This is a genomic window from Streptomyces sp. SKN60 (assembly GCF_026236535.1).
Classification (GTDB): Bacteria; Actinomycetota; Actinomycetes; order Streptomycetales; family Streptomycetaceae; genus Streptomyces.
The window spans coordinates 1-225,722 of the sequence record NZ_JAHTMW010000010.1 but is presented as its reverse complement, the minus strand read 5'-3'; the positions used below and the strand labels follow the sequence as shown (position 1 = coordinate 225,722).

At 73.0% G+C, this 225,722-nt stretch carries 207 protein-coding genes, 8 tRNA genes and 3 pseudogenes (1 of these 218 running past the window's edge); 136 read left to right on the top strand and 82 right to left on the bottom strand.

Annotation, left to right across the window (positions count from 1 at the left end):
- Positions 1–308: the beginning of an ABC transporter permease gene (locus tag KV205_RS19000; protein WP_265865605.1), read on the bottom strand. Its footprint begins 481 nt before the window's first position; the window shows 308 of its 789 coding nt (coding positions 1–308); it begins with the start codon at positions 306–308; the stop codon falls past the left edge of the window.
- Positions 305–1,306, bottom strand: a complete 1,002-nt coding sequence (locus KV205_RS18995) for an ATP-binding cassette domain-containing protein (protein ID WP_265865604.1) — start codon at positions 1,304–1,306, stop codon at positions 305–307. The genes KV205_RS19000 and KV205_RS18995 overlap by 4 nt, the downstream gene beginning before the upstream one ends.
- Positions 1,307–1,396: 90 nt before the next feature.
- On the opposite strand from KV205_RS18995, the gene KV205_RS18990 reads away from it, so the two are divergent.
- Positions 1,397–2,116, top strand: a complete 720-nt coding sequence (locus tag KV205_RS18990; protein WP_265865602.1) for a TetR/AcrR family transcriptional regulator — start codon at positions 1,397–1,399, stop codon at positions 2,114–2,116.
- Between the two features lie 5 nt (positions 2,117–2,121).
- Here KV205_RS18990 and KV205_RS18985 read toward each other — a convergent pair whose 3' ends face one another.
- The 4 genes from KV205_RS18985 to hmgA all read right to left on the bottom strand — a co-directional run bounded on the left by KV205_RS18985 (position 2,122) and on the right by hmgA (position 7,029).
- Positions 2,122–3,357, bottom strand: coding sequence for a type ISP restriction/modification enzyme (locus KV205_RS18985; RefSeq protein ID WP_265865600.1), 1,236 nt, complete (start codon positions 3,355–3,357; stop codon positions 2,122–2,124).
- Between the two features lie 309 nt (positions 3,358–3,666).
- Complete coding sequence (locus KV205_RS18980; RefSeq protein ID WP_374214689.1) at positions 3,667–4,716, bottom strand: hypothetical protein; 1,050 nt, start codon at positions 4,714–4,716, stop codon at positions 3,667–3,669.
- A gap of 165 nt (positions 4,717–4,881) precedes the next feature.
- Entirely contained in the window at positions 4,882–5,631 is a 750-nt protein-coding gene (locus KV205_RS18975; protein WP_265865598.1) for a GntR family transcriptional regulator, read from the bottom strand.
- A gap of 72 nt (positions 5,632–5,703) precedes the next feature.
- Positions 5,704–7,029, bottom strand: coding sequence for a homogentisate 1,2-dioxygenase (gene hmgA / locus KV205_RS18970; protein WP_265865597.1), 1,326 nt, complete (start codon positions 7,027–7,029; stop codon positions 5,704–5,706).
- A 220-nt stretch (positions 7,030–7,249) separates the two neighbouring features.
- On the opposite strand from hmgA, the gene KV205_RS18965 reads away from it, so the two are divergent.
- The 10 genes from KV205_RS18965 (at position 7,250) to KV205_RS18920 (ending at position 20,705) form a co-directional block, all read left to right on the top strand.
- Positions 7,250–9,337: a right-handed parallel beta-helix repeat-containing protein gene (locus tag KV205_RS18965; RefSeq protein WP_265865690.1), complete on the top strand. Its 2,088-nt coding sequence runs from the start codon at positions 7,250–7,252 to the stop codon at positions 9,335–9,337.
- Positions 9,334–10,116, top strand: coding sequence for a hypothetical protein (locus KV205_RS18960; RefSeq protein ID WP_374214688.1), 783 nt, complete (start codon positions 9,334–9,336; stop codon positions 10,114–10,116). Before KV205_RS18965 ends, KV205_RS18960 begins: the two co-directional genes overlap by 4 nt.
- A complete protein-coding gene (locus KV205_RS18955) occupies positions 10,113–11,408 on the top strand; it encodes a hypothetical protein (protein WP_265865596.1) in 1,296 nt (431 codons plus the stop codon). The genes KV205_RS18960 and KV205_RS18955 overlap by 4 nt, the downstream gene beginning before the upstream one ends.
- Before the next feature lie 139 nt (positions 11,409–11,547).
- Positions 11,548–12,147, top strand: coding sequence for a TetR/AcrR family transcriptional regulator (locus KV205_RS18950; RefSeq protein WP_265865688.1), 600 nt, complete (start codon positions 11,548–11,550; stop codon positions 12,145–12,147).
- A gap of 142 nt (positions 12,148–12,289) precedes the next feature.
- Positions 12,290–14,491 carry a molybdopterin oxidoreductase family protein gene (locus KV205_RS18945; RefSeq protein WP_265865595.1) on the top strand — a complete coding sequence of 734 codons (2,202 nt, stop codon included), beginning with the start codon at positions 12,290–12,292 and terminating at the stop codon, positions 14,489–14,491.
- Between the two features lie 135 nt (positions 14,492–14,626).
- Positions 14,627–16,048 carry a CitMHS family transporter gene (locus KV205_RS18940; RefSeq protein ID WP_265865594.1) on the top strand — a complete coding sequence of 474 codons (1,422 nt, stop codon included), beginning with the start codon at positions 14,627–14,629 and terminating at the stop codon, positions 16,046–16,048.
- Positions 16,049–16,192: 144 nt separating this feature from the next.
- Entirely contained in the window at positions 16,193–16,840 is a 648-nt protein-coding gene (locus tag KV205_RS18935; RefSeq protein WP_265865593.1) for a hypothetical protein, read from the top strand.
- A complete protein-coding gene (locus KV205_RS18930) occupies positions 16,827–17,666 on the top strand; it encodes a class F sortase (protein WP_265865592.1) in 840 nt (279 codons plus the stop codon). Before KV205_RS18935 ends, KV205_RS18930 begins: the two co-directional genes overlap by 14 nt.
- 546 nt (positions 17,667–18,212) lie before the next feature.
- The gene (locus KV205_RS18925) at positions 18,213–19,604 is read left to right on the top strand and encodes an aldehyde dehydrogenase family protein (protein ID WP_265865590.1); all 1,392 of its coding nucleotides are present in this window, start codon (positions 18,213–18,215) and stop codon (positions 19,602–19,604) included.
- A 21-nt stretch (positions 19,605–19,625) separates the two neighbouring features.
- Positions 19,626–20,705, top strand: coding sequence for a Zn-dependent alcohol dehydrogenase (locus KV205_RS18920; RefSeq protein ID WP_265865589.1), 1,080 nt, complete (start codon positions 19,626–19,628; stop codon positions 20,703–20,705).
- A 12-nt stretch (positions 20,706–20,717) separates the two neighbouring features.
- Here the strand turns inward: KV205_RS18920 and KV205_RS18915 are convergent, their stop codons facing one another.
- The 4 genes from KV205_RS18915 to KV205_RS18900 all read right to left on the bottom strand — a co-directional run bounded on the left by KV205_RS18915 (position 20,718) and on the right by KV205_RS18900 (position 24,447).
- Positions 20,718–21,674 carry a DMT family transporter gene (locus KV205_RS18915; protein WP_265865587.1) on the bottom strand — a complete coding sequence of 319 codons (957 nt, stop codon included), beginning with the start codon at positions 21,672–21,674 and terminating at the stop codon, positions 20,718–20,720.
- Between the two features lie 68 nt (positions 21,675–21,742).
- Complete coding sequence (locus KV205_RS18910) at positions 21,743–22,441, bottom strand: helix-turn-helix transcriptional regulator (protein WP_265865586.1); 699 nt, start codon at positions 22,439–22,441, stop codon at positions 21,743–21,745.
- Between the two features lie 18 nt (positions 22,442–22,459).
- Positions 22,460–23,794: a HEAT repeat domain-containing protein gene (locus tag KV205_RS18905; RefSeq protein ID WP_265865584.1), complete on the bottom strand. Its 1,335-nt coding sequence runs from the start codon at positions 23,792–23,794 to the stop codon at positions 22,460–22,462.
- The gene (locus KV205_RS18900) at positions 23,761–24,447 is read right to left on the bottom strand and encodes a TetR/AcrR family transcriptional regulator (RefSeq protein ID WP_265865687.1); all 687 of its coding nucleotides are present in this window, start codon (positions 24,445–24,447) and stop codon (positions 23,761–23,763) included. Before KV205_RS18900 ends, KV205_RS18905 begins: the two co-directional genes overlap by 34 nt.
- 120 nt (positions 24,448–24,567) lie before the next feature.
- Here KV205_RS18900 and KV205_RS18895 point away from each other — a divergent pair, with 120 nt between their 5' ends.
- The 3 genes from KV205_RS18895 to KV205_RS18885 all read left to right on the top strand — a co-directional run bounded on the left by KV205_RS18895 (position 24,568) and on the right by KV205_RS18885 (position 26,816).
- Complete coding sequence (locus tag KV205_RS18895) at positions 24,568–25,716, top strand: acyl-CoA dehydrogenase family protein (protein WP_265865583.1); 1,149 nt, start codon at positions 24,568–24,570, stop codon at positions 25,714–25,716.
- A gap of 85 nt (positions 25,717–25,801) precedes the next feature.
- Positions 25,802–26,089, top strand: a complete 288-nt coding sequence (locus tag KV205_RS18890; protein ID WP_265865582.1) for a YiaA/YiaB family inner membrane protein — start codon at positions 25,802–25,804, stop codon at positions 26,087–26,089.
- 85 nt (positions 26,090–26,174) lie between these two features.
- Complete coding sequence (locus KV205_RS18885) at positions 26,175–26,816, top strand: TetR/AcrR family transcriptional regulator (RefSeq protein ID WP_265865581.1); 642 nt, start codon at positions 26,175–26,177, stop codon at positions 26,814–26,816.
- Positions 26,817–26,882: 66 nt separating this feature from the next.
- On the opposite strand, the gene KV205_RS18880 is transcribed toward KV205_RS18885, so the two are convergent.
- Positions 26,883–27,344, bottom strand: coding sequence for a MaoC family dehydratase (locus KV205_RS18880; protein WP_265865580.1), 462 nt, complete (start codon positions 27,342–27,344; stop codon positions 26,883–26,885).
- 103 nt (positions 27,345–27,447) lie between these two features.
- On the opposite strand from KV205_RS18880, the gene soxR reads away from it, so the two are divergent.
- On the top strand, positions 27,448–27,912 hold the full coding sequence (gene soxR / locus KV205_RS18875) for a redox-sensitive transcriptional activator SoxR (protein WP_265865579.1): 465 nt from the start codon (positions 27,448–27,450) through the stop codon (positions 27,910–27,912).
- Positions 27,913–28,001: 89 nt separating this feature from the next.
- Here soxR and KV205_RS18870 read toward each other — a convergent pair whose 3' ends face one another.
- A complete protein-coding gene (locus tag KV205_RS18870; protein ID WP_265865577.1) occupies positions 28,002–29,075 on the bottom strand; it encodes an RNA ligase (ATP) in 1,074 nt (357 codons plus the stop codon).
- Between the two features lie 154 nt (positions 29,076–29,229).
- Here KV205_RS18870 and KV205_RS18865 point away from each other — a divergent pair, with 154 nt between their 5' ends.
- On the top strand, positions 29,230–29,985 hold the full coding sequence (locus KV205_RS18865) for a hypothetical protein (RefSeq protein ID WP_265865576.1): 756 nt from the start codon (positions 29,230–29,232) through the stop codon (positions 29,983–29,985).
- Here KV205_RS18865 and KV205_RS18860 read toward each other — a convergent pair.
- From KV205_RS18860 to KV205_RS18840, 5 genes are all read right to left on the bottom strand, one after another.
- Positions 29,931–30,662: a 3-keto-5-aminohexanoate cleavage protein gene (locus tag KV205_RS18860; protein ID WP_265865686.1), complete on the bottom strand. Its 732-nt coding sequence runs from the start codon at positions 30,660–30,662 to the stop codon at positions 29,931–29,933. The two genes, KV205_RS18865 and KV205_RS18860, sit on opposite strands and share 55 nt — an antisense overlap.
- On the bottom strand, positions 30,662–31,273 hold the full coding sequence (locus KV205_RS18855; protein WP_265865575.1) for a hypothetical protein: 612 nt from the start codon (positions 31,271–31,273) through the stop codon (positions 30,662–30,664). The genes KV205_RS18860 and KV205_RS18855 overlap by 1 nt, the downstream gene beginning before the upstream one ends.
- Positions 31,274–31,442: 169 nt before the next feature.
- Positions 31,443–32,663: a serine-threonine protein kinase gene (locus KV205_RS18850; RefSeq protein WP_265865574.1), complete on the bottom strand. Its 1,221-nt coding sequence runs from the start codon at positions 32,661–32,663 to the stop codon at positions 31,443–31,445.
- A 71-nt stretch (positions 32,664–32,734) separates the two neighbouring features.
- The gene (locus KV205_RS18845) at positions 32,735–34,120 is read right to left on the bottom strand and encodes an erythromycin esterase family protein (RefSeq protein WP_265865573.1); all 1,386 of its coding nucleotides are present in this window, start codon (positions 34,118–34,120) and stop codon (positions 32,735–32,737) included.
- A gap of 105 nt (positions 34,121–34,225) precedes the next feature.
- Positions 34,226–35,497, bottom strand: coding sequence for a DUF1343 domain-containing protein (locus KV205_RS18840; protein ID WP_265865572.1), 1,272 nt, complete (start codon positions 35,495–35,497; stop codon positions 34,226–34,228).
- A 150-nt stretch (positions 35,498–35,647) separates the two neighbouring features.
- Here KV205_RS18840 and KV205_RS18835 point away from each other — a divergent pair, with 150 nt between their 5' ends.
- The 3 genes from KV205_RS18835 to KV205_RS18825 are packed head-to-tail and all read left to right on the top strand — an operon-like array spanning position 35,648 to position 38,738.
- Complete coding sequence (locus KV205_RS18835; protein ID WP_265865571.1) at positions 35,648–36,412, top strand: SDR family oxidoreductase; 765 nt, start codon at positions 35,648–35,650, stop codon at positions 36,410–36,412.
- Complete coding sequence (locus KV205_RS18830; RefSeq protein WP_265865570.1) at positions 36,409–38,091, top strand: class I adenylate-forming enzyme family protein; 1,683 nt, start codon at positions 36,409–36,411, stop codon at positions 38,089–38,091. Before KV205_RS18835 ends, KV205_RS18830 begins: the two co-directional genes overlap by 4 nt.
- A gap of 53 nt (positions 38,092–38,144) precedes the next feature.
- Positions 38,145–38,738 carry a TetR/AcrR family transcriptional regulator gene (locus KV205_RS18825; RefSeq protein ID WP_265865569.1) on the top strand — a complete coding sequence of 198 codons (594 nt, stop codon included), beginning with the start codon at positions 38,145–38,147 and terminating at the stop codon, positions 38,736–38,738.
- A gap of 18 nt (positions 38,739–38,756) precedes the next feature.
- Here KV205_RS18825 and KV205_RS18820 read toward each other — a convergent pair whose 3' ends face one another.
- Complete coding sequence (locus KV205_RS18820) at positions 38,757–39,971, bottom strand: acyl-CoA dehydrogenase family protein (RefSeq protein WP_265865568.1); 1,215 nt, start codon at positions 39,969–39,971, stop codon at positions 38,757–38,759.
- A gap of 6 nt (positions 39,972–39,977) precedes the next feature.
- Positions 39,978–41,018 (bottom strand): phosphotransferase family protein, encoded by a 1,041-nt coding sequence (locus KV205_RS18815; RefSeq protein WP_265865567.1) that lies wholly within the window; start codon positions 41,016–41,018, stop codon positions 39,978–39,980.
- A 184-nt stretch (positions 41,019–41,202) separates the two neighbouring features.
- Between KV205_RS18815 and KV205_RS18810 the strand changes: the two genes are divergently transcribed.
- Positions 41,203–42,495 carry an enolase C-terminal domain-like protein gene (locus KV205_RS18810; protein WP_265865566.1) on the top strand — a complete coding sequence of 431 codons (1,293 nt, stop codon included), beginning with the start codon at positions 41,203–41,205 and terminating at the stop codon, positions 42,493–42,495.
- A gap of 13 nt (positions 42,496–42,508) precedes the next feature.
- Here the strand turns inward: KV205_RS18810 and KV205_RS18805 are convergent, their stop codons facing one another.
- From KV205_RS18805 to KV205_RS18780, 6 genes are all read right to left on the bottom strand, one after another.
- Entirely contained in the window at positions 42,509–43,426 is a 918-nt protein-coding gene (locus KV205_RS18805) for an MBL fold metallo-hydrolase (protein WP_265865565.1), read from the bottom strand.
- Between the two features lie 129 nt (positions 43,427–43,555).
- Positions 43,556–43,888 (bottom strand): DUF202 domain-containing protein, encoded by a 333-nt coding sequence (locus tag KV205_RS18800; RefSeq protein WP_265865564.1) that lies wholly within the window; start codon positions 43,886–43,888, stop codon positions 43,556–43,558.
- Positions 43,885–44,280 carry a DUF202 domain-containing protein gene (locus tag KV205_RS18795; protein ID WP_265865563.1) on the bottom strand — a complete coding sequence of 132 codons (396 nt, stop codon included), beginning with the start codon at positions 44,278–44,280 and terminating at the stop codon, positions 43,885–43,887. Before KV205_RS18795 ends, KV205_RS18800 begins: the two co-directional genes overlap by 4 nt.
- Before the next feature lie 82 nt (positions 44,281–44,362).
- Positions 44,363–44,893, bottom strand: coding sequence for an NUDIX hydrolase (locus KV205_RS18790; RefSeq protein ID WP_265865562.1), 531 nt, complete (start codon positions 44,891–44,893; stop codon positions 44,363–44,365).
- 21 nt (positions 44,894–44,914) lie between these two features.
- On the bottom strand, positions 44,915–45,679 hold the full coding sequence (locus KV205_RS18785; protein ID WP_265865561.1) for a glucose 1-dehydrogenase: 765 nt from the start codon (positions 45,677–45,679) through the stop codon (positions 44,915–44,917).
- Between the two features lie 29 nt (positions 45,680–45,708).
- Positions 45,709–46,338 carry a TetR family transcriptional regulator gene (locus tag KV205_RS18780; protein WP_265865560.1) on the bottom strand — a complete coding sequence of 210 codons (630 nt, stop codon included), beginning with the start codon at positions 46,336–46,338 and terminating at the stop codon, positions 45,709–45,711.
- A gap of 94 nt (positions 46,339–46,432) precedes the next feature.
- On the opposite strand from KV205_RS18780, the gene KV205_RS18775 reads away from it, so the two are divergent.
- Positions 46,433–48,100, top strand: a complete 1,668-nt coding sequence (locus KV205_RS18775; protein ID WP_265865558.1) for an FAD-binding dehydrogenase — start codon at positions 46,433–46,435, stop codon at positions 48,098–48,100.
- A 78-nt stretch (positions 48,101–48,178) separates the two neighbouring features.
- Here the strand turns inward: KV205_RS18775 and KV205_RS18770 are convergent, their stop codons facing one another.
- Positions 48,179–49,576 carry a gluconate:H+ symporter gene (locus KV205_RS18770; protein WP_265865557.1) on the bottom strand — a complete coding sequence of 466 codons (1,398 nt, stop codon included), beginning with the start codon at positions 49,574–49,576 and terminating at the stop codon, positions 48,179–48,181.
- Positions 49,577–49,716: 140 nt separating this feature from the next.
- Positions 49,717–50,271, bottom strand: coding sequence for a gluconokinase (locus KV205_RS18765; RefSeq protein WP_265865556.1), 555 nt, complete (start codon positions 50,269–50,271; stop codon positions 49,717–49,719).
- A 190-nt stretch (positions 50,272–50,461) separates the two neighbouring features.
- On the opposite strand from KV205_RS18765, the gene KV205_RS18760 reads away from it, so the two are divergent.
- The 4 genes from KV205_RS18760 (at position 50,462) to KV205_RS18745 (ending at position 54,709) form a co-directional block, all read left to right on the top strand.
- Positions 50,462–51,166, top strand: a complete 705-nt coding sequence (locus KV205_RS18760) for a FadR/GntR family transcriptional regulator (protein ID WP_265865555.1) — start codon at positions 50,462–50,464, stop codon at positions 51,164–51,166.
- A gap of 192 nt (positions 51,167–51,358) precedes the next feature.
- Complete coding sequence (locus tag KV205_RS18755) at positions 51,359–52,828, top strand: amino acid permease (protein ID WP_265865554.1); 1,470 nt, start codon at positions 51,359–51,361, stop codon at positions 52,826–52,828.
- A gap of 166 nt (positions 52,829–52,994) precedes the next feature.
- A complete protein-coding gene (locus tag KV205_RS18750; RefSeq protein WP_265865552.1) occupies positions 52,995–54,080 on the top strand; it encodes an S-(hydroxymethyl)mycothiol dehydrogenase in 1,086 nt (361 codons plus the stop codon).
- The gene (locus KV205_RS18745) at positions 54,080–54,709 is read left to right on the top strand and encodes an MBL fold metallo-hydrolase (RefSeq protein ID WP_265865551.1); all 630 of its coding nucleotides are present in this window, start codon (positions 54,080–54,082) and stop codon (positions 54,707–54,709) included. The genes KV205_RS18750 and KV205_RS18745 overlap by 1 nt, the downstream gene beginning before the upstream one ends.
- On the opposite strand, the gene KV205_RS18740 is transcribed toward KV205_RS18745, so the two are convergent.
- On the bottom strand, positions 54,693–55,649 hold the full coding sequence (locus KV205_RS18740) for an RluA family pseudouridine synthase (protein WP_265865550.1): 957 nt from the start codon (positions 55,647–55,649) through the stop codon (positions 54,693–54,695). The genes KV205_RS18745 and KV205_RS18740 overlap by 17 nt on opposite strands.
- An 86-nt stretch (positions 55,650–55,735) precedes the next feature.
- Positions 55,736–55,823, bottom strand: a tRNA-Leu gene (locus tag KV205_RS18735).
- Between the two features lie 197 nt (positions 55,824–56,020).
- Between KV205_RS18735 and KV205_RS18730 the strand changes: the two genes are divergently transcribed.
- From KV205_RS18730 to KV205_RS18715, 3 genes are all read left to right on the top strand, one after another.
- Positions 56,021–57,346, top strand: coding sequence for a M20/M25/M40 family metallo-hydrolase (locus tag KV205_RS18730; RefSeq protein ID WP_265865549.1), 1,326 nt, complete (start codon positions 56,021–56,023; stop codon positions 57,344–57,346).
- Positions 57,347–57,499: 153 nt separating this feature from the next.
- A complete protein-coding gene (gene chpH / locus KV205_RS18725) occupies positions 57,500–57,733 on the top strand; it encodes a chaplin ChpH (protein ID WP_265865548.1) in 234 nt (77 codons plus the stop codon).
- Between the two features lie 112 nt (positions 57,734–57,845).
- Positions 57,846–58,613: a chaplin gene (locus KV205_RS18715; protein ID WP_274710590.1), complete on the top strand. Its 768-nt coding sequence runs from the start codon at positions 57,846–57,848 to the stop codon at positions 58,611–58,613.
- A gap of 56 nt (positions 58,614–58,669) precedes the next feature.
- Here KV205_RS18715 and KV205_RS18710 read toward each other — a convergent pair whose 3' ends face one another.
- Positions 58,670–58,858 carry a DUF5703 family protein gene (locus KV205_RS18710; protein WP_265865547.1) on the bottom strand — a complete coding sequence of 63 codons (189 nt, stop codon included), beginning with the start codon at positions 58,856–58,858 and terminating at the stop codon, positions 58,670–58,672.
- A 47-nt stretch (positions 58,859–58,905) separates the two neighbouring features.
- Here KV205_RS18710 and KV205_RS18705 point away from each other — a divergent pair, with 47 nt between their 5' ends.
- The gene (locus tag KV205_RS18705) at positions 58,906–59,538 is read left to right on the top strand and encodes a hypothetical protein (protein WP_265865546.1); all 633 of its coding nucleotides are present in this window, start codon (positions 58,906–58,908) and stop codon (positions 59,536–59,538) included.
- 108 nt (positions 59,539–59,646) lie between these two features.
- Here the strand turns inward: KV205_RS18705 and KV205_RS18700 are convergent, their stop codons facing one another.
- Both KV205_RS18700 and KV205_RS18695 read right to left on the bottom strand, forming a co-directional pair.
- Positions 59,647–61,794, bottom strand: coding sequence for a helix-hairpin-helix domain-containing protein (locus tag KV205_RS18700; protein ID WP_265865545.1), 2,148 nt, complete (start codon positions 61,792–61,794; stop codon positions 59,647–59,649).
- On the bottom strand, positions 61,791–62,777 hold the full coding sequence (locus KV205_RS18695; protein ID WP_265865544.1) for an aldo/keto reductase: 987 nt from the start codon (positions 62,775–62,777) through the stop codon (positions 61,791–61,793). Before KV205_RS18695 ends, KV205_RS18700 begins: the two co-directional genes overlap by 4 nt.
- A gap of 184 nt (positions 62,778–62,961) precedes the next feature.
- On the opposite strand from KV205_RS18695, the gene KV205_RS18690 reads away from it, so the two are divergent.
- Both KV205_RS18690 and KV205_RS18685 read left to right on the top strand, forming a co-directional pair.
- Positions 62,962–64,014, top strand: coding sequence for an LLM class F420-dependent oxidoreductase (locus tag KV205_RS18690; RefSeq protein ID WP_265865543.1), 1,053 nt, complete (start codon positions 62,962–62,964; stop codon positions 64,012–64,014).
- Between the two features lie 276 nt (positions 64,015–64,290).
- On the top strand, positions 64,291–65,076 hold the full coding sequence (locus KV205_RS18685; RefSeq protein ID WP_265865542.1) for a ferritin-like domain-containing protein: 786 nt from the start codon (positions 64,291–64,293) through the stop codon (positions 65,074–65,076).
- A gap of 72 nt (positions 65,077–65,148) precedes the next feature.
- Here KV205_RS18685 and KV205_RS18680 read toward each other — a convergent pair whose 3' ends face one another.
- The gene (locus tag KV205_RS18680; protein WP_265865683.1) at positions 65,149–66,141 is read right to left on the bottom strand and encodes a magnesium and cobalt transport protein CorA; all 993 of its coding nucleotides are present in this window, start codon (positions 66,139–66,141) and stop codon (positions 65,149–65,151) included.
- Between the two features lie 140 nt (positions 66,142–66,281).
- On the opposite strand from KV205_RS18680, the gene KV205_RS18675 reads away from it, so the two are divergent.
- The 4 genes from KV205_RS18675 to mshC all read left to right on the top strand — a co-directional run bounded on the left by KV205_RS18675 (position 66,282) and on the right by mshC (position 69,896).
- A complete protein-coding gene (locus tag KV205_RS18675; RefSeq protein WP_265865541.1) occupies positions 66,282–66,971 on the top strand; it encodes a histidine phosphatase family protein in 690 nt (229 codons plus the stop codon).
- Between the two features lie 125 nt (positions 66,972–67,096).
- Positions 67,097–67,687 (top strand): DUF3090 domain-containing protein, encoded by a 591-nt coding sequence (locus KV205_RS18670; protein WP_265865540.1) that lies wholly within the window; start codon positions 67,097–67,099, stop codon positions 67,685–67,687.
- The gene (locus KV205_RS18665; protein WP_374214692.1) at positions 67,651–68,487 is read left to right on the top strand and encodes an SCO1664 family protein; all 837 of its coding nucleotides are present in this window, start codon (positions 67,651–67,653) and stop codon (positions 68,485–68,487) included. Before KV205_RS18670 ends, KV205_RS18665 begins: the two co-directional genes overlap by 37 nt.
- Before the next feature lie 179 nt (positions 68,488–68,666).
- Positions 68,667–69,896 carry a cysteine--1-D-myo-inosityl 2-amino-2-deoxy-alpha-D-glucopyranoside ligase gene (mshC, locus tag KV205_RS18660; RefSeq protein ID WP_265865538.1) on the top strand — a complete coding sequence of 410 codons (1,230 nt, stop codon included), beginning with the start codon at positions 68,667–68,669 and terminating at the stop codon, positions 69,894–69,896.
- Between the two features lie 47 nt (positions 69,897–69,943).
- Here mshC and KV205_RS18655 read toward each other — a convergent pair whose 3' ends face one another.
- The 5 genes from KV205_RS18655 to KV205_RS18635 form a co-directional block, all read right to left on the bottom strand.
- Positions 69,944–70,999, bottom strand: a complete 1,056-nt coding sequence (locus KV205_RS18655) for a PAC2 family protein (RefSeq protein WP_265865537.1) — start codon at positions 70,997–70,999, stop codon at positions 69,944–69,946.
- Positions 71,000–71,173: 174 nt separating this feature from the next.
- Positions 71,174–72,778 carry a glycerol-3-phosphate dehydrogenase/oxidase gene (locus KV205_RS18650; RefSeq protein WP_265865536.1) on the bottom strand — a complete coding sequence of 535 codons (1,605 nt, stop codon included), beginning with the start codon at positions 72,776–72,778 and terminating at the stop codon, positions 71,174–71,176.
- Between the two features lie 16 nt (positions 72,779–72,794).
- The gene (gene glpK, locus KV205_RS18645; protein WP_265865535.1) at positions 72,795–74,324 is read right to left on the bottom strand and encodes a glycerol kinase GlpK; all 1,530 of its coding nucleotides are present in this window, start codon (positions 74,322–74,324) and stop codon (positions 72,795–72,797) included.
- A gap of 35 nt (positions 74,325–74,359) precedes the next feature.
- On the bottom strand, positions 74,360–75,118 hold the full coding sequence (locus tag KV205_RS18640; RefSeq protein WP_265865534.1) for an MIP/aquaporin family protein: 759 nt from the start codon (positions 75,116–75,118) through the stop codon (positions 74,360–74,362).
- Positions 75,119–75,394: 276 nt separating this feature from the next.
- On the bottom strand, positions 75,395–76,159 hold the full coding sequence (locus KV205_RS18635) for an IclR family transcriptional regulator (RefSeq protein WP_265865533.1): 765 nt from the start codon (positions 76,157–76,159) through the stop codon (positions 75,395–75,397).
- Positions 76,160–76,402: 243 nt separating this feature from the next.
- Between KV205_RS18635 and metH the strand changes: the two genes are divergently transcribed.
- From metH to KV205_RS18615, 4 genes are all read left to right on the top strand, one after another.
- Complete coding sequence (metH, locus tag KV205_RS18630) at positions 76,403–79,921, top strand: methionine synthase (protein ID WP_265865532.1); 3,519 nt, start codon at positions 76,403–76,405, stop codon at positions 79,919–79,921.
- 130 nt (positions 79,922–80,051) lie between these two features.
- On the top strand, positions 80,052–80,771 hold the full coding sequence (locus KV205_RS18625; RefSeq protein WP_265865531.1) for an HAD family phosphatase: 720 nt from the start codon (positions 80,052–80,054) through the stop codon (positions 80,769–80,771).
- 469 nt (positions 80,772–81,240) lie between these two features.
- Complete coding sequence (locus KV205_RS18620; RefSeq protein ID WP_265865530.1) at positions 81,241–82,830, top strand: ABC transporter substrate-binding protein; 1,590 nt, start codon at positions 81,241–81,243, stop codon at positions 82,828–82,830.
- Between the two features lie 68 nt (positions 82,831–82,898).
- Positions 82,899–84,476: an ABC transporter substrate-binding protein gene (locus KV205_RS18615; RefSeq protein ID WP_265865529.1), complete on the top strand. Its 1,578-nt coding sequence runs from the start codon at positions 82,899–82,901 to the stop codon at positions 84,474–84,476.
- Positions 84,477–84,600: 124 nt separating this feature from the next.
- Here KV205_RS18615 and KV205_RS18610 read toward each other — a convergent pair whose 3' ends face one another.
- On the bottom strand, positions 84,601–85,272 hold the full coding sequence (locus tag KV205_RS18610) for a response regulator transcription factor (protein ID WP_265865528.1): 672 nt from the start codon (positions 85,270–85,272) through the stop codon (positions 84,601–84,603).
- 50 nt (positions 85,273–85,322) lie between these two features.
- Positions 85,323–86,195 (bottom strand): PD-(D/E)XK nuclease family protein, encoded by an 873-nt coding sequence (locus KV205_RS18605; RefSeq protein ID WP_265865527.1) that lies wholly within the window; start codon positions 86,193–86,195, stop codon positions 85,323–85,325.
- A gap of 184 nt (positions 86,196–86,379) precedes the next feature.
- Here KV205_RS18605 and KV205_RS18600 point away from each other — a divergent pair, with 184 nt between their 5' ends.
- The 3 genes from KV205_RS18600 (at position 86,380) to KV205_RS18590 (ending at position 89,391) form a co-directional block, all read left to right on the top strand.
- The gene (locus KV205_RS18600; RefSeq protein WP_374214687.1) at positions 86,380–87,570 is read left to right on the top strand and encodes a site-2 protease family protein; all 1,191 of its coding nucleotides are present in this window, start codon (positions 86,380–86,382) and stop codon (positions 87,568–87,570) included.
- A gap of 152 nt (positions 87,571–87,722) precedes the next feature.
- On the top strand, positions 87,723–88,610 hold the full coding sequence (locus KV205_RS18595; RefSeq protein WP_265865525.1) for a tRNA (adenine-N1)-methyltransferase: 888 nt from the start codon (positions 87,723–87,725) through the stop codon (positions 88,608–88,610).
- A 217-nt stretch (positions 88,611–88,827) separates the two neighbouring features.
- Positions 88,828–89,391 carry a hypothetical protein gene (locus tag KV205_RS18590; RefSeq protein WP_265865524.1) on the top strand — a complete coding sequence of 188 codons (564 nt, stop codon included), beginning with the start codon at positions 88,828–88,830 and terminating at the stop codon, positions 89,389–89,391.
- 78 nt (positions 89,392–89,469) lie between these two features.
- On the opposite strand, the gene KV205_RS18585 is transcribed toward KV205_RS18590, so the two are convergent.
- Positions 89,470–89,781, bottom strand: a complete 312-nt coding sequence (locus KV205_RS18585) for a ferredoxin (RefSeq protein WP_265865523.1) — start codon at positions 89,779–89,781, stop codon at positions 89,470–89,472.
- Between the two features lie 242 nt (positions 89,782–90,023).
- Here KV205_RS18585 and arc point away from each other — a divergent pair, with 242 nt between their 5' ends.
- The 6 genes from arc (at position 90,024) to prcA (ending at position 96,080) form a co-directional block, all read left to right on the top strand.
- Positions 90,024–91,790, top strand: a complete 1,767-nt coding sequence (gene arc / locus KV205_RS18580; protein WP_265865521.1) for a proteasome ATPase — start codon at positions 90,024–90,026, stop codon at positions 91,788–91,790.
- A 165-nt stretch (positions 91,791–91,955) separates the two neighbouring features.
- Positions 91,956–93,476, top strand: coding sequence for a depupylase/deamidase Dop (gene dop / locus KV205_RS18575; protein WP_265865520.1), 1,521 nt, complete (start codon positions 91,956–91,958; stop codon positions 93,474–93,476).
- Positions 93,477–93,612: 136 nt separating this feature from the next.
- On the top strand, positions 93,613–93,825 hold the full coding sequence (locus tag KV205_RS18570) for a ubiquitin-like protein Pup (protein ID WP_175439096.1): 213 nt from the start codon (positions 93,613–93,615) through the stop codon (positions 93,823–93,825).
- A gap of 147 nt (positions 93,826–93,972) precedes the next feature.
- The gene (locus KV205_RS18565) at positions 93,973–94,443 is read left to right on the top strand and encodes an endonuclease VII domain-containing protein (RefSeq protein WP_306806334.1); all 471 of its coding nucleotides are present in this window, start codon (positions 93,973–93,975) and stop codon (positions 94,441–94,443) included.
- Positions 94,424–95,263: a proteasome subunit beta gene (prcB, locus tag KV205_RS18560; RefSeq protein WP_265865519.1), complete on the top strand. Its 840-nt coding sequence runs from the start codon at positions 94,424–94,426 to the stop codon at positions 95,261–95,263. The genes KV205_RS18565 and prcB overlap by 20 nt, the downstream gene beginning before the upstream one ends.
- A gap of 55 nt (positions 95,264–95,318) precedes the next feature.
- A complete protein-coding gene (gene prcA, locus KV205_RS18555; protein WP_265865518.1) occupies positions 95,319–96,080 on the top strand; it encodes a proteasome subunit alpha in 762 nt (253 codons plus the stop codon).
- A 98-nt stretch (positions 96,081–96,178) separates the two neighbouring features.
- On the opposite strand, the gene KV205_RS18550 is transcribed toward prcA, so the two are convergent.
- On the bottom strand, positions 96,179–97,198 hold the full coding sequence (locus KV205_RS18550; RefSeq protein ID WP_265865517.1) for a LacI family DNA-binding transcriptional regulator: 1,020 nt from the start codon (positions 97,196–97,198) through the stop codon (positions 96,179–96,181).
- Positions 97,199–97,322: 124 nt separating this feature from the next.
- Between KV205_RS18550 and KV205_RS18545 the strand changes: the two genes are divergently transcribed.
- From KV205_RS18545 to KV205_RS18490, 12 genes are all read left to right on the top strand, one after another.
- Complete coding sequence (locus KV205_RS18545; protein WP_265865516.1) at positions 97,323–98,660, top strand: MFS transporter; 1,338 nt, start codon at positions 97,323–97,325, stop codon at positions 98,658–98,660.
- A 9-nt stretch (positions 98,661–98,669) separates the two neighbouring features.
- A complete protein-coding gene (gene pafA, locus KV205_RS18540; RefSeq protein WP_265865515.1) occupies positions 98,670–100,031 on the top strand; it encodes a Pup--protein ligase in 1,362 nt (453 codons plus the stop codon).
- Positions 100,032–100,150: 119 nt separating this feature from the next.
- On the top strand, positions 100,151–101,089 hold the full coding sequence (locus KV205_RS18535; protein WP_265865514.1) for an FKBP-type peptidyl-prolyl cis-trans isomerase: 939 nt from the start codon (positions 100,151–100,153) through the stop codon (positions 101,087–101,089).
- Positions 101,090–101,176: 87 nt separating this feature from the next.
- On the top strand, positions 101,177–101,551 hold the full coding sequence (locus tag KV205_RS18530; protein WP_265865513.1) for an FKBP-type peptidyl-prolyl cis-trans isomerase: 375 nt from the start codon (positions 101,177–101,179) through the stop codon (positions 101,549–101,551).
- A 150-nt stretch (positions 101,552–101,701) separates the two neighbouring features.
- Positions 101,702–102,706, top strand: coding sequence for a YafY family protein (locus KV205_RS18525; RefSeq protein ID WP_265865512.1), 1,005 nt, complete (start codon positions 101,702–101,704; stop codon positions 102,704–102,706).
- Between the two features lie 16 nt (positions 102,707–102,722).
- Positions 102,723–103,673 carry a YafY family protein gene (locus KV205_RS18520; protein ID WP_265865511.1) on the top strand — a complete coding sequence of 317 codons (951 nt, stop codon included), beginning with the start codon at positions 102,723–102,725 and terminating at the stop codon, positions 103,671–103,673.
- A gap of 166 nt (positions 103,674–103,839) precedes the next feature.
- Entirely contained in the window at positions 103,840–104,085 is a 246-nt protein-coding gene (locus tag KV205_RS18515) for a hypothetical protein (RefSeq protein WP_374214686.1), read from the top strand.
- A 48-nt stretch (positions 104,086–104,133) separates the two neighbouring features.
- On the top strand, positions 104,134–104,331 hold the full coding sequence (locus tag KV205_RS18510) for a hypothetical protein (RefSeq protein WP_265865509.1): 198 nt from the start codon (positions 104,134–104,136) through the stop codon (positions 104,329–104,331).
- Between the two features lie 189 nt (positions 104,332–104,520).
- Entirely contained in the window at positions 104,521–104,805 is a 285-nt protein-coding gene (gene tatA, locus KV205_RS18505; RefSeq protein WP_265865508.1) for a Sec-independent protein translocase subunit TatA, read from the top strand.
- A gap of 104 nt (positions 104,806–104,909) precedes the next feature.
- A complete protein-coding gene (gene tatC / locus KV205_RS18500) occupies positions 104,910–105,812 on the top strand; it encodes a twin-arginine translocase subunit TatC (protein WP_265865682.1) in 903 nt (300 codons plus the stop codon).
- A 112-nt stretch (positions 105,813–105,924) separates the two neighbouring features.
- Positions 105,925–108,753, top strand: coding sequence for an RNA helicase (locus KV205_RS18495; protein WP_265865507.1), 2,829 nt, complete (start codon positions 105,925–105,927; stop codon positions 108,751–108,753).
- A gap of 140 nt (positions 108,754–108,893) precedes the next feature.
- A complete protein-coding gene (locus KV205_RS18490; RefSeq protein ID WP_265865506.1) occupies positions 108,894–110,297 on the top strand; it encodes a cytochrome P450 in 1,404 nt (467 codons plus the stop codon).
- A 109-nt stretch (positions 110,298–110,406) separates the two neighbouring features.
- On the opposite strand, the pseudogene KV205_RS18485 reads toward KV205_RS18490, so the two are convergent.
- From KV205_RS18485 to KV205_RS18470, 4 genes and pseudogenes are all read right to left on the bottom strand, one after another.
- Positions 110,407–110,613 (bottom strand): annotated as a pseudogene (locus tag KV205_RS18485) (ADP-ribosylglycohydrolase family protein); the annotation flags it as partial.
- Positions 110,614–110,775: 162 nt separating this feature from the next.
- Positions 110,776–111,502, bottom strand: a pseudogene (locus KV205_RS18480) (ADP-ribosylglycohydrolase family protein); the annotation flags it as partial.
- A gap of 9 nt (positions 111,503–111,511) precedes the next feature.
- Entirely contained in the window at positions 111,512–111,970 is a 459-nt protein-coding gene (locus KV205_RS18475) for an ABA4-like family protein (RefSeq protein ID WP_265865505.1), read from the bottom strand.
- A complete protein-coding gene (locus tag KV205_RS18470) occupies positions 111,967–112,869 on the bottom strand; it encodes a hypothetical protein (protein WP_265865681.1) in 903 nt (300 codons plus the stop codon). The genes KV205_RS18475 and KV205_RS18470 overlap by 4 nt, the downstream gene beginning before the upstream one ends.
- 242 nt (positions 112,870–113,111) lie before the next feature.
- Here KV205_RS18470 and KV205_RS18465 point away from each other — a divergent pair, with 242 nt between their 5' ends.
- The gene (locus KV205_RS18465) at positions 113,112–113,753 is read left to right on the top strand and encodes a MerR family transcriptional regulator (protein WP_265865504.1); all 642 of its coding nucleotides are present in this window, start codon (positions 113,112–113,114) and stop codon (positions 113,751–113,753) included.
- A 117-nt stretch (positions 113,754–113,870) separates the two neighbouring features.
- On the opposite strand, the gene KV205_RS18460 is transcribed toward KV205_RS18465, so the two are convergent.
- Positions 113,871–114,707, bottom strand: a complete 837-nt coding sequence (locus KV205_RS18460; RefSeq protein WP_265865503.1) for a siderophore-interacting protein — start codon at positions 114,705–114,707, stop codon at positions 113,871–113,873.
- 85 nt (positions 114,708–114,792) lie between these two features.
- Positions 114,793–115,698: a 5'-3' exonuclease gene (locus KV205_RS18455; RefSeq protein WP_265865680.1), complete on the bottom strand. Its 906-nt coding sequence runs from the start codon at positions 115,696–115,698 to the stop codon at positions 114,793–114,795.
- Positions 115,699–116,001: 303 nt separating this feature from the next.
- On the opposite strand from KV205_RS18455, the gene KV205_RS18450 reads away from it, so the two are divergent.
- The 4 genes from KV205_RS18450 to KV205_RS18435 all read left to right on the top strand — a co-directional run bounded on the left by KV205_RS18450 (position 116,002) and on the right by KV205_RS18435 (position 120,466).
- Positions 116,002–117,129 carry a glycine betaine/L-proline ABC transporter ATP-binding protein gene (locus KV205_RS18450; protein WP_265865502.1) on the top strand — a complete coding sequence of 376 codons (1,128 nt, stop codon included), beginning with the start codon at positions 116,002–116,004 and terminating at the stop codon, positions 117,127–117,129.
- Positions 117,122–118,930, top strand: coding sequence for an ABC transporter permease/substrate binding protein (locus KV205_RS18445; RefSeq protein ID WP_265865501.1), 1,809 nt, complete (start codon positions 117,122–117,124; stop codon positions 118,928–118,930). Before KV205_RS18450 ends, KV205_RS18445 begins: the two co-directional genes overlap by 8 nt.
- Positions 118,931–119,111: 181 nt before the next feature.
- Positions 119,112–119,663, top strand: coding sequence for a helix-turn-helix domain-containing protein (locus tag KV205_RS18440; protein WP_265865499.1), 552 nt, complete (start codon positions 119,112–119,114; stop codon positions 119,661–119,663).
- A gap of 17 nt (positions 119,664–119,680) precedes the next feature.
- Positions 119,681–120,466 (top strand): helical backbone metal receptor, encoded by a 786-nt coding sequence (locus KV205_RS18435; protein WP_265865498.1) that lies wholly within the window; start codon positions 119,681–119,683, stop codon positions 120,464–120,466.
- Here the strand turns inward: KV205_RS18435 and KV205_RS18430 are convergent.
- On the bottom strand, positions 120,384–121,529 hold the full coding sequence (locus KV205_RS18430) for a TDT family transporter (RefSeq protein ID WP_265865497.1): 1,146 nt from the start codon (positions 121,527–121,529) through the stop codon (positions 120,384–120,386). The two genes, KV205_RS18435 and KV205_RS18430, sit on opposite strands and share 83 nt — an antisense overlap.
- Positions 121,530–121,599: 70 nt before the next feature.
- On the opposite strand from KV205_RS18430, the gene KV205_RS18425 reads away from it, so the two are divergent.
- Positions 121,600–122,544, top strand: coding sequence for a LysR family transcriptional regulator (locus KV205_RS18425; protein ID WP_265865496.1), 945 nt, complete (start codon positions 121,600–121,602; stop codon positions 122,542–122,544).
- A 245-nt stretch (positions 122,545–122,789) separates the two neighbouring features.
- Here KV205_RS18425 and KV205_RS18420 read toward each other — a convergent pair whose 3' ends face one another.
- A complete protein-coding gene (locus KV205_RS18420) occupies positions 122,790–124,406 on the bottom strand; it encodes an amidohydrolase (protein WP_265865494.1) in 1,617 nt (538 codons plus the stop codon).
- 36 nt (positions 124,407–124,442) lie between these two features.
- Entirely contained in the window at positions 124,443–125,126 is a 684-nt protein-coding gene (locus KV205_RS18415) for a TetR/AcrR family transcriptional regulator (protein WP_265865493.1), read from the bottom strand.
- Between the two features lie 70 nt (positions 125,127–125,196).
- Between KV205_RS18415 and KV205_RS18410 the strand changes: the two genes are divergently transcribed.
- Complete coding sequence (locus tag KV205_RS18410; protein ID WP_265865491.1) at positions 125,197–126,618, top strand: cytosine permease; 1,422 nt, start codon at positions 125,197–125,199, stop codon at positions 126,616–126,618.
- Here the strand turns inward: KV205_RS18410 and KV205_RS18405 are convergent.
- The 3 genes from KV205_RS18405 to KV205_RS18395 form a co-directional block, all read right to left on the bottom strand.
- Positions 126,608–127,294, bottom strand: coding sequence for a gamma-glutamyl-gamma-aminobutyrate hydrolase family protein (locus KV205_RS18405; protein ID WP_265865490.1), 687 nt, complete (start codon positions 127,292–127,294; stop codon positions 126,608–126,610). The genes KV205_RS18410 and KV205_RS18405 overlap by 11 nt on opposite strands.
- A 35-nt stretch (positions 127,295–127,329) precedes the next feature.
- On the bottom strand, positions 127,330–128,772 hold the full coding sequence (gene eat / locus KV205_RS18400; RefSeq protein ID WP_265865486.1) for an ethanolamine permease: 1,443 nt from the start codon (positions 128,770–128,772) through the stop codon (positions 127,330–127,332).
- Positions 128,773–128,903: 131 nt separating this feature from the next.
- Entirely contained in the window at positions 128,904–129,632 is a 729-nt protein-coding gene (locus tag KV205_RS18395) for a FadR/GntR family transcriptional regulator (RefSeq protein ID WP_265865485.1), read from the bottom strand.
- 78 nt (positions 129,633–129,710) lie between these two features.
- On the opposite strand from KV205_RS18395, the gene KV205_RS18390 reads away from it, so the two are divergent.
- The 3 genes from KV205_RS18390 to KV205_RS18380 are packed head-to-tail and all read left to right on the top strand — an operon-like array spanning position 129,711 to position 133,252.
- Complete coding sequence (locus KV205_RS18390) at positions 129,711–131,075, top strand: glutamine synthetase family protein (protein ID WP_265865484.1); 1,365 nt, start codon at positions 129,711–129,713, stop codon at positions 131,073–131,075.
- 11 nt (positions 131,076–131,086) lie between these two features.
- Entirely contained in the window at positions 131,087–132,454 is a 1,368-nt protein-coding gene (locus KV205_RS18385; RefSeq protein ID WP_306806333.1) for an aldehyde dehydrogenase family protein, read from the top strand.
- 6 nt (positions 132,455–132,460) lie between these two features.
- Positions 132,461–133,252 carry a 3-oxoacyl-ACP reductase gene (locus KV205_RS18380; protein WP_265865483.1) on the top strand — a complete coding sequence of 264 codons (792 nt, stop codon included), beginning with the start codon at positions 132,461–132,463 and terminating at the stop codon, positions 133,250–133,252.
- Between the two features lie 32 nt (positions 133,253–133,284).
- Here the strand turns inward: KV205_RS18380 and KV205_RS18375 are convergent, their stop codons facing one another.
- A complete protein-coding gene (locus tag KV205_RS18375) occupies positions 133,285–134,487 on the bottom strand; it encodes an amino acid deaminase/aldolase (RefSeq protein ID WP_265865482.1) in 1,203 nt (400 codons plus the stop codon).
- A 114-nt stretch (positions 134,488–134,601) separates the two neighbouring features.
- On the opposite strand from KV205_RS18375, the gene KV205_RS18370 reads away from it, so the two are divergent.
- The 3 genes from KV205_RS18370 (at position 134,602) to KV205_RS18360 (ending at position 137,906) form a co-directional block, all read left to right on the top strand.
- The gene (locus tag KV205_RS18370) at positions 134,602–135,891 is read left to right on the top strand and encodes a hypothetical protein (RefSeq protein ID WP_265865481.1); all 1,290 of its coding nucleotides are present in this window, start codon (positions 134,602–134,604) and stop codon (positions 135,889–135,891) included.
- Positions 135,888–137,060, top strand: coding sequence for a type VII secretion-associated serine protease mycosin (gene mycP / locus KV205_RS18365; protein ID WP_265865480.1), 1,173 nt, complete (start codon positions 135,888–135,890; stop codon positions 137,058–137,060). Before KV205_RS18370 ends, mycP begins: the two co-directional genes overlap by 4 nt.
- A 111-nt stretch (positions 137,061–137,171) precedes the next feature.
- The gene (locus KV205_RS18360; protein WP_265865479.1) at positions 137,172–137,906 is read left to right on the top strand and encodes an SseB family protein; all 735 of its coding nucleotides are present in this window, start codon (positions 137,172–137,174) and stop codon (positions 137,904–137,906) included.
- Positions 137,907–138,163: 257 nt separating this feature from the next.
- On the opposite strand, the gene KV205_RS18355 is transcribed toward KV205_RS18360, so the two are convergent.
- Positions 138,164–138,541, bottom strand: a complete 378-nt coding sequence (locus tag KV205_RS18355) for a DUF1844 domain-containing protein (RefSeq protein ID WP_265865478.1) — start codon at positions 138,539–138,541, stop codon at positions 138,164–138,166.
- Positions 138,542–138,813: 272 nt separating this feature from the next.
- On the opposite strand from KV205_RS18355, the gene infC reads away from it, so the two are divergent.
- From infC to KV205_RS18305, 10 genes are all read left to right on the top strand, one after another.
- Positions 138,814–139,554 carry a translation initiation factor IF-3 gene (gene infC / locus KV205_RS18350; protein WP_265865678.1) on the top strand — a complete coding sequence of 247 codons (741 nt, stop codon included), beginning with the start codon at positions 138,814–138,816 and terminating at the stop codon, positions 139,552–139,554.
- Positions 139,555–139,679: 125 nt separating this feature from the next.
- Positions 139,680–139,874 (top strand): 50S ribosomal protein L35, encoded by a 195-nt coding sequence (gene rpmI, locus KV205_RS18345; RefSeq protein ID WP_015032399.1) that lies wholly within the window; start codon positions 139,680–139,682, stop codon positions 139,872–139,874.
- Between the two features lie 108 nt (positions 139,875–139,982).
- On the top strand, positions 139,983–140,369 hold the full coding sequence (rplT, locus tag KV205_RS18340; RefSeq protein WP_225799578.1) for a 50S ribosomal protein L20: 387 nt from the start codon (positions 139,983–139,985) through the stop codon (positions 140,367–140,369).
- 123 nt (positions 140,370–140,492) lie between these two features.
- On the top strand, positions 140,493–141,341 hold the full coding sequence (locus KV205_RS18335) for an RNA methyltransferase (RefSeq protein ID WP_265865477.1): 849 nt from the start codon (positions 140,493–140,495) through the stop codon (positions 141,339–141,341).
- Between the two features lie 102 nt (positions 141,342–141,443).
- Entirely contained in the window at positions 141,444–142,712 is a 1,269-nt protein-coding gene (locus KV205_RS18330) for an ATP-binding protein (protein ID WP_265865476.1), read from the top strand.
- Positions 142,713–142,872: 160 nt separating this feature from the next.
- Positions 142,873–144,000, top strand: coding sequence for a phenylalanine--tRNA ligase subunit alpha (pheS, locus tag KV205_RS18325; RefSeq protein WP_265865475.1), 1,128 nt, complete (start codon positions 142,873–142,875; stop codon positions 143,998–144,000).
- Positions 144,000–146,531: a phenylalanine--tRNA ligase subunit beta gene (pheT, locus tag KV205_RS18320; protein ID WP_265865474.1), complete on the top strand. Its 2,532-nt coding sequence runs from the start codon at positions 144,000–144,002 to the stop codon at positions 146,529–146,531. Before pheS ends, pheT begins: the two co-directional genes overlap by 1 nt.
- 254 nt (positions 146,532–146,785) lie before the next feature.
- Complete coding sequence (locus KV205_RS18315; RefSeq protein WP_265865473.1) at positions 146,786–147,823, top strand: PP2C family protein-serine/threonine phosphatase; 1,038 nt, start codon at positions 146,786–146,788, stop codon at positions 147,821–147,823.
- Between the two features lie 456 nt (positions 147,824–148,279).
- On the top strand, positions 148,280–149,620 hold the full coding sequence (locus KV205_RS18310; RefSeq protein WP_265865472.1) for a transcriptional regulator: 1,341 nt from the start codon (positions 148,280–148,282) through the stop codon (positions 149,618–149,620).
- A gap of 86 nt (positions 149,621–149,706) precedes the next feature.
- Positions 149,707–150,237, top strand: a complete 531-nt coding sequence (locus KV205_RS18305; RefSeq protein ID WP_265865471.1) for an NUDIX domain-containing protein — start codon at positions 149,707–149,709, stop codon at positions 150,235–150,237.
- A 115-nt stretch (positions 150,238–150,352) separates the two neighbouring features.
- Here KV205_RS18305 and KV205_RS18300 read toward each other — a convergent pair whose 3' ends face one another.
- On the bottom strand, positions 150,353–151,213 hold the full coding sequence (locus KV205_RS18300) for a 3-hydroxybutyryl-CoA dehydrogenase (protein WP_265865470.1): 861 nt from the start codon (positions 151,211–151,213) through the stop codon (positions 150,353–150,355).
- 203 nt (positions 151,214–151,416) lie between these two features.
- Here KV205_RS18300 and KV205_RS18295 point away from each other — a divergent pair, with 203 nt between their 5' ends.
- Positions 151,417–152,622 (top strand): glycoside hydrolase family 10 protein, encoded by a 1,206-nt coding sequence (locus KV205_RS18295; RefSeq protein ID WP_265865469.1) that lies wholly within the window; start codon positions 151,417–151,419, stop codon positions 152,620–152,622.
- 35 nt (positions 152,623–152,657) lie between these two features.
- On the opposite strand, the gene KV205_RS18290 is transcribed toward KV205_RS18295, so the two are convergent.
- Positions 152,658–152,861, bottom strand: a complete 204-nt coding sequence (locus KV205_RS18290) for a DUF1918 domain-containing protein (RefSeq protein WP_265865468.1) — start codon at positions 152,859–152,861, stop codon at positions 152,658–152,660.
- A 70-nt stretch (positions 152,862–152,931) separates the two neighbouring features.
- Positions 152,932–153,879, bottom strand: a complete 948-nt coding sequence (locus KV205_RS18285; protein WP_265865467.1) for a DMT family transporter — start codon at positions 153,877–153,879, stop codon at positions 152,932–152,934.
- Here KV205_RS18285 and KV205_RS18280 point away from each other — a divergent pair.
- The 3 genes from KV205_RS18280 (at position 153,878) to KV205_RS18270 (ending at position 157,447) form a co-directional block, all read left to right on the top strand.
- Entirely contained in the window at positions 153,878–155,332 is a 1,455-nt protein-coding gene (locus KV205_RS18280; RefSeq protein ID WP_265865466.1) for a PLP-dependent aminotransferase family protein, read from the top strand. The genes KV205_RS18285 and KV205_RS18280 overlap by 2 nt on opposite strands.
- A 214-nt stretch (positions 155,333–155,546) precedes the next feature.
- Positions 155,547–156,122, top strand: coding sequence for a histidine phosphatase family protein (locus KV205_RS18275; RefSeq protein WP_265865465.1), 576 nt, complete (start codon positions 155,547–155,549; stop codon positions 156,120–156,122).
- Between the two features lie 86 nt (positions 156,123–156,208).
- Positions 156,209–157,447 carry a methyltransferase gene (locus KV205_RS18270; protein ID WP_265865464.1) on the top strand — a complete coding sequence of 413 codons (1,239 nt, stop codon included), beginning with the start codon at positions 156,209–156,211 and terminating at the stop codon, positions 157,445–157,447.
- Here KV205_RS18270 and KV205_RS18265 read toward each other — a convergent pair.
- Both KV205_RS18265 and KV205_RS18260 read right to left on the bottom strand, forming a co-directional pair.
- Entirely contained in the window at positions 157,420–159,021 is a 1,602-nt protein-coding gene (locus KV205_RS18265) for an ABC-F family ATP-binding cassette domain-containing protein (protein WP_265865463.1), read from the bottom strand. The genes KV205_RS18270 and KV205_RS18265 overlap by 28 nt on opposite strands.
- Before the next feature lie 488 nt (positions 159,022–159,509).
- On the bottom strand, positions 159,510–160,097 hold the full coding sequence (locus KV205_RS18260; RefSeq protein ID WP_265865462.1) for a hypothetical protein: 588 nt from the start codon (positions 160,095–160,097) through the stop codon (positions 159,510–159,512).
- 108 nt (positions 160,098–160,205) lie between these two features.
- Between KV205_RS18260 and KV205_RS18255 the strand changes: the two genes are divergently transcribed.
- From KV205_RS18255 to KV205_RS18220, 7 genes are all read left to right on the top strand, one after another.
- Positions 160,206–161,156 carry an aminoglycoside phosphotransferase family protein gene (locus KV205_RS18255; RefSeq protein ID WP_265865461.1) on the top strand — a complete coding sequence of 317 codons (951 nt, stop codon included), beginning with the start codon at positions 160,206–160,208 and terminating at the stop codon, positions 161,154–161,156.
- 1,050 nt (positions 161,157–162,206) lie between these two features.
- On the top strand, positions 162,207–162,995 hold the full coding sequence (locus KV205_RS18245; protein ID WP_265865460.1) for a VOC family protein: 789 nt from the start codon (positions 162,207–162,209) through the stop codon (positions 162,993–162,995).
- A 79-nt stretch (positions 162,996–163,074) separates the two neighbouring features.
- Positions 163,075–164,103, top strand: a complete 1,029-nt coding sequence (gene argC, locus KV205_RS18240; RefSeq protein ID WP_265865459.1) for an N-acetyl-gamma-glutamyl-phosphate reductase — start codon at positions 163,075–163,077, stop codon at positions 164,101–164,103.
- Positions 164,100–165,266, top strand: a complete 1,167-nt coding sequence (gene argJ, locus KV205_RS18235; RefSeq protein ID WP_265865458.1) for a bifunctional glutamate N-acetyltransferase/amino-acid acetyltransferase ArgJ — start codon at positions 164,100–164,102, stop codon at positions 165,264–165,266. Before argC ends, argJ begins: the two co-directional genes overlap by 4 nt.
- On the top strand, positions 165,263–166,180 hold the full coding sequence (gene argB, locus KV205_RS18230; RefSeq protein ID WP_265865457.1) for an acetylglutamate kinase: 918 nt from the start codon (positions 165,263–165,265) through the stop codon (positions 166,178–166,180). The genes argJ and argB overlap by 4 nt, the downstream gene beginning before the upstream one ends.
- Complete coding sequence (locus KV205_RS18225; RefSeq protein WP_265865456.1) at positions 166,177–167,376, top strand: acetylornithine transaminase; 1,200 nt, start codon at positions 166,177–166,179, stop codon at positions 167,374–167,376. The genes argB and KV205_RS18225 overlap by 4 nt, the downstream gene beginning before the upstream one ends.
- Positions 167,377–167,383: 7 nt before the next feature.
- Complete coding sequence (locus KV205_RS18220; RefSeq protein WP_265865455.1) at positions 167,384–167,920, top strand: arginine repressor; 537 nt, start codon at positions 167,384–167,386, stop codon at positions 167,918–167,920.
- 9 nt (positions 167,921–167,929) lie between these two features.
- On the opposite strand, the pseudogene KV205_RS18215 reads toward KV205_RS18220, so the two are convergent.
- The 3 genes and pseudogenes from KV205_RS18215 to KV205_RS18205 all read right to left on the bottom strand — a co-directional run bounded on the left by KV205_RS18215 (position 167,930) and on the right by KV205_RS18205 (position 170,662).
- Positions 167,930–168,594, bottom strand: a pseudogene (locus KV205_RS18215) (L,D-transpeptidase).
- Positions 168,595–168,631: 37 nt separating this feature from the next.
- A complete protein-coding gene (locus KV205_RS18210) occupies positions 168,632–169,228 on the bottom strand; it encodes a pyridoxamine 5'-phosphate oxidase family protein (RefSeq protein WP_265865454.1) in 597 nt (198 codons plus the stop codon).
- A gap of 69 nt (positions 169,229–169,297) precedes the next feature.
- Complete coding sequence (locus KV205_RS18205; RefSeq protein ID WP_265865453.1) at positions 169,298–170,662, bottom strand: hypothetical protein; 1,365 nt, start codon at positions 170,660–170,662, stop codon at positions 169,298–169,300.
- Positions 170,663–170,790: 128 nt separating this feature from the next.
- Here KV205_RS18205 and KV205_RS18200 point away from each other — a divergent pair, with 128 nt between their 5' ends.
- Together KV205_RS18200 and argH are read left to right on the top strand one after the other, a co-directional pair.
- Positions 170,791–171,984, top strand: coding sequence for an argininosuccinate synthase (locus tag KV205_RS18200; protein ID WP_265865452.1), 1,194 nt, complete (start codon positions 170,791–170,793; stop codon positions 171,982–171,984).
- 101 nt (positions 171,985–172,085) lie between these two features.
- Positions 172,086–173,513, top strand: a complete 1,428-nt coding sequence (argH, locus tag KV205_RS18195) for an argininosuccinate lyase (protein ID WP_265865451.1) — start codon at positions 172,086–172,088, stop codon at positions 173,511–173,513.
- A gap of 12 nt (positions 173,514–173,525) precedes the next feature.
- On the opposite strand, the gene KV205_RS18190 is transcribed toward argH, so the two are convergent.
- The gene (locus KV205_RS18190) at positions 173,526–174,035 is read right to left on the bottom strand and encodes an HAD domain-containing protein (RefSeq protein ID WP_265865450.1); all 510 of its coding nucleotides are present in this window, start codon (positions 174,033–174,035) and stop codon (positions 173,526–173,528) included.
- Positions 174,036–174,119: 84 nt separating this feature from the next.
- On the opposite strand from KV205_RS18190, the gene KV205_RS18185 reads away from it, so the two are divergent.
- Both KV205_RS18185 and KV205_RS18180 read left to right on the top strand, forming a co-directional pair.
- A complete protein-coding gene (locus KV205_RS18185) occupies positions 174,120–174,671 on the top strand; it encodes a TetR/AcrR family transcriptional regulator (protein WP_265865449.1) in 552 nt (183 codons plus the stop codon).
- The gene (locus KV205_RS18180; protein ID WP_265865448.1) at positions 174,668–176,227 is read left to right on the top strand and encodes an MFS transporter; all 1,560 of its coding nucleotides are present in this window, start codon (positions 174,668–174,670) and stop codon (positions 176,225–176,227) included. Before KV205_RS18185 ends, KV205_RS18180 begins: the two co-directional genes overlap by 4 nt.
- 71 nt (positions 176,228–176,298) lie before the next feature.
- On the opposite strand, the gene KV205_RS18175 is transcribed toward KV205_RS18180, so the two are convergent.
- Positions 176,299–176,973 carry a 1-acyl-sn-glycerol-3-phosphate acyltransferase gene (locus KV205_RS18175; RefSeq protein ID WP_265865447.1) on the bottom strand — a complete coding sequence of 225 codons (675 nt, stop codon included), beginning with the start codon at positions 176,971–176,973 and terminating at the stop codon, positions 176,299–176,301.
- Positions 176,974–177,211: 238 nt separating this feature from the next.
- On the opposite strand from KV205_RS18175, the gene KV205_RS18170 reads away from it, so the two are divergent.
- The 3 genes from KV205_RS18170 to KV205_RS18160 all read left to right on the top strand — a co-directional run bounded on the left by KV205_RS18170 (position 177,212) and on the right by KV205_RS18160 (position 179,616).
- On the top strand, positions 177,212–178,411 hold the full coding sequence (locus tag KV205_RS18170) for a glycerophosphodiester phosphodiesterase (RefSeq protein ID WP_265865446.1): 1,200 nt from the start codon (positions 177,212–177,214) through the stop codon (positions 178,409–178,411).
- 112 nt (positions 178,412–178,523) lie between these two features.
- Entirely contained in the window at positions 178,524–179,093 is a 570-nt protein-coding gene (locus tag KV205_RS18165) for a sigma-70 family RNA polymerase sigma factor (RefSeq protein WP_265865445.1), read from the top strand.
- A gap of 37 nt (positions 179,094–179,130) precedes the next feature.
- On the top strand, positions 179,131–179,616 hold the full coding sequence (locus KV205_RS18160) for a GNAT family N-acetyltransferase (RefSeq protein ID WP_265865444.1): 486 nt from the start codon (positions 179,131–179,133) through the stop codon (positions 179,614–179,616).
- Here KV205_RS18160 and KV205_RS18155 read toward each other — a convergent pair.
- Complete coding sequence (locus tag KV205_RS18155; RefSeq protein WP_265865443.1) at positions 179,613–180,071, bottom strand: hypothetical protein; 459 nt, start codon at positions 180,069–180,071, stop codon at positions 179,613–179,615. The genes KV205_RS18160 and KV205_RS18155 overlap by 4 nt on opposite strands.
- Positions 180,072–180,073: 2 nt before the next feature.
- Positions 180,074–180,436, bottom strand: coding sequence for a hypothetical protein (locus KV205_RS18150; protein ID WP_265865442.1), 363 nt, complete (start codon positions 180,434–180,436; stop codon positions 180,074–180,076).
- Positions 180,437–181,042: 606 nt separating this feature from the next.
- Between KV205_RS18150 and KV205_RS18145 the strand changes: the two genes are divergently transcribed.
- The 8 genes from KV205_RS18145 (at position 181,043) to KV205_RS18110 (ending at position 191,785) form a co-directional block, all read left to right on the top strand.
- Positions 181,043–182,104 (top strand): methionine ABC transporter ATP-binding protein, encoded by a 1,062-nt coding sequence (locus KV205_RS18145; RefSeq protein ID WP_265865441.1) that lies wholly within the window; start codon positions 181,043–181,045, stop codon positions 182,102–182,104.
- Positions 182,101–182,769 carry a methionine ABC transporter permease gene (locus KV205_RS18140; protein WP_265865440.1) on the top strand — a complete coding sequence of 223 codons (669 nt, stop codon included), beginning with the start codon at positions 182,101–182,103 and terminating at the stop codon, positions 182,767–182,769. The genes KV205_RS18145 and KV205_RS18140 overlap by 4 nt, the downstream gene beginning before the upstream one ends.
- Positions 182,770–182,875: 106 nt before the next feature.
- Positions 182,876–183,733 carry a MetQ/NlpA family ABC transporter substrate-binding protein gene (locus tag KV205_RS18135; protein ID WP_265865439.1) on the top strand — a complete coding sequence of 286 codons (858 nt, stop codon included), beginning with the start codon at positions 182,876–182,878 and terminating at the stop codon, positions 183,731–183,733.
- 140 nt (positions 183,734–183,873) lie between these two features.
- Positions 183,874–184,515 (top strand): GNAT family N-acetyltransferase, encoded by a 642-nt coding sequence (locus KV205_RS18130; protein ID WP_265865438.1) that lies wholly within the window; start codon positions 183,874–183,876, stop codon positions 184,513–184,515.
- 119 nt (positions 184,516–184,634) lie between these two features.
- A complete protein-coding gene (cbiE, locus tag KV205_RS18125; RefSeq protein WP_265865437.1) occupies positions 184,635–185,849 on the top strand; it encodes a precorrin-6y C5,15-methyltransferase (decarboxylating) subunit CbiE in 1,215 nt (404 codons plus the stop codon).
- Positions 185,850–186,131: 282 nt separating this feature from the next.
- Positions 186,132–189,362, top strand: a complete 3,231-nt coding sequence (gene cobT, locus KV205_RS18120) for a nicotinate-nucleotide--dimethylbenzimidazole phosphoribosyltransferase (protein ID WP_265865436.1) — start codon at positions 186,132–186,134, stop codon at positions 189,360–189,362.
- A gap of 300 nt (positions 189,363–189,662) precedes the next feature.
- Positions 189,663–190,919 carry a uroporphyrinogen-III C-methyltransferase gene (gene cobA, locus KV205_RS18115; protein WP_265865435.1) on the top strand — a complete coding sequence of 419 codons (1,257 nt, stop codon included), beginning with the start codon at positions 189,663–189,665 and terminating at the stop codon, positions 190,917–190,919.
- 47 nt (positions 190,920–190,966) lie between these two features.
- Complete coding sequence (locus KV205_RS18110) at positions 190,967–191,785, top strand: RNA methyltransferase (RefSeq protein WP_265865434.1); 819 nt, start codon at positions 190,967–190,969, stop codon at positions 191,783–191,785.
- Positions 191,786–191,993: 208 nt separating this feature from the next.
- On the opposite strand, the gene KV205_RS18105 is transcribed toward KV205_RS18110, so the two are convergent.
- Entirely contained in the window at positions 191,994–193,229 is a 1,236-nt protein-coding gene (locus tag KV205_RS18105; protein WP_265865433.1) for a serine/threonine-protein kinase, read from the bottom strand.
- A gap of 463 nt (positions 193,230–193,692) precedes the next feature.
- Between KV205_RS18105 and KV205_RS18100 the strand changes: the two genes are divergently transcribed.
- The 3 genes from KV205_RS18100 to KV205_RS18090 all read left to right on the top strand — a co-directional run bounded on the left by KV205_RS18100 (position 193,693) and on the right by KV205_RS18090 (position 195,618).
- A complete protein-coding gene (locus KV205_RS18100; RefSeq protein ID WP_265865432.1) occupies positions 193,693–193,863 on the top strand; it encodes a hypothetical protein in 171 nt (56 codons plus the stop codon).
- 486 nt (positions 193,864–194,349) lie between these two features.
- The gene (locus KV205_RS18095) at positions 194,350–195,309 is read left to right on the top strand and encodes a phosphotransferase family protein (RefSeq protein ID WP_265865431.1); all 960 of its coding nucleotides are present in this window, start codon (positions 194,350–194,352) and stop codon (positions 195,307–195,309) included.
- A 39-nt stretch (positions 195,310–195,348) separates the two neighbouring features.
- A complete protein-coding gene (locus KV205_RS18090) occupies positions 195,349–195,618 on the top strand; it encodes a zf-TFIIB domain-containing protein (RefSeq protein WP_265865430.1) in 270 nt (89 codons plus the stop codon).
- A 106-nt stretch (positions 195,619–195,724) separates the two neighbouring features.
- Here KV205_RS18090 and KV205_RS18085 read toward each other — a convergent pair.
- From KV205_RS18085 to KV205_RS18065, 5 genes are all read right to left on the bottom strand, one after another.
- Positions 195,725–195,799, bottom strand: a tRNA-Val gene (locus tag KV205_RS18085).
- A 34-nt stretch (positions 195,800–195,833) separates the two neighbouring features.
- A tRNA-Val gene (locus tag KV205_RS18080) sits at positions 195,834–195,905 on the bottom strand.
- Between the two features lie 34 nt (positions 195,906–195,939).
- Positions 195,940–196,011, bottom strand: a tRNA-Val gene (locus tag KV205_RS18075).
- Between the two features lies 1 nt (position 196,012).
- Positions 196,013–196,086: transfer RNA gene (locus KV205_RS18070), tRNA-Cys, on the bottom strand.
- 40 nt (positions 196,087–196,126) lie between these two features.
- Positions 196,127–196,199 (bottom strand) — tRNA-Gly (locus tag KV205_RS18065).
- Positions 196,200–196,453: 254 nt separating this feature from the next.
- Here KV205_RS18065 and KV205_RS18060 point away from each other — a divergent pair.
- Genes KV205_RS18060 through KV205_RS18050 form a run of 3 tightly spaced genes read left to right on the top strand, consistent with a single transcriptional unit; the run spans position 196,454 to position 199,233 of the window.
- Positions 196,454–197,506: a chorismate-binding protein gene (locus KV205_RS18060; protein WP_265865429.1), complete on the top strand. Its 1,053-nt coding sequence runs from the start codon at positions 196,454–196,456 to the stop codon at positions 197,504–197,506.
- Positions 197,503–198,333 carry an aminotransferase class IV gene (locus tag KV205_RS18055; RefSeq protein ID WP_265865428.1) on the top strand — a complete coding sequence of 277 codons (831 nt, stop codon included), beginning with the start codon at positions 197,503–197,505 and terminating at the stop codon, positions 198,331–198,333. The genes KV205_RS18060 and KV205_RS18055 overlap by 4 nt, the downstream gene beginning before the upstream one ends.
- A gap of 60 nt (positions 198,334–198,393) precedes the next feature.
- The gene (locus KV205_RS18050; RefSeq protein ID WP_265865427.1) at positions 198,394–199,233 is read left to right on the top strand and encodes a GNAT family N-acetyltransferase; all 840 of its coding nucleotides are present in this window, start codon (positions 198,394–198,396) and stop codon (positions 199,231–199,233) included.
- Positions 199,234–199,258: 25 nt separating this feature from the next.
- Here the strand turns inward: KV205_RS18050 and KV205_RS18045 are convergent, their stop codons facing one another.
- Positions 199,259–199,771 (bottom strand): DsbA family protein, encoded by a 513-nt coding sequence (locus KV205_RS18045; protein ID WP_265865426.1) that lies wholly within the window; start codon positions 199,769–199,771, stop codon positions 199,259–199,261.
- A gap of 135 nt (positions 199,772–199,906) precedes the next feature.
- Here KV205_RS18045 and KV205_RS18040 point away from each other — a divergent pair, with 135 nt between their 5' ends.
- Complete coding sequence (locus KV205_RS18040) at positions 199,907–200,335, top strand: hypothetical protein (RefSeq protein WP_265865425.1); 429 nt, start codon at positions 199,907–199,909, stop codon at positions 200,333–200,335.
- Between the two features lie 133 nt (positions 200,336–200,468).
- Complete coding sequence (locus tag KV205_RS18035; protein ID WP_265865424.1) at positions 200,469–200,687, top strand: hypothetical protein; 219 nt, start codon at positions 200,469–200,471, stop codon at positions 200,685–200,687.
- 24 nt (positions 200,688–200,711) lie between these two features.
- Here the strand turns inward: KV205_RS18035 and KV205_RS18030 are convergent, their stop codons facing one another.
- Both KV205_RS18030 and KV205_RS18025 read right to left on the bottom strand, forming a co-directional pair.
- Positions 200,712–201,269, bottom strand: coding sequence for a CGNR zinc finger domain-containing protein (locus KV205_RS18030; RefSeq protein ID WP_265865423.1), 558 nt, complete (start codon positions 201,267–201,269; stop codon positions 200,712–200,714).
- A gap of 198 nt (positions 201,270–201,467) precedes the next feature.
- Positions 201,468–201,881, bottom strand: a complete 414-nt coding sequence (locus KV205_RS18025; RefSeq protein ID WP_015032345.1) for an SsgA family sporulation/cell division regulator — start codon at positions 201,879–201,881, stop codon at positions 201,468–201,470.
- A gap of 189 nt (positions 201,882–202,070) precedes the next feature.
- Between KV205_RS18025 and KV205_RS18020 the strand changes: the two genes are divergently transcribed.
- The gene (locus KV205_RS18020; protein WP_265865422.1) at positions 202,071–202,559 is read left to right on the top strand and encodes a TIGR02611 family protein; all 489 of its coding nucleotides are present in this window, start codon (positions 202,071–202,073) and stop codon (positions 202,557–202,559) included.
- A gap of 54 nt (positions 202,560–202,613) precedes the next feature.
- Positions 202,614–202,685 (top strand) — tRNA-Val (locus KV205_RS18015).
- A gap of 49 nt (positions 202,686–202,734) precedes the next feature.
- On the opposite strand, the gene KV205_RS18010 is transcribed toward KV205_RS18015, so the two are convergent.
- Positions 202,735–205,137, bottom strand: a complete 2,403-nt coding sequence (locus KV205_RS18010) for an SCO7613 C-terminal domain-containing membrane protein (protein WP_265865421.1) — start codon at positions 205,135–205,137, stop codon at positions 202,735–202,737.
- 82 nt (positions 205,138–205,219) lie between these two features.
- Between KV205_RS18010 and KV205_RS18005 the strand changes: the two genes are divergently transcribed.
- Both KV205_RS18005 and KV205_RS18000 read left to right on the top strand, forming a co-directional pair.
- Entirely contained in the window at positions 205,220–205,663 is a 444-nt protein-coding gene (locus KV205_RS18005) for an SRPBCC family protein (protein WP_265865420.1), read from the top strand.
- Between the two features lie 77 nt (positions 205,664–205,740).
- Positions 205,741–205,812: transfer RNA gene (locus KV205_RS18000), tRNA-Val, on the top strand.
- 61 nt (positions 205,813–205,873) lie between these two features.
- On the opposite strand, the gene KV205_RS17995 is transcribed toward KV205_RS18000, so the two are convergent.
- The gene (locus tag KV205_RS17995; RefSeq protein ID WP_265865419.1) at positions 205,874–206,602 is read right to left on the bottom strand and encodes a 3'-5' exonuclease; all 729 of its coding nucleotides are present in this window, start codon (positions 206,600–206,602) and stop codon (positions 205,874–205,876) included.
- A gap of 120 nt (positions 206,603–206,722) precedes the next feature.
- On the opposite strand from KV205_RS17995, the gene KV205_RS17990 reads away from it, so the two are divergent.
- The 3 genes from KV205_RS17990 to thrS all read left to right on the top strand — a co-directional run bounded on the left by KV205_RS17990 (position 206,723) and on the right by thrS (position 210,762).
- Positions 206,723–207,298 (top strand): DUF4365 domain-containing protein, encoded by a 576-nt coding sequence (locus tag KV205_RS17990; protein WP_265865418.1) that lies wholly within the window; start codon positions 206,723–206,725, stop codon positions 207,296–207,298.
- Positions 207,298–208,647 carry a hypothetical protein gene (locus tag KV205_RS17985; RefSeq protein ID WP_265865417.1) on the top strand — a complete coding sequence of 450 codons (1,350 nt, stop codon included), beginning with the start codon at positions 207,298–207,300 and terminating at the stop codon, positions 208,645–208,647. The genes KV205_RS17990 and KV205_RS17985 overlap by 1 nt, the downstream gene beginning before the upstream one ends.
- 138 nt (positions 208,648–208,785) lie before the next feature.
- A complete protein-coding gene (gene thrS / locus KV205_RS17980) occupies positions 208,786–210,762 on the top strand; it encodes a threonine--tRNA ligase (protein WP_265865416.1) in 1,977 nt (658 codons plus the stop codon).
- Positions 210,763–210,779: 17 nt separating this feature from the next.
- Here the strand turns inward: thrS and KV205_RS17975 are convergent, their stop codons facing one another.
- A complete protein-coding gene (locus tag KV205_RS17975) occupies positions 210,780–211,466 on the bottom strand; it encodes a potassium channel family protein (RefSeq protein ID WP_265865415.1) in 687 nt (228 codons plus the stop codon).
- Between the two features lie 65 nt (positions 211,467–211,531).
- Here KV205_RS17975 and KV205_RS17970 point away from each other — a divergent pair, with 65 nt between their 5' ends.
- The gene (locus KV205_RS17970) at positions 211,532–212,095 is read left to right on the top strand and encodes an HIT domain-containing protein (protein WP_265865414.1); all 564 of its coding nucleotides are present in this window, start codon (positions 211,532–211,534) and stop codon (positions 212,093–212,095) included.
- Positions 212,096–212,184: 89 nt separating this feature from the next.
- Here the strand turns inward: KV205_RS17970 and KV205_RS17965 are convergent, their stop codons facing one another.
- Together KV205_RS17965 and KV205_RS17960 are read right to left on the bottom strand one after the other, a co-directional pair.
- Positions 212,185–213,843, bottom strand: coding sequence for a hypothetical protein (locus KV205_RS17965; RefSeq protein WP_265865413.1), 1,659 nt, complete (start codon positions 213,841–213,843; stop codon positions 212,185–212,187).
- 275 nt (positions 213,844–214,118) lie between these two features.
- Positions 214,119–216,320, bottom strand: coding sequence for an elongation factor G-like protein EF-G2 (locus KV205_RS17960; protein WP_265865412.1), 2,202 nt, complete (start codon positions 216,318–216,320; stop codon positions 214,119–214,121).
- 314 nt (positions 216,321–216,634) lie between these two features.
- Between KV205_RS17960 and pgsA the strand changes: the two genes are divergently transcribed.
- The 11 genes from pgsA (at position 216,635) to yajC (ending at position 225,571) form a co-directional block, all read left to right on the top strand.
- Positions 216,635–217,294, top strand: a complete 660-nt coding sequence (gene pgsA / locus KV205_RS17955; protein WP_265865411.1) for a phosphatidylinositol phosphate synthase — start codon at positions 216,635–216,637, stop codon at positions 217,292–217,294.
- Positions 217,291–218,247: a phosphatidylinositol mannoside acyltransferase gene (locus KV205_RS17950; RefSeq protein ID WP_265865410.1), complete on the top strand. Its 957-nt coding sequence runs from the start codon at positions 217,291–217,293 to the stop codon at positions 218,245–218,247. Before pgsA ends, KV205_RS17950 begins: the two co-directional genes overlap by 4 nt.
- The gene (locus KV205_RS17945; RefSeq protein ID WP_265865409.1) at positions 218,244–219,401 is read left to right on the top strand and encodes a glycosyltransferase family 4 protein; all 1,158 of its coding nucleotides are present in this window, start codon (positions 218,244–218,246) and stop codon (positions 219,399–219,401) included. The genes KV205_RS17950 and KV205_RS17945 overlap by 4 nt, the downstream gene beginning before the upstream one ends.
- A 74-nt stretch (positions 219,402–219,475) precedes the next feature.
- Positions 219,476–220,018, top strand: coding sequence for a hypothetical protein (locus KV205_RS17940; protein ID WP_265865408.1), 543 nt, complete (start codon positions 219,476–219,478; stop codon positions 220,016–220,018).
- A gap of 124 nt (positions 220,019–220,142) precedes the next feature.
- Positions 220,143–221,057: a pyridoxal 5'-phosphate synthase lyase subunit PdxS gene (pdxS, locus tag KV205_RS17935; protein ID WP_265865407.1), complete on the top strand. Its 915-nt coding sequence runs from the start codon at positions 220,143–220,145 to the stop codon at positions 221,055–221,057.
- Positions 221,058–221,063: 6 nt separating this feature from the next.
- Positions 221,064–221,654 carry a pyridoxal 5'-phosphate synthase glutaminase subunit PdxT gene (pdxT, locus tag KV205_RS17930; RefSeq protein ID WP_265865406.1) on the top strand — a complete coding sequence of 197 codons (591 nt, stop codon included), beginning with the start codon at positions 221,064–221,066 and terminating at the stop codon, positions 221,652–221,654.
- 62 nt (positions 221,655–221,716) lie between these two features.
- Positions 221,717–222,469, top strand: a complete 753-nt coding sequence (locus tag KV205_RS17925; RefSeq protein ID WP_265865405.1) for a YebC/PmpR family DNA-binding transcriptional regulator — start codon at positions 221,717–221,719, stop codon at positions 222,467–222,469.
- A 121-nt stretch (positions 222,470–222,590) separates the two neighbouring features.
- Positions 222,591–223,121, top strand: coding sequence for a crossover junction endodeoxyribonuclease RuvC (gene ruvC, locus KV205_RS17920; RefSeq protein WP_265865404.1), 531 nt, complete (start codon positions 222,591–222,593; stop codon positions 223,119–223,121).
- On the top strand, positions 223,118–223,750 hold the full coding sequence (gene ruvA / locus KV205_RS17915) for a Holliday junction branch migration protein RuvA (protein WP_265865403.1): 633 nt from the start codon (positions 223,118–223,120) through the stop codon (positions 223,748–223,750). The genes ruvC and ruvA overlap by 4 nt, the downstream gene beginning before the upstream one ends.
- 94 nt (positions 223,751–223,844) lie before the next feature.
- On the top strand, positions 223,845–224,933 hold the full coding sequence (gene ruvB / locus KV205_RS17910; protein WP_265865402.1) for a Holliday junction branch migration DNA helicase RuvB: 1,089 nt from the start codon (positions 223,845–223,847) through the stop codon (positions 224,931–224,933).
- Positions 224,934–225,109: 176 nt separating this feature from the next.
- On the top strand, positions 225,110–225,571 hold the full coding sequence (gene yajC, locus KV205_RS17905; protein ID WP_265865401.1) for a preprotein translocase subunit YajC: 462 nt from the start codon (positions 225,110–225,112) through the stop codon (positions 225,569–225,571).
- The last annotated feature ends 151 nt before the right edge of the window (positions 225,572–225,722 follow it).

Genomic DNA, 225,722 nt, shown 5'->3' with positions numbered 1-225,722 from the left:
ACCGCCGCCCGGCTCACCGGCAGGGTCCGCAGCCGGTCCGTCACACCCCGGTGCGTGTCCTGGGCCGCCTGGAACATCCCGGTCATCACCCCGTTCGCAGCCGTCGCCACCAGCATCCCCGGCACCAGGAACGCCCGGTAGTCGGCGCCCGGCATGGCGAGCGCGCCGCCGAACACGTACCCGAAGAAGAACAGGAAGACGATCGGCATGGTCTGCGTCATGACGGTGAGTGCCGGGGCGTGCCGGACCCGCAGCAGATTCCGCCCGAGCATCGCGGTGCCGTCGTGGACGAGAGCGCTCGCACTCATGCGGCCAACTCCTCGCGGTCGGTGGTGCGGTCGGTGTCGGTGTCGGTGCGGTCGGTGGCGTCGGGGTCTGGACCGCGCTCGGTGAGGCGCAGGAACACCTCGTCGAGAGTGGGCGGGCGCAGCGACGCGTCGAGGACGGGGACGCCGGCCGCGTCGATCTCCCGGACGAGCCGGGGGAGGGTCAGGGAGGGGTCGGTGGTGACCGCGCCGACCGTGCGGCGCTCGGCGTCCAGGACCGGCAGCGACCCGGTGAGCCGGTCGAGCACGGCCGCGGCCGCTTCGAGGGCCGCCGGTTCGGCGACCACGACCTCGGCGTAACTGCCGATCAGCGCCTTGAGTTCGGCCGGGGTGCCGCGCTCGGCGGCCCGGCCCCCGTCGACCAGGACGACCTCGTCGGCGAGCCGGTCGGCCTCCTCCAGGTACTGGGTGGTGAGCAGCACGGTCGTGCCGCCGGCCGCCAACTCCCGTACCGCGTCCCAGATCCCGTTCCGGCTGTGCGGGTCGAGGCCGGTGGTCGGCTCGTCGAGGAAGAGCACCCGCGGCGGCACGATCAGGCTCGCCGCCAGGTCGAGCCGGCGCCGCATGCCGCCGGAGTAGGTGCGGGCGGGCCGGCCGGCGGCCTCGGCGAGGCCGAAGCGCTCCAGGAGTTCGTCGGCGCGCGAGCGCGGGGCGCGCAGGAGGCGGGCGAAGAGCCGCAGGTTCTCGGCGCCGGTGAGGTCGCCGTCGACCGAGGCGTACTGCCCGGTGACCGCGATCCGCCTGCGCACCCCGGCCGGGTCGCGGACCACGTCGCACCCGGCCACCCTGGCGCTGCCGCCGTCCGGCCGCACCAGCGTGGTCAGCACCCGGACCGCGGTGGTCTTCCCGGCGCCGTTGCGCCCGAGGATCCCGCAGACGGTGCCCTCGGGGACGGCGAGGTCGAGCCCGCGCAGCGCGTGCACGTCGCCGTAGCGCTTCCGCAGACCCTCACTAAGTACAGCGTACGTAGTTGTTGTCATGGGGTGACCCTAGCGCATTGCGTACGGTGTACGTAACTGTGCGGGCGAGGGAGGCGGCCTCGTTACGATGGGGCGACGAGGTGATGAGTGATGGCGGGCCGAGCGGCCGAACCCGAAGTGATCTGGGCGCGCCCCGAGCGCACCGGCCGCGGCCCCAAACCGGCCCACAGCCGGCGCGACGTCGTCGACGCCGCCGTCCGCATCGCCGACGCCGAGGGCATCGACGCCGTCTCCATGCGCCGCATCGCCGCCGAACTGGGCTGCGGCACCATGTCGCTGTACAACTACGTGCCGCGCAAGGAAGACCTCTACGAGCTGATGGTCGACGCGGCGAGCGAGGAGTACGAGCTCCCCGCCGAGCCCAGCGGCGACTGGCGCGCCGACATGACCGGCATCGCCCGGCAGACCCGCGCCATCATGGAACGGCACCCCTGGCTGACCCGCGTCATGACCACCGCCTACGGCTTCAGCCCCAACGCCCTGCGCTTCCTGGAGTGGTGCCTCGGCGCCCTGACCCCGCTCGACGTGGACCCCGGCCTGAAGATGCAGCTCATCGCCATGATCAACGGCACCGTCATGGCCACCGTGCGCAACGAGCAGGCCATCGCCGAACGCGCCCGCGGCCTGCCCTGGTCCGAGGCGGAGGAACAGCAGGTACGCGACGCCTACCTCGCCGGACAGCTCATGACCGGCGCCTACCCGCACCTCGCCGCACTGATCGCCGCGTCACCGGCGCCCGTCGACACCGACGAGATCTTCGAACTCACCATCACCCGGCTGCTCGACTCGTTCACGCCCCGCGGAGCCTGACCTGACTACAGGAGCATGAACTGCCCCTCCGGACCCTCCTCCTGATGGTCCAGTACGGACGCGGGCCGGCGCGCCGCCGCCGGTACGGGCAGCACCCCGGCCGCCCGCAGGGCGCCCGCCCCGAGACCGTCCGCCCCGGCGCGCGCAAGGAGCGCCGCACGCTCCTCCTCGCGCCCCGCGAGCAGCGCCAGGACCGTGATCAGCTCAAGCAGCTCCGAGGTCCACTCCTGCGGCCAGGCCGCAGGCCCGATCGCCTCAAGCGTCCCCGGCTCGGCGGCCGCGGTCCGGTGCGCGAACCACTGCTCGAGCATCCGCGCCCCGCCGACCTCGAACTCCCACGCCGCCGCCGGCACCGGCGAGATCCGGCCCTCGCCCACACTCAGCACCTCGCCCTCCGGGTCGTACGAGAGCGTCGTCGGCCGGGCCGGGACCGCCGCCCGTACGTACGGCCTGCGGCCCCCCGGCAGCCGCGGCCGGGCCCCGCCGCGCGCCCCGCGCAACTGCGTCTCCACCAGCTCGCGCCCCAGCGCCACGCCCGCCGCCCACACCTCCGGATCCGCCGGCAACGGCACCCGGCAGCCTGCGGCGGAAGGCCGCGCCACCGCCGCCGCCCAGGCCACCAGATCGGCCGCGCCGACCCCGCACCCGTACCGCTCGCCGAGCAGTTCCCGCAGTCCCGGGGCCAGATTGGGCTCCAGACCGCCCGGCCGCCGGAACAGCGGCCGGATCCGGCCCGGCCGGCCCGCGGGAGAGCGCCCGTCCGGCAGCACCGCCGACACGAGCAGCGCGGGCCCGGCCGCGCCCGGCACGTACCCCTGCTCGACGACGAACAGCTGCCGCTCGTCCGCCACCCGCCACAACTCCGGCCGCGCCACGTCGATCAGCCGGTGGTCCGGCAGCAGCCACTGCTCGTCGAACGGCCCGTACGCCACCCGCACCGGCTCCGGACACGCCCCCGCCTCCCGCGCGAGCCGCCCCGTCCCGGTCCGCTGCCCCGGCAGCGCCGCCACCGAACTCCCCGTCGTCCGCGCCCGGCTCCCCCGGAACAACGCCTCCCGCTCGTCCCCCTCCGCCGCCACCAGCCGCGCCCACCGCTCGCGGAGCGTACGGCGGTCCGGCGCGACGACCCACGGCCGGCCGAACCGCAGCGGCGCCACGGACCAGGGCATGAGGTCGTCGAGCAGGGGCGCGTCCATCACGGCCCCGGGGCCAAGCGGCAGATCCTCCGTCACGCCCCGCATGCTAACGAGAGCGGGGAGCACCCATCCAGGGCACGGGACCCCGCGCCCACGGGCCCGCGCCTGGGGCGTGTGTCGAAAGTCCCGTCTGCCGGGAGGCGCCCTGCGCGCACGCTCGCTGCGTTGTCAGTCGTCGGCGCAGCACGCTGCGCTCTCTCCCCCTGGGCCTGGCGGCCCGGAGGTGCCCCCGCCCTCCGCCTTGCGATCGCACGCACCGGACGCCTCCCGGCCCGCCCTGCGGGCGGATTGGGGGTACCTCCCGGCGAAGCCAGGGGGAGCTACTTTCGACACACGCCCTAGGCCCCGCCGAGCTCAGCGGATCCGGACCCGCACCCGCCGGCGCGGTGTGCCCGCCCCGGACTCCGCCGCCAGGGCCGCTGGCGCCGCCGCCGGCGCGTCCGACGCGGTCTCCTCCAGCACCCGCCGGTACGTCTCCGGGGCGGTGGTGAAGTCCGCCCAGGCGCCCAGGCCCGCCGGGTCCGTGTCCTGGCCGCGGAGCAGGTCGACGGAGGCCTGGGCGAAGCGGGCGGTGAGCCCCTCCCGTTCGGCCGCGGCGAGCAGGGGCCGCAGTCGGCCGATCGCGCGGGCGGCACGCTGCCGGGATTGCGGGCCGACGCGCAGGATCGTGCGGTAGCGCGCGGCGGGGGCCGCGTCCTCGAGCAGCGGATCGAGGCGCTCGGACAGCCACCGGCCCGTCCCGGCCGCGTCGCGCGCCGCCGGGCCGGCCTCCACCAGCACCCGCAGGGCCCGCAGCAGCTCCGCGTCCCGAGCCGGGTCCAGCGGGGCCTCCAGGAGGGCCTCCAGCGGCAGCGGGCCGTCGCCCCGCGCCGTGCGGACCGCCGCGACGGCGCGCTCGTGGTCCCGGGCCACCCAGTCCGCCGCCTCCCGCAGCTCCGCCGCGCGCCGCAGCAGCCGCGGCTCCGCCTCGACGAGCCGGGGCAGTGCGCGGAAGTTGCCGCCGACCAGGCCGACGAGGGTGAGCAGCAGCCCGAGCCCGGCGAGACCGTCGGCCAGGTCGACGTACCCTTCCCGCCCGGTCTCCTGGCCGAGCCGGAACAGCTCGCCCCGGTGCGGCTCCTCGGCCCGGACGAACCCGGTCTCCCAGCCGTAACCGGAACCGTCGTCGTAGTTCGGGGCCTTGAGCGCCGCCGAACGCTGGGGATCGCAGTGGTACGTGCCGTCCCGGAAGCGGTGGTCCACCGGGTCCGACCAGCGCACCTGGCACGTGCCGTCGGGCTTCTCGTCGAGGACCGTCAGGTCGACCTGCTTCAGCTCCGGATGGTCCGGCGCCGCCTCGTACACCCCGAACGACCCCAGCAGCAACGCCAGTCCCGCCACCACCACCCACCGGAAGACACCCACGTGCCGCATTCCGCCCCCCTGCTCGACGCCCCCTTGCGCGCCTCAGCGTGCGCCGCCGTCACGGCCGGCACAAGGGAGCGGCCACGGCAGTGCGGGCGCCCCGCCGCTGCCCGGCCCCGGCAATGTCACGGTGCTACCGCGTCACCGCGTCACCGCATACCCGCGTCACTGCGCCTCGACCGTCACCGTGAACGAGAACCGGTCACCCCGATAACGGATCCGGGCCACGTCCACGACCCGCCCGTCCTCGTCATACGTCACACCCGTGTAGTGGAGGATCGGCGAAAGCAGCGGGACCCGGAGCAGCTGGGCCGTCTCCGGGTCGGCGAGCCGCGCCTCGACGGTGTCGGTGATCCGGCTGATCCGGACCCCGACCACGTCCCGCAGCACCTTCGTCATCGGCCAGCGCTCCAGATCCGCCGGGTCGATGCCCGCCGCGAGCTCCGGCAGCACCGCGTTCTCCGCCCAGTTCGTCGGCTCGCCGCTCTCCCCGTCGGCCCGCAGCCGCCGGAAGACCGCCACCTCGGCGGCCCCCGGGAAGTACTCGGCGAGCTCGCCCGGTACCGGCTCCGTGCCGTGGCCGAGCACCGTGGTCCGCTCGCCGGACTGCTGGGCCACGATCGCGTCGATCGAGCCGAGCAGCCGGCGCGGCGTGGAGCGCCGGGCGCCCGGCTCGATGAAGGTGCCGCGCCGCCGGTGCCTGCTGATCAGGCCCTCCTCCTCCAGCTCCTTGAGGGCCTGGCGCATGGTCAGCACGCTCACCCCGTAATGCGCGGCGAGCTGCTCCTCCGTGGGCAGCCGCAGCGAGGCGTCGGGGGTGCGGCCCAGTATGGAGGCACGCAACGACTGCGAGACCTGGTACCAGAGCGGCAGCTTCCGGTTCAGGACCAGCGAGTCGGGAGCGAAGGCGGTCACGGTCAACTCCGTATGACGACTACGGGACAACCGGTCGGACAGGACGCCGGACAGGACGCCCGGTCACGCCGGTCACGGCCGGAAGTGGCGCTCAAGACCCTGCCATACGTCGTCATAGGCGCGCTGCAGGTGGTCGGCACCGGCCGCCTGCGCGGTCGCCGTGACCGGCCAGCGGGTCTCGAACATGAAGGCCAGACCGTCGTCGATCTTCTGCGGCTTCAGCTCGGCGGCGCTCGCCCGGTCGAAGGTCTCCCGGTCCGGGCCGTGCGCGGACATCATGTTGTGCAGCGAGCCGCCGCCCGGCACGAACCCCTCCGCCTTCGCGTCGTACGCGCCCTCGATCAGACCCATGTACTCGCTCATCACATTGCGGTGGAAGTACGGCGGCCGGAACGTGTCCTCGCCCACCAGCCAGCGCGGCGCGAAGACGACGAAGTCGACGCCCGCGAGCCCCGGGGCGTCGGACGGCGAGGTCAGCACCGTGAAGATCGACGGATCGGGGTGGTCGTAGGAGATCGTCCCGATGACATTGAAACGGCGCAGGTCGTAGACGTACGGGGTGTGGTTGCCGTGCCAGGCGACCACATCGAGCGGGGAGTGGGCGTAGGTCGCCGACCACAGGTTGCCGCAGTACTTGTTGACCACCTCCACCGGACCCTCGACGTCCTCGTACGCGGCGACCGGCGCCCGGAAGTCACGCGCGTTGGCCAGGCCGTTCGCACCGATCGGGCCGAGGTCGGGCAGCTGGAACGGGGCGCCGTAGTTCTCGCACACATAGCCGCGGGCCGTGGCGTCCAGGAGCTCCACCCGGAAGCGCACCCCGCGCGGGATCAGCGCGACCTCGCCGGGACCGGCCGCGAGATCGCCCAGCTCGGTGCGCAGCAGCAGCCCGCCGTGCTCGGGCACGATCAGCAGCTCGCCGTCGGCGTCGCTGAACACCCGCTCCATGGACGCGTTCGCGTGGTAGAGGTGCACGGCCATGCCGGCCCGCTGCGTCGTGTCACCGTTGCCGCCGAGGGTCCACAGACCGGCCAGCCAGTCGGTGCCGGCCGGCGGCTGCGGCAGCGGGTTCCAGCGCAGCCGGTTCGGGTCGGGCACGGTCTCGGTGAACGGCGCGCTGCGCAGCGCGCCGTTGTCGATCCGCGCGAACGGCGGGTGCGCCGCCGAGGGACGGATCCGGTACAGCCACGAGCGCCGGTTGTGCGCCCGGGGCTCGGTGAACGCGCTCCCGCTCAGCTGCTCCGCGTACAGGCCGAGCGGTGCCCGCTGCGGCGAGTTCCGCCCGTCGGGGAGGGCGCCGGGGACGGCCTCGGAGCTGTGCTCGTTGCCGAAGCCGGTGCTGTAGGTCAGCGCTTCGGCCGTCTTTCTCGCCCGTTCCGCGTGGGTCTCCGCGTTCATCGCGTGCTCCTGTCCAGACGCTCACAACAATCCTATGCATGACCGTAGGATTCCGCTCCCGCTCCCGTCAACGGGGCACCCCGCCGGGCCTTCGCGCTCGGCCGTCGCGCCGGCCGCCCGGCCTTCCCCGGGTGCGCGCCCGGGCGACTTGGACGTGGTGCGTGCACGAGGGGTTCCAAAAGATGAACACTGCTCTACTCTCTCGGCCATGTCCCCGCGCATGTCATGGACCCGACGGTTCGCCCTCGCGCTCTCGGTCGTGCTCGCGGCACTCGCCGCCGCACTCCTCACCGCCCCCGCCGCCCAGGCCCACGAAGAGCGGCCCGTCACCCTCCCCGACGGCACCGGCAGCGTCCCCACACTCCGCACCGGGGAACCCGACCTGCTCGTGTGCAAGAGCGACCGGGCCGACTTCGCACGGCGGACCGCCGGCTTCCCCGCCGACCTCAGGGCCCGCAACCTCGCCCTCTACGAACGCTGCCAACGGCAGGGCTACCGCCACCTCCAGCAGGCCGTCGACGCCGTCGACCGCCCCGGCATGACCATCGCGATCCTCCCCGGCCTGTACGAGGAAGAGCCCTCGCTCCTCGCACCCACCGGCGCCTGCGCCACCCTCAAGGCACCCAGATCAGCCCTCGGCTACCAGATCCTCAGCTACGCACAGCAGGCCCAGTGCCCGCACAACCAGAACCTGGTCGCCATCCTCGGCAAGAAGAACCTCCAGATCGAAGGCACCGGCGCCTCCCGCCTCGACGTCGTCATCGACGCCAAATACACCAAGCTCAACGCCCTCCGCGCCGACAAGTCCGACGGCGTGTACTTCCGCAACTTCACCGCCCAGCGCACCACGTTCAACTCGCTGTACGTCCTCGCCGCCGACGGCTTCGTCATCGACGACGTCCTCACCCGCTGGAACGACGAATACGGCTTCCTCACCTTCGCCTCCGACCACGGCCTCTACAAGAACTGCGAGTCCTACGGCAACGGCGACTCCGGCATCTACCCCGGCTCGGCCTCCAACATCAACAACGGGCGCGGCTACGACGTCCCCCGCTACTCCATCGAGATCACCGGCTGCCGCAGCCACCACAACATGGTCGGCTACAGCGGCACCGCCGGAGACTCCGTCTACGTCCACGACAACGAGCTCGACCACAACATGGGCGGCGCCTCCATGGACTCCGCCTTCCCCGGCCACCCCGGACTCCCGCAGAACCACGCCCGCTTCGAGCGGAACCTGATCCACGACAACAACCAGGACTACTACCCGTACGTCGCCGACGGCACCTGCGCCAGACCCCCCGTCGAACGCGGCTACGAACAAGGCGTCGTCTGCCCCCAGATCTCCATGCCGCCCGGCACCGGCATCATCACCGCCGGCGGCAACTGGAACCTCTACGAGAACAACTGGATCTACGGCCACCAGCGCGCCGCCTTCTTCCTCAGCGCCGTCCCCGCCTTCATCCGCGGCGAATCCGCCTGGGGCAGACAGACCGACACCTCCCACCACAACCGCTACGCCGGCAACCACCTCGGCACCGACCGCGCAGGCAACCCCCGCCCCAACCGCACCGACGTGTGGTGGGACGGCCAGGGCGGCGGCAACTGCTGGCAGCCCGACACCGGCCCCAGCACCCCCCGCTCCCTGCCCGCCTGCGGCAGCCGCCGCGGCGACGTCACCGGCGCCACCGACCGCCTCGTCGGCGAACCCGTCAAACTCGCCCAACTCCTCGTCTGCGCCGACTACAACGTCCAGGCCCGCCGGCTCCCCGCCGGCTGCGACTGGTACGGCGCCCGCGGCCTCCAGCGCGTCGAGACCCAGCTCGCGCTCGGCACCGCCGCCGTCCTCGCCCTCGTCGGCACCACCCTCTGGTGGCGCCGCCTGCGCCACAGCCGCCTCGCCGGCGCCGCCACCCTCCTCGGCCTCGCCGGACTCGCCCTCGACGTCGCCGCCTCCACCCTCGCCCTCACCCCGACCGCCCTGCCCGCCCTCGCCCTCCTCCTCACCGGCCTGTGGTGGACCACCCTCGGCCTGCTGCTCCGCCCGCACCGCCGGGCCTTCGCCTGGACCACCCTCGCCCTCGGCGCCCTCACCCTCCTCGACGCCTTCGACAAGGCCGTCCTGATGATCCCCTGGATCCCCATCAGCCCCGCCTGGGTGCGCGGACTGCTCGGGGTGGTGTGGGTGCTGTGGGCGGTGGTCGTCGCGGGCACCCGCCGTCCGGATCCCTCCCGGCCCCCCACCCCCACCCCCGCCCCTCCCGCCCCTCCCACCGCCCCCTCCGCGTCCGCCGGCGGTGCCGCGTGACCGGCCGCCGCCGGGCGGGCCGCGCCGTGCTCGCCCTCGCCGTGGGCGCGGCGCTGCTCGCCGGCTGCGGCGGGCGCCCGACCACCCACCACAAGCCCGGCACCAGCCACCAGGAGGCCACCGGCGCTAACGGCACCCTCCTCACCGCCCGGGACAGCACCGGCCACCGCCTCCGCGAGGTGCCCGCCGCCGGAGCGCCCGCCGTACGGATCGAGGCCCGGCCCGACAGCGAGGGCGGCTGGAACGTCCACCTCCTGGTGGAGAGGTTCCGCTTCACCCCCGAGAGCACCGGCGGCGCCGCCCTCCCCGGGCGCGGCCACGCCCGCCTCCTCGCCGACGGCCGCGAGACCGCCCGCGCCTACGGCCCCTGGGCGCACGTCCCGGCCGGTGCCCGCACCCTCACCGTCCGGCTCTACGCCGACGACCACACCGCCTGGGCCGTCGCCGGCCGCCCCGTCGAGGCCACCGTCCGCCTCGGCGCCCCCGCGAGCCCCACTCCGACGGCGACCGCCGCCCCCGGCCGTACCCTCGCCGTCACCATCAGCGGCGACTTCGTCCAACCACCCCCTTCCCGGGTCGAGGTGAGAAAGGGCGAGCGCATCACCCTCCAGGTCACCGGAGACGGCGCCGACACCGTCCACGTCCACGGCTACGACCGCGAACTGCCCCTCACCGCCGGCCGCACCGCCACCCTCACCTTCACCGCCGACCGCACCGGTCTCTTCGAGGTCGAGACGCACGAGTCCGGACTCGTGCTGACCCAGCTCGTCGTCCGATGACGGTCCTCACCGCGCCCCCGCCGCTTCCACTGCCCCTCGCCCACGGCGTGGGCGCCCAGCACGACCTCCCCCTCTCGCCCTTCTACGCCTACGCCGGCGCCTTCGCCGCGCTCTTCGTCTCCTTCCTCTCCCTCGGACTGCTCTGGTCCGCCTCCCGCTTCCGCGGCGACCTGGCCGGCCGCCCGCTGCCCGCCGCCGTCCAGCGCCTCGCCGACGCCCCCGCCACCCGCACCGTCCTGCGGCTCGCCGGCGCCGCCGCCGGACTCGCCCTCGTCCTCCACCTCCTCCTCGGCCCCGACGACCCGGACCGCAACCCCGCGCCCGGCGCGGTCTACGTCCTGCTCTGGGTCGGACTCGTCCCCGCCTCCCTCCTCCTCGGCCCCGTCTGGCGCCTCCTCAACCCCCTGCGCACCCTGGCCGCCCTGCTCCCCGCGCACCGCCCGCCCCGCCCCGTCCCCGCCCGCGTCGGCATCCGGCCGGCCGCCGCCGGACTCCTCCTCTTCACCTGGCTCGAACTCGTCGCCCCCGACAACACCGCCACCCCCGTCCTCCTGACGGCCCTCGCCGTCCACACCGCCGTGCAGCTCCTCGGCGCCGTCCGTCACGGCCCCGACTGGCTCGCCCACGCCGACCCCTTCGAGGTCTACTCCTCCCTCCTCGCCCGGCTCTCCCCGCTCGGCCGCCGCGCCGACGGCCGGCTCGTCCTGCGCTCCCCCTTCAACGGCCTGGACGCCACCCCGCCCGGCCCCGGCCTCGTCGCCACCGTCTGCGTCCTCCTCGGCTCCACCGCCTACGACGGCTTCTCCGACAACCCCCGCTGGCTCACCCTCCTCCAGACCTCACCCCTCGGCCGCACCCCCACCGCGACCCTCGGACTCCTCGGCGCCGTCGCCCTCGTCGCCGCCCTCTACGGGCTGTGCGCCGGCACCCTCCGGCTCGGCGACCGCGAACTCACCACCCCGCTCACCTCCTTCGCGCACTCGCTGCTGCCCATCGCCCTCGGCTATCTCGTGGCCCACTACTTCACACTCTTCGTCACCGAAGGACCACGTACCGTCATCATGGCAGGGGGCACTGACAACGCCCCCGCACCCGCCCCACCACTGGGCCCCGCGGGCCTCGCGACCCTCCAGGTCGCCGCGATCGTCACCGGCCACGTCCTCGGCGTCGTCGCCGCGCACGACCGCTCGGTGCGCCTCTTCCCGGCCGCCCGCGCCGTGGCCGGTCAACTCCCGCTGTTCGTGCTGATGATCGCGTACACCCTCGGCGGGATCGGCCTCCTGATCGCCTGACCGCCCTCCATCGCCCCCGTCAGGGCGGGAACGGCATGATGTCCCCGTGCCCCAGCCCACCCCGAAGCCTCCTGCCCCCAAGCCTCCCGTCCCGAAGCCCCCCACCCCCAAGGCCGCCCAGGCCGCCGCCGGCCCCGCCCTGCGCCGCGCGCCCGTCCAGCAGCGCAGCGCCGAGCGGCTCGCCCGGATCCTCGACGCCTGCGCCGAACTCCTCGACGAGACCGGCTACGAGCAGCTGAGCACCCGGGCCGTGGCCACCCGCGCCGGCGTCCCCATCGGCTCGGTCTACCGCTTCTTCGGCAACAAGCGGGCCATGGCCGCCGCCCTCGCCCACCGCAACCTCGACAGCTACGCCGCCCGCATCAGCGCCGGACTCGCCACGCTCCCGGCCGCCGACGGCCGCGCCGTCATCGACACCGTCCTCGACGCGTACATCGCGATGAAGCGGACCGTCCCCGGCTTCGGCCTGGTCGACTTCGGGATCCCCGCCGCCGCGCCCGGCGAGCCCGGCACCGACGAGGACCCCAACCACCTCGTCGCCGACCGCATCTGCGGGCTGCTCGCCGCCCCGCTCGGCCGCCCGGCCGACGCGGACCTGCTGCGCAAGGTCCTGGTCGGCGTCGAGGCCACCGACGCGCTGCTCCGGCTCGCGTTCCGCACCGACCCGGCCGGCGACCCCGCGCTCATCGCCGAGACCCGGGCACTCCTGCACGCCTACCTCGCGCCCTCGCTGCGCTGACCGCGCCTGCCCCCGTCGTACCCCGCCCCCTTCGTACCCCGTCGCCGCCAGGGCCTGTCGGACCTCCCTACCGGTCGGTATGCTCGCGCTTGCCCGCGCGCCCGCCACCGCGCCCCGCCGCTGCCGCCCCAGGGAGACCGCCATGTCCACCGCCCTGCGCATCTGCCCCCTCTGCGAAGCGACCTGCGGGCTGACCCTCACCCTCGACAACGGCCGGGTCACCGGCGCCCGCGGCGACCGCGACGACGTCTTCAGCCAGGGTTTCATCTGTCCGAAGGGTGCCGCGTTCCCGGAGGTCGACGCCGACCCCGACCGGCTCGTCCGCCCGCTGATCCGCGAGAACGGCGCCCTGCGCGAGGCGGACTGGGTCGAGGCCTTCGACCTGATCGCCACCCGCCTCCGCCCGCTGATCGAGGAACACGGACCGAACGCCGTCGCCCTCGTCCTCGGCAACCCCAACGTCCACACCGTCGCCGGCGCCCTCTACCCGCCGCTGCTCATCGGCGCCCTGGGCACCCGCAACCTCTACACCGCCTCCACGCTCGACCAGATGCCCAAGCACGTCTCCAGCGGACTGCTGTTCGGCGACGCCTTCGCCGTCCCCGTACCCGACCTGGACCGCACCGACCACCTCCTGATGCTCGGCGCCAACCCGCTGGACTCCAACGGCAGTCTGTGCACCGCCCCCGACTTCCCCGGCCGGCTGAAGGCCCTGCGCCGGCGCGGCGGCACCCTCACCGTCGTCGACCCCCGGCGCACCCGCACCGCCCGACTCGCCGACCGGCACCTCGCCATCCGCCCCGGCGCCGACGCCCTCTTCCTCGCCGCCCTCGCCCACACCCTCTTCGCCGAGGACCTGGTCCGCCTCGGCCCGCTCGCCGAGCACGTGGAAGGGGTCGAGGAAGTGCGAGAAGCGGTACGGGACTTCAGCCCCGAGGCCGTCGCCGCCGCCTGCGACCTGGACGCGGACACCATCCGTACCACCGCGCGCGAACTCGCCGCCGCCGCGACCGCCGCCGTATACGGCCGGATGGGCTCCTCGACCGTCGCGTACGGCACCCTCGGCAACTGGCTCGTCGACGTCCTCAACGTCCTCACCGGCAACCTCGACCGCCCCGGCGGCGCCCTCTTCCCGCTCTCCGCGACCGCCCCCGCGCCCCGTCCCGCCGGTCCGGGGAAGGGCTTCGCCCTCGGCCGCTGGCGGAGCAGGGTCTCCGGCCACCCCGAGGCCAAGGGCGAACTCCCGCTCGTCGCCCTCGCCGAGGAGATCGACACACCGGGGGAGGGGCGGGTCCGGGCGGTCGTCACCATCGCCGGCAACCCCGTCCTGTCCGCCCCCGACGGCGACCGCCTCGACGCCGCCCTGGGCTCCCTCGACTTCATGGTGGCCGTCGACCCGTACCCCAACGAGACCACCCGGCACGCCGACGTCGTCCTGCCCCCGCCGCCGCCCTCGCGCAGCGCGCACTTCGACTTCGCCTTCAACGGCTTCGCCGTCCGCAACCAGGCGCGCTACTCGCCGCCCGCCCTCCCGCTTGAGGAGGGACGGATGGACGAGTGCGAGATCCACGCCCGGCTGATCCTCGCCGTCTCCGGCCTGCACGGAGCCGAGCCGTCCGCCGTCGACGACCTCGCGATCGAACGCACCCTGGCCAAGGCCGTGACGCAGGAGCACTCGCCGCTGTACGGCGCCGACCCCAAGGAGCAGGCACGGCTTCTGGCGGGCCGGTCCGGGCCGGAACGGCGGCTCGACCTGATGCTCCGGCTCGGCCCGTACGACCTGATCCTCGAGGACCTGCTGCAGTCCCCGCACGGCTTCGACCTCGGCCCGCTGAAGCCCCGGCTGCCCGGACTCCTGAAGACCCGCAGCGGACGGATCGAGCTGCTGCCCGCGCCGATCGCCGCCGACCTGCCGAGGCTGCGCGCCGCGCTGGACGCCGCACCGGAGCCGGACTCCGTCCGGCTCGTCGGACGGCGCCACCTGCGCTCCAACAACAGCTGGCTGCACAACATTCCGTCCCTCAACGGCGGTTCGAACCGCTGCACCCTCCAGGTGCACCCGCAGGACGCCGAACGGCTCGGTCTCACCGCCGGCGCCCCCGCCCGCGTCAAGGGGGAGGGCGGGGAGCTGACCGCCGAGGTGGAGATCACCGAGGCGGTCCGCCCCGGGGTCGTGAGCCTGCCGCACGGCTGGGGCCACGACCGCCCCGGCACCCGGCTCGGCGTGGCCGCCGCACGCCCCGGGGTCAACGTCAACCAACTGCTCGACGGCTCCCTGCTCGACCCCCTCTCGGGCACCGCCGTCCTGAACGGGTTTCCCGTGCAGCTGTCGCCACTGCTGTGACCGGACGGCTGTGACCTGGGGTTTTGCTCGTATTGCTCACACGTCAACGTCTTGTTAACGCAGGAAGGCCGCACCTACCGTCATCCGCACCGCCGCTCTGGCGGGAGTTCAAGGGTGAACGTGAGGTGTCCTCCCATGCTGACCGTCCTCGGCTTCGCCATGATCGCGACCTTCCTGGTCCTGATCATGCTGAAGAAGATGTCGCCGATCGCGGCGCTCGTGCTCATTCCCGCGTTGTTCTGCGTCGCCGTGGGCCAGGGCGCCCAGCTCGGCGACTACGTCATCGAGGGCGTCGGCAAGCTGGCGCCCACGGCCGCGATGCTGATGTTCGCGATCGTCTACTTCGGCGTGATGATCGACGTCGGCCTCTTCGATCCGATCGTCCGCGGCATCCTGCGCTTCTGCAAGGCCGACCCCGTGCGTGTGGTCGTCGGTACGGCGGTGCTCGCCGCGATCGTCTCGCTGGACGGCGACGGCTCGACCACGTTCATGATCACGGTCTCGGCGATGTATCCGCTCTACAAGCGGCTCGGCATGAGCCTGGTCGTCATGACCGGAGTCGCCGCCACCGCCAACGGCGTCATGAACACCCTCCCCTGGGGTGGCCCCACGGCCCGCGCCGCCACCGCGCTCAAGCTGGACGCCGGTGACATCTTCGTCCCGATGATCCCCGCGCTCGGCGTCGGACTGCTCTTCGTCTTCGCCCTCGCGTACGTCCTCGGCCGCCGCGAGCGCAAGCGCATCGGCTACCTCAGCCTGGACGACGTCCTGGTCCGCGACTCCGAGACGGTCCTGGTCACGGCGGGCGGCGGCAGCGCCGACGGCACGACCAAGGAGGGCGCGAAGACGGGCACGGGTACGGGTACGGGCTCAGGCGCGGGTACGGAGACGGGCTCCGGCGCCGGCGGGGACGGCTTCCAGGGGCTCGACCCGAACCGCGCGACCCTGCGTCCCCGGCTCTACTGGTTCAACGCCGCGCTGACCGCCACCCTGCTCGTCGCGATGATCATGGAACTGCTGCCGATCCCGGTGCTCTTCCTGCTCGGCGCCGCGCTCGCGCTCACCGTCAACTACCCCAACATGGCCGAGCAGAAGGCCCGGATCGCCGCCCACGCCGACAACGTCCTCAATGTCGCCGGCATGGTCTTCGCCGCCGCCGTCTTCACCGGTGTGCTCACCGGCACCGGCATGGTCAAGCACATGGCGGACTGGCTCGTCGGCGCCATCCCCGAGGGCATGGGCCCGCACATGGCCCTGGTCACCGGCGTGCTGAGCATCCCGCTCACCTACTTCATGTCCAACGACGGCTTCTACTTCGGCGTGGTGCCGGTGCTCGCCGAGGCCGGCGCGGCGCACGGAGTGTCCCCGCTGGAGATCGCCCGCGCCTCGCTGGTCGGCCAGGCGCTGCACATGTCCAGCCCGCTGGTGCCCGCGGTCTACGTGCTCGTCGGCATGGCGAAGGTGGAGTTCGGCGACCACACCCGGTTCACCGTGAAGTGGGCCGCGCTGACCTCGCTGGTGGTGCTCGCCGCGGGCATTCTCTTCGGGATCATCTAGGGCGCCCGGGGGCGGCCCCAGGGCCGGACGGGTGGAAGTCGGAGGGTGGCACGGCACGGTGCCACCCTTCGTAGCCATGTTGTGACCAATAGTCAGATTATCGGCACACGAATTCCGAGATCTGTACGACTGGAGGAACCACGCATGACCGCTCCGGCGCTCCGTCCCCTGCTGTCCGCCGCCGTCACCGCGCTCGCCCTCGGCTCCGCCGCCCTGGTCGCCGCGCCCACCGCGTACGCCGTCCCCGGTGACAACGGCGACGTCAAGGTCCACGACTCGAACACCCTGGAGTTCGACCAGCGCGACGACCCGAAGGTCTGCAAGTTCTACCTCGACGCCTTCAACTTCGACAGCAACCAGCAGGTCCGCTGGACGATCGCCCCGCAGCCGCCCAAGGCCGACTCCCCGAACCTGAGCGGCACCCTCACCACGGACACGACCGGGCACAAGCGGACCGAGGACCTCGAACTGCCCGACGGGATGTACAAGCTCGACTGGACCTTCACGGGTGAGCAGGGCTCGGGCAAGCACAAGGTCTTCAAGGTCGACTGCCCGGACAATGGCAACGGCGGCAACGGCAATGGGGGCAACGGGAACGGCGGCGGCAACGGACACGGCCACAAGCCACCGCACGGGCCGGTCGGCGCGGGCGGCGGCGGTGCGGCCGACACCACCGCCCCCACCGGCGACTCGGGCTTCGGCGTCGCCTCGGCCATCGCCGCGGGACTCGCCGGCACCGCGGGCCTGATCCTCATCCGCCGTTCCCGCCGCCGCAACGATGGCGCCGCGTAGGTCCGTCCCCCCGCGTACAGCGGCCCCTGCCGGCCGGGCCCCGGCCCGTCCGCGCGGGGCCGCCCGGCGCGGGCGCACCACCCGCCGGCAGCGTCGGCTCCTCCGGCTCGCCCGCACCGTCGCCGTCACCCTCACCCTCGTCGTCGGTGCCGTCTGGTGGGCCGGCGACGGGGAACCCGCCGGCTCCGCCCTCGCCGCCGGACCCGCCGCCCACGGAGCCCCGGCCGCGGCGGCCACTGCCGGCGCCGACGGGGCGAACGGCGCGAAGGGCGCCGGCGGAGCTTCCGGCGGGGCCGGCGGTTCCGGGCGCAAGGCCGCGGCCAAGGTCCCGGCCAAGCCCCAGCCGCCGCCCGCCCCCCTGGCCCGCTCCCGCCCCACCACCCTCGCCGTCCCCGCGATCACCATCGAGGCGCCCGTCGTCGGCCTCGGCCTGGAGCCCGGCGGGAGCCTCGCCACCCCGCCCGTCGACAACCCCCGGGTCGTCGGCTGGTACGCCAACGGCGTCACCCCCGGCGAGCGCGGCACCGCCGTCGTCGTCGGCCACCGAGACACCCGCACCGGCCCGGCGATCTTCCTCAACCTCGACTCGCTCGACCCCGGCAACACCGTCCGGGTCGCCCGCGCCGACGGCCGCGTCGCCGTCTTCACGGTCGACCGGGTCCGTACGTACGCCAAGTCGGCCTTCCCGGACGAGGAGGTGTACGGCGCCGCCAAGCGCCCCGAACTGCGGCTGATCACCTGCGGCGGAGCCTTCGACCGCAAGGAGGGCTACGCGTCCAACATCGTGGTCTTCGCCCATCTCACGGGCGTCGACCGGCAGATCTGACCACGCTCCGCACGCCCGCCGCTCCCGGTCCGCCGGGGGCGGCGGGCGTCGTGCGTGGCGAGAACTCGCCAGGGCCTTCCGTTCCCGCCCGCCGGTCGCGCACGATGGCCGAGGAGCAGGACACGGCACGGCACGAAGCACGCATCCGTCGCGTGCGGACCGTCGATCGGCTGGTGCCCGATCGGCAGGTGACCGACCGCCGGAGTCCCGACCGACCGCATCCCCGTCGCTGCTCCCTCCCCGCGCCGGGCGGCCCCGCCGCCGCCCGGGAGGCCCGGTCCCGCCCCTCCTCCTCGGGGCCGAGGCTCGCCCGCGCGTCCTCCCACACCCTCCCGCTGCCCGCGCCGGTCAGGGCAAGCCGGAAACCGCCAGTCCGGGGACGCCCGGGCTGTCCGGGCCCGCCGTGGACAGGGCGGGCGGCGGAGGGCGACGATCGGTCCGTAGCGGCGAGAAGGGGCCTGGCGCCAGAAAACTAACGGCGCTAGTTTGGGGTCACCCGTGCACCCGGCACCGTGCACTTGTGCCCCGGACGAGGAGAGACAGCGGATGAAGGCCCACGACGCGATGTACATCGGCGGGGAGTGGCGCCCCGCCGCCTCCAGGGAGACCCTCCCCGTGACCGACCCGGCGACCGAACAGGTCGTCGCCCACGTCCCGGCCGGCACCGCCGAGGACGTCGACGCCGCCGTGCGGGCCGCCCGGGCCGCCTTCCCCGGGTGGGCCGCCACCCCGCCCGCCGAGCGGGCCGCCCGGATCGCCGCGCTGCGCGACGCGCTCGCCGCCCGCGCCGAGGAGATCGCCGCCACCGTCACCACCGAGCTCGGCGCCCCGCCGCAGCTCGCCGCCGCCGTGCACACCGGGCTGCCGATCGCCGTCGCCGGCTCCTACGCCGAACTCGCCGCCACCCACCCCTTCGAGGAGAAGGTCGGCAACTCCACCGTCCACTCCGAGCCGGTCGGCGTGGTCGCCGCGATCACCCCCTGGAACTACCCGCTGCACCAGATCGTCGCCAAGGTCGCCCCGGCCCTCGCCGCAGGCTGTGCGATCGTCCTCAAGCCCGCCGAGGACACCCCGCTCACCGCCCAGCTGTTCGCCGAGGCCGTGCACGAGGCGGGGCTCCCGGCCGGGGTGTTCAACCTGGTCACCGGCCTCGGCCCAGTCGCCGGACAGGCCCTCGCCGAGCACCCCGGCGTGGACCTGGTCTCCTTCACCGGCTCCACCGCCGTCGGCCGGAGGATCGGCGCGCTCGCCGGCGGCGCCGTCAAGCGGGTCGCCCTCGAACTCGGCGGCAAGTCCGCCAACGTCATCCTGCCCAGCGCCGACCTCGGCAAGGCCGTCGCCGTCGGCGTCGCCAACGTCATGTCCAACTCCGGCCAGACCTGCAGCGCCTGGACCCGGATGCTCGTCCACACCGAGCAGTACGAGGAGGCCGTCGCCCTCGCCGCCGCGGCCGTCGCCAAGTACGTGCCCGGCGAGCGGGTCGGCCCGCTCGTCAACGCCAAGCAGCGCGACCGGGTCCGCGGCTACATCGAGCAGGGCATCGCCGAGGGCGCCCGGCTCGTCGCCGGCGGCCCCGAAGCCCCGCACGCGACCGGCTACTACGTCGCCCCGACCGTCTTCGCCGACGTCACCCCCGACATGACGATCGCCCAGGAGGAGATCTTCGGCCCGGTCGTCTCGATCATCCGCTACGAGGACGAGGCCGACGCCCTGGCCATCGCCAACGGCACCGTCTACGGGCTCGCCGGCGCCGTCTGGGGCGAGGAGGCCGAGGCCGTCGCCTTCGCCCGCCGCATGGAGACCGGCCAGGTCGACATCAACGGCGGCCGCTTCAACCCGCTGGCCCCGTTCGGCGGCTGGAAGCAGTCCGGCGTCGGCCGCGAGCTCGGCGCGCACGGCCTCGCCGAGTACCTCCAGACCAAGTCCCTGCAGTTCTAGGCTCCCCGAGGAGACACCAGCGTGATCCGCGCCGCCGTCCTGCCCGCCGTCGGCTCCGCCCTGGAGATCACCGGCATCGTCCTGCCCGAGCCCGGCCCCGGCCAGGTCCGGGTCCGGCTCGCCGCCGCCGGGGTGTGCCACTCCGACCTGTCGCTGTCCAACGGCACCATGCGGGTCCCTGTGCCCGCCGTCCTCGGTCACGAGGGCGCCGGCACCGTGGTCTCCGTCGGCGAGGGCGTCACCCATGTCGCCCCCGGCGACGGAGTCGTCCTCAACTGGGCGCCGTCCTGCGGCAGCTGCCACCCCTGCACCCTCGGCGAGGTGTGGCTGTGCACCAACGCGCTGGCCGGCGCCGCGAACGTCTACGCCCGCACCGAGGACGGCACCGAGCTCCACCCGGGGCTCAACGTCGCCGCCTTCGCCGAGGAGACGGTCGTCGCGGCCAACTGTGTGCTGCCCGTGCCCGACGGCGTGCCGCTCACCGAGGCCGCGCTGCTCGGCTGCGCCGTCCTCACCGGTTGGGGCGCGATCCACCACTCCGCCCGGGTCCGGGCCGGCGAGACCGTCGTGGTCTTCGGGGTCGGCGGCGTCGGCCTCGCCACCCTCCAGGCCGCCCGGATCGCCGGGGCCGCCACCATCGTCGCCGTCGACGTCTCGCCCGAGAAGGAGGAGCTGGCCCGGGCTGCCGGTGCCACCGACTACGTCGTCGCCTCCGACACCACCGCCAAGGAGATCCGGGCGCTCACCGGTGGTCACGGCGCCGACGTGGCCGTGGAGTGCGTCGGCCGCGCCGCCACCATCCGTACCGCGTGGGAGTCCACCCGGCGCGGCGGCCGCACCACCGTCGTCGGCATCGGCGGCAAGGACCAGCAGGTCACCTTCAACGCCCTGGAGATCTTCCACTGGGGCCGCACCCTCGCCGGCTGCGTCTACGGCAACTCCAACCCGGCCGAGGATCTGCCCGTGCTCGCCGAGCACATCCGGGCCGGCCGCCTCGACCTGAGCACCCTGGTCACCGAACGGATCACCCTGGAGGGCATCCCCGGCGCCTTCGACAACATGCTCGCGGGCAAGGGCGGCCGCGCCCTCGTCGTGTTCTAGTCCCGTACCGGGCTAGTCCTGTACGGGTGCGGGCGCGGGCTGTTCGACCGCCCGCGGGCGCGGGCGGGACCGGGACACCGCCACGCCCGCCAGGCACAGCGCGCCGCCGCCGAGCGTGAGCAGCCCCGGCAGCTCGCCGAGGAACACCCAGGCGAGCAGCACCACCAGGGCCGGCACGGCGTAGGTCGTCGCGCCCATCCGGCCCGCCGTGGTGCGGGCCAGGGCATAGGCCCAGGTGGTGAAGGCGAGGGCGGTCGGGAACACTCCGAGATAGATCATGTTGAGGGTCGCCGACAGCGGGGCCCGGCCCGCCTCGGCGACCAACTGCCCGGCGAACGGCAGGCATCCCACCGTGCCGACCAGACACCCGAAGGTCGTCACCTGCAGCGCGCTGCCGTGCGCGAGCGCCGGCTTCTGCGCCACCACCCCGCCCGCGTACGCCACCGCCGCGAGCAGACACAGCAGCACCCCGAGCACCGAGGCGTGCCCGCCGCCCGAACCGGCGGACATCGAGAGCCCCACCGCGACCGCGCCCGCGAAGGACACCGCCATGCCCGCGAGCAGCCGCGGCGGCAGCGCCTCGCCGAGCACCTTCGCGCCGAGCAGCGCGATCAGGATCGGCCCGATGTTCACGACCATCGCCGCCGTGCCGGCGTCGACCTCCTGCTCACCCCAGTTGAGCACCACCATGTACACGCCGAACCACAGCAGGCCCGACACCGCGATCCCGCGCCACGCGGCCCGGGGCGGCAACCCCTCCCGCCGCACCAGGAGCACGGCACCGAGGACGAGCGAACCGGCGAGCAGCCGGCCGAGCGCGAGAGCGCCGGGGGAGTAGGCGGCCCCCGCGCTGCGGATGGACACGAAGGCGGAGGCCCACAGGACGACGGTGACGCCCGCGGCGGCGAGCGCGAGCCGCGAGGTGTGGGCGGCGGGGGAGGGAGGGGACGCGGTTGACGAGTTCGGCATGGGAGGACCGTAGGACGCGGACCCTTCGGTGTTCACCGCAATATCGCGCGGCCCCGGCCGCCCCGGCCTCATCGCAGCTCCGCCGGCTCGATGCCGAGCGCCGCGTGCAGCGCCCGCTCCCCGGCCGCGGTCACCTTCACCGCCCGCTCGGACCCGATCCGTACGCACCAGCCGGCGTCCAGCGCGTGCCGGCACAGCGCCGCGCCCGCGAGCCCGGCGAGATGCGGCTTGCGCTCGGTCCAGTCGAGACAGCCTCGGGCCACCGGCCGCCGCCCCCGGCCCCGTACGAGAGGGAGGCCCAGGTCCGCGAACCAGGCGAGCCCGGCGTCGGTGAGCGCGAAGCCGGTGTCCTGGCGCAGCAGCCCGCGGGCCGTCATCGCCTCGGCGATCGCGATCCCGAGCCGCCCGGCCAGATGGTCGTAGCAGGTGCGCCCACGGGCCATCGCCTGCCCGGCGCTCACCGCCCGCAGCCCGCGCGGCGCGGCCGGCACGTCCGGTTCCGCACGCGCGGCCAGGTCCTCGACCAGGTGCGCGACCCCGGAATCGGCGAGCCGTACATACCGGTGCCGCCCCTGCCGCTCCTCGGCGAGCACCCCGCCCGCGACCAGCTTGCCCAGGTGCTCACTGGCCGTGGACGGCGCCACCTTCGCCCGCCGGGCCAGCTCCCCGGCGGTCCAGGCCCGCCCGTCCAGCAGGGCGAGGAGGAAGGCGGCGCGGGTCTCGTCGGCGAACAGGGCGGCCAGGGCGGCGAGGTCTTTGGGGGCCATGACCCCAGGATGCCGCAGTCACTCTTCGGTGCCGGCCGAACCGTTGCGCCGCTCCCAGCCCCAGTTCCCCAGCGCGCACCAGCGGTGGTCATCCTCGTAACCGGCCTCCAGCGGCCCGATGCGGGCGTAGGCGTCGGGGGTGCGTGGGTCGTCGTGCCGCATCAGACCGTACGCGGCGATGATCCGCACCAGTTGAAACTCCTCGTCGAGGAGCCCGGCGAGTGCGTCGGCCACCTCCGGCGCGTGGTCGTCGCCCTCGGAGAGACGCTCCGCGGCCATCCATCGCACGCCCTCGTCAGGGTCGCGGGCCAGGCGGACCAGCGCCTGACGGACGTCCGGCGAGCCGTCGAGGTGCCCGCCGAGGACCGCCCCCGCGGCGCCGCGCACCCCGGCGTCCGCGTCGCGGACGAGCCCGAGGAGCGCCGCCCGCGCCTCCGGGGCGAGCGGTGTGCCATCGACGCAGTCCGGCACCGCCGCGCGGACCTCCGCGTCCGGGTGGCCGGTGTACCGCAGCCCGGTCGCCACCATGTCCGGGTGGTCGTGCTCGGCCGACCAGGCGCGGAGCACCGCCGCCAGCACCCGCGCGTCCGTCTCCTCCGTCGCCCAGCGGGCCAGGAGGTCGCTCGTCTCGGCCTCGTACGACGGGACCTTGCCGTCCTCGAGGAGCGTCAGGGACCACAGGACATGGGCGGCGAACCGACGGTGGTCCGGGTCCGGATGCCGGCGCAGCGCCGCGACTTCGGTCCAGGTCTCCTTGCTGCGCCGCAGCGAGGCGAGCACCCACACGGAGCTCGACCAGTCCACGTGCTCCCAGTCCGGATACCTCACCGCCCGGTCCGCCAGCTCCTCGACGGGCGTGAGGATGCCCAGCCCCCACTCCAGCTCGGTGAGGATCGCGCCGTGCCCGGCCCGCACCGTGCGTCCGTCCAGGACGAGTTCGTCGACGTACGTGAACTCGTCGTCCGGCACCCGGGTCCGCTCTCCGGTCGCTGCCCTGCTCCGCTCGTACCAGCTGCGTGCGGCGGCCAGGGCCCGGTCCCCGGCGGGCCCGCGCAGCCGCGGGCCCGGGTCGTGGGCGAGCGTCGCCGAGACGACCGCGGGCGAGCCGCCCTCGATCGCCCGCAGCAGCGGGGTCGACCCGTCGGGGAGCAGCCGGTTCGGGTCGGCGCCGCCCATCGCGAGTTCCTCGGCCACCTCCGCGTCGTACGCCGCGATCGCCGCGCACAGCAGTGGCAGCCCGTCCTCGTCCGCCGTGTCCGGGGCGGCGCCGGCCTCCAGGAGCCGGCGGACCTCCTCCGCGTTCCCCGCCCGTACCGCCGCTACGAGCCGTTCGTCGAGTCCTGCTTCGGCCATGTCCCCCGTATCCCCGCCTCGTACTGCATCGCAAGCCCGTCGAGGAGCGCCCGCAGGCCCGTCTCGAACGCCCCCTCGTCGACCTGTTCGCCGCGCTCCGCGAGCAGGTGGGCCTGTCCCAGGTGAGGGTAGTCGGCGGGGTCGTAGGCGTCCTCGTCGTTGACGAAGCCGCGGGCGAAGGAGCCGAGGGCGGAGCCGGTGATGAAGTAGCGCATCAGGGCGCCGATGCGGGTGGCCTGGGCGGGTGGCCAGCCGGCGCGGACCATCGCGCCGAAGACCGCGTCCGCGACCTTGAGGCCGGCCGGGCGGCGGCCGGGGCCCTGGGCGAGCAGGGGGACCAGGTTCGGGTGGTCGGTCAGGGCCGCGCGGTAGGAGACCGCCCAGTCGTGCAGCGCGGTGCGCCAGTCACGCGGGTCGTCCGGCGCGAACATCGACAGGTCGACTTTCGCGCTGACCGTGTCCGCGACCGCGTCCAGGATCTCGTCCTTGGTGCGGAAGTGGTTGTAGAGGGAGGGGCCGCTGACGCCGAGTTCGGCCGCGAGCCGCCGGGTGGAGAGCGCGGCCAGGCCCTCGGCGTCCACGAGCGTGCCCGCCGTCGCGACGATGCGGTCTCGGCTGAGCAGGGGCTTGCGCGGTCGGGCCATGGCGCACATAGTAGGCGGGGCCAAGAAAACTAGCAGTGGTAATTAAATCCCGGGCGACCGGCCGCGACCGGCCGCGACCGGCCCCGGCCCAGCCCGGACCCGACCCGACCCGACCGATGGGGTGACGCCATGAATCTGGAGCTCAGCGAGGAGCAGGAGGCCGTACGCCGGCTCGCCGAGGACTTCGTCGCCCGCGAGGTCGCCCCGCACGCCGTCGCCTGGGATCGCGCCGAGGAGGTGGACCGGGGCATCGTGAAGAAGCTCGGTGCCGTCGGCTTCCTCGGTCTGACCGTCCCCGAGGAGTACGGCGGCTCCGGCGGCGACCATCTCGCCTACTGCCTGGTCACCGAGGAACTGGGCCGCGGCGACTCCTCGGTCCGCGGCATCGTCTCCGTCTCGCTCGGCCTGGTTGCCAAGACCGTCGCCGCCTGGGGCGACGAGGAGCAGAAGCGCGCCTGGCTGCCCCGGCTCACCTCCGGCGAGGCCATCGGCTGCTTCGGCCTCACCGAGCCCGGCACCGGCTCCGACGCCGGCAACCTCGCCACCCGCGCGGTCCGCGACGGCGACACCTACGTGATCGACGGCACCAAGATGTTCATCACCAACGGCACCTGGGCCGACGTGGTGCTGCTCTTCGCCCGCACCGGCGGCCCCGGCCACCGCGGCGTCTCCGCCTTCCTCGTCCCCACCGACACCCCCGGCCTCACCCGCCGCCCCGTCCACGGCAAGCTCGGCCTGCGCGGCCAGGCCACCGCCGAACTCGTCCTGGAGGGCGTCCGCGTCCCGGCGAGCGCGCTGCTCGGCCCCGAGGGCAAGGGCTTCTCCGTCGCCATGTCCGCCCTCGCCAAGGGCCGGATGTCGGTCGCCGCCGGCTGCGTCGGCATCGCGCAGGCCGCCCTCGACGCGGCCGTCCGCTACGCCGGGGAGCGCGAGCAGTTCGGCAAGCCGATCGCCTCGTACCAGCTCGTCCAGGAGCTGATCAGCGACATCGCCGTGGACGTCGACGCCGCCCGGTTGCTGACCTGGCGGGTCGCCGACCTCGTCGACCGCGGCCAGGACTTCGCCACCGCCGCCTCCAAGGCCAAGCTGTACGCCTCCGAGGCCGCCGTCCGCTCGGCGAACAACGCCCTCCAGGTCTTCGGCGGCTACGGCTACATCGACGAGTACCCGGTCGGCAAGCTGCTCCGCGACGCCCGCGTGATGACCCTCTACGAGGGCACCAGTCAGATCCAGAAGCTCATCATCGGACGCGCGCTCACCGGAGTCTCCGCCTTCTGAGCCTGCCGAAGCTGAGTACCCGGGCGGGGTGCGTGAGTATCCGGGCGGATGTGGCGCGGGCCACATCCGCCCGATCCTGTCCGGCATGAGCGACACACCGGTCAAGCAGCAGAACACCGCCGCCTACTACGCGCAGGCCGTCATCTCCTTCGGCCTCGCACTGGCCGCCGTGGCCATCGGCGTCTACCAGCTCGACGCCAGCGCCTGGGTGCGCGCCTTCCTCGCCATCTCCGTCCTCTACCTCACCACCTCCGCCTTCACCCTCGCCAAGGTCGTCCGCGACCGGCAGGAGGCGGGCCAGATCGTCAGCCGGGTCGACCAGGCCCGCCTGGAGAAGCTGCTCGCCGAGCACGACCCCTTCCAGAAGCTCTGACCGGCGACGAATCGGCCGACCGCTAAGCGCTTGCTCAGCTTCGTTGTATGGTGTTCGTCCCTGACGGCCCGAGGAGGAGTGTGCGATGAGCGTGGCGGAGGAGACGCCCGGCGGCGAGGACATGCCGTGGGGCGAGGTCACGCCCGAGGCCGCCCGGCGCCTGCTGGTCGCGGCGGTCGAGGCGTTCGCCGAGCGCGGCTACCACGCCACCACGACCCGGGACATCGCGGGCCGGGCCGGCATGAGCCCGGCCGCGCTCTACATCCACTACAAGACCAAGGAAGAGCTGCTCCACCGGATCAGCCGGATCGGCCACGACAAGGCCCTGGAGATCCTGCGGGCGGCCGCCGACGGCCCCGGCACCGCCGCCGAGCGGCTCGCCGACGCCGTACGGTCCTTCGTCCGCTGGCACGCCGAGCGGCACACCACCGCGCGGGTCGTGCAGTACGAGCTCGACGCCCTCGGCCCCGAGCACCGCACCGAGATCGTGGCGCTGCGCCGCGAGTCGGACGCCACCGTGCGGCGGATCATCAACGAGGGCGTGGCCGCCGGGGAGTTCGACGTCCCCGACGTGGCCGGCACCGCGGTCGCGATCCTGTCGCTCTGCATCGACGTCTCGCGCTGGTTCAACACCCAGGGCCGGCACACGGCCGACGAGGTCGGCGCGCTCTACGCCGGCCTCGTGCTCAGGATGGTCGGCGCCCAGGCGCCGGCGCCGCAGGGCTAGTCCGCCGGTCCGGCAGTAGTCCGCCGGTCCGGCAGCAGTCCGGCGGTCCGGCAGCAGTCCGCCGGTTCAGAAGTAGTAGCGCGAGACCGACTCCGCGACGCAGACCGGCTTGTCGCCGCCCTCGCGCTCCACGGTCACCGTCGCCGTCACCTGTACGCCGCCGCCGGCCTCCGTCACCTCGGTGAGCACGGCGGTGGCCCGCAGTCGCGAGCCGACCGGCACCGGGGCGGGGAACCGCACCTTGTTGGTGCCGTAGTTGAGGCCCATCCTCATGCCCTCGACCCGCATGATCTGCGGCACCAGGGTGGGCAGCAGCGACAGGGTCAGATAGCCGTGGGCGATGGTCTTCCCGAACGGGCCGCCGGCCGCGCGCTCCGGGTCGACGTGGATCCACTGGTGGTCGCCGGTGGCGTCGGCGAACTGGTCGATCCGCTTCTGCTCGATCTCCAGCCAGTCGCTGTGTCCCAGCTGCTCGCCGACCCCGGCGCGCAGTTCCTCGGCGGAGGTGAAGATCCTCGGCTCGGCCATGTTCCGCTCCCTCTCTGATGCCATGCTCGCGCACGTCTCTAAGCGACTGCTTAGCATGTTGTGGGTCGGGGTGGGTCCGTGTCAACGGACTAGGCTCGGACGAGTGCCGCAGATTCCCGAGAAGATCCACGAACTCACCGTCGGCCAGCTGTCCGCGCGCAGCGGCGCGGCCGTCTCCGCCCTCCACTTCTACGAGGCGAAGGGGCTGATCAGCAGCCGCCGCACCAGCGGCAACCAGCGCCGCTACGGACGGGACATCCTGCGCCGGGTCGCCTTCATCCGGGCCGCGCAGCGGGTCGGCATCCCGCTCGCCACCGTCCGCGACGCGCTCGCCCGGCTGCCCGAGGAACGCACCCCGACCCGTGACGACTGGGCGCGGCTCTCGGCGGACTGGCGGGCCGAGCTCGACGAGCGGATCACCCAGCTGGGCCGGCTCCGGGACCATCTCACCGACTGCATCGGCTGCGGCTGTCTGTCCCTGGAGAACTGCGTCCTGTCCAACCCCGACGACGTCTTCGGCGAGCGGCTCACCGGCTCCCGCCTGATGCCGGAGCGCCGGGACGCGTAGGCGCCGGGACGCGCGGGAGACATGAGAGAGCGGGGCCCACCACCCCCGTGGGCGGGCCCCGCTCGGTCTGTGCGGCCGGTCGGACGGCGTCACTCGTACTCGGTGCCGCCCTTGCGGGTCAGATACGCCGGGCTGACCGCCTTCGCGATCGCGCGCCCGCCGACCACCGGACTGTGCCGCTCGGTCACCGGGCGGATCACGACGCCCTCGCGCAGATGCAGCTCGCGCCCGGAGACCGTCTCCCGGCCGCTCGCCAGCGCGAGGACGGTGTCCAGGTCGTACGGGCCGGTGTGCAGCCGCGGTACGAGGGGCAGCTCGCCCGGCTCCAGGACCTCGGCCGGGTCCAGCCAGCGCACCTGCCCGTCGACCTCGGCCGCCAGGTCGAACAGCGCGAAGCCGACACCGTCCTCCGCGCGGGCGTTCGCCCCGTACGCCAGGTCCTGAACCCCCGCCCCGTACACCTCGCCGAACAGGCCGACCCGGGAGGCCCCGAGGCGCGCCGCGAGCCGGGCCGCGACGGCGGACAGGCCATGGCCGTGCACCGCGCGCCAGTACAGGTTGCGCGGGTCCTCCTTCAGCGCGAGGCCCTTCGCCCCGAAGCCCTTGGAGGAGACGAGCGTCCGGTCCTCCGCGGCGAGGTAGGTGACCAGGCAGGCCGTGCCGTGCAGCTTCTCGGTGAGGACCACCGGCTCGCCGGGCGTGAAGATGTCCGGAAAGCGGTGCAGGTTCTCGATGTCCACCCAGGGCAGCAGGTCCGGCGCCGCCTCCACCTCGCCGCTCATCGTCGGCGGCACCGGCGGCGCCCACTTGACGATCCCGAGCAGCTCCGCGAAGTCCGTGCCGTCCTTCGCCGCCCGCTCCAGGTCCACCCCGTCGAGCGCCTTCGGCCGGCACACGATCCCCTGCGACAGCTCGCCGCGCAGCCGCACCGCCTTGACCCGGTCCGAGGCCTTCCCCGCGAGCCGGCCGGTCAGCCCCAGCTCGTCGACCAACGGCGCGGGCAGCACCGCCTGTTCGGGGATGTAGAGCGCCACGTCTCCGGTCCGGTAGCTGCCCTTGGCGACCACCGCGCGGTACAGACCGACCTGCGCGAGTTCGAGCGCGTCGGCGTTGGGGTGCTCGTGGACGGTCAAGGTCTCGGCGGTGACGCGCAGCGTCGACATGTCAGAACTCCGGTCGTTTCGGGTGATCGGGTGGCGTGGTCATCGCCGCACACTGTGCCGCCTCCGAATTCCCCTGGGCGAACGGATTGTTGCCTGGTAGCGTCCCTCTCTTCGCCGGGCGCCGACCCGGCGGAGTCCCGTCAGGAACGCCCCGATGAGCGACCACCACACCACCCCCGCCGCCATGTCATCGGCGCTCGCCGCCGCCCACCGCCGCGTGGAGCGGGTCTTCGCCGGCCGGACCGCGAAGCCGGGCGGCTGCGGCCGCTGCTACTTCCCCGAGGAGTTGGCGCTGCTCACGGTGCCGCGCGCGCCGATGAGCGACGATCTGGTGCGGATGATGTTCCACGAGACACCCGACCACTTCGCCGACCATCCCGGCGTGATCCGCCGCCTGTTGCCGCAGTTCCTCGCCTACGCGGCGGAGGGGCGCTTCGAAGGAGCGGGATATCTCCCCACGGGCCTCGGCCGCACCGGCTGGCAGGCCTGGCCCCGCGAGGAGGCCGAGGCCGTCGACGGGTTCCTCTCCGTGTGGTGGGCCGAGGCGCTGGCGTCGCCGACGCCCGCTTCCGGGCTGCGGACCGTGTACGAACTCTGCGCCGACATGCGCCAGTCCGTGACGCCGATGCTCGACCACTGGGCGGCGCACCTGGGCGAGGAGGTGCCGCGGCGGCACCTGGTCGCCTGGCTGGACGAGGGGGTCGACGACCTGCTTCAGGACGACGCCTCGTCCTGGACGTCCTCCTGGGCGCCCGACCCGCTCGCCGAGGTCCAGGACTGGCTCCTCCGGCACGCCTCCCGCCTGGACGCCCGGGTGCCGCTGCTCGCGCTGCCGCCCGAGGAGCGGTGGATCGCCTATGCCGAGACGGTCGCCGCGGCGGACTCGGCGAGCGCCGCCGACACCAGCTGAGCGTTGGTGGCGGCCGGGGTGCCGTCCGGGAGCAGCAGGGTGTCCTCCAGACCGATCCGGGTGTCCAGACCGAGCCGCCGGGCCAGCCGCAGGACCGGCCAGGCCGAGCCGTTCTCGCCGTGCAGCAGCACCGGCCGGGCGTGCGGCGAGCGGGCGAGGGTCGCGAGCAGGGCGCGCGCGGTGTCCTCGGCCCGGGCCGACGAGGGGTCCGTCACCTCGGCGAGCACCCGCAGCACCCGGGGCGCGAGCGAGGAGCGCAGGAAACGGGCCGGCCCGTCGGTGCCCGACCACAGGCCCGCCTCCACGGCTACGCCCCGGTCGAGCAGGGCAGCGGCGAGGGCCTCGGCGCCCGGCTCGTGCCAGTTCACGGAGGCGTGGTCGGGCAGCACCGTCCAGGCCCGCACCCGGGCCAGCCGGCGCACCGGATCGGGCTCCGCCCACGCCCCGGTCGTCACGCCCACCGGCACGTCCACCACCGCGCGGATCGCGGTCAGCGTCTCGGCGAGCACCCGCGGCGAGAGGGTGTCGCTCCCGCACGGCGTCCTCGGGTGCACATGCACGTCCTCGGCGCCCGCCGCGACGGCCGCGGCGGCGGACTCGGCCAGCGCCTCCGGGACCGCCGGAACGGCCGCCGGCTCCCCGGGCCCGCGGCTGCCGTTGAGGCACACCTGCAGCATCACGCCACCGACGCGAGCCGGGCCGGAACGGCCCCCCGGGTCCGGGCGAGCGCCCGGGGCGTCAGCACCGCCCGCGGTATCAGCACCCCGCAGTCCCCGCAGGCCGGACCGAACCACGGCTCGTCCGCCGGCCCGCCGCGCCACTCGATGTGCGGGCCCGCGCACACCGGGCACAGCTCGCCCGGGCCCCGCCGCAGCGCGGCCACCAGGCGCCCCACCACTTCGGGCAGCGGCTCGGCGGGATGGTGGGACGGGTCGTCGCAGCGGGCCACCCCGTTGCCGCCCCAGATCCTGCGGTGCCACTCGTCGAGCCCGCCCGGCCGGCGCAGTCCGCCGTGCTTCTCGCGGCGCCGCCGCTCGGCGAACTCCTCCTCGTACGCGAGCCAGACCGTCCGTGCCGCCTCCAGCTCGTCGAGCGCGGCCACCAGCCGGCTCGGATCGGCCTCCCGGTCCTCGGGACCGAAGCCGTGCCTGCGGCACAGATGGTCCCAGGTCGCCCGGTGACCGTAGGGCGCGAACCGCTCCAGGCACTTGCGCAGCGAATAGCGCCGCAGCGCCGTGTCGCACCCTGGGTCGCGCACCTGTCTCGCGAGACTCCGGAACCCGGCCATCGTCTGCCACCTCCGTCGCTAGCACTCCGGCGATATGAGAGGGACGAACGAGAGCCGCATCGTGTTCCATCGTGTTCCGCCGGACTTCGGCGCATCGGCCGAAAACCGGCCGGGGGAGACGGCCGTACGAGGCCCCCGTACGGGGTGCCCGTACGGGGCGGCGCGCGGCTCAGTCGAAGCGGCCCGCCCGGGCCACCACCCGGGCCAGCTCGGCATGGCAGATGTCGCTGTGCTCGGTCACCACCTGCGCCGCGTCCACGCTCACACAGCCCGTCCCCGGCAGCCCGTCGGCGACGACGGCCGCGAGGCTGCGGGCCGCCGTGCCCGGGACGGCCTGCACGCCGTCGTAGCCGATCGCCCACCAGCGCCGCTCGTCGCCGAACAGCGACTCGTCGTCCCGGGAGACCCGGGAGGCCAGCGGGTAGAAGACCCGCAGCGCGGTGTCGCGGTGGGAGTGGCAGGCCACCAGCGGGCCGTCGATCCGGTCCTGCAGTCCGGCCAGCGAGCCGCCGTGGCCGCGGTCGTGCGGCAGCCGGGCCGCGAAGGCGTAGTGCGAGAAGGCGCCCTGGAGCACGGTCACCGACTTCACGTTCCGGGTCCCGGCGGGCAGCCCGCGCAGGGCGTACGCGACGAGGCGGCCGCCGAAACTGTGCCCGACCAGATGCACCCGCAGCCCCGGCGCCGCCCGGCCGAGCTCGCCGAGCAGCGGGCCCAGGCCCCGCTCGCCGACCACGCCCGCCCGGCGCTTCATCGTGAAGTACGTGGCCTGCCGCAGCGCCTCCCGGGCGCCCTTCCAGAGCCGCCCCGCCGGATTCCCGCCGAACAGCGCCTCGGCCCCGGCCTCGGCCTCGGAGCCCCGTCCGCCCTCGGTGCTCTCCAGGGCGTCGGCGAACATCCCGTACACCATCGCCGGATCGCCGACCAGGAACTGCGGCACCGGGGCGGCGTCCCCCACCGCCGCCCGGCCCTCGGCCTCGGTCCCGGTGAGCTCCCGCAGCAGCCCGGAGAACTCCGACAGGGCCGCCTCGTCCGCCGGCTCCGCGGCGAGCAGCTCCTCGATCCGGTCCACCGCCGCCGCCCGCTCCGGGAGGACCGCCCGGAGCGCCGGATAGTCCGGCACACGCTCGTCGGAGAACATGATCGACGGCCATACCAGGCCCGCGTAGCCGAGCCGCCGGCCGGGCCCGGACAGCGCCGGGAACGGCTCGAAGAAGCGGTCGAAGAGACCGGTCGCCACGGACGGCGAGTTGTTCCAGCCGTGCGTGAAGAGCACCAGGTCCGTGCAGCCCGCGCGGGCGAGCCCCGCGAGCGCCCCCGCCTGGCCGGCCGGCCCGTCGCCGTCCTTGTCGAGGACCACCGCGCGGTACGGATCGACACTCGTCACCGTCATGGGCCCGTCCCTCCGTGTCGAGGAGCGCCGTTGGCACCGGCATTCTTCCCGCGTGGAGGGGCGGCCAGTCGTCAGAAACGCAGCCGGGCGGCGGTGATGACCGGGAAGTACACCAGGGCGTCGTACGCGGCGGCGAGCCGTATGTCGGCCAGGTCGCCCTCCCAGGGGTATGTGGTGCCTATCGCCAGGGTGGGCCGGGCGACGCCCAGCCAGTCCCGCGCCGCCGGGGTGGCCGTCCGCAGGTCGAGCAGATACGGGCGGTCGGAGACCCGGTCCAGGACATGGGCGTTGCTGTCCGGGCCGAGCGGCCCGACGGTGAACCGCCGCACCGGCTCGCCGGCGGCCCGCGCGTCGTGCGCGTTGAACGAGCCGCGCCCGAAGGCGGCCCCGATCGCGACGTAGTCCCGGCCCAGCGCGTCCCGCAGGAACGCGCCCTGCATGCGCGGGTACACGTCCGGCTTGGTCGACTCGTAGCCGATGTGCGCGTTGTGCGCGGACAGGACCATCCGGTCGCCGGTCTGCCGCTGCCACCACACCGTGTTCTCGGCCATGATCCGGTCGCGGTAGAGCATCGCCGCGGCGATGTCGGTCTCCGAGGTGATGTCGTACGCGTACTCCGTGCCGACCTGGGCGATCGCGCGGGCGTGCTGCACCGCCCAGGCGTACGCCTCGCGGGCGGCCCGGCTCTTCCCGGCCGGACCCTGCCGCTCCAGGAGCGCGAGGGCCTGGTTCACCTCGGCCGCCATGGCCCGCCGTTCGGCCAAAGGCATGCCCAGATGGGCGCTCATCCAGCCGTCGACGTCGTGGCCGGTGGGCCGTGAGGCGCGGTACAGCTCGCGGAAGCGGGGGAGCAGGGCGGGCCGGGTGCGGGCCACATAGCCGGTGACCGCGTCGAAGAGGTTGGGGCCCGCGTAGCCGAGGTCGTTGCCCATGAACCGCACCGGGTGGTCCGGGTGGCGCAGATTGTGCTGCCGCATCCAGAGGAACAGGTCCAGGTATTCGTCGGTGTTCCAGAAGGCGTACGAGTTCTGGAACTCGTCCTTCATGATCTTCCGGATGTCGCCCCTGCCGAAGCGCACGTAGTCGTCGATCAGCAGCCCGGTGCTCCAGTTCGCCTCCAGGGCGAAGGTGGTGAACCCCTGGCGCTCCACGAGCCGTTCGAAGATCCGGTGCTTGGCGCGGAAGAACTCGGCCGAGCTGTGGGTGGCCTCGCCTACCCCGACCACCTGGGCGTCGCCGACGATTCTCTCCAGGGTGCGGTTGTCCTCGAACGGCCGGGCGGTGACGGCGAGTTCACGGGCCGGATCCGGGACGGTCGGTGTCGGCGTCGGGGCCGGATCCGTGACCGCGGGCGTCGGGGCGGGGCTCGCCGCGGCGGCGGCCGGGGCCGTCAGGCCCAGGCACAGCGCGGCGAGCAGGGCGGCGACGGAGCGCCGCGTACGTAAGCGAAGGTCCATGACTCCAGCCTCGCCCCGGCGACCGGGCGGGACCATCCGGGACCCACCCGATCTCTCCCGGGGGTCAGCCCCACCCCGTCCCCTAGTGGTCCCTCGGGTACCCGCCTAGTGGTACATCAGGTACTCCTGCCGCATCGCCCGGAACGCCGCCAGGTCCGCGTCCCAGGCGCCGACCACCTCGTCGGCGCCGGCTCCCGCGTCGATCAGCGTGCGCACCCGGGTCGAGCCGGTGAGCTTGTCGATCCAGTTGTCCGGGCGCCAGGCGAAGCCGCTCCAGACCCGCCGCGCCGTGACGAGCAGCGCGATGCCGGTGCGGACCGGGTCGAAGGCCGCGCGGTCGTGCACCATCAGCTGCACCCCGCCGACCGTCTTCCCCTGGAACTTGGAGAAGGTGGGCGCGAAGTACGCCTCGCGGAAGCGCACGCCCGGCAGACCGGCCGCGTTCGCCGCCTCCGCCCAGCGCCCGTCGATCCCCTCCGCGCCGAGCAGTTCGAAGGGCCGGGTGGTGCCGCGCCCCTCGGAGAGGTTGGTGCCCTCGAAGAGACAGGTGCCGGAGTAGACGAGCGCCGTGTCGGCGGTCGGCATGTTGGGGCTCGGCGGCACCCACGGCAGCCCGGTCGCGTCGAAGAAGTCGGCCCGCCGCCAGCCGCTCACCGCGACCGTCTCCAGCGGCACCGGCTTCGCCAGGAACTCCGCGTTGAACAGCCGGGCCAGCTCCGCCACCGTCATGCCGTGCGCCTGCGCGATCGGCTCGCGGCCCACGAAGGTGGCGAACGCCCGGTCCAGGACCGGACCGAGCGCCGCCCGCCCGGTCACCGGGTTCGGCCGGTCCAGGACCACGAAGCGCTTCCCCGCGAGCGCGGCGGCGCCCATGCAGTCGTACAGCGTCCAGATGTACGTGTAGAAACGGGCGCCGACGTCCTGGATGTCGAAGACGACGGTGTCCACGCCCGAGGCGGTGAACACGTCCGCGAGCGGCTGACCGCTCTTCAGATACGTGTCGTAGACGGGCAGTCCGGTCGCCGGGTCGTCGTAGCGGCCCTCCGAGCCGCCGGCCTGGGCGGTGCCGCGGAAGCCGTGCTCCGGGCCGAAGACGGCGACCAGGTCGACGCGTTCGTCGGCGTGCATCACGTCCACGAGGTGCCGGGCGTCGGCGGTGATGCCGGTCGGGTTGGTGACCACGCCGACCCGCTGCCCGGCCAGCGGCGCGTAGCCGTCGGCGGCGAGCCGGTCGAAGCCGGTGCGCACCCGCCGGCCCTTTCCGGGCGGCGCGTCGGCCGCCGCGGGGGCGGCCGTCACGGCCGCCGCCAGCGCGCCGCTCGCGCCCGCCGCCAGCAGACCGCGTCTCGACATTCCGGACAGGTTCGTACGGCTCATGAGGAAACCTCCTTGATCGCCTTCCCTGACATGGCCCCGCACGCTAGCGCCCGACGGGCCCGGGCGGAACGAGGCGTGCCACGACCTCTTCCACGACGACATACCGACTGGTTAGTCTGCCCGCAGAACCGCAACGGAGAGGTGGGCCGGATGAGTACGGTGCAAGGCGCGGGAGTGGTCGTCACGGGCGCGGCGGGCGGTATCGGCGCGGCACTGGCCCGGCGGTTCGCCGCCGAGGGCGCGCGTGTCGTCGTCAACGACCTCGACCCGGACCGCACCAAGGCGGCGGCCGAGGAGATCGGCGCCCTCGCCGTGCCCGGTGACGCCTCCGCCGTCGTCGAGGAGGCCCGCGCCGCGCTCGGCGGCCGGATCGACGTCTGGTGCGCCAACGCCGGTCTCGCCTCGCCCGGCGACGCCTTCGCCGACGAGGCGGTCTGGGCCGCCGCCTGGGACGTCAACGTGATGGCGCATGTGCGCGCCGCCCGCGCCCTGCTGCCCGACTGGCTGGAGCGCGGCGAGGGACGCTTCGTGTCCACCGTGTCCGCCGCCGGACTGCTCACCATGGTCGGCGCCGCCCCGTACAGCGTCTCCAAGCACGGCGCCTACGCCTTCGCCGAATGGCTCTCGCTCACCTATCGCCACCGCGGCCTCAAGGTGCACGCGATCTGCCCGCAGGGCGTGCGTACGGACATGCTGACCGCCGCCGGCTCGGCCGGCGAACTCGTCCTCGCCCCCACCGCCATCGAGCCCGGGGACGTCGCCGCAGCGCTCTTCGACGCCATGGCCGAGGACCGCTTCCTGGTCCTTCCGCACCCCGAGGTCGGCGCCTACTACCGGGCCCGGGCCGGCGACCCGGAGCGCTGGCTCGGCAACATGAACCACATCCAGCAGAAGTGGGAAGGAGCGGGCGCATGACCGCACACGGGGCCGCCCAGGGCGAGCACGCCGCGGAATCGAGCTACGCCGCCAGGCCCTGGCTCGGCCGGCTCAGCGAGGCCCAGCGGGCCCCGATCGACCCGCCGCCCACCCTGCTGCACGCCTTCCGGGCCGCCGCCGCCCGCACCCCCGACCACCCGGCGCTCGTCTACTTCGACGCGCGCCTCACGTACGCCGAGACCGACGCGCTCTCCGACTCCGTCGCCGGACACCTCGCCGCCCGCGGCGTCGGGCGCGGCGACCGGGTCGCGGTCATGCTGCAGAACAGCCCGCACTTCGTGCTGGCCCTGCTCGGCGCGTGGAAGGCCGGGGCCGCCGTCGTGCCGCTCAACCCCATGTACAAGGCGGCCGAGGTCGGCCACGCCCTGCGCGACTCGGGCGCCCGCGCCGTCGTCTGCTCCGACCGCGCGTGGGCGGACCACGTCCGCGACACCGCCGCCGCGGCCGGTGTCGGGATCGCCCTCACCGCCGACGAGCGCCAGCTGCAGACCCGGAACGACCCGCGCGTCCTCGGCTTCGAGGCCGTGCCCACCGAGGTCGACGACCTGCTCGCGGTCGCCCGCGCCGGACACCCGGCCCCCGAGGGGCGCGAGCTCGCCACCGACGACATCGCCCTGATCAGCTACACCTCCGGCACCAGCGGCACCCCCAAGGGCGCCCTCAACCTGCACCGGGGCATCGTCCACAACGCCGAACGCCAGCGCACCGGCCACCCCGTCCCGCCCGGCGCCGGCTACTTCGTCCTCGCCCCGCTCTTCCACATCACCGGCCTGGTCTGCGAGCTCGGCGCCTGCCTCGTCAACGGCGGCACCCTCGTCCTCGCCTACCGCTTCGAGGCCGGCGTGGTCCTGGACGCCTTCCTGGAGCACCGCCCGGCCTACACCGTCGGCCCCTCCACCGCCTTCATGGCGCTCGGCGCCCACCCCGGCGCCACCCCCGACCACTTCTCGTCCTTCCTGGTGATCTCCTCCGGCGGCGCGCCCGTGCCGCCCGCCCTGGTCGAGAAGTTCCGGGCCGGCTTCGGCCCGTACATCCGCAACGGCTACGGCCTCACCGAGTGCACCGCGCCCTGCGCCTCCGTACCGCCGCAGCACGAGGCGCCCGTCGACCCCGTCTCCGGCACCCTCTCGGTCGGCGTGCCCGGACCCGACACCGTCGTCCGGATCGTCGACGAGACCGGCGCCGACGTGCCCTTCGGCGAGCAGGGCGAGATCGCCGTCCGCGGCCCCCAGGTCGTCCCCGGCTACTGGCGGCTGCCCGAGGCCACCGCCGCCGCGTTCCCCGACGGGGAGCTGCGCACCGGCGACATCGGCTTCATGGACGCCGACGGCTGGCTCTACGTCGTCGACCGCAAGAAGGACATGATCAACGCCTCCGGCTTCAAGGTGTGGCCGCGCGAGGTCGAGGACGTCCTCTACACCCACCCGGCGGTCCGCGAGGCGGCCGTCGTCGGCGTCCCCGACGCCTACCGCGGCGAGACGGTGAAGGCCTACGTGAGCCTGCGCCCCGGCGCCGCCGCGGACCCGGCCGAGCTGTCCGCGTACTGTGCCGGGCGGCTCGCCGCGTACAAATACCCGCGCGAGGTCGAGATCCTGCCGGAGCTGCCCAAGACGACTAGTGGGAAGATCCTCAGGCGGGACCTGCGGTCCCCGAAGTGAGCCAGTGAGCACGTGAGCACGTGAGCAGACGCATGGACGAAAGGCGGCGCAGCATGGCCAGGACGACGGAGGGGAACGGGGCGCCCGTTCCCCAGCGGCTCCTCGCCGCCGCCACCCGGCTCTTCGCCGAGCAGGGCTACGACCGGACCTCCGTCCAGGAGATCGTGGAGGCGGCGGGCGTCACGAAGGGCGCCCTCTACCACTACTTCGGCTCCAAGGAGGACCTGCTCCAGGAGGTCTACGCCCGGGTCCTGCGGCTCCAGCAGGAGCGGCTCGACGCCTTCGCGGAGGCGGACGCCCCGGTGGAGCAGCGGCTGCGGGACGCCGCCGCGGACGTCGTCGTCACGACCATCGACAACCTCGACGACGCCTCGATCTTCTTCCGCTCGATGCACCACCTGAGCCCGGAGAAGAACAAGCAGGTGCGCACCGAGCGGCGGCGCTACCACGAGCGCTTCCGCGCCCTGATCGAGGAGGGCCAGCGGGCCGGGGTGTTCTCCGACGCGACCCCCGCCGACCTGGTGGTGGACTACCACTTCGGCTCGGTCCACCACCTGTCGACCTGGTACCGCCCCGACGGGCCGCTGACCCCGCAGCAGGTCGCCGACCACCTGGCCGACCTCCTGCTGCGGGCTCTGCGCCCGTAGGGCCCACGGGCCTACGTCCTACAGGTACTTCTTCAGCTCCCGGCGGGCCAGCGAGCGCTGGTGCACCTCGTCCGGGCCGTCGGCGAGCTTGAGGGTGCGGGCCGCGGCCCACAGCTCGGCCAGCGGGAAGTCCTGCGAGACGCCGCCGGCGCCGTGCAGCTGTACCGCCTTGTCGATGATGTCGACGACCGCCCGCGGGGTGGCGATCTTGATCGCCTGGATCTCGGTGTGCGCGCCCCGGTTGCCGACGGTGTCCATCAGCCAGGCCGTCTTCAGGACGAGCAGCCGCAGCTGCTCGATGGTCACCCGGGCGTCCGCGATCCAGGTCTGCACGACGCCCTGCTGGGCGAGGGCCTTGCCGAAGGCGGTACGGGAGACGGCGCGCCGGCACATCAGCTCCACGGCCCGCTCGGCCATGCCGATCAGGCGCATGCAGTGGTGGATGCGGCCGGGGCCGAGCCGGGCCTGGGCGATGGCGAAGCCGCCGCCCTCCTCGCCGATCAGGTTCGCGGCCGGGACCCGGACCCCGTGGAAGAGCACCTCGGCGTGCCCGCCGTGCGAGTGGTCCTCGTAGCCGTACACCTGCATCGCGCGCCGCACCTCGACACCGGGGGTGTCGCGGGGGACCAGGATCATCGACTGCTGGCGCCGGATGTCGGCCCCGTCGGGGTCGGTCTTGCCCATCACGATGAAGATCTTGCAGTCGGGGTTCATGGCCCCGGAGATGTACCACTTGCGCCCGTCGACGACGTACGAGTCGCCGTCCCGCCGGATCCGGGTCTCGATGTTGGTCGCGTCGGACGAGGCCACCTCGGGCTCCGTCATGGCGAAGGCCGAGCGGATCTCGCCGGCGAGCAGCGGCTCCAGCCACTGCTTCCGCTGCGCCTCGTCGCCGAACTGGGCGAGCACCTCCATGTTCCCGGTGTCGGGGGCTGCGCAGTTGAGGGCGGTCGGGGCGAGGTGGGGGCTGCGGCCGGTGATCTCGGCGAGCGGCGCGTACTGCAGGTTGGTGAGCCCGGCGCCGTACTCCTCGTCCGGGAGGAAGAGGTTCCACAGACCCTGGCGGCGCGCCTCGGCCTTCAGTTCCTCGACGATCGCGGGGGTGTCCCACGGGGAGGCGAGCGCGGCCCGCTGCTCCTCGGCGACGGCCTCGGCGGGGTAGACGTGCTCGTCCATGAAGGCGAGGAGTCTCGCCCGCAGCTCCTCGGTGCGGGCGTCGAACGCGAAGTCCATGGCGGATCAGCCTTCCTGAGGGTCCTGGAGGTCCTGGAGCGTGGTGAGGCCGTGCTCGATGAAGACCGGGACGAGTTCGCCGATCCGGTCGAAGCCGGCGCCGACGGTCTGCCCGAGGGTGTAGCGGTAGTGGATGCCCTCCAGGATCACGGCGAGCTTGAACCAGGCGAAGGCCGTGTACCAGGAGAGGGCGGAGACGTCGCGGCCCGAGCGGGCGGCGTAGCGCTCGATCAGCTCGGCGGTGCTCGGGTGGCCGGCGGCCGTCGCGGTGGTGGACACCGGCGAGTCGGGGACGGCCAGCGGCGTGCTGTACATGACGAGCAGGCCGAGGTCGGTGAGCGGGTCACCGAGGGTGGACATCTCCCAGTCCAGGACCGCCTTGATCCGGTCGTCGTCGCCGATGAGGACGTTGTCGAGCCGGTAGTCGCCGTGGATCACGGTCGGGGCGGGGGACTGCGGGAGGCGGCGGCCGAGGGCCGCGTGCAGCTCCCCGATGCCGGGCAGCTCGCGGCCCCGCGAGGCGTCCAGCTGCTTGCCCCAGCGGCGCAGCTGCCGGTCGAGGAAGCCCTCCGGGCGCCCGAAGTCGCCGAGCCCGACGGCGTCCGGGTCCACGGCGTGCAGGTCGACCAGGGTGTCGACGAGCCCGAGGACGGCGGCGCGGGTGCGCTCCGGGCCGAGCGGGGCGAGCTGGGCGGCCGAGCGGTACGGGGTGCCCGCCACGTACTCCATGACGTAGAACGGCGCGCCGAGCACCGTCTCGTCCTCGCACAGCAGCACCGCCTCCGGCACCGGTACGGCGGTGTCGTGCAGGGCGCTGATCACCCGGTGCTCGCGCTTCATGTCGTGCGCGGTGGCCAGCACGTGGCCGAGCGGCGGGCGGCGGACGACCCACTGGGCGGAGCCGTCGGTCACGAGGTACGTGAGGTTCGAGCGCCCGCCCTCGATCAGCCGGGCGGTCAGCGGGCCGGCGACCAGACCGGGCCGCTCGCGGTCGAGCAGGCGGCGCAGCGCCTCGGGGTCGAGGCCGGGTGGGGGAGTCGGGGTCATGCGGGCGTACCTCCGGGTTCGGCGTCGGTTCATGATGACCGACCAGTCGGTATGTCGTCCAGAGTGATCCCCGTCAAGCCTCGTCAAGCCCCGCCCGAACCCTGCCCGAACCTCGCCCGGACCCCGCGTGAAAGAGGGTGCACGCCTCTGGTGTGCCGTCCGAGGTCGCGAATAGGGTTCACATATGAATCCGGCGCTGTGCATCGACCACGTCCGCCTGACCCCCGTCCTCGTCAAGGACCCGCCGCTGCTCAACACCCAGGGCGTCCACCAGCCCCTGACCCCACGCCTGGTGGTCGAAGTGGTCACGGCGGGCGGAGTCGTCGGGCTCGGCGAGACCTACGGCGACACGAAGTACCTCGACCTCGCACGTCCGCTCGCCGAGGCGCTGCCCGGTCGCTCGGTCACGGATGTGAACGGCTTGTTCGTGCTGGCCGCCGAGGTGTGTGGCGCGGCGGCCGCGAAGGACGCGGACGGACGGGTCGACGCCGGCGGACTGCGCGGCGTCCAGACCGCCGGCAAACTGCTGCTCTCCGTGGTCTCCGCCGTCGAGACGGCCTGCCTCGACGCCCTCGGCCGGAGCCTCGGACTGCCCGTGCACGCCCTGCTCGGCGGCCGGGTCCGCGACGAGGTCGAGTACAGCGCCTACCTCTTCTACAAGTGGGGTGCCCACCCGGGCGCCGAGCCCGAGGACCCCTGGGGCGAGGCCCTCGATCCGGCCGGCCTCGTCGAGCAGGCCCGCCGCTTCGCCCGCCTGCACGGCTTCGGCTCGTTCAAGCTCAAGGGCGGGGTCTTCGCGCCCGACCGGGAGATCGCCGCGATCCGCGCGCTCGCCGAGGCCTTCCCCGGCGCCCCGCTGCGCCTCGACCCCAACGGCGCCTGGTCCGTGGAGACCTCCCTCGCCGTCGCCCGCGAACTCGAGGGCCTCCCCGCCCTCGAATACCTGGAGGACCCGGCCACCGGCATCGCCGCCATGGCCGAGGTCGCCGCCGGCACGCACCTGCCGCTCGCCACCAACATGTGCGTGACCACGCTCGACGAGGTCCCCGAGGCCTTCGCGCGCGGTGCCGTACGCATCGTGCTCTGCGACCACCACTACTGGGGCGGCCTGCATCGCACCCGCGAACTCGCCGCGCTCTGCGGTACGTACGGCATCGGGCTCTCCATGCACTCCAACACCCACCTGGGCATCAGCCTGGCCGCGATGACCCAGGTCGCCGCGACCCTCCCGGCGCTCCACCACGCCTGCGACACCCACTACCCGTGGCTCACCGAGGACGTGATCACCACCGCCCCCGTCTTCCGGGCCGGCCGGCTCGCCGTCACCGACACACCGGGCCTGGGCGTGGAGCTCGACCGCGACCGGCTCGCCGACCTCCACCGCCGCTGGGCGGAGGACGACGGCCGGTACCGCGACCGCGACGACGCGGCCGCGATGCGCGCGGCGGACCCGGAGTGGCGGCCCACCCGCTGGTAGCTCTGCCTGTGTGCTACGCGTGACAGGCGACCGGCACCCCGCCGTTCATCGCCGCCATGTCGCCGAACACGGCCGCCGGGTCGAGCGGATGGCCCTCCGGCAGCCCCTCCAGCTCCGCGTACGCGCGGTGCAGATTGGCGACGAGGCGCTCGCTCTCCTGCCAGGCCCCGAACTCGCCGAGCTCCGCCGCCCGCGCCGTCTCCAGCGGCGGGTCCCCCTTCGCGTACCCCTCGGCCGCCAACTCCCGCACCCAGCGCAGATAGCGCTCGGTCGCGTCGTACGCCGAGGGGTCGGTCACCCGTCCGTGCCCGGGCACGACCGTGGGAGCGTCCAGCGAGCGCAGCAGTTCGAGGGCGCGCAGCGACCCCGCGAGCGAACCCATCGGCAGGAACGGCGTGCCGCCGTGGAACACCAGGTCGCCGGTGAACACCACGCCCTGCGCCGGGAGATGGACGATCGAGTCGCCGGTGGTGTGCGCCGGACCCGGGTGCAGCACCCGGACCTCGGTCTCCCCGACGTACAGCGTCAGCGCGTCCGTGTACGTGAGGTCCGGCGGCAGGATCTCCACCGCGCCGAAGTCGGTCTGCGGCCACAGCAGATGCAACTGCCGCCCGGCGGCCAGCTGCTCGGCCCGGCAGTTGGCGTGCCCGACGATCCGGGCCTCCGGCCGGAACACCCCGTTGCCGTAGGTGTGGTCGCCGTGGTGGTGGGTGGAGACGATGGTGCGCGGCAGGGCGAGTCCCGCGTCGAGGACGGCCGCGCGCAGCAGCCGGGCCCGGCGCTCGGTGGCGGCGGTGTCGACGAGCAGCGTCTCGCCGCCGCCGGGATCGCCGACGAAGCCGGCGTTGTTCAGGCACCAGCCCCCGTCGGGCTGGACGAAGGCGTGGACGTGCGGCGCGAGCGCGACCACGTACGGATCGGTGGCAGGCAAAGGGAATCCCCCGGATGAGAGCCCGAATCGGACAGGGGAAGAGTGCCAGCAGGCGCGGGTCCGGGGGAAGTTGGGGTCCGGGCCGGGTCCGGGTCCGGGTCCGGGTTCGGGGCGGGGCCCGGCGCCCGGTCAGAGCAGCACGGCGACCGCGAACCCCGCGAACGCCACCGTGCACACCACCGCGAGCAGCGCGCCCCGGAGCGACATCACGCGCGGCCGGGCCGCCTCCAGGGACTGGATCCGGCGGTGCGCCACCGCGAGGAACCCGATCCACACCAGGGCCGACAGGCCCGCCGCGAGCAGACCGGTGGCCGTCACGTCGTCGTGGATCGCCTGCTTGCCGGCGAGGACGGCCACCACCGTGGCCGAGAGCGTGGTCCGCCGCCAGGCGAGCCGGGTCCGCTCCGGCTGCAGCCCGGGATCCCGGTCCGCGGCCGCGGCGCCGGCCCCCGGCCCGCTCACCGTCCGGCCCAGCCGAAGACCACGACCACCACCATCGCGAGCGCGACCACCGCCACCGCGAGGCTGAGCACCGCAGGGAAACGGGAGACGGGCAGGTCCTCGCCCCGTCGCATCGCCCGCTCGCAGCGCACCCAGTGGTTCACCGCCCGCAGCGCGCACAGCACACCCGCGACGAGCAGCGCGACCGCGAGCCCGACCCGGACGCCCCAGCGCAGGTCCGGCAGGAACTGGTCCACCGCGAAACCGCCGCCGATGAGCGCCAGAGCGGTCCGGAGCCAGGCGAGGAAGGTCCGCTCGTTGGCCAGGGAGAAGCGGTAGTCGGGGGTCTCGCCCTCCTCCCGGAGGCGGCGCGGCGCGAACCACAGCCGCAGGCTCTGTACGAAGTCGCTCACGCGGGCACCCTACCTATCCGGACGAGGATCTTCCCGTACGGCGGCTCCCCGCGGGCCCGGACGGGCGCCCGGCCCGGTGCCCTCAGGCTCCCTGCGCGAGCAGCCGCTCGTAGGCCCGGCGCCCGTCCGGCACCCACTCCCACTCGCCGAGCCGCGCGGTCAGCTCCTCGTCGGTGAGGAAGCCGTGCCAGGCCACCTCCTCGACCTGCGGGTTCACCGGCAGGTCGCAGCGGACCTCGTAGACCGCCGACCACCACTTCCCGGCCACGCCCTCGGAGTCGTACAGGAACTTCAGTACGGGCTCCGGTCGGGGCAGTCCGGACACGCCGAGCTCCTCCTCGGCCTCGCGCAGCGCGGCGTCGTCGTACGACTCGCCGGCGCCGACCACCCCGCCGACGAACATGTCGTACAGGGACGGGAAGACCAGCTTGGTCGGGGTCCTGCGGTGGACGAAGGTCCGGCCGAGGGAGTCCCGCACGCGGATGAAGGTGCAGCGGTGGATCAGGCCCCGCGCGTACACCTCACCGCGCGGGGCCTGTCCGATCACCCGGTCCTGTTCGTCGACGACGTCGAGGATCTCAGTGGAGGGATCGAAGGGGGCGGAGGCGTTCATGCGCCCATGAAATCAGGTGCGTCACTGCCCCATGACGTACTTGACCGTCGGGCCGGTGGTCCAGCCGCCGTCCACGGCCAGCTCCGCGCCCGTCACGTACGAGGCGGCGTCCGAGAGCAGGAAGACGACCGCGCCCGCGATCTCGTCGGCCTCGCCGACCCGGCCCATCGGCGTGTTCGGGTACCGGCCCTCGCCGCGCTCGATGCCGACGGAGGCCGTCATCGGGGTGTAGGTCATGCCGGGGTGGACGGAGTTGACGCGGATCCCCGCCGTGCCGAGCTCCACCGCGCCGATCTTCGTCAGGCCGCGCACGCCCCACTTGGACGCGCCGTATCCGGCGGTGAGCGCCAGGCCCATCAGGCCCGCGGCCGAGGAGATGTTGACGATCGAGCCGCCACCGGCCTCCCGCATCGCCGGGACGGCGGCCTTCATGCCGATGAAGACGCCGGTCAGATTGATGTCGAGGACCTTGCGGAAGTGCTCCACCGACTCGGTCTCCAGGAACGCGCCGGTGGATATGCCCGCGTTGTTCACCAGGCCGTGCAGTGCGCCGAACTCGGCCACGGCGTGGGTGACGGCCGCCGCCCAGTCCTCCTCCGAGGTGACGTCGTGGTGCAGGAAGCGGGCCCGCTCGCCGAGCGCCTCGGCGGTCGCCTTGCCCTCCTCGTCGAGGACGTCGGTGAGCACGACGTTCGCCCCGGCGGCCACCGCCTGCCGGGCCGCCTCGGCGCCCAGGCCGCGGGCGCCGCCGGTGATGAGCACGGTCTTGCCGGTGAGGTCGTTCATAGGAGGTCCCTTCGGGGAGTTCGGGGCGTTCACGCGCTCCGGGGCTGTGCGGCCCGGAGCAGCGCGGTGGTGGTCTCGACGAGATCGGCGACGAAGAGCGGCTGCCCGGTGAGGGGCTCGGTGCCGTCGAGGTACTGCCGGGCCCGGTCCGCCATGGCCGCGCCCACCACGGTGAGCGCCAGGTCGAGCCGCTCCAGGCGCAGTGCCTCGGGCAGTCCGGCCGCCGCGAGACAGGACTCGGTGCGCTCGATCAGGCGCCAGTAGCAGGTGCCGGCGAGCGTGGGGTGCGGGGTGCGGGTGCGGACCCCGCTCTCGTGGCTGAGCTGGGCGGAGATCCTCAGACAACGGCGGCCGCGGTCGGTGCCCAGCTCGCTCGCCTCGGCGGTGACAAGGGCCGAGACCAGGGCGTGGGTGTCGTCGGGCGCGGCGTCGAGGAGCGGGGCGAGCACCTGTTCCGTACGGGCCTGGCGGCCGGCCATCACCGCGTCGAGGAGTCCGGCGCGGGAGCCGAAGTGGTACTGCACGGCCGAGGGGTTGCTCTGGCCGGCGAGGGCGACGATGTCGCGCAACTGGCCGCCGTCGACGCCCTTCGTCGCGAAGACCGCCTCGGCCGCGCGGATCAGTCTGTCCCGGGTCTCGGGCCCTGACGTCCTTGCCATGCCCGCCATATTAATGCTCGGCATTAGAAAACGGGAGGGGTGAGAGGAGCTCGAACCGTTGACTGGATACATTTGTGTATCCAAGATGCGGTCCATGCCCCATGAGCCGTACGACGCCGATGTGATCGTCATCGGGGCCGGCCTCGCCGGTCTCGCCGCCACCGCCGAACTGGTCGACGCCGGCCGCACGGTGCTGCTCCTCGACCAGGAACCCGAACAGTCCATCGGCGGCCAGGCCCACTGGTCCTTCGGCGGCCTCTTCCTCGTCGACTCGCCCGAGCAGCGCCGGATGCGGATCCGCGACAGCCACGACCTGGCCCTCCAGGACTGGATGGGCACCGCGGGCTTCGACCGGCCCGAGGACGACGTTTGGGCGCGCCGCTGGGCCGAGGCGTACGTGGACTTCGCGTCCGGCGAGAAGCGCGCCTGGCTGCACGGGCTCGGAGTGCGCTTCTTCCCGGTGGTGGGCTGGGCCGAGCGCGGCGGCTACGACGCGAACGGCCACGGCAACTCCGTACCCCGCTTCCACATCACCTGGGGCACCGGCCCGGGTCTGGTCGCCCCCTTCGAGCGCCGGGTCCGCGAGGGCGTCGCCCGCGGCCTGGTCCGCTTCCGCTTCCGGCACCGGGTGACCGGCCTGGCCCGTACCGCCGGCGCCGTCGACACCGTGACCGGCGAGGTCCTGGCGCCCTCCGCGGTCCCGCGCGGCACCGCCAGCGACCGCGAGGTCACCGGCGAGTTCTCGTACCGGGCGCAGGCGGTGATCGTCACCACCGGCGGCATCGGCGGCAACCACGAGCTGGTGCGCAAGCAGTGGCCCGAGCGGCTCGGCACCCCGCCCGCCCGCATGCTGTCCGGCGTGCCCGCCCACGTCGACGGCCTGATGCTGGGCATCGCCGAGGACGCCGGCGCCCACCACGTCAACCGCGACCGGATGTGGCACTACACCGAGGGCATCGAGAACTGGAACCCGATCTGGGCCAGGCACGGCATCCGGATCCTGCCCGGCCCGTCCTCGCTCTGGCTCGACGCGACCGGCAAACGGCTGCCCGTGCCGCTCTTCCCGGGCTTCGACACCCTCGGCACGCTCGAACACATCATGCGCACCGGCCACGACCACACCTGGTTCGTGCTCGACCGGAAGATCATCGGCAAGGAGTTCGCCCTCTCCGGCTCCGAGCAGAACCCCGACCTCACCGGCAAGTCCGTCCGCGACGTCATCGGCCGCGCCCGCGCCGACGTCCCCGGACCGGTCAAGGCCTTCATGGACAAGGGCGCCGACTTCGTCGTCGAGCACGACCTCGCCGCCCTGGTCCGGGGCATGAACCGGATCACCGGCGAGGACCTGATCGACGAGACCGCGCTGCGCCGGGAGATCACCGCCCGCGACCGCGAGATCGCCAACCCCTTTACCAAGGACCTGCAGGTCATGGCGATCCGCGGGGCCCGCCGCTATCTGGGCGACAAGCTGATCCGTACGGCGCCCCCGCACCGCATCCTCGATCCCAAGGCCGGCCCGCTCGTCGCCGTACGCCTCAACATCCTGACCCGCAAGTCCCTCGGCGGGCTGCAGACCGACCTGTCCTCGCGGGTGCTCACGGCGGACGGGGAGCCGCTGCCCGGGGTGTACGCGGCGGGCGAGGCGGCCGGCTTCGGCGGCGGCGGCGTCCACGGCTACCGGTCCCTGGAGGGCACCTTCCTCGGCGGCTGCCTCTTCTCGGGGCGCGCGGCGGGGCGGGCCGCGGCGGCCGCGGTGGCCTGAGCCCCGTACGTACGACGGAGGCCCCGGGCGCGGTCGGACGAACCGCGCTCCGGGGCCTCCACCGGCCGGGTCGGCTGGCTAGATCACCAGCGACAGCAGCAGCACGAACCCGATGCCGACCACCGAGATGATCGTCTCCATCACCGACCAGGTCTTGATCGTCTGGCCGACGTTCATCCCGAAGTACTCCTTCACCAGCCAGAAACCGGCGTCGTTGACGTGGCTGAAGAAGAGCGAACCGGCACCGATCGCCAGGACGAGCAGGGACACCTCGCCGGTCGACATGCCCGCCGCGAGCGGGGCCACCAGGCCGGCCGCCGAGATCGTCGCCACCGTCGCCGAGCCGGTCGCGAGCCGGATCGCGACCGCGATCAGCCAGGCGAGCAGCAGGGCCGGGATCGACCAGCTCTTCGAGAAGTCGAGGATCATCTGGCCGACGCCGAGGTCGATCAGGGTCTGCTTGAAGCCGCCGCCCGCGCCGACGATCAGCAGGATGCCGGCGATCGGGGCGAGGGACTTGTCGACGGTGGAGGACAGCCGCTCCTTGGTGAAGCCGGCCGCGCGGCCCATCGTGAACATGGCGACTATGACGGCCGCGAGCAGCGCGATCAGCGGGGAGCCGATGACGTCGGTGACCTTCTGCACGCCGTTCTCGGGGTCGTCGACCACGATGTCCACGAGCGCCTTGACCAGCATCAGGACGACGGGCAACAGGATGGTCGCGACGGTGATGCCGAAGCCGGGGCGCTTCTCCAGGTCCTCGGAGGGCCGGGTGGGGATCATCTTTTCCGGAGCCTGGATGTCCACCCAGCGGGCGGCGTACTTGGAGAAGACCGGACCGGCGATGATCACGGTCGGGACGGCGACGAGCAGGCCGAGGGCCAGCGTGATGCCCAGGTTGGCGCCGACCGCGTCGATCGCGACGAGCGGGCCGGGGTGCGGCGGGATCAGGCCGTGCATCACGGACAGACCGGCCAGGGCCGGGATGCCGATCCGCATCAGCGAGTAGTTGCCGCGCTTGGCGACCATCAGCACCACCGGGATCAGCAGCACGATGCCGACCTCGAAGAACAGCGGCAGACCGATCACGGATGCGATCAGGACCATCGCCCACGGCATGGCCCGGCCGCTCGCCTTCGCGAGGATCGTGTCGACGATCTGGTCGGCGCCGCCCGAGTCGGCGAGCAGCTTGCCGAGGATCGCGCCGAGCGCGATGAGCACACCGACACCGGCGACGGTTGCGCCGAGTCCGGTGGTGAAGGACTTCATGGCGTCCGCGAGCGGGGCGCCGGCGAACGCGCCGAGCGCGAGCGACCCGATGGTCAGCGCGAGGAACGCGTGCAGCTTGAACTTGGTGATGAGCAGGACGATGACGGCGATGCCGGCGAGTACGGCGATACCGAGCTGGGCGTTGCCCGCCGAGGTGATCGGTTCGACGGCGTCCGCTGCCAGGGTCTCGACGCTGAGACTGGTCACGGGGGATCCCTTGGGGTCAGGGGGGACGGGGGACAGCGGCCCGGAGGCCCGGGGGAGGGCTTCGGGGCCGGAACGGCCGGTGGGGCCATGGGGGGGGTGGCCCGGGCCCGGTCGGGAAGGGGGTCCGACCGGGCGTCCGGTCAGGCGGGGGTGGTGCAGTCGGTGAGCCGCCGCAGCGCGGCGACGGCCCGGGCGGTGATCTCCTCGGGGGTGCCGGAGACGTCGACGGCGACGCCGGCCTCGTCCTCCCGCAGCGGCTGCAGGGTGGCGAACTGGGAGTCGAGGAGCGCGGTCGGCATGAAGTGCCCCTTGCGGGCCTTCATCCGCCGCTCGATCAGCTCCCGGTCCCCGGTCAGATGCAGGAAGACCACACCGGGGGCGGCCGCGCGCAGCCGGTCCCGGTAGACCCGCTTGAGCGCGGAGCTGCTCACCACACCGCCGAGCCCGGCCCGGTCGTGCGCCCACGCGCCGATCGCGTCGAGCCAGGGCTCGCGGTCACGGTCGTCGAGCGGCACGCCGGCCGACATCTTGGCCACGTTGGCCGCCGGGTGGAAGTCGTCGCCCTCCGCGTAGGGGAGGTCGAGCGCCTCGGCGACCAGGGGGCCGATCGTCGTCTTGCCGGTTCCTGCGACGCCCATCACGACGACGACCGGGGGACGGCCGCTCGCCGCCGTGGCGTGAGGGGTGGTGCTCATGGGTGGTGCCTCGCTGTCTTCTTCGACATCGATCCGTCGCGCTCATGAAACCCATTGAGTACGACGTATTCAAGAGTCTGTGACATAAAAGTCGTACTTTTAATTCCCGCCGGGCGTGACAGGGACGCGACCGAGGCTTCGGCCGCTCTCGGGTGTGATCATCGGGCCCGGCCCGCATAGGCTTGCGGCCATGACGACACCGGCCGCTCAGGGGCTCCATCCGCAGGTCCTGGCCACCCTGGGCCTGGCCATCACGGCCGGGGAGTACCCGCCCGGCACCGTGCTCCGCTCCGACGAGATCGCCGAGCGCTTCGACGTCTCCCGGACCGTGGTGCGCGAGGTCGTCCGCGTCCTGGAGTCCATGCACCTGGTCGAGTCCCGGCGCCGGGTCGGCGTGATCGTGCTGCCCACCGAGCGCTGGAACGTGTACGACCCCCAGGTCATCCGCTGGCGCCTGGCCGGCGCCGACCGCCCCCGCCAGCTGCGCTCGCTCACCGTGCTGCGCTCCGCGATCGAGCCGGTCGCCGCCGGGCTCGCCGCGCTGAACGCCACCCCCGAGCAGTGCCGCGAGCTCACCGAGCAGGCCCTCGGCATGGTCGCCACCTCGCGCGGCCGGCAGCTGGAGGCGTATCTGGTGCACGACATCGCCTTCCACCGGGTCGTCCTCAACGCCTCCGGCAACGAGATGTTCGCCCGGCTCGGCGACGTCGTCGCCGAGGTGCTCACCGGCCGCACCCACCACCAGGTGATGTTCGAGGACCCGGACCCGGCCGCCGTCACCCTGCACGTCCAGGTCGCCGAGGCCGTACGGGAGAAGAACGCGGTGCGCGCCGAGGAGCTGACCCGGCAGATCGCGGTCGGCGCCCTCAAGGAGCTGGACGTCCTCGCGCCGTGACGCCCCGTCCACCCACCCGCTTGTTCACCCGCGCGTAACCTCTGAACTACCTCAAATCCGGCCCTTCAGTGATTTCGGCCACAGTCAGTTACCGGGTGTTGCCGTGAGGATGTGCGCTGGCCGTGCCGGAAAGCCCCACAAGGGCACGGCCGGGCACCGCACACCCTCCCCCTCACGAAGGCGAACAACTCCATGAGTGACCGCATCACTGCGGCCGACCCGCTGTCCGCCACCCCGGCGGCCTCAGGCACGGCGGCCTCCACCCACGTGGACGCCGGCGACGCCGGATACCGCAAGGACCTCAAGTCCCGGCACATCAACATGATCGCCATCGGCGGCGCGATCGGCACGGGCCTGTTCCTCGGCGCCGGCGGCCGCATGGCCAACGCCGGACCCTCCCTCTTCATCGCCTACGCGGTGTGCGGCGTCTTCGCCTTCTTCGTGGTCCGTGCCCTCGGCGAGCTGGTGCTCTACCGGCCCTCCTCCGGCGCCTTCGTCTCCTACGCCCGTGAGTTCATGGGCGAGAAGGGCGCCTACACGGCCGGCTGGCTGTACTTCCTCAACTGGTCGACCACCGCCGTCGCCGACATCACCGCCGCCGCGACCTACGCCCACTTCTGGTCGATGTTCAGCGACATCCCGCAGTGGGTGCTCGCCCTGATCGCCCTCGCGATCGTCCTCGCCGCCAACCTCATCTCGGTGAAGTACTTCGGCGAGATGGAGTTCTGGTTCGCGATCATCAAGGTCGGCGCCCTGGTCGCCTTCATGCTCGTCGGCATCTACCTCGTCGTCACCCAGCACGAGGTCGGCGGCCACACCCCCGGCCTCGCCAACATCACCGAGAACGGCGGCATCTTCCCCAACGGCGTCATGCCGATGCTGCTGCTCATCCAGGGCGTCGTCTTCGCCTACGCCTCCGTCGAGCTGTGCGGCGTCGCCGCCGGCGAGACCGAGAACCCCGAGAAGATCATGCCGAAGGCGATCAACTCGATCATGTGGCGCGTGGGCCTGTTCTACGTCGGCTCCGTCGTCCTGCTCGCGCTGATCCTCCCGTTCACCGCGTACACCGGCGACCAGAGCCCCTTCGTCACCGTCTTCGACAAGCTGGGCATCCCCGGCGCCGCCGGCGTGATGAACCTGGTCGTGCTCACCGCCGCCCTCTCCAGCCTCAACTCGGGCCTCTACTCCACCGGCCGCATCCTGCGCTCGATGTCCCTCGCCGGCTCGGCGCCCAAGTTCACCGGCGTGATGAACCGCGGCGGCGTCCCCTACGGCGGCATCCTGCTCACCGCGGGCTTCGGCGTCGTCGGCGTCTTCCTCAACTACCGGATGCCCGGCGAGGCCTTCGAGCTGGTGCTCAACTTCGCCTCCATCGGCATCATCGGCACCTGGGCCATGATCATGGTCTGCTCGCTGCTGTTCGTCCGCCGCGCCAAGGAGGGCAAGCTCGTCCGGCCCTCGTACCAGCTGCCCTGGGCCCCGTACACCCAGATCGTGACGCTGCTCTTCCTCGGCACCGTCCTGGTCCTCATGTGGATGGACGGCGGCGTCGGCCGCACCACCGTCGCCTGCCTGCCGCTCATCGCGGCCGCGCTGGTCGGCGGCTGGTTCCTGGTCCGCGGCCGGGTCCGCGCGACCCAGGGCGCCGGCGCCCGGGACTGATCCCCGCCCGGGACTGATCCCCGTCCGGGACTGATCCCCACCCCGCACCCCCCACGGGACAAGAGGCCCCCGCAGGCACGAACTGCGGGGGTCTCGCGTTTTGTCAGGAGATAGTGGTACGCAAGATCCTTACAGCGCACAGGCTGTCGGAGAAGGGAAGTCCACGATGCCGCAGCAGGTCCAGGGGGTCGTCGCCCCCGGCAAGAACGAGCCGGTCCGGGTCGAGACGATCGTGATCCCCGACCCCGGTCCCGGCGAGGCCGTGGTGAAGGTGCAGGCCTGCGGGGTCTGCCACACCGACCTCCACTACAAGCAGGGCGGGATCAACGACGAGTTCCCCTTCCTGCTCGGCCACGAGGCCGCCGGAATCGTCGAGTCCGTCGGCGCCGGCGTCACCGACGTCGCGCCCGGCGACTTCGTGATCCTCAACTGGCGCGCGGTGTGCGGCCAGTGCCGCGCCTGCCGGCGCGGCCGACCCTGGTACTGCTTCAACACCCACAACGCCCAGCAGAAGATGACCCTCGCCGACGGTACGGAGCTCTCGCCCGCCCTCGGCATCGGCGCCTTCGCCGAGAAGACCCTCGTGCACGCCGGACAGTGCACCAAGGTCGACCCCTCCGTCGCCCCCGAGATCGCCGGCCTCCTCGGCTGCGGCGTGATGGCCGGCATCGGCGCCGCCATCAACACCGGCAACGTCGGCCGCGGCGACAGCGTCGCCGTCATCGGCTGCGGCGGCGTCGGCGACGCGGCCGTCGTCGGCTCCCGGCTCGCCGGAGCCGCCCGGATCATCGCCGTCGACATCGACGACCGCAAGCTCGCCAAGGCGCAGGAGATGGGCGCCACCCACACCGTCAACTCCCGCACCGCCGACCCCGTCGAGGCGATCCGCGAGCTCACCGGCGGCTTCGGCGCCGACATCGTCATCGAGGCGGTCGGCCGCCCCGAGACGTACGTGCAGGCCTTCCACGCCCGCGACCTGGCCGGCACCGTCGTTCTCGTCGGCGTCCCCACCCCCGAGATGAAGCTCGAACTCCCGCTGCTCGACGTCTTCGGCCGCGGCGGCGCGCTCAAGTCCTCCTGGTACGGCGACTGTCTGCCGTCCCGCGACTTCCCGATGCTCATCGACCTGAACCAGCAGGGCCGCATCGACCTCGGCGCCTTCGTCACCGAGACCATCGGACTCGGCGACGTCGAGAAGGCCTTCGCCCGCATGCACGAGGGCGACGTGCTGCGCTCGGTGGTGGTCTTCTGATGGGCGCCCGCATCGACCGTCTGGTCACCTCCGGCACCTTCAGCCTCGACGGCGGCACCTGGGAGGTCGACAACAACGTCTGGATCGTCGGCGACGACACCGAGGCCCTCGTCATCGACGCCGCCCACGACGCCCAGGCCATCCTGGCCGCCCTCGAAGGGCGCGCCCTGCGCGCCATCGTCTGCACCCACGCCCACGACGACCACATCGACGCGGCCCCGGCGCTGGCCGCCGCCACCGGCGCCCGGATCCTGCTGCACCCCGCCGACCAGCCGCTGTGGAAGCTGACCCACCCGGATCACAGCCCGGACGGCGACCTCGCCGACGGCCAGGTCCTCACCATCGCCGGGACGGACCTCACGGTCCTCCACACCCCGGGCCACGCCCCCGGAGCGGTCTGCCTGTACGCCCCCGACCTTGCCACGGTCTTCTCCGGCGACACCCTCTTCCAGGGCGGCCCGGGCGCGACCGGCCGGTCCTACTCGGACTTCCCGACCATCGTCGACTCCATCCGTACGAAACTGCTCACGCTCCCGCCGGAGACGGTGGTCCGCACCGGCCACGGCGACCCCACCACGATCGGGGAGGAGGCCCCGCACCTGGAGGAGTGGCTCAGGCGAGGCCACTGAGATCACCGAGGCCTTGGAGGCCTTGGAGAGGCCGCCGGCTCAGGAACCTCCTGAGCTCACCCGTGACCGGGTCGGTGAACACCAGCGACCGCGCGAGCAGCTGCAGCGGCCGCCCGAAGTCCTCCGGCCCGTCCTCCCGCACCACCGGATACAGGGGATCGTGGCGGATCGGCAGCCCGAGCGCGTTCATGTGCACCCGCAGCTGATGGGTCCGCCCGGTCACCGGCACCAGCCGGTACCGGGCAAGCCCGCCTTCGTGCACGAGGAGCTCGATCCGGCTCTCGGCGTTCGGCTCGCCCGGCACCTCCCGGGCGGCCAGCACCCCGCGCTCCTTCTCGATCCGGCTCCGCACGGTCGCCGGCAGCTCCACCGCCGGGTCGTACGGCGCCACCGCCTCGTACGACTTGCCCACCGCCCGGTCCCGGAACAGCGTCTGGTACGCCCCGCGGTCCTCCGGCCGTACGACACACAGCACCAGGCCCGCCGTCAGCCGGTCGAGCCGGTGCGCCGGCTGCAGCTCCGGCAGTCCGAGGTCCCGCCGCAGCCGGGCGAGGAGCGTCTCCTTCACATGGCCCCCGCGCGGCATCGTCGCCAGGAAGTGCGGCTTGTCCGCCACGACGATCCGCTCGTCCCGGTACACCACCCGGACCTCGCCCGGCACCCGCTCCTCGGCCGGAAACTCCCGGTGGAACCACAGATACCGCCCGGCCTCGTACGCCTCGCCCGCCGCTATGGCCCGCCCGTCGACCCCGACGAACCGCCCCTCGCGCAGCATCCCCTCGATGCGCTCCACCCCGACGGCCGCCCCGTACCGCCCGACCAGGAACGCGCCGACGCTCGCCCAGGCGCCGCCCGGATCCTCGGGCAGCCGCACCCGCACGGCGTCGATCCCGTCGCGCTGGGGGAGGGGAGAGGAGGGGGCCTTGGTTCTGCGTCGCACGCCCCCACCGTAACGGGCGGCCGACAGGCGACCGGCGTACGCCTGACATGCGAAAAGGCCCCACATTGCTGTGGGGCCTCTTCGGCTGGTGTCCGAGGGGGGACTTGAACCCCCACGCCCGATAAAGGGCACTAGCACCTCAAGCTAGCGCGTCTGCCATTCCGCCACCCGGACGGGGTGTGTCCTCCGGGGCTCGCGGCCCCTTCCGACGAGGAAAACCATAGCAAACATCTGGGGTGGTCGATCACCACCCCGGTGCCGCCCCGGCACGCCCTGGCGCCACCTCGGGGCGGGGGGCCTTGGGCCGGGCCGGGGCGGCGGGCGAGGATAGGGGGGACCACAGTCATGGGGCGCGCAGCGGGAGGAACAGCGTGAGCGAGTCGAACACCGGCCGGGGCCTGACGGGCGAGGACGAGGTCGTCGATCTGTGCCGGGACCTCATCCGTATCGACACCAGCAACTACGGCGACCACTCGGGGCCGGGCGAGCGGGCGGCGGCCGAGTACGTCGCCGAGAAGCTCGCCGAGGTCGGCCTGGAGCCGAAGATCATCGAGTCGCACAAGGGACGGGCCTCCACCGTGGCCCGGATCGAGGGCGAGGACCCCTCGCGGCCGGCCCTGCTCATCCACGGGCACACCGACGTGGTGCCGGCCAACGCGGAGGACTGGACCCACCACCCCTTCTCCGGCGAGGTCGCCGACGGGTGCGTGTGGGGCCGCGGCGCTGTCGACATGAAGGACATGGACGCGATGACCCTCGCGGTCGTCCGCGAGCGGATGCGCAGCGGCCGCAAGCCCCCGCGCGACGTCGTCCTCGCCTTCATGGCCGACGAGGAGGCCGGCGGCACCTACGGCGCCCGCCATCTGGTCGACCACCACCGCGATCTGTTCGAAGGTGTGACGGAGGCGATCGGCGAGGTCGGCGGCTTCTCCTTCACCGTCAACGAGAACCTGCGGCTCTACCTGGTCGAGACGGCCCAGAAGGGCATGCACTGGATGCGGCTGACCGTCGAGGGCACCGCCGGGCACGGCTCCATGACCAACAACGACAACGCGATCACCGAGCTGTGCGAGGCCGTCGGCCGGCTCGGCCGCCACCAGTGGCCGGTGCGGGTCACCAAGACCGTGCGGTCCTTCCTGGACGAGCTCTCGGACGCCCTCGGCACCCCGCTCGACCCCGAGGACATGGACGCCACCCTCGCCAAGCTGGGCGGCATCGCCAAGATGGTCGGCGCCACCCTGCGCAACTCCGCCGCCCCCACCATGCTCGGCGCCGGCTACAAGGTGAACGTCATCCCCGGCCAGGCCACCGCGCACGTCGACGGCCGCTTCCTGCCCGGTTACGAGGAGGAGTTCCTGGCCGACCTCGACCGCATCCTCGGCCCGCGCGTCAAGCGCGAGGACGTGCACGGCGACAAGGCCCTGGAGACCAGCTTCGACGGCGCCCTGGTCGACGCCATGCAGCTGGCGCTGCGCGCCGAGGACCCGATCGCCCGGGCCGTGCCGTACATGCTCTCCGGCGGCACCGACGCCAAGTCCTTCGACGACCTCGGCATCCGCTGCTTCGGCTTCGCGCCGCTCCAGCTGCCGCCGGAGCTGGACTTCGCCGGCATGTTCCACGGTGTGGACGAGCGGGTCCCGGTGGACGGGCTCAAGTTCGGCGTCCGCGTCCTGGACCGCTTCCTCGACGCGAGCTGACGGGACCGGCGGCCGGGCGGGGCGGAATCGACCGCGCGTCCACGAGGCACCGGAAAGAGTGAATGCCCGAGGGGGCTCGTAGCCCCCAAGATTCCCCCTCGTTACAGGTGGTGCGGTCCGCGGCTGGGACCGCATTGCCAACAAGGAGGAATAATGATCAAGAAGGTCGTCGCTGCTGCGGCTGCCACCGGCGGTCTCGTTCTCGCGGGTGCGGGCATGGCCGTTGCCGACGCGGGTGCCCAGGGTGCGGCCATCGGTTCCCCCGGTGTCCTCTCGGGCAACGTCGTCCAGGTGCCGGTTCACGTTCCCGTGAACGTGTGCGGCAACACGGTGTCCATCATCGGGCTGCTGAACCCCGCCTTCGGCAACACCTGCGTCAACGCCTGACGTTCTGTCTCGACCCCCTGAGGGTCCGAGCCCGGACCGGCCCCGGAGTGCGTGCCATGCACTCCGGGGCCGGTGGCCATTTCGTCACGAGCCGAGAAGCAGGTAACCCACAATGCGACAGGTCACACGCGTCATCACGCGCAAGAGCATCATCACGGTCGCCGCGGCCGGCGGCATGATCGCCCTCGGCGGGGGCTACGCCCACGCCTCGTCCGGCGCGAGCGGCGCCGCGGCCGACTCGCCGGGCGTCGCGTCCGGCAACACCGTGCAGGTCCCGGTCCACGCGCCGGTCAACGTCTGCGGCAACACCGTCTCCGTCATCGGACTGCTGAACCCGGTGTCCGGCAACTCCTGTGCCAACCAGAGCGGTTCCGGAGCGCCGGGCGGTTCCAGCAGCCCCGGCGGTCCCGGCAGCCCGGGCAGTCCCGGTGGTTACGGCGACGAGGGCGGCTCCCAGGCCGGGGGCCACGGCTCCGACTCCCCGGGCGTCGGCTCCGGCAACACCGTCGAGGTCCCGATCGACGCCCCCGTCAACGTCTGCGGGAACAGCGTCACGGGCGTCGGTGCCGGCAACGCGGCCTACGGCAACGACTGCGGCTACGGCGTCGAGCCGACCACCCCGGGACACCCCGGCACGCCCGAGACGCCCGGCACCCCGAGCACGCCCCCGCGCGGCGAGGGCGAGCACCCGGGCACGCCGGAGACCCCCGGCGCCTCGCACGGGCCGAACACGCCGAGTACGCGGTCCATCACGCCGAACGGGCCCACCGAGGAGCTCGCGAGCACCGGTTCCGGTCCGCTGGGCCTGATCGTGCCCGCCGGCGCCGGCCTGCTGCTCGCCGGCTCGGTGATCTACCGGCGGGCCCGCAGCGCCGCGTAGTCCCGGCCGCAGCGCGAGAAAAAGGGGCCCCGCGGTCGCGGGGCCCCTTCCTCATGTCACCAGGTGGCGCGGATCTGACGGATGATGCGGCGCTTCAGCCGTACCCTGCGGCTGCCGTCCCGGCGCAGGCTCAGGCGGTCCAACTCCCAGTGTCCGTACTCGGCATGGTCGGTCAGGAGCCGCGTCGTCTCCTTGCGGGAGACGCCACGCGGCACGTACACGTCGACAAATTCGTATTCCGGCATCGCATCTATTGTGCGGCCAAGGGCCCGGTACGGATAGCGTCTGTCCTATGTCTGATGCTGCGCAGCCCACCGCTGCCGAGGTACGCGCCGCCGCCGAGGCGGTCAAAGCCGCACTGGACCGTCACCTCGCGGCGGTCGAACGCCGCACCGGGGACGACGACCCGGCCGTCTACGAGGCCTTCAACGCGCTCGCCGCGGCGGCGGAGGCGTACGACGAGGCCCTCTACGACCGGTACGACGAGGTCACGCCCTTCGAGATCCCGGGCGCCGACGACTCCCTGCCGCCCTACGCGGGCCCGGAGGAGCCGCATGCCCTCAGCGTGCTGATCCGCCGCGACTACGCCGTGGTGGAGCCGCAGCGCCTGATCGCCCAGGCCCGCCGGGTCACCGACCTGGACCGGGAGGAGGGCGCGGGGACCACGCACGCGGCGCTCGGGATCGTGTTCGGCGAGTACGAACCTGACGAAATCGCGTCCCGGCACAAGGAATTCGGCCTGGAGGAGGGCGACTCCACCCTCTGGGTCGAGGCCGCCGACGACCTGCCCGAACCGGGGGAGTGGCTGAACGCCCCCTTCGACCAGGCCGATCCCGAGCACCTCGTCTGCCGCTTCGACATCAGCGCCGTCTTCGACGACGAGACGGACGAGGAGGAGCCGGCGGCCCGGGTCTCCCAGGCCTGAGCCCGGGCCCGCCGGGCCCGGCCGTCACGCACAGGGCGCCCTCCCCGCGGCGAGCGGGGAGGGCGCCCTTGTCCATGCCCGGACAGCGGGGATCCGGAAGACCCGGCCTTACGCCCCGGCCTCGTCCTCCTCCTCGTGCAGCAGCGCCTCCAGGAGGGGCCGCAGCCGGGTCGTGCGTTCCGGGTCGCGGCCCTCGGCCACCGCCCTCGGCAGCGCCTGCTCGACCCCGTGGACCACGGACAGATGGCGCTCGGCACGGCCGAAGGCCGTGTAGACCCATGAGCGGGTGAGGCCGCCGGCCGCGTCGCCGGGCAGCACCACGACCGCCGCGGGCCAGCGCGCCCCGGCGGCCTGGTGCGCGGTCAGCGCCCAGCCGTGCCGCAGCGCCGCCTCGACCCGCTCCTTCGGTACGACGACCCGCTCGCCCGCGCAGTCCAGGTGCAGGCCCTCGGCGCCGGCCGAGACGACCGTGCCGGTGACCGTACGGCCAGGGGCGGGGGAGTGGGCCACCCGGTCGCCCGGGTCGAAGCCGCCGAAGCGGCCGGGGCCGGGGTTGAGGCGCTCCTTGAGCGCCGCGTTCAGCGCGCGGGTGCCGGCCGAGCCGCCGTGGCCCACGGTGATCACCTGGGTCTGCTCGGTGGGTACGCCGATGGCCCGCGGGATCGAGTCGGCGACCAGCTGCACCGTGCGGTGCACCGCCTCGCCGGCATCCCGGACCGGGACGATCACGACCTCCTTGCCGGGCGCGGCCACCTGGTTGAGCTCGCCGGCGCCGATGCCCGAGACCAGCTCGCCGACCGGACCCGGGTCGGGCACCCGGGAGGCGATCTGCGGGGCGACTTTGGCCGCGAGCAGATCGGCGAACACCCGGCCGGGACCCGCCGCGCCCAGCACGTACGGATCGCCGCTGAGCACCAGGCGGCAGCCGTCCGGGAGCGCCTCGACGAGCGTGGCCGCCGTCTCCACGTCGAGCTGCGGCGCGTCCAGGACCACGAGCAGGTCCAGGGCGAGGGTGCCCTCGGCGTCCCGGCCCGGTCCGGCCGCGCCGGACAGCAGCGCGGCCACCGGCAGGGCGCCGTCCCGCGCGGTGTGCGCCGCGAGCGCGACCCGCAGGCCGCGCGCGCGGGCCGCCTCTGCCAAGGCGGCCGGTTCGGCCCGGGCGGCCTCGCCGCCGGTGTGCAGCACGAGCCCGTGCGCCCCGGCGGCCCGGGCCAGCTCGGGGCCGTCCCACGCGGTCGCCTCGGCCGCACGGATCAGCCGGGCGAGTCCGTCGGCCAGGCTCTCCTCCGCGAGCGCGTACCGTTCCAGGCCGAGCAGCACCGGCACCTCGGGCCCGGCGGGCGGCGCGGCGGCGGCCTCGGCCTCGCCCTCGGTCTCGTCCTCCGGCTCCTCCTGCTCCTCTTCCTGGAAGACGAGGACGGCGGCCTCGGACACCGCGAGGTCGACGGCCTTGTCCGGCTCGGGCACCGACAGCCGGGCGAGGGCGTCGCGGACGGCGCCGATCTCCAGGGCGGTGTGCCCCTTGAGGACCGCCTGCTCCAGGAGCCAGGCGGTGAGGGCCACCGCGCGGCGCGGGTCGGCGGGGCCGCACTCCGCGCCGAGCAGCGCCCGGGCGAAGCCGTCGGCCTGCTCGGGGCGCACGCCCGGCACCGCGAGCAGCTGCCACGGGTCGTCCGCGAGGGCCCGGGCGGCGCCCTCGCCGAGCACGGCGGCCACCGGGGCGGCCAGCGTCTCGGGGGCCCCGCCGCGCTGGAGGACCTGCCGGACGGCCTCCGTGGTCTCCTCGGTCACCACCGGCGTCTCGGGGGCCGGCGGGCGCACGGTCGTCTCCGGCGGCGCCGCCGGGGCGGTCCGCTCCGGCGTGGGCGCGGGAATCGGCACTGCGGCGCGCGGGACCGAGACCGGCTTCTCGCCGCTCTCCACCGCCCGGACGGCGGCGAGCAGATCGGCGGCCGTGCCCGTCAGCTTGCCGCCCGCCTCGACGGGCGCACCGCGCTCCGCCTTGCGCCGCTCGATCTTCTCCCGCAGCTCCCGCTGCGCGGCCAGCTCCGCCTGCGCCTCGGACAGCCCGGGCGCGGCCTCCTCGGTGGAACCGGCCTCGGTGGACGCGTCCTCGGTCGCCCCGGCCTCCGTGGCGCCGGCCTCGGCGGTCCCGGGCTCCTCCGGCTCCGTGCCGGGTGCGGCGGGCGCCTCCTGGGCGTCGGCGGTGGGCTCGTCGGCCTCGGGCGGCGCGGTGTCGCCGGAAGGCTCGGTCACAAGGTGCTCCAGTCGTGATCCGGATAGCGGTGCACGGGCGCCGACACGTCGTCGAGGGCCCGGCAGATCTCGTCAGGAAGACTAAGGCTCTCCACTGACAAAGCGGTCGCGAGCTGCTGCGCGTTGCGCGCGCCGACGACCGGGGCGGTGACCCCGGGGCGGTCGCGGACCCACGCGAGGGCGACATGCAGCGGGGTGGTGGCGAGACCGTCCGCGGCCGTGCGCACCGCGTCCACGATCCGGCTCGCCGTGTCGTCCAGATAGGGCTCGACGAAGGGCGCCAGGGCCTCCGAGCCGCCGCGCGAGTCGGCCGGGGTGCCGTGCCGGTACTTCCCGGTGAGCACCCCGCGCCCGAGCGGCGAGGAGGGCAGCAGCCCGATGCCGAGGTCGAGCGCGGCGGGCAGCACCTCGCGCTCGACGCCCCGCTGCAGCAGCGAGTACTCCATCTGCGTCCCGGCAAGGCGCGTCCGGTCCCCGGCCAGCTGCCAGGTGCCGGCCCTGGCCAGTTGCCAGCCGCAGAAGCCGGCCACTCCCACATAGCGCGCCCGGCCGGTGCGCACCGCGATGTCGAGGGCCTGCAGGGACTCCTCCAGCGGGGTGTGGGGGTCCGGGGCGTGCAGCTGCCACAGGTCCACGTAGTCCGTGCCGAGCCTCGCGAGCGAGGCGTCGAGCGCGGCGAGCAGATGCCCGCGCGAGCCGTCCGTGCGCCGGTCGGGGTCGGGCACGCTGCCCGCCTTGGTGGAGATCACCAGGTCGCGGCGCGGCACCAGACCGGACCGCTCGTCGATCAGCCGCCCGAGCAGATACTCCGCCTCGCCGCCCCCGTACACGTCCGCGGTGTCCACGAGCGTGCCGCCCGCGTCCCAGAACGCCTTCAACTGCTCGGCCGCGTCGTGCTCGTCGGTGTCCCGGCCCCAGGTGAGGGTGCCGAGCCCGAGCCGGGACACGCGCAGGCCGGTACGTCCGAGATGCCTCTGCTCCATGGCCGCGAGATTACTGGCCACGGCACCACGCGGAGAGACCCTGTGGACAACCTGTCCACAGGCCACCCGTTCGAGGAGCCGGCGCCCCGTCCCGACCCGTGCCCGATCGGCTCCTGACGAATGCCGGGGCCGCGCGCTAGAGTCCCCGCACAGGGACGTTACCGATGGGTAAGGGGTACGTGGCATGCGGCTCGGCATCAACCTCGGCTACTGGGGCGCGGGCATGGACGGCGACAACCTGGCCGTGGCCCAGGAGGCGGACCGCCTCGGCTACGACGTGTGCTGGGCGGCGGAGGCGTACGGCTCCGACGCCCCCACCGTGCTCTCCTGGGTCGCCGCCAAGACCGAGCGGATCGACGTCGGTTCGGCGATCATGCAGATCCCGGCCCGGCAGCCCGCGATGACGGCGATGACCGCCGCCACCCTCGACTCGCTCTCCGGCGGCCGCTTCCGGCTCGGCCTCGGCGTCTCGGGCCCGCAGGTCTCCGAGGGCTGGTACGGCGTCAAGTTCGACAAGCCGCTCGCCCGCACCCGCGAGTACGTCGAGATCGTCCGCAAGGCGATGACCCGCGAGCGCCTCACCCACCAGGGCGAGCACTGGACGCTGCCGCTGCCGGACGGCCCGGGCAAGCCGATCAAGCTCACCGTCCACCCCACCCGCCCGCACATCCCGCTCTACATCGCGGCCATCGGCCCGAAGAACCTGGAGCAGACCGGCGAGATCGCCGACGGCGCGCTGCTCATCTTCCCGGCCGCCGAGCACCTGGAGGAGACCACCCTGCGCCATCTGCGCGCGGGCCGTGAGAAGGCCGGGCTGACGATGGACGGCTTCGACGTCCACCCGACGCTGCCGATCGCGCTCGGCGACGACATCGACGCGCTCGCCGACATGTTCCGTCCCTACACCGCGCTGTACGTCGGCGGCATGGGCAGCCGCAAGCAGAACTTCTACAACCAGCTCGCCCAGCGGATGGGCTACGAGAAGGCCGCCGCCGAGATCCAGGAGAAGTACCTGTCCGGCGACAAGCAGGGCGCCGCGGCGGCCGTGCCGCGGCAGCTGATCGACCAGACCGCGCTGCTCGGCGGCGTCGACCGGATCGCCGACCGGATGAAGGCCTACGCCTCCGCCGGGGTCACCACCCTGACGCTCTCCCCGGCCGGCTTCACGCTCGACGAGCGGCTCGCCGCGCTGCGGGCGGGCGTGGAGGCGCTGGAGCGGGCCGGCCTCGCGTCGTAACGCGGCCTCGCGCACCGTACGGAGAACGAGAACGAGAACTCCGCGGCCGTGGTGGGGGCTCGGGGGGTCTTCCCCGCCACGGCCGTCATGGAGCACAACGCGCGAGGGCGACCGGAGTTACGCGCTCCCGCGCCCCGTGCGCCCCGGCCCCTGTCCCGCGCGCTGCCTCGTTCGGCGCAGCGTCCGCCCTCCTCCTGTTGCCCGACCCGGCTCGGCGCACTTGACTCGTACTCCACGGGCGTGCGGAGTGCGGACGTCCGCATGGAGGTGGCAGGCATGTTCACGGCCAAAGGCCTGTTCCAGGAAATCATCGACAACGACGACTCGTTCCGGCTCTTCTGCTCCATCGCCGCCAGTGGCGAGGCCCAGGGCGGCTGGGAGAACGGCCGGATCGCGGCCCTGGTCGCCCCCGGCATGCGGGACATGGCTCCCAAGATCGTCCGGCACGGCGCCGACGAGGACAAGCACGGCCGGATCTTCAACGCCCTGCTGAAGAAGCGCGGCCTCGAACCGGTGCCCGTGCCGCCCGAGACCGACTACACGATGCTCCTGGAGCGGCGCGGGATCGGCCTGGCCCACGACAAGCTGCGCCGCGACGAGCCGCTGACCGAGGAGGACATCGTCGTCTACCTCGCGCACAGCAGGGTCACCGAGCAGCGCGCCGCGGACCAGATGATCATGCTGGTCAAGTACTTCGGGGACCACCCCGAGCTCGGCAAGGCCATCCGCATGATCGACAACGACGAGACCAACCACCTCTCGTACTGCCACGAGGAGCTGCTGCGCCTCAACTACGAGGGCCACGGGCGGCTCATCCAGCGCACCCTCCGGGAGTCCGCGCTCGTCGAGATCCAGGTCTACCGCGACGTCAGCCTCGCCGTGATGAGCCACATGGGCCGCATCCTGCACTGGCCGAAGGCCAAGGCCGCCGCCCTCGCCGCCGGCATCCACGGGGTGTACGCCTGGGAGCGGGCGGCCGGCTGGCACAAGATGGTCGACCTGCGGATGCCCGAGCGCCGCGACGCCCTGGGAGGCCCGGCCGCGCCGGTCCCGGCCTTCTGAACAGCCCGGTCTTCTGAGCCGGACGGCCCGTAAACCTCTGTGAACCCTGTGATCCCCCGCAAAGCCGGGGGCTCACATCCAGCCGCGCCGCTTGAACAGCCGGTACAGACCCGTCACGATCCCCGCCATCAGCAGGATCACCGCCGGGTACGACCACACCCAGCGCAGCTCCGGCATGTGGTCGAAGTTCATGCCGTAGATCCCCGCGACCATGGTCGGGACCGCGGCCATGGCGGCCCAGGCCGAGATCTTGCGCATGTCGTCGTTCTGCCGCACGCCCATCTGGGCCAGGTGCGCCGACAGCACGTCCGAGAGCAGCCGGTCCAGGCCCTCGACCTGCTCGTTGGCGCGCAGCAGATGGTCCTGGACGTCGCGGAAGAACGGCATCGCGTGCTCATGCACGAAGGGCACCGAGCCGGTCGCGAGGCGCGCCATCGGACCGGCCAGCGGCCCGCTCGCCCGGCGGAACTCCAGGACCTGCCGCTTGGCGGTGTAGATCCGCTCCGCGGTCCGCGGCGGATTGCCGCCGGCCGGCGCGAACACGTCGGCCTCCAGCTCCTCCAGGTCGACCTGGAGCTCCCCGGCCACCTCGATGTAGTGGTCCACCACCGCGTCGCTGATCGCGTACAGCACCGAGGTCGGCCCGTGCCTGAGCACCTCCGGCTCCGCCTCCAGACGCTTGCGGACCGCCGCCAGCGGCGAGCCCACACCGTGCCGCACGGTCACCACGAACGAGTCGCCGATGAAGAGCATCAGCTCGCCGGACGAGACCCGGTCGCTCTCCGGCTCGTACACGACCGGCTTGAGCACCGCGAACAGCGAGTCGTCGTACACCTCCAGCTTGGGCCGCTGATGCGCCTTGAGGGCGTCCTCGACGGCCAGCGGGTGCAGCGCGAACTCCTCGGAGACATGGCCGAACTCGGCCTCCGTCGGCTCGTGGAGACCCACCCACAGGAAGGCGTCACCGGTCGCCCGCGCCTCCGCCAGCGCGTCGGAGAGGTCGGTGGGGCCCTTCGTCCTGCGCCCGGCACGGTAGATGGCAGAGTCCACGATCACGGGCCGTATTGTCCCCCGGCCGCGGCCCGGGCGCATCCGCCCGGGCCGGGAGCCGCGCCCGGCCGTACCGGACCGCTCCCACTGTCCGTACCCGGACCGCTCCCGCCGCCCGTCCCCACGCGCGCGTGCGGACGCCTACGCTGGCCCCCATGGCCACCCTGATCCTCGTACGGCACGGACGCTCCACCGCCAACACCTCCGGAGTGCTCGCCGGGCGCACGCCCGGGATCGCGCTCGACGAGCGGGGCGCCGCGCAGGCCGCCGCGCTGCCCGGGCGGCTCGCCGGAGTGCCGCTCGCCGCCGTCGTCTCCAGCCCGCTCCAGCGCTGCCGGGAGACCGTGCGCCCGCTGCTCGACGCCCGTCCCGGAGTGCCGCTGCACACCGAGGAGCGGATCAGCGAGTGCGACTACGGCGACTGGTCCGGCCGCAAGCTCGCCGAGCTGATGGACGAGCCGCTGATGCAGGTGGTCCAGGGGCACGCCTCGGCCGCCGCCTTCCCCGGCGGCGAGTCCCTGCGCGCCATGCAGGCCCGCGCCGTGGACGCGGTGCGCGACTGGAACGCCCGGATCGAGGAGGAGCACGGCGAGGACGCGGTCTTCGCGATGTGCTCCCACGGCGACATCATCAAGGCGATCGTCGCCGACGCCCTCGGCCTCCACCTCGACCTCTTCCAGCGCATCCAGGTCGACCCCTGCTCGGTCACCGCGATCCGCTACACCCGGCTCCGGCCCTTTCTGCTCCGCCTCGGCGACACCGGCGACCTGTCCGGCCTCGCCCCGCGCGAGACCCCGGCCGCCGAGGGGGCGGCGGAGGTCGGGGGCGGTGCGGGCGCACCGTGATCCATCCGCGCAGTAGGGTGGACGCGCCGCGGTAGCCCGCTGCGCGCGACCGCCGACGGCAGCGGCACCGCCCACGGCCCGCGGCACCACAGCCGAGACAGTCGAGACCCGAGGGAGTCAGGAACGTGTCCCGTCAGGTGTTCCTCTACGACCCGCCGGAGCGGTTCGTGGCCGGCACGGTCGGGCTGCCTGGCCGCCGTACGTTCTTCCTGCAGGCGTCCGCGGCCGGTCGCGTCACCAGCGTCGCCCTGGAGAAGTCACAGGTCGCGGCCCTCGCCGAGCGGATCGACGAACTGCTCGACGAGGTGGTGCGCCGCACCGGAGGCAACGCCCCGGTGCCGGCCGTCGCCCCCGCCGACATCGCGGACACCGCCCCGCTGGACACCCCCGTAGAGGAGGAGTTCCGGGTCGGCACCATGGCGCTCGCCTGGGACGGCGAGGAACAGCGCATGATCGTCGAGGCGCAGGCGCTCGTCGAACTCGACGCGGACTCCGAGGAGGACCTCGCCGAGGCCGAGGAGCGGCTGCTCCAGGACGAGGAGAACGGCCCGCCGATGCTGCGGGTCCGGCTCACCGGCGCGCAGGCCCGGGCCTTCGCCAAGCGCGCCCTCGACGTGGTCAACGCCGGCCGGCCGCCGTGCCCGCTGTGCAGCCTCCCGCTCGACCCCGAGGGCCATGTCTGCCCCCGCCAGAACGGATACCGTCGCGGCGCATGAGCGGCCAGGGGACCCCGACCACCATCGAACTGCTCACCGCGGGGGAGCTGACCGTCGTCGGCCGGGTCCGCGAGGCGTCCAACGCGGTGCTGTTCTGCTCCGTCGCGTACGAGGGCGAGCGGGCCGACTGCGTCTACAAGCCGGTCGCGGGGGAGCGCCCGCTGTGGGACTTCCCGGACGGCACCCTCGCCCAGCGCGAGGTGGCCGCCTTCGAGCTGTCCGAGGCGACCGGCTGGGGCCTGGTCCCGCCGACCGTGCTCCGTGACGGGCCGTACGGCGAGGGCATGGTCCAGCTGTGGGTGGAGCCGGACCCGGCGGCGCAGCTGCTCGCCCTGGTCGAGGACGACGAGGCGGGCGAAGGGTGGAAGGCCGTCGGGCCCGCCCAGATCGCCGAGGACCGCACCGCGCTGCTCGTGCACGCCGACACCCCCGAGCTGCGCCGGCTGGCCGTCCTGGACGCGGTCATCAACAACGGCGACCGCAAGGGCGGGCATCTGCTGCCCGCGCCGGACGGGCGTCTGTACGGGATCGACCACGGCGTCTCGTTCCACGTCGAGGACAAGCTGCGCACCCTGCTGTGGGGCTGGGCGGGCGAGGACCTGACGGACGAGGCCGTGACGGTCCTCACCCGTCTGTACGCGCTCCTGGCGCCCGGCACTCCGCTGGCGGAACGGCTCGGCGCGCTGCTGACCGCGGCCGAGGTGGCCGCCCTGCGGGAGCGGGTGGCGGTGCTGCGCGGGACCGGGAGGCATCCCGAACCCTCGGGGCAGTGGCCGGCCATTCCCTGGCCCCCGGTGTAGCCGACCAGCCACTTCACCCGGTGGCCGATGCTTTTCGGTCAACCTTTCCAGGACATGGGACACCCCCCGGGGGTATGTCTCGCCATGCATGGAAGCCGGCCTGCGCGCAAGACCGCCTCCTCGGCCAAGATCCTGGATGCGGTTCGTATCCGGAACACCTGTCCGGTTACGCTCAGGACATGCATGCCTGGCCCGCTTCTGAGGTCCCCGCCCTGCCCGGCAAGGGCCGCGACCTCCGGATTCACGACACCGCGACCGGTGGACGAGTGACCCTCGCCCCCGGCCCCGTCGCCCGCATCTACGTCTGCGGCATCACGCCGTACGACGCGACCCACATGGGTCACGCGGCGACCTACAACGCGTTCGACCTCGTTCAGCGCGTGTGGCTCGACACCAAGCGGCAGGTCCACTACGTCCAGAACGTCACCGACGTGGACGATCCCCTCCTGGAGCGGGCGCTCCGCGACGGCATCGACTGGGTCGGCCTCGCCGAGCGCGAGACCGCCCTGTTCCGCGAGGACATGACCGCCCTGCGGATGCTGCCCCCGCAGCACTACATCGGCGCGGTCGAGGCGATACCGGGCATCGTCCCGCTGGTCGAGCGGCTGCGGGACTCCGGTGCCGCCTACGAGCTCGACGGCGACATCTACTTCTCCGTCGAGGCCGACCCGCACTTCGGCCAGGTGTCGAACTACGACACCGAGCTGATGCGCCATCTGTCCGCCGAGCGCGGCGGCGACCCGGACCGCCCGGGCAAGAAGAACCCGCTCGACCCGATGCTGTGGATGGCCGCCCGCGAGGGCGAGCCCAGCTGGGACGGCGGCAGCCTCGGCCCCGGCCGCCCCGGCTGGCACATCGAGTGCGTCGCCATCGCCCTCGACCACCTCGGCATGGGCTTCGACGTCCAGGGCGGCGGCTCCGACCTGATCTTCCCGCACCACGAGATGGGCGCCTCCCACGCCCAGACCCTCACCGGCGAGTTCCCCATGGCCAAGGCCTACGTGCACGCCGGCATGGTCGCCCTCGACGGCGAGAAGATGTCCAAGTCCAAGGGCAACCTGGTCTTCGTCTCCACCCTCCGCAAGGAGGGCGTCGACCCGGCCGCCATCCGGCTCGCCCTGCTCTCCCACCACTACCGGGCCGACTGGGAGTGGACCGACCAGGTCCTCCAGGACGCCGAGGCCCGCCTGGGCCGCTGGCGCGCCGCCGTCTCGCGCCCCGACGGCCCGTCCGCCGACGCGCTCGTCGAGGAGATCCGCGAGGCGCTCGCCGACGACCTGGACGCCCCGGCCGCGCTCACCGCGGTCGACCGCTGGGCCGCCCGCCAGGAGGCCGACGGCGGCACCGAGGAGTCCGCCCCCGGTCTCGTCTCCCGCGCCGTCGACGCCCTCCTCGGCGTCGCGCTGTAGAAAGCGGTACGGGAGGGGCGGCCGCGCCACCCCTCCCGTACCCGAGATCACTCCTGCGAGTCCCCGGGGGACTCCTCCTCGCCGGCGGACTCCCCGCCGCCCTCGTCCTGCGGCGGCTCCGGGCCCGTGCCCGGGTCCGTGCCCGGGACCGCCTCAGGCCCCGGCTGCTGGGGCTTCGGCGGGCGGGTCCGGCCGCTCGGGGCGTCCCGGAGGTACGAGGTGTCCCCGCCCTCCGTCGCCACGCCCTGGCCCGGCCCCTGACCGGGCTCGCGGCGGCGCAGATAGCGCTCGAACTCGCGGGCGATGGCCTCGCCGGAGGCCTCCGGGAGCTCCGCCGTGTCCCGCGCCTCCTCCAGGGTCTGCACGTACTCGGCGACCTCGCTGTCCTCGGCGGCCAGCTGGTCCACGCCCACCTGCCAGGCCCGCGCGTCCTCGGGCAGCTCGCCCAGCGGGATGCGCAGACCGAGCAGGTCCTCCAGACGGTTGAGCAGCGCGAGCGTCGCCTTCGGGTTCGGCGGCTGCGACACGTAGTGCGGCACCGCCGCCCACAGGCTCACCGCCGGCACTCCGGCGTGCGTGCAGGCCTCCTGGAGGATGCCGACGATGCCGGTCGGACCCTCGTAGCGGGTCTCCTCCAGGTCCATCGTGCGCGCCAGGTCCGGGTCGGACGTGACCCCGCTGACCGGCACCGGACGGGTGTGCGGGGTGTCGCCGAGCAGCGCGCCCAGGATCACCACCATCTCCACGCCCAGTTCGTGCGCGAAGCCGAGCAGTTCGTTGCAGAACGAACGCCAGCGCATCGACGGCTCGATGCCGCGCACCAGGACCAGGTCCCGGGGCTTCTCGCCGCCGATCCGGACCACGGAGAGCCGGGTCGTCGGCCAGGTGATCTTCCGGACGCCGCCGTCCAGCCACACCGTGGGACGGTTGACCTGGAAGTCGTAGTAGTCCTCGGCGTCGAGCGCCGCGAAGACCTCGCCCTTCCACTCCCGGTCCAGATGGGCGACCGCGGCTGAGGCGGCGTCACCGGCGTCGTTCCACCCCTCGAACGCGGCCACCATGACCGGGTCGATCAGCTCGGGAACCCCCTCGAGCTCGATCACCCAGCGCCTCCTTCGTCGAAGTTCCTGTCGTACGGACCAACCCTATGCCTTCCGGACGTCTCGTCGGCCTTGATCGACTACCCAGGAACCGGTCTCCGCACACGGGGCACGCGCGTAAGGGGCGGCCTCCATAGGAGACCGCCCCTTACACCGCCCCGGACAAGGTCCGGCGCTCTACTTGCGCAGCATGTCCTCGACCTTGCCGCGGATCTCGTCGTTCGCGAGGCCGCGGATGGTCAGCGTGGTACGGCGGCGCAGCACGTCGTCCGCGGTCTCGGCCCACTCGTGGTCGCGGGCGTAGGCGACCTGCGCCCAGATCTCCGGGGCGTCGGGGTGGACGCGCTCGGCGAGCTCCGGGTTCTCGTTCGCCATGCGGGCGATGTCGAAGGCCAGCGAGCCGTAGTGGGTGGCCAGGTGCTTGGCGGTGTCGGCGGACATCCGCGGGCCGGGCGCCGGGCCGTCCACGAGCAGCCGGTGGGCCACCGCGTTCGGGTTGGCTATGCCGGGCAGCGGCAGCCGCTTCGGCAGCGTGGAGACCGACTCGTAGTCCTCGCCGAGCGGGTGGCCCGGCAGCGCCTCCAGCTTCTTCATGATGGTGCGGCCGATGTGCCGGAAGGTGGTCCACTTGCCGCCGGCCACCGACAGCATGCCGCCGCGGCCCTCGGTGACCACCGTCTCGCGCTTGGCCTTCGAGGTGTCGCCGGGACCGCCCGGCAGCACCCGCAGACCCGCGAAGGCGTAGGTGATCAGGGAGCGGTCGAGCTGCTGGTCGCGGATGGAGAAGGCGGCCTCGTCCAGGATCTGGGCGATGTCCTTGTCGTTGACCGCGACCTCGCCCGGGTCGCCCTCGTACTCCTCGTCGGTGGTGCCGAGCAGGAGCATGTCCTCCCAGGGGAGGGCGAAGGTGATCCGGTACTTGTCGATCGGGGTGGCGAGCGCGGCCTTCCAGGGGGAGGTGCGCTTGAGCACCAGGTGCGCGCCCTTGGAGAGCCGGATGGAGGGCGCCGCGTTCGGGTCCTCCATCTTGCGCAGGTGGTCGACCCACGGGCCGGTGGCGTTGAGCACCAGGCGGGCGTCGACGCCGAACTCCTCGCCGGACATCCGGTCGCGGAGCTCGGCGCCGGTGACCCGGCCCCGGGTGAAGCGCAGACCGGTGACCTCGGCGTGGTTGAGGACGACCGCGCCGGCGTCGACGGCGGCGCGCACCGTCATCAGGGCCATGCGCGAGTCGTTCATCTGGTCGTCGCCGTAGACGGCGACCGCCTTGAGGTTGTCGGTGCGCAGCTCCGGCACGTCCTGGGCGGCCTTGGCGGGGCTGAGCAGGTGGCCGACGCCGTCGCCGAACGCGGACAGCGCGCTGTAGGCGAAGACACCGGCGCCGAGCTTGGCCGCGCCGTGCGGGCCGCCCTTGTAGACGGGCAGGTAGAAGGTGAGCGGGTTGGACAGGTGGGGGGCCACCTGCCGGGAGACCGCGCGCCGCTCGAAGTGGTTCTCGGCGACGAGCTTGACCGCGCCGGTCTGCAGGTAGCGCAGACCGCCGTGGAGGAGCTTGGAGGAGGCGGAGGAGGTGGCGCCGGCGAAGTCGCCGGCGTCCACCAGGGCCACCCGCAGCCCGGACTGCGCGGCGTGCCAGGCGGTGGAGATGCCCAGGATGCCGCCGCCGATCACCAGGAGGTCGTACGTCGCCTTGGACAGCTGCTCCCTGGTCTCGGCGCGGGTCGGAAGGGAACCGGCAGCCGGGTGCGACCCCAGGGAGGGGAGGCTCTGCAGGGTGGTCATCGCGAATTGCTCCTCGTCAGTTCTCTTCTGCTTCGATCCAGCCCATGGAGCGCTCTACGGCCTTGAGCCAGTTCTTGTACTCGCTGTCGCGCTTGTCGGCGTCCATGCGAGGGGTCCATTCGGCGGCCCGGCGCCAGTTGGCGCGCAGGGCGTCGGTGTCCGGCCAGAAGCCGACGGCCAGACCGGCGGCGTAGGCGGCGCCGAGGCAGGTGGTCTCGGCGACCATCGGGCGCACCACGGGGGCGTCCAGGAAGTCCGAGAGGGTCTGCATCAGCAGGTTGTTGGAGGTCATGCCGCCGTCGACCTTGAGGGCGGTCAGCTCGACGCCCGAGTCCTTGGTCATGGCGTCGGTGATCTCGCGGGTCTGCCAGGCGGTGGCCTCCAGGACGGCACGGGCGATGTGCGCCTTGGTGACGTAGCGGGTGAGGCCGGCGATGACACCGCGGGCGTCGGAGCGCCAGTACGGGGCGAAGAGCCCGGAGAAGGCCGGGACGAAGTAGGCGCCGCCGTTGTCCTCGACGGAGGAGGCGAGGGTCTCGATCTCGGCCGCGGACTTGATCAGGCCCATCTGGTCGCGCATCCACTGGACGAGCGAGCCGGTGACGGCGATGGAGCCCTCCAGGGCGTAGACCGGCTTCTGGTCGCCGATCTGGTAGCCGACGGTGGTCAGCAGGCCGCTGTAGGAGTTGATGATCTTGTCGCCGGTGTTCATCAGCATGAACGTTCCGGTGCCGTACGTGGACTTGGCCTCGCCCTCGGCGAAACAGGTCTGGCCGAACAGGGCGGCCTGCTGGTCGCCCAGCGCGGAGGCGACCGGGACGCCGTCGAGGACGCCGCCCTTGACCGTGCCGTACACCTCGGCGGAGGAGCGGATCTCCGGCAGAACTGCGGCCGGGATCTCCACGGACTGCAGGATCTTGTCGTCCCAGGCCATGGTGTGCAGGTTCATCAGGAGGGTGCGCGAGGCGTTGGTGACGTCGGTGACGTGCACGCCGCCCTCGGTGCCGCCGGTCAGGTTCCAGATGACCCAGGAGTCCATGGTGCCGAAGAGGATGTCGCCGCGCTCGGCGCGCTCGCGCAGGCCCTCGACGTTGTCGAGCAGCCAGCGGACCTTGGGGCCGGAGAAGTACGAGGCGAGGGGCAGGCCGGTCTCGCGGCGGAAGCGGTCCTGGCCGACGTTGCGGCCGAGCTCCTTGCACAGGGCGTCGGTGCGGGTGTCCTGCCACACGAGCGCGTTGTGCACCGGCTCACCGGTGTTCCTGTCCCACAGCAGGGTGGTCTCGCGCTGGTTGGTGATGCCGATCGCCTTGACGTCGGCGGCCGTGATCCCGGCCTTGGCGATGGCGCCGGCGACGACCTCCTGGACGTTGGTCCAGATCTCGGTGGCGTCGTGCTCGACCCAGCCCGGCTTCGGGAAGATCTGCTCGTGCTCCTTCTGGTCGACGGAGACGATGCGTCCGTCCTTGTCGAAGACGATGCAGCGCGACGAGGTGGTGCCCTGGTCGATGGCGGCGATGAACGGGCCGGCGGTGTGGGCGTCGGTCACGGTGTACTCCAAGGGAAGTCTGGAAGAAGGACGGCTCAGGCGAACGCGATGTTGTAGATACCCGCGGCGATGGCGCCACCGATCAGCGGACCGGCGACCGGGATCCAGGCGTAGCTCCAGTCGGAGCCGCCCTTGTTCGGCAGCGGGAGGAGGGCGTGCACGATGCGGGGACCGAGGTCGCGGGCCGGGTTGATGGCGTAGCCGGTCGGGCCGCCGAGCGAGAGGCCGATGGACACCACGACGAAGGCGGTGATCAGGGCGCCGATGACGCCGAGGCCCTTGCCGCTGTCGTTGAGGCCCTGGGTGAGCACGGCGAGCACGAGCACCACGGTGCCGATGATCTCGGTGGCCAGGTTCTGCCAGGTGTTACGGATCTCCGGACCGGTGGAGAAGATGCCGAGCACCGGGCCGGGGCCCTCGACCGGCTTCTCGCCGACCGTCTCGGGGTCGGTGAGGTGCGACTGGAACTGTCCGTAGTAGGCGATCCAGACCAGCGCCGCGCCGATCATGGCGCCGAGCATCTGACCGGCGATGTACACCGGCACGTTGCTCCAGTCGCCGTCCTTGATCGCTATGCCGATCGTGACCGCGGGGTTCAGATGGGCGCCGGAGAGGGAAGCGGTCATGTAGACCGCCGTCATGACGGCGAAGCCCCACCCGAAAGTGATCGCGAGCCAGCCCGCGTTGCGGGCCTTCGAGTTCTTGAGCGTCACGGCGGCGCAGACACCGCCGCCGAGCAGGATGAGTACGGCGGTACCGATGGTCTCGCCGATGAAGATGTCGGAGCTGGACACCCGCGACTCCTTTGTCCTTCGTCCAGGGGAAGGCGAACCACGGGTGACTCCGGTGGTTCGCGCCCTCAGGTGAGGGCGTTGCCGGCCCTTGGCACTGTCACACCTTAGCGCGTATTGCCGGTAGCTGTTCGACAATGCCGACCGATGAACGGAAGTTTTGCGCCACGGTTAACAGCGCGTCAAGGGTCGCGGGAACGAAAAACCCGCCGATAACGCGATCGTTACCGACGGGTTCAGGGGTGCCCGGACGCTGCCCGTCCCGGGGGCGCCGGAAGGTCAGAAGCGGCCCGCCCCCAGGTCGCGGGAGACCGCGCGGGCGCAGTCCCGCACCGCGGCCACCAGCTCCGAGCGGAGCTCCCCGCCCGCACAGACCCGCTCCACGGCACCGGTGATGGCCACCGCGCCCACCGGCATCCGGCGCCGGTCGTGGATCGGCGCCGCCACCGAGGCCACGCCCTCCCAGGTCTCCTCCACGTCGGCCGCCCAGCCGCGCGCCCGGGTCATGTCGAGCAGCGACTCGAAGTCCGTCAGCTCCGTGACCGTACGGGGCGTGAACGGCTCCCGCTCGACCTCCACGGCCTCGGTGTGCGCCACCGGGTCGTAGGCCGACAGCACCTTGCCCAGGGCCGTGGAGTGCAGCGGCTGCATCGCCCCCACCTCCAGGACCTGCCGGCTGTCGTCCGGCCGGAAGACATGGTGGACGATCAGCACGCCGCTCTGGTGGAGCACGCCCAGATGGACGCTCTCGCCGCTGGACCGGGCCAGGTCGTCCGTCCACACCAGCGCCCGCGCGCGCAGTTCGTGCACGTCCAGATAGCTGTTGCCCAGGCGCAGCAGCTCCGCGCCCAGCTGGTAGCGCCCCGAGGCCGGGTCCTGCTCCACGAAGCCCTCGGCCTGGAGGGTGCGCAGGATGCCGTGCGCCGTTCCCTTGGCGAGTCCGAGGGAGGAGGCGATGTCGGACAGGCCGAGCCGGCGCTCGCCGCCCGCGAGCAGTCGCAGCATCGCCGCCGCCCGTTCAAGCGACTGGATGTTCTTCGCCATCGCCCGGCCTTTCTCCTCACATGCTGTTCGACAATGCTGAACACTATCGGTCGATGCCGACCTTGTGTCACACAAGACAGTGTCGGACAAGAACGGGCCGGACCGGGAGTCCCCGGACACAGGATGCCGTCCACCTGCCGGAACCCCATGTCCACCCCGGCCCCTGCATGGTTACTCTGGGCCCGTGCACCCTCTGCCGAGGGCGCAAAGCCGACAGCCGTCGCATCCCAGGGAGCCCCATCCATGGCCTCGTCGCCGACCCCTTCCACCGCATCCGCGACCGCCGCCCAGCGGGCCGACGCCCTCCGCGAGGCACTCGCCTCCCGGGTCGTCGTCTCCGACGGCGCGATGGGCACCATGCTCCAGGCCCAGGACCCCTCCTTGGAGGACTTCCAGAACCTGGAGGGCTGCAACGAGATCCTGAACGTCTCCCGCCCGGACATCGTCCGCTCGGTCCACGACGCCTATCTCGCGGTCGGCACCGACTGCGTCGGCACCAACACCTTCAACTGCAACTTCTCCGCGCTCGGCGAGTACGACATCGCCCACCGCATCCAGGAGCTCTCCGAGGCCGGCGCCCGGATCGCCCGCGAGGTCGCCGACGACTACACCGAGCGGACCGGACAGCAGCGCTGGGTGCTCGGCTCCATGGGCCCCGGCACCAAGCTGCCGACCCTCGGCCACGTCGAGTACGCGACCATCCGCGACGCCTACCAGCAGAACGCCGAGGGCCTCCTCGCCGGCGGCGCCGACGCGCTGATCGTGGAGACCACCCAGGACCTCCTGCAGACCAAGGCCGCGATCATCGCGGCCCACCGCGCCATGGAGATCGCCGGCTACACCGTCCCGCTCATCACCTCGGTGACGGTGGAGACGACGGGCACGATGCTGCTCGGGTCGGAGATCGGTGCGGCGCTGACGGCGCTTGAGCCGCTGGGCATCGACATGATCGGCATGAACTGCGCCACCGGCCCCGCCGAGATGAGCGAGCACCTGCGCTACCTCGCCCGGCACGCCGGCATCGCGCTGTCCTGCATGCCGAACGCGGGTCTGCCGGTGCTGACGAAGGACGGCGCGCACTACCCGCTGTCGCCGGCGGAGCTGGCCGACGCCCACGAGACCTTCGTGGCCGAGTACGGGCTGTCGCTGGTCGGCGGCTGCTGCGGTACGACGCCGGAGCACCTGCGGCAGGTCGTGGAGCGGGTGCGTGGGGTCGTCCCGCCGGCGCGGGTGGCGCACCCGGAGCCGGGCGCCGCGTCGCTGTACCAGACGGTGCCGTTCCGCCAGGACACCTCCTACCTCGCCATCGGTGAGCGGACGAACGCCAACGGTTCGAAGAAGTTCCGCGAGGCCATGCTGGAGGGCCGCTGGGACGACTGCGTGGAGATGGCGCGCGACCAGATCCGCGAGGGCGCGCACATGCTCGACCTGTGCGTGGACTACGTGGGCCGTGACGGTGTCGCGGACATGAAGGAGCTCGCGGGCCGGTTCGCCACCGCCTCCACCCTGCCGATCGTGTTGGACTCCACCGAGGTGGATGTCATCGAGGCGGGTCTGGAGAAGCTGGGTGGCCGGGCGGTCATCAACTCGGTCAACTACGAGGACGGCGACGGGCCGGAGTCCCGTTTCGTCAAGGTCACGCGCCTTGCGAAGCAGCACGGTGCGGCGCTGATCGCGCTGACGATCGACGAGAAGGGGCAGGCCCGGACGGTCGAGGACAAGGTCGCGATCGCCGAGCGGATCATCGACGATCTGACCGGGAACTGGGGCATCCTCGAGTCGGACATCCTGATCGACACCCTGACGTTCACGATCTGCACGGGTCAGGAGGAGTCCCGCAAGGACGGTGTGGCGACGATCGAGGCGATCCGCGAGCTGAAGCGCCGCCACCCGGACGTCCAGACCACCCTCGGTCTGTCCAACATCTCCTTCGGCCTGAATCCGGCGGCCCGGATCCTGCTGAACTCCGTCTTCCTGGACGAGTGTGTGAAGGCGGGTCTGGACTCGGCGATCGTGCACGCGTCGAAGATCCTGCCGATCGCCCGTTTCGACGACGAGCAGGTCACCACCGCCCTCGATCTGATCTACGACCGGCGCAGCGAGGGCTATGACCCGCTGCAGAAGCTGATGGCCCTCTTCGAGGGCGCGACGGCGAAGTCGCTGAAGGCCGGCAAGGCGGAGGAGCTGGCCGCGCTGCCGCTGGAGGAGCGGCTGAAGCGGCGGATCATCGACGGTGAGAAGAACGGCCTGGAGGCCGACCTCGACGAGGCGCTGACCACCACGCCGGCCCTGGACATCGTCAACAACACGCTCCTGGACGGGATGAAGGTCGTCGGTGAGCTGTTCGGCTCGGGCCAGATGCAGCTGCCGTTCGTGCTGCAGTCCGCCGAGGTCATGAAGACCGCGGTGGCCCATCTGGAGCCGCACATGGAGAAGTCCGACGCGGAGGGCAAGGGCACCATCGTCCTCGCGACCGTCCGCGGCGACGTCCACGACATCGGCAAGAACCTGGTCGACATCATCCTGTCGAACAACGGCTACAACGTGGTCAACCTGGGCATCAAGCAGCCCGTCTCCGCGATCCTGGAGGCCGCCGAGGAGCACTCCGCCGACGTCATCGGCATGTCCGGTCTCCTGGTCAAGTCGACCGTGATCATGAAGGAGAACCTGGAGGAGCTCAACCAGCGCGAGCTGGCGGCCAAGTACCCGGTGATCCTCGGCGGCGCCGCCCTCACCCGCGCCTACGTCGAGCAGGACCTCCACGAGATCTACCAGGGCGAGGTCCGCTACGCCCGCGACGCCTTCGAGGGCCTGCGCCTGATGGACGCCCTCGTCGCCGTCAAGCGCGGTGTCCCCGGAGCCGTACTGCCCGAGCTGAAGCAGCGCCGGGTCGCCACGAGCTCCGCCACCCTCCAGGTCGACGAGCCGGAGCCCGGCGGCCGTTCCGACGTCGCCACCGACAACCCCGTACCCACCCCGCCGTTCTGGGGCACCCGCGTCGTCAAGGGCATCCCGCTGAAGGACTACGCCTCCTGGCTCGACGAGGGCGCGCTCTTCAAGGGCCAGTGGGGCCTGAAGCAGAACCGGGCCGGCGACGGGCCCTCGTACGAGGAGCTGGTGGAGACCGACGGCCGGCCGCGGCTGCGCGGCTGGCTGGAGCGGCTCCACACGGAGAACCTGCTCGAAGCGGCCGTCGTCCACGGCTACTTCCCCTGCGTCTCCAAGGGCGACGACCTGATCATCCTCGACGAGGCCGGGAACGAGCGGACCCGCTTCACCTTCCCGCGTCAGCGGCGCGGCCGCCGACTGTGCCTGGCGGACTTCTTCCGCCCGGAGGAGTCCGGCGAGACCGACGTCGTCGGCCTCCAGGTCGTCACCGTCGGCTCGAAGATCGGCGAGGCCACGGCCAAGCTCTTCGCCTCCGACTCCTACCGCGACTACCTCGAACTGCACGGCCTGTCCGTGCAGCTGGCGGAGGCCCTCGCCGAGTACTGGCACGCGCGCGTGCGCGCCGAGCTCGGCTTCGGCGGCGAGGACCCGGCCGACGTGAAGGACATGTTCGACCTCAAGTACCGCGGCGCGCGCTTCTCGCTCGGCTACGGCGCCTGCCCCGACCTGGAGGACCGGGCGAAGATCGCCGAGCTCCTGGAGCCGGAGCGGATCGGCGTCCACCTCTCCGAGGAGTTCCAGCTGCACCCCGAGCAGTCCACCGACGCCATCGTCATCCATCACCCGGAGGCGAAGTACTTCAACGCTCGGTAATCGGGACAGGAGTAAATCCCTGCGTTCGATGTGAACCGGACGTACACTGGTCGGTCCAGTGCAGGCCGGTCGCCACCCCCGTACCGGGGAGGGTGACCGGCCTCTTCGTCCCTCCGTGGAGGTGTGCCGGATGACCAGTACGGTCCCCGCGTCCTTGTCCCGTGCCAACGGCAGCTCCGCGCTGCAGGCGGTCTTCCTCGACATGGACGGCACCCTCGTCGACACCGAGGGCTTCTGGTGGGACGCGGAGGTGGAGGTCTTCGCGGACCTCGGGCACCGGCTCGACGAGTCCTGGCGGGACATCGTGGTCGGCGGTCCCATGACCCGCAGCGCCGGCTATCTGATCGAGGCCACCGGGGCCGACATCACCCTGGCCGAGCTCACCGTGCTGCTCAACGAGAAGTTCGAGCAGCGCATCGACCGCGGTGTGCCGCTGATGCCGGGCGCCGACCGGCTGCTCACCGAGCTGGCCCGGCACAACATCCCCACCGCCCTGGTCTCCGCCTCGCACCGGCGGATCATCGACCGGGTGCTCGGCTCGCTCGGCCGCGACCGCTTCGCGCTGACCGTCGCGGGCGACGAGGTGGCCCGTACCAAGCCGCACCCGGAGCCGTATCTGACCGCCGCCCGCGGGGTGGGCGCGGACCCCCTGCTGTGCGCCGTCGTCGAGGACACCGCGACCGGAGTCGCGGCCGCCGAGGCGGCCGGCTGCCGGGTCGTCGCCGTGCCCTCCGTCGCCCCCATCGCGCCCTCCGCGGGCCGGGTCGTGGTGCGCTCCCTGGAAGAGGTCGACGTGCCCTTCCTGCGCACCCTGATCACCTCCCGGAGCGCCGCGCCGCACGGGATCTGAGCGGGATCCGAGCCACCCCGCTTCGCGTCCGGAAACGAACAGGCCATCCGCCGGAAAGAACCCTGCGTGAGCTTCGTCACGCAGAGTGCCGACCGGCGGGTGGCCTGTCTGCGTGCGGTGTCCGGAAACCGGCGGTTACACCCCGCTCTTGTGTCCCGATTCGCCCAGCCGCGTACGAATCATTCCCCTGCATGACTATCGAACGCACCGTATTCATGATCGCCCCCGGGTGACGGCCGCGATTGCTTCCGTCCAGTAACCCCGGCGCCGCCCACTACGCTTTCGCGAGTACTCCGCCGCACCCCACCGCGTGCCCCGGCGCCCACCCAAGTCGCCGCGTCCACAGGCCCGATCGCACCCCCATCCCGGCCCGATCGCCACCGCCCCGACCGGGCGGCCGACGGAGTGCCCGAAAGCCGCTGTACCACTGCCGGCCGACACCCCGTGCCGGATGAGGAGAACGTCCCAGATGAACCGCAAGACCCTGGTGCTGCCCGCCGTGGCCGCCCTGCTCACCCCCCTGCTCGCCGGCTGCGGCGGAGGGGACGACAGCAGAGCCATCGTCGTCGGCACCACGGACCGGTTCGAAGCCACCGAGGACGCCCCCGCCCCGCTCGACCCGGCCTTCGCCTACGACACCGGCGCCTGGAACATCCTGCGGCAGACCCTTCAGACCCTGATGCACGTCCCGCGCGGCGGCGGTGCGCCGGTCCCCGAGGCCGCCCAGAGCTGCGGCTTCTCCGACAAGGAGAGCGAGAGCTACCGCTGCAAGCTGCGCGAGGGCCTCACCTTCGCCGACGGCACCCCGGTCACCGCCGCGGACGTCAAGTTCTCCGTCGAGCGCGTGCTCGCCATCAAGTCCGACAACGGCACGGCCGCCCTGCTCTCCAACATCGACACCGTGGAGACCCGGGGCGAGCTCGAGGTGATCTTCCACCTCAAGACGCCCGACGCCACCTTCCCGTACAAGCTCTCCACCCCCGTCGCCGGCATCCTCAGCAAGGCCAAGTACGACGGCAAGGCGCTGCGCGCCGGCTTCGACGTGGACGGCTCCGGCCCGTACACCCTGAAGACCGAGGTCTCCGGCGACGCGGTGACCAAATTCGTCTTCACCAAGAACCCGAAGTACCAGGGCGACATCACCCTGCGCAACGACAAGGTCGAACTGCGCTCCTTCGCCGACGCCGCCGCCATGGACAAGGCGCTGCGCGCCGACGACATCGACATGGCCGCCCGCGCCATGTCGCAGCCCCAGATCAAGGACCTCACCGAGAAGCCCCAGGAGGGCATCAACCTCACCGAGGTCCCCGGCCTGGAGATCCGCTACCTCGGCTTCAACACCAAGGCCCCGGCCGTCAAGGAGAAGGCCGTCCGGCAGGCCATGGCCTCCGTCGTCGACCGCGGCAAGCTGATCGAGCAGGTCTACGGCCCCACCGCCCAGCCGCTGTACTCGCTGATCCCCTCCAGCGTCACCGGCCACGCCACCTCGTTCATCGACACCTACGGCGAGCCCGACGCGGCCAAGGCGGCCAAGCTGCTGCGCGACGCCGGCGTGAAGACGCCCGTCCCGGTCACCCTCAACTACACCACCGACCACTACGGCAGCGAGACGGCCGAGGAGTTCGAGGCGCTCGGCGCCCAGCTCAACGCCTCCAAGCTGTTCGACGCCAAGATCAAGGGCACCGAGTGGTCCAAGTTCCGCCCGGCGCAGAAGCGCGGCGACTACGCCGTCTACGGCCTCGGCTGGTTCCCCGACTACCCGGACCCGGACAACTACATCGCGCCGTTCCTGGACAGCGACAACTTCCTCAACACCCCCTACGTCAACCAGTCCGTCCGTGACCGGCTGATCCCGCAGTCGCGCCGCCAGGCCGACCGCACCGCCGCGACCCCGGTCTTCGAGCAGATCCAGAAGATCGTCGCCAAGGACGTCCCGGTGCTGCCGCTGTGGCAGGGCAAGCAGTACGTCGCCGCCCGCGACGACGTCACCGGCGTCGAATGGGCGCTGAACACCTCCTCCGACCTGCTCCTGTGGGAGCTCGGCCGCGGCACCGCCTGACCCCTTCGTTGTACCGGCCGCGCACTGCCCGCGCGGCCGGCCTGGCAAGAGATCAAGAGGCAAGTTCTGTGAAGGCACACAACAAGTGGCTGACCGCCCCGCTCGCCGCGGGCCTGGCCGCGACCCTGCTCAGCGGCTGCGGCACCGAACAGGGCGAAGGCTCCGGTAACGCCGGACCGACCGTCCGGGTCGGCATGTCCGACGAGATCGTCGCGACCGACCCGGCCGGCGGCTACGACCCCGGTTCCTGGCTGCTGTTCAACAACGTCTTCCAGTCCCTGCTCGCCTTCCCCAAGGGCGGCTCCGAGCCCGAGCCCGACGCCGCCGACAAGTGCGCCTTCTCCGGCGGCAGCAAGGTCTACACCTGCACCCTCCGCGAGGGCCTGAAGTTCTCCAACGGCAACCCGCTCACGTCGGAGGACGTCAAGTTCTCCTTCGAGCGCGCCCTGAAGATCGCCGACCCCAACGGCCCGGCCCCGCTGCTCTCCTCGATCGACTCCATCGAGGCCCCCGACGCGAAGACCGTCGTCTTCCGCCTGAAGGTCGCCGACGCCACCTTCCCCAGCAAGATCGCCTCGGGCGCCGGCTCCATCGTCGACCACCGCGAGTACGCCGCCGACGCCCTGCGCACCGACGGCAAGGCGGCCGGCTCCGGCCCGTACAAGCTCGACTCCTTCAGCGACACCGAGGCCGTCTTCACCGCCAACAACAGCTACCAGGGCAACGCCAAGCGCAAGAACGGCGGCGTCACCCTGAAGCTCTACCGCGGCGACCGCGAGGCCCTCGGCAAGGCCCTCTCCGCCGGCGACATCGACGTCGCCTACCGAGGCCTCGCCGCCGACGACATCGCCGCCCTGGAGAACCGCACCGACGCCAAGGGCATCCAGGTCGTCCAGGGCTCCAGCGCCGAGGTCCAGCACCTGGTCTTCAACGTCAAGGACCCGGTCGCCGGCAAGCTCGGCGTCCGCAAGGCCATCGCCCACCTCGTCGACCGCGAGGCGCTCGTCGAGAACGTCTACAAGTCGACCGCGACGCCGCTGTACTCCATCGTCCCGGCCGGCATCGCCGGCCACGCCACCTCGTTCTTCGACACCTACGGCGACCCCGACACCGCCAAGGCGAAGGAGGCGCTGCGCAAGGACGGCGTCAGCGGCAAGGTCAAGCTCACCCTCTGGTCCACCCCGAACCGCTTCGGGCCCTCGACCGACCAGATGATGGAGGCCATAGCCGGCCAGCTCAACGCCAGCGGCCTGTTCGAGGCCAAGGTCCAGTCGGTGCCCTACGAGCAGTACGAGAAGGACATCGACGCCGGCAAGTACGGCGTGTACGTCCGCGGCTGGGTCCCCGACTACCCGGACGCCGACAACTTCACCTCGCCGTTCTTCGGCGACGACAACGTCCTCGGCAACCGCTACAAGAACGCCCTGATCACCGGCGAGCTGCTGCCGGCCGTCGCCGCCTCGCCCGACCGGTCCCAGACCGGCTCCACCTACAACAAGGTCCAGGACCTCGTCGCCGACGAGCTCCCGCTCCTTCCGCTGTGGCAGGGCAAGCAGTACGCCGTCGCCCGCGAGGGCGTCACCGGCCTCGAATGGACCCTGGACGCCTCCACCGTCTTCCGCTTCTGGGAGATCAAGAAGGGCTGACCAGGCCTCCGGTACGGATCAGGCCTCCGGTACGGATCAGGCCTCCGGTACGGCGAAGGGCCCGGCGTGCGACGCGCGCGCCGGGCCCTTCCGCGTACCGCCTCGGGGGAGGCGGACGGCGCGGTCACTGCGCGCCGGGACGCACCAGACCGCTCTCGTACGCGTACACCGCGGCCTGCACCCGGTCGCGCAGGCCCAGCTTGGTCAGCACATGCCCGACATGGGTCTTCACCGTCGTCTCGCTGACGAACAGATCCGCCGCGATCTCCGCGTTCGACAGCCCGCGCGCCACCAGCTTCAGCACCTCGACCTCGCGGTCGGTCAGCGTGTTCAGCGTGTCCGGCACCTGCTCCTCGCCCGAGGGCAGATGCGCCGAGTACTTGTCGAGCAGCCGCCGGGTGATCGACGGCGCCAGCATCGCCTCGCCCGCCGCCACCACCCGGATCGCCTGCACCAGCTCGGTCGCCGGCGCGTCCTTCAGGAGGAAGCCGCTCGCCCCCGCCTTCAGCGCCTCCACCACGTACTCGTCGAGGTCGAAGGTGGTCAGCACAAGGACCTTCGCCGGGCCGTCCCGGCCCGGGCCGGTGATCTGCCGGGTCGCCTCCACCCCGTCCATCCGCGGCATCCGGATGTCCATCAGCACCACATCGGGCTGCAACGCCCGCACCTGGTCGAGAGCCTGGAGACCGTCCCCGGCCTCACCCACCACCGCGATGTCCTGCTCGGCCTCCAGGATCATCCGGAAACCGGTGCGCAGCAGGGGCTGGTCGTCGACCAGTAGGACGCGGATAGCCACGGACAACTCCTTCACGGGGTGGGCTGGACCTGATCCATTCTGCCCTGGGTCTACGCGCCGGACTCCGGCGGGCGCGCGGGCACCAGCGGCAGCGGATACACCGGGGGAGTGCCGCCGAACTCCGGGCACACCGCCTGGTGATCGCACCAGCCGCACAGCTTCGTCGGCCGGGGCCGCCAGTCGCCCGACTCCGTCGCCAGCCGGATCGCCTCCCACAGCGCGTGCAGCTTGCGCTCCACCCGCAGCAGATCGGCCTCCACCGGGTCGTACGTCAGCACGTCACCGCTGCCCAGATACACCAGCTGCAGCCGGCGCGGCACCACGTTCTTCAGCCGCCAGACCACCAGCGCGTAGAACTTCATCTGGAACAGCGCGCCCTCGCTGTACTCGGGGCGGGGCGCCTTGCCCGTCTTGTAGTCGACGATCCGCACCTCGCCCGTCGGCGCCACGTCCACCCGGTCGATCACCCCGCGCAGCCGCAGCCCCGAGGCCAGCTCCGTCTCCACGAAAAGCTCGCGCTCGGCCGGCTCCAGACGCGTCGGATCCTCAAGCGTGAACCACCGCTCGACCAGCGACTCCGCCTCCGTCAGCCACTGCGCGAGCCGCTCGCCCTCCGCGTCCCCCTCGAACAGCTCGCCCAACTCAGGGCGCGAGGCCAGCAGCCGGTCCCACTGCCCCGGCACCAGCGCCTTCGCACGCGGCGCCGTCCGCTCCACCGCCGGCGCGTCGAACAGCCGCTCAAGCACCGCGTGCACCAGCGTCCCCCGGGTCGCCGCCGCACTCGGCTTCTCCGGCAGCCGGTCGATCACCCGGAACCGGTAGAGCAGGGGGCACTGCATGAAGTCGCTCGCCCGCGACGGCGACAACGACATGGGGGCCCGGGCCTCCACCGCCGCCACGGGCGGCTGCTCGCTCGTACTCATGACACAGACCCTACGGCCCGCCACTGACAGCGAGCGCCGCTCCGACCGCTCCCACCCCGATCACGTCGCCCCTGATCCCGTCCACAGGCGCGCGCGGAATACCATCGACGCAGGACCCGTCGCACTGCATGATCGAACCGTGACCCAGTGCGCGGGCCCGACGGCCCGGCGACGAAAGGAACCCGTGAACCAGGACGAGTCCAAGCCGCAGCGGACCGAGGAGCCGGGCGGCGGCATCCTGATGGGCCGCCCCTTCGGCGTGCCCGTCTACGTCGCACCCAGCTGGTTCCTGGTCGCCGCCCTCATCACCTGGGTCTTCGGCGACCAGATCGAACGCGTCCTGCCCGAACTCGGCGCCGCCCGCTATCTGGTCTCCCTGTTCTTCGCCATCGCCTTCTACGCCTCCGTGCTCGTCCACGAACTGGCGCACACCCTCGCCGCGCTCCGCTTCAAGCTCCCCGTGCGCCGCATCCAGCTCCAGTTCTTCGGCGGCGTCTCCGAGATCGACAAGGAGACCGAGACCCCCGGCCGCGAATTCGTCCTCGCCTTCGTCGGCCCGCTGCTCTCCCTCGTCCTCGCCGGCGTCTTCTACGCCAGCCTGTACGCCGTCGAGCCCGGCACCGTCCCCGCCGTCCTGCTCGGCGGACTGATGATCTCCAACCTGATCGTCGCGATCTTCAACCTGCTGCCCGGCCTGCCCCTCGACGGCGGCCGGATGTTCCGCGCCGTCGTCTGGAAGCTCACCGGCAACCCGATGACCGGCACCGTCGCCGCCGCCTGGGTCGGCCGCGCGCTCGCCGTCACCGTCCTCATCGGACTGCCCCTGCTCACCCGCACCGGCCTCCTCGGCAACTCCACCGACGACATCAGCGGCTTCACCACCGTCACCGACGCCCTGCTCGCCGCGATCCTCGCCGCCATCATCTGGACCGGCGCCGGCAACAGCCTGCGCATGGCCCGGCTCCGCGAACACCTCCCCGAGCTGCGCGCCCGCACCCTGACCCGCCGCGCCATCCCCGTCGAGACCGCCACCCCGCTCTCCGAGGCCCTGCGACGGGCCAACGAGGCCGGCGCCCGCGCCCTCGTCGTCGTCGACGGCCAGGGCGCCCCCACCGGCATCGTCCGCGAGACCGCCATCGCCTCCGTCCCCCAGCACCGCCGCCCCTGGGTCGCCGTCAGCGCCCTCGCCCAGGACCTCGCCGACGGCATGCGGGTCCCCGCCGACCTCGCCGGCCAGCCCCTCCTCGACCACCTCCGGGCGAGCCCCGCCACCGAGTACCTGGTCGTCGAGGAAGGCGGCGAGATCTACGGCGTGCTGTCCACCGCCGACGTGGAGCGGGCCTTCGTCAAGGCCATGGCACGACCCTCCTCGTAACACCGGTACACCCGCTTCCGAGCCGAAGGAGCGCGGCGGTGCCGAAAGGGAGAGCGCGCGGAGGCGGCGAGGAACGAGTCGCCGAGCACGGTCGACCGTCGGCAGCGACTTGAGCGCGCCGGAGGGGAGGAAGCGCTTGATAGGGTGCTCACATGTCCGAACCGACCGGTGCCGCCCGCCGTCGCGGGCCCTTCAAGGTCGGGGACCAGGTCCAGCTCACCGACCCCAAGGGACGCCACTACACGTTCACGCTCGAGGCCGGGAAGAACTTCCACACCCACAAGGGGTCCTTCCCGCACGACGAGCTGATCGGTGCTCCCGAGGGCAGTGTTGTCCGTACCACGGGAAACGTCGCCTACCTGGCGCTGCGCCCCCTGCTCCCCGACTACGTCCTGTCCATGCCCCGCGGCGCCGCCGTGGTCTACCCCAAGGACGCGGGGCAGATCCTGGCCTTCGCCGACATCTTCTCCGGCGCCCGCGTCGTTGAGGCGGGTGTGGGCTCCGGCTCGCTCAGCGCCTTCCTGCTGCGCGCCATCGGGGACAGCGGCATGCTGCACTCCTACGAGCGCCGCGAGGACTTCGCCGAGATCGCCAAGGGCAACGTCGAGCGCTACTTCGGCGGCCCGCACCCCGCGTGGCAGCTCACCGTGGGCGACCTCCAGGACAACCTGTCCGACACCGAGGTCGACCGCGTCATCCTCGACATGCTCGCCCCCTGGGAATGCCTGGAGGCCGTCTCCAAGGCCCTCGTCCCCGGCGGCATCCTGTGCTGCTACGTGGCCACCACCACGCAGCTCGCCCGCACCGTGGAGTCCATCCGCGAGTTCGGCTGCTACGCCGAGCCGCAGCCCTGGGAGTCCATGATCCGCAACTGGCACGTCGAGGGTCTGGCCGTGCGCCCCGACCACCGCATGATCGGCCACACCGGATTCCTGGTCACCGCCCGCCGGCTCGCCGACGGCGTGGAGCCCCCGATGCGCCGCCGCCGCCCCGCCAAGGGCGCCTACGGCGAGGACTACGAGGGCCCCAACAAGGGCTGACGCCCAGGGGCTGACGCCCAGGGGCTGACGCCCCCACAACGCGCGCGTGCCGCCGTCGAGTTCCCGCCCAAGGGCGCCGGAAACCGACGGCGGCACCTTCATGAGCGCCGTACGACCGGAGGGCCGCACCCCGCCTGTTCCGCCGCACTGTGACGTGTGGCACGATGCCGGTCACCGTACGAACTCCTTCCGCACCACCTCACAGGAGACGCCCCGCGTGCAGACCTCCGCCGTCCCGGACCTCGCGCACACCCACGCCCGGCCGGTGCACTGGCTGGCCACCGCCGCCGCCATGGCCGGAGTCGTCGCCCTCGCCGGACTGCTGCAGCCCGACCCGGCCGGAGCGACCGCCGCACCCCCCGCACCGCTGCCCGCCCCCGACGCCGCGACGGCCCACTACCCGCTCGCCTGCGGGGGAGCGCCCAGCACCGTCGCCCGCAAGGCCAGCGGCGACCTCGACGGCGACGGAAACCCGGAGACCGTCGCAGTCGTACACTGCGAAGCCGGCTCCGGCACACCGCCCAGCGGCATCTACGTCCTCACCCGCGGCAAGGGCGCCGGCGCCCCCGCCGCCCGCGTCGTGGCGACCCTGGTCGAACCCTCGCAGCTGAAGAACGTCGGCGACCTCGCCGTACGCGACGGGGCCGTCCACGCGACCCTGCTCGGCTACTCCTCCGCGGACGTCCCGAGCTGCTGCCCCGACGAACGCGAGCAGGTGAACTGGCGCTGGCGGGGCGGCGCCTTCGTCCGCAGCGCCCAGGACCCGGCCCGCGCCGTCTGACCGGCCGGACCACGCCGCCGGACCACGCGGCCGGACCCCCTCAGCAGCGGGGTCCGGTATCGCACGGTCACCCAGTGGTCACTCCGCGTCGGGTCCGTACACCTCGACGCCGTCCGCCGCCCGCCGCACATGAATGCAGTCGCCCGGGCACTCCTTCGCCGAGTCCACCACGTCCTGCAGCAGCGGCAGCGGCACCGGAGTCGTCGCCCCCGGCTCCTGGAGCAGCTCGTCGTCCGCGCTCTTCACATAAGCGAGCCCGTCGATGTCGAGCTCGAACACCTCGGGGGCGTACTGCGCGCAGATGCCGTCCCCGGTGCACAGGTCCTGATCGATCCAGACCTCCAGCGCCTCCCGGGCGCCCGTGGCCGGGGTCTCCTGCTGCACGGTCATGTCGCCTGCCGTTTCCGCGTCGATTCGCTAAGTCCGGTCAAGCCTGACGGGTGTTGACCACCCACGACGATACAACCGGGCGCTTTTGCAATGACCGCCGGTGGGTATTCCCCTGGCGTGAGGGGAAGCGCAAGGGTGAAGATCGGACACACCCCGGAGTCTTTTTGATCTAGGGGTTTCAATCATCACCCACCCAGGTAGGGTCAGGAAGCGTCCAGCTCCCCTTGGAGGAGGTGAGGACCGTGGCAGCCCACGACGACGACATCAACCGCGGCATCCGGCCCGGGCGGGGGTCTGACGACCCCGCCGGTCAGGTTGCCTATCTCGAGCAGGAAATCGCCGTCCTGCGCCGCAAGCTCGCCGACTCTCCGCGTCACACGAGGATTCTCGAGGAGCGGATCGTCGAGCTGCAGACGAACCTGGCCGGCGTGTCCGCTCAGAACGAGCGGCTCGCCAACACCCTCCGTGAGGCCCGCGACCAGATCGTGGCCCTCAAGGAGGAGGTCGACCGGCTCGCGCAGCCGCCGGCCGGCTTCGGTGTCTTCCTGCAGGCCAACGAGGACGACACCTGCGACATCTTCACCGGGGGCCGCAAGCTCCGGGTGAACGTGAGCCCCGGAGTCGAGCTCGACGAGCTCAGGCGGGGCCAGGAAGTCATGCTCAACGAGGCGCTCAACGTGGTCCAGGCCATGGAATTCGAGCGCGCCGGGGACATCGTCACCCTCAAGGAGATCCTCGAGGACGGCGAGCGCGCCCTGGTCATCGGACACACCGACGAGGAGCGGGTGGTGCGGCTCGCCGAGCCGCTGCTCGACATCACCATCCGCCCCGGCGACGCCCTGCTCCTGGAGCCCCGGTCGGGATACGTCTACGAGGTCGTCCCGAAGAGCGAGGTCGAGGAACTCGTCCTCGAAGAGGTCCCGGACGTCGACTACGACAAGATCGGCGGTCTGGGCAACCAGATCGAGCTGATCCGCGACGCCGTCGAGCTCCCTTACCTCTACCCGGACCTCTTCAAGGAGCACGAACTGCGGCCTCCCAAGGGCATCCTGCTCTACGGACCGCCCGGCTGCGGCAAGACGCTGATCGCGAAGGCCGTCGCCAACTCCCTTGCCAAGAAGGTCGCCGAGGTGACCGGACAGCCCGCCGGGAAGTCCTACTTCCTCAACATCAAGGGCCCCGAACTCCTCAACAAGTACGTCGGCGAGACCGAGCGGCACATCCGCCTGGTCTTCCAGCGTGCCCGCGAGAAGGCGAGCGAGGGCACCCCCGTCATCGTCTTCTTCGACGAGATGGAATCCCTCTTCCGCACCCGCGGATCCGGCGTCAGCTCGGACGTGGAGAACACCATCGTCCCGCAGCTGCTCGCCGAGATCGACGGCGTCGAGGGCCTGGAGAACGTCATCGTCATCGGCGCCTCCAACCGCGAGGACATGATCGACCCCGCGATCCTGCGGCCCGGCCGGCTCGACGTGAAGATCAAGATCGAGCGCCCGGACGCCGAGGCGGCCAAGGACATCTTCGCGAAGTACCTCACCGCCACCCTCCCGCTGCACTCCGACGACCTCGCCGAGCACAGCGGATCCAAGGAAGCCGCCGCCCACGGAATGATCCAGTCCGTGGTCGAGCAGATGTACGCCGAATCCGAGGAGAACCGCTTCCTCGAGGTCACCTACGCCAACGGCGACAAGGAAGTCCTCTACTTCAAGGACTTCAACTCCGGCGCGATGATCCAGAACATCGTCGACCGGGCCAAGAAGATGGCCATCAAGGCATTCCTCGACCACGACCAGAAGGGCATCCGCGTCTCCCACCTCCTCCAGGCCTGCGTGGACGAGTTCAAGGAGAACGAGGACCTGCCCAACACCACCAACCCGGACGACTGGGCCCGCATCTCCGGAAAGAAGGGCGAGCGGATCGTCTTCATCCGCACCCTCGTCACCGGAAAGCAGGGCGCGGACACCGGCCGCTCCATCGACACGGTGGCCAACACCGGTCAGTACCTGTAGTGACGCGCACCGGCTGCGGATGTCCGGAATTCCGGCATCCGCAGCCGTCGTTTTCCACTCACCGAATCGCATTCGATCTCCCCGACGACGCGCGGCCGCTCTAGGCTCGTGGGTACCGCCGAATCACGCACCGTGCGGGGAGCGGCGCCGGGCAAGGAGGGCCGCATGACCGTACGGCGAGTAATGGGCATCGAGACGGAGTACGGGATCTCCGTCCCCGGGCACCCCAACGCCAATGCCATGCTCACCTCGTCCCAGATCGTCAACGCCTACGCGGCGGCGATGCACCGGGCGCGCCGCGCCCGCTGGGACTTCGAGGAAGAGAATCCGCTGCGGGACGCCCGCGGCTTCGACCTCGCCCGCGAGGCCGCCGACTCCAGCCAGCTCACCGACGAGGACATCGGCCTCGCCAACGTCATCCTCACCAACGGCGCCCGGCTCTACGTGGACCACGCCCACCCCGAGTACAGCGCCCCCGAGGTCACCAACCCCCGTGACGCGGTCCTCTGGGACAAGGCCGGCGAGCGGATCATGGCCGAGGCCGCCGAGCGGGCCGCCCAGCTCCCCGGCGCCCAGCCGATCCACCTCTACAAGAACAACACCGACAACAAGGGCGCGTCCTACGGCACGCACGAGAACTACCTGATGAAGCGGGAGACCCCCTTCTCGGACATCGTGCGCCACCTGACGCCGTTCTTCGTCTCCCGGCAGGTCGTCACCGGCGCCGGCCGGGTCGGCATCGGCCAGGACGGCCGCGACGACGGCTTCCAGATCAGCCAGCGCGCCGACTACTTCGAGGTCGAGGTCGGCCTGGAGACCACCCTCAAGCGCCCCATCATCAACACCCGGGACGAACCGCACGCGGACGCCGAGAAGTACCGGCGGCTACACGTGATCATCGGAGACGCCAACCTCTCCGAGATCTCCACCTACCTCAAGCTGGGCACCACCGCGCTGGTGCTCTCCATGATCGAGGACTCCTTCATCACCGTCGACCTCGCCGTCGACCAGCCCGTGCGCACCCTGCACCAGGTCTCCCACGACCCGTCCCTGCAGTTCCTGGTCACGCTGCGCAGCGGCCGGACACTCACCGCGGTCCAGCTCCAGATGGAGTACTTCGAGCTGGCCCGGAAGTACGTGGACGAGCGCTACGGATCGGACGCCGACGAGCAGACCAAGGACGTGCTCACGCGCTGGGAGGACACCCTCAACCGGCTCGAGAACGATCCGATGAGCCTGGCCGGCGAGCTGGACTGGATCGCCAAGCGGGAGCTCATGGAGGGCTACCGCCGGCGCGACGGCCTGGACTGGGACGCCGCCCGGCTGCACCTGGTGGACCTCCAGTACGCGGACGTACGCCCCGAGAAGGGCCTCTACAACCGTCTGGTGGCCCGGGGCCGTATGAAGCGCCTCTTGGACGAGACCGAGGTCGTACGGGCCGAGACGAGCCCTCCGGAGGACACCAGGGCCTACTTCCGCGGCCGCTGCCTCGAGCAGTACGCGGACGACGTGGCCGCGGCCTCCTGGGACTCGGTCATCTTCGACCTCCCCGGCCGCGACTCCCTCCAGCGAGTCCCCACCCTGGAACCCCTCCGGGGTACCCGGAACCACGTCAAGGAACTCCTGGACCGCTGCCGCACGGCCGAGGAACTGGTCCGCGTGCTTTCCGGCAACGAGCGCGGCTGAAATGCCCGGGCACTGGGAATCATGAGACCAGTGCCCGGTCGTTGTGAAAACTGCGGGGCCGATGTCAGTCCCGGCTTGTAGGGTCGGATCTTGTACAGACCCACACGAGCGGGCAGATTCGAGCGGGGTGAGGTTTATGGCGACCAAGGACACCGGCGGCGGACAGCAGAAGGCGACGCGTTCCACCGAGGAGGTCGAGGAGACCACGGCGGAGGCGAGCTCCGACCTCAAGGAACGCCAGGAGAAGCTGAGCGACGACGTCGACTCCGTACTGGACGAAATCGACGACGTCTTGGAGGAGAATGCCGAGGACTTCGTGCGAAGCTTCGTTCAGAAGGGCGGCCAGTAGCCTTCGAATCGAAGGTGAAAGGCGGGGGTGGTGCTGGGAAGTGGTGGGGTGAAGCGATGTGCGCGGTGCGGTGAGGAGAAGCCACGCACATCCTTCGCCATCAAGCGGTCGAATCTTGATGGCCTGCAACGCGAATGCCGCGACTGCATGTCTGATTACCACCGCGAGAAGCAGATATCCCGGGGCCAGCGAGTACGTCCGCGGGTGGAAGTGCCGGATGGGCACAAGTATTGCCAGCGGTGTGGGGTGATCAAGCCTCACTCCGACTGGCATCGCAACGCGACGGCATCGGATGGGCTGTCCACTCGGTGCAAGGCCTGCCGGGCGATTCGGTGCAAGGCCTGCCGGGCGATCGACGGGAGGGCGGGTCATCTCAAGCGCTCGTACGGCCTCACGGAGGCAGACCGCGACGAAATGATCGCGTCGCAAGGCGGCCTCTGCCTCATCTGCCAAACGGCACCGGCCGTTCATGTGGATCACTGCCACGAGACGGGTAGGGTCCGTGGCGTACTGTGCTTCAACTGCAATTCGGCCATCGGCAAGTTGGGAGATGACCCCGACCGCATACGACGGGCCATCGCATACCTGGAGGGATCGCGTGGAAGCGAACACTCGTAGCACCGGGCGTCTGCCGGCGGCCTTCCTGACGCCGGGCTCGTCGTCCTTCATGGACTTCCTGGCCGACCACTCGCCGGAGATGCTCCCGGGCAACCGGAAGCTGCCGGAGGGGATCGTCGAGGCGCCGCACGGTACGACCATCGTCGCCGCCACGTTCCCCGGGGGCGTGGTGCTCGCCGGTGACCGGCGGGCGACCATGGGGAACATGATCGCGCAGCGGGACATCGAGAAGGTGTTCCCGGCCGACGAGTACTCCGCGGTCGGCATCGCCGGCACCGCCGGCCTGGCCGTGGAGATGGTGAAGCTGTTCCAGCTGGAGCTGGAGCACTTCGAGAAGGTGGAGGGCGCGACGCTCTCCCTGGAGGGCAAGGCGAACCGCCTGTCCACGATGATCCGCAGCAACCTCGGCATGGCGATGCAGGGCCTCGCCGTCGTCCCGCTCTTCGCCGGCTGGGACGAGGGCAAGGAGAAGGGCCGGATCTTCTCCTACGACGTCACCGGCGGCCGCTCCGAGGAGCACGGCTACGCCGCCACCGGCTCGGGCTCGATCTTCGCGCGCGGGTCGATGAAGAAGCTCTACCGGGACGACCTGACCGAGCAGCAGGCCACCACCCTCGTCGTCCAGGCGCTGTACGACGCCGCGGACGACGACTCGGCGACCGGCGGCCCGGACCTGGCCCGCAGGATCTTCCCGATCGTCACCGTCATCACCGAAGAGGGCTTCCGCAGGCTCACCGAGGCCGAGTCCTCGGACCTGGCCCGGTCGGTCACCGAGCGGCGTCTGGAGCAGCCCGACGGGCCGCGTGCCGCCCTGCTCTGACCCGCTCATCGACCCCGTAGCAGCCCTTCAGACCGGAAGAAAGGGACGGTAGCCGGTGTCCACGCCGTTCTATGTCTCACCTCAGCAGGCCATGGCCGACCGGGCCGAGTACGCCCGCAAGGGCATCGCCCGAGGCCGCAGCCTCGTCGTCCTCCAGTACGCCGACGGCATCGTCTTCGTCGGCGAGAACCCGTCCCGCGCCCTGCACAAGTTCAGCGAGATCTACGACCGGATCGGCTTCGCCGCCGCCGGCAAGTACAACGAGTACGAGAACCTGCGGATCGGCGGCGTGCGCTACGCCGATCTGCGCGGCTACACCTACGACCGGGACGACGTCACCGCCCGCGGTCTGGCCAACGTCTACGCGCAGACGCTCGGCACCATCTTCTCCAGTGCGGGGGAGAAGCCCTACGAGGTGGAGCTGGTCGTCGCCGAGGTCGGCGGGGAGCCGGAGGGCGACCAGATCTACCGGCTGCCGCACGACGGCTCGATCGTCGACGAGCACGGCTCGGTCGCGGTCGGCGGCAACGCGGAGCAGATCAGCTCCTTCCTGGACCAGCGGCACCGGGACGGGATGTCGCTCGCGGAGGCCCTGAAGCTGGCCGTGCAGGCGCTGTCCCGGGACACCAACGGCGGTGAGCGGGAGATCCCCGCGGAGCGCCTGGAGGTGGCGGTCCTGGACCGCACCCGCCCGCAGCAGCGCAAGTTCAAGCGGATCGTCGGCCGGCAGCTGAAGCGCCTCCTGGAGGCGGACGACGCGGCCGTGGCCAAGACGGACGACCCGTCCGACGAGGCCGAGGAGGCCACGGAGGAGTAGGCCGCACCGGCACGGGCGAGGGCCCCGGGACCGTACGTACGCGTACGGCGCCGGGGCCCTCGTCGTACGGCGGTACGGGACTGGGGGCGGAGCGGGGCTCAGGCGGCCGGTGCGGGCCCGGTGGAGCCGCGCACGGTGAGAATGACCGGGAGGTCGCCGTGCTCCGGCTCGCGGCCGTCCAGGACGGCGAGCAGGGCGGCCATGCCGCGCTCGCCGATGCGCTCGGCGGGCAGGGAGACCGTGGTCAGCTCGGGTTCGACGGCGGTGGCAAGGGCCAGGTCGTCGAAGCCGGTCACGGAGAGGTCCTCCGGCACCCGCAGGCCGAGCCGCCGGGCGGCCTTGCAGGCGCCGGCGGCCAGGATGTCGTCGTCGCAGACGATCGCGGTGGGGCGGGGCCCCGGGCCGGCGAGAGCGCGCTCGACGGCTCTGCGGGCCCCCTGGACGTCCAGGGGCGCCCGTACCGGCGTCACCGAGGCACCGGCCAGCGCGTCGGCGAGGGCTTCGGCGCGCACGTCGAAGGTCCAGGAGGGCACGGCCGAGGCCAGGTGCAGGAAGCGCCGGTGGCCGAGGGCGAGGAGGTGGCCGGCGGCCTGGCGCATGCCGTCGGCGATGTCGAGGTTGACGTGGGCCGCGGCGCCGCCGCCGGCGGGGTCGCTGTCCAGCATGACGAGGGGCAGGTCGGTGCCGCCGAAGGCCTTGAGGGCGTCGGTGGCCATGGAGGAGGCGATGACCCCGTCGAGGGCGGCGCGGGCGGAGGCGAAGGGGTCGCGGGCCGGGCCGACGCCGTCGGGGGAGGGGTAGAGCACGACGCCGAAGCCGTGCCGGGCGGCCACGGTGGCGGCGCCGGTGTAGACGCGGGCGAAGAACTCGTTGGTGAGCGCGGGGACGACGAGGAGCGCGGTCCGGGTGCGGCCGAGGCGCAGGTTGCGGGCGGCGAGGTTGGGGCGGTAGCCGAGTGCGGCGGCGGCCTCGCGGACGGCGGCGGCGGTGGGCTCGGAGACCCGGCCGCGCCATTTGTCGCCGAGCACCAGGGAGACGGTGGCCTGGGAGACCCCGGCCGCCCGGGCGACGTCCCGGCTGGTGGGCCGAGTGGCGGCGGGCTGTTCCGGCGTGTGCACTGGAGCCTCCGGGTCGGGGACGGTCCGGCACGCGGGGTGGACCGGCGTGCTCCCGACATGGTACGTATGACGGCGAGAGTTATACGTAAAACCTCGGGCGGATGCCCCGGGAGGGGAGACCAACATGGCCGGCGCTGCCCCGGCGAACGGCGGCTATCTCGACATCCTGCGCGCGCCCCACGCCGCGCGGCTGCTCGTCGGCACCCTCGTCGGCCGCCTCCCCAACGGCACCGGCCCGGTCGCCATCACCGTCTTCACCCGCGCCGAGGGCGGCAGCTACAGCCTGGCCGGCGGCCTCATCGCCGCCTACGGCCTGGCCACCGCCGTCGGCCAGCCGCTCCTCGGCCGCGCCGTCGACCTCAAGGGGCAGCCGCGCGTGCAGCTGCCCGCCGCCGTGATCTCCGCCCTGGGCATGGCCGCCCTCGCCGTCACCGGCATCGGCAACCTCCTCCTCGCGTACGCCGCCGTCCTGGTCGCCGGCCTCTTCACCCCGCCGCTCGAAGGCGGGCTGCGCGCCCTGTGGCCGAGCGTGCTCGGCCGTGAGGACCGGGTGCACCGCGCGTACGCCCTGGACGCCGTCGCCCAGGAGGTGATGTTCACCGTCGGGCCGCTGCTGCTCACGCTGCTCGTCGCGCTGTGGTCGCCCGCCGCCGCGCTGCTCGTGATCAATCTGCTCGGCGTCCTCGGCGCCCTGTCCGTGGTGGTCTCCAAGCCCTCCCGGGCCTGGCGCTCCGCGCCCCGCGAGGCGCACTGGCTGGGCGCCCTGCGCTCGCCGGGCCTCCTCGCGCTGCTCGGCTCGTTCTTCTTCGTCGGCCTCGCCCTCGGCTCCATCACCGTGGCCGCCGTCGCCTACGCCGACGACCGCGGCAACGAGGCCGTGTACGGCTGGCTGATGGCCGCCCTCGGTCTGGGCGCCCTGGTCGGCGGCATCGCCTACGGCGCCCGCCAGTGGGCCGGTGCGCCCGAGCGGCGGCTGCGGGTCCTGGTGCTGCTGCTCGCCCTGGGCTACCTGCCGCTGCTCCTCGTACCCGGCCCGGTCGCCATGACCGCGCTCGCCGCGCTCGCCGGCGTCTTCCTGGCGCCCGCCATCGCCTGCGCCTTCATCGTGGTCGACCGGCACGCCCCGGCCGGCACCGTCACCGAGGCCTTCTCCTGGCTCGTCACCACCTTCGGCGTCGGCGCCGCCCTCGGCTCCGCCGTCTCCGGACCCGCCGTCGAACTCTTCGGGACCCCGGCCGGTTTCGCGGTGGCCGGCATCGGCGGCTTCGTCGCCTTCCTGGTCCTCCTGGCCACCGGCCGGGTGCTGGGGCCCGAGTCCGCGCCGCGCCCGCGACACGCCGTCAGCGGGGCCGCCCAGGGCACCGGCCCCGGCGGCGCCCGGGCCGAAAACAACCCGCACTCATCGGAAAATGATCGAAACGGGGCGGCCGAACCCGGTTTCAGCTCAGGGCTTCAGGCGTAATGTTCAGACATGGACCGCCGCATTTTCGGGCTGGAGAACGAGTACGGCGTCACGTGCACGTTCAGGGGACAGCGCCGACTGTCTCCTGACGAAGTGGCGCGCTACCTCTTCCGCCGTGTCGTGTCATGGGGCCGCAGCAGCAATGTCTTCCTGCGGAACGGCGCCCGCCTGTACCTTGACGTGGGTTCGCATCCGGAATACGCAACTCCCGAATGCGACAACGTGGTCGAACTGGTCACCCACGACAAGGCCGGAGAGCGCATTCTCGAAGGTCTCCTCGTCGACGCGGAACGCCGCCTGCACGAGGAGGGAATCGCGGGCGACGTCTATCTGTTCAAGAACAACACCGACTCCGCCGGAAACTCCTACGGCTGCCACGAGAACTATCTGGTGGCCCGCCACGGGGAGTTCTCCCGGCTCGCGGACATCCTCATTCCGTTCCTCGTCACCCGCCAGCTCATCTGCGGTGCGGGGAAGGTGCTGCAGACCCCGCGCGGCGCCGTCTACTGCGTCTCCCAGCGTGCCGAGCACATCTGGGAGGGCGTCAGCTCCGCCACCACCCGCTCGCGCCCCATCATCAACACCCGAGACGAGCCGCACGCGGACGCCGAGCGCTACCGCCGGCTCCATGTCATCGTCGGCGACTCGAACATGTCCGAGACGACCATGCTGCTCAAGGTCGGTGCCACCGACCTCGTGCTGCGCATGATCGAGGCGGGCACCGTGATGCGCGACCTCACCCTGGAGAACCCGATCCGGGCCATCCGCGAGGTCAGCCACGACATCACCGGCCAGCGCAAGGTCCGGCTCGCCAGCGGCCGCGAGGCCTCCGCCCTGGAGGTCCAGCGGGAGTACTACGAGAAGGCCGCCGACTTCGTCGACCGCCGCGGCATCCGCAGCGGCGTCGTCGCCCAGGTCCTGGAGCTCTGGGGCCGTACGCTCGACGCCATCGAGCAGGAGCAGCTCGAGCGCATCGAGACCGAGATCGACTGGGTCATGAAGTACAAGCTCATCGAGCGCTACCGGGCCAAGCACAACATGACCATGTCGCACCCGCGGGTCGCGCAGATAGACCTCGCGTACCACGACATCCACCGCCGCCGCGGCCTGTACTACCTGCTCCAGAAGAACGGCCAGGCGGCCCGGGTGTGCAACGACGTGAAGATCTTCGAGGGCAAGTCGGTGCCCCCGCAGACCACCCGCGCCCGGCTCCGCGGCGACTTCATCCGCCGCGCCCAGGAGCAGCGCCGGGACTTCACCGTCGACTGGGTCCACCTCAAGCTCAACGACCAGGCGCAGCGCACCGTGTTGTGCAAGGACCCGTTCCGTTCGGTCGACGACCGGGTGGAAAAGCTGATCGCCGGAATGTAGGACGCACGGCGGTCCGTGCACTCGGCCCCGCACGCCAGGCGTGCGGGGCCGAGTGCATCACAGGGCGGTCCCCTAGAGTGTCGGGACAACTACTGTGCCGTCTGAGATCTGAGGAACTAGTGCGCCGACTTGCCGGCCTGCTCGTCGTCCCGCTTCTGCTGCTCACCACAGCGGCCTGCGGCAGCGACGACAAGGGCTCCGATTCCGGTTCGATGAAGAACGGGCTTCCCGCCATCACCGCGGGGGAGAAGTTCGGCGAGAAGCCGACCCTCTCGAAGGGCGTGGGCGACCCGCCCAAGTCCCTCAAGGTCAACGTGATCAGCGAGGGCGACGGAGCGGTCACCAAGAAGGGCGACGCGCTCTCGGTGAACTACCTCGGTCAGGAGTGGGACGAGGCCACCCCCTTCGACAACAGCTTCGACCGGAAGCAGCCGTTCTCGGTGACGCTCGGCGAGGGCCAGGTCATCCAGGGCTGGGAGAAGGGCCTGGAGGGCCAGAAGGTCGGCAGCCGCGTCGAGATCGGCATTCCGCCGGAGCTCGGTTACGGGGCGCAGGGCCAGGGCGACATCAAGGCGAACGCGACGCTCGTCTTCGTGGTCGACATCCTCAAGGCGGTGACCATCCCGAAGTCCGCCAGCGGCACCGAGGTGGCGCAGGACAACAAGGACCTGCCGAAGGTGGGCGTCAACACCGACGGCAAGCAGCCCTCGCTGACCGTGCCCAAGGTCGACCCGCCGACCAAGCTGGTCTCCAACTACGTGCTCGAGTCCAAGGGCGAGGTCGTCAAGGACACGGACACGGTCGTCGTGAACTACGTCGCCGCCCTGTGGAAGGACGGCAAGGTCTTCGACTCGACGTACACCATGGGCAAGCCGGCCAACTTCCCGCTCGGCCAGCTCACCCTGAAGGGCCTGAAGGACGGCATCGCCGGCAAGAAGGTCGGCAGCCGGATCCTGATCGTGGCGCCGCCGTCGGAGGCCTTCGGCGACCAGGAGAAGCAGGGCATCCCGAAGAACTCCACGCTGGTCTTCGCCGTCGACATCCTGGCGAAGGTCTGACCCCGGAGCGTCACAGGGGATGAAAGACTGTCCCGGTCGCGCGGGCCATCGTCCGCGCGGTTCATCGGTAACGAGGAGCACACTGCAGTGAGCATCGAGAAGCCCGAGGTCGACTTCCCGGGCGGCGAGCCGCCGGCCGACCTGGAGATCAAGGACATCTGGGAGGGCGACGGCGCCGTCGCCAAGGCCGGGGACAACATCCTGGTCCACTACGTGGGTGTGTCCTTCGAGTCCGGCGAGGAGTTCGACGCCTCCTGGAACCGCGGTGCCCCGCTGCCGTTCCAGCTCGGTGTCGGCCAGGTCATCCCCGGCTGGGACCAGGGCGTGCAGGGCATGAAGGTCGGCGGTCGCCGCCAGCTGGTCATCCCGCCGCACCTGGCGTACGGCGAGCGCGGCGCCGGCGGCAAGATCGGCCCCAACGAGACGCTGATCTTCGTCTGCGACCTGGTGGCCGTCCGCTAGGACCCGCTCCGATCGCCTGTACGGCATCGAGGGCCCCCGCCTCCCGGCGGGGGCCCTTCGCGTTCCGGCCCGGCTTTTGCCCGGACACCGCGGGGCGGTACGGTCGGACGTCCGAGAAGTCAATCCGGCAGAAGAGGGTGCGGGGCGTCGATGGCGATTGCCAAGGCCGAGCGGCTGATGAATCTTGCGCTGTGCCTGCTCGGAACGCGCCGCCCGCTGAGCAAGCGGGAGCTGCGGTCCTCCATCGAGGCCTATGTCGAGGCCTTCGGACCGGGGTACGGCGCCGGTTCCGGCCCCGGCCAGGGCTCCGGCGGCGGCGAGGACGCCTTCAACCGCATGTTCGAGCGCGACAAGGACGATCTGCGCGAGCTCGGCCTGGTCATCGAGACCGTGGAGAACCTCGACGGCGAGACCGGCTACCTGGCCCGCCGCGACTCCAACCGGCTGCCCCCGATCACCCTGGACGCCGAGGAGGCCGCCGCCCTCGGCCTCGCCGCCAAGGTCTGGCAGCAGGCCCGGCTCGCCGGCGCCGCCAGCGGTGCCCTGCAGAAGCTGCGCGCCGCCGGAATGCCCGAGGCGGAGGACGCGTACGACGCGCACGCCAGCGCCCTGGAGCCGCGCATCCCGGTCCACGAGGCCGCGTTCGAGCCGCTGATGCTGGCCTGCCGCGACCGCCGGCCGGTCGTCTTCGACTACCGCAAGGCCACCGCCGCCCGCCCCGAGACCCGGCACGTCGAGCCGTGGACCCTGGAGTGCTGGCGCGGCCACTGGTACCTGGCGGGCTGGGACCGCGACCGCGGCGCCGAGCGGGTCTTCCGGCTCTCCCGTATCACCGGCAAGGTCCGCTCCCGGGCCGGCGCCTTCACCGCGCCCGTGCCCGATGTCGTCACCGTCCGCGAGACCGTGGAGAGCTGGGCGGGGGAGACCGCCACCCGCTCCGCGCGGATCCGGCTGCGGGCCGGCTGCGGCTATCCGCTGCGGTCCCGGGCGCTGTCGGTGACCGAGGGCGCCGACGGCTGGGACGAGCTGGAGATCCCGTACGGGCACGGCCTCGACGCCTGGCTCGTCGAGTTCGGGCCCGACGCGGTCGTCCTGGAGCCCGCGGATCTGCGGGCCGACGTGGTGGACCGGCTGCGCGCCGTCGCCAAGGGCTGAGGGGGAAGGAACGACCGTGGCCGCCAACGCCATCGACCAGACGAGGCGCATGCTCTCCCTCGTCACGTATCTCCGGGAGCGTCCCGGCGCGCATGTCGCCGACGTCGCCCGGGCCTTCGGGATCACCGAGGACGAGCTGATCTCGGACCTCGACGTGCTGCCCATGTGCGGCACCAGTTTCCGGGGCGGCGACCTCCTGGACATCGACACCGACGGGGACCGCATCTGGTGGCACAACCCCGACGACGTCGCCGCGCCGCTGCGGTTGGCCGCCGACGAGGCCACCGCCCTCCTGGTGGCGGCGCGCGCGGTGGCCACCCTGCCGGGGCTGCGCGAGAGCGACCGTGAGGCGCTGCTCCGTGCCACCGCCAAGCTGGAGGCGGCGGCCGGCGAGGCGGCCGGGGCCAGCTCGCGGCTCTCGGTGACCTTCGAGTCCGAGGGCGGTGTCTTCGCCGAGGTCGACCGGGCCATCTCCGAGCGCAGGCGCGTGTGGCTGCGCTACTACTCGCCCGCGCGCGACGAGCTCACCGAGCGCGAGGTGGACCCGATCCGGCTCTTCGCCGTCGGCCACACGTACATGGAGGCGTGGTGCCGGCTCTCCGAGGCGCGCCGCACCTTCCGGCTCGACCGGGTCGCCGAGATCCGGATCCTGGACGACCACGCCGCGCCGCCGGAGATCGAGCTGCGGGACCTGTCGGAGGGGCTTGTGCAGCCGTCCGCCGAGGACCCGGAGGTCGTGGTCGAGGTCGGGCCGGGCGGTCGGTGGGTCGCCGAGTACTACCCGCACGACCGGGCCGAGGAACTGCCGGACGGCGGGCTTCGGATCACCCTGCGCACCCCGGCGCCCGCCTCGCTGCGGCGGCTCGCGCTGCGGCTCGGCAGCGACGGTCGGATCGTCGCTCCGCAGGAGCTCGCGGACAGTGCCCGGGAGGCCGCCGCGGCCGCCCTGGCCGCCTACGAGAGCTGAGCGGGGGGGCGCCGCGGAGCGCGGGCGTCCGTAGGGGAAGTCCGCAGGGGGAAGTCAGTAGGGGGAACGTGACGTTCCGCGGTCGCGGGGCGCTGTTTCCAGTGAGAGCCGAGAGTCGAGAGCCGTACCCGTACCGCAGTGGGGAGTGTTGAGGGAAATGTCCGTGATGCCCGATCTTTCGGCGCCGGTCGCCCCGGTCCTCTTCAAGGCCGCCTGCCCCGACTGCCGTTCGCGCTTCGAACTCTCCGCCGGCGCCCTGCGGCTCGCCATCGGCGCCAGCCGCCGCACCACCTTCTACTCCTTCACCTGCCCCGAGTGCGGCAGCGCCGTGCGCAAACCGGCCGGCGAGCGGATCGTCGAACTGCTCACCGGCGGCGGCGTCAACACGCTGCGCCTGCACACCACCGGCTGAGGGCCGTCCGCCCGCCGGCGGCCACAGGGCAGCGTCTAGGCTCGGCACATGTTCTGGCCCATGCTCGCCGTCGCCCTCGGCTTCCTCGGCATCGCCGTCCTCGGTGTCCTCGGCATCAAGGTGTTCCTGGAGGCCCAGCGCCTCGGCCGTCAAGTGGCTCACACCACAGAGCGGATCCAGGAGGTCTCCGAGGATCTCGAGCGCGCCGCGTCGGATCTCGCGCGAACCGGCGAGACCCTGCGCTGACTTCGTACCGGGCCCGGCCGGGAGCACCCGCGACGGCCGGTCCTGGACGCAATGGCGAGTATGCACAGGCATTGCCGCCCGTTTACTCCTGCGGGTTACGATCGCTAGCAGCGCGGAGGGCCGGACGCATGTCCGACCGGCCGGGCAGCACGCACTCCAATGTCGCCTCGGTGAAGAAGGTAAACAGCTATGGGTAGGCTCGGCCCCACCGAGATCATTCTGATCCTCGTCGTGATCATCCTGCTGTTCGGCGCCAAGAAGCTCCCGGACATGGCGCGTTCGCTCGGCAAGTCGGCCCGCATCCTCAAGAGCGAGGCCAAGGCGATGAAGACCGACGACCAGCAGAGCGCCCCCGCCGACCCGCCTGCCCCCGCCTCCCAGGACCAGGCCGCGCCGCGCACCATCCAGGCCGCTCCCGGCGACGTGACCAGCTCGCGTCCGGTGACCGAGCCCACCGACTCCACCAAGCGCTGACCCGGTCCGCCGCGGCCGCCGCCGAGCGCGGCGGTCGCCGCACGAGATGAGGACGTGGGTTGCTCAAGTCTGCCCGCAAGCAGGAGAAGGATCCCGAGGGCCGGATGCCCCTCGTGGAGCACCTGCGTGAGCTCCGCAACCGCCTCGCGAAGGGCCTGCTGGCCATCGCGGCGGTGACCGTCGTCGCCCTCGCGTACAGCGAGCAGCTGATGGTGTTCCTGACGAAGTCGGTGCCCAAGTGCGGGCCCGACGTCACCAGCGACGGCGGCAACTGCGCGATCGTCTCCTTCAACACCCTGATGGCGCCGTTCAGCACGACCATCCAGCTCTCCCTGACGGCGGGTCTCGTCGTCGCGAGCCCGGTCTGGCTCTATCAGCTCTGGGCCTTCGTCGCGCCCGGCCTGCACAAGCACGAGAAGAAGTACACGTACGCCTTCGTCGGCGCCGCGGTCCCGCTCTTCGCGGCCGGCGCCTACCTCGCGTACCTCATCCTCCCCATCAGCGTGAAGGTGCTCATCAGCCTCACGCCCGAGGGCTCGGCCAACATCCTGTCGCTGGCCGACGTCCTCGACTTCACGCTGCGCATGGTGCTGGTCTTCGGCCTCGCCTTCGAGCTGCCGCTCGTGCTGGTCATGCTCAACCTCACCGGAGTGCTGAGCGGCAAGCGCATGGCCCGCTGGTGGCGCGGTGTGATCATGGGCGTCTTCGTCTTCGGCGCCGTCATCACCCCGACCACCGACCCGGTCGGCATGCTCGCCCTCGCCGGGCCGATCACCCTGCTCTACCTCGCGGCCGTCGGCTTCTCTCTGCTCAACGACAAGCGGCGGCGGCGCGCCGACCCGGACGCCGAGCTCGACGACGACGAGGCCTCCAGCCTCGACCTCACCCCCGAGGCCGTCGGCCGGGTCGAGAGCGTCGGCTCCGCCCGGGCCCTGCCCGAGCAGGCCACCGGCGAGTCGGACGGCGCCCGGTCGCACCGGCTGAACGGCTACGACGACATCACGTGATCGCGCGGGTCCCCCGGACTTCCTCCGGGGGACCCCTCCCGGGCGGCGGCCGGCAGCCGCCCCGATAAAGATCGCGTCACTGTCAGAGGCGGCGGGTAGGCTCGACAACAAGATGACAGAGGACCTCACACCAGCCGAGGCGTACGCCGCCGCCCGCGCGCGCAACGCGGATCAGGCGACCGCGCTGGCCCCCTTCCGCGAGTTGTACGACTTCGGTCTGGACCCCTTCCAGATCGAGGCCTGCCAGGCCCTCGAAGCGGGCAAGGGCGTGCTCGTCGCCGCGCCCACGGGCTCCGGCAAGACCATCGTCGGCGAGTTCGCCGTGCACCTCGCCCTCCAGCAGGGCCGCAAGTGCTTCTACACCACGCCGATCAAGGCGCTCTCCAACCAGAAGTACGCCGACCTCGTGAAGCGGTACGGCCACGACAAGGTCGGCCTGCTCACCGGCGACAACAGTGTCAACGGAGACGCCCCGATCATCGTCATGACCACCGAGGTCCTCCGCAACATGCTCTACGCGGGGTCCCAGGCGCTCTCCGGCCTCGGCTACGTGGTGATGGACGAGGTGCACTACCTCTCCGACCGCTTCCGCGGCGCCGTCTGGGAGGAAGTGATCATCCACCTCCCCGAGTCCGTGACCCTGGTGTCGCTCTCCGCGACCGTGTCGAACGCCGAGGAGTTCGGCGACTGGCTCGACACCGTCCGCGGTGACACCGAGGTCATCGTCTCCGAGAGCCGCCCCGTGCCGCTGTGGCAGCACGTCCTCGCCGGCCGGCGGATGTACGACCTCTTCGAGGAGGAGACCGACCACGGCGGCCGCGGCTCCGCCCGCCGCGAGGTCAACCCCGACCTGCTGCGCCTCGCCCGCACCGAGAACTCGCGCACGTACAACCCGCGCGAGCGGCGCCGCGGCAAGATGGTCCGCGAGGCCGACCGCGAGCGCGAGCGGCGCGCCCGCTCCCGGATCTGGACGCCCGGCCGGCCCGAGGTCATCGAGCGCCTTGACGCCGAGGGGCTGCTGCCCGCGATCACCTTCATCTTCAGCCGGGCCGGCTGCGAGTCCGCCGTCCAGCAGTGCCTCTACGCGGGCCTCCGGCTCAACGACGACGAGGGACGCCGCCGGGTCCGCGAGATCGTCGAGGAGAGCACCGCCGCCATCCCCAGCGAGGACCTGCACGTCCTCGGCTACTACGAGTGGCTGGAAGCCCTGGAGCGCGGCATCGCCGCGCACCACGCCGGCATGCTCCCGACCTTCAAGGAGGTCGTCGAGGAGCTGTTCGTCCGCGGCCTCGTCAAGGCCGTCTTCGCCACCGAGACCCTGGCGCTCGGCATCAACATGCCGGCCCGCTCCGTGATCCTGGAGAAGCTGGTCAAGTGGAACGGTGAGCAGCACGCCGACATCACCCCCGGCGAGTACACCCAGCTCACCGGCCGGGCCGGCCGGCGCGGCATCGACGTCGAGGGCCACGCCGTCGTGCTGTGGCAGCGCGGCATGGACCCCGGCCACCTCGCCGGACTCGCCGGCACCCGCACGTATCCGCTGCGCTCCAGCTTCAAGCCCTCGTACAACATGGCGGTCAACCTGGTCGACCAGTTCGGCCGGCACCGCTCGCGCGAGCTCCTGGAGACCTCCTTCGCACAGTTCCAGGCCGACCGCTCGGTCGTCGGGATCTCCCGGCAGGTCCAGAAGAACGAGGAGGGACTGCAGGGCTACCGCGAGGGCATGACCTGCCACCTCGGCGACTTCGAGGAGTACGCGCGGCTCCGCCGCGAACTCAAGGACCGCGAGACCGACCTGGCCCGGCAGGGCGCCGCGCAGCGGCGCGCCCAGGCGGCGGCCTCCCTGGAGCGGCTCAAGCCCGGCGACGTCATCCACGTGCCGACGGGCAAGTTCGCCGGCCTCGCCCTCGTCCTCGACCCCGGCGTCCCGGCCGGCCGGACCAACGGGCACCGAGGCTTCGAGCACCACGACGGGCCGCGCCCGCTGGTGCTCACCGCCGAGCGGCAGGTCAAGCGGCTCGCCTCGATCGACTTCCCGGTGCCGGTGGAGCCGCTTGAGCGGATGCGCATCCCGCGTTCCTTCAACCCGCGCTCCCCGCAGTCCCGCCGCGACCTCGCCTCCGCGCTGCGCAGCAAGGCCGGGCACATCAACCCGGAGCGGCACCGCAAGCACCGCTCGGCCGCGGCCGACGACCGCGAGATCACCCGGCTGCGCACCGCGATCCGGGCGCATCCCTGCCACGGCTGCGACGAGCGCGAGGACCACGCCCGTTGGGCCGAGCGCTACCACCGGCTGCAGCGCGACACCAAGCAGCTGGAGCGGCGCATCGAGGGCCGCACCAACACCATCGCGCGCACCTTCGACCGGATCGTCGCCCTGCTCACCGAGCTCGACTATCTGCGGGCCGACGAGGTCACCGAGCACGGCAAGCGGCTGGCCCGGCTCTACGGCGAGCTGGACCTGCTGGCCAGTGAGTGCCTGCGCGAGCGGGTGTGGGAGGGCCTCAGCCCGGCCGAACTGGCCGCCTGCGCCTCGGCGCTGGTCTTCGAGGCCCGGCAGTCCGACGACGCCGTCGCGCCGAAGCTGCCGACGGGCCGTGCGAAGGTCGCGATGGGCGAGATGGTGCGGATCTGGGGCCGGCTCGACGCGCTGGAGGAGGAGTTCAAGCTCCACCAGGCGGAGGGCGTCGGCCAGCGCGAGCCGGACCTCGGCTTCGCCTGGGCCGCCTACCAGTGGGCCTCCGACAAGGGGCTCGACGAGGTGCTGCGGGAGGCCGAGATGCCCGCCGGCGACTTCGTGCGCTGGTGCAAGCAGGTCATCGACGTGCTCGGCCAGATCGCGGCCGCGGCGCCGCGGGAGGACAGCACGGTCGCGAAGAACGCCCGCAAGGCGGTCGACAGCCTGCTGAGGGGCGTCGTGGCCTACAGCTCGGTGGGCTGATCCCGCAGGGTCGGGCGTGCTGGTGACGGTGAACTGACAAGGGTTATCCACAGGGCTGGCGGAGTGTCACATCCTTCCGCTTCCATGGACTCGTACAGACGAACGAGATCATGGGGCAATTCCGCTGGAGGGAAGCACAGTTGACCACGCACGCCGGTCCGTCCGCCGTCGGCACCACGACGGCGGACGGACGGAAGACCGTCCCGGGGCCCCGTGGCGTCCCGGGGCTGGGCAACCTGCCGGAATTCGGCAAGGACCCGCTCGCCTTCTTCGAACGGCTGCGTGAGCGGGGCGACTTCGTCCGCTGGCGCTTCGGCCGCACCCCCGCGCTCTTCATCGCGCACCCGGAGACCATCGGCGAACTCCTCACCGAGGTCGAGCGGACCTTCGAGCAGTCCGACCTCGGCATCGCCTTCCGCACCCTCCTGGGCAACGGGGTGGTCGTCTCCAAGGGTGCGGACTGGCGGCGCAAGCGCTCGCTGGTTCAGCCCGCGGTGCGGCCCAAGCAGGTCAAGTCGTACGCGGCGACCATGGCCGAGTGCGCGGTCGACCTGGCCGGGCGCTGGACCGACGGGCAGCGGATCGACGTCAAGAAGGAGATGGCGGCGCTCACCCAGCTCATCGCCGTCCGCACCATTTTCGGCGCCGACACCGCGGCCGACGCCGAGTCCATCGGCCGCGCCATGGACGTGGCGCAGCAGGAGATCGGCGCCGAGTTCAGCGGCGTCGGCGCGATCCTGCCCGACTGGGTGCCCACCCCCGGGCGGGCCCGCATCAAACGCGCCACCGCCGTCATCGACGCCGAGGTCGCCCGGGTCGTCGCCCGGCACCGGGACGGCGACAGCGAGCGACCCGACCTGCTCAGCCGGCTGCTCGCCGCCCGGGACGAGACCGGCGCGCCCCTCTCCGACCGCGAGATACGCGACGAGACCGTCACGCTCTACATCGGCGGGCACGAGACCACCAGCACCACCCTCGTCTGGGCCTGGTATCTCCTCTCCCGCAACCCGCGCGTGGCCGACGCCCTGGCGGCCGAGCTCGACCGGGTCCTCGGCGACCGCGACCCGGGCTTCGACGACTACGCCCAACTCTCCTACACCCAGGCCGTGGTGAAGGAGACGCTCCGCCTCTACCCGGCGATCTGGCTGCTCACCGGCACCGCCAAGGAGGGCGCCGTCCTCGGCGGCGTCCCGGTCGCGCCCGGCACCCGGGTCTGGAGCAGCCAGTGGGCCACCCACCGGGACGCCCGCTGGTTCCGGGACCCGCTGGAGTTCCGCCCGGAGCGCTGGCGCGCGACGGGGGAGGGCGAGGAGGGCCGCGAGGCGAAGGAGGCCGAGGAGATACCGGAGTACGCCTGGTACCCCTTCGGCGGCGGCCCCCGGGTGTGCCTGGGCACCCGGTTCGCCATGGTGGAGGCGGTCCTGATCCTCGCGGTCCTCGCCCGCCGCTTCCGCCTCGCCCTCGACCCCGATGACATCCGCCCGGTCCCCGGCCTCACCCTCCAGCCCGACCGCGAGGTCCTGGCGACGGTGCGGGCCCGCTAGGACTCGCCCGAGGGATCGCCCCCGGGGCCCTGCGGGCCCGGGTGCCCACCGAGGCGAAGCTCGGGGGGAGCCGCGGCCTGCCCGGGCCCCGACCCCGCGGGACAGGACCCTAGGCCCCCGCGGCTACGAGCGCCCGTGCGAGCGCGGCCAGTTCGGGCGCGCGGAGCACGCGGGTGCCGAACCCCGGCAGGGGCACGTGCAGGGGTTCGGTCCAGCGGGCCGGGATCGCGGCGGGGCCGTGGACGGCGCCGGCGAGCATGCCGGTGACGGCGGCGACGGTGTCGGTGTCGCCGCCGAGGTCGATCGCGGCGGCGAGGTCGTGTCTTCTGGATCAGGCCGGATCAGGCTGCGGCGTCCGGTGCGTGCAGCTGCAAGGCGGAGGAGGGAGTCGACGCGGAGCGTCGGCGACCGACGAGAACGCGGCAGATGCACGTGCCGGGCGTCGCGGCCCCGGCAAGATCCGGAAGACACGACCTAGGGCCGCCTCGAAGGAGGAGGTGGTGCGCAGGGCCCACAGGGCGGAGCCGAGGCAGGGCCAGACGGCGCCGTTGAACTCGGTGGCGTCCTCGGGCCGCCAGCCGGGGGCGAGGACGGTGGCCCAGCGGTCCCGGTGCGCTGGTGTCACCTCCGCGAGAGCGGCGGGGACGGCGGCGAGCGGGTCCTCGCCGAGGAGGGCGACCCGGACCAGCTCGTGGAGGACCGCGGTGCCCTCCCAGGCGGCGGCGTCCCCGTGGGTGAGCGCGGCGATCCGCCGGGCCGCGTCCATGGTGGCGGCGCGGCCGGCGGAGGCGAAGCGCACGGCCGGGGTGGCGGCCCGCATCAGCGAACCGTTGCCCGCACCGCGGCCGTTGACCTGGAAGTGCAGGGCGGCGGCCGTGTCCCAGGGGTCGCCGCCCAGGAGCACGGCCTCGGTCAGCAGACCGATGTCCTTCGGCTCGGCGGCCGCCCAGCGCCGGAAGCGGTCGAAGACGTCGGGCAGATCGAGCCCGCCGCGTTCGAGCAGGGACTCCCCGACGAGTACGGCCATCTTGCGTGTCGTCCGTGGCCTCGCCGGGCTCCCAGCCGCCCCCGCCGCACATCTCCCCGCGCCCGCCGGGGAACCGCTCCCGGTACACCCCCGGCAGCCCGAACTCGAAGGGCGCCCCGAGCGCGTCCCCGACGGCGGAGCCCAGCACGGCGCCGACGGCGCGGTCCTCGTATCGCACGGAGCGAGGCTACAGCCGGGCCGACTCGGCCGGTTGGGCCGCCTGCGCGGTGTGGGGGCGACGGAGGGCGCGGAGTGGGAGGAAGAGGAGGAGGGCGAAGGGGGAGAGGAGGATCGTCAGGACGAGGAGGGGGCCGGTGAGGAAGGGGGAGAGGGACAGGCGGCGGGACTCGCGGTAGATCCACTGGCCCAGGAGGAGGTCCCAGGCGATGATCTGGGCCCAGACGGCGCCGGCGCCGTTCGCGAGGGCGGTGAGGTCGCGGAAGGCGTCGAGGTCCGGGCTGCTGACCGCGGTCCAGAGTTCCGGGAGGACCGGGGCCACGAGGATCAGGTGGACGGCGAGGACCGGCAGGACGGTGAGGGGCGAGGCGGCCACGCGGTCCGTGACGCTCCGGCCCGGGGCGAAGATCATCAGCAGCCAGACCGGGGCCGCGAGGAGGAAGGTGAGTTCGAAGAGGAAGCCGGTCATGCCGCGAGCTCCTGGCGGTCGTCGGGCACGGTGGTGGGCGGCGTGCGGAGCGCCCACGCGGTGGCCGCGAGGGTGAGGGCCGCGACGACGCCGGCCGCGGTGAGCGTGAGGGCGTCCGGGGAGAGCAGCGGCTGGCCACGCAGGGCCTGCCAGGTGACCAGGGCGAAGACCGCGGCGTAGGCGCCGGCGGTGACCAGGACGAGCCGCAGCCGGATCAGGTCGTCGGCGAGCCGGCCGATGCGCGGGGCGAGCGCGGCGAGCAACAACAGCACCAGCGGGACGAGTTGCAGCGCGTGCATGCCGAAGAAGTGCGCGATGCGCAGGTCGCCGCCGGTGGTGGACCAGCCGAGCAGCGGCACGCCGGGGCCGCCGTCGGGCACGCCCACGTTGTGCGCGCCGGTGATCGGCGGGTCGTCCTGGGCGAGCTGCTCCGGGGTGGGCCGGACCATCACGAAGCCGACGGCCGCGCCGGCCAGGGCGATGAGCGAGGACAGGCGGACGGCCCAGGCGGTGGCCCGGTCCAGGATGCGGGCGCGCAGCAGCAGGACGGCGATCACCAGGGCGGCCAGCCACAGGATGACGACGGTGCCGCCCATGAGCTGGAAGACGGCCGCGTCGAAGCGCGTCGCGACGTTGAAGTGGCTCTGCGTGCCGCGGACCACCTGCAGGGTGATCAGCACCATCTCGACGAGGCTGGCGACGGTGAGCACGGTCCCGGCCCACCAGCCGATCCGGCGGGCCCGGGCGCCGGGCAGCAGGGAGAGCATCCAGGCGAGCGTGAGCGCGTACGCGATGAACGAGACGGAGAACTTGAAGGGCTTGGCCCAGATCGGCGCGCCGACCAGGATCCGGTCGTCGAGCAGGAGCCCGCCGGCCGAGACGAGCGCGAGCAGGACCATCGAGCCGGTGAACCAGACCAGGGGCCGGTGCAGGGTGCGGAGTTGCGGTGCCGACGTCGCCGACGCCGCTGAGGTCGCTGAGGACATGACGAGATATCCCCCCGTGGGATGGGTGTGGAGTGCCGCCGGACCGCCATGGCGACAGAATGGATAGTGGCACTCGCCACTATCTGATAGTGCCACTATCTATGATGGAGGGGCGGTCGGCAAGACCGGAAGGCGACCGGAAAGGTGAACACGCGGTGCGCATCGGAGAGTTGAGTCGGAGGACCGGGGTGTCCGTGCCGACGATCAAGTACTACGTACGGGAGGGGCTGCTGCCCGCCGGGCAGCTCACAAGCCCGAACCAGGCCTCGTACGAGGAGACGCACGTGCGGCGGCTCCGCCTGATCCGCGCCCTGCTCGACGTCGGCGGACTGTCCGTGGCCGGCATCCGCGAGGTGATCGAGGCCGTCGACGACCCCGGGCAGCCGGTGCACAAGATGCTGGGCTCGGTCGCCGACCAGGTGGTCCCGCAGTACAAGGACGGGGGCGAGCCGGGCGAGCGGCTCACCGCCGCCCGTAGGACGGTGGCCGGCCTCATCGAGCGGCGGGGCTGGCGCAGTTACCCCGAATCCGCAGCCGCCGAGGCGCTCGCGGTGGCCCTCGCCGCCCTGGAGGACGCCGGGCACGGCGCCTTCGCCGCCGAGGTCCTCGACGACTACGCCGCCGCGGCCGAGCGGGTTGCCCAGGTCGACCTCGACTACGTCGCCCGCAACGTCGTGCGCGAGGAACTCGTCGAGAGCGTCGTCGTCGGCACCGTCCTCGGCGACGCCATGTTCGCCGCCCTGCGCCGCCTCGCCCACATCGACGCCTCCGGCCGGATGTTCGGCCTCGGGGACTGATCCCGGGGCGCCGGGACCGGGAAAGCCCCCGGAAAGCCCCGGCAAGGCCCGGGAACGCCAAAGGGGCGGGAGCCCGTCGGCTCCCGCCCCTCCGGCGGATGACATGGGGGATGCGGGTCAGTTCTCCTGCTCGCGCTCCACCTGCTCGTTCCACTCGCGCTTGATCGCGCGCCACGCCTCGTCCGTCTTGCCGAGCCGCCAGTAGCCCGAGATCGACAGACGCTCGCGCGGCACCTCGCGGTCGAGCCGCAGATGACGGCGCAGCTCCTTCACGAAACCGGCCTCGCCGTGGACGAAGGCGTGCACGTCACCCGCCGGGAAGTCGAGCCCGCGCACCGCCTCGATCAGCGCCTCGCCCGCCGGGCGGTCGCCGCGGTGCAGCCAGCTGACCTCGACCCCGTCCGCGGTCGCGAACTTCTGCTCCTCCGTCGCGTCCGCGACCTCCAGGAAGGCGTGCACCCGCGCCCCCGCGGGCAGCCGCTCCAGGGCCACCGCGACGGCCGGCAGGGCGCTCTCGTCGCCGACGAGCAGATGCCAGTCGGCGGCCGCGTCCGGCGCGTAGCCGCCGCCGGGGCCGAGGAAGCGGATCGTGTCGCCGGCCTGCGCCCGCGCCGCCCACGGTCCGGCCAGACCCTCGTCGCCGTGCACCACGAAGTCCACGGTCAGCTCGCGGTGCACCGGATCCCAGGCCCGCACCGTGTACGTACGGGTGGTCGGCCACTGCTCGCGCGGGAACTCCGCGCGGATCCGCTCCATGTCGAACGGCTCCGGATAGCTGACGCCCTCGGCCGCGAAGAGCAGCTTCACATAGTGGTCGGTGTACTCGCCGAGCTCGAAGGCGTCCAGACCGGGACCGTCGAGCACCAGACGCACCATGTGCGGGGTGATCCGCTCCGTGCGCACCACCCGCGCCTCGTGCGCCCTCGGTGCCTTGCGTGCGGGCTGTTCTGCCACGGCGGTCTCCCCGTTTCCCCGGCCGGATTACTTAGGTGTGCCTAAGTTAACACCCCGCCGGGCCCCGGCCCACCCCGCTCCGATCTCAGCGCGCGAGCACCGGCAGCAGCCGCCCCACCGCCCCGCCGAGCCCCCAGCGCTCCACCAGACCCGCCAGCGCCTCCGGGTCGCGGGGCGTCGACGGCAGCGCCGCCGAGAACTCCGGCAGCGGCACGTCCCGCGCCACCCGCACCACCGCGGGTGCCACGTCCAGATACTCCGCCGCCTCCACGATGCCGCGGCGCTTCGCCGGGGTCAGCTTCGTCGTCCGGTCGGCCGCCGCCGCCCGGACCCCCGCCAGGTCCCCGTACTCCGTGATCAGCTGTGCCGCCGTCTTGTCCCCGATGCCCTTCACGCCGGGCAGCCCGTCGCTGGTGTCCCCGCGCAGCGCCGCCATGTCCGCGTACTGATCGGGGCGCACCCCGTACTTCGTACGGATCAGCTCGTCGTCGACCAGGTCGCAGTCGCCGACGCCCTTGCGCGGGTACAGCACGCGCACCCCGCGGGCGTCGTCCACCAGCTGGAACAGGTCCCGGTCGCCGGTGACGATGTCCACCGGGCCGGTCGCGCGCTCCGTCAGCGTGCCGATCACGTCGTCCGCCTCGAAGCCCGCCGCGCCGACCCGGGCGATGCCGAGCGCCGCGAGCACGTCCACGATCACCGGCACCTGGGGCGACAGCGTGTCCGGCACTTCCTCCACGTCCGGACCGGCCGGGGTCTCCTCGGCCACCCGGTGCGCCTTGTACGAGGGGATCAGGTCCACCCGCCACTGCGGGCGCCAGTCGTCGTCCCAGCAGGCCACCAGCTCGTCCGGCCGGTGGTCCTGGACGAGCCGGGCGATGAAGTCGAGCAGCCCCCGCACCGCGTTGACCGGCGTCCCGTCCGGAGCCCGGACCGAGTCCGGCACGCCGAAGTACGCGCGGAAGTAGAGGCTGGCGGTGTCGAGGAGCATCAGGCGTCGCGTCACACCCCGATCATGCCGCACCCCACCGACAACACCCCCCGCCCGGCGTGACACCGGTCACCTTCGTGTTTGTGCCGGAGGAGCCGGGGCAGGCGCGAGCCCGGAGCGGACCCGGTACGGGATTCAACGTTTCGATGCGAATGAGTTCGACGTCAATGACTTCGACGCGAACGAATGCGAAGCGAACGCGGATCTCCGTACGCGACGGGCACGCGGGCAGATCCCGCCCCGCTCCACGGCCCGGCTGCGCGGGGGTGGCGGGCCGTTTTCGTTGCTACCCGTGAGGTGTATGTGTCCAGGCTCCAGGCCGACCATCTGTACAAGGTGTTCGGCAGACGACCCGACGAAGCCGTCCGTGAACTCGCCGAAGCAGGCGCCGACCGGGACGCCCTGCGTGCCGACGGCACCACGGCGGCCGTGATCGACGCCTCCTTCACGGTCGAATCCGGCCAGATCTTCGTCGTCATGGGTCTCTCGGGGTCCGGCAAGTCCACCCTCCTGCGGATGCTCAACGGACTGCTCGCCCCCACCGCGGGCCGCGTCCTCTTCGACGGCCGCGACCTCACCGCGCTCTCCGACCGCGAGCTGCGCGAGGTCCGCTCGCGGAAGATCAGCATGGTCTTCCAGCACTTCGCCCTCTTCCCGCACCGCAGCGTCCTCGAGAACGCCGCCTACGGCCTGGAGGTCCAGGGCGTGCCGCGCGCCGAGCGCGAGAAGCGCGCCGCCGAGGCCCTGGAGCTGTGCGGCCTCGCCGGCTGGGAGAAGTCCTGGCCCGACGAGCTGTCCGGCGGCATGCAGCAGCGCGTCGGCCTCGCCCGCGCCCTCGCCACCGACGCCGACCTGCTCCTCATGGACGAGTCGTTCAGCGCGCTCGACCCGCTGATCCGCCGCGACATGCAGGACCAGCTCCTCGTCCTCCAGCAGAAGCTGAAGAAGACCATCGTCTTCATCACCCACGACCTCAACGAGGCCATGCGCCTCGGCGACCGCATCGCCGTCATGCGCGACGGCCGGATCGTCCAGCTCGGCACCGCCGAGGACATCCTGGTGCGCCCCGCCAACGACTACGTGGCCTCCTTCATCCAGGACGTCGACCGCACCCGGGTGCTCACGGCCGCCGCCGTCATGACCGACGGCACCGTCGCGCCCGAGGACTGCCCGCCCGGCTGCGGCTGCGCCCCGGTCGCCCGGGACATGCCGCTCGCCGAGCTGTGCGCCGTGTCCGCGCGCTCCCTGCACCCGGTGCCCGTCGCCGGCGCCGACGGCGAGATCCTCGGCGTCGTCGCCCAGGACCGCCTGCTCGGCGTCATGGGCGGCCTCGACGCCGACGTACGCCCGACCGCCAAGAACGGTGCGACCGCCGGGAACGCTGCGATCGCCGGGAACGCTGCGACCGAGGAGGTGACCGCCCGTGCCTAGGCTCCCCCTCGGCCAGTGGGTCGACAACACCGTCGACTGGCTCCAGGCCCAGTTCTCCTGGCTGTTCGACGCCATCAGCACCGGCGTCACCGGCCTCTACGACGGCATCGACGCCGTCCTGTCCGCGCCCCAGCCGCTGCTCTTCGCCGGCATGCTCGCCGTCGTCGCCTGGTGGCTGCGCGGCCTCACCGCCGGTGTCCTCGCCTTCGCGGGGCTCGCCCTCGTCGACTCCATCGAGCTGTGGGACGACGCCATGTCGACCCTCTCGCTCGTGCTCGTCGCCACCCTCGTCACCCTGGTGATCGCGGTGCCCCTCGGCATCTGGGCGGCCCGCTCCAAGACCGTCAGCGCCGTGCTGCGCCCGGTCCTGGACTTCATGCAGACCATGCCGGCGATGGTCTACCTCATCCCCGGCATCATCTTCTTCGGCGTCGGCGTCGTCCCCGGCATCATCGCCACCATCGTCTTCGCCCTGCCGCCCGGCGTCCGCATGACCGAACTCGGCATCCGCCAGGTCGACGGCGAACTCGTCGAGGCCGCGGAGGCCTTCGGCACCACCCCGCGCAACACCCTGCTGCGCGTCCAGCTGCCGCTCGCGCTGCCCACCATCATGGCCGGCGTCAACCAGGTGATCATGCTCGGCCTGTCCATGGTCGTCATCGCCGGCATGGTCGGCGGCGGCGGACTCGGCGGCGCCGTCTACCGCGCCATCGGCAACGTCGACATCGGCCTCGGCTTCGAGGCCGGCATCTCCATCGTCATCCTCGCCATGTACCTCGACCGGATGACCGGCGCGCTGGGCCGCCAGGTCTCCCCGCTCGGCCGCCGCGCCGCAGCCAAGGCCCGCGCCGCGCGCGCCGCCCGGGCCGGCGCGAAGATCTGGGGCCACCGCCCGCAGCCCGTCACCGCCCTCGTCGGCGTCGTGATCCTCGCCCTCGTCGCCGGCGGCATGGGCTTCCTCGGCGGCAGCGGAGGCACTTCCACCACCGCCTCCGGACCGAACTCCGGCCACGGCAAGAAGATCAGCCTCGGCTACATCCCCTGGGACGAGGGCATCGCCTCCACCTTCCTCTGGAAGGAGCTCCTGGAGCGCCGCGGCTACGAGGTCGACACCAAGCAGCTGGAGGCCGGCGCCCTCTACACCGGCCTCGCCGGCGGCCAGATCGACTTCCAGACCGACTCCTGGCTGCCCGTCACCCACGCCCAGTACTGGGAGAAGTACCGGAACAAGCTGGAAGACCTCGGCTCCTGGTACGGCCCCACCTCCCTGGAGCTCACCGTCCCCTCGTACATGAAGGACGTGAACAGCCTCGCCGACCTCAAGGGCAAGGCCGGGCAGTTCAAGGGCCGGATCGTCGGCATCGAGCCGAGCGCCGGAATGATGGGCATCCTCAAGGACAAGGTCCTCAAGGACTACGGCCTGGCGGGCGAGTACAAGGTCGTCGACGGCTCCACGCCCGGCATGCTGGCCGAACTCAAGCGCGCCTACGACAAGAAGGAGCCCATCGCGGTCACCCTCTGGTCGCCGCACTGGGCCTACTCCACCTACGACCTCAAGAAGCTCAAGGACCCCAAGGTCAGCTGGGGCGAGGGCGACGGCGTGCACACCCTGGCCCGCAAGGGCTTCGCCGCCGAGAACCCCGAGGTCGGCGCCTGGCTGAAGAGCTTCAAGCTCAGCGAGAAGGAGCTCACCGGCCTGGAGGCCGTCATCCAGGAGACCGGCAAGGGCAAGGAGCAGGACGCCGTCCGCACCTGGCTGGACAAGAACCCGGGCGTCGCGGAGCGGCTCGCGCCGCAGTAGGGCGCTGGTCGATCCTGCCGAGCCGGATCCGGTCACGATAGATCCGAATTCGCTCCGAAAAGGGGTGGTCGCCGAGCGTGTTCGGCGACCACCCCTTTTCGCCACGACGCGAAACCCCGCCCCAAAGCTGCGTAAGGTGCAGGTAACCGACCGGTACGAGGGACACGAGGGAGGGGTCGACATGGACGACAAGGAGTCGTTGCGCGTGGGCGCGGCCGTCAAGCGGCGCCGCCGCGCACTCCAGCTCACCCTGGCCGTCGTCGCCCGGCGCAGCGGCCTGTCCGTGCCCTTCCTCAGCCAGGTCGAGAACGAGCGGGCCCGCCCCAGCGACCGCTCCCTCCAGCTCGTCGCCGAAGCCCTGGAGACCACCGCCGCCGAACTGCTCGCCGCCGCCGAGGCCGCGCGCACCGTCGACGTCGTCCGCTCCGACGAGGAGCTGTGGGACATGCCCCCGGGCGTACGGCCGCTGGTCCGCGGCCGGCACCAGCTGCAGGCCCTGGAGTTCACCGGCGAGCAGGACGCCGGACGCGAATTCCTGCACCGCAACGACGAGTTGCTGTACGTGGCCGACGGCGCCGCGGAGATCGAGGCCGAGGGGCGCGCGTACCGCCTCGAACGCGGCGACAGCCTCTATCTGTCGGGCGGGGTACGGCACCGCTGGCGGGCCACCGCGCCTGCCACGCGTCTGGTGTTCGTCTCCGTCGCCGACCACGTCGAAGCGACCGAGGAATAGGGACGGGCGGGGCGAGGATGGGCGTGCGGGTCGTCTCCCTGGTGCCCTCGCTGACCGAGGCCGTCGCCGTCTCCGCGCCGCCGGGCACGCTCGTCGGTGCCACCGACTGGTGCAGTCACCCGGCGGAGCTCGGGGACGGGGTGATGCGGATCGGCGGTACCAAGAATCCGGACACCGGCGCCGTCGCGGCCCTCCGGCCCGATCTGGTGATCGCCAACGAGGAGGAGAACCGGGGGCCGGACCTGGAGGCGCTGCGGGCTGCCGGGATCGAGGTGCTGGTCACCGAGGTGCGCGGGCTCGAGCAGGCGTTCGGCGAGCTGGAGCGGGTGCTGCTCGCCTGTGGGGTACGGGGCCGGCCCGGGTGGCTCGACGCCGCCGAAGCCGCCTGGGCGGGGGTCGGGGGAGCAGGGGCCGGGGTCGGTGCCGGTGCCGGGGGCTCCGAGGGCGACGAGCCGCCTCGTACCGCCGTCGTACCGATCTGGCGGCGGCCCTGGATGGTCCTCGGCCGCGACACCTTCGCCGGCGATCTGCTCGCCCGGCTCGGCGTGCGCAACCTCTACGCCGACCACCCCGAGCGCTACCCCAAGGTGCCGCTCGACGAGCTCCGCGCCGCCGCGCCCGAGCTCGTCGTCCTGCCCGACGAGCCCTACCGCTTCACCCGCGACGACGGCCCCGAGGCGTTCCCCGGGACCGCGGCCGCGCTCGTCGACGGACGGCACCTCACCTGGTACGGGCCGTCACTGGCCGAGGCGCCCCGGGTGCTGCGAGCAGCGCTCCGCTCAGCAGCCCCCGCACGGTCCTGAACCCGGCGAACAGCCAGGCGGCCAGGAGGAGTACGTACAGTCCGACCGCCAGCCAGCGGAACGCCGCGAGACCGGTGTGCTGGGCCAGGCCCTCCGCGCCCGTCACACAGGTGCCGACGGGGAAGGTGAAGGCCCAGAACGTCATCGCGAAGCCCATGCCCTGCCGGCGGGCCCGCAGCACCAGCGCCCCGGCCAGCGCCAGCCACAGCAGCGCGAACCCCATCACCGGCACGCCGAAAAGCACCGCGAAGCCGGAGAAGCCGGCGGCGTACGGGGCGGGCAGCAGGCCCGGCGCGGCGTCCGCGAACTTGTTCGCGGCCGTCGTCGACTGGCCCAGCGGGCCGAGCACCAGGAACAGCGTCGGGGTAAGCGCGAGGGGCAGCGGGGCGCCGGTCACCAGGCGGCCGAACACCAGGGGCAGCATGACCAGGGTCGCGAGCAGGCTGATGCCGAACATCGCGTAGCAGGCGAGGAGCAGCGTGGTCCGGGCTTGGCCCTCCGGCACGTGGGGCAGGAGCAGCGGGCCGAGCGCCGCCGACACCATCGGGGCCACCACCGGCAGCAGCCACACCGGGGACGCCGCCTCGATCCGGTGCCGGGCGACCATCAGGTACGGCACCGCCACCGCGGCGGCCAGGCCGACCGCCGTACCCGCCGTGAACAGCACCGCGTCGACGGCGACGGCGGCGGGCGTCCCGATCCAGTCGCGGCCCACCAGCAGCGTGCCGCCACCCACCGCCAGCAGCGCCATCGACACACAGCCGTAGAACGGCGCCATCGCCGGGTCCGCGAGATGCGCCCGGGCCTGGTCGTGGTGGTGGGTCCAGTGCAGCGTCCGGGCGGCGAGGAGGGTCAGCAGCATGGCGAAGGAGAGGGCCCAGACGAAGGTGCAGGCCGTGCGCAGGCCCGGGACGTCGACGGGGAGGGTGGCGCCGGCCGTCGCGACGATGGCCGTGCCCATCACCGAGGCGTACCAGTTGGGCCCGAGGTGACGGACCGGGGTCCAGCGGGCGTGCGGGGTGGTGACGCCGGGGACCGAATGTGCGGGAGCGAGTGTTGCCATGGCTTCACTGTCGTCCGCGATCACGGGCCCCACCAGGGACGTCGTGACTATGAGGCCATAAGCTGGGTTTATGAGCAGTGTGCCGGCGTCGGGTGACGTCATCAGTCTTCTGTCCCACCGGGTTCCCGACCTCGGCGCGCTCGAACTCCTCCTCGCCGTCGCCCGGCACGGCAGCCTCGGCCGCGCCGCGCGCGACGTCGGCATCACCCAGCCCGCGGCCAGCAGCCGTATCCGCTCCATGGAGCGGCAGCTCGGGGTCGCCCTCGTCGACCGCTCGCCGCGCGGATCGCGGCTCACCGACGCGGGCGCGCTCGTGACGGACTGGGCGCGGCGGATCGTCGAGGCGGCGGAGGCGTTCGACGCGGGCGTCCAGGCGCTGCGGGGGCGGCGGGACTCGCGGCTGCGGGTCGCCGCGTCCATGACCATCGCCGAGTATCTGCTGCCCGGGTGGCTGATCGCGCTGCGCGCGGAGCGGCCCGACACGGCGGTCTCGCTGCTCGCCGGGAACTCCGCGGCCGTCGCCGAGCGGCTGCTCGGCGGGGACGCGGACCTCGGCTTCGTGGAGGGCCTCGCCGTGCCCGAGGGCCTGGACGGCGCCGTCGTCGCCCACGACCGGCTCGCCGTCGTCACGGCGCCCTCGCACCCCTGGGCGCGGCGGCGCAAGGCCCTCGATCCGGCGGAGCTGGCGGCGACGCCGCTGGTCCTGCGGGAACGGGGGTCCGGCACCCGGCAGGTCCTCGACGCGGCGCTCGCCGGGTACGGGGGGCTCGCCCAGCCGCTCCTGGAGCTCGCCTCCACGACGGCCGTCAAGGCGGCGGCGGTGAGCGGGGCGGGGCCGGCCGTCCTGAGCGAACTCGCGGTCGCGGAGGAACTGGCCTCGCACCGCCTTGTGGCGGTGCCGGTGGCGGGCGTCCTGCTGCGCCGGGACCTCCGCGCGGTCTGGCCGACGGGACACCGCCCGACGGGCCCGGCGCGGGACCTGCTGTCGCTGACGAGGGCGAGGCCGGCGGGGTGAGCAGGCGCCGTTGCCGGCGCCTCCGCCCCCTGGAGCTACCCGCACCCCGAGCGCGGCGCACCGGTCCGTGGGCGGGCGCGGTGACCGCTCCGGAGGGCGCGTTCGGGACTGCATGATTTACGGCGCGGCCAACTCCGACCGGTCCTGAACGCGCCTCATCCCGCGCCACAAATCACGCTTTACGTCCCGAACGCGCCCTCCTGCACGGTCCCCGCTCACCCCGGGATGTGGCTGCGGGCCCGTTCTCAGACGGCCTCGCTCCGGTGCGTCACCCGCCCGTCCACCGCCGTGAGGACGACGGGAACGTCCGCAAGCTCCGTCGACGGCGTCGACAGCGGGTCCGCGCCCAGCGCCGTCAGGTCCGCCCGGTGGCCGAGCGCGATGCGCCCCGCCTCCCGCTCCTCGCCGGAGGCGAACGCCGGGTTGACGGTCATGGCGCGCAGGGCCTCCAGGGGGGTGAGGGCCTGGGCGGGGTTGTGCGGGGGCTGGGTGAGGTCGTGGGTGGGGCGGCGGTGGCAGGCGCCCGCCATGACGCCGAGGGGCGGGAAGGGGGCGATCGGCCAGTCGGAGCCGAGGACGACGGTGGCGCCGGAGTCCCACAGGTCGCGGCAGCGCCAGGCGCGGGCGGCGCGCTCCTCGCCGAGGCGGCGGGACCAGTTGTCGGTGTGGTCGGCGCGGGTGAAGTCGCAGCAGTGGGTGGGCTGCATCGAGGTGAGGACGCCCAGCTCGGCGAACCGGGGCAGGGTGTCGTCCGGGACCGTCTCGATGTGCTCGATGCGGTGCCGGACGCCCCGCCCGGCCTTCTCGACCGCGTCGAGGGCGTGCCGTACCGCCGCGTCGCCGATCGCGTGGGTGGAGGTGGGCACACCCGCCCGGTGCAGCTCGCCGATGATGTGGGTGTAGGCGGCGGGGTCCGGCCAGAACGCGTGGGTCGACTCGCCGTGGCAGTCGGGGCGTTCCAGCCACGCCGTGCCGTTGTCGATGGTGCCGTCCATGAAGAGCTTGACGCCGTCCACGCGCCACAGCGCACCGCCCGTGCCCTGCTGCTCGATCAGCGCGCGCACCCCGTCGGCGTCGGTGCCGGGCTGGCACCAGGGGGCGACGCGGAGGCGGAGGGGGAGTTCGCCGGCCTCGTCGAGTTCGGCGAGGAGGGCGAGGCTGTCGCCGTTGGCGTCCATGACGTGGCCGCCGGTGAGGCCGGCCGCGGCCATGGCGCGCAGGGCCGTGGCGAGGCGTTCGCGCTGCTCGGTACGGGTGGGGCGGGGGGCGACGCGTTCGACGAGCTCGCAGGCCGCGTCCTCCTGGAGCAGCCCGGTCGGACGGCCCTGGGCGTCGCAGACGACCTCGGCGGAGGCCTGGTCGAAGGTGCGGGGCCCGTCGACGCCGGCCAGTGCGAGGGCGCGGCGGCTGGCGAGGGCCGAGTGCGCGTCGAAGAGGAGGAGGAAGGCGGGCACGTCGGCGAGGACGCTGTCGAAGGGGGCGATGCCGACGGGCTCGTCGCCGAACACGTTCGGGTCGAGGCCCCAGCCGAACAGCCAGTCACCGCGCCCGAGTTCGCGTACCGCGCCGGCGAGGGCCGTGCGGACCTCGTCGAGACCGGTGCAGCGGGACAGGTCGAGGCCGTGGGTGAGTTCGGCGCCGGTGACCGGGTGGAGGTGTCCGTCGACGAGTCCGGCGGTGAGCACGGCACCGCCCAGGTCGATCACCTCGGTGTCCGGGCCGGCGAGCGCGCGGATCTCGCGGTCGTCACCGAGCGCGGCGATCCGGCCGGTCTCGGACACGGCGAGCGCGGTCTCCGGCAGGAAGGTGCCGCTGCCGGGGTCGAGCAGCCGGGCGGAGGACAGGACGAGACGGGTACGCACACGGGCTCCTGGGAGAGAGAGGGCGCGGCCGGTGGATCACGGCCGGGTCGGCGCCTGATCCACCGGCCCGAGGGCGGGCGGCAGTTGGGCGGCCGTGCGGTCGAGCAGGCCGGGGGCCAGGCCGAGTTCGCGTTCGGCGGTGGTCACGGCCATCCGCAGCACCGCTGCGGGGCGGTTGCCGCGGTCGGTGTTGGCGTGGGCGCCGAGGCCGTCGACGACGACCAGGATCTGGATCGCCGTCAGATGCGGGTCGGGCGTGGTGAACTCGCCGCGCTCCACGCCCTCGCGGAGGAGGCCTTCGAGGCGCTGGTCGTTGGCCCGCTCCTGCTCGAGGACCTGGTCGCGAAGGAGGGGGCGGTAGCGGCTGAGGTGGCGGGCGTTGATCCAGAGGCGGCTGATGTCGTCGTAGGCGCTGCCCCGGGAGAGCGCGAAGTAGCGCGCGAGGTACTCGGTGGGCGTGCCGTCGGGCCGGTCGGCCGGCAGGAGGGCGTCGAGTTCGCCGGTGGCGGCGGTGCCGAAGGCCTCGGCCACCAGGTTCTCCGCCGACGGGAAGTAGTGGCTGATGAGCCCGGGCCGGACGTCGAGTTCCTCGGCGATCCGGCGCAGGGTCACGCACTCCAGGCCTTCGGTGAGGGCGACGGCGGCGGCCGACTCGACGATCTCGGCGCGGCGGGCCTCGGGGGACTTGCGAACGCGTTTGCGCGGGACGCTTGACGACATGGGGGCGATGCTATTGAGTGTGCGACCAATAAGCAACCAGGTGTGCACGACCCGCTCCCCGGAGGGCCGTATGGCTTCCAGCACCCCCGCCCCGACCACCCGGTCTTCCACCGCGCCGGACAGCGACCGGCCCACGCGGATCGAATCCCACGGCATCGACCACATCCCCGAGGAGGAGCGGTACGGGCATCCGCGCGAGCTCTTCTCGATCTGGGCCGCCGCCAACGTCAACTACCTCAGCCTGGTGATCGGCGGGGCCCTCGTCCTGATGGGCCTCAGCCTCGCCCAGGCGCTCGTGGTGATCGTGATCGGCAACCTGTTCTGGCTGCTCACCGGCGTGCTCGCGATATCCGGCCCCGCGGCGGGCGCGCCCAGCGAGGTGATCACCCGGGCCATGTACGGCGTGCGCGGCAACCGCGTGAACAACGCCGTGACCGGCTGGATGATCTCCGTCTGCTACTTCGCGCTCAATCTCGCGGCGGCGGCCGGAGCCGCGTTCGCCCTGGTGGAGAAGGTGGGGATCGCCGCCTCCACGCCGGTGAAGATCGGGGTCGTTCTTGCGATTGCGGGCCTCACTCTGACGATCGGTGTGTACGGGCACGGGCTGATCGTGCGGCTCTACCTGCCCATCACCATCGCCCTGACCGCGGCCTTCGGCGTCGTCGCCTACGCGGTGCTGCTGAAGGCCGACTTCGGCTACGTCCCGGACGCGCCGCTCGGCGGAACGGAACTGTGGGCCACGGTGATCGGCGGCGTCACCCTGATCGCGGCCGGCCCGCTCTCGTACACCACCAGCGCCGACTTCTCGCGCTATCTGCCCAGCGCCACCTCGGCGAAGGCGGTCATCGGCTGGACCGCGCTCGGCGGCTTCGTGCCCAGCGTCGTGGTCTGCGCGCTCGGCGCGCTCGCTGCCACCGTCGTCGACATGACCGACCCGCAGACCGCCCTGCAGGCCCTGCTGCCGGGCTGGTTCGCGCCGGTGTTCCTGCTCGCCCTCGTGGTCGGCACCATCGCCATCAACGCGATGACCGCGTACAGCGCGGGACTCGCCCTGCAGGCCGTGGGCCTGCGGATCCGCCGCTCCCGCAGCGTCCTCGTCGACGGCACGGTCGCCGTCGCTCTCACGCTGTACGCGCTGCTCGTCTCTAACTTCCTCGACACCGTGAGCAATGTGCTCCAGCTGACCGTCGTCCTGCTCGGCCCGGCCATGACCGTGTACGCCGTCGACATCCTGCTGCGCCGCAACCGCTACGACGGCGCCGCGCTCATGGACGAGAACCCCGGCAGCCGCTTCTGGTTCGCTGCCGGCTTCAACCCGGCCGGGGCCGTCGCGGTGCTCGGCGGAGGAGCGGTGGCCGCGCTGTGCGTCGACACCGCCTACACCGGGCCGATCGCCGCCGCCCTCGGCGGCGTCGACCTCGCCCTGCCCGTCGGCATGCTCCTGTCCGGAGTCCTCTACGCCCTGCTGATGCGCGGGCGGGTCAGCGCCTGACGGACGCCGCCGCCACCAGGGCCCGCATCACCCGCAGGTCCTCGCCCATCTCCGGGTGCCACTGCACGCCGAGCGCCCAGGCGGGGGAGGGGAGTTCGATCGCCTCGATCGTGCCGTCGTCGGCGTGGGCCGAGGCGAGCAGGTTCTTGCCGAGGACGTCGACACACTGGTGGTGGTACGTGGGGACCTCGGCCCGCTCCGGGACCGTGGCCGCGTAGCGGGTGCCCGGGACCGGGTTCACCGGGTGACGGCCCATCACGCCGACCGCCTCCGTGTGCCCGTCGAGGTGCTGGACCAGGGTGCCGCCGAGCGCCACGTTGAGCAGCTGCATGCCCCGGCAGATGCCGAGCAGCGGAGTGCCGGCGGCGAGGGCCGCGTCGATCAGGGCCAGCTCCCAGGAGTCCCGGTCCCGGGCCGGCGGGCCGGTGCGGGCGTCGGGCTCGGCCCCGTACCGTACCGGCTCGACGTCCGCACCCCCCGCGACCACCAGACCGTCGAGCCGGGCCACGGCCTCGGCCGCGGCCGACGGGACGTCCGGCGGCAGCAGCACCGCGAGCCCGCCGCTCGCCTGCACGAGGCGCGGGTACGCGGCCGGCAGCAGCGCCGCCGGCAGGTCCCACACCCCCCACTGGGCCTGGTTCAGATAGGTCGTCACACCGATGAGCGGCTTGGGCACGGGGTTCTCCTCCGTTGCGGGGTACGGGACCGGGGTCAGCGTTCGAGTTCCGCCTCGGCCGCGGCGAGCGCCGCGAACTCCTCCTCGGGCGCCTTCGCCACCAGGTGGTGGCGACTGTAGAACGCGAAGTAGGCGAGCGCGATCACGTACACCGCGAGGGCGATGAAGGCCGCGTCCTTGTCCACCAGGAAGGTCGCCACCAGCGCCGAGAGGGCGAGGACGAGGGCGACCGAGGAGGTCAGCACGCCGCCCGGGGTGCGGTACGGGCGGGCGAGGCCGGGCTCGCGGCGGCGCAGCACGATGTGGGACAGCGCCATCAGGGCGTACGAGATGGTGGCGCCGAAGACCGCGATGTTCAGCATCCGGGCGCCGTTGCCGGTGCCCGCGGCGAGCGCGAAGCCGATCGCGCCCGGGATCAGCAGACCCAGGTACGGCGACTTGCGGCGGCTGGTGAGCGACAGGAAGCGGGGCAGATAGCCGGCCCGGGACAGCGCGAACAGCTGCCGCGAGCCCGCGTAGATGAGCGAGAAGAAGGAGGCCACCAGGCCCGCGAGACCCGCGTAGTTCACGAAGCGGCTGAGCGTCGTCGGCTCCCCGTCCCCCTGCAGCGCCACCACCAGCGGATTGCCCGCCTCCTGGACGGCCGCCGCGCCGCGCGCCCCGGTCGCCGCGAAGAAGGTCACCACGGCGAGGAGGACGAGGATGCCCATGGAGAGGGAGAGGGCCCGCGGCATCGACCGCACCGGGTCCTTGGCCTCCTCGGCGGCCAGCGGCACGCCCTCGACGCCCAGGAAGAACCACATGCCGAAGGGGAACGCGGCCCAGATGCCGAGCAGTCCGAACGGCAGCCAGGAGTTCGAGCCGGTCGCCGACTTGTCGACCGGGATGTCGTTCAGGCCGGAGACATGGAAGTCGCTGAGCGCGCCGAGCGCGAAGACCAGGAGCGCGGCCACCGCGATCGCGGTGACGATCAGGCTGAAACGCAGCGCCTCGCCCACGCCCCAGAGGTGGATGCCGATGAAGAGCGCGAAGCAGACCAGATAGACCGGCCAGCCCGACTCCAGGCCGAACAGGCCGAGGGACTCCACGTAGTCACCGATGAAGATGGAGATCGCGGCGGGCGCGAGGACGTACTCGATGAGGATCGCGGTGCCGGTGAGGAAGCCGCCCCAGGTGCCGAGCGCGCGCCGGGCGAAGCCGTAGCCGCCGCCCGCGGTGGGCAGGATCGCGGACAGCTCGGCGAGCGAGAAGACCAGACAGGCGTACATCGCGCCCATCAGGACCGTCGCGATGGCGAGCCCGCCGAAGCCGCCCTTGGACAGGCCGATGTTCCAGCCGGAGAAGTCTCCGGAGACGACGTACGCGACGCCGAGCCCGGTCAGGAGCAGCCAGCCCGCGCTGCCGCGGCGCAGGGTGCGCCGCTCCAGATAGTCGTCCTTCGCTTGAGTGGTGCTCCCGGTGGTGTCTTCCAGCGTCATGGCAGCGTCAGCTCCCCGCAACGAGCCCAATGGATTGGTGCCATACCTTTGCGGCCGTCGGGCGGAGAGCGCAAGTCCCGTGCGTTACTTTCCGGTTACGCGCGCGGGGCCCGGCCCGGGCTCCGGCCCCGTCACGTCAGGAAGCCGCGCAGCAGCGCCGCCGTGCCCGCGCAGTGCTCCCGCATCACCTCGCGCGCCGCGTCCGCGTCGCCCTCCAGGACCGCCTCCACCAGCGCCTCGTGCTGGTGCTGCGAGTGCTCCAGATTGCGTACGAGCAGCGGGATGCAGTCGAGCAGGTCGTTGACGGTCGCCCGGACCGCCGCGTACTGCGCCGTCAGGGTCGGCGAGCCGGACAGCTCGGCGAGCGTGAGGTGGAGCAGGGTGTCCTGCCGCCGGTAGTCGCCGAGCGGCGCGTCATGGGTCGCCGCGAGCGCCGCCCGCAGCCGCTCCACGCCCTCCGGGGCCAGGCCGTGGGCGGCGCAGAGGCCGGCCGCGCCGGTCTCCAGGACCTCGCGGAAGCGCAGCGTGTCCTCCACGTCGACGGCCGCGATCCGGCGCCGCAGCTCGGCCTCGTCGGCGGTCTGCGGGCGCTGCAGCACGAACGTGCCGCCGTACCGCCCGCGCCGGCTCTCCACCAGGCCCTGCTCCTGCAGCACCTTCAGGACCTCCCGCAGGGTGACCCGGCTGATCCCCATCCGGTCGGCGAGCTCCCGCTCGGCCGGAAGCCGCTCCCCGCCCGGCACCAGGCCGAGCCGCACCACCTGCAGGATCTGCTCCAGGGCCTCCTCGAACCCGTTGCCCGCGCGCACCGGGCGCAGCACGGGCGTCAGCCGGTCCGCCGATTCACTCGTACTGGCCACCTCGCCGTTTCCCCTTCCCAAGCAATGGTTCTTCGCAATACCTTATGGCTCCCGGCAGGCCGAAGGAGGAGTATTCCCGTGGCAGACCGCACACCCCCGCTCTCCGTCGACGAGCTCCGCTCGCTCGTCGCGAGCGGCGAGATCGACACCGTCGTCCTGGCCTTCCCCGACATGCAGGGCAGGCTCCAGGGCAAGCGGTTCGCCGCACCGTTCTTCCTCGACGAGGTGCTCGACCACGGCACCGAGGGCTGCAACTATCTTCTGGCCGTCGACACCGAGATGAACACCGTCGACGGCTACGAGATGTCCTCCTGGGACCGCGGCTACGGCGACTTCGCCATGCGCCCCGACCTCTCCACCCTGCGCCGCCTCCCCTGGAACGAGGCCACCGCCATGGTGACCGCCGACCTCGCCTGGGAGGACGGCACCCCCGTCGTCGCGGCCCCGCGCCAGATCCTGCGCCGCCAGCTCGACCGCCTCGCCGCCCACGGCTACACCGCCCACGTCGGCACCGAGCTCGAGTTCATCGTCTTCCGGGACACCTACGAGCAGGCCTGGGACGCCGGCTACCGGGGCCTGACCCCCGCGAACCAGTACAACATCGACTACTCGGTCCTCGGCACCGGCCGGATCGAGCCGCTGCTGCGCCGCATCCGCAACGAGATGGCCGGCGCCGGCCTCACCGTCGAGTCCGCCAAGGGCGAGTGCAACCCCGGCCAGCACGAGATCGCCTTCAAGTACGCCGAGGCGCTCGTCACCTGCGACCAGCACGCCGTCTACAAGACCGGCGCCAAGGAGATCGCCGCCCAGGAGGGCTGCTCGCTCACCTTCATGGCGAAGTACAACGAGCGCGAGGGCAACTCCTGCCACATCCACCTGTCGCTGCAGAACGCCGACGGCGTGAACGTGATGGCCGGCGACGGGCCGGACGGCATGTCCGACGTGATGCGGCACTTCCTCGCGGGGCAGCTGGCCGCGCTCCGGGACTTCTCCCTCCTCTACGCGCCCAACATCAACTCGTACAAGCGCTTCCAGCCCGGCTCCTTCGCCCCCACCGCCGTCGCCTGGGGCCGCGACAACCGCACCTGCGCCCTGCGCACCGTCGGCCACGGCCGCTCCACCCGCTTCGAGAACCGCCTCCCCGGCGGAGACGTCAACCCCTACCTCGCCGTCGCCGGACTCGTCGCCGCCGGCCTGTACGGCATCGAGCAGGGCCTCGAACTCCCGCCCGCCTGCACCGGCAACGCCTACGCCGCCGACTACGCGCACGTCCCCACCACCCTGCGCGAGGCCGCCGAGCTCTGGGAGAACAGCGAGATCGCCAAGGCCGCCTTCGGCGCCGAGGTCGTCGCCCACTACCGCAACATGGCGCGCGTCGAGCTCGACGCGTACGACGCCGCCGTCACCGACTGGGAACTGCGCCGCTCCTTCGAACGCATGTGAGGACCACCCCCTTGGAACGCACCGAGCTCCAGGTACTGAACCCGGCGACCGAGGAGGTCATCGCCACCGTCCCGGCCGCCACCACGGCCGACGTCGACGCCGCCGTCGTACGGGCCACGGCCGCCCAGACGTCCTGGGCCGCCGCCGCGCCCGCCGACCGGGCCCGGATCCTGCGCCGCTTCGCCGCCGTCGTCGACGCCCACGCCGAGGAACTCGCCCTCCTGGAGGTCCGCGAGGCCGGCCACACCCTCGGCAACGCCCGCTGGGAGGCCGGCAACGTCCGCGACCTCCTCGACTACGCGGCCGGGGGAGTGGAACGCCTCAACGGGCGCCAGATCCCCGTCCCCGGCGGGCTCGACATCACCATCCTCGAACCCCTCGGCGTGATCGGCGTCATCGCGCCCTGGAACTTCCCGATGCCGATCGCCGCCTGGGCCACCGCCCCGGCCCTCGCCGCCGGCAACGCCGTCCTCCTCAAGCCCGCCGAGACCACCCCGCTGACCGCGCTCCGGCTCGCCGAACTCGCCCTGGAGGCCGGCCTGCCGGAAGGCCTCCTCCAGGTGCTCCCCGGCGAGGGCCCGGTGGCCGGCACCGCCCTCGTCGACCACCCCGGCGTCGCCAAGATCGTCTTCACCGGTTCCACCCGGGTCGGCAAGGGCATCATGGCGAGGGCCGCGGACCAGGTGAAGCGGGTCACCCTCGAACTCGGCGGCAAGAGCCCCAACATCGTCTTCGCCGACGCCGACCTGGCAGCCGCGGCGGCCGCCACACCGATGTCCTTCCTCGACAACAGCGGACAGGACTGCTGCGCCCGCACCCGCATCCTCGTCCAGCGCAGCGTGTACGACCGCTTCCTGGAGCTCCTCACCCCGGCGATCCAGGAGATCGTCGTCGGCGACCCCCTCGACGAGCGCACCCAGATGGGCCCGCTCATCTCCCGCGCCCAGCTGGAGCGGGTCCGCTCGTACGTGCCCGACACGCTGCCCGGCATCCGCGGCAAGGCCCCCGAGGGCCCCGGCTTCTGGTTCCCGCCCACCGTCCTCACCGGCCTGCCCGAGGACGCGCCCTGCGCCGTCGAGGAGGTCTTCGGACCCGTCGCCGTCGTCCTGCCCTTCGAGGACGAGGCCGACGCGATCCGGCTCGCCAACGCCACCCCGTACGGACTGTCCGGCTCGATCTGGACCCGCGACGTCGGCCGCGCGCTGCGCGCCTCCCGCGCCGTCCGGGCCGGCAACCTCTCCGTCAACTCCCACTCCAGCGTCCGCTACTGGACCCCCTTCGGCGGCTTCGGCCAGTCCGGCCTCGGCCGCGAACTGGGCCCCGACGCCCTGACCGCCTTCACCGAAACCAAGAACGTCTTCATCAGCACGGAGGCCTGAGCACCCATGACCGACACCACCGAAGAGATCATCTGCCGCCGGCTCGTGGGCCGCACCGCCGTCATCACCGGCGCCGGCAGCGGCATCGGCCTCGCCACCGCCCGCCGGCTCGCCTCCGAGGGCGCCCACGTGGTCTGCGGCGACATCGACGAGCGGGCCGGCAAGGCCGCCGCCGAAGAGGTGGGCGGCACCTTCGTGAAGGTCGACGTCACCGACCCGGAGGAGGTCGAGAACCTCTTCAAGGTCGCCTTCGACACCTACGGCTCCGTCGACATCGCCTTCAACAACGCCGGGATCTCCCCGCCCGACGACGACTCCATCCTGGAGACCGGCCTGGAGGCCTGGAAGCGCGTCCAGGACGTCAACCTCACCTCGGTCTACCTGTGCTGCAAGGCCGCCCTGCCGTACATGCGGCGCCAGGGCAGGGGCTCCATCATCAACACCGCGTCCTTCGTCGCCATCATGGGCGCGGCCACCAGCCAGATCTCCTACACCGCCTCCAAGGGCGGCGTCCTCGCCATGTCCCGCGAGCTCGGCGTGCAGTTCGCCCGCGAGGGCATCCGGGTCAACGCGCTCTGCCCGGGGCCGGTCAACACGCCGCTGCTCCAGGAGCTGTTCGCCAAGGACCCCGAGCGGGCCGCGCGCCGCCTGGTGCACATCCCGGTCGGCCGCTTCGCCGAGGCCGAGGAGATCGCCGCCGCGGTCGCCTTCCTCGCGAGCGACGACTCCTCGTTCATCAACGCCACCGACTTCCTCGTCGACGGCGGCATCTCCGGCGCGTACGTGACCCCGCTCTAGGCCCCCTGCTCCAGACCTCCTCCGGACCTGCTCTAGAGGAAGGTCTGCCCCTCGCCCCGGTACGTCGGGACGGCGGCCGTCACCCGGTCGCCGTCCACCAGGTGCAGCGTGTCGAAGCGCTCGCACAGCTCGCCGGCCTTCGCATGGCGGAACCACACCTTGTCGCCGATGCGGAGGTCGTCGGCCGGGGAGCCGAGCAACGGCGTCTGGACCTCGCCCGGGCCCTCCTGCGGGTCGTAGCGCAGACCCTCCGGGAGGTACGGGACGGGCAGCCGGTCCGGGCCCGCGGCGCCCGACGCGGGGTAGCCGCCGCCGAGCACCGTCACCACACCCACGCCCGGGCGGCGCACCACCGGCTGCGCGAACAGCGCCGCCGGCCGGCCGGTGAACGAGGTGTAGTTGTCGAACAGGCGCGGCACATAGAGCCCCGAACCCGCCGCGATCTCCGTCACCGCATCCTCGGCCGCCGTGTGCTGCACACTGCCGGTGCCGCCGCCGTTCACGAACTCCAGGTCCGGCGCCACCGCGCGCACCGCCCGCACCACCGCGGCCCGGCGGGCCGCCAGCTCCTTGCGGGCCGCCGACTGCATCAGCCGGATCGCCCGCGAGCGCAGCGGCCGGCCCGCGACCGCGTCGCCGACACCCGCCACATGCCCCTCGTACGCCATGATCCCGACCAGCCGGAAGCCGGGCCGGCGCACCACCGAGCGGGCCAGCTCGGCCAGCTGGGCGGGCTCGCGCAGCGGCGAGCGCCGGGCCCCGACCCGTACCCGCCCGCCGAGCAGACGCAGCGCGGTGTCCAGCTCCAGACAGACCCGCACCTCCTCGGTCCCGCCCGCGCGCGAGGCCTCGATCAGATCGAGCTGGGCCACGTCGTCCACCATCACGGTCACCGCGGCCGCCAGCTTCGCGTCCCCCGCGAGCTCCGCGAACCCGGCCCGGTCGGCCGACGGATAGGCGAGCAGCACGTCCTCGAACCCGGCCCGCGCCAGCCACAGCGACTCCGCCAGCGTGAACGACATCACGCCCGCGAAACCCTCCCGGGCGAGCACCCGCTCGAGCAGCGCCCGGCACCGCACCGACTTGCTCGCGACCCGGATCGGCTTCCCGCCGGCCCGGCGGACCAGATCGTCGGCGTTGGCGTCGAAGGCCTCCAGATCGACAAGGGCGACGGGCGCGTCGAGATGAGCGGTGGCCCGGTCGTACCGGGCACGGTCGGCGGCACGGGGAGTCATGGGCCGAGCTTGCCAGACGGGTTTACGCGTGGGTAGCCCCTGCGTTCCCGCACCACCCGGAACAGCCCGTAGAGTGACGCCCATTGCTTTCGCGGAACGACCAGGGGGACGGGGATGACGACCGAGCCGCAGCGCCCCGTGTCCCGCATCACCGAGGCCCTCCTGCCGCCGGAGCCCGGTTCCGCGGCGCCCGTGCCCAAGGCCCCGGGCCGGAGTGCCGCCGCCCCCGAGCCGAAGACGCCGCCCCGGCCCGCCCCGGCCCGCCCGCGCTCCGTCTCCCAGCCGCTCCCGCCGGAGCGCCCGATGCCCGCCGCACCCGGGGTGCCGGGAGCGCCGGCCGAGACCCCGGTGGAGACGACGACCCGGCTCCGTCCGGTACGGGACCACCGCGCCGCCGCACCGTCCGGCGCCGCCCACGGCCCGGGCCCGGGCCCGCGCCTGCCCCAGACACCCGTGCCCGGCCGCGCCCCGGAGCCCGCCTCGCGACCGGTCCCCGGTTCCCGCACGCCCCACGCATACGCGGAAGCCTCCGCCCCGAGTCCGGCGCAGGCCCCCGCGCACGCCCCGCGCCCGGCCCCCGTGCCCCCGTACGCGTACGACCCCTGGGCCCTCGGCGGCGAGGCGCCCGCCGAGACCACCACCCGGCTGCGGCCCATCCGGGACCGCGACCCGCGCCGCACCGTGGCCGCCGCCGTGTGCGGCGTGCTCGCCCTCGGACTCGTCGGCGGCGCCCTGGCCGGCGCGGTGCTCGCCGGCAGCGGCGCGGGCGAGCCCGCCGAACCGCGCGGTTACGAAGAGGCCCGCGCCCTCTGGCACGACGCCCCCGTCGACACCCTCTTCCCGCAGACCCTCGCCGGACCCTCCGCCGGACCTGGCGGCGCCACCCGCACCTGGACCCGGATCGTCGTCGCCCCCGACGCGCCCTGCGGCCCCACCAGCCTGCCCGGCGCCCTGAACACCGCGCTCGCCGCCGTCGGCTGCGAACGCGTGCTGCGCGCCACCTACACCGACGCCACGTCCTCCCGCGTCATCACCGTCGCCCTGGTCTTCACCGGGGCCGACCCCGCCACCATGCGCACCCTCGGCTCCCGCGCCGTCGACGAACCCGGGCCCGCGCTGGCCGCCCCCGGCACCGTCGCCGCCGGCTTCGGCGCCGCGCAGCGCGGCAGCTGGTGGCGGCACATCCTGCCCGACCTGCCCGTCGTCGTCACCGCCGTCTCCGGCTTCGCCGACGGCCGCGCCGTCGCCGCGCCCGAGCCCGCCGACCGGGCCATGTCCGGCAAGCGGGACACCCCCGTGGCCCAGGCCGGCCTCGGCCACGAGGCCAAGGGCGTCGCCGACGCCGTCGAACGCGCCCTGCGCGGAACCGTCGCCGCCACCCTCGACCGGGAGGACCAGGGGTGACCCCGCGCCCGCGCCGTACCGCCGCCGTCTCCGCGCTGCTCGCCGCCGCCTTCACCGTGCTCCCGGCGACGGCCACGCCCGCGTACGCCGACACCATCCGGGCCCGCCAGTGGGGCCTGGAGGCCCTGCACACCGGCAAGGCCTGGCAGACCACCCGCGGCACCGGCATCACCGTCGCCGTCCTCGACACCGGCGTCGACGCCACCCACCCCGACCTGGCCGGCTCCGTGCTGCCCGGCACCGACCTGGTCGGCTTCGGCGCCGAGCGCGGCGACCGCGCCTGGGCCCGGCACGGCACCGCGATGGCCGGGATCATCGCCGGCCACGGCCACGGCCCCGGCGGCCAGGACGGCGTCCTCGGCATCGCGCCCAAGGTCAGGATCCTGCCCGTCCGGGTCATCCTCGAAGGCACCGACAAGGCCCGCGACAAGGCCCGCAAGACCCGCGGCACCGCGCTCGCCGAAGGCATCCGCTGGGCCGCCGACCACGGCGCCGACGTCATCAACCTCTCCCTCGGCGACGACTCCGAGTCCGCCCACCCCGACGCGGGCGAGGACGCCGCCGTGCAGTACGCCCTCGGCAAGGGCGTCTCCGTCGTCGCCTCCGCCGGCAACGGCGGCGAGAAGGGCGACCACATCTCGTACCCCGCCGCCTACCCGGGCGTCATCGCCGTCGCCGCCGTGGACCGCTACGGCACCCACGCCTCCTTCTCCACCAGCCGCTGGTACGCCACGGTCAGCGCCCCCGGCGTCGACATCGTCATCGCCGACCCCGACCGCCGCTACTACGAGGGCTGGGGCACCAGCGCGGCCGCCGCCTTCGTCTCCGGCGCCGTCGCCCTCGTCCGGGCCGCCCACCCCGACCTGACGCCCGCGCAGATCCAGCGGCTGCTCGTCGACACCGCTCGCAGCCGCCCCAAGGGCGGGCGCAGCGACGACAAGGGGTACGGCACGGTCGACCCGGCCGCCGCGATCGAGGCCGGGAAGAAGCTGAAGGGCGCCGACCCCAAGGCCGCCGTCGCCGGGTTCACCGGCCGCTACTTCGGCCCAGGGCCGCAGCCCGTCCCCGAGGAGTCCCACCCCGTCGGCCTGCTCGCGCCGCTGGCGGGCGGTGCCGGTGTGCTGCTGCTCGCCGCGGCGGCCGTGCTGTGGCGGGGCGCGCGGCGCTGACGGTGCGGCGCTGACGGTGCGGCGTTGACGGAGGGTCGCCGGCGACCGGTCGCTCACGGGGCCGTTCGGCCCGGGTCCGCCGGCCCGGCGGGCGGCGGTTAGGCTCGGCACGTGGCGCTCAAGAACATCCCCGACCCCGGTTTCTCCGACGACGACGGCACCGCCGACCCGGCGCTCGCCGCGGCCCTCGCGGCCTGGGCGGAGGACAGAACGGCCCACGGGCCGGTCCTGGAGGCGCTGCGCGGCGCCCGGCTGCTCGTTCCCGTCGTCGCCATCCTCGGCGAGGTCGAGGTGGACCCCGAGACGGGGCTCAAGCAGGAGAAGACCAGCGACATGGCCGTGCCGACGCTGACCGCGGGGGACCGGCGGGCGCTGCCCGCGTTCACCTCGATCGCCTCGCTGGCCCTGTGGGACCCGGCCGCCCGGCCGGTCGCGGTCCCGCTGCACCAGGCGCTCGCCGCGCTCGTCCACGAGAAGGCCGACACGCTGGTCCTGGACATGGCGGGCCCGGTGCCGTACCAGGTGGCCGGCTCCGCCCTGCTCGCCCTCGCCGAGGGCCGCACCAGCACCGACCCCCTGGACGACCCCGCGGTACGGGACGCGGTCCGCGCCGCCGTCGCCGCCGAACCCGCCGTCCTCCGCGCCCACCTGGGCCCCGGCACCGCCGACGGCACCCTCGCCCTCGTCCTGTCCGAGGACGCGCCCCCTGCGGAGGCCGCCCAGCGCGTCGCCCGCGCCCTCGCCGCCGACGAAACCCTGAGGGCCCGCCTGGTCCACGGCCTCGACCTGGCCCTCCTGCCGGCCTCGGCGACGCCTCCGGGCGAGCCCTTCTACGTACGCGACTGATGTGGGGGTGCGGGTGCGGGGGCGGCAGCCCTGGGACCCGTACCCGTACCGGCGCTGCTGCCTGCGGCCTCGTGGGCCCGTCCTAGCCGTACACCGGCCCCGTGGCTGCCTTCTCCCGGGGGACGCCCCCCGTACCCCCGCGCCCTACGGGCCCGTCCTAGCCGTACACCAGCCCCGTGGCTGCCTTCTCCCGGGGGGCGACCCCCGTACCCCCGCGGCCCTGCGGGCCAGGCAGCGCGCCCGGCCCGTTCCCGAACCTAGCCGTACACCGGCCCCGTGTACTTCTCGCCCGGGCCCTGGCCCGGCTCGTCCGGGACGAAGGAGGCCTCGCGGAAGGCGAGCTGGAGGGACTTCAGGCCGTCGCGGAGCGGGGCGGCGTGGAAGGAGGAGATCTCCGTGACGCCGGCGTCGAGCAGGCCCGCGAGGGCGTGGATCAGTTTGCGGGCCTCGTCGAGGTCCTTGTGCTCGTCGCCCTCCTCGGTGAGCCCGAGCTTCACCGCCGCGGCGCTCATCAGGTTGACGGCGACCGTGACGATCACCTCGACCGCAGGCACCTCCGCGATGTCGCGGGTCATGGCTGCGAAGTCGGGGGTCTCGGCGGAATCGGGGGACTCGTTCTGGGGCGTCTCGCTCATGGCCCCAACCCTAAGGGGGCGCGCGGTTCGCGCCGACCGCCGGGTCCTGCTAACCTTGTGTGACGACCGGCTGGACACCTTCGTGTCCGGCCCACAAGTGGAGGCTCCGATCTCCCACCTGGCCGCCCTCCGGGGCGGCGGGTCACCGGTCAGGTGGCGCCCATCGTTCCGTACGGACGATGGAGCCGCCCGATGTGCGCCCCGCGATGGCTTCGCGTCGGTGCTCCGGTTTCTTTGGAGCCCCGCCTGTGTCCCGTCCCGGGGCATTTTTCATGCACCGGATCGGTTGGTCTCGACAGTTCTACCGTGACGTGCCCGTCCGCCAGGCGGTCGCGTGGTGCAACCGAGGAGGATCCATCAGCGCCGAGCCCCGCATCAACGAGCGGATTCGCGTTCCCGAGGTGCGTCTTGTCGGCCCCAGCGGCGAGCAGGTGGGCATCGTCCCCCTTGCCAAGGCCCTGGAGCTCGCGCAGGAGTACGACCTCGATCTGGTTGAGGTCGCGGCGAACGCCCGTCCGCCCGTGTGCAAGCTCATGGACTACGGGAAGTTCAAGTACGAGTCGGCCATGAAGGCCCGTGAGGCGCGCAAGAACCAGGCGCACACGGTCATCAAGGAGATGAAGCTCCGGCCGAAGATCGACCCGCACGACTATGACACCAAGAAGGGTCACGTCGTCCGGTTCCTCAAGCAGGGCGACAAGGTCAAGATCACGATCATGTTCCGTGGTCGTGAGCAGTCCCGGCCCGAGCTCGGTTACCGACTGCTGCAGCGCCTCGCGGAGGACGTTCAGGAGCTTGGCTTCATCGAGTCCAACCCGAAGCAGGACGGCCGGAACATGATCATGGTTCTCGGTCCTCACAAGAAGAAGACCGAGGCCATGGCCGAGGCCCGCGAGGCCCAGGCCGCGCGCAAGGCCGAGCGCCAGGGCGGTTCGTCCGAGGCGCCCGCCGCCGCGGAGGCCCCGGCCGAGGAGGCTTCGGCCGACACGTCGGCCGAGAACGCCGAGGCGTGATCCCGAGGGGCTGCCACCCGGCAGCCCCGGGGCTCCGCCCGGAACCACCACACGAAGAATTGACGCTCCCGGACGCCCGGTGCCCGCACCGGGGGGAGCGCCACTGACGAGGAGAGAACGGCGCCATGCCGAAGAACAAGACGCACTCCGGTGCCAAGAAGCGCTTCAAGGTCACCGGCTCCGGCAAGATCCTGCGGGAGCGCGCCGGCAAGCGCCACCTGCTCGAGCACAAGTCGTCCAAGCTGACCCGTCGCCTCACCGGCAACGCGGAGATGGCCCCGGGTGACGCCGCCAAGATCAAGAAGATGCTGGGCATCTGATCTGATCTCCCGCCCTCGGCACTGACGAGGGCATCCGGCACAGACCGGGACCCATCCGATTTCCGGGTCGTGTGAACACACCACGGCCCCGCTACAAGGAGTAAAGAAGTGGCACGCGTCAAGCGGGCAGTCAACGCCCACAAGAAGCGCCGGGCGATCCTCGAGCAGGCCTCCGGCTACCGCGGTCAGCGTTCGCGCCTGTACCGCAAGGCCAAGGAGCAGGTCACCCACTCGCTGGTCTACAACTACAACGACCGCAAGAAGCGCAAGGGCGACTTCCGTCAGCTGTGGATCCAGCGCATCAACGCCGCTGCCCGCCTGAACGGCATGACGTACAACCGCCTCATCCAGGGTCTGAAGGCCGCCAACATCGAGGTGGACCGCAAGATCCTCGCCGAGCTGGCCGTCAACGACTCCAACGCGTTCGCCGCGCTGGTCGAGGTCGCGCAGAAGGCCCTCCCGGCCGACGTCAACGCCCCGAAGGCCGCCGCCTGATCTTCCAGGCCGCAGTACTTCTGCCCGGACCCGCAGGCCTCGCGCCTGCGGGTCCGGCGCGTTGACCGCCCCCTCCACCGTTCGCTTCCGCTTCCGTCCGACGAGTCAGAGAGCCGCAGGCACATGTCCACCCCCGAGCTGATCTCCCCGCGTTCGCCGCGCGTCGTCGCCGCCCGGAGGCTCGCCAAGCGCAATTTCCGGGGCAAGGACCGCCTCTTCATCGCCGAGGGCCCGCAGGCCGTCCGTGAGGCCGTCGAGCACCGCGGCGCCTCCGGAGAGCCCACCCTCGTCGAGCTCTTCTCCACCGTCGAGGCCGCCGAGCGCTACGCGCCGATCGTCGACGCCGCCCGCGCCTCCGGCGCCCGTGTGCACCTCGCCTCCGACGCCGTCCTCGCCGAGGTCTCGCAGACCGTCACCCCGCAGGGCCTCGTCGGCGTCTGCCGCTTCCTCGACTCGCCGTTCGAGGACATCCTCGCCGCCCGGCCCAAGCTGGTCGCCGTCCTCGCGCACGTCCGCGACCCCGGGAACGCCGGCACCGTGCTGCGCTGCGCCGACGCCGCCGGCGCCGACGCGGTGATCCTCACCGACGCGTCCGTGGACCTCTACAACCCGAAGTCCGTGCGCGCCTCCGTCGGCTCCCTCTTCCACCTCCCGGTCGCCGTCGGCGTCCCGGTCGAGCAGGCCGTCGCCGGCCTCAAGGACGCCGGTGTGCGGATCCTCGCCGCCGACGGGGCCGGCGAGGACGACCTGGACGCCGAGCTGGACGCCGGCACCATGGGCGGCCCGACCGCCTGGGTCTTCGGCAACGAGGCCTGGGGACTCCCGGAGGAGACCCGGGCGCTCGCCGACGCCGTCGTCCGGGTCCCGATCCACGGCAAGGCCGAGAGCCTCAACCTGGCGACCGCCGCCGCCGTGTGCCTCTACGCCTCGGCGCGCGCCCAGCGCACCCGCACCCCTCACACCACCGGCTGACACCCCAATCCGCCACGCCACCACTCCACCTGACGGCCTTTCGCCTAGTAGGGTGACGCTCTCGGGGCCCACTGCGGTACACGGAGGGGTGGGATTACGGGGATGACGGTCGGCACGGGCAGTCCCGCACAGGCACGGAGCGCCGCGCCGCACGCGCCCGAACCCCCGCCCGCGCCCGACCCCGCCGCGCCCCCGGCCGTCCCCGAACCGCGCCCGGCGCCCGAGGCCGGCACCCCGGCCCCCGTGTCGTACGAGAAGCCGGGCACCCCGCCCCGTACGAACCCGGGATCCCGCCGCGACGCCGCCACGGTCCCCGATCTCGGGCTCGACCCCGACGACCTGCCCGACGGGCTCGTCGTCGCCGACGAGACCGGGCGGATCATCTGCTTCAACGCTGCCGCCGGCCGCATCACCGCCGTGCCGCCCGCCGGCGCGCTCGGCCGGCCGCTGGACGAGGCGCTGCCCCTGGAGGACCTCAAGGGCAGCCGCTGGTGGCCCCTGACCGACCCCTACGGGGGCCTGGACACCCGGCGGGGGCAGCCCGAGCGGAACCTGCTGCTGCCGGGCGGGCGCGAGGTCCTCGTCTCCGCCCGCTACGTCCGCACGCACCCCGGCGGCCCCGTGCGCCGGGTCGTCGTCTCCCTGCGCGGCACCGAGGCCCGGCGGCGCACCGAGCGCAGCCACGCCGAGCTGATCGCGACCGTGGCGCACGAGCTGCGCTCGCCGCTGACCTCCGTGAAGGGCTTCACCGCCACCCTGCTCGACAAGTGGGAGCGGTTCACGGACGACCAGAAGCGGCTGATGCTGGAGACCGTCGACGCCGACGCCGGCCGGATCAAGCGCCTGATCGCCGAGCTCCTGGACATCTCGCGGATCGACTCCGGGCGTCTGGAGGTGCGCCGGCAGACCGTGGACATCGCGGCGGCCGTCGGCCGGCACGTCCACGCGTACGTCACCGGCGGCCAGTCCCCGGACCGCTTCTTCGTACGGGTGCGGCCCGGCCTGCCCGAGCTGTGGGCCGACCCCGACAAGATCGACCAGATCCTCGGCAACCTGCTGGAAAATGCGGTGCGCCACGGCGAGGGAACCGTCACCATCGAGGTGGCACCCACCACGGCCACCAGCGACGGAGAGAAGGGGACGGAGGTCACCGTGAGCGACGAGGGCCCCGGCATCCCCGAGGAGTCGATGGGCCGTGTCTTCACCCGCTTCTGGCGGGGCAGCAAGCGCGGCGGCACCGGGCTCGGCCTCTACATCGTCAAGGGCGTCGTCGAGGCCCACGGCGGGACGATCACCGTCGGACGCGGTCCCCGTGGCGGGGCCGAGTTCCGATTTATCCTGCCCGTCGGCACCCCGGCACACCTCCTCTGACGTCTCAGCCAGCGAGACCGTCCCGATTCAGGAGCCGTCCGGCCCGCCCACGTGCTCATTCGCGTCCCACCACCCCGTTAGACTCGTCCTTTGGCACGTTTGCGCCCTTGACGTCGAGCTCGGGGGTCGCCCAGCCAAGCCAACGGAAGCACGGGAAGAGATGTCGGCACCCAATAAGTCGTACGACCCGGTCGAGGTCGAGGCCTTGAAACCGGAAGAGATCGAGCGCATGCGGGACGAGGCGGTCGCCGCCTTCGCCGCCGCAGGCGACCTCGACGCGCTCGCCCACGCGAAGACGGCGCACACCGGCGGCACCTCGCCGCTGGCGCTCGCCAACCGCGAGATCGGCGCCCTGCCCCCGCAGGCCAAGGCCGCCGCCGGCAAGCTCGTGGGCCAGGCCCGCGGCGCCGTCTCCAAGGCCCTGGCCGCCCGCCAGGCCGAGCTGGAGGCCGAGCGCGACGCCCGGGTCCTCGTCGAGGAGGCCGTCGACGTCACCCTGCCGTACGACCGTGTCCCGGCCGGTGCCCGCCACCCGCTGACCACGCTCATGGAGCGCGTCGCCGACGTGTTCGTCTCCATGGGCTACGAGGTCGCCGAGGGCCCCGAGGTCGAGGCCGAGTGGTTCAACTTCGACGCGCTGAACTTCGTGCCGGACCACCCGGCGCGCCAGATGCAGGACACCTTCTTCGTCCAAGGCCCCGAGGGCACCACGGGCGACGAGTCCGGCGTCGTGCTGCGCACCCACACCTCGCCGGTGCAGGCCCGCACCCTCATCGACCGGGAGCCCCCGGTCTACGTGGTGTGCCCCGGCCGCGTCTACCGCACCGACGAGCTCGACGCGACCCACACCCCGGTCTTCCACCAGATCGAGCTGCTGGCCGTCGACGAGGGCCTGACCATGGCCGACCTCAAGGGCACCCTGGACCACATGGTCCAGGCGCTCTTCGGCCCGGACATGAAGACCCGGCTCCGCCCGAACTTCTTCCCCTTCACCGAGCCGTCCGCCGAGATGGACATGCTCTGCTACGTCTGCCGCGGCGAGTCCGTCGGCAACCCCGACCGCCCCTGCCGCACCTGCGGCAGCGAGGGCTGGATCGAGCTCGGCGGCTGCGGCATGGTCAACCCGAAGGTGCTGGTCGCCACCGGTGTGGACCCCGAGAAGTACAGCGGATTCGCCTTCGGGTTCGGCATCGAGCGGATGCTGATGTTCCGCCACAACGTCGAAGACATGCGAGACATGGTCGAGGGTGACGTCCGGTTCACCCGGCCGTTCGGGATGGAGATCTGATGCGGGTCCCGCTTTCCTGGCTGCGGGAGTACGTCGACCTGCCGGCGACCGTGACCGGCCGCGACGTACAGGCCAAGCTCATTTCGGCCGGCCTCGAGGTCGAGACCGTCGAACAGCTCGGCGCCGGCCTCACCGGCCCGCTGGTGGTCGGCAAGGTCCTCACCATCGAGGAACTGACCGAGTTCAAGAAGCCGATCCGCTTCTGCACCGTCGACGTCGGTCAGGCCAACGGCACCGGCGAGCCGCAGGAGATCATCTGCGGCGCCCGGAACTTCGCCGAGGGCGACAAGGTCGTCGTGGCCCTGCCCGGCGCCGTGCTGCCCGGCGACTTCCGGATCGCCGAGCGTAAGACGTACGGCAGGGTCTCGCGCGGCATGATCTGCTCGGGCGACGAGCTCGGCATGGGCGACGACGGCACGCACGGCATCATCGTGCTGCCGCCGGAGTACGAGGTCGGCACCGACGCCACGGTCCTCCTGGAGCTGTTCGACGAGGTCCTCGACATCGCCGTCACCCCGGACCGCGGCTACTGTCTCTCGATCCGCGGCGTCGCCCGCGAGACCGCCATCGCGTACGGGCTTCCGCTGCGCGACCCGGCGCTGCTCGACGTGCCCGCGCCCAACGCGTACGGCTACCCGGTCCAGATCGCCGACCCGATCGGCTGCGACCGCTTCACCGCGCGCACGGTCGTGGGCGTGGCTCCCGAGGCCCGCACCCCGATCTGGATGCAGCGGCGCCTGCAGAAGGCCGGCATGCGCTCGGTCTCGCTGGCCGTGGACATCACCAACTACGTGATGCTGGAGCTGGGCACCCCGCTCCACGCCTACGACCGCACCCGGCTCGACGGTCCCATCGGGGTCCGCCGCGCCGCCGAGGGCGAGACGATCACCACGCTCGACGGCGCCAAGCGCGTCCTCGACTCCGGCGACCTGGTGATCACCGACAACAGCGGCCCGATCGCGCTGGCCGGTGTCATGGGCGGCGCCCACACGGAGATCGCCGACCCGGAGACCGACCCCGAGACCGGCGTCGTCACGGGCACCACCGAGGTCGTCATCGAGGCCGCCCACTTCGACCCGATCACCATCGCCCGGACCTCGCGCCGCCACAAGCTGTCGACCGAGGGCTCCAAGCGCTGGGAGCGGGGCGTCGACCCGAAGGCCCCGAGCGCGGCCGCGCAGCGCTGCGTCGACCTGCTGGTGCTGCTCGCGGGCGGCACGGCTGAGACCGGCGTCACCGAGGTCGTCGCGCCGTCCGCGCCGCACACCATCACCATGCCGGCGCACCACCCGGACAAGGTCGCGGGCGTCGACTACGGCCGTGAGACCGTCGTCCGCCGCCTGCAGGAGATCGGCTGCGACGTCTACGGGCAGGACGAGCTCGTCGTCACCGTCCCGTCGTGGCGTCCCGACCTGTACGTGCCGAACGACCTCGCCGAGGAGGTCATCCGCCTGGAGGGTTACGAGAACCTGCCCTCCACGCTGCCGAAGCCCCCGGCCGGCCGCGGGCTGACCGAGCGCCAGCGCGTCCACCGCCGGGTGGGCCGCACGCTGGCCGGCGCCGGCTACGTCGAGGCGCTGAACTACCCGTTCATCGGCGAGCAGGTCTTCGACCAGCTCGGCCTGGACGCGGACGACGCCCGCCGCCGGGTGGTCAAGCTGGTCAACCCGCTGTCCGACGAGGAGCCCGCGCTCCGTACGACGCTGCTGCCGGGCCTGCTCGGCGCGCTGCGCCGCAACGACGGGCGCGGCAGCCACGACCTTGCGCTGTTCGAGACGGGTCTGGTCTTCCGTCCCACCGAGGGGCAGCCGGCCGTGGCCGTCCGCCTGGGTGTCGACGGGCGTCCCTCCGACGAGGACATCGCCCGGGTCAACGCCGCGCTGCCCGCGCAGCCGCGCCGCGCCGCGGTCGTCCTGGCCGGCTCCCGCGAGCAGGCCGGCTGGTGGGGCAAGGGCCGCCCGGCCGACTGGGCCGACGCGATCCAGGCCGCGCGTCTGGTCGCCGCCGAGTCCGGCACGGAGCTGCTGATCGCCGCCGACCAGCACGCCCCGTGGCACCCGGGCCGCTGCGCCTCCTTCCACGTCGTCATCGACGGCGAGAAGGTCCTGGCCGGTCACGCCGGCGAGCTCCACCCCCGCGTGGTCAAGGCCCTCGGCCTCCCGGCCCGCACCTGTGCGATGGAGCTGGACCTCGACATCCTGGAGCGCGCGAGCGAGGGCCCCCTGAAGGCCCCGAGCATCTCGGCCTTCCCGGTCGCCACCCAGGACGTCGCCCTGGTCGTCGACCAGGACGTCCCCGCCGCCACGGTCGAGCACCACCTGGCCGCCGGCGCGGGCGAACTCCTGGAGTCCATCCGCCTGTTCGACGTCTACACCGGCGACCAGATCGGCGCCGGCAAGAAGTCCCTGGCCTACGCCCTCCGCTTCCGCGCCCCCGACCGCACCCTGACGGTCGACGAGGCCACGGCCGCCCGCGACGCCGCGGTCGCCACGGCGTCGGAGCACACGGGCGCGGTGCTGCGCGGCGCCTGATCGCAGGAGCGACACGGAAGGGGCCCTGCCCGGGGCGAACACCCGGGGCAGGGCCCCTTTCCGTGCGCCCGCCCTGTGCCGTACGCCCGTACTTCCGTACGGGACACCCCGAGGGTTACTCACTCCTTCGGGTGAGATCTCCCGGGGAGGGTGTCCCCGGTGCGGTGGGGGTCGCGAGAATCGACGCGGTCACAGGGGCGGGCCTGTGTGCCGCAGGGTCTTCGGGCGCTGGCGGGCCTCGGGAAGGGCCGTGGATGTTCCGTGACTGGGGAGTGGTCGGCCAGGGCTCCCGGCTGAGGCGGAGTGGTCCGCTGGTGGCTCCGGTGGTGTGGGGCGGGCTGGCCGTGGCGTGGCGGGTGTGGTGTCCGCTGGCCCGGGAGCCGGGGCTGCCGATGCGGGTGGCCACCAGTGTGGTGTTCCTGACCGTCGGGATCGGGCTGCTGCTCGGGGTGCGGGGCGGGCTCGTGCGGGAGCTGGCGCGGGTGCGGGCCGTGGCCGAGGCAGCGCAGCAGGTGCTGCTGCGGCCGCCGGCGGCGCGGATCGACGGACTCGCGGTCGCGGCGGGGCAGTTGTCGGCCGCGCGGGGCGCGGTGGTGGGCGGGGATTTGTACGAGGCGGTGGCCACGCCGTACGGGGTGCGGATCGTGATCGGGGACGTGCGCGGGCACGGGCTCGCCGCGCTCGGCACGGTGGTCGCGCTGCTCGGGAGCTTCCGGGAGGCGGCCCACGACGAGGCCGAACTCGCGGACGTGCTGCGGAGGTTGGAGCGAGCGCTCGGGCGGCATCTGTGCGAGCGGGCCCGCGAGGAGCATCCGGTGGCCGAGGAGTTCGCGACCCTGCTGCTCCTGGAGATCGGGCCCGACGGGGAGCTCCGGATCCTCGACTGCGGCCACCCCGGCCCGTACCGGATCGGCGGCCGGCGCGTCGAGCCCGTACCCGTCGGCGATCCGCTGCCCCCGCTCGGCTCGTTCCCGCTGCCCTCCGACCTCGTGCCGTACGCCGCGCCCCGGCTGCTGCCCGGCGAGACCCTGGTGCTGCACACCGACGGCGCCGAGGAGGCCCGGGACCACCGGGGCCGGTTCTTCCCGCTGCCCGCGGTGCTCGCCGGCGCGGCCCGGGAGGCCCCGGCGGAGCTCGTACGCCAGGTGCACACCGCCCTGCTGCGGCACACGGGCGGCCGTCTCGCCGACGATGTGGCCCTGCTCGCCGTCCGCAACGACCGGGTACGGGTACCGGCGCAGCCCGCCGAACCCGGGCTGCGCCGTACCCGGCCCACGCCCTCCCCTCATTGAGAGGGGCCGGGGTGGCCGGCGCCGCCCGCGCTGCCACGGAGTGTCGGGCAGATCAGCAGCACGGACGGCGCGCGGACCGGGCGACCGCACTGTACGAGGGGGAGCCGGCGGCCCGGTCCTCGCCCTTCGGCGAGGGAGCCAAGTCAACCCGTACCGGGGCGACTTCGACAGCGTGCACGGAACGGAACAACGAGTACTTCATTCACACCCCGTGTGAAAGCGGCCCGTACCGGGGCGTGTTCCGCCGGACAGGCCCCTAGGGCCTGTCCGGCGGATCATGGCCGGGTCCGCGGCGTCTGGCACGGCACCTGGCCGCGTTGCCGAAGCGCCCCGATAGCTCCGCTATCGAGACGCTCCGGCGCCTTGCCATCCACCGCACCAGACGCCGCGGCCTGTCCGACCCTGATCCGCCGGACAGGCCCTAGTCTGAGCGCACCGAATCACCGGAGCGGTCCCATGCACCCCAACACCCTCCTCGACGCGATGCTCGCCGAAGCGGGCATCTCCCACGCCGGCTTCGCCGCCCGGGTGAACCAGGCGGGCCGCGCCCGTGGGCTCGCCCTGCGCTACGAACACACCGCCGTGGCCCGCTGGTTGAAGGGCCAGCGGCCGCGCGGCCAGGTGCCCGACCTGATCTGCGAGGTGCTCGCCGGGCGGCTGCAGCGCGCCGTCACCCTCGACGACATCGGCCTCGGCGTACCCGGCGCGGTCCTGCCCGCGCCCGGCTCCCCGCTCGCCGGCTTCGTCGAGCGGGCCACCGCCCTGTGGCGTTCCGACGAGCAGCGCCGCCCGCACGTCATAGGGGCGCCCGCCGTGACCGGCAACCCCGCCGTGATGCCGGTGTGGGAGTGGGAGAACCCGCCGGAGGACGCCGATGTCTCGCGGGCCGGCCGCACCCGCGTCTCGGCCGCCGACGTGTCGATGCTGGCGGCGGCCCGGGCGCACTACGAGCAGATGTACCGCAAGGCCGGCGGCATGGCCACCCGCGCCCGGATCGTCGGCTTCCTCACCACGGAGACCGCACCGCTGCTGCGCGGCGGTTACGGCGACGCGCTCGGCCGGCAGCTGCACCGGGCGACCGGCGGTCTGGTGGCGGTGGCCGGGATCTGCGCCTACGACTCCGACGCCCAGGGCCTGGCCCAGCGCTACTTCCACCAGGCGCTGCGGCTCGCCAAGGCGAGCGGCGACCGCGGCCTCGGCGCCTATGTGGTGGCGCTGCTCGTCAACCAGTGCCTGTTCATGGGGGAGTACCGGCAGGCGGTGGCCTTCGCGGAGGCGGCGCTGCGCTCGGCGCGCCACGAGATCACGCCGGCGCTCGCCGCCGATCTGACGGCGATGCAGGCGAAGGCGTACGCGCACCTCGGCGACGGCGCCGCGGCGCTCGCCCGGATCCGGCGGGCGGAGGCCGAGGCGGAGCGGATCAGCCCGGGCAGCGAGCCGGCCGAGACCGGTTATGTGCAGCCGGGCCTGGTCAACGTGCAGGTGGCGGAGGCCCTGCTCAGTCTGGGCGAACTGGCCGCGGCCCACGAGCACGCGGCCGCCGCCGTCGGCACCCCGGCCCACGACCGGGGCCGGGTGCACCGGCTCGCGATGCTCTGCCAGATCGAGCTGCGGCAGGGCGAGCCGGACCGCGCCGCGGACACGGCGGTGGAGATGACCGAGCGGGCCCGGGGGATGGAGTCGCGGCGGCTGCGGGAACGGCTGCTGCTCGTCCGCGAGCAGTTGCTCGCGAGCGGGGGAGCGGATGCGCGCCGGGCGGCCGAGATCGTCGACAGTGCGCTGCGCGTGCCTCTGTGAGCGTGTCCTTGCGACCTGGTCGCACCTGCGATATTGCCACCAAGTAATCACCGACCTGTCGAAGGCTGTCGGAAGGTGGCAAAAACGTGCAATGGACGAAACTGAACGAACAGCCCGTGTATGAGAACCGCTGGTTCCGGGTCAACCTCGCGGACGTCGAACTCCCCGACGGCCGCCGCCTCGACCACTATCTGATCCGGCTGCGCCCGGTCGCCGCCGCGACCGCCGTCAACGCCGCCGACGAGGTCCTGCTGCTCTGGCGCCACCGTTTCATCACCGACAGCTGGGGCTGGGAGCTCGCCGCCGGCGTCGTCGAGGACGGCGAGGACCTCGCGGCCGCCGCCGCCCGCGAGATGGAGGAGGAGACCGGCTGGCGCCCCGGACCGCTGCGCCCGCTGCTCACCGTGGAGCCCTCCAACGGCCTCTCCGACGCCCGCCACCACCTCTACTGGAGCGAGGAGGCCACCTGGACCGGGCCGCCGCAGGACGCCTTCGAGTCCTCACGCCTGGAATGGGTGCCGCTCAAGCTCGTGCCCGACATGATCGCCCGCGGCGAGGTCCCGGCCGCCGGCATGGCCGCCGGGCTGCTGCTCCTGCACCACCTGCGGCTGGGGTGAGCCCGGCCGAGGCGGGGGCGGGCCCGGCCGAGGCAGGGACGAGCCCGCGAAAAAAGCGCCGGACGGCCCGTACCTGTGCGGTGTACGAGCCGTCCGGCAGAGCACTCCCGGGGTCTCAGGAGTACGGATAGAAGCCCGAGCCGGTCTTCCGGCCCAGGCGGCCCGCGTCCACCATGCGCTGCAGCAGCGGGGGAGCAGCGTACAGCGGCTCCTTGTACTCGGCGTACATCGAGTCGGCGATCGAGGCGATCGTGTCCAGACCGATCAGGTCCGACAGCTTCAGCGGGCCCATCGGGTGGGCGCAGCCGAACTCCATGCCGTTGTCGATGTCCTCGCGGCTCGCGATGCCCGACTCGAACATCCGGATCGCGGAGAGCAGATACGGCACGAGCAGGGCGTTCACCACGAAGCCGGAGCGGTCCTGCGCGCGGATCGCGTGCTTGCCGAGGGTCTTCTCGGCGAACAGCTGGGCCCGGCTGATCGTGCCCTCGGAGGTGGTGAGGGCGGGGATCAGCTCGACCAGCTTCTGCACCGGAGCCGGGTTGAAGAAGTGGATGCCGATGACGTGGTCGGGGCGGGAGGTCGCCACGGCCAGCTTCACCAGCGGGATGGAGGAGGTGTTCGAGGCCAGGATGGCGTCGGGCCGGGTCACCACCTGGTCGAGCACCTGGAAGATCTCGGTCTTGACCTGCTCGTTCTCGACGACGGCCTCGATGACGAGATCGCGGTCCGCGAACTCGCCCAGGTCGGTCGTGAAGCTGAGCCGCGCGAGCGTCGCGTCGCGCTCCTCCTCGCTGATCTTGCCGCGTTCGGCGGCCTTCGCGAGCGAGTTGTAGAGCCGCGTGCGGCCGATCTCCAGCGCCTCGCCGGTGGTCTCGGCGACCTTCACGTCGAGTCCGCTGCGGGCGCACACCTCGGCGATGCCCGCGCCCATCTGGCCGCAGCCGACCACTCCGATGCGCTCAATGTCGGCCATGGAGTCCGTCACCTCGTGCCTTTCGCTTCTCTGCTGGCGGCGGTGGGCCCGTGTGATTCCGGTGCGCGTCCGCCTCGACTCCACGACGTTACTCCCGACACGCGCGATGATCGATCGTTCTGGGGTGGGCATGCTGTCCGATGGGCTGTGACGTATCCGATAGCGAGGGGTGACAAATGCCGCCGATCGGTAGAAGAGGGTTCATGGCGGGTGCGGCTCTGACCGCGCTCGGTCTCCCGTCCGGGGACGGGGACGTCTCCACGGCGGCGGAGGCCGCCGGCCGCCCCGCGCGGTCGCGGAGGGAAGGCGGCGAGTTCCGCGCCATGTGGATCGCCACCGTCACCAACCGCGACTTCCCGTCCCGCCCCGGCCTCACCGCCGCCGAGCAGCGCGCCGAGCTCGTCGGCTGGCTCGACCTCGCGGTACGGCGCCGGATGACCGCGGTCATGCTCCAGGTCCGGCCCTCGGCCGACGCCCTGTGGCCCTCGCCGTACGAGCCCTGGGCGCAGTGCCTCACCGGTGTGCAGGGCCGGGACCCCGGCTGGGACCCGCTCGGCACGGCGGTGAACGAGGCGCACGCGCGCGGCCTGGAGCTGCACGCCTGGTGCAATCCGTACCGGGTGGCGGGCCACGCCGACCCGCGGAGGCTCGCACCGGACCACCCGGTGCGCCGGCACCCCGAGTGGGCGCTCGTCCACGACGGGCGGATGCTCTACAACCCGGGCCTGCCCGAGGTCCGGCGGCACGTCCAGGACGCCATGCTCGACGCCGTACGCCGCTACGACATCGACGCGCTGCACTGGGACGACTACTTCTATCCGTATCCGGTGGCCGGGCAGGCCGTCGACGACGACGCGGCCTTCGCGCGGTACGGGACGGGCTTCGCCGACCGGGCGGCCTGGCGGCGGAACAACACCGATCTCCTGGTCTCCGAGATGGCGGCCCGGATCAGGGCGGTGAAGCCGGAGGTGGCCTTCGGCATCAGCCCCTTCGGCATCTGGCGGCACGCGTCGACCGACCCGGCCGGCTCCGCCACCAGCGGGGGCGTGCAGACCTACGACGACCTGTACGCGGACAGCAGGCGCTGGATCCGGGAGCGCTGGATCGACTACGCGGTCCCGCAGCTCTACTGGAACATCGGCTTCCGGTCCGCCGACTACGCCGAGCTGGTGCGCTGGTGGGACGGGGCCGTGCGCGGCACCGGCGTGCGGCTGTACATCGGCGAGGCGCTGTACAAGGTGGGGGACCCGGCGCAGCCGGCGGCCTGGCGGGACCCGCGCGAGCTGGTCCGGCATGTGCGGCTCGCCCGCTCGTACGAGAACGTCGGCGGGCATGTCTACTTCGCGGCCCGGGAGGCCGCGAAGGACCCGCTGGGCGCGCTCACCGCCGTCCTCGACGCCTCACCCTGAACCGCTCTGTTTCCCGTGGCCCCGGGGCCGGGGGCTCACTGGCCCCCGGGCTCCGGGCGGTGGCGGACGGTGGTGTCGGGGCCCGGCGACATCACGGCCTCGTGGCCGTCGTCGTCGAACTTCACGCGGAACGGGGGGTTGCCGTTCTCGCCCATGACCTGAACGACTTCGGCCGTTCGCTCGTGCTGTCCGACCGTACGGCCGTGCACGACCAGCTTGTCGCCCTTGGACGCACGCATCGGTTCCTCCTGGCGTTCGCGGCTGGGGCTGCCCTACTCGGAGTCTACGTCTGCCATTGTGACCTGCGTCTCAGCTCTTCGCCCGCTGGGTCACGGCGATGCAGACCAGCACGCCGACGGCGGCGATCGGGGCGGCCGGGGCCAGGTCCTCGCCGAGCACGGTCACCGACCAGAAGAGGGTGAGCAGCGGCTGGGCGAGCTGGAGCTGGCTGGCGCGCGGGATGCCGATCCGAGCCATGCCGCGGTACCAGACGTACAGGCCGAAGAAGGTCGAGCCGGCCGCCACCCAGACGAGACCCGCGACGCCGTGCGCGGTGAGGCGCACCGGCTCGTACGTGAGCGCCACGGCCGCGCCGGCCGTCATCAGCGGCAGGCACAGGACCAGCGCCCAGCCGACCACCTGCCAGCCCGGCATCAGGCCGGCGAGCCGCCCGCCCTCGGTGTATCCGGCTGCGCACACGAGCAGCGCGCCGAAGAGGTAGAGGTCGCCGGCGGACAGGGCGCCGCCGCTCTGCTGCACGGTGAAGGCGAGGACCACGACGGCTCCGGCGACGGCCGCGATCCAGAAGGTACGGGACGGGCGGCGGCCGGTACGGATCGCGGCGAAGGTCGCGGTGGTCAGCGGCAGCAGCCCCACCACGACCGCGGCGTGCGAGGTGGTGGAGGTCCGCAGGGCCAGCGTGGTGAGCAGCGGGAAGCCGACGACCACGCCGCCCGCGACGACCGCGAGCCCGGCCCAGTGGCGCCGGTCCGGCAGCGGCACCCGGCCGGCGAGCAGGAAGGCCCCCGCGATCAGCGCGGCGAGCACCGAGCGGACGGCGACGAGCGACCAGGGGCCGAAGCTCTCCAGGCCCCAGACGGTGGACGGGAAGGTGAGCGAGAAGGCGAGCACGCCGAGCGCGGCGAGGAGGGTGCCGGTGCGGGAGTCGGTGCGGGTCCCCGAGTCCCCTGCGGCGGCCGGTCGGGTAGCGGTGACCGCTATCGTGCTCGATCCAGTAGCGCTATTCTGTGCTCTCATGCACGAGCGTAGCAGTGTCGCCGAACTGGCGGGATCCCTGAAAGCGGAGCTGAACCGCTACTCACCCGGAGAGAAGCTGCCGTCGAGCCGCGCTCTCGTCGAGCGCTACCGCGTCTCCCCGGTGACCGTCACCCGCGCCCTCGCCCAGCTCGCCGCCGAGGGCCTCGTCGTCACCCGGCCCGGCGCCGGCGCCTACCGCGCCGAGCCGCGCCCCGCCGCCCCCGCCACCGGCGACACCTCCTGGCAGGAGCTCGCGCTCAGCGCCGACGGCGCCACCGACCTCGTGCCGCGCGCCGTCGACGCCTCCGGCGTCCTCGTCACCCTCGCCGCGCCCCCGCCCGGCGTCGTCGAGTTCAACGGCGGCTACCTCCACCCCGCCCTCCAGCCCGAGCGGGCCCTCGCCGGCGCCCTCGCCCGGGCCGGCCGCCGCCCCGGCGCCTGGGGCCGCCCGCCCACCGACGGACTGCCCGAACTGCGCGCCTGGTTCGCCCGCGAGATCGGCGGCGGCGTCACCGCCGCCGAGGTCCTGGTCACCGCCGGCGGCCAGTCCGCCCTCACCACCGCGCTGCGCGCCCTCGCCGCGCCCGGCACCCCCGTGCTCGTCGAATCGCCCACCTACCCCGGCATGCTGGCCGCCGCGCGCGCCGCCGGACTGCGCCCGGTCCCGGTGCCCACCGACGCCGACGGCATCCGCCCCGACCTCCTCGAAGCCGCCTTCGGCGCCACCGGCGCCCGCGTCCTGGTCTGCCAGCCGCTGTTCCAGAACCCCACCGGCGGCGCCCTGTCCGCCGAACGCCGCACCGCCGTCGTCCGGACCGCCCGGGCCGCCGGCGCCTTCGTGATCGAGGACGACTTCGCCCGCCGCCTGGTCCACGCCGACGCCGCGCCGCTGCCGCCCACGCTCGCCGCCGACGACCCCGACGGCGTCGTCGTCCACGTCTGCTCGCTCACCAAGGTCACCTCGGCCAGCCTCCGGGTGGGCGCCCTCGCCGCGCGCGGCCCGGTCCTCGAACGCCTCCGCGCCATCCAGGTCGTCGACAGCTTCTTCGTACCCCGCCCGCTGCAGGAGGCGGCGCTCGAACTCGTCGGCTCCCCGGCCTGGAACCGGCATCTGCGGGCCGTCTCCGAGGAGTTGAAGCACCGCCGGGACACCATGACCGGCGCGCTCGGACTGCACCTGCCCGAACTCGCCCTGCCGCACGTCCCGTCCGGCGGCTACCACCTGTGGCTGCGGCTGCCCGACACCCTCCCCGAGACCGCCCTGCTGCCCGCCGCGCTGCGCGCCGGGGTCGCGGTCGCCCCCGGCCGCCCGTACTTCTGCGCCGAGCCGCCCGCCGGGCACATCCGGCTGAGTTTCGCGGGTGTCGCGGGCCCGACGGAGATCGTCGAGGGGGTGCGGCGGCTGCGCGCCGCCGTCGACGAGGCCGCCGGCCGGGAACTGTCGGGGGCGTGAGGGCCGGACGGGGCCGAGGGAGCGGCGGGGGCGCCCCGCCCGCGGTACCGCCCGCGGCACCTCCGACGCGCACGGCGTCCACGAGACGGTCGGTTTCACGCCACCGGAGAATCCGGACAAGTGGACGGCTCTCGGACCGCACCGAGCACCCGCCCCCGCCGAACCGGCATATGACCCCTTGACCTGCGGGCCCACCGGCCTCACGATCGCGGCCATGGGTCTTCGGGTCACGCTGGTCGCGGCGGCACGCAGCTCCTCACTGCTCGCCGAGCGCTTCGACGACGACCGGCCCCTCGACGAGGCCGGCTGGTACGAGGTGCAGCTCGCCGCGCCCCGGCTGGTTCCGCTCGGTGCGGCCGAGCTGCGCTACTGCTCGCCCACCGCCCGCAGCCGGGCCACCGGCACCGCCCTCGGCTACGCCCCGCTCGCACAGCCCGCCCTGCGCGACTGCGACATGGGCCGCTGGCGCGGACTCACCCTCGCCGAGGTCGCCGCCCTCGAACCGGCCGCTGTCGACGCCTGGCTCGCCGACCCGCGCACCGCCCCGCACGGCGGCGAGACCCTGCTGTCCTTCATCACCCGCGTCGGCGGCTGGCTCGACACCCGCCCGGCCGCCGACGGCGAGATCGTCGCCGTCGCCGAACCCGCCGTCGTACGGGCCGCCCTCGTCTACGCCCTGAAGGCCCCGCCCCCGACGTACTGGAACGTGGACGCCCGGCCCCTGTCGACGGTCACCCTGACCGGGCGCCCCGGGGCCTGGCACCTGGAGCTGGCGGCCGCGATGTCGTAGGCGTCGCCGGGAAGGTCGCCGGGAAGGTCGCCGGGGAGGTCGTCGGGAAGGGAGAGCGGGCGCGACCGGCTAGCCTGGTGGGCACGATGAACCGTCTGACCACGTCCTGGGGCACCTTCCCGCTCACCCGTTTCCCCGCCGACCCGCGCGACCCGCTGCGCGCCTGGGACGCCGCCGACGAGTACCTGCTCGGGCACCTCGCCGAGACGGGCACCGACCTGTCCGGGACCGTCGCCGTCGTCGGCGACCGGTGGGGCGCCCTGGTGACCGCGCTCGCCGCCGCCCGTACCGGCACCGGCGCACTGGTGCAGATCTCCGACTCGTACCTGGGGCGCACCGCCACCGCCGAGAACCTGGCCCGCTCCGGGGCCGCCCCCGACGCGGTCACCCTGCTCACCACCCAGGACCCGCCGCCCGAGCGGATCGACGTGCTGCTCGTCCGCGTCCCGAAGAGCCTCGCGCTGCTTGAGGACCAGCTGCACCGGCTCGCGCCCGCGGTGCACGAGCACACGGTGATCGTCGGCACCGGCATGGTGAAGGAGATCCACACCTCGACGCTCGCGCTGTTCGAGCGGATCCTGGGCACCACCCGGACCTCGCTGGCCGTGAAGAAGGCCCGGCTCATCCACACGACGCCGGACGCGCACGCGGCGGGCGCGGGCGCTACGGGCGCGGGCCCGGCGGGCGCGGATCTCGTACGGGACGCGAACCCCTGGCCGTACCGCTACGCGCTGCCCGCCGACGCCCCCGCCGGGCTCGCGGGCCGCACCGTCGTCAACCAGGCCGGCGTCTTCTGCGCCGACCGCCTCGACATCGGCACCCGCTTCCTCCTCCAGCACCTGCCGACCGGCCTCGGCGCCGCCCGCGTGGTCGACCTCGGCTGCGGCAACGGCGTCGTCGGCCTGGCCGTCGCGCTCGCCGAGCCCGAGGCCGAACTCCTCTTCACCGACGAGTCGTACCAGGCCGTGGCCTCCGCCGAGGAGAACTTCCGCACCCACGCGGGCGAGGACCGCAAGGCGGAGTTCACCGTGGGCGACGGGCTCGCCGAGGCCGCCGCCGGTTCGGTGGACCTGGTGCTCAACAACCCGCCGTTCCACAGCCACCAGGCCACCACCGACCGCACCGCCCGCCGGATGTTCACCGACGCCCGCCGGGCGCTGCGGCCCGGCGGGGAGCTGTGGGTGGTCGGCAACCGGCACCTCGGCTACCACGTCACCCTGCGCCGGATCTTCGGCAACAGCGAACTGGTCGCGAGCGACCCGAAGTTCGTGGTGCTGAGGGCCGTGAAGCGGGCGGCTCAGGCGAGGGACACCAGCTCCCGGTAGCCCTCGTTCCACAGGTCCTCCTCCGCGTCGGGCAGGAGCAGCACCCGCTCCGGGCGCAGCGCGTCGATCGCGCCCTCGTCGTGGGTCACCATGACGATCGCGCCCGGGTACGTGCCGACGGCGGCGAGCACCTCGTCCCGGGAGGCCGGGTCGAGGTTGTTCGTCGGCTCGTCGAGCAGCAGCACGTTCGCACCCGAGTGGACCAGACCCGCGAGCGCGAGCCGGGTCTTCTCGCCGCCCGAGAGGACCCCGGCCGGCTTGTCGGCGTCGTCGCCGCGGAACAGGAACGCGCCGAGCACCCGCCGCACCTCCCCGTCGGTGAGGTGCGGCGCGGCCGCGGCCAGGTTCTCCCGGACCGTGCGGTCCGGGTCGAGGGTCTCGTGCTCCTGCGCGAAGTAGCCGATCCGCAGCCCGTGGCCGTGCACGACACGGCCCGCGTCCGGTGTCTCCCGCCCGGCGAGCAGCCGCAGCAGCGTCGTCTTGCCGGCGCCGTTCAGCCCGAGCACGACCATGCGGCTGCCCCGGTCCACGGCGAGGTCCACCCCGTCGAGCACCCGGCGCCCGCCCCCGTACCCCTTGGCGAGGGAGACCGCGCCGAGCGGTGTACGGCCGCAGGGCGCGGGTTCCGGCAGCCGGATCCGCGCCACCTGCTCGGTGCGCCGCACGGTCTCCAGGCCGTCCAGGATCCGGTCGGCGCGGCGCGCCATGCTGCGGGCGGTGACCGAGGTCGAGGTCCGGGCCTTCATCTTGTCCGCCTGCGCGTGCAGCGCCGCCGCCTTGCGTTCGGCGTTGGCCCGCTCGCGGGTGCGGCGCCGCTCGTCGGCCGCGCGCTGGACCAGATACGCGGCCCAGCCGGTGTTGTGGACGTCGATCGTGGCGCGCTGCGGGTCGAGGTGGAACACCCGGTTCACGGTGGCCTCGATCAGGTCGAGGTCGTGGCTGATGACCACCAGACCGCCCTGGTGGGCGGCGAGATGGCCGCGCAGCCAGCCGACCGAGTCCGCGTCGAGGTGATTGGTCGGCTCGTCGAGCAGCAGAGTGCCCTCGCGGCCGTGCCCGGCGAACAGGATCCGCGCCAGCTCGACCCGCCGCCTCTGCCCACCGGACAGCGTGCCGACCGGCCGCGCCAACGCCTCACCGGGCAGCCCCAGCCCGGCCGCGACCCGCGCCGCCTCGGCCTCCGCCGCGTACCCGCCGCACGCCTCGAACGCGGCCTCGGCGCGCACATACGCGTCCATGGGCCGCTCGTCGGCCCGCTCGGCGAGCCCATCGGCGGCCTCACGCAGCCGCCGCACGGCCACGTCCATGCCCCGCGCCGACAGGATCCGGTCGGTGACGCTCACGTCGGGGTCGGCGGCGCGGGAATCCTGCGCCAGATGCGCCACCGGGCCGGTACGCACCACGCTGCCGGCGGCCGGCGCGCGCAGCCCGGCCAGGGTGTGGAGAAGGGTCGTCTTGCCGGCGCCGTTGCGGCCGACGAGCCCGACGCGGTCGCCGGGCGCGATGTGGCAGGAGACGCCGGACAGGAGGAGACGGGCGCCGACGCGCACGTCGACACCACGAACGGTGATCATGGGAAATACGCTCCGAACAAGCTCAACTGGCTCAAGGACACACGGGTGACGTGGAAGCGGGTCCTGGAGCTAGGAGATGCGGGGCGTAGACATGTCGATGACGGTACGGGAGGGGGCGGGCGGCCGCACCTGAATATCGCCGCGGGCGCGGCGAAGCGGCGGGCGGACGGTGGGCCGGTGCGGGCGCGGGTGCGGGCCCGGCGGCCGGCGGCCGGCCTGACCGTGCGGCTTGGCGGCCCCGGCCAGGTGGTCCCGGCCGGGTGGTCCCGGCCGGGTGGTCCCGGCCGGGCGCGGGTGAGGCGTTGCGCGGGTCGGTGGCCCCGGCCTTGGCGGTCCGGGGCGTGGCGGTGGGGGCCTGGCGGTGCGGGTCCGGCGCACACGAGCCGTCGCCCGGGTCGGTGGCCCTCGGTCGGAGGCCGGGTCGGAGGCCCCGGCCTGGCGGCCTCCGCCTTGGTGGTGCGGGCCCGGCGACGTGATCGCGCCGCCGCTCAGCGGTCCGGGTAGACCAGGCTGAGGTCCCGGACCCGCTCCTCGCCGAGGGTGATGTCGAGGGCGGCGATCCGTCCCGCGCGCACGGTGAACGCCACCGCTGCCACCGCTCGGCCGCCGGCCATGGCGACCGCGCCGAGCGACCCGCCGACCAGTGCGGGCCGCACCACCTGACCGGTCCGCCGGGCGAACGCGGCGGCGGCTCCCTCGGCGACGGCCGGCGCGCCGTGCACGGTGCCGTGCGCCGAGCGGGCCACCGCCTCCGGGTCGAGCACGGCGGCGAGCGCCCGCGGATCGCGCATTCGCAGCGCGGCCAGGAAGACCTCGACCACGGTCCGTTCCCGCGCCGGATCCCCGTCCCCGGCCCGGCGCGGCCCGCCACCCGCGGCCGTTCGCCGCGCGCAGGTATGCGCCACCAGGGTCGTCAGCCACGCCTCGACCCCGGCCCCGCCCTCCCTGATCCGCCCCCGCGCCTCCGCGAGCGCCGCCTCCACGTCCCCGTACGGCCCGAGCACCCCTCGGGCGACCTCGCGCAACCGCTCCTCGTACGCGTCGAAGCACGCGCTCAGGAAGGTCTCCTCGTCCATCGTCCGTCCTCGCTTCATGTGCAGGGGCACAGGGGTGACGAGGCGGGGCGCCCGGTTGTGACAAGAGGCGGACCTTCCGCGCCCGACGCGCGGCTACGGTGGCTCCTCATGACCCACGCCGAGACCGAGCCCGAGACCGAGCCCGAGATCGAGATCACCGCGGAGCTGATCCGCAACCTGCTGCGCGAGCAGCATCCCGACCTGGCCGACCGTCCGTTACGCCTCGGCGCACGCGGCTGGGACAACCAACTCTGGCGGCTCGGCGACGATCTGGCCGTTCGGCTGCCCTGGGCGACGGAGTCCGCGGACGCGCTGCTGCGCAAGGAACACGCCTGGCTGCCCGGACTCGCCCCCGGGCTCCCGCTGCCGGTGCCCGTGCCGCAGCGGATCGGGGAGCCCTCCGGGCGGTTCCCGCGGCCGTGGATCGTGACCACCTGGGTGCCGGGGGAGCCGGCCGACCGTGTCCCCGTCGCGGTCACGCGCGGGGCGGAGTCGGCCGAGGCCCTGGCGGCGTTCCTGACGGCGCTTCACCGGCCCGCTCCCGCCGGGGCGCCGGCCGGGCGGGGCCGCGGCGGCCCGCTGGACGGGATCGCCGAGCAGGTCGCCGAAGGTCTCGGCGCCGCTACCGAGCGGGGGCTGATTCCCGACCCGGACGCCGTCCGCGCGGTCTGGGAGGACGCACTGGCCGCCCCCGCGTGGGACGGTCCGCCGATGTGGATCCACGGCGACCTGCACCCGGCCAACGTCCTCACCGCCGACGGCACCCTCTGCGGCGTCATCGACTTCGGCGACCTCTGCGCGGGCGATCCGGCCTGCGACCTCGCCGCCGCGTGGAACCTGCTGCCGGACGGCGCCGCCGACCGCTGCCACGCCGCCTACCGCCCGGCCCCGGACACCGCCACCCTGCGCCGCGCCCGTGGCTGGGCGGTGCACCGCGCCCTCGGCGGCGTCTTCATCGGCGAGGCCGGCGACCTGGGCCGCCCCGGCGGCAAACCCACCTGGGGCCCGCCCGCCCGAGCCGCCCTGCGCCGCCTCGCGGCCGCGCCGCAGCCGGACTGAGCCGCCGGGCCCGCCCCGGTCGGCGACTCCCCCGGAGTTCGCCAGGGCAGGGGTGCCACCGGCGAAGCCGCCCGTACCGTACGGGCCCGGCCCGGCCTGCTGGCGCAGCTCGGCGTACGCTGCGCCGTCCAGCCGAGCTCCCGGCGCAGGCGGGACAAGTCCGCCGTCACATGGCGTACGTCCCCGAGCCGGTACTCGCCGGCGGTGACCGACAGTGGTCCGCCGTACGCACGGGCGAGGGCCCAGGACATGCCCCGACGGCCCGGGGAGGCCCCGCCCCCACGGCTCTGGCGGCGGTGGGGAGCCTCGATGCCTCGGCCTTGCCGGGCCTGGGAAGCCCCGACGTCCTCGGTCCTGGCGGGCCCGGGGAGGCCCCACCGCCCCCGGCCTTGTCGGGCCTGGGAGGCCCCGATGCCCTCGGCCCCGCCGGGGCCGGGGAGGCCGGAACGCCCTCGGCCCTGCCGGTCCTGGCGGGCCTCGCCCTCCTCAGCTCTGGCGGCAGTGGGAGCCCGGACGCCCTCGGCCCTGCCGGTCCTGGGGAAGCCTCGCCCGTCTCGGCTCTGGTGGTCCTGGGAGGCCCGATGTCCTCGGTCCTGGCGGTCCTGGCGGGCCTCGCCCTCTCGGCTCTGGTGGCAGTGGGGAGCCCCGATACCTTCGGCCCCGCCGGTCCTGGAAAGTCCCACCGCCCTCAGCTCTGGCGGCAGGGGAGGCCCCGATGCCCTCGGCCCCGCCGGGCCCGGGGAGGCCCGGACGCCCCAGGCCCTGCCGGTCCTGGTGGGCTCGCCCTCCTCAGCTCTGGCGGCAGTGGGAGCCCGACGCCCTCGGCCCTGCCGCTCCTGGGGAGCCTCGCCCCCTCGGTTCTGGCGGCAGGGGAGGCCCCGATGCCCTCGGCCCCGCCGGGCCCCGCCAGGCCTCGACGTCCTCGGCTCTGCCAGGGCCCGGGAGCGCCCACCGCCTCCGCCTCCGCACGGCCGGAGGCCTCCCCAGCGCCGCCCGCCGCAGGCGTCCGCCTCCGATCCACGACACGCGCACGCGCCTAGGATCGCCGTCATGCCACTGCGCCCCGTCCAGGTGAACATCAAGGCCCTCGACGCCCGGGCCGTCGGCCGGTTCTGGGCGGAGGCGCTCGGCTGGGTCGCGTACGACGCGCACAACACGTACGACGCGCACAACACGTACGGCACGTACGACACGGGGACGGCGACCTGCATCGGGCCGGCCGGCTCCGGCCTCGGGATCGGCGTCGTCCCCGTCCCGGACGGCAAGACGGCCGTCAAGAACCGCACGCACCTCGACCTCGCCACCGCCTCCCCGGCCCATCAGGCCGAGCTGGTCACCCGTCTGAGGGATCTCGGCGCCACGCCCGTCGACCTGGGGCAGGGCGAGGTGCCCTGGGTGGTGCTCGCCGATCCCGAGGGGAACGAGTTCTGCGTTCTGGAGCCCCGCGAGGTGTACCGGGACACGGGGCCGATCGCCGCCGTCGTGGTCGACTGCGCGGATCCGCGGGCCATGGCCCGGTTCTGGGGCGCGGCGATCGACTGGACGCCGCACGAGGTGAGCGGCGACCTCGCGCGGTTCCGCTCCCCGGCCGGCACCGGCCCGTACCTGGAGTTCCTGCGTGTGCCGGGCGCGCACGCCGTGCCGCCCGTGCCCGACCGCGTGCGCCTCGACCTCCTGCCGTACCCCGGCGACGACAGCGCGGCGGAGACGGCCCGTCTCCGGACCCTCGGCGCCACCGACCTCGCCACCGACCTCGCCACCGACCTCGCCACCGACCTCGGCCGGACGCACCTCGCCGACCCGGAGGGCCACGAGCTCCGCGTCCTCGCCCCGCGCTGACGCGGCCGCCCCTCCCACCACCTCGTTGCATAAAACTGCGGACCCACGTATAGTCATGCCATCCATGAGGAGGGTTTCGATGACGGTACGAGCAGCAGTCGCGGGCGCGAGCGGATACGCGGGCGGAGAGCTCCTGCGCCTTCTCCTCGCCCACCCCGAGGTCGAGATCGGCACCCTGACCGGGCACTCCAACGCCGGGCAGCGACTCGGCGGGCTCCAGCCGCATCTGCTGCCGCTCGCCGACCGGGTGCTCACCGAGACCACCCCGGAGGCCCTCGCCGGCCACGACGTCGTGTTCCTCGCCCTGCCGCACGGGCAGTCCGCCGCCGTCGCCGAGCAGCTCGGGCCCGACACCCTCGTGGTCGACATGGGCGCCGACTTCCGGCTGAAGGACCCGGCCGACTGGGAGGCCTTCTACGGCTCCCCGCACGCCGGCACCTGGCCGTACGGCCTGCCCGAACTGCCGGGCGCCCGCGCCGCGCTGGAGGGGTCCAAGCGCATTGCGGTGCCCGGCTGCTACCCCACCGCCGTCTCCCTCGCCCTCTTCCCGGCGTACGGAGCCGGGCTCGCCGAGACCGAGGCCGTGATCGTCGCCGCCTCCGGCACCTCCGGCGCCGGCAAGGCCGCCAAGCCGCACCTGCTCGGCAGCGAGACCATGGGCAACATGTCCCCGTACGGCGTCGGCGGCGGTCACCGGCACACCCCCGAGATGATCCAGAACCTCAGCGCGGCGGCCGGGGAGCGGGTCACCGTCTCCTTCACGCCCACCCTCGCGCCGATGCCCCGCGGCATCCTCGCCACCTGCTCGGCCACCGCCAAGCCGGGGGTCACCGCCGAGGCCGTGCGCGCCGCGTACGAGAAGGCCTACGCGGACGAGCCCTTCGTCCACCTCCTCCCCGAGGGGCAGTGGCCCGCCACGGCCTCCGTCTACGGTTCCAACGCCGTTCACGTGCAGGTCGCGCACGACCCGGCCGCGAACCGGATCATCGCGATCAGCGCCATCGACAACCTCGCCAAGGGCACCGCCGGCGGAGCGGTGCAGAGCATGAACATCGCCCTCGGGCTTCCCGAGACGACCGGACTCTCCACGATTGGAGTCGCTCCATGAGCGTCACCGCAGCGAAGGGATTCACGGCCGCGGGCATCGCGGCCGGGATCAAGCAGAACGGCAACCCGGACCTGGCCCTCGTGGTCAACACCGGGCCGCGCCGCGCCGCCGCGGGAGTCTTCACCTCCAACCGCGTCAAGGCCGCCCCGGTCCTGTGGTCGCAGCAGGTCCTCGCCGACGGCGAGCTGACCGCCGTCGTCCTCAACTCCGGCGGCGCCAACGCCTGCACCGGCCCGCAGGGCTTCCAGGACACCCACGCCACCGCCGAGAAGGTCGCCGAGGTCCTCACCAAGGCCGGCCGGGAGACCGGCGCCGGTGACGTCGCCGTCGCCTCCACCGGGCTCATCGGCGTGCTGCTGCCCATGGACAAGCTGCTGCCCGGCGTCGAGCGGGCCGCGGCCGAACTCTCCGAGCACGGCGGCGAGAAGGCCGCCATCGCCATCAAGACCACCGACACCGTCCACAAGACCGCCGTCGCCACGCGGGACGGCTGGACGGTCGGCGGCATGGCCAAGGGCGCGGGCATGCTCGCCCCCGGCCTCGCCACCATGCTCGTCGTCCTCACGACCGACGCCGACGTCGACGCCGCCGGCCTCGACGCCGCCCTGCGCCACTCCACCCGGCTCACCTTCGACCGGGTCGACTCCGACGGCTGCATGTCCACCAACGACACCGTGCTGCTGCTGGCCTCCGGCGCCGCCGGCGTCACCCCGGCCCAGGACGAGTTCGCCGCGGCCGTCCAGGAGGTCTGCGCCGACCTCGCCCGCCAGCTCATCGGCGACGCCGAGGGCGCCAGCAAGGACATCCGGATCGAGGTGATCAACGCGGCCACCGAGGACGACGCCGTCGAGGTCGGCCGGTCCATCGCCCGTAACAACCTCCTCAAGTGCGCCATCCACGGCGAGGACCCCAACTGGGGCCGGGTGCTCTCCGCCATCGGCACCACCGCCGCCGCCTTCGACCCCGACCAGCTCAACGTCGCCATCAACGGCGTCTGGGTCTGCAAGAACGGCTCCGTCGGCGAGGACCGCGAGCTCGTCGACATGCGCTACCGGGAGGTCGTCATCACCGCCGACCTCGCCGCCGGCGCCGAGACCGCCGTCATCTGGGCCAACGACCTCACCGCCGACTACGTCCACGAGAACAGCGCGTACTCGTCATGAGCAACGGCACGCGGAAGCACACCGCGCTCCCCAAGGCCCAGATCCTCATCGAGGCCCTGCCCTGGCTCACCCGCCACCGCGGCAAGACCGTCGTCATCAAGTTCGGCGGCAACGCCATGATCGACGAGGAGCTGAAGGCCGCCTTCGCCCAGGACGTCGTCTTCCTGCACCACGCCGGCCTCCGGCCGGTCGTCGTGCACGGCGGCGGCCCGCAGATCAGCGCCGCCCTCGACAAGCACGGCATCGTCAGCGAGTTCAAGGCGGGCCTCAGGGTCACCACCGAGGACGCCATGGACGTCGTACGGATGGTGCTCGCCGGCCAGGTCCAGCGGGAGCTCGTCAACCTGCTCAACGAGCACGGTCCGCTCGCCGTCGGAATGACCGGCGAGGACGCCCACACCATCACCGCCACCAAGCACCTGCCGGAGATCGACGGCGAGGCCGTCGACATCGGGCGGGTCGGCGAGATCACCCACATCGACACCGGCGCGATCGAGGCGCTGCTCGCCGACGGGCGCATCCCCGTCGTCTCCTCGATCGCCCGCTCCCAGGACGACGGACATGTCTACAACGTCAATGCTGATACGGCGGCTGCGGCACTCGCTGCGGCGCTGGGCGCCGAGACGCTGATGGTCCTCACCGACGTCGAGGGCCTGTACGAGGACTGGCCGAACAGCGACGAGGTCATCAGCCGGCTCACCGCGAGCCAGCTGGAGAAGCTGCTGCCCGACCTCTCCAGCGGCATGGTCCCCAAGATGGAGGGCTGTCTGCACGCCGTGCGCAACGGCGTCACCACCGCCCGCGTGATCGACGGGCGGGTCCAGCACTCCATCCTGCTGGAGATCTTCACCGACGAGGGCATCGGCACCATGGTCGTGCCCGACGACCAGAGCGTTCAGGGGGAAGAAGCATGAGCGGCAACCAGGACCTGACCCAGCGGTGGCAGGGCTCGCTGATGGACAACTACGGCACCCCCCGGCTGCCGCTGGTCCGCGGCGAGGGCGCCAAGGTCTGGGACGCCGACGGCAAGGAGTACCTCGACTTCGTCGGCGGCATCGCCGTCAACGCCCTCGGCCACGCCCACCCGGCCGTCGTCGAGGCCGTGTCGCGGCAGATCGCGTCCCTCGGCCACGTCTCCAACCTCTTCGTCGCCGAACCCCCGGTCGCCCTCGCCGAGCGGCTCCTCCAGCTCTTCGGCCGGCCCGGCAAGGTCTTCTTCTGCAACTCCGGCGCCGAGGCCAACGAGGCCGTCTTCAAGATCGGCCGGCTCACCGGCCGGTCCCACATGGTCGCCACCACCGGCGGCTTCCACGGCCGCACCATGGGCTCCCTCGCGCTCACCGGCCAGCCCGGCAAGCAGACCCCGTTCCTGCCGCTGCCCGGCGACGTCACCCACGTCCCGTACGGCGACGTCGAGGCCCTGCGCGCCGCGGTCACCGAGGAGACGGCGTTCGTGATCATCGAGCCCATCCAGGGCGAGAACGGCGTCGTCGTGCCGCCCGCCGGCTATCTGACCGCCGCCCGCGAGATCACCCGCGCCACCGGCACCCTGCTCGTCCTCGACGAGGTCCAGACCGGCATCGGCCGGTGCGGCACCTGGTTCGAGCACCAGGCCCACGCCGCCGTCGAGCCCGATGTCGTCACCCTCGCCAAGGGCCTCGGCGGCGGCCTCCCGATCGGCGCCACCGTCGCCTTCGGCAAGGCCGCGGAGCTCTTCGCGCCCGGCCACCACGGCACCACCTTCGGCGGCAACCCCGTCGCCTGCGCCGCCGGACTCGCCGTCCTGGACACCCTCGGCGCCGACGGCGCCCTCGACGAGGTGAAGCGGCTGGGCGAGAAGCTGCGCGACGGAATCGAGGGCCTGGGCCACCCGCTGGTCTCCCATGTCCGTGGCTCCGGCCTCCTGCTGGGTATCGTGCTCACCGAGTCCCTCGCACCCCAGGTGCAGCAGGCGGCTCAGGACGCCGGCCTCCTGGTGAACGCGCCCGCCCCCGATGTCGTACGGCTCATGCCGGCGCTCGTCATCGCAGACGCGGAGGTGGACGCCTTCCTCCGGGCCCTGCCCGGCGTCCTGGACGAGGCGAACGGGCAAGGACGAACCGGAGAATGAGACGACGATGACCGACGCGCAGGAACCCGAGCACGGCGGGCCGTCCGTTCCGCAGACCCGCACCGCACGCCACCGCAGGATCGTCGACATCCTCAACCGGCAGCCGGTGCGCTCGCAGAGCCAGCTCGCCAAGCTCCTCGCCGACGACGGACTGAGCGTCACCCAGGCGACGCTCAGCCGCGACCTCGACGAGCTCGGCGCGGTGAAGATCCGCAACACCGGAGGCGAACTCATCTACGCGGTGCCCAGCGAGGGCGGCTTCCGCACCCCGCAGGCACCGCTCGGCGAGTCCGCCAAGGAGGAGCGCATGCGGCGCCTCTCCGGCGAACTGCTGATCTCCGCCGAGGCCTCGGCCAACCTGGTGGTGCTCCGTACGCCGCCGGGCGCCGCCCAGTTCCTCGCGTCGGCCATCGACCAGGCCGAACTCCACGCGATCCTCGGCACGATCGCGGGCGACGACACCCTGCTGCTCATCTCCCGCGACCCGGCCGGCGGCCAGGCGCTCGCCGACCACCTGCTGCGCCTCGCGCAGAAGGAACGCTGAACCGGATCCCTAATAGCGCGTGATCGCCGTCGGCCCGCCCCGCGTGCCGACGGCGATGTGCGGCCGGCGGTCCGGATCCGCCCAGGCCAGGATCCGGCGCATCGCGTCCGCCGGCACCGACACACAACCGGCCGTCGCCCCACGCCCGTTGACGTGCAGAAAGATCCCGGCCCCGCGCCCGCGCACCGGGCGCGCGTAGTTGAAGCCGATGACGAGCGCGTGCGCGTACTGCGTGCCGTAGTCCGCCAGATGCTCCGACTCGGCGGCCCGGCAGTCCTCCGGCAGCCCCTCCACCCAGCGGTTGTACGCGGCCGACTCGTTGTCCTGACACCACCAGGACCGGTCGGTCACCCGCGCGTAGCCGTACGCCGTCCCGGCCGGAGGCGGCTCGGTCCCGAAGGCGAACGGCAGCCCGTACAGCCCGGTCGGCGTGGTGCTGGTGCCCTGCCGCCGCTCCGCCCCCTCGGCCAGCCCGTTGGCCCCGCCCGCACCCACCGGCCCCCGCGCCGGTCCCACCAGGTGACGGTCCCGGTGGTGGCCGACGGGTCGGCAGCCTCCGCCGTGATCAGCTGCGAGCCGCCACCGGTGTCCGCCATCAGCTCCGGCAGGGGCACCGGCGGCCCGGGCGAGGCGAGCGCCGTGACCAGGGCCCCGAGTACGAGAAGGATGCGCATGGCGCGAGGCTAGAGCGCGCCCGGGCCCGCCGCCCGGCTACTCACCCGTGCGGGGGAGCGGCGGCAGCGGCAGAGGCAGCCCCGGCAGCCCGTCGATGCTCGTCGCGATGTGCTCCTTCTTGGCGAAGTACGCGTCCAGGGAGGCGTCGTCCTCCCGGGCGAAGCGCCTCTGGTGCAGATCGCGGTCCTCGTCGTACGACATGAACGGCACGCCGTACCCACAGGTGTCCCGCACCAGCTCGGCCCGCACCACGATGACCGCCCGCAGCCCGTGCGGCTCCGGGTCGATCCCCGGGAAGTGCCCGAGCAGCTCCCCCCAGCGCGGATCGTCCCGGAACACCGGCTCGCCGCGCCCGTGGACCCGCACGATGTTCGGCGGCCCCTGAAAGGCGCACCACATCAGCGTGATCCGCCCGTTCTCCCGCAGATGCGCCACCGTCTCGGCGTTGGACCCGGCGAAGTCCAGGTAGGCGACGGTGTGTTCGTCGAGGACGGCGAAGGAGCCGCTCAGGCCCTTCGGCGAGAGGTTGACCGTGCCGTCCCCCGAGAGCGGCGCGGTCGCGGTGAAGAAGACGGGCTGGGCCTCGATGAAGGCGCGGAGCCGCCCGTCGATGCGTTCATATGTTTTCCCCATGGCGCTCATTCTGGGTGCGGGGCGCCACGCTCGAACGGGCATTTCGCCATGCGGTCGCCCCCCCCGCCCTCAGGCGCGCCACCGGGGCAGGGTGCCCGGCGGTCGCGGTACGGGCTCCTCCCTGCCGAGCACGCGGCGGACGTGCAGCCGCAGCACCGGGTCGGGATCCGCGACGAGCCGCTCGGCCGCCTCCCGGTACACGGCGGAGGCGTGCTCCCGCAGCAGGAGCAGGGCCCGGACACGGACGTGCACCGGCCGGCCCGGCCCGGTGCGGCGCAGGAACTCCTCCTCCCGCACCCGGTCCGCCCAGGGCAGCAGGGTCCGGGCCGTCTCCCGTACGACACCGGGCGCCGGGTCGTCGAGCAGCGGCAGCAGCCGGGCGAAGTCCGCGACCTCGAACATCCGCAGACCCGCGACGGCGGAGGACCGCACCAGCGGGTCCGGGTGCCCGGTCAGGTCCCACAGCGTCCCCATGTCCGCCTTCCGGTCGCCGCACTCGGCGAGTCCGAGCGGCGCCCACCCGGGCACGGTCGCCAGATCCGCGCAGGCGGCCCGGTAGAGCGCGAGCGGGTCGTGGCCGTCCTGCCGGAGCACCCAGCGGGCGCAGGCCCGGACAAGCCCCGACCGGTCGAAGAGGTACGGCCGCGCCTCCGCGGCCCGCCCGGCCTTCCGCAGGGCGGTGACCCCGGCCGAGCGGACCGCGCCGGACCGTGAGCCGAGCAGCAGCGGCAGGGTCTCGTCGGGGACGCCGGCCGCGAGTGCGGCGTTCGCGGCCCGGTCCCGAAGGGCGACATCCTCGTCGTACGCGGCGATGCGGGCCAGGTCGGCGGGGGAGAGCAGCCCGCGCTCGACGGTGAGGCCGAAGGCGATCCGCCGGGTGGGCCGGTCCCGGTTGAGGAACAGGGCGGTGAGGCTCGCGTCCGGTGCGGCGCGCAGCAACTCCTGGAGCAGGTCGGCCGCCCGGCCGCCGCGCACCCGGTCGCGGAGCCGGAGGATCACCGGGGCGGTGACGGCGAGCGTCCGTGCGTCGGCCCCGGGCAGGGCTTCGGCGAGGACCGCGCTCGCCCTGTCCCGTACCGCCGGAACCCAGTCGGTGGTGCGGACGGCGACGAGCGGAAGGACGGCCGGACGACGGGCGGCGTGCGGGAGGGCCGCCTCGCGGATGCGGCCGTCGCCGTCGCACAGGGCGAGGACGAGCTCCGCCTCGGTCGGCGCCGGGTCGCCGAGGAGGTCCCGCAGGACCGTGGGGCGCACGCTCTTGGCCAGCCACGTGTGGGTCGGGCGCTCCGGGCTCCTCCACCCGTACACGGACCGGATCCGCTCGTCGAGGGCGAGCCACACCCCCGGCCGTCCCACGTCGAAGGCCTCGTCGAGCGCGCGCCCCCGCGCGAGCCCCCGTATCGCCGCGTCCAGCGGCGTCTCCTCGCTCGTCATGCCCGGAGCCTAGAGCGCATGCACCCGCTCCGGCCTGGGATTTTCCGCCGAGACGGAGACGCGTTGACAAAACATACGGAGGACTGCATAGTTATACCCATCAGTGGTTGCAAGGTAAGGAGAACCCCGTGACCGAGCGCGTCGTACTCGCCTACTCGGGCGGCCTGGACACCTCCGTCGCCATCGGCTGGATCGCCGAGGAGACGGGTGCCGAGGTCATCGCCGTCGCCGTGGACGTCGGCCAGGGCGGCGAGGACCTGGACGTCATCCGCAAGCGCGCGCTCGCCTGCGGTGCGGTCGAGGCCGAGGTCGCGGACGCCAAGGACGAGTTCGCCGACGAGTACTGCCTCCCGGCGATCAAGGCCAACGCCCTCTACATGGACCGCTACCCGCTGGTCTCGGCGCTCTCCCGGCCGGCCATCGTGAAGCACCTCGTCGCCGCCGCCAACAAGCACAACGCCTCGATCGTCGCCCACGGCTGCACCGGCAAGGGCAACGACCAGGTGCGCTTCGAGGCCGGCATCCAGGCCCTCGGCCCGGACCTGAAGTGCATCGCCCCGGTCCGTGACTACGCGATGACCCGCGACAAGGCCATCGCGTTCGCCGAGAAGGCGAACCTGCCGATCGCCACCACCAAGAAGTCCCCGTACTCCATCGACCAGAACGTCTTCGGCCGGGCCATCGAGACCGGGTTCCTCGAGGACATCTGGAACGCGCCGATCGAGGACATCTACGAGTACACCCAGAACCCGGCGGTCGCCCGCGAGGCCGACGAGGTCGTCATCTCCTTCAAGGAGGGCGTCCCGGTCGCCATCGACGGCAAGCCCGTCACCGTCCTCCAGGCCATCCAGCAGCTCAACGAGCGGGCCGGCGCCCAGGGCATCGGCCGGATCGACATGGTCGAGGACCGGCTCGTGGGCATCAAGTCCCGCGAGGTGTACGAGGCTCCCGGCGCGATCGCCCTGATCACCGCCCACCAGGAGCTGGAGAACGTCACCGTCGAGCGCGAGCTGGCCCGCTACAAGCGGCAGGTCGAGCAGCGCTGGGGCGAGCTGGTCTACGACGGCCTGTGGTTCTCGCCGCTCAAGCGTGCCCTGGACGGCTTCATCAACGAGGCCAACCAGCACGTCACCGGTGACATCCGGATGACCCTGCACGGCGGCCGCGCGGTCGTCACCGGCCGGAAGTCCGCCGAGTCGCTCTACGACTTCAACCTCGCCACCTACGACACCGGCGACACGTTCGACCAGTCGAAGGCGCAGGGCTTCATCGACATCTTCGCCCTGTCGTCGAAGATCGCCGCCAAGCGCGACCTGGGCTGACCCCCGCACGTTGTACAAGCCGCCTCCCTGTCCGTACGCCGTTGCGGTACGCGGCAGGGAGGCGGCCGCACATCCAGACACTGTCCTCAAGGAGCACAGCAGTGAGCAGCAACAACGGTGACGTCCGGCTCTGGGGCGGCCGGTTCGCCGACGGGCCCGCCGAGGCCCTGGCGAAGCTGTCCGCGTCCGTCCACTTCGACTGGCGGCTCGCGCCGTACGACATCGCCGGTTCCCGTGCCCACGCGCGCGTGCTGCACAAGGCCGGGCTCCTCGACCAGGACGAGCTGACCCGCATGCTGGCCGGTCTCGACCGGCTGGAGGCGGACGTCGCCGACGGCAGCTTCACCGGCACCATCGCCGACGAGGACGTCCACACCGCCCTGGAGCGGGGCCTCCTGGAGCGGCTCGGCGCCGAGCTCGGCGGCAAGCTGCGGGCCGGCCGGTCCCGTAACGACCAGGTCGCCACGCTCTTCCGGATGTACCTGCGGGACCACGCGCGGATCATCGGCGGGCTGATCGCCGAGCTCCAGGACGCGCTGGTCGGCCTCGCCGAGGCGCACCCGGACGTCGCCATGCCGGGCCGGACCCACCTCCAGCACGCCCAGCCGGTGCTTTTCGCCCACCACGTCCTCGCCCACGTGCAGTCGCTCTCCCGGGACGCCGAGCGGCTGCGCCAGTGGGACACCCGGACCGCCGTCTCCCCGTACGGCTCCGGCGCGCTCGCCGGCTCCTCCCTCGGGCTCGACCCGGAGGCGGTCGCCAAGGACCTCGGCTTCGAGCGGGGTTCGGCGGGCAACTCGATCGACGGCACGGCCTCGCGGGACTTCGTCGCCGAGTTCGCCTTCATCACCGCGATGATCGGCGTGAACCTGTCCCGGATCGCCGAGGAGATCATCATCTGGAACACGAAGGAGTTCTCCTTCGTGACCCTCCACGACGCCTTCTCCACCGGCTCGTCGATTATGCCGCAGAAGAAGAACCCGGACATCGCGGAGCTGGCCCGGGGCAAGTCCGGCCGGCTCATCGGCAACCTGTCCGGCCTGATGGCGACCCTGAAGGCGCTGCCCCTCGCCTACAACCGGGACCTCCAGGAGGACAAGGAGCCGGTCTTCGACTCCTGCGACCAGCTGGAGGTCCTGCTGCCCGCCTTCACCGGCATGATGGCGACCCTCACGGTCAACCGGGAGCGCATGGAGGAGCTGGCCCCGGCCGGCTTCTCGCTTGCCACCGACATCGCCGAGTGGCTGGTCAAGCAGGGCGTCCCCTTCCGGGTGGCGCACGAGGTGGCCGGCGAGTGCGTCAAGGTCGCCGAGGCGGAGGGCAAGGAGCTCGACGGCCTCACGGACGAGCAGTTCGCCAAGATCTCCGAGCACCTCACCCCCGAGGTCCGCACCGTCCTCAACGTCCCCGGCGCCCTCGCCTCCCGCAACGGCCGCGGCGGCACCGCCCCCTCGGCGGTCGCCGCGCAGCTGGTCGAGGTCAAGGCGGACCTGGTCATCCAGCACGCCTGGGCCACCGCCAAGCAGTAACCGCTCAGCTCGTCACAGCGCCGCCGCCCAGTCCGCGAGCGCGTCGAAGTCCGGCCGGGTCAGCCCGATCCGTTCGTCGACGCGCAGCAACAGGGCGGCGGCGAGGTGGTTCTGCTCCACATACTCGTGGTCGTACGCCGTGATGTCGTCGTCCACCCACGCGAACGGCCGCCCCTGCGCGTACTCCAGGATGTACTGGGTCTTCCAGAACGTCCCGCGCGGGGCGGCCCCGTGCATGTTCGGCCAGTCGATGAACGGCAGCTCCGGCAGCCCCAGATGAGGCCCGATCCAGTCGTTGGCCTCGCCCTTCCACGTCGTCGCCCAGACCAGCTCGTACGCCTCCGCGAGCGCCAGCAGCTCCGCGCCGTGCCCGTGGTTCAGCCACACCCGCAGCGGCCTCGCCCCGGTCCAGCCGGTCGGGCTCATCCGGTGCGTCGTGTACCCCTCCGGGCGGCGCTCGCGCTGCGCCGCGTACGGATTCAGCGGCCCGTCGACGTCGATCAGCAGCAGCGGTCTTGTCATGCGCACAGGATTCCCTCCCACGTCTCGTGAGGCGTCGATTTATTGAATGAGACATGGGTGTCTCATTCGGTGTATGGTTGTCTCATGGCTGTCGATCGCACCCATGTCCTCCGCTCCGCCGCCGCCACGCTCTCCGTGAAGGCGACCGCCACCATGGACGAGGTCGCCCGGGCCGCCGGGATCGGGCGCGCCACGCTGCACCGGCTGTTCGCCGGGCGGGAGGCGCTGATCCGCGCCCTTGAGGAGATGGCCATCGCGGAGCTGGAGGCCGCCCTCGACGGCGCGCGGCTCGACGAGGGGCCGGCCGACGAGGTGCTGCGCCGGCTCGTCGGCGCGGTGGAGCCCGTCGCCCCGCTGCTGTCCTTCCTCGTCACCGAGAACCAGCTGTTCGAGGGGGAGGAGCAGCACGCGGGCTGGGCCCGGCTCGACGCCCGGATCGCCGCGCTCTTCCGGCGCGGCCAGGAGCAGGGCGTCTTTCGGATCGACCTGACCCCCGCCTGGCTGTGCGAGGCCTTCTACGGCCTCGTCGGCTCCGGCGCCTGGGCCGTGATGGACGGCCGGGTCGCCGCCAAGGACTACCAGTACATGATCACCGAGCTGATGCTCGGCGGAGCACGCAGGAGCGTGGAGAAGTGACCAGCGACAGCCTCACGAAGGCGCAGACGCCCGAGAGCCATACCGAGGGCGTGCGCCGTCCCGGCCGGTGGCTCGCCCTCGCCGTCCTCGTCCTGGCCGTACTGCTCGTGGCGGTCGACGCCACGGTACTCGGCCTGGCGACCCCCTTCCTCTCCGAGGACCTGAAGCCGTCCGGCACCCAGCTGCTCTGGATCGGCGACGTCTACTCCTTCGTCATCGCCGGCCTGCTCGTCTCCATGGGCAGCCTCGGCGACCGCATCGGCCGCAAGAAGCTGCTGCTCACCGGAGCCGTCGCGTTCGGCGCGGTCTCGGTCCTGAACGCCTACGCGAGCAGCCCCGAGATGATGATCGCGGCCCGCGCCCTGCTCGGCGTCGCCGGCGCCACCCTGATGCCGTCCACGCTCGCCCTGATCCGCAACCTCTTCCACGACCCGCGCGAGCGCAGCCTCGCCATCGGCATCTGGGGCGCCATGGCCTCGGCCGGTGCCGCCGTGGGCCCGGTCGTCGGCGGATTCCTGCTCGAACACTTCTGGTGGGGCTCGGTCTTCCTGATCAACCTGCCCGTGATGGCCGTCCTGGTCCTCGTCGGCGCCAGGCTGATCCCCGAGTCGAAGAACCCGAACCCGGGCCCCTGGGACCTGCCGAGCGTCCTGCTCTCCCTCGCCGGCATGATCGGCGTCGTCTACGCGATCAAGGAGCTGGCCGCCCACGGCCTCACCCTGGACGTGGTGGCCGCGCTGGCCGTCGGCATCGGCGGTCTGACCTGGTTCGTGCGCCGTCAGCTCACCCTGCCGGCCCCGCTCCTGGACATGCGCCTGTTCCGCAACCGCGGCTTCTCCGCCGCCGTGGTCGCCGACCTGCTGACCATCCTCGGCCTCTCCGGCCTGGTGTTCTTCCTGTCCCAGTTCTTCCAGCTGGTCCAGGGCCGGGCGCCCCTGGAGGCGGGGCTCGCCGAACTGCCCGCCGCCATCGGCGCGGTGACGGCCGGTCTGGTCGCGGGCCGGGTCGCCCGCCGGTTCTCGGTGCGCTCGGTCGTCGCCGGCGGCCTCGCCGCCATCGGACTCGCCCTCGCGGTGCTCACCGCCATCGGCCGGTCCACCGGCTACCCGCTGCTCGGCGCGAGCCTGCTCGTGGTCGGCGTCGGCGCGGGCTTCGCGTTCACCGTCACCGCCGACGTGATCCTCTCCGGCGTCCCCAAGGAGCAGGCCGGTGCCGCCTCCGCGGTCTCCGAGACGGCCTACGAGCTGGGCGCGGCCCTCGGCATCGCGGTCCTCGGCTCCATCGTGACCGGCGTCTACCGGAGCTTCACCACCCCGGCGGGCATCCCGTCGGACACCGCCGCCGCGGCCCACGACTCGCTGGGCGGCGCCGTGGAGGCCGCGGCGGGCCTCGGCCCGGACCAGGGCGGCGCGCTCGTCGCCGCCGCCCAGGACGCCTTCGTCGACGGCCTGCGCATCGCCTCCGGCGTCGGCGCCGCGGTGCTCCTGGCGACCGCCGTCGCGGCCTGGTTCCTGCTGAAGGGCCAGAAGCTGGCGGACGGCCCCGTCGAGCACTGACGTCCAGGACAGGACACGAGGAGGGCGCCCCCGGAATCCCGGGGGCGCCCTCCTCGTACGTACGGGAAGCCCTACGCGGCTTCCTTCGCCTTGGTCGCGTACATGTCCACGTACTCCTGGCCGGACAGCCGCATGACCTCCGCCATCACCGAGTCCGTCACTGCGCGCAGCACGTACCGGTCGCGGTCCATGCCGTCGTAGCGGGAGAACTCCATCGGCTCGCCGAAGCGGACCGTCACCCGGCCCGGGCGCGGGATGCCCGCGCCGCCCGGCTGGACCTTGTCGGTGCCGATCATCGCGAACGGCACCACCGGCGCGCCGGTCATCAGGGTGAGCCGGGCGATGCCGGTGCGGCCGCGGTAGAGCCGGCCGTCGGGGGAGCGGGTGCCCTCCGGGTAGATGGAGAAGATCTTGCCCTCCTCCAGGACCCGGCGGCCGGTCATCAGCGCGGCCACACCGCCGCGGCCGCCGTCCCGGTCCACCGGGATCATGCCGACGCTGGTGAAGAACCAGGCCATCAGCCGGCCCTTGACGCCGGTGCCCTTCACGTACTCGTCCTTGCCGATGAAGTAGGCCGGGCGGTCCAGGCAGATCGGCATGATCATCGAGTCGATGAAGGTCAGATGGTTGCCCGCGAGGATCACCGGACCGGTGCCCGGGATGTTCTCGGCGCCCTCGACGCGGGGACGGAACATGAGGCGCAGGACCGGTCCGAGGATGGCCTTCATGATCGCGAGACGGGACAACGGTTCCTCCGTGTCGGGCGGGCGGCTGCGGCTCGACGAGCCGACGGTGCAGATGGCGACGATACTCGCGGGTCACCACGCTCCGCACATCGGGTTCACGCAACGGATACGGCGTGTTGACGTGTGTTTCCGCCATGTTCCGCGCAGGTCTGCCGCCTGTAGGGCCGCAATGCCTAGCGTCGGGGGCGCAGTTGACAGGTGCGGGACATCACACGGAGATCACACCGAAGGAGTGTTCATGACACAGCCCAAGCGCCCGACCCCGGCCCGACGCGCGGTCCTCGGCGCGGCCGGCGCCGCCGTCCTCGGCGGGTCCACCGTCCTCGCCGGCGGCACCGCCCAGGCCGTCCAGTCCGCCGTCGCCGCCACCGCCGACGGCGAGCCGGGCACCCGCGACCGGGGCCACGGCCACGGCGGCTACCGCTCGCTGCCCGTCCCCACCGTCATCGGCCACCGCGGCGCCAGCGGCTACCGCCCCGAGCACACCCTCGGCTCCTACCAGCTCGCGCTCACCCTGGGCGCCGACGTCGTCGAGCAGGACCTCGTCCCCACCAAGGACGGGCACCTGGTCTGCCGCCACGAGAACGACATCACCGGCACCACCGACGTCGCCGACCACCCCGAGTTCGCCTCCCGGAAGACCACCAAGACCGTCGACGGGACCGCCCTCACCGGCTGGTTCACCGAGGACTTCACGCTCGCCGAGCTCAAGACCCTGCGGGCCAAGGAGCGCATCCCCGCCACCCGCCAGGAGAACACCCTCTACGACGGGCGCTGGGCCGTCCCCACCTTCGAGGAGGTGCTGCGCTGGGCCGAGCAGGAGGGTCGCCGCCGTGGCCGCCCGGTGTGGCTGCACGTCGAGACCAAGCACCCCACCTACTTCCGCTCGATCGGCCTGCCCCTCGAGGAGCGGCTCGCGAAGCTGCTCCGCCGCTACGGCCGCCACCGCGCCGACTCCCCGGTCTTCCTCCAGTCCTTCGAGCCCGGCAGCATCCAGCGGCTGGCCCGCCTGGTCGACTCCCCGCGCGTCGTGCTGCTCTCCGGCGCGAACACCCGCCCCTGGGACTTCGTCGAGGCCGGCGACCCGCGCACCGTCGCCGACCTGGTCACGCCCGCGGGCCTGCGCTGGATCGCCTCGTACGCGCAGGGCATCGGCCCCACCCTCGACCTGATCCTGCCGCGCGACGCGAGCGGCCGGCTCGGCGCCGAGACCACCCTGGTCCGCGACGCCCACGCCCAGGGCCTGATCCTCCACCCGTACACCCAGCGCAACGAGAACACCTTCCTGCCGGCCGAGTACCGCCGGGGCACCGACCCCAACGCGTACGGCGACGCCTTCGGCGCGCTCAAGCGCTTCTTCGAGACGGGCATCGACGGCATCTTCTCCGACAACGCCGACACGGCCCTGTTGGCCGCCGCGGACTTCCGCGACCGCTAGGCATCCGTACGCGAGGCGTCCGTACGAGCGCGGTCCCCGGCCCGTACACCCGACCGGGTGGTTTCGGGCCGGGGGCGCAACCGGGCCGGGGGCCGGTCGCATCGTCGCGGGCATGACCTCCCCCAGCGCCCCCGGCACCCCCTCCGCCACTCCCGACGCCCTGCTCACCGCCCTCACCCCGCTGCTCGCCGCCGAGTCGCAGGCCGAGGCGCCCGGCGCGGGCGTCGAGGCCGACGATCTCGAACAGGCGGTGCTGCTGCGCCTGCTCGAACGGATCCGGGACGACGACGCACCCGAACGGCCCGCCGACTGGCTCCGCCGCGCCGTCCGGGCCGAGGCGCGCCGCGCCCGGCGCGCCAGCGCCCACGAGCGGTCCTTCCACGGCGAGCCGGGCCACGAGCCCGCGCACGAGTCCCCGGCGCACGGCTCGCCCGAGAGCCACGCCCTGCACGCCGAGCGGCGCCGCACGCTGCGCGCCGCCGTCCGCCGCACCCCCGGCCACTGCCCGCGGCTGCTCACCGCGATGCTCCACCCCGACGACCCCACCTACCGCGAAATCGCAGGAGCGTTGGGTATCTCACAGGGCAGTCTGGGGCCGATGCGTTCCCGCTGCCTGGGATGCCTGCGCAGAATGCTGGCTGCGGAGGTTCCCGGTGCCGGTGCGCGGGGAAAGGTGCCGTAGACCCACGGTGGATCAGACGAGCGGGAGGCATGCGCACATGGGCATGAGCGTGACCATCTCAGCGGCGGACGCGGCCAAGGACGCGGAGAGCATTCTGAAGCTCCAGTACCTCTGCTACCAGCGCGAGGCCGAGATCTACCAGGACTGGTCGATCGAGCCGCTGACCCAGTCGCTCGACGCCCTGCGCGCCGAACTCACCGAGGGCCGCGCCTTCGTCGCGAAGCTGGGCGAGGAGATCGTCGCCTCCGTGCGCGGCCGGCTCGACGAGGACGGCACCGTGCGCATCGCCAAGCTCGTCGTCCACCCGCGGATGCAGCGCCACGGCATCGGCGGCCGGCTCCTCGACGCCATCGAGCGCCACTACGCGGCGGAGCCCGCCCCGGCCGCCAAGCGCTTCCAGCTCTTCACCGGCCACCGCAGCGAGGGCAATCTGCGGCTGTACCGCAGCAAGGGGTACGCCCAGGTCGCCACCCGCGAGGTCGGGCCCCGGCTCACCCTCGTCACCCTGGAGAAGGCCGCCTAGGCGGCCTTGGACCGCCGCAGCCACCAGATGCCGCTCAGCGGCAGCAGCACCGGGATGAAGAGGTAGCCGTAGCCGTAGTCCGACCAGACCGTCGCGTCCGGGAAGGCCGAGGGCTCGACCAGTGTCCAGGTGCCGACGATCAGCACGCCCGCGAGCTCGGCGGCGCAGCACACCAGCGCCGCCCTGCGGGCCGTCTCGCCGCCCCGTACCAGCGTGTACGTGATGAAGGCGTACACGACCGCGGCCACCGCCGACAGGCCGTACGCCAGCGGCGCCCGGTCGAACTCGGTGGCGATCTGGTAGATCGAGCGGGACACCGCGCCGACCGACATCACGCCGTACAGCCAGACGAGCAGCACGCCCGGGCCCTGCACCAGACGGCCGGGCTTCGGCGCGTTCCCGGCCTCGTTCCCGTTCCCGGCCTCGTTCCCGGTTCCGGTCTCGGTAGCGGTCATGATCAGCCCACCGTCCAGATGTCGTAGAGACGCACTTCGAGCACGGCGAGCACGACCGCGCCCGCCGCCACCGTCGTCGAGCCCCACTTGCTGCGCTCGGTCAGCGAGAGCAGTCCGGCCGCGGGCACCGCGCACAGCGCGCCGAGGAGATAGGCGATGAAGATCGTGGTGCCCTCCTCCGCGTTCTCGCCGCGCACCAGCTGCACGATGCCGACCACCAGCTGCACCAGGGCGAGGAAGGTCACCACGGCCATGCCGATGAAGTGCCAGTCCTTGGTGGGCTGGTCGCGATAGGCGGCGAAGCCGCACCAGGCGGCGAGGGCGAGCGCGGCCACCGAGACCGCGACCGTCAGGGCGTCAAGCATGCGCCCGAGGGTATTACGGCCCGAACGCCCCGATGCGCCCGGCCCCCGCCACCCGGGCCGCCCGGCCCCCGCCGAGCGCAGGGCGGAGACCCGGACCGTGGCCTTGGCCACACCCCGCCCCCGGCCGCCCCGTGGCGGACCCCCGTGCCGACAGGGTCCGTGACCGCTCCCCGCCCAGGCCACGCCCGGGGGAGCGGCGCCCGCCGCCGGCCCCGGCGCGGACCCGGTCCGTCCGCATGCCGTCTCAGCACTGTCCGCTATGCGGACAGCTCCGCTCCGTTCGCACATTTGCATGCTTTACTTACCGACATGACCACGACGAGCAGCCGCACCCTTGCGACCGAGGCGAACCAGACGCCCGGTGCTCGTTGTATGTGTCGAATGTGCGCCAACTGAGGGCCCCCGCCTGAGACTCGCGCCCCGAAGCGAGCCCGACGGCCGAGCCGATCCGCCGCCCCTTCCGGCACCGGACCGAGCCCGCCCCGCGCGCACGCGCTGCCTCCCGGCCACCGCCGTGACCAGCCGCCCTGCGCCTGACTGTCCGAAATGACGAATGCCCGTGCACGGCGGACCCAGCGCCGCGCACTCGACAGTGACGGAAACCCTGTGATCACCACTTCGGGCCTGACCAAGGTCTACGAGTCGCGAGGCCGCCAGGTCACCGCTCTGGACGGCGTCGACCTCCACGTTCGCGAAGGCGAGGTCTTCGGCGTGATCGGCCAGAGCGGCGCCGGCAAGTCCTCGCTCATCCGCTGCGTCAACCTCCTGGAGCGCCCCACCTCCGGCACCGTGACCGTCGACGGCGTCGACCTCACCGCCCTCGCCGGAAAGGGCCGCCGCGCCGGCAAGGAACTGCGCCGCGCCCGCAGCAGCATCGGCATGGTCTTCCAGCACTTCAACCTGCTGTCCTCGCGCACCGTCAAGGACAACATCGAGCTGCCCCTGGAGATCCTCGGCGTCTCCGGCGCCGAACGCTCCCGCCGCGCCCTGGAACTCCTCGACCTCGTCGGCCTCGCCGACAAGGCCAAGGCCTACCCCGGCCAGCTCTCCGGCGGCCAGAAGCAGCGCGTCGGCATCGCGCGCGCCCTCGCCGGCAAGCCCAAGGTGCTGCTCTCGGACGAGGCCACCAGCGCCCTCGACCCCGAGACCACCCGCTCCATCCTCCAGCTGCTGCGCGACCTCAACCGGCAGCTCGGCCTCACCGTCCTCCTCATCACCCACGAGATGGACGTCGTCAAGACCATCTGCGACTCGGCCGCCCTCATGCAGCACGGCCGGGTCGTCGAGTCCGGCACCGTCGGCGAACTCCTCGCCACCCCCGGCTCCCAGCTCGCCGCCGAACTCTTCCCGGTCAGCGGCGCCGCCACCGGACTCGACCGCACCGTCGTGGACGTCACCTTCCACGGCGAGACCGCCGGACAGCCGGTGATCTCGCAGCTCGCCCGTACGTACAACATCGACATCTCGATCCTCGGCGCCGCCATGGACACCGTCGGCGGACGCCAGATCGGCCGCATGCGGATCGAACTCCCCGGCCGTTACGAGGAGAACGTCGTCCCGGTCGGCTTCCTGCGCGAGCAGGGCCTCCAGGTCGAGATCGTCGAACCGCAGGACGCCGGACCGGCCACCGCCGCCGCGCCCGTCCTGGTGAAGGAAGGTGCCAAGTGACCTGGTCCGAGATGCAGCCGCTGCTCGAGCAGGGCACCGTCGACACCCTCTACATGGTCCTGTGGGCCACCGTCGTCACCATCGCCGGCGGCCTCCCGCTCGGCATCCTGCTCGTCCTCACCGACAAGGGCGGACTGCTGCAGAACCGCCCGGTGAACAAGGTCGTCGGCGCGATCGTGAACGTGGGCCGCTCGCTCCCGTTCATCATCCTGCTGATCGCCCTGATCCCCTTCACCACCCTCGTCGTCGGCACCTTCATCGGCCCCACCGCGATGATCGTGCCGCTCGCCATCGGCGCCATCCCCTTCTTCGCCCGGCTCGTCGAGACCGCGATCCGCGAGGTCGACCACGGACTCGTCGAAGCCGTCCAGTCCATGGGCGGCGGCATCCCCACCATCGTCCGCAAGGTCCTGCTCCCGCAGGCCCTGCCCTCCCTGGTCTCCGCCGTCACCACCACCGTCATCGTGCTCATCGGCTACTCCGCCATGGCCGGCGCGGTCGGCGGCGAAGGACTCGGCTCCAAGGCCATCACGTACGGATACCAGCGCTTCGACACCACCTTCATGCTGGTCACCGTCGTCGTCCTGGTCGTGATCGTCACCGTCGTCCAGCTCATCGGCGACGGCGTCGTCCGCCTCCTCGCCCGCCGCGGCCGCACCGCGTGACCCGCACCGCGTAACCGCAGGGCACCCCCGACTTCGTACCCCCGAAGAACAGCCCGGACTTGTTGTCCAGGCGCAGCAACCGCACCACCGGAAAGAGGCACTCTTCGTGCGCAAGAACATCAAGCTCTCCGCCGGCATCGCCGCCACCGCCGCCCTCGCCCTCGGCCTGACCGCGTGCGGCACCTCCTCCGACCCGTCCTCCACCAAGGACGCGGCCGGCTCCGCCGACAAGCCGCTCGTCGTCGCCGCGTCCCCGACGCCGCACGCCGACATCCTCAACTTCGTCAAGGACAAGCTCGCCGCCAAGGAGGGCCTGAAGCTGGAGGTGAAGGAGTTCACGGACTACGTCCTGCCGAACACCGCCACCGAGTCCGGCCAGGTCGACGCCAACTACTTCCAGCACAAGCCGTACCTCGACGACTTCAACAAGAAGAACAACACCCACATCGTCCCCGTGGTGAACGTGCACCTGGAGCCGCTCGGCCTCTACTCCAAGAAGGTCACGTCGGTGAAGGACATCAAGGCCGGCCAGACCGTCGCCGTCCCCAACGACACCACCAACGAGGGCCGCGCGCTCCACCTGCTCGCCGACAACGGGCTCATCACCCTCAAGGCGGGCGTCGGCACCGACGCCAAGCTCTCCGACATCACCGACAAGAAGGGCCTGGAGTTCAAGGAGCTGGAGGCCGCCACCGTGCCCCGCGCCCTGAACGACGTCGACGCCGCCGTCGTCAACGGCAACTACGCGATCGAGGCCAAGCTCTCCCCGGCGAAGGACGCCCTCGTCCTGGAGAAGGCGGAGGGCAACCCCTACGCCAACTTCCTCGCCGTCAAGGCCGGCAACGAGAACGACGCCCGGGTGCAGAAGCTCGTCAAGCTGCTCAACTCCCCCGAGGTGAAGAAGTACATCGAGGACACCTACAAGGGCTCCGTCGTCCCGGCCTTCGGCGCCCCCGCCAAGTAAGGCCCGCGGCACGCCCCTTGGCGCCGTCCCCGTCCCGAAGGCCCCGCCCGCCCCGTACCGGCGCGCGGGGCCTTCGGGTTCACCCCGCGCATGCGCGCGACCACCGCATGCTGCATGCTGTGCCTTCACGGTCTTCACGTATGGAGTTGCGCATGACTACGACCTTCCCGTCCATCTCCATCAGCACGGACCGGTTGGTGCTGCGCGCGTTCGAAGAGGCCGACATCCCCGCCTTCGTGGAGATGATGAACGACGAACTCGTCGTCGCCTGGACCTCCGTCCCGCACCCCTACACCCCGCGCGACGCCGAGGACTGGGTCCGCAGGATCGCTCCTGCGGAACGCACCGAGGGCCGCGGCATCGTCTTCGCCGTCACCGAGTTCCTCACCCAGCGCCTCGTCGGCATCGTCCACCTCCACAGCACCAACTGGCGCACCCGCGCCACCGAGGTCGCCTACGTCACCGCCCCCTGGGCCCGCGGCGAGGGCTACGCCACCGAATCCGTCCTCGCCGTCGCCCAATGGCTCTTCGGCGACCGCGGCTTCGAACGCCTCGAACTGCGCACCGCCGCCGACAACACCGCCTCCCAGCAGGTCGCCCAGAAGATCGGCTGCATCAGCGAAGGCGTCCTGCGCAACGCCTGGATAGCGCGCAGCCAGACCGAGACAGGCGCCTGGACCGACATCCGCACCGACCTCATCGTGTGGAGCCTCCTCCCCGAGGACCTCGACGCCGACCAGATGGCCGAGGCCGGCCTCTCCACCTACGCCGACTGGAGCTAGGGCCTGTCCGGCGGATCATGGCCGGGTCCGACCCTGATCCGTCGGACAGGCCCTGGCCCGGCCCAGGTAGGCTCGACCCGCCCCCGACCTGCACACACCCCTCAGGGAGACAGACACAGATGGCCGACCGGGTCACGGTGATCGGCTGGGACGGCTCGCCCCTCACCGCGGCGGCCCGGTCCGCGCTCGCCGCCGCCACCCTGGTGGCCGGCGCCGCCCACCACCTCGCCCTCCCGGAGGTCCCGGCCGCCGCCGAACGCATCCGCCTCGGCAGCGTCGACCTCGCCGCCCGCCGCATCGCCGGCCACCGCGGCACCGCCGTCGTCCTCGCCGACGGCGACCCCGGCTTCTTCGGCGTCGTCCGCACCCTGCGCGCCCCCGAACACGGCCTGGAGGTCGAGGTCGTACCCGCCGTCTCCAGCGTCGCCGCCGCCTTCGCCCGGGCCGGCATGCCCTGGGACGACGCCCGCGTCGTCGTCGCCCACCAGCGCACCCTGCGCCGCGCCGTCAACGTCTGCCGCGCCCACCCCAAGGTCGCCGTCCTCACCTCACCCGGCGCCGGCCCCGCCGAACTCGCCCTGCTCCTCGACGGAGTCCACCGCACCTTCGTCATCTGCGAGGAACTCGGCACGGACCGCGAACAGGTCACCGTCGTCACCTCCGACAAGGCCGCCGACCACGCCTGGCGCGACCCCAACGTCGTCCTCGTCATCGGCGGCGGCTCCACCGGCGGCTGGCTCATGGGCCACGACACCCCGGCGGTACGCGGCTGGGCCCTGCCCACCGAGGACACCGGCGGCCGCACCGGCCAGGACCCCACCCTGCGCGCCGCCCAGCTCGCCCGGCTCGGCCCCCGCGAGGGCGACCTGGTCTGGGACATCGGCTGCGCCGACGGAGCCTTCGCCGTCGACGCCGCCCGCTTCGGCGCCGCCGTCATCGCCGTCGACGCCGACCCCGCCGCCTGCGCCCGCACCGAGGCCGCCGCCCGCGCCGCCGGCCGCCACCTCCAGACCGTCACCGGCCGCGCCCCGCACGTCCTGGAGAGCCTTCCCGAACCCGATGTCGTACGCATCGGGGCCGGGGGAGTCCCGGTCGTCACCGCCTGCACCGACCGCAGGCCCGAGCGGATCGTCACCCACGCCGCCACCCGCGACGAGGCCGAGGCGATCGGCGCGGCACTGGCCGACGGCGGCTACGCGGTGGAGTGCGCGCTGCTGCAGACCGTGGGCCTCGACCCGGCCGAATGGACCGAGCGCGGGCGCTCCGTGGTCTTCCTCCTGTCCGGCAACCGGACGGATGCTCCCCGTGATCGCGGGGGGCATCGGGGGAGGTAGGCTGGCCGATTGTTGTACCGCACCCGGACGTTCGGCGTGTTGTTCGTCAATGTCCTGGACCTGGGGCCTTCTTGCCTCCTCACAAGGTGCGGGACGACGGGGGGACGGCGCGACGTGGCGCAGTCCACAGCCAAGGGTGGCGGATCCGCCTGCCAGGATGGCCGAAGGCCGCGACAATGCATGGGTGTCCGCGCGTGCTTCGTGCCGCGCGGCGCGCGAGCTCGTTCTTGTTGACGGGCGAAGGTCTGAAGGAGCACAACCGATGGGCGAGGGGTACGCAGCATGACGGACACCGGCCAGGTCCCGGCTGAGGGGCTGCCGGAGAACGCAGGCACGGGCGAGCAGCCGGGCATCCCCGCCCCGGGCGCGTACGCCTACCTGGACCCCTCCGAGAACGCAGCCGAGGACGACGAGGTACTGCTGATGCCGGGCGCCCAGGGCGCCTGGAGCGAGCTGCAGCCGGGCGTGGTGCCCGCGCCGCCGGTCACCGTGCCCGCCCCGGGCCCGGTCGTCGATCCGCTGACCGCCCCCATCGAGCAGGTCACCGCCACCCCGCCGCAGGGCGTTCCGGTGCCCCCGCAGGCCACCCCGGCGCACGGCGTGCCGCACGAGCCGGTCCTCACCGACCACGGCTACGAGCCCGGCATCCTCGACACCGGCGCCCACGAGGCGGCCGGCCGCGACTCCGGCTCCGTCGACCTGAGCGGCGTCCGGATGCCCGCCCCGGCGCCCGCGCAGGCCCCGCAGTCCGCGCGCCGCCCGCTGCACATGGGCCCGCCGATGCCGGACGCCACCGGCGGCGTGGTGCGCTCCCTCGCCGACCGCGGCCCGGCCGCCGCCCCCGCCGCGCAGCCCGCGCCCGTCGCGGCCCCGGCCGCCGCCGCGGCGCCCACGCCGATGCCGGTCCGGACCCCGGGCCCGCCGACCACCGGCCCCGAATACCTGGACGTGCCGCCGCAGGACCAGCAGACGGCCCCGCAGGGCGCCGTGCCGTGGACCGCGCAGCCCCAGGAGCCGCAGACCCCCGCCCCGGCGGAGCAGGTCGCCCCGCAGGCCGTCCAGTTCGTCCCGGTCGAGGGCTCCGTCCCGACCGCCCCGCACCTGGCCCCGACGCCCGCCCCGGAGCCGGTCCTCCCGGTCCAGGACGCGCAGCCGGAGCAGCCGCAGGCCGTGGCCGAGCCCGTCGTCGCCGAACCCGCCGCCGAGCCGGTCGTCGTGGAACCGCAGGCCGCCGAGCCGCCCGCCGCGGAGCCGGTCGCCCAGGAGGCCCCGGTCCCCGCCCCGCGCGAGGCCGAACCGGAGCCGCAGCCCGAGGCGCCGGTCGCGGTCGAGGCTCCCGCCGAGCCCATCGTGGTCGAGCCGGTCGCGGCCGAGGCCCCGGCCGTCGTCCCCGAGGAGCAGCCGGCCCCGGCCCCCGTCGAGGTCGCGGCGGAGGAGATCCCCGTCGTGGCCGAGGACGCCCCCGAGGCACAGCCCGAGGCGCCGGTCGTCGTCGAGCCCGAGCCCGTGGTCGAGGTCGCCCCCCAGCCGGTCGCGGAGCCCCCGGCGGAGCCCGAACTCCCGGCCGAGCCCGTCGTCGAGGCCGAGGTGGCCCCCGCGCCCCAGCCCGAACCGGTCGCGGAGACCCCGGCGGAGCCGGAGGCCGTACCCGCCCCCGTCGCCGAGCCCGGGATCGAGCCCTCCGCGGCCCCCGAGCCCGAGGCAGAGCCCGAGGCCCAGGCCGACCCGGAAGCAGTAGCCGAGACGGCACCCGAGACAGCAGCCGGGACGGAACCGGCGGGCGAGCGCGCCCCCGGTTACGACGAGGCCGAGCGCGAGGCCGTACTCCGCGTGATGCGCGAGCGCCGCGACATCCGCAACGGCTTCCGCCCCGACCCGATCCCGCACGAGGTCCTGCTCCGCGTCCTTGAGGCGGCCCACACGGCCCCGTCCGTCGGCCACTCGCAGCCCTGGGACTTCGTCGTCATCCGGTCCGCGGAGACCCGCCGGACGATGCACGAGCTGGCCCAGACCCAGCGCGACGCGTACGCCAAGTCGCTGCCCAAGGGCCGGGCGAAGCAGTTCAAGGAACTGAAGATCGAGGCCATCCTCGACACCCCGGTGAACATCGTCGTCACCGCGGACCCGACCCGCGGCGGCCGGCACACCCTCGGCCGCTACACGCAGCCGCAGATGGCCCCGTACTCCTCGGCGCTCGCCGTCGAGAACCTGTGGCTCGCCGCCCGCGCCGAGGGCCTCGGCGTCGGCTGGGTCAGCTTCTTCGACGAGCGCGAGATGGTCCGCGCCCTCGGCCTGCCCGAGCACCTCGAAGTGGTCGCGTACCTCTGCGTCGGCTACGTCGACGAGTTCCCCGAGGAGCCCGAGCTGATGCAGGCGGGCTGGTCCAAGCGCCGCCCGCTGTCCTGGGTCGTCCACGAGGAGACGTACGGCCGCCGCGCGCTGCCCGGCGAGGAGCCGCACGACCTGCTCCAGGAGACCGTCGCCAACATCCGCCCGCTGGACGCCAAGGCGCTCGGCGAGGCCTGGGAGCGCCAGAAGCGCATGACGAAGCCCGCCGGGGCGCTCGGCATGCTGGAGATCATCTCCGCGCAGCTCTGCGGCCTCTCCCGGGTCTGCCCGCCGCCGATCCCCGAGCCGGCCGCCGTCGCGATCTTCGCCGGCGACCACGGGGTGCACGCCCAGGGCGTCACCGCCTGGCCCCAGGAGGTGACCGGCCAGATGGTCGCGAACTTCCTCGGCGGCGGCGCGGTCTGCAACGCCTTCGCCAACCAGGTGGGCGCCGAGGTCTGCGTCATCGACGTCGGCGTCGCCTCCGACCTGCCCTCCACGCCCGGTCTGCTCCCGCGCAAGGTCAAGGCCGGCACCGCCGACTTCACCATCGGCCAGGCGATGACCCGCGAAGAGGCGATCGCCGCGATCGAGGTCGGCATCGAGACCGCCCGCGACCTGGTGGCGGCCGGCAACAAGGCGCTGCTCACCGGTGAGATGGGCATCGCGAACACCACCGCGTCCGCCGCGCTCATCTCGGTCTACACCGGCGTGGACCCGGTCGAGGTGACCGGCCGCGGCACGGGCATCAACGACGAGATGCACGCCCGCAAGGTGGACGTGGTCCGCCGGGCGCTCGACCTCCACAAGCCGGACCCGGCGGACCCGATCGGCGTCCTCGCGGCGATCGGCGGCCTGGAGCACGCGGCGCTCGTCGGCCTGATCCTGGGCGCGTCCTCGCTCCGTACCCCGGTCATCCTCGACGGCGTCTCCACCGGCGCGGCGGCCCTCGTCGCCCGCGCCATCGCGCCCGAGTCCCTCGCGGCCTGCATCGCGGGCCACCGCAGCGCCGAGCCGGGCCACGTCGCGGCCCTCAACAAGCTGGGCCTGCGCCCCCTGGTCGACCTGGACCTCCGCCTCGGCGAGGGCACCGGCGCCCTGCTCGCCCTCCCGGTGGTCCAGAGCGCCGCGCGGGCGATGCACGAGGTGGCGACGTTCGACTCGGCGGGCGTCACGGAGAAGTAGGAAGCCGCACGCGCCCTCCCTCCTCAGCCGGGTCCCTTCGGGAGATCCGGCGGGAGTGGGGGACGTGCGGGGTCCCGACGTTCGGGACGTAAAGCGTGATGTGTGGCGCGGAACAAGGACGTTCCGCGCTGGTCGGACCAGACCGCGCCGTACATCATGCAGTCCCGAATGCGGGACCCCGCGCGGCCCGCACGCACCCTCCCACCGACGCGAGGGACATCGATCACAGCGAGAGACCCGCAGGTCACCGATATCGTGAGGTGCCCACTGCACCGCCCCTCCAGAGGAGCCGCCCGCACCATGGCCGAGCACGCCGACACCGCCGAGCACCCCGCCTACCCCGTCGGACTGCGCCTCGCCGGCCGCCGCGTCGTCGTGTTCGGCGGTGGCCAGGTGGCCCAGCGCCGGCTGCCCGCCCTGATCGCGGCCGGCGCCCGGGTGACCCTGATCTCGCCCTCCGCGACCCCGTCCGTGGACGCGATGGCCGAGACCGGCGAGATCACCTGGATCAAGCGGCGCTACGAGGAAGGCGACCTCGCCGACGCCTGGTACGCCCTGGTCGCCACCACCGACCCGGCGGCGAACGCCGCCATCTCCGCCGAGGCCGAGCGCACGAAGACCTGGTGCGTCCGCTCCGACGACGCCGAGGCGGCCACCGCGTGGACCCCGGCGACGGGCGCCAGCGAGGGCGTGACGGTCGCGGTGCTCACCGGCCGCGACCCGCGCCGCTCGGCGGCCGTGCGGGACGCGATCGTCGAGGGCCTGCGGGACGGTTCGATCGCGGCTCCGGCGCAGCGCGCCCGCACCCCGTTCGTCGCGCTCGTCGGCGGCGGCCCGGGCGACCCGGACCTGATCACGGTCCGCGGCCGCCGCCTCCTCGCGGAGGCGGACGTGGTGATCGCGGACCGCCTCGGCCCGCGCGACCTGCTCTCGGAGCTGCCCCCGCACGTCGAGGTGATCGACGCGGCGAAGATCCCGTACGGCCGGTTCATGGCCCAGGAGGCCATCAACAACGCGCTGATCGAGCACGCCAAGGCCGGGAAGTCCGTCGTCCGCCTGAAGGGCGGCGACCCGTTCGTCTTCGGCCGCGGCATGGAGGAGGCCCAGGCGCTGGCCGCCGAGGGCATCGCCTGCACGGTGGTCCCGGGCATCTCCAGCTCGATCTCGGTCCCCGGCGCGGCCGGCATCCCGGTCACCCACCGGGGCGTGGCCCACGAGTTCACCGTGGTCAGCGGCCATGTGGCGCCGGACGACCCGCGCTCGCTCGTCGACTGGGCGTCGCTGGCGCGGCTCACCGGAACGCTCGTCATCCTCATGGGCGTCGACAAGATCGGCAAGATCGCGGAGGCGCTGATGGCGAACGGCAAGGCGCCGGAGACCCCGCTGGCGCTGATCCAGGAGGGCACGACGGCCGCCCAGCGCCGGGTGGACGCGACGCTGGCGACGGTCGCCGAGACCGTCACGGCGCAGGACGTGCGCCCGCCGGCGGTCATCGTCATCGGCGACGTGGTCCACGAGTCCCCGGCCAAGAACCCCACCGCCAAGCCCACCCACTGACGCCCGCACGCATTGGCACCACCCACCGGACAAGGCAGTATCACCCCGTGGCCGAACTCATCACGATCGACGACCCCGACGACCCGCGCCTGCGGGACTACACCGGACTGACCGACGTCGAGCTGCGCCGCAGGCGCGAGCCGGCCGAGGGCCTGTTCATCGCCGAGGGCGAGAAGGTGATCCGCCGCGCCAAGGACGCCGGCTACGAGATGCGCTCGATGCTGCTCTCGGCCAAGTGGGTCGACGTCATGCGCGACGTCATCGACGAGCTCCCGGCTCCGGTGTACGCGGTGAGCCCGGACCTCGCCGAGCGCGTGACGGGCTATCACGTGCACCGCGGCGCGCTGGCGTCGATGCAGCGCAAGCCGCTGCCGTCCGCGGCGGAGCTGCTCGCGGGCGCCCGCCGGGTGGCGGTCATGGAGGCGGTGAACGACCACACCAACATCGGCGCGATCTTCCGCAGCGCGGCCGCGCTCGGCATGGACGCGGTGCTCCTGTCGCCGGACTGCGCGGACCCGCTGTACCGCCGCTCGGTGAAGGTGTCGATGGGCGCGGTGTTCTCGGTCCCGTACGCCCGCCTGGACACCTGGCCGCGCGGTCTGGAGGCGGTACGGGAGGCGGGCTTCAAGCTCCTCGCGCTGACCCCGGCGGACCGGGCGGCGTCGATCGACGACGCGGCCCCGCACAAGCTGGACCGGGTGGCCCTGATGCTGGGCGCGGAGGGCGAGGGCCTGTCGACGCAGGCGCTGCGCGCGGCGGACGAGTGGGTCCGGATCCCGATGGCCCACGGCGTGGACTCGCTGAACGTGGGCGCCGCGGCGGCGGTGGCCTTCTACGCGGTGACGAGCGGCCGCCCGCAGCCGTAACCCCGCGCGGGCCACGGCCCCGGGGCACAACCCCGGGCTACGGCCCGGGTCACAACCCCCAGGCCGCACCCTGAGCCACACTCCCGGGCCACGGCCCTGAGGCGCAGCCTCGGGCACAACCCAGGGCCACGGCCCCGGGGCACGACCCCAGGCCACAGCCCCGAGGCGCAGCCCCCGGGGACCCACCCCGGGGCTCACCTCCCGGGACTCACCCCTGCAACGCCTGCGCGGCCGCGATCCCCAGTGCCACGATCAGCGTGACGACGACGAAGACGAACAGCCGCTGACGCAGCAGCCGAGGGTTGGCGGGCCGGCGCCCGGTGGAGGTGCCGCGGGCCCCGGTGCGGGTGCCCGGGCGCGTGCCGGGCCGGGACTGACCGCCCCGCGCACCGCCACCGGCACCCGTGCGGGACGCGGACGGCCGGGAGGCCGAGGGGCGCGCCGCCGCGGAGGGGCGGCCGCCGGTGGGCCGGTCGGTGGCCGGCCGCTCGCCGCCGCCCTCCCCGCCGCGGTCGAGGGACCGCTCGGTGGTGCGCTCGGTGTACCGCTCCGTGGGCCGGACGGGGCTGCGCTCCTCGGTCCGCTCGCGCTGGCCGGGCGGCCGGGCGGCGGCGGGCAGCCCCTGCGCCTCCCGCGCGGCGATCTCCTTGAGCCGCATGGACAGCTGGAGGGTGCTGGGCCGCTCCTCCGGGTCCTTCGCGAGGCAGGCCCGCACCAGCGGCGCGAGCGCGTCGGGCACGCCGTGCAGCTGGGGCTCCTCGTGCACGACCCGGTAGAGCATGACCTCGGAGCTGCCGTGCCCGAAGGGGGAGTCGCCCATCGCGGCGTACGCGAGGGTGGCGCCGAGCGAGAAGACGTCGGTCGCGGCGGTGACGGGCGCGCCCCTGACCTGCTCGGGCGCGAGGAAGCCGGGGGAGCCGACGGCGGTGCCGACGTGGGTGAGGGTGCTGGCGCCGGTCGCCCAGGCGATGCCGAAGTCGATGATCCGGGGGCCCTTGGGCGAGAGCAGGATGTTGGACGGCTTGAGGTCGCGGTGGACGACGCCCGCCTCGTGCACGGCGACCAGGCCCTCGGAGAGCGCGGCGCCGATCGAGGCCACGTCGGCGGCCCGCAGCGGACCCTCCTCGGCGACCCGGTCGTGCAGGGAGGGCCCGGGCACGTACTGGGTGGCGAACCAGGGGCGCTCGGCCTCCAGGTCGGCGGCGACGAGCCGGGCGGTGCAGCCGCCGCGGATCCGCCGGGCGGCGGACACCTCGCGGGCGAACCGGGAGCGGAACTCCTGGTCCTCGGCGAGGTCGGGGCGGATCACTTTGAGCGCCACGCGCTGGCCGCGCCGGTCGGAACCGAGGTACACGACCCCCATCCCGCCGGCGCCCAGCCGGCGGTGCAGCCGGAACGACCCGACGATCCGCGGGTCCTCGCGCCGGAGCCGCATCATCGCCATGTCCGTCCCCTCGTCCGTTCGACGTGGCACAGCTTACGTACCCCTGCCCCGGCCCGCTCACAGGCCGCGCCCTCAGGGCCGCATCGATTGTCAGTGCTGAGGGGGACACTTGAGGCGGGGTCAGCCGTGCCACTCGCCAACACTCCCTCATATCAAGGGCGTTGACTCCGGGGCGGCACGACACCCCGACGGTCCGGGCCAAACGTGGGGCAGGTCACACGGCCGTCCCGGAGGGGTGCCCGGGGCGTCCCCTCCGGGATGACCCCCAGTCCGGACGATCCGTCTCCACCCAGGGGAGTACGCCGTTCGGAGGCCCGTCATCCTCCGGGAGGCCCGGAAGTCGGTACGCGGGCATGACGTCCGGGGCGCGCCCGCTGCCTAGATTGGTTGTCGAGCGGCGGGTGCAGCACTCGTCCCCCGAGGTCACCGCACCCGCCGCGTCCGACACGACAGGAGAGGACCCATGGCGTACCCGGCCCCGCGGATGACCACCACCCGCCCTTCGAGCCGCCGTCACCCGCTGGTGGCGACCGCCATGGTCCTCCCTCTCGCGGCCCTGCTCGTAGTCGTCTTCGGCGGCTGGGACGCGGTGGTCACTCAGGCGTCGTCCGTGGGCGTGATGCTGGGGCGCTGAACAGCGCCCCGGACCCGGGAGAGCGGCCCGGGTCGGGGACATCCGGCCATCAGCCCCGTGGGGACGGGGGTGCGGCGGACGGCAGCGTGCGGCCGGTCAGCTGGGGAGCTGACCGGCCCTCGCGCTTTTCCGGCCCGGGGCGCCCGGCCACGCGGCTGCTCGGCGCACGCCACCCTGCGCCGACGGCGGCCAGCCGGCCCCCGGAACCGTCCCGCGCCCAGCGGCCCGGCATCCAGCGTCCGGGGTTCGTGGTCCGGTGGGGCATCCGGTGGCGTGGAGATCCGCACCCGCCGTCCGGCGGCCTGCGGGCCGGCGCCCGGGATCCGACGCCCGACCCCGGCGTCCGGCGGCTCGGCGCCTGGCGCCTTGCGCCTTGAGGCTCGGCACGCCGGCGTCCAGCCCGACGCCGGACGCCCGGGGTCCGGCGGCGCGGCCGCCCGACACCGGCCGGCCGCCACGCGACAACCCCCGCGTAGGCTCCACGCCGTGGACGACACCGCCCTGCTGCAGCTGCACACCCTCGCCCGCGCCGCCGCGCATCCCGGCGAGCCTGCCGGGGCGTCGTGCCCGTGCCGGGCCGGGCTGCTCGCCGATCGGGCCGACGGGACCGTCGTACGGCACGGGCGGCTGGTCCTCAAGGCGCACGGGCCCGACGGCGACCCGGCCGACCTGCGGGCGCGGATATCGGTCGCCGCGCTCCCGGACCTCGCCGAGGTGCTGCTGCCGCCGCTGCCCGGACCGCGGGCACCGCAGGCGGACCGGCCGCTGAGCCTGTGGCCGTACGGCAGTCCCGTCGATCCGGAGGATCCCGGCGCCGCCCCCTGGGAGGCGGCCGGCCGGCTGCTGGCCCGGCTGCACCGGGTCCCGGCGCCGCCGGGCACTCCGGCGATGCGCGCCCCGGTGAAGGCCGCCCTCGCCGTGGAGCGGATGCGGCGCGCGGCCCCGGACCACCCCGCGACGCCCGTGGTGCTGCGAGCCTGGCTCACCCTCCCCGACTTCGCCCCGGAGCCCGCCGTACCGGCGACCCTCTGCCACGGCGACTTCCACCTCGGTCAGCTCGTACGTCTCGGGGAGCCGGGTCCAGACGCCCGCTGGCGGCTGATCGACGTGGACGACCTCGGGGTCGGCGACCCGGCCTGGGACCTGGCCCGGCCCGCCGCCTGGTTCGCGGCCGGGCTGCTCGCGCCGGAGGTGTGGGCACGCTTCCTCTCCGCGTACGAGACGGCCGGCGGCCCCGCCACCCGCGGCCTCGCCCCGGGCGGCGCCGACCCGTGGGCGCGGCTCGACGTCCCGGCCCGCGCGCTCACCGTGCAGACCGCGGCGCTCGCCGTCGCCAAGTCCACCGCCGAGGGGCGCCCGCTGGACGAGGTGGAGGACGTGATGATCGACACCTGCGCCCGAATCGGTTCGCTCCGAACCGAGTTGCCGCCGTCGGCGTCCACGTAATGTGAGAGCCCCATTCGAACGGCAGGGAGTTGAGTCCGCATGCAGTGTCCCAAGTGCCACGCGGCCATGCACACGTACAACCGCAACGGCGTCCAGATCGAGCAGTGCAGCGGCTGCCGCGGCATCTTCCTGGACTACGGCGAGCTGGAGGCCCTGACCCGCCTGGAGTCCCAGTGGGTCCAGCAGGCCCCGCCGCCGCAGGCCTACCCCGCGCAGCCCGCCGCCCCGGCCTGGGGCGCCCCGCACCACGGCGGTCACCACGGGCACCACGGCCACCGCGGTTTCGGCCGGATGCTGTTCTCCTCCTGAGCCAAGCCCGGTCGTGCGGCCCGGCCCCACCGGGGCCCGGCCCCACGCCGGACCGCTCGCGGCACGACGAAGCCCCCGGTCGCTTGCGCGGCCGGGGGCTCGTGACTGGTGCGCGATACTGGGATTGAACCAGTGACCTCTTCCGTGTCAGGGAAGCGCTCTCCCGCTGAGCTAATCGCGCGGGACGACCCGAAGGTCCGGGACCGAAGGTCCAGTGCGCGATACTGGGATTGAACCAGTGACCTCTTCCGTGTCAGGGAAGCGCTCTCCCGCTGAGCTAATCGCGCGGGGGATCCGAAGATCCGGGACCCGAAGGTCCAGTGGACGATACTGGGATTGAACCAGTGACCTCTTCCGTGTCAGGGAAGCGCTCTCCCGCTGAGCTAATCGTCCTTGGAGGTGGAGACGGGATTTGAACCCGTGTAGACGGCTTTGCAGGCCGTTGCCTCGCCTCTCGGCCACTCCACCAGGAGTGTGATTCGGGGGTTCGGGAAGATCCCCCACATCGAGCGGACGACGAGATTCGAACTCGCGACCCTCACCTTGGCAAGGTGATGCTCTACCAACTGAGCCACGTCCGCTTGTCGTTTCCGTTTCGCTTGCGCGTCCCGGCGACGTGTTGAACTCTAGCGGATTCCTGGGCCAGTACAAAAACGCGTTTCCGCAGCGTGCTGACCTGCGGCCCCGTGAGGGCGTCCGGGAGCGTTCGTACGGCGTTCACTCCATGTGTCCCCGACGTGGCTCCCAGCGCCCCCTCCCACCCCACGCGCCCCTCCTTCCCCGGAGTCCTTCCACGGCCCCGGCCGCTTCCCTCCCGCGGACCTAGACTCGCTCTGTGCACCCCCTCGCTCCTCTGGCCCGCTTCGGCGGCCTCCTCGCCACCGACCTCCGGGACGTCACCCACGACCCCGAGGCCCTGGACTCCTCCGGTTTCTGGGCGGTCGTCGCGGACTTCGAGGGCCGGCTGACCTGCGCGCGCTTCGGCGACGTGCGGCCCGATCCCGTCCCCGCGCCCGTCCCGGGCGCCTGGCGCGGACCGGCGGCCGGCGACTGGACGTCCTCGCTCGACCGCGCCGCGTACACCGCGGGCGTGCGCCGCGTGCGCGACCACATCGCGCGCGGCGAGGTCTACCAGGCGAACCTCTGCCGGGTGATGTCCGCGCCGCTGCCCGATCCGGCCACCGCCGACGTCGACGCGCTCACCGCGCTCCTCGCGCGCGGCAACCCCGCCCCGTACGCCGGCACCGTCCGGCTGCCCGCGCACGGCGTGGAGATCGCCACCGCCTCGCCCGAGCTCTATCTCCGGCGCACCGGCCCCGTCGTCGAGTCCGGCCCCATCAAGGGCACCGGCCGGACCGCCGACGACCTTCTGGAGAAGGACCACGCCGAGAACGTGATGATCGTGGACCTGGTCCGCAACGACCTCGGCCGGGTCTGCGCGACCGGTTCCGTCACCGTGCCCGAGCTGTGCGCCGTCGAGCCGCACCCCGGCCTGGTCCACCTGGTCTCCACCGTCCGCGGCGAACTGCGCGACGGCGCCGGCTGGCCCGAGCTGCTCGACGCGACCTTCCCGCCCGGCTCCGTGACCGGCGCCCCCAAGTCCAGCGCCCTGCGGATCATCGAGGCCCTGGAGACCGTCCCGCGCGGCCCCTACTGCGGCGGCATCGGCTGGGTCGACGCCGACCGGCGCACCGCCGAGCTGGCCGTCGGCATCCGCACCTTCTGGATCGACCGGGCCGAGGGAGTGCTGCGCTTCGGCACCGGCGCCGGCATCACCTGGGGCTCCGACCCCGAGCGCGAATGGGCCGAGACCGAGCTCAAGGCCGCCCGCCTGGTCGCGATAGCGTCGGGCGCGTACGAGGCGACTGGAAAGGCCATATCTCGATGAAACTGTGGGTCAACGGCGCGCTGCACGACGCCGAGAGCGCGCGGGTCTCGGTCCTCGACCACGGGCTGACCGTCGGCGACGGCATCTTCGAGACGGTCAAGGCCGAGCGCGGCGAAACGTTCGCCCTCACCCTCCACCTGGAGCGGCTGACCCGCTCCGCCCGCGGCCTCGGCCTGCCCGACCCCGACCTCGACGAGGTACGCCGCGCGGTCGCCGCCGTCCTCGCCGCCAACCCGATGGAGCTCGGCCGGCTGCGCATCACGTACACCGGCGGGCTCTCCCCGCTCGGCTCCGAGCGCGGCGACGCCGGCCCCAGCCTGGTCGTGGCCCTCGGCGAGACCCGCCGCCGCCCGGACACCACCGCCGTGATCACGGTGCCCTGGACCCGTAACGAGCGCGGCGCGCTGACCGGTCTCAAGACCACCTCGTACGCCGAGAACGTCGTCGCGCTCGCCCGCGCGCACGAGCGGGGCGCCTCCGAGGCGCTGTTCGCCAACACCGTGGGGCAGCTCTGCGAGGGCACCGGCTCCAATGTCTTCGTCGTGGTCGACGGCCGGATCCTCACCCCGCCGGTGTCCTCCGGCTGCCTCGCGGGCATCACCCGCGCCCTGGCCGCCGAGTGGACCGGCGCGGAGGAGACCGATCTGCCGCTGGACGTTCTGGAGAGCGCCGACGAGATCTTCCTGACCTCGACCCTGCGCGACGTACAGGCCGTGCACCGGGTGGACGACCGGGAGCTCGCCAGGACGCCGGGGCCGGTCACGGCCAAGGCGATGCGGCTCTTCGAGGAGCGGGCCGCCAGGAACCGGGACCCGAAGCTCGGCTGAGACCGGATCCCGGCCGAAATCCGGATGACGGGTGGGCCCGGCGCGGGTAGAACACCTGTGATGACCACCACCCTGCGGCCGTCCGAGCCGCTCCAGCAGTCCGCCGACGGCAGCCGTTCACGCAGCTACGACATCTGCGTGAACAGCCGCCGGGTCGGCTCCGTCCGGCTCTCCACGGACCCCGCCTTCGGCGCGGCCTCGGGCGTGATCGACCGCCTCGGGGTCCACGAGCCGGACCGCGGGCGCGGCCGGGCCACGGTCGCGGCGCTCGCGGCCGAGGAGGTGCTGCGGAGCTGGGGCTGCGTCCAGGTGCGGATATCGGTGCCCGCGGAGGCGGCGGCCGCGCTGCGGATGGCGGACTCTCTCGGCTACGCCGAGCGCAGCCGGAACATGGTCAAGGCGCTGCCGTCCGAGCCGCCCGCACTGCCGGACGGTGTCGAGGTCCGGCCGATGACCGAGGCCGAGTTCGTGGTGTGGGAGGCGCGGTCCAAGGAGGTCTTCGCGCAGGACTGGATCGACCGGGGCGTCCCCGAGGACCAGGCCCGCGCCAAGGCCGAGGACAGCCACCGGAGGTATCTCCCGGACGGCCTGGCCTCGCCCGGCGTCGCCTTCCACGTGATCGTGAAGGACGGGCAGCCGGCCGGCCATCTGTGGACGGGCCGGATCGAGCTCGAACCGGGGGAGTGGGCGGCTTTCGTGTACGACATCGAGGTCGACGAGGCGCACCGCGGGCGCGGCTACGGCCGGGCGCTGATGCTGCTCGCCGAGCGGGTCGCGCGGGAGGCCGGGGAGACCCGGATCGGACTGCACGTCTTCGCGGGCAACACCCCGGCGATCCGGCTGTACGAGTCGCTGGGCTACCGCACGACCCACGTCAACAGCGCGAAGGAACTGCGCTGACGATCTCCCCGGCAGAGGGGTGGGGTCAGGCGCCGAGGAGGCGGTCGGCGATCTCCGTGATGCGCTCGCGCAGACCGTCCTGACTCTGGCCGCCGTCGAGACGCTCGCCGCCGATGACGTACGTGGGGGTGCCGGTGACCTTGATCGCCTTGCCCTCGGCCTCGTCGGCGTCGACCGTCAGGAGGTGCCGGCCGTCGATCAGCGCGGTGTCGAACTCCTCGGCGTCCAGGCCGAGTTCGCCCGCGACCTCTAGGAGGACCGGCTCGCCGCGGTCGGCCAGCTCGGCGGTCCGGGCCAGGAGGGCCTCGGCGTAGGGCCAGCCCTGCCCCTGGGCGAAGGCCTCCTCGGCGGCCTGGGCGGCGGCGTACGCGTGCTTGTGCTTGGACAGCGGGAAGTGGCGCAGCTGCACGTCGAGGCGGTCGCCGTACGCGGCGCGCAGGGCGCGGACGTCGTCGAGGGCCTGGAAGCAGTCGGGGCACTGCAGGTCGAACCAGGCCTCCAGGACGACCGGGGAGGCGGGGGTGGTGGACTCACTCATGGGAAGAGTCTCCCATCCGGCCCTCCCTGGGGGACGACCCGGAGATCTCCCTGATCCCCGGCCCGGGGCATGGCCCGGCGGGGGTGGTGCGGTGCAGGATGGAAGGGACGTATCACCCGGGACCAGGAGGATCGCATGCTTGCCGAGACCGTTTGCTCCGCGGTGGCCGCGGCGGGCCTGGGCATCGCCGCGATCACGGCCTGGCGGAGGAAGTTCCTGACCGCCACCCGGATCGCCGCCTATGCGCTGGTGCCGCTGGGCCTGGTGATGACGGGCGCGATCGACTGGCTCTTCGAGGCCCTGACGTTCAACCTGACCGTGTGGGCCGGCTTCGGTGTGCTGGGCCTGTCCTGGCTGCTGTTCATGAGCTCGCGCGCGGTCGAGCGGCGCAGGGCCGGGAAGAAGGCGGCGACCGGGGGAGAGACCCCGTCGGCCGTGGCGCCGGCCGCGTCGGCGCCGTCGCTGGGGGCCGGGCGCTCCGCTCCGGCCGCGAAGCAGCAGGCGAAGCCGGCGGACGAGGACTTCAGCGACATTGAGGCGATTCTGAAGAAGCACGGAATATGACCGGGATCGGACCGCGGTCCGACCGGTTCTGATCCTTCTCGGTCCCGTGGTCCACGGGATGGGGTGAACACGGCCCGGCGCGGGGTGTGTTGCGTGATCTTCGGGACCGGGCGTGCTGCATCATCCCCCCGAGATGCTCGATACCTCGGGGGACACCGCCCCCGCACACGTTCCGGCCCCCGCAACAGGCCCCGCACGCGTTCCCGCCCCCGGTGCGGCGCCGTCCGTGCCGGTCGCCGAGGAGCCGCGCGGCTGTCTGTTCGCGCTGTCCCAGCCACCGCTGATGATCTTCCTGGCGGTGATCGGCGCGCTGCTGCTCATGGCCGCCGTGCACGACCTGTTCCTGCTGTGAGGGTGCCGGTGCCCGGGGGCGGGATCAGCCCGCGGCTTCCTTGCGGCGGGCCCGGTAGGCGGCGACGTGCAGACGGTTGCCGCAGGTGCGGCTGTCGCAGTAGCGGCGGGAGCGGTTGCGGGAGAGGTCGACGAAGGCCCGGCCGCAGTCCGGCGCCTCGCAGCGGCGCAGCCGCTCCTGCTCGCCCGCGACGACGATGAAGGCCAGCGCCATTCCGCAGTCCGCGCCCAGGTGGTCGGCGACCGAGGCGCCCGGCGCGAAGTAGTGGACGTGCCAGTCGTAGCCGTCGTGGTCGGTCAGCTGCGGTGTGGTGCCGGCGGCCGCGACCAGCTGGTTGATCAGGGTGGCGGCGATCCGGGCGTCGGGCGCGGAGAAGACCGCCGTGAAGCGGTCGCGCACCTCGCGCACCGCGCGCAGGTCGGCCGCGCTCAGCTGGCCGACGTCACTGATCTTGTGGGCGTGCACGAAGGACTGCAGCGCCTCGATGTCCCCGAGCGCGTCGTCGCGGTCACCCTCCGGGGCGGTGTTCATCAGATCGACGACGGTGTCGAGGGCGATCCGGGTGTCGTGGGGGATCAGCACGATTCGCTCCCTGGCCGGCTGCGGGCGGGTGCCCGCGGAATTGCGCTGAACTCTAGCGCGGACCCGGAAACGGGCATCGGCGCCCCGCACCGCGCCGGCTGCGCGGTGTGGAGCGCCGATGAGGAAGTGCAGTGCACGGTTGTCCGCGCGGCGCCGTCTCCCCGAGTCGGACGGCGCCGTGCGGCTGTAGGCCTGGCCTCAGCTGTCGGCCAGGATGTGGGAGAGCTCCGTGTCGAGGTCGAAGTGGCGGTGCTCGGTGCCCGGTGGCACGGCAGCGTCGGTCCGCTTGAGGAACGACTCCAGGGCCCTCGCCGGGGCCTCGAGCAGGGCTTCGCCCTCGGGGGAACTCAGCGCGATGCAGACGACTCCCTGACCGTGGCTGCGTGACGGCCAGACCCGGACGTCGCCCGTGCCGGTGGGCCGGTGCAGCCCCTCGGCGAGAAGGTCGCGGGCGAAGACCCACTCGACCGTCTCCTCGGCTCCGGTGTGGAAGGTGGCGTGCACGGCATACGGATCGGCCGTGTCATACCGCAGGCCCGCGGGTACAGGCAGTGAGGACTCGCTCGACACAACGAGGCGCAGGTGCAGCTCGCAGCTGACCGTGGTGTTCATAAGCGCCAGGGCCTTTCGCTCAGTGTGCGCTCGGGGATTCGCACGTCGGCGAAATCGACATGCCACCTACGGTGCCGTTGTAAACCCCTCTGTCTGTTTTGTGATCGTTCAGGTAGCTCGTATGGGCGCGTGTAACTTTGGGTAATACCTCCAATTCGACACACGGGGACGGTCCGGTAAGTTGGGGTCATGAATGCGGAGAGTGACGAGCGCACCGGGGAGTCCGCGGCCGACGGGGACAAGAGTGCGCAGCAGGGGAACGCGACGCCGGACGCGCCGGACAGTGCGGCCGGGGACACCGAAGGTGCGCCGCTCGGCTCGCGGGCGCCGGAGTTCATCAAGGCCCGCCGGACCCTGCACCTGAGCTGGCAGGTCGGCGTCTTCGTCGTCGGCCTCGCCGTCGTCGGCGCCGGCATCGTGATGCTGCCGCTGCCGGGCCCCGGCTGGCTGGTGATCTTCGCCGGCATGGCGATCTGGGCGACCGAGTTCGTCTGGGCCCAGCTGGTGCTGCGCTGGACCAAGCGGAAGGTCACCGAGGCCGCCCAGCGCGCCCTCGACCCCAAGGTCCGGCGCCGGAACATCATCCTCACCAGCATCGGCCTGGTGATCATCGGCGTGCTGCTGGGCATCTACCTGTGGAAGTTCGGCCTCGTCATGCCGTGGAAGATCGACGAGTGACCAGGAAGCGGTTCGGAAGCACCGCTGACATGCGGTAATGTTTGCGGTGCACCCGGGCGATTAGCTCAGCGGGAGAGCACTTCGTTCACACCGAAGGGGTCACTGGTTCGATCCCAGTATCGCCCACCCGGACCGAAGGCCCGGAGACGGAATCCGTCTCCGGGCCTTCGGCGTCTCACCGCATCCGGCCCAGTCGCTCCCGCAGCCGGCGCGCGTCACGCAGCCGCTGCTCGTACGTGGCGCCCACCGCGAGCAGCAGCAGACCGGCCAGGGCCGGCGGCAGCCAGCGCGGCAGCGCGCCCACCGCCTGCACCACGTACGGCGCGAGCTCGTGCAGCCCGACCAGGGCGAGCACCGAGCCGCCGAGCAGCAGCGGTGCCTGCAGCCGGAACCGCGCGCCGAGCAGCGTCACCGCCAGCGAGCCCAGGCCGAGCAGCAGCGGACGCGTTCCGTGCGGGTCGACCCAGGCCGCGAAGAGACTCGGCACCAGCGTGGCCGCGAGCCCCGGCCCGTACGCCGTCCACGAGGACGCCTCCGGGTCCCGGCGCCGCCGCAGCACGCCCACCACCAGGGCGGGCACCGTCACCGGCAGGGTGTACGCCTCCGGGGTCGTGACCTCCCACACCGTGAGCCGCACCCAGGTCGCGAGCAGGAACAGCACCGCCGCCACCCACGAGGCCACCGGGCGGCGCTCCGGCCGTACCGCCGTCGCCGCCGCGACCACACCGCCGAGCGCCAGCGCGAGCGCGAGCAGCGCCGGGCGGTCGACCGTCAGGCCGAGCCCGAAGAGACCCACCGCCGCACCCGTGGCCTCCACCGCCACGGACTCCGGACGCCGGCGCAGCCAGGCCCCCAGGCCGGCCGTCCCGGCCGGCACCACGAGCAGCAGCAGACCCGTCACCGGCTCCGACAGACCCGCGGCCGCCGCCCCGGCCCCCACCAGGCCCGCCACCGCCAGCACGCCCGCACAGGCCGCCACCGTCCGCCGGACCCCGCCGCCGAGCACCGCGACCGCGCCGAACAGCGCCACCAGCACCCCGAGCACCGCGAACGTCGCCGCCCGGGAGTCCAGCGCCGGGGCCACCGTCGCGAGCCCCGAGGCCAGGCCGCACCCGAACCCGAGCCAGGCGAGCACCTCCGCCGAGCCGTCGAGCCCGCGCGCCACCGGGGCCGGGCGCACCGCCACCACGAGGGCCGCGGCCGTCGCGCCGAGCAGGACGGCGAGCGAGGCCCCGTACGACAGGCCGAACGCCACCGGCAGACCGACAAGCAGCGCCCAGCCGAGGACGAGCGCGGCACTCCGCGCCCACAGGCGGGGCACCGCCACCAGCGCGGCCGTCACCACGAGCAGCACCAGCGAGGCCGTCGCCGGGTAGTCGGTCAGCGTCCGCTCCGGGTGCGCACCCGACCAGATCTCCGTCGAGCGGACCCGCGGGTCGAGCAGACCGAACACGGTGGGCGGCAGCGCCCACAGCGTCGCCAGGCCGAGGACCCCCGCGCCCGCCCATGCCAGACCGTCCCGCAGCCCCGGCAGCGCCACCGGCTCCGTCCGCGGGCCCGCCCAGGGCCCCCGGTGCCAGGCCGCGGCGCCCGCGAGGACCAGGGCGCACAGCGCGTACCCCGGGACGATCCACGCCTCCGGCACCCCGGCACGCAGCAGACCGCCCGTCGCGGCGATCCCCGCCAGACCGGCCACCACGGCGGAGGCGAGCGCCGACGGCGCGTGACGCACCGCGAGGAACAGCAGCACGGCGGCGCAGGCGAGCAGCAGTGGCAGCGCCTCCAGCGGCGAGGTGAGCGAGAGACCCAGGCCGGCCAGCAGCGCCCAGCCGCCCAGACCCGCCGCACCCACCCCGGCGGTCACCCGCACCGGCAGAGCCTTGCCCCACAGCATCGCCGCCACGTCCAGGGCGGCCGTGCCGAGCGCCGCCCACGCGAACGCGGTCATCCCGCCGTCCGCCGCCAGGACCCCCAGCGTCAGCGGCAGTTGGGCCGCCACCACGGCGGCCGGGAGCGGGGTGCGCAGCCGGGGCAGGGCGGAGCCGTACGCCGCCCAGGCGCCGGCCAGGACCGCCGAGGCCGCCGCCGTGTAGCCGAGACCGCCGGTCTCCGGCAGCGCCACGCGGTGCAGGGCGTACGCGTCGAGGACCGTCAGGACCAGACCGAGCACCGCGACCGACTCCGCCGTGGACACCAGACCGCGGCGCAGCAGCACCACCGGCGCGAACAGGGCCGCCGAGGTGACCACCGCGAGCACCGCGGACCGGCCGCCGATGCCCATCGTGCCCCAGCTGACCAGCGTGAACACGAGAGCGGCCACGCTCAGCAGGATGCCGCCGAGGGTCAGCAGCACGTTCTGCGTGCTGCGCGGGGTCGCCTCGGGCGCCGGCCAGGGCCGCGCGGCCGCCGCCGCGGGCGGAGCCGGCGGCACGGGCGGCACCGGCGCGGCCCGCTGTGCGTCCAGGACCCGCACCAGCCAGTCCCGACGCAGCAGCAACTGCGCCCGGTGGGCGTCGAGTCGGGCCAGTTCGCGGTCGACGAGCGCGAGCTCTTCCGCGGGAGGCAGGGAGGTGTTCATAGCCGGAGTGTGGCGCCGGACACAGCGAAAGGGGATGCGCGCGGATACTCAGATCCGGCCCTGAGTACTCCACACTGGCCCCATGGACTGGTGCCGCTACCGCTTCCGCAGCGTCTGGCGTCTCGCCGCCCCGCCCGCCGCCGTCTACGGCGTCCTGGAGCGGGCCGAGGAGTACCCCCTCTGGTGGCCGCAGGTCCGCGAGGTCGTCCCGCTCGACGAGCGCACCGGCACCGCCCGCTTCCGCTCCCTGCTGCCGTACGACCTGGTGGTCACCGCCGAGGCCCGGCGCCGCGACCCCGATGCCGGGGTCCTGGAGGTCGGCATGTCCGGAGACCTGGACGGCTGGGCCCGCTGGACCCTCACCTCCGAGGGCGCCGGCACCCGCGCCCTCTACGAGCAGGAGGTCGAGCTCCGCAGCCCCCTCATGCGTGCCCTCGCCGTCCCCGGCCGCCCCTTCTTCCGGGCCAACCACGCCCTGATGATGCGCGGCGGCCGCCGCGGCCTCGCCGCCCACCTGCGCACTTAGGGCGCACCCCGCGCGTGCCCCGCCGGAGCCGGTTTGAACGAAGCCCGTCCGGGCCTGTATGGTTTCACCCGTTGCCCGGGCGATTAGCTCAGCGGGAGAGCACTTCGTTCACACCGAAGGGGTCACTGGTTCGATCCCAGTATCGCCCACCGGGAGAGGCCGGTCCGTCAGAAGACGGACCGGCCTCAGCTGTTTCCGGGCGCATGCCGCTCACGCCGCCGTCGACAGCTCCGGACGCAGCGGCCACGCCGGGTCCACCGCCTCCGGGGTGCCCTGCCGGGCGAACCAGGCCTGCAGGCCGCGCGCCTGTGCCGCGTGCCACACCGCCTGCAGGGTGTGCAGCTCCGCCGGCGTCAGCCGCTCCAGGCGGGACGCGAACCGCCGCCCCACCGCCCGTACGACCTCGAGCGCCGCCTGCGCGTCCGCCGCCGCGTCGTGCGCGCCGTCGAGCACTACCTCGTACTGCTCGCACAGATCGGTCAGCGTCCGCCGGCCCTTGCGATAGCGGTCCAGATGCTTGTCCAGGACCCGCGGGTCGAGCACGCACAGCGGCACGTGCTCCGTGTAGCGGCCCAGCGAGGACGCCCGGTGTCGGCGCAGCTCGCGGTCCAGGATGGTCAGGTCGAACGGCGCGTTCATCACCACCAACGGGCGGCCCGCCGCGCTCTGTTCGGCTATCGCCCGGGCCAGTTCCTCCATCACGGGCGACGGCCAGCGCCCGTTCCGCTGCAGATGATCGTCCGTCAGGCCGTGTATCGCGGTGGCCCCGGGCGGCACCGGCACCCCCGGGTTCACCAGCCAGCGGGTCACCCGCGGCCGCATGCCCGCCGCGTCCTGGACGACGAGGGCGGCGGACACGATGCGGTCCTCCTCGACGTCGACTCCCGTCGTCTCCGTGTCGAACGCGGCCAGGGGCCCGTCGAACCAGTGCGTCGTCATCCCCGAACTCCTCGCGCGTGCGCGGCAGATGGCCAGCCCCCTGCCCGAATCGTTGATACCCGGGCTGTTTGCGCCGTACGCGGGCCGGTGACAACACAGGTGACGGGGAAGGGAACTGACATGGCGCTCGCCCAGCCCGCGTCGGACGGGCTGCCGCCCCAGCGGGCGGCACCGCTGCGCGGCTCGCTCGCCACCACCGCCTGCATGGAGACCCTCCAGGTCGGCTATCTCCACGCGGTCGCGGCGGCGGCGGGCTGCTCGCTGTCGCAGCCGTTTCCGGACAACGGCATCGACTGGCACGTGAGCCACAGCGCTCCCGGCCACACCGTCGACGACGAGGTGACCATCAAGGTGCAGCTCAAATGCACCTACCAGATACCGCCGCGAACCCAGCGGGACGCGAGCGGCAGCTTCTCCTTCACGCTCGACAACGAGCACCTGGCGAAGCTCGCCCGCACCCCCGTCGCGGTCCACAAGATCCTGGTCGTGATGCTCGTGCCCCGCGACCGCGAGGACTGGCTGCGGGCCGGGCACGAGCGGCTCGACCTGCGGCACTGCTGCTACTGGATCAACCTGGCCGGCCACCCGGTCACGGGACGCCGCAGGACCACCGTGCGCATCCCGACGGCACGGATCTTCGACGACCGGGCGCTCTGCGAGATCATGGCGCGGGTCGGCGTGGGAGGGAGACCCTGATGCACCGGCCGATCGACGAACCGGAGAACGGGGCCGGCCACGGCCCCGACCCGCTGCTCCCACCGGGCCGCACCGCGCCCCCGGCCTTCCGGCCGCAGCCCCACCCGGCGCCCGGCGAGCTCCCCGGCCACTGGACCGGGGTGCCCGCCGCGCCCGTCGGCCCCTGGGCCGCCGCGGGCGGGGACCCCGACCCGGGCAGGGTCGACCCCCGGGTGCTCGGCGCGCTCCTCGCCCGGCACGGCTGGCGCCGCCGCGGCGGCGCGGCCGGCCGCTACAGCCGCTGGTCCCCGCCCGGACCCGGCACGAGCGGCCGCGGCACCAGCCTGCTGGTCCCCGAGAACCGCGCCTTCCCCGACTCCGACGACCTCATCGGCGAGGCGCTCACCGCCCTCGCCCACAGCGCCGACCCCTCCGCCCGCGAGGTGCTCACCGGCCTCGCCGTCCCCAGCGACGAGATCCGCTGGTGGCGCGACGTGCCGCCGGGACCCGCCGGCGCCGTGCCCTGGCCCGTGCAGGAACAGCTCCGCAGCGCCGCCCGCGGACTGCTCCTCGCCGGGGCCCTCGCCGTCCGCGACCGGGCCGGCTACCACGGCGCCCGCCACCGGCGGCAGGCCCAGGCCTCCCTGGAGTCCGTCGTCGTCGGCGCCGCCCCCGGCGGCCGCGGCCTCACCGCCTTCCTGCCCGTCGACCCCGGCCGCGCCGTCTCCGTCCGGCTCTACCACGCCCTGTACGCCACCCGGGAGGCCGTCGACTACCAGCGGGCCACCGGCGGCATGGAGGCCTTCGACACCGCCGTCCAGGCCGGCGTCAGCCGCGAGCTCACCGAGGCCCTGGTCGCCCTGGTGCGCGGCACCGAGGGCGCCGGCATCACCCTGGAGTGGTCCCCGGCGGCCGGCACCCCCGCGGGCTGCGCCGCGCGGCCCGAGCCCGTCGAGTTCTCGCCCGGCGATCTGCCGGCCCTGCGCGAGGCCGGCGCCCGCTATCTGAACGACGAGCCCTCCGTACCCGTACGCATCACCGGCACCGTCGTCCGCATGCGCCGCTCGGGCCCGCGCGGCGAGGGCACCGTACGGCTCCGCGTCCTCGCCGGGGCCGAGGTCGGCCATGTCCGCGCCACCCTCGACGAGGAGGCCTACCGCACCGCCGGCCACGCCCATCTGGTCGGCCTGCCCATCCGGGTCGTCGGACGCCTGGAGAGCCGCGGCGGCTTCCGCCGGCTGACCGACGCGACCGGGGTCGTACCCGTCCAGGTCGACGAGGCGGAGCGGGACCGGCTGATGAAGTCGCTGCACGACCCCGGCGAGGGCCGCGGGTTCTTCGACGAGGGGAACGATCCGGAGGAAGGGTGAGCCGCGGGAACGCTCCTCGGGGCGCGACCGGGCCCGACCCGAGCCCGTAGGATCGGTGGCGCGCGGCACCTCGTCTCTGCCGTGCACCGTTGGCGCCGGCACCTCGTGTCTGCCCGCGCCCCTATGTATGGAGCATCCGTGTCTGAAGTCCGTGTGACCGTCCAGTCCGCCTCCGGGCCCGAGGAGAGGACGGTGAGCGCGGGCACCACGGCCGGCGCGCTGTTCGCCGACGACCGCACCGTCATCGCCGCCCGCGTGGCCGGCGAGCTGAAGGACCTGTCGTACGAGCTCGCCGAGGGCGATGTCGTCGAGGGCGTCGAGATCTCCTCCGAGGACGGTCTCAACATCCTGCGCCACTCCACCGCGCACGTCATGGCGCAGGCCGTGCAGGAGATCTTCCCCGAGGCCAAGCTGGGCATCGGCCCGCCGGTCCGGGACGGCTTCTACTACGACTTCGACGTCGAGAAGCCGTTCACGCCCGAGGATCTCAAGACCATCGAGAAGAAGATGCAGGAGATCCAGAAGCGCGGGCAGAAGTTCGCCCGCCGCGTGGTCACCGACGAGGCGGCCCGCGCGGAGCTCGCCGACGAGCCGTACAAGCTGGAGCTCATCGGCATCAAGGGCTCCGCGTCGACCGACGACGGCGCGGACGTCGAGGTGGGCGGCGGCGAGCTGACCATCTACGACAACCTGGACGCCAAGACCGGCGAGCTGTGCTGGAAGGACCTCTGCCGCGGTCCCCACCTGCCCACCACCCGCAACATCCCGGCCTTCAAGCTCATGCGCAACGCCGCCGCCTACTGGCGCGGCAGCGAGAAGAACCCGATGCTCCAGCGCATCTACGGCACCGCGTGGCCGTCGAAGGAGGAGCTGAAGGCCCACCTCGACTTCCTCGCCGAGGCCGAGAAGCGCGACCACCGCAAGCTCGGCAACGAGCTCGACCTCTTCTCCATCCCGGACGAGATCGGCTCCGGCCTCGCCGTCTTCCACCCCAAGGGCGGCATCATCCGCCGGACCATGGAGGACTACAGCCGCAAGCGGCACGAGGAGGAGGGCTACGAGTTCGTCTACTCGCCGCACGCCACCAAGGGCAAGCTCTTCGAGAAGTCCGGCCACCTCGACTGGTACGCCGAGGGCATGTACCCGCCCATGCAGCTCGACGAGGGCGTGGACTACTACCTCAAGCCCATGAACTGCCCGATGCACAACCTGATCTTCGACGCGCGCGGGCGCTCCTACCGTGAGCTGCCGCTGCGCCTGTTCGAGTTCGGCACCGTGTACCGGTACGAGAAGTCCGGCGTCGTGCACGGCCTGACCCGGGCCCGCGGCTTCACCCAGGACGACGCGCACATCTACTGCACTCGCGAGCAGATGGCGGAGGAGCTCGACAAGACGCTCACCTTCGTCCTCAACCTGCTGCGCGACTACGGTCTGACCGACTTCTACCTGGAGCTGTCGACCAAGGACCCGAACAAGTTCGTCGGCTCCGACGAGGTGTGGGAGGAGGCCACCGCGGTCCTCCAGCAGGTCGCCGAGAAGCAGGGCCTCCCGCTCACCCCCGACCCGGGCGGCGCCGCGTTCTACGGCCCGAAGATCTCGGTGCAGGCGCGTGACGCCATCGGCCGTACCTGGCAGATGTCGACCGTGCAGCTCGACTTCAACCTGCCGGAGCGCTTCGACCTGGAGTACACGGCGGCGGACGGCTCGCGCCAGCGCCCGGTCATGATCCACCGTGCCCTGTTCGGCTCCATCGAGCGCTTCTTCGCGGTGCTCCTGGAGCACTACGCGGGCGCCATGCCGCCGTGGCTGGCCCCGGTGCAGGCGGTCGGCATCCCGATCGGCGACGCGCACGTCGAGTACCTGCAGGAGTTCGCCGCGGACGCGCGCAAGCGGGGCCTGCGGGTCGACGTGGACGCCTCGTCCGACCGCATGCAGAAGAAGATCCGGAACCAGCAGCGCCAGAAGGTGCCGTTCATGATCATCGTCGGTGACGAGGACATGAACGCGGGCACGGTCTCCTTCCGCTACCGCGACGGTTCGCAGGAGAACGGCATCCCGCGCGAGGACGCGCTGGCGAAGCTGGCCGACGTGGTGGAGCGCCGCGTCCAGGTCTGACGACCTGAGTGAGCGAGTCAGGAGGCCCCCGGGGATCCCCCCGGGGGCCTCTTCTCGTCCTCCCGGGTGAACACCTGGATCAGCCAGGACGAGAAGGAGCCGGTGACGGCGCCGAGCAGCGCGAGGCCGCAGGCCATCAGGCCCACCGCCACCACCCGGCCCCACGGGGTCACCGGGGTCACGTCGCCGTAGCCCACCGTCGCCAGGGTCGCGCAGGCCCACCACACCGAGTCGCCGAAGGTACGGATCGTCGCGCCGGGGGCGTCGTACTCGGCCTGGTAGACGGCGAGGGAGCCGGCGAAGCCGATCAGGACCGTCGAGATTCCCGCGTACGCCATGACGCGGGCGTAGAGGGTGAGTCGGGGCTGGTCGTGGCGGCGCTGCATCCGGTCGTAGAGGCGCACCACGCGCAGGGGGCGCAGCAGCGGCAGCACGAGGACGACGGTGTCGAGGAAGTGCCGGCGCACGAAGCGCCACGGGGCCAGGCCGCTGAACCGGAGGCGGACGACGTAGTCGACGACGAAGACCGCCCAGGAACCGAAGGTCAGCGCCAGACAGAAGTCCCGCCACGGCTCGGGGAGGTCGTGGGCGAGGACATGGACCGCGTACGCGCCGAGGTATACGAAGGAGGCCACGGCCAGCGGGGTCTCCATGCGCCGGTCCCAGCGCTCCTCCCGGGAAGGTGTCGGCGGCCTGTCGCTCATCCGATCAGCATGGCCCGTGCAGCGATCCTCCGCCCCGGCGACACGTTCCGAACGGGCGAAGCAATATGCTGCACAGCATGACGACTGAGCCGGAGCAGCAGATCGGAGTGGGGACGCAGGACGCGTTCCAGCGCCTGTGGACGCCTCACCGGATGGCGTACATCCAGGGCGAGAACAAGCCGACCGGGCCGGGTGCCGAGGACGGCTGTCCCTTCTGCACGATCCCGGCGAAGTCGGACGAGGACGGTCTGGTGATCGCGCGCGGCACCAGCGTGTACGCGGTCCTCAACCTGTACCCGTACAACGGCGGGCACCTGATGGTGGTCCCGTACCGGCACGTCGCCGACTACACGGACCTCGACGCGGCCGAGACGGCGGAGCTCGGCGAGTTCACCAAGCGGGCCATGGTGGCGCTGCGGGCGGCCTCGGGCGCGCACGGCTTCAACATCGGCATGAACCAGGGCACGGTCGCGGGCGCCGGGATCGCCGCGCATCTGCACCAGCACGTGGTGCCCCGCTGGGGCGGGGACACCAACTTCATGCCGGTGGTCGGTCACACCAAGGTGCTGCCGCAGCTGCTGGCCGACACCCGGAAGATGCTGGCCGACGCCTGGCCGGCCGGCCTCTGAGCCGTACGGGAGGTACGAAGGCCCGGTCCCGGATCTCCGGGGCCGGGCCTTCGGCGTCACGGGGCGGGGCCGGGCCGGGGCCCGGGGCGCTACGCGTCGTAGACGTCGGCCTTCTTCGGGCCCGGGTCCTGGATGCCGCCGCTGAGGACCAGCGAGCGGGCGGCGAAGCGCTCGGTGTCGACGTTGTGCTCGTCGAGGACCCGGAGGGTCGCCGCGTGCACCGCGCGCAGCACCGGCGTGGCGGTGCGGATGGCGTCGTCCGCCATGAAGCGGTGGCGCCAGGGCTGGCCCGCCCAGGCGTGGCGCAGGCCGAAGGGCTCGGGCAGTACGAGCTTGCCGCCGAGGAAGTCCAGGATCGGCGGGAACCAGGTGAGCGGGGCGCGCACGGCCTGGCGGACCACGTCGTCGGTGTCGGTCAGCGGCAGTTTGATCTCGCGGGTCTCCCAGAACCTGACGGTCTTGGAGACCTCCTTGGTCTTCGCCTTCGGCTTGGTCGTGAAGAGGCCGTGGACCGGGCCGAGGGCGTGGCCGGTGACCTCGACGCGCAGCGTGTGGTGGAGGGAGGTGACGGTCACCATCATGGTGAGGACGAGCTGTCCGTCCCAGAGGGTGAACTGGACCCCTAGATAGTGGCGGTTTCCACTGCCGAACTGCTGGTCGTTGCAGATGCGCTGTATCTCGTGCGGCTTCACCTGGAAGTGCACGATGTTCTCGCCCTCGGGGCGGGCGACCTCGTCGGCGCCCTCGCCGACGGGCGAGACGATCCAGTGCTTCACGGTCGGCTTGGGGAAGCCGGTCTTGAGCGAGCCGCGTTCGAGGAGGGTCAGTTCGGTGTGGATCTGGCGGACCACGTCCCAGGCGCGGAAGTCGTGGATCTCCTTGCCCTCGCGCGGGACCAGCTCCTCGGCCATGGTCCAGCTGCCCCAGCGGGTGCCCATGCCCAGTATTCCCTTGGGGCCCGCGTAGAAGACGACGTTGGACTGCTGCTCGGCGCCCAGCTTCTCCAGGTTGACGCGCAGGTCCTCGGCGGTCTTCTCGGTGGGGTCCTTGGGCACGGCCTCGGGGATCGTGGCCCCGAGGCCGCCGCCGCTGAGCAGCGTGGTCCAGCGCTCGCGCAGGTCCTTGGCGGTGTTCTCGCAGATCTGCCGGGCCAGGTACCAGCCGACGACCGGCGCCACGATCATGGCGCGGAGGTAGTTGGGCAGCACCCCGTCGAAGGGCAGCTTGATCAGGACGAGCAGCGCGAAGAGGCCGGCCGCGACGAGGAGGGCGGTGCCGATGGCGCTGGTGCGCTTGTTGTCGGAGCCGGCGGCGGTGCGGCGCAGCCAGATGACGCCGAGCCAGATCAGCAGGCCGGGCAGGAACAGCACGCCGAAGACGAGGGTGACCAGGGTGAGGCGGACGTCGCGCCGCTTGCGGATGCCGTTGGCGGCGAGGCAGTGCTCGACGACGGGCTGGGGGTCGGCGCCGAAGGACTGGATGAGCGGCTTGCGGGCGCCGCCGAGCAGCCGGACCTGGACGGCGCGGGAGAAGGCCTCGCCGAGGTCGGGCCGGAAGAGCTTGTGGGCCTTGCCCTCCTTGACCGTCGACTTGTGGAGGTCGTTGTTGGCTTCGAGGATCGCCTCGACCGGGCTGTCGCGGTACGCGGCGGAGGCGAGGGCATGGGTCGCCGCCGTAGTCGCGTCCGAGCCCTGGAGGGGAATCTGTGCCCCGGGTCCGAAACTGCCGATCGTCACTGCCGCCCCCATCGCCACGGTTCCTGTGCGGGCTGTTCCCAACTGCCGCGCCCCGCACACCTTCTGAGCTGGGCACCACAGCGTAACCGGGTGGCGACGGATGCGTCACCGGAGCGTGCGGAGGCGGCCGAATGCACGAGGGGGCGGCCGAATGCCGCCCACCGGAGGGGAGTTGGCGAGCGGCACCGGCTGTCGGAGGGTCAGGAACGGTGGGGTGTCAGGAACCGCGCAGTTCAGGAACAGGGCGCGTCAGGAACCCGGCCCACGGATCGGGCTCAGGACTCGGGTCAGGCGGCGGCCTCCGTGCGGAGCTTCTCCGCCAGCTGCGGCGGCATCGCCTCGTGCCGGGCGTAGGAGCGGTCGAAGGTGCCGGTGCCGTGCGAGACGGACCGCAGATCGACCGCGTACCGCCCGATCTCGATCTCCGGCACCTCCGCGCGCACCACGGTCCGGCCGGGACCGGCCTGTTCGGTGCCGACCACCCGGCCGCGCCGGGTCGACAGATCGCTCATCACCGCGCCCACGTAGTCGTCGGGGACCATGACGGTGACCTCGGCGACCGGTTCCAGGAGGTGGATCGGCACCTCGGCCGCCGCCTCCCGCAGGGCCAGCGCGCCGGCCGTCTGGAAGGCCGCGTCGGAGGAGTCCACCGAGTGCGCCTTGCCGTCCCGCAGGGTGATCCGGATGTCGACCAGCGGATAGCCGGCCGCGACCCCGCGGGCCGCCTGCGCCCGGACGCCCTTCTCGACGGACGGGATGAACTGGCGCGGCACCGCGCCGCCCACCACCTTGTCCACGAACTCGATGCCGCTGCCCGGTGGCAGCGGCTCCACCTCGATCTCGCAGATCGCGTACTGGCCGTGCCCGCCGGACTGCTTGACGTGCCGCCCGCGCCCGGCGGCGCCGGCGCCGAAGGTCTCCCGCAGCGACACCTTGTGCGGGACGGTGTCGACCTGGACGCCGTACCGGCCGCGCAGCCGCTCCAGGGCCACGTCCGCGTGCGCCTCGCCCAGGCACCACAGCACCACCTGGTGGGTGTCCTGGTTCTGTTCGAGCCGCATCGTCGGGTCCTCGGCGACCAGCCGGGCGAGCCCCTGGGAGAGCCGGTCCTCGTCGGCCTTGCTGTGCGCCTCGATCGCCAGCGGCAGCAGCGGCTCGGGCATCCGCCACGGCTCCATCAGGAGCGGGGCGTCCTTGCCGGACAGGGTGTCGCCGGTCTCCGCGCGGCCCAGTTTGGCGACACAGGCGAGGTCGCCGGCCACACAGTGGGCGAGGGTGTTCTGCTGCTTGCCGAAGGGGGCGGTCAGCGCCCCGATCCGCTCCTCCACGTCGTGGTCCTCGTGCCCCCGGTCGGCGAGCCCGTGCCCGGAGACGTGCACCGTCTCGTCGGGCCGCAGCGTCCCGGAGAAGACCCGGACCAGGGAGAGCCGTCCCACGTAGGGGTCGGAGGAGGTCTTCACGACCTCGGCGACCAGCGGACCGGCCGGATCGCACACCACCGCCGGGCGCGCCTGCCCCTCGGGGGTCGTCACGGCCGGGGCCTCGCGCTCCAGCGGGCTGGGGAAGCCGCCGGTGATCAGCTCCAGGAGCTCGACCGTGCCCAGGCCCTGCTTCCCGCCGTCCGCCGCCGGGGCCGCGGCGAGCACCGGGTGGAAGGAGCCGCGCGCGACCGCCTTCTCCAGGTCGTCGATCAGGGTCTTCAGGTCCACCGCCTCGCCGCCGAGGTAGCGGTCCATCAGGGTCTCGTCCTCGCTCTCGGCGATGATCCCCTCGATCAGCCGGCCCCGGGCCTCCTCGATCAGCGGCCGCTGCGCCGCGTCGGGCGGGTCCTCCCGCCGTACCCCCGTGGAGTAGTCGAAGATCCGCTCCGTGAGCAGTCCCACCAGGCCGGTGGCCGGGGCGTGTCCGTCGGCGCCCTCGGCGCCGCGCACGGGCAGATAGAGGGGGAGGACGGCGTCCGGGTCGTCGCCGCCGAAGTGCTGGCCGAGGAGCTCGGTGAGCCGGGTGAAGTCGGTGCGCGCCGTGTCCAGGTGGGTGACGACGATCGCCCGGGGCATGCCGACCGCCGCGCACTCCTCCCACACGGCGCGGGTGGAGCCGACCACGGCGTCGGCCTCCTGCGCGGCCGAGACGACGAAGAGGGCCGCGTCCGCCGCGCGCAGACCGGCCCTCAGTTCCCCGACGAAGTCGGCGTATCCGGGTGTGTCCAGGATGTTGATCTTGTAGCCGCCCCATTCGACGGGGACGAGCGAGAGCTGTACGGAACGCTGCTGGCGGTGCTCGATCTCGTCGTAGTCGGAGACCGTCCCGCCGTCCTCGACGCGGCCGGCCCGGTTGACCGCGCCCGCGGTCTGCGCCAGTGCCTCGACGAGGGTCGTCTTTCCCGATCCGCTGTGGCCGACCAGCACCACGTTCCGCACGGCCGAGGGCCGGTCGGCCGTTGGAGCCCTGCCGGCGGCTCCGGAGCGGGGGTTCGCCTTGTCGCCCATGATGTTCCTCCCGACTGCTCGTACGGTGAGGCGGGGCGCGGGCCCCGGGGGAGCGGCGGCACCTGGCGGCGTACGGCCACCTGTCGCGTGCGGCTCGGCTCCGACCGACGCCCGCGGTTGTCCTTCGAGCTTTGCACCGACGTCACGGTGCGTCCATACGTCGTACGCGCGGCGGCCCGCGGCCGGCCCCGCACGGCGGGGGCGACGCGGCGGGCGGGTGCCGCCGCTGCGGCGGGGGCCCGCGTGGCTACGATGGGCGGGCCGGTGGTCGTAGGGGCCGCGCGGCCCACGAACATCGGGAAGGCCACAAGGCCATGCTGAACAAGTACGCGCGTGCGTTCTTCACGCGTGTCCTCACACCGTTCGCCGCGTTTCTGCTCCGCCGGGGCGTGAGCCCCGACACCGTCACGCTCATCGGCACGGCCGGCGTCGTCGTCGGCGCGCTGGTCTTCTTCCCCCGCGGAGAGTTCTTCTGGGGGACGATCGTGATCACGCTGTTCGTCTTCTCCGACCTGGTCGACGGCAACATGGCCCGGCAGGCCGGGGTCTCCAGCCGCTGGGGCGCCTTCCTCGACTCGACCCTCGACCGGGTCGCCGACGGGGCGATCTTCGGCGGTTTCGCGCTCTGGTACGCGGGCAAGGGCGACGACAACGTGCTGTGCGCGGTCGCGATCTTCTGCCTGGCCAGCGGCCAGGTGGTGTCGTACACCAAGGCGCGTGGTGAATCGATCGGCCTGCCGGTGGCCGTGAACGGCCTCGTCGAGCGCGCCGAGCGCCTGGTGATCTCGCTGGTCGCCGCCGGCCTCGCCGGACTGCACGGCTTCGGCGTGCCCGGCGTCCAGGTGCTGCTGCCGATCGCCCTGTGGATCGTGGCGGTCGGCTCGGCCGTGACGCTCGGACAGCGGGTCGTGACCGTGCGCAGGGAGTCGGCGGAGGCGGACGCCGCCGCCCGGGGGAGCGAGGCGACGTCATGAGCGGTCTGAAGGACCGGGTGGCCGACGGCCTGTACGGGCTCGGCTGGGCCACCGTGAAGAAGCTGCCCGAGCCGGTGGCGAAGGGCCTCGGCCGCCGCATCGCCGACACCGCGTGGAACCGGCGCGGCAAGAGCGTGCTGCGCCTGGAGGCGAACCTCGCCCGGGTGGTGCCCGACCCGACGCCGCAGCGGCTCCAGGAGCTGTCGAAGGCCGGCATGCGCTCGTACATGCGCTACTGGATGGAGTCGTTCCGGCTGCCCACCTGGAGCAAGGAGCGGGCGGCGGGCAGCTTCGACCCCAAGGACGTGCACCACCTGACCGACGGGCTCGCCTCCGACCGGGGCGTCATCCTCGCCCTGCCGCACATGGCGAACTGGGACCTCGCGGGGGTGTGGGTGACCCGGGCGCTCGGCGTGCCCTTCACCACCGTCGCCGAGCGGCTGAAGCCGGAGACCCTCTTCGACCGCTTCGTCGCCTACCGCGAGTCCCTCGGCATGGAGGTGCTGCCGCACACCGGCGGCTCCGCCTTCGGCACGCTTGCCCGCCGGCTGCGGGCCGGCGGCCTGGTCTGCCTGGTCGCCGACCGCGACCTGTCGTCCTCGGGCGTCGAGGTCTCCTTCTTCGGCGAGCGGACGCGGATGCCCGCCGGGCCCGCGATCCTCGCCCAGCAGACCGGCGCGCTGCTGCTGCCCGTGACGCTCTGGTACGACGAGACGGACGTCATGAAGGGCCAGGTGCACGCCCCGATCGAGGCGCCCGGGTCAGGTACGCGGGCCGAGAAGACGTCCTCCATGACGCAGGCCCTCGCCGACGTCTTCGCCGAGGGCATCGCCGAGCACCCGGAGGACTGGCACATGCTGCAGCGGTTGTGGCTCGCGGACCTGGAGCGGCGCCCGGAGGGCCAGGACGGGCGTCCGGAGGAGCAGCGCCCGGAGGGGGAGCGGACCGCGTGAAGATCGGGATCGTCTGCCCGTACTCCTGGGACGTGCCGGGCGGCGTCCAGTTCCACATCCGGGACCTCGCGGAGCATCTGATCCGGCTCGGCCACGAGGTCTCCGTCCTCGCGCCCGCCGACGACGAGACCCCCCTGCCGCCGTACGTGGTGTCGGCCGGCCGCGCGGTCCCCGTGCCGTACAACGGCTCCGTCGCCCGGCTCAACTTCGGCTTCCTGTCGGCGGCCCGGGTGCGGCGCTGGCTGCACGAGGGCACCTTCGACGTGGTCCACATCCACGAGCCGGCCTCGCCCTCGCTGGGCCTGCTCACCTGCTGGGCGGCGCAGGGCCCGATCGTGGCCACCTTCCACACCTCCAACCCGCGCTCGCGGGCGATGATCGCCGCGTACCCGATCCTCCAGCCCGCCCTGGAGAAGATCAGCGCGCGGATCGCGGTGAGCGAGTACGCGCGCCGCACCCTGGTCGAGCACCTCGGCGGCGACGCGGTGGTCATCCCCAACGGCGTCGACGTCGACTTCTTCGCGCGGGCCGAGCCGAAGAAGGAGTGGAGCGGGGGAACGCTCGGCTTCATCGGCCGGATCGACGAGCCGCGCAAGGGCCTGCCCGTCCTCATGCGCGCGCTCCCGAAGATCCTGGCCGAGCGGCCCGACACCCGGCTGCTCGTCGCCGGCCGCGGCGACGAGGAGGAGGCCGTCGCCTCCCTGCCGAAGGAGATGCGCTCCCGGGTCGAGTTCCTCGGCATGGTCAGCGACGAGGACAAGGCGCGGCTGCTGCGCAGCGTCGACGTGTACGTCGCCCCCAACACCGGCGGCGAGAGCTTCGGCATCATCCTCGTCGAGGCCCTCTCGGCGGGCGCCCCGGTCCTCGCCTCCGACCTCGACGCCTTCGCCCAGGTCCTCGACCAGGGCGCCGCCGGCGACCTCTTCGCCAACGAGGACGCCGACGACCTCGCCGCCCGCGCCGTCGCCCTCCTCGGCGACGCCCCCCGCCGCGAACAGCTCCGCGAACGCGGCTCGGCCCACGTCCGCCGCTTCGACTGGTCGACGGTCGGCGCGGACATCCTCGCCGTCTACGAGACGGTGACGGACGGCGCGGCCTCGGTGGCGACGGACGAACGGGCGGGCGGGGGCCTGCGGGCACGCCTGGGGCTGTGAGCAGGCGCGCACCGCGCGTCTGAGTGCGAGGTGCGGGCGGGGACGCCGCCCGCGCCCCGGTAGCCTGTGCGCCCGTGACCGAAACCCTGATCTGGACCGTGGCCGCGCTGATCCTCATCGGCGTCTACCTCAGCTGGACGGCCGGGCGGCTCGACCGGCTGCACACGCGGATCGACGCGGCCCGCGCCGCGCTGGACGCGCAGTTGCTGCGGCGGGCGTCGGTCGCGCAGGAGCTCGCCACCTCCGGCGTGCTCGATCCGGCGGCCTCGATCGTGCTGTACGAGGCGGCGCACGCGGCCCGGCAGGCCGAGGAGGACCAGCGGGAGGTCGCCGAGAGCGAGCTCAGCCAGGCGCTGCGCGCCGTGTTCGGGGAGCCCGAGCAGGTCGAGCTGGTGCGGGCGGCGCCGGGCGGCGAGGAGGCCGCGGGGGAGCTCGCGGCGGCCGTGCGCCGGGTGCCGATGGCCCGCCGCTTCCACAACGACGCCGTACGGGCGGCCCGGGCGCTGCGACGGCACCGCAAGGTCCGCTGGTTCCGCCTCGCGGGCCACGCCCCCTTCCCCATGGCCTTCGAAATGGACGACGAACCCCCCGTCGCACTTGCGGATCGTCCGGCCTGAGCGCCGATCACCTTCGTAACCGGCGAAAACGATCCACCGGGTGCACATTGGCCCTTGCTGTGGACCGCTCGCGGCCTGTTTCCTCACTCTTGTCGTCAACCCCGTTGTCACATGTGAGGTACCCGTGTCCAGCACGCCTTCCACCACCGCCCAGTCCCCCGAGACCGGCACCGCCCGCGTCAAGCGCGGCATGGCCGAGCAGCTCAAGGGCGGCGTGATCATGGACGTGGTCAACGCCGAGCAGGCGAAGATCGCCGAGGACGCCGGCGCCGTCGCCGTCATGGCCCTGGAGCGGGTCCCCGCGGACATCCGCAAGGACGGCGGCGTGGCCCGGATGTCCGACCCGAACATGATCGAGGAGATCATCGGCGCGGTCTCCATCCCGGTGATGGCCAAGTCCCGCATCGGCCACTTCGTCGAGGCCCAGGTCCTGCAGTCCCTCGGCGTCGACTACATCGACGAGTCCGAGGTCCTCACCCCGGCCGACGAGGTCAACCACTCCGACAAGTGGGCCTTCACCACCCCCTTCGTCTGTGGCGCCACCAACCTGGGCGAGGCCCTGCGCCGCATCGCCGAGGGCGCGGCCATGATCCGCTCCAAGGGCGAGGCCGGCACCGGCAACGTCGTCGAGGCCGTCCGCCACCTGCGCCAGATCAAGAACGAGATCGGCCACCTGCGCGCCCTCGACCACAACGAGCTCTTCGCCGCCGCCAAGGAGCTGCGCGCCCCGTACGAGCTCGTCAAGGAGGTCGCCGAGCTCGGCAAGCTGCCCGTCGTGCTGTTCTCCGCCGGTGGTGTGGCCACCCCGGCCGACGCCGCGCTGATGCGCCAGCTCGGCGCCGAGGGCGTCTTCGTCGGCTCCGGCATCTTCAAGTCGGGCGACCCGGCCAAGCGCGCCGCCGCCATCGTGAAGGCCACCACCTTCTACGACGACCCGAAGGTCATCGCGGACGCCTCCCGCAACCTGGGCGAGGCCATGGTCGGCATCAACTGCGACACCCTCCCCGAGGCCGAGCGCTACGCGAACCGTGGCTGGTAAGCACCGATGAGCAGCACTCCCACGATCGGTGTCCTGGCTCTCCAGGGCGACGTACGGGAGCACCTGATCGCCCTGGCCGCGGCTGACGCCGTGGCCAGGCCGGTCCGGCGCCCCGAGGAGCTCGCCGAGGTCGACGGCCTCGTCATACCCGGCGGCGAGTCCACCACCATCTCCAAGCTGGCCGTGCTCTTCGGCCTCATGGAGCCGCTGCGCGAGCGGATCGCCGGCGGCCTGCCCGTCTACGGCACCTGCGCCGGCCTGATCATGCTCGCCGACAAGATCCTCGACCCGCGCTCGGGCCAGGAGACCTTCGGCGGCATCGACATGATCGTGCGCCGCAACGCCTTCGGACGGCAGAACGAGTCCTTCGAGGCCGGGGTCACCGTCGCAGGAATAGACACCCCCGTCGAGGGCGTCTTCATCCGTGCCCCCTGGGTGGAGTCCGTCGGCGCCGAGGTCGAGGTGCTCGCCGAGCACGAGGGCCACATCGTCGCCGTACGGCAGGGCAAGGCCCTGGCGACCTCGTTCCACCCCGAGCTCACCGGCGATCACCGGATCCACCAACTCTTTGTGGACATGGTGCGCACCGAGCGGTGACCCGATCCTTGTAGGATCTCTGGGGTTCGTTCAGAAATTGGTTACGCGAAGGAGACAGGCAGATGTCCGGCCACTCTAAATGGGCTACGACGAAGCACAAGAAGGCCGTGATCGACGCCAAGCGCGGCAAGCTCTTCGCGAAGCTGATCAAGAACATCGAGGTCGCGGCCCGCACCGGCGGCGCCGACCTGGACGGCAACCCGACGCTGTTCGACGCCGTGCAGAAGGCGAAGAAGCAGTCGGTCCCGAACAAGAACATCGACTCGGCGATCAAGCGCGGCGGCGGCCTCGAGGCCGGCGGCGTCGACTACGCGACGATCATGTACGAGGGTTACGGCCCGAACGGTGTCGCGGTGCTCATCGAGTGCCTCACCGACAACCGGAACCGTGCCGCCTCCGACGTGCGCGTCGCCATGACCCGCAACGGCGGCTCGATGGCCGACCCGGGCTCCGTGTCGTACCTGTTCAACCGCAAGGGCGTCGTCATCGTCCCCAAGGGCGAGCGGTCCGAGGACGACGTCCTGGAGGTCGTGCTCGAAGCCGGCGCCGAGGAGGTCAACGACCTCGGCGAGAACTTCGAGATCATCAGCGAGTCCACCGACCTGGTCGCGGTCCGCACCGCGCTCCAGGAGGCCGGCGTCGACTACGACTCGGCCGAGTCCAGCTTCGTCCCGACCCTCCAGGTCGACCTCGACGAGGAGGGCGCGCGCAAGATGTTCAAGCTGATCGACGCGCTCGAGGACAGCGACGACGTGCAGAACGTCTACGCCAACTTCGACGTCAGCGACGAGGTCATGGCGAAGGTCGACGCCTGATCCACGGCAGTTTCAGCAGCGGGCCGACGGGGACACACCCCGTCGGCCCGCTGCTTTGTGCCGCGTTGTCAGTGGCAGCGGATAGCCTGCACAAACAGACTTGCGATCAGGGAGGGGCCGCGTGCGCGTACTCGGGGTGGACCCGGGACTCACCCGGTGCGGCGTCGGCGTCGTCGAGGGCGTCGCCGGACGGCCGCTCACCATGCTCGGCGTCGGTGTCGTCCGCACCCCGGCCGACGCCGACATCGGCGTCCGCCTGGTCGGCATCGAGCGCGGCATCGAGGAGTGGATCGACCGCTTCGAGCCCGAACTCGTCGCCGTGGAGCGGGTGTTCAGCCAGCACAACATGCGTACGGTGATGGGCACCGCGCAGGCCAGCGCCGTCGCCATGCTGTGCGCCGCCCGCCGCGGACTGCCCGTCGCCCTGCACACCCCCAGCGAGGTCAAGGCCGCCGTCACCGGCAGCGGCCGCGCCGACAAGGCGCAGGTCGGCGCCATGGTCACCCGGCTGCTCCGGCTCTCCGCGCCGCCCAAGCCGGCCGACGCCGCCGACGCCCTCGCCCTCGCCATCTGCCACATCTGGCGCGCCCCCGCCCAGAACCGCCTCCAGCAGGCCGTCGCCCTGCACGCCTCGAAAGGCCGCACGTCATGATCGCCTTCGTCAGCGGCCCGGTCGCCGCCCTCGCCCCCACGACCGCCGTCGTCGAGGTCGGCGGCGTCGGCATGGCCGTCCAGTGCACCCCGAACACCATCGCGGGCCTCCGGATCGGCGAGCACGCGCGCCTGGCCACCTCCCTGGTCGTCCGCGAGGACTCGCTCACCCTGTACGGCTTCGCGGACGACGACGAGCGGCAGGTCTTCGAGCTGCTGCAGACCGCCAGCGGCGTCGGCCCCCGCCTCGCCCAGGCCATGCTCGGCGTGCACAGCCCCGACGCACTGCGCCTCGCGGTCTCCACCGGCGACGAGAAGGCGCTCACCGCCGTGCCCGGCATCGGCAAGAAGGGCGCCCAGAAGCTCCTCCTCGAACTGAAGGACAAGCTCGGCGCCCCGCTCGGCAGCAGCGGCCTGGTCGGCCAGCAGCGCGCCGTCGCCACCGGCCCCGCCCCCTGGACCGAACAGCTCTCCGCCGCCCTCATCGGCCTCGGCTACGCGAGCCGCGAGGCCGAGGAGGCCGTCGCCGCCGTCACCCCGCAGGCCGAGGCCGCGATCGCCTCCGGCGTTTCGGCGCCGGTCCCGCAGCTGCTGCGGGCGGCGCTGCAGACGCTGAACCGCGCCCGCTGACGTCCGAACCGGGGGCTCCGCCCCCGGACCCCCGCGCCTCGAACGACGGCCGGGCCGGATCTTCCACCGCACCACCACCACGAAGGCAGACCACGTGAACTGGGACGACGAGACGGACACCGCCGCGGAGCGGATCGTCGGCGCCGCCGCCGAGAGCGACGACCAGGCCGTCGAGGCCGCGCTGCGCCCCAAGGACCTCGGCGAGTTCATCGGCCAGGAGAAGGTGCGCCAGCAGCTCGACCTGGTCCTCAAGGCCGCCCGTCAGCGCGGCGCCACCGCCGACCACGTGCTGCTCTCCGGCGCCCCCGGCCTCGGCAAGACCACCCTGTCGATGATCATCGCCGCCGAGATGAACGCGCCGATCCGGATCACCTCCGGCCCCGCCATCCAGCACGCCGGCGACCTCGCCGCGATCCTCTCCTCCCTCCAGGAGGGCGAGATCCTCTTCCTCGACGAGATCCACCGGATGTCCCGGCCCGCCGAGGAGATGCTCTACATGGCGATGGAGGACTTCCGCGTCGACGTCATCGTCGGCAAGGGCCCCGGCGCCACCGCCATCCCGCTCGACCTGCCGCCCTTCACCCTGGTCGGCGCCACCACCCGGGCCGGCCTGCTGCCGCCCCCGCTGCGCGACCGCTTCGGCTTCACCGCCCACATGGAGTTCTACGAGCCGCACGAGCTGGAACGGGTCGTCACCCGCTCCGCCGGACTCCTCGATGTCGCCGTCGACCCGGCCGGCGCCGCCGAGATCGCCGGCCGCTCCCGCGGCACCCCGCGCATCGCCAACCGGCTGCTCCGCCGCGTCCGCGACTACGCGCAGGTCAAGGCCGACGGCGTGATCACCCGCGAGATCGCCGCCGCCGCCCTCGGCGTGTACGAGGTGGACAGTCGCGGCCTCGACCGCCTCGACCGCGCGGTCCTGGAGGCGCTGCTCAAGCTCTTCGGCGGCGGCCCGGTCGGCCTGTCCACCCTCGCGGTCGCGGTCGGCGAGGAGCGCGAGACCGTCGAGGAGGTCGCCGAGCCCTTCCTCGTACGGGAGGGTCTGCTCGCGCGCACGTCCCGTGGCCGGGTCGCCACGCCCGCCGCCTGGAGCCACCTCGGACTGGTTCCGCCGCAGGCAGCGGGCCCGGGCGGGGCCGGAAGCGGAGGGGGAAAGGGACAAGCGGGGCTGTTCGGGATGTGACGAAGGGGTGACGGCGCGGATAGTCGCCCGGTCAGGAACCACGGTGCCATGCTGGGCGTTGTTCCATCGATGCGGACTCGCCTAGACTCCGCCGTTGCCGCCCTTTCTGGTCGGCGTACCCACCCCCGAAGATCAGGCCGCGGTTCCTCCGCGACCGTGCGAAGGAAACCCGTCCCGTGAACATCGTGACCCTCCTCCCCTTCATCGTCCTCATCGGGGCCATGTTCCTGATGACCCGCTCCGCCAAGAAGAAGCAGGCGCAGGCGGCTCAGATGCGGAACGAAATGCAGCCCGGCACCGGCGTACGCACCATCGGGGGGATGTACGCCACCGTCAAGGAGATCGGCGACGAGACCGTTCTCCTCGAGGTCGCGCCCGGCGTGCACGCCGTCTACGCCAAGAACGCGATCGGCGCGGTCCTCGAGGACTCCGAGTACAACCGGATCGTCCACGGTGACGACGACAGCGAGACCGAGGCCGTCGTCCCGGACGACGCCTCCTCGCTCACCGGGGACGCCGACGACGCCAAGGGCCAGGAGGGGGCGGCCAAGGCCGACCTGACCAAGAAGGACGCCGCTCCGGCGGACGCCGAGGTCGAGAAGGACGGCAAGGCCGACGGGGAGACCGAGGCGAAGTAATCGCCTCCGGGGTGCACGCGGACGCCCACCGGCGTCCGCCGCCCCGGAACGGTTCCAGGTCTGCGGGGGCAGGTCCCCACACACACTTCGTGGCCGTCGCGCGCTTACCCGGCGCGGGGCGGTTTGGACAGGGAGAAACGACAGGTGGCAG

Excerpts from the sequence above, each read along its gene's own strand:
- KV205_RS18995 (WP_265865604.1), bottom strand. The coding sequence starts at position 1,306 with ATGACAACAACTACGTACGCTGTACTTAGTGAGGGTCTGCGGAAGCGC.
- KV205_RS18990 (WP_265865602.1), top strand. The coding sequence starts at position 1,397 with ATGGCGGGCCGAGCGGCCGAACCCGAAGTGATCTGGGCGCGCCCCGAG.
- KV205_RS18985 (WP_265865600.1), bottom strand. The coding sequence starts at position 3,357 with ATGCGGGGCGTGACGGAGGATCTGCCGCTTGGCCCCGGGGCCGTGATG.
- hmgA (WP_265865597.1), bottom strand. The coding sequence starts at position 7,029 with ATGAACGCGGAGACCCACGCGGAACGGGCGAGAAAGACGGCCGAAGCG.
- KV205_RS18965 (WP_265865690.1), top strand. The coding sequence starts at position 7,250 with ATGTCATGGACCCGACGGTTCGCCCTCGCGCTCTCGGTCGTGCTCGCG.
- KV205_RS18955 (WP_265865596.1), top strand. The coding sequence starts at position 10,113 with ATGACGGTCCTCACCGCGCCCCCGCCGCTTCCACTGCCCCTCGCCCAC.
- KV205_RS18945 (WP_265865595.1), top strand. The coding sequence starts at position 12,290 with ATGTCCACCGCCCTGCGCATCTGCCCCCTCTGCGAAGCGACCTGCGGG.
- KV205_RS18940 (WP_265865594.1), top strand. The coding sequence starts at position 14,627 with ATGCTGACCGTCCTCGGCTTCGCCATGATCGCGACCTTCCTGGTCCTG.
- KV205_RS18935 (WP_265865593.1), top strand. The coding sequence starts at position 16,193 with ATGACCGCTCCGGCGCTCCGTCCCCTGCTGTCCGCCGCCGTCACCGCG.
- KV205_RS18930 (WP_265865592.1), top strand. The coding sequence starts at position 16,827 with ATGGCGCCGCGTAGGTCCGTCCCCCCGCGTACAGCGGCCCCTGCCGGC.
- KV205_RS18925 (WP_265865590.1), top strand. The coding sequence starts at position 18,213 with ATGAAGGCCCACGACGCGATGTACATCGGCGGGGAGTGGCGCCCCGCC.
- KV205_RS18915 (WP_265865587.1), bottom strand. The coding sequence starts at position 21,674 with ATGCCGAACTCGTCAACCGCGTCCCCTCCCTCCCCCGCCGCCCACACC.
- KV205_RS18910 (WP_265865586.1), bottom strand. The coding sequence starts at position 22,441 with ATGGCCCCCAAAGACCTCGCCGCCCTGGCCGCCCTGTTCGCCGACGAG.
- KV205_RS18905 (WP_265865584.1), bottom strand. The coding sequence starts at position 23,794 with ATGGCCGAAGCAGGACTCGACGAACGGCTCGTAGCGGCGGTACGGGCG.
- KV205_RS18900 (WP_265865687.1), bottom strand. The coding sequence starts at position 24,447 with ATGTGCGCCATGGCCCGACCGCGCAAGCCCCTGCTCAGCCGAGACCGC.
- KV205_RS18895 (WP_265865583.1), top strand. The coding sequence starts at position 24,568 with ATGAATCTGGAGCTCAGCGAGGAGCAGGAGGCCGTACGCCGGCTCGCC.
- KV205_RS18890 (WP_265865582.1), top strand. The coding sequence starts at position 25,802 with ATGAGCGACACACCGGTCAAGCAGCAGAACACCGCCGCCTACTACGCG.
- KV205_RS18885 (WP_265865581.1), top strand. The coding sequence starts at position 26,175 with ATGAGCGTGGCGGAGGAGACGCCCGGCGGCGAGGACATGCCGTGGGGC.
- KV205_RS18880 (WP_265865580.1), bottom strand. The coding sequence starts at position 27,344 with ATGGCCGAGCCGAGGATCTTCACCTCCGCCGAGGAACTGCGCGCCGGG.
- KV205_RS18870 (WP_265865577.1), bottom strand. The coding sequence starts at position 29,075 with ATGTCGACGCTGCGCGTCACCGCCGAGACCTTGACCGTCCACGAGCAC.
- KV205_RS18865 (WP_265865576.1), top strand. The coding sequence starts at position 29,230 with ATGAGCGACCACCACACCACCCCCGCCGCCATGTCATCGGCGCTCGCC.
- KV205_RS18860 (WP_265865686.1), bottom strand. The coding sequence starts at position 30,662 with ATGCTGCAGGTGTGCCTCAACGGCAGCCGCGGGCCCGGGGAGCCGGCG.
- KV205_RS18855 (WP_265865575.1), bottom strand. The coding sequence starts at position 31,273 with ATGGCCGGGTTCCGGAGTCTCGCGAGACAGGTGCGCGACCCAGGGTGC.
- KV205_RS18850 (WP_265865574.1), bottom strand. The coding sequence starts at position 32,663 with ATGACGGTGACGAGTGTCGATCCGTACCGCGCGGTGGTCCTCGACAAG.
- KV205_RS18845 (WP_265865573.1), bottom strand. The coding sequence starts at position 34,120 with ATGGACCTTCGCTTACGTACGCGGCGCTCCGTCGCCGCCCTGCTCGCC.
- KV205_RS18840 (WP_265865572.1), bottom strand. The coding sequence starts at position 35,497 with ATGAGCCGTACGAACCTGTCCGGAATGTCGAGACGCGGTCTGCTGGCG.
- KV205_RS18835 (WP_265865571.1), top strand. The coding sequence starts at position 35,648 with ATGAGTACGGTGCAAGGCGCGGGAGTGGTCGTCACGGGCGCGGCGGGC.
- KV205_RS18830 (WP_265865570.1), top strand. The coding sequence starts at position 36,409 with ATGACCGCACACGGGGCCGCCCAGGGCGAGCACGCCGCGGAATCGAGC.
- KV205_RS18825 (WP_265865569.1), top strand. The coding sequence starts at position 38,145 with ATGGCCAGGACGACGGAGGGGAACGGGGCGCCCGTTCCCCAGCGGCTC.
- KV205_RS18820 (WP_265865568.1), bottom strand. The coding sequence starts at position 39,971 with ATGGACTTCGCGTTCGACGCCCGCACCGAGGAGCTGCGGGCGAGACTC.
- KV205_RS18815 (WP_265865567.1), bottom strand. The coding sequence starts at position 41,018 with ATGACCCCGACTCCCCCACCCGGCCTCGACCCCGAGGCGCTGCGCCGC.
- KV205_RS18810 (WP_265865566.1), top strand. The coding sequence starts at position 41,203 with ATGAATCCGGCGCTGTGCATCGACCACGTCCGCCTGACCCCCGTCCTC.
- KV205_RS18790 (WP_265865562.1), bottom strand. The coding sequence starts at position 44,893 with ATGAACGCCTCCGCCCCCTTCGATCCCTCCACTGAGATCCTCGACGTC.
- KV205_RS18785 (WP_265865561.1), bottom strand. The coding sequence starts at position 45,679 with ATGAACGACCTCACCGGCAAGACCGTGCTCATCACCGGCGGCGCCCGC.
- KV205_RS18780 (WP_265865560.1), bottom strand. The coding sequence starts at position 46,338 with ATGGCAAGGACGTCAGGGCCCGAGACCCGGGACAGACTGATCCGCGCG.
- KV205_RS18775 (WP_265865558.1), top strand. The coding sequence starts at position 46,433 with ATGCCCCATGAGCCGTACGACGCCGATGTGATCGTCATCGGGGCCGGC.
- KV205_RS18765 (WP_265865556.1), bottom strand. The coding sequence starts at position 50,271 with ATGAGCACCACCCCTCACGCCACGGCGGCGAGCGGCCGTCCCCCGGTC.
- KV205_RS18760 (WP_265865555.1), top strand. The coding sequence starts at position 50,462 with ATGACGACACCGGCCGCTCAGGGGCTCCATCCGCAGGTCCTGGCCACC.
- KV205_RS18755 (WP_265865554.1), top strand. The coding sequence starts at position 51,359 with ATGAGTGACCGCATCACTGCGGCCGACCCGCTGTCCGCCACCCCGGCG.
- KV205_RS18750 (WP_265865552.1), top strand. The coding sequence starts at position 52,995 with ATGCCGCAGCAGGTCCAGGGGGTCGTCGCCCCCGGCAAGAACGAGCCG.
- KV205_RS18745 (WP_265865551.1), top strand. The coding sequence starts at position 54,080 with ATGGGCGCCCGCATCGACCGTCTGGTCACCTCCGGCACCTTCAGCCTC.
- chpH (WP_265865548.1), top strand. The coding sequence starts at position 57,500 with ATGATCAAGAAGGTCGTCGCTGCTGCGGCTGCCACCGGCGGTCTCGTT.
- KV205_RS18715 (WP_274710590.1), top strand. The coding sequence starts at position 57,846 with ATGCGACAGGTCACACGCGTCATCACGCGCAAGAGCATCATCACGGTC.
- KV205_RS18710 (WP_265865547.1), bottom strand. The coding sequence starts at position 58,858 with ATGCCGGAATACGAATTTGTCGACGTGTACGTGCCGCGTGGCGTCTCC.
- KV205_RS18705 (WP_265865546.1), top strand. The coding sequence starts at position 58,906 with ATGTCTGATGCTGCGCAGCCCACCGCTGCCGAGGTACGCGCCGCCGCC.
- KV205_RS18695 (WP_265865544.1), bottom strand. The coding sequence starts at position 62,777 with ATGGAGCAGAGGCATCTCGGACGTACCGGCCTGCGCGTGTCCCGGCTC.
- KV205_RS18690 (WP_265865543.1), top strand. The coding sequence starts at position 62,962 with ATGCGGCTCGGCATCAACCTCGGCTACTGGGGCGCGGGCATGGACGGC.
- KV205_RS18685 (WP_265865542.1), top strand. The coding sequence starts at position 64,291 with ATGTTCACGGCCAAAGGCCTGTTCCAGGAAATCATCGACAACGACGAC.
- KV205_RS18675 (WP_265865541.1), top strand. The coding sequence starts at position 66,282 with ATGGCCACCCTGATCCTCGTACGGCACGGACGCTCCACCGCCAACACC.
- mshC (WP_265865538.1), top strand. The coding sequence starts at position 68,667 with ATGCATGCCTGGCCCGCTTCTGAGGTCCCCGCCCTGCCCGGCAAGGGC.
- KV205_RS18650 (WP_265865536.1), bottom strand. The coding sequence starts at position 72,778 with ATGACCACCCTGCAGAGCCTCCCCTCCCTGGGGTCGCACCCGGCTGCC.
- KV205_RS18635 (WP_265865533.1), bottom strand. The coding sequence starts at position 76,159 with ATGGCGAAGAACATCCAGTCGCTTGAACGGGCGGCGGCGATGCTGCGA.
- metH (WP_265865532.1), top strand. The coding sequence starts at position 76,403 with ATGGCCTCGTCGCCGACCCCTTCCACCGCATCCGCGACCGCCGCCCAG.
- KV205_RS18625 (WP_265865531.1), top strand. The coding sequence starts at position 80,052 with ATGACCAGTACGGTCCCCGCGTCCTTGTCCCGTGCCAACGGCAGCTCC.
- KV205_RS18620 (WP_265865530.1), top strand. The coding sequence starts at position 81,241 with ATGAACCGCAAGACCCTGGTGCTGCCCGCCGTGGCCGCCCTGCTCACC.
- KV205_RS18605 (WP_265865527.1), bottom strand. The coding sequence starts at position 86,195 with ATGAGTACGAGCGAGCAGCCGCCCGTGGCGGCGGTGGAGGCCCGGGCC.
- KV205_RS18595 (WP_265865525.1), top strand. The coding sequence starts at position 87,723 with ATGTCCGAACCGACCGGTGCCGCCCGCCGTCGCGGGCCCTTCAAGGTC.
- KV205_RS18585 (WP_265865523.1), bottom strand. The coding sequence starts at position 89,781 with ATGACCGTGCAGCAGGAGACCCCGGCCACGGGCGCCCGGGAGGCGCTG.
- dop (WP_265865520.1), top strand. The coding sequence starts at position 91,956 with ATGACCGTACGGCGAGTAATGGGCATCGAGACGGAGTACGGGATCTCC.
- KV205_RS18570 (WP_175439096.1), top strand. The coding sequence starts at position 93,613 with ATGGCGACCAAGGACACCGGCGGCGGACAGCAGAAGGCGACGCGTTCC.
- KV205_RS18565 (WP_306806334.1), top strand. The coding sequence starts at position 93,973 with ATGTCTGATTACCACCGCGAGAAGCAGATATCCCGGGGCCAGCGAGTA.
- KV205_RS18545 (WP_265865516.1), top strand. The coding sequence starts at position 97,323 with ATGGCCGGCGCTGCCCCGGCGAACGGCGGCTATCTCGACATCCTGCGC.
- pafA (WP_265865515.1), top strand. The coding sequence starts at position 98,670 with ATGGACCGCCGCATTTTCGGGCTGGAGAACGAGTACGGCGTCACGTGC.
- KV205_RS18525 (WP_265865512.1), top strand. The coding sequence starts at position 101,702 with ATGGCGATTGCCAAGGCCGAGCGGCTGATGAATCTTGCGCTGTGCCTG.
- KV205_RS18515 (WP_374214686.1), top strand. The coding sequence starts at position 103,840 with ATGCCCGATCTTTCGGCGCCGGTCGCCCCGGTCCTCTTCAAGGCCGCC.
- KV205_RS18510 (WP_265865509.1), top strand. The coding sequence starts at position 104,134 with ATGTTCTGGCCCATGCTCGCCGTCGCCCTCGGCTTCCTCGGCATCGCC.
- tatA (WP_265865508.1), top strand. The coding sequence starts at position 104,521 with ATGGGTAGGCTCGGCCCCACCGAGATCATTCTGATCCTCGTCGTGATC.
- tatC (WP_265865682.1), top strand. The coding sequence starts at position 104,910 with ATGCCCCTCGTGGAGCACCTGCGTGAGCTCCGCAACCGCCTCGCGAAG.
- KV205_RS18495 (WP_265865507.1), top strand. The coding sequence starts at position 105,925 with ATGACAGAGGACCTCACACCAGCCGAGGCGTACGCCGCCGCCCGCGCG.
- KV205_RS18475 (WP_265865505.1), bottom strand. The coding sequence starts at position 111,970 with ATGACCGGCTTCCTCTTCGAACTCACCTTCCTCCTCGCGGCCCCGGTC.
- KV205_RS18470 (WP_265865681.1), bottom strand. The coding sequence starts at position 112,869 with ATGGTCCTGCTCGCGCTCGTCTCGGCCGGCGGGCTCCTGCTCGACGAC.
- KV205_RS18455 (WP_265865680.1), bottom strand. The coding sequence starts at position 115,698 with ATGCTCCTCGACACCGCCAGCCTCTACTTCCGCGCGTACTTCGGCGTG.
- KV205_RS18440 (WP_265865499.1), top strand. The coding sequence starts at position 119,112 with ATGGACGACAAGGAGTCGTTGCGCGTGGGCGCGGCCGTCAAGCGGCGC.
- KV205_RS18435 (WP_265865498.1), top strand. The coding sequence starts at position 119,681 with ATGGGCGTGCGGGTCGTCTCCCTGGTGCCCTCGCTGACCGAGGCCGTC.
- KV205_RS18430 (WP_265865497.1), bottom strand. The coding sequence starts at position 121,529 with ATGGCAACACTCGCTCCCGCACATTCGGTCCCCGGCGTCACCACCCCG.
- KV205_RS18425 (WP_265865496.1), top strand. The coding sequence starts at position 121,600 with ATGAGCAGTGTGCCGGCGTCGGGTGACGTCATCAGTCTTCTGTCCCAC.
- KV205_RS18415 (WP_265865493.1), bottom strand. The coding sequence starts at position 125,126 with ATGTCGTCAAGCGTCCCGCGCAAACGCGTTCGCAAGTCCCCCGAGGCC.
- KV205_RS18410 (WP_265865491.1), top strand. The coding sequence starts at position 125,197 with ATGGCTTCCAGCACCCCCGCCCCGACCACCCGGTCTTCCACCGCGCCG.
- eat (WP_265865486.1), bottom strand. The coding sequence starts at position 128,772 with ATGACGCTGGAAGACACCACCGGGAGCACCACTCAAGCGAAGGACGAC.
- KV205_RS18380 (WP_265865483.1), top strand. The coding sequence starts at position 132,461 with ATGACCGACACCACCGAAGAGATCATCTGCCGCCGGCTCGTGGGCCGC.
- KV205_RS18375 (WP_265865482.1), bottom strand. The coding sequence starts at position 134,487 with ATGACTCCCCGTGCCGCCGACCGTGCCCGGTACGACCGGGCCACCGCT.
- KV205_RS18370 (WP_265865481.1), top strand. The coding sequence starts at position 134,602 with ATGACGACCGAGCCGCAGCGCCCCGTGTCCCGCATCACCGAGGCCCTC.
- KV205_RS18355 (WP_265865478.1), bottom strand. The coding sequence starts at position 138,541 with ATGAGCGAGACGCCCCAGAACGAGTCCCCCGATTCCGCCGAGACCCCC.
- infC (WP_265865678.1), top strand. The coding sequence starts at position 138,814 with ATGCACCGGATCGGTTGGTCTCGACAGTTCTACCGTGACGTGCCCGTC.
- rpmI (WP_015032399.1), top strand. The coding sequence starts at position 139,680 with ATGCCGAAGAACAAGACGCACTCCGGTGCCAAGAAGCGCTTCAAGGTC.
- KV205_RS18335 (WP_265865477.1), top strand. The coding sequence starts at position 140,493 with ATGTCCACCCCCGAGCTGATCTCCCCGCGTTCGCCGCGCGTCGTCGCC.
- KV205_RS18330 (WP_265865476.1), top strand. The coding sequence starts at position 141,444 with ATGACGGTCGGCACGGGCAGTCCCGCACAGGCACGGAGCGCCGCGCCG.
- pheS (WP_265865475.1), top strand. The coding sequence starts at position 142,873 with ATGTCGGCACCCAATAAGTCGTACGACCCGGTCGAGGTCGAGGCCTTG.
- pheT (WP_265865474.1), top strand. The coding sequence starts at position 144,000 with ATGCGGGTCCCGCTTTCCTGGCTGCGGGAGTACGTCGACCTGCCGGCG.
- KV205_RS18315 (WP_265865473.1), top strand. The coding sequence starts at position 146,786 with ATGTTCCGTGACTGGGGAGTGGTCGGCCAGGGCTCCCGGCTGAGGCGG.
- KV205_RS18310 (WP_265865472.1), top strand. The coding sequence starts at position 148,280 with ATGCACCCCAACACCCTCCTCGACGCGATGCTCGCCGAAGCGGGCATC.
- KV205_RS18300 (WP_265865470.1), bottom strand. The coding sequence starts at position 151,213 with ATGGCCGACATTGAGCGCATCGGAGTGGTCGGCTGCGGCCAGATGGGC.
- KV205_RS18295 (WP_265865469.1), top strand. The coding sequence starts at position 151,417 with ATGGCGGGTGCGGCTCTGACCGCGCTCGGTCTCCCGTCCGGGGACGGG.
- KV205_RS18290 (WP_265865468.1), bottom strand. The coding sequence starts at position 152,861 with ATGCGTGCGTCCAAGGGCGACAAGCTGGTCGTGCACGGCCGTACGGTC.
- KV205_RS18280 (WP_265865466.1), top strand. The coding sequence starts at position 153,878 with ATGCACGAGCGTAGCAGTGTCGCCGAACTGGCGGGATCCCTGAAAGCG.
- KV205_RS18285 (WP_265865467.1), bottom strand. The coding sequence starts at position 153,879 with ATGAGAGCACAGAATAGCGCTACTGGATCGAGCACGATAGCGGTCACC.
- KV205_RS18275 (WP_265865465.1), top strand. The coding sequence starts at position 155,547 with ATGGGTCTTCGGGTCACGCTGGTCGCGGCGGCACGCAGCTCCTCACTG.
- KV205_RS18270 (WP_265865464.1), top strand. The coding sequence starts at position 156,209 with ATGAACCGTCTGACCACGTCCTGGGGCACCTTCCCGCTCACCCGTTTC.
- KV205_RS18265 (WP_265865463.1), bottom strand. The coding sequence starts at position 159,021 with ATGATCACCGTTCGTGGTGTCGACGTGCGCGTCGGCGCCCGTCTCCTC.
- KV205_RS18260 (WP_265865462.1), bottom strand. The coding sequence starts at position 160,097 with ATGGACGAGGAGACCTTCCTGAGCGCGTGCTTCGACGCGTACGAGGAG.
- KV205_RS18255 (WP_265865461.1), top strand. The coding sequence starts at position 160,206 with ATGACCCACGCCGAGACCGAGCCCGAGACCGAGCCCGAGATCGAGATC.
- KV205_RS18245 (WP_265865460.1), top strand. The coding sequence starts at position 162,207 with ATGCCACTGCGCCCCGTCCAGGTGAACATCAAGGCCCTCGACGCCCGG.
- argC (WP_265865459.1), top strand. The coding sequence starts at position 163,075 with ATGACGGTACGAGCAGCAGTCGCGGGCGCGAGCGGATACGCGGGCGGA.
- argJ (WP_265865458.1), top strand. The coding sequence starts at position 164,100 with ATGAGCGTCACCGCAGCGAAGGGATTCACGGCCGCGGGCATCGCGGCC.
- argB (WP_265865457.1), top strand. The coding sequence starts at position 165,263 with ATGAGCAACGGCACGCGGAAGCACACCGCGCTCCCCAAGGCCCAGATC.
- KV205_RS18225 (WP_265865456.1), top strand. The coding sequence starts at position 166,177 with ATGAGCGGCAACCAGGACCTGACCCAGCGGTGGCAGGGCTCGCTGATG.
- KV205_RS18220 (WP_265865455.1), top strand. The coding sequence starts at position 167,384 with ATGACCGACGCGCAGGAACCCGAGCACGGCGGGCCGTCCGTTCCGCAG.
- KV205_RS18210 (WP_265865454.1), bottom strand. The coding sequence starts at position 169,228 with ATGGGGAAAACATATGAACGCATCGACGGGCGGCTCCGCGCCTTCATC.
- KV205_RS18205 (WP_265865453.1), bottom strand. The coding sequence starts at position 170,662 with ATGACGAGCGAGGAGACGCCGCTGGACGCGGCGATACGGGGGCTCGCG.
- KV205_RS18190 (WP_265865450.1), bottom strand. The coding sequence starts at position 174,035 with ATGACAAGACCGCTGCTGCTGATCGACGTCGACGGGCCGCTGAATCCG.
- KV205_RS18185 (WP_265865449.1), top strand. The coding sequence starts at position 174,120 with ATGGCTGTCGATCGCACCCATGTCCTCCGCTCCGCCGCCGCCACGCTC.
- KV205_RS18170 (WP_265865446.1), top strand. The coding sequence starts at position 177,212 with ATGACACAGCCCAAGCGCCCGACCCCGGCCCGACGCGCGGTCCTCGGC.
- KV205_RS18165 (WP_265865445.1), top strand. The coding sequence starts at position 178,524 with ATGACCTCCCCCAGCGCCCCCGGCACCCCCTCCGCCACTCCCGACGCC.
- KV205_RS18160 (WP_265865444.1), top strand. The coding sequence starts at position 179,131 with ATGGGCATGAGCGTGACCATCTCAGCGGCGGACGCGGCCAAGGACGCG.
- KV205_RS18155 (WP_265865443.1), bottom strand. The coding sequence starts at position 180,071 with ATGACCGCTACCGAGACCGGAACCGGGAACGAGGCCGGGAACGGGAAC.
- KV205_RS18150 (WP_265865442.1), bottom strand. The coding sequence starts at position 180,436 with ATGCTTGACGCCCTGACGGTCGCGGTCTCGGTGGCCGCGCTCGCCCTC.
- KV205_RS18130 (WP_265865438.1), top strand. The coding sequence starts at position 183,874 with ATGGAGTTGCGCATGACTACGACCTTCCCGTCCATCTCCATCAGCACG.
- cbiE (WP_265865437.1), top strand. The coding sequence starts at position 184,635 with ATGGCCGACCGGGTCACGGTGATCGGCTGGGACGGCTCGCCCCTCACC.
- cobT (WP_265865436.1), top strand. The coding sequence starts at position 186,132 with ATGACGGACACCGGCCAGGTCCCGGCTGAGGGGCTGCCGGAGAACGCA.
- cobA (WP_265865435.1), top strand. The coding sequence starts at position 189,663 with ATGGCCGAGCACGCCGACACCGCCGAGCACCCCGCCTACCCCGTCGGA.
- KV205_RS18105 (WP_265865433.1), bottom strand. The coding sequence starts at position 193,229 with ATGGCGATGATGCGGCTCCGGCGCGAGGACCCGCGGATCGTCGGGTCG.
- KV205_RS18100 (WP_265865432.1), top strand. The coding sequence starts at position 193,693 with ATGGCGTACCCGGCCCCGCGGATGACCACCACCCGCCCTTCGAGCCGC.
- KV205_RS18090 (WP_265865430.1), top strand. The coding sequence starts at position 195,349 with ATGCAGTGTCCCAAGTGCCACGCGGCCATGCACACGTACAACCGCAAC.
- KV205_RS18055 (WP_265865428.1), top strand. The coding sequence starts at position 197,503 with ATGAAACTGTGGGTCAACGGCGCGCTGCACGACGCCGAGAGCGCGCGG.
- KV205_RS18050 (WP_265865427.1), top strand. The coding sequence starts at position 198,394 with ATGACCACCACCCTGCGGCCGTCCGAGCCGCTCCAGCAGTCCGCCGAC.
- KV205_RS18045 (WP_265865426.1), bottom strand. The coding sequence starts at position 199,771 with ATGAGTGAGTCCACCACCCCCGCCTCCCCGGTCGTCCTGGAGGCCTGG.
- KV205_RS18040 (WP_265865425.1), top strand. The coding sequence starts at position 199,907 with ATGCTTGCCGAGACCGTTTGCTCCGCGGTGGCCGCGGCGGGCCTGGGC.
- KV205_RS18035 (WP_265865424.1), top strand. The coding sequence starts at position 200,469 with ATGCTCGATACCTCGGGGGACACCGCCCCCGCACACGTTCCGGCCCCC.
- KV205_RS18025 (WP_015032345.1), bottom strand. The coding sequence starts at position 201,881 with ATGAACACCACGGTCAGCTGCGAGCTGCACCTGCGCCTCGTTGTGTCG.
- KV205_RS18020 (WP_265865422.1), top strand. The coding sequence starts at position 202,071 with ATGAATGCGGAGAGTGACGAGCGCACCGGGGAGTCCGCGGCCGACGGG.
- KV205_RS18010 (WP_265865421.1), bottom strand. The coding sequence starts at position 205,137 with ATGAACACCTCCCTGCCTCCCGCGGAAGAGCTCGCGCTCGTCGACCGC.
- KV205_RS18005 (WP_265865420.1), top strand. The coding sequence starts at position 205,220 with ATGGACTGGTGCCGCTACCGCTTCCGCAGCGTCTGGCGTCTCGCCGCC.
- KV205_RS17995 (WP_265865419.1), bottom strand. The coding sequence starts at position 206,602 with ATGACGACGCACTGGTTCGACGGGCCCCTGGCCGCGTTCGACACGGAG.
- KV205_RS17990 (WP_265865418.1), top strand. The coding sequence starts at position 206,723 with ATGGCGCTCGCCCAGCCCGCGTCGGACGGGCTGCCGCCCCAGCGGGCG.
- KV205_RS17985 (WP_265865417.1), top strand. The coding sequence starts at position 207,298 with ATGCACCGGCCGATCGACGAACCGGAGAACGGGGCCGGCCACGGCCCC.
- KV205_RS17975 (WP_265865415.1), bottom strand. The coding sequence starts at position 211,466 with ATGAGCGACAGGCCGCCGACACCTTCCCGGGAGGAGCGCTGGGACCGG.
- KV205_RS17970 (WP_265865414.1), top strand. The coding sequence starts at position 211,532 with ATGCTGCACAGCATGACGACTGAGCCGGAGCAGCAGATCGGAGTGGGG.
- KV205_RS17965 (WP_265865413.1), bottom strand. The coding sequence starts at position 213,843 with ATGGGGGCGGCAGTGACGATCGGCAGTTTCGGACCCGGGGCACAGATT.
- KV205_RS17960 (WP_265865412.1), bottom strand. The coding sequence starts at position 216,320 with ATGGGCGACAAGGCGAACCCCCGCTCCGGAGCCGCCGGCAGGGCTCCA.
- pgsA (WP_265865411.1), top strand. The coding sequence starts at position 216,635 with ATGCTGAACAAGTACGCGCGTGCGTTCTTCACGCGTGTCCTCACACCG.
- KV205_RS17950 (WP_265865410.1), top strand. The coding sequence starts at position 217,291 with ATGAGCGGTCTGAAGGACCGGGTGGCCGACGGCCTGTACGGGCTCGGC.
- pdxT (WP_265865406.1), top strand. The coding sequence starts at position 221,064 with ATGAGCAGCACTCCCACGATCGGTGTCCTGGCTCTCCAGGGCGACGTA.
- KV205_RS17925 (WP_265865405.1), top strand. The coding sequence starts at position 221,717 with ATGTCCGGCCACTCTAAATGGGCTACGACGAAGCACAAGAAGGCCGTG.
- ruvA (WP_265865403.1), top strand. The coding sequence starts at position 223,118 with ATGATCGCCTTCGTCAGCGGCCCGGTCGCCGCCCTCGCCCCCACGACC.